Source organism: Nocardiopsis valliformis DSM 45023 (assembly GCF_000340985.1).
Taxonomy (GTDB): Bacteria; Actinomycetota; Actinomycetes; order Streptosporangiales; family Streptosporangiaceae; genus Nocardiopsis; species Nocardiopsis exhalans.
On the sequence record NZ_ANAZ01000019.1, the window covers coordinates 1 to 188,873 of the forward strand.

The window sequence follows — 188,873 nt, forward strand, 5'->3', positions numbered from 1 at the left end:
CCATCTGGGTCTGATCCGCTGCGCCCAACTCCTGGACCAGCACTGACGGCTCTAGGAGCATCCTGACCCCATTCACCCAACACCGAGGGGCGCCCCGCTCACACCCGGGGTGCCCCTCACCCGTTCCCCACCCCTGCGCGCACCGGCCCACGTGTCGCGGCTGGTCAAGCGTCCCAGCGCAACAGCGGCAGCGGCGATGGTCGGGTGCCTGTTTTGGCCCTCTCTCCGGGGATGATCTTGCTACCAGGAGCAACTTCGGCGCCGAACTCGCTCCTGGTAGCAAGATCACCGGGGATACAGGGGTTTCGGAAGCAGCGGACAGCCCCGAGCGCGGGTTTCGGGTGCCGCGCTTCCACGCTGAAAACCGGCCCCACACGCACGGCTGGCCCTGCCTGCCTCGCCCGGGGGAGGCAGCCCGTACCCCCGTTGTGCCCGCCCGCACTGCCCTGGGTGGCTCCGCCACCGGGGGCTCGGCCGCCTCACCGCCACGACACGCGGCCCGGCGCGCTACCTCCTTCGCTGCCGCCTTTCGTTGCCCTCCTTGACCAGACGCGACACGCGGCCCGGTGCGCGCAGGCCTGGGGGTGTTCCCTCCTTCGCTGCCGCTGTTCCGTCGCTGGGAATGACCGGCCGTGACACGGGCACCGATCCCCGCAGGCCTGGGGGTGTTCCTTCCTTCACCGCCGCGCCGAGTGCCCGTTCGGGGGAGTGATCGGCAGCGACAGCACTTCCCAGGGTTCAGCCTGAGCGGCGCAGTCGCCAGGCGCGGGGTTGTTCCTCCTCGTGTGGGACGTCCAGTTGTGCGAACCTTGCCCGTACCCTCGCACCGCCCAGTTTCCCGCGTTCCAGGTGAACTGTGCCGCCGGTCGCCTCCACCGCGTGCCGGACGATGTCCAACCCGAGCCCGGTCGATCCGCCTCCGCTCGTGCCGCGTCGTAGTGCGGCCGTGGGATCGGCAAACCCCGGGCCCGCGTCCTCCACGATCAGCGTCACCCAGCCCGCGTACTCCACCACGGCGACCGCGAAGGGCCCGTCCGCCGGGGTGTAGCGGAAGACGTTGCCCACCAGCGAGTCCAGGACAGCGACGCATTCGTCCCGGTTTAGGGCCACCAGGCAGGGGGCCTCGGGCAGGTCCAGCGTCGCCTCCCGCCCCTGGTCGGCGGCGAGCATCGACCAGAATCCCATCCGGTCGAGCACTGCCTCGGACAGGTCACAGGCCCGCTCGGCCTCCCCCTGCCCCGGGGCCGGTTCCTGCGGGCGTACGTCGCGGATGATGGCGTCCACGTCCTGCTCCAGCGCCGCGATCGCGTCCCTGATCCGTTCGCCCTCGGCGCCGGGCACGGTTTCGGTGTCCAGCCGCAGAGCTGTCAGCGGGGTGCGCAGCCGGTGCGAGACGTCGGCGGCCATCTCCCGTTCCTTGGTGAGCAGCCCTTGGACGCGCTCGCCGATGGCGTTGATCGACTCGCCGAGGATGACCAGGTCACGCGGACCGTGTACGCGTATCCGGGCGTTCAACCGGCCCTCGCCGATCGCCACGGCCGTGTCCGCCAGAGCACGCAGCGCACGTCGCGCGGGCCGGCTCAGCCGGTCGGTGATCAGTACCGCGCCCAGCACTACCAGTACCGCGACTACCACCAGCCCGCCCAGGGCCCGGCCCAACCCGGTGGTGGCCTCCCACCGGGGCTGGTACACCTCCACCACGGAAACGTCGCCCCCGTCGGCAGTATCGCCTTCGGGCGCGGCGACCGTCAGCAGGTACACCGTGCCGTCCGCGACCTCGCGCACGCCCTCGAACCCCGCGCCGTCGTCCCGCGCGGCCGCCACGTCATCCTTTTCGGCCCGGCTGGCCCCCACGGTCGTCCCGTCGGGCAGGTGCACCGAAAGGTGGCCGCGCGCGCCCGCCGAGGTCGAGGCCACCACGCGCCGCAACAGCGCGGGGTTGGGGCCCGCCTCCGCTACCGAAGCCACCATGTGCGCCTGCGAACGCACCTCGGCCTCGGCGCGTTCACGCGCCTCCCACCAGGCCCACAGCCCCGTCACACCGATCATCACCACCGCGACCAGCACCGTGGCCAGGGTGACGGCGCGGGCCAGCAGCCGCCTCAAGCCGGTTCCACCAGCTTCAACCCCACGCCCCGCACCGTGTACAGGTACCGGGGGTGGCTCGCGCTCTCGCCGAGCTTGCGGCGCAGCCAAGACATGTGCACGTCGATGGTCTGGTCGTGGCCCACGAACGGGTGCTGGTGCCAGACCGCCTCCACCAGCTCTTTACGGCTCACCACCCGACCCGCGTGCTCGGCCAGGTACGCCAACAGGTCGAACTCACGGCGGGACAGCTCCAACGGGCGCCCCGCCAGTGTCGCCTGCCGGCGGGTCAGGCTGATGGACAGCTCGCCCACGGTCAGCTCCCCGAGGTCCGGGGTACTCGCGGAGGACCGACCGGACCTGCGCAGCAGCGCGTTCATCCGGGCCGCCAACTGAGTGCTGGAGAAGGGCTTGACCACGTAGTCGTCGGCCCCGTCGTTGAGCAGGCGCACGATCGACTGCTCGTCGCCGCGCGCCGTCGCCACGATCACCGGGACGTCGCTGTGCCCGCGCAGCATCCGCAGCGCCGCGGCGCCGTCCAGGTCGGGCAGGCCCAGGTCCAGGATGACCAGGTCGGGTTCGTGTTTGGCGGCCTCGCGCAGCGCGTCCAGGGCGGTGCCCACGGGCAGCACCACGTGCCCCAGACCGCTCAGCGCCCGCATCAGAGCGCCCCGCACCATCTGGTCGTCCTCGACCAGCAAGACCGTTGCCATGCGCACACGTTAACCAACGATGAACGCGAGCACGAGCCCGGGAACCCCGGGTGATCAGGCGCAACGAAGCTGTGACCACCCGCAGGCACCACCCGCAGGGTTTAAGTCGAACGAGACGCTTCGTTAAGGCTTCCTTAGGGAGCGTGACACTACTGTCGTCACACATCACCGGTGGTGGCGCGCATCACAGGACGTGCGTCACAGGGGACGCGCCACTTGTGGCAGACGACTCCGACCCACCGGTCTGACTTCCTCGATCCGTCAGCGGATCCACTACCGGCTACTACCGGGCACCACCCGTGCCCGTTCCACGGAGGTGTCGTGGCAGAAATCGTGATCGACGGCCTGGGCAAGGTCTACCCGGACGGAACCCGCGCGGTCAACGACCTCTCGCTCGACATCCAGGACGGCGAGTTCCTCGTCCTGGTCGGCCCCTCCGGCTGCGGCAAGACCACCGCCCTGCGGATGGTCGCGGGCCTGGAACAGATCAGCGAGGGCACCGTCCGCATCGGTGACCAGGTGGTCAACAACGTCCCCGCCCGGGACCGGGACGTGGCGATGGTCTTCCAGTCCTACGCCCTGTATCCGCACCTGAACATCTTCGAGAACATCGCGTTCGGGCTGCGCCTGCGCAAGGTCCCCAAGGCCGAGATCGACAAGCGCGTCCGCGAGGTCGCGCGCGTCCTCGAACTCGAGGAGCACCTCACCCGCAAGCCCGGCAACCTCTCCGGCGGTCAGCGCCAGCGGGTGGCCATGGGCCGGGCGATCGTCCGCGAGCCCCGCGCCTTCCTGATGGACGAACCCCTCTCCAACCTGGACGCCAAACTCCGGGTGCAGATGCGCGCCCAGATCGCCCGCATCCAGCGCGACCTCGGCGTCACCACGGTCTACGTCACCCACGACCAGACCGAGGCGATGACCCTCGGCGACCGGGTGGCCGTGATGAAGCGGGGCGTCCTGCAGCAGGTAGGCCCGCCCCAGGAGCTGTACGACCACCCGTGCAACCTGTTCGTCGCCGGGTTCGTCGGCTCGCCCGGCATGAACCTCATCTGCGTGGAACTCCACGAGGACGGGGAGACCGGCCGGTTCCACGTCCGCATCGGCGACCAGCACCTCGACTTGCCCGAGAGCTTCCTGCACCGGCGCCCCGCCCTGCGCGGCTACGCCGGATCCAAGGTCGTCGTGGGCATCCGCCCCGAGGACATGGAGGACGCCGAGATCGTCGGCGGCACCGAAGGAGCCACCCTCACCTCGGTGGCCGACCTGGTCGAGGCCATGGGATCCGACGTCCTCGTGCACTTCCCGCTGGACGCCGCACCCGTGGTCACCGAGGACACCCGCGAACTCGCCCGCGACGCCGGGACCGACGAGACCCTCCCGGCGACCGACGACGGGGTCGTCCTCGTCGGCCGCTTCAGCCCCCGCACCCACGTGTTCGAGGGCCAGACCATCTCCATCGCCGTCGACACCGAACGGCTCCAGTTCTTCGACCCGGCCACGGGTACCGCGATCCACGACTCCTGAGGAGCGATCCCCCATGTCAGCACGCAGCACCACCCCGCACCCCACCCCGCACCCCACCCCGCACCCCACCGCGCACACCACCGCGCGCTTCACCGCGCACCGTCCCCGGTTCCTGGCCGCGACCGCCGCCGCGCTCGGCCTGGCCCTGGCCGCCACCGCCTGTGGAGGCGACGGCTCCACCGCGGCCTCCGGCGCGGACCTCGACGGCCAGACCCTGGAGATCGTCGGCCCCTGGGCCGGTGACGAGCAGGAGGCCTTCGAGCAGGTCCTCGCGCTCTTCGAGGACCAGACCGGCGCCACCGTCTCCTACAGCGGCGCCGGGGACGACCTCCAGACCGTCCTGCAGACCCGCATCCAGGGCGGGGACGAGCCGGACGTCGCGCTCATCCCGCAGGCCGGACTCATTCAGCACTTCGCTGACGAAGGCGTCCTGGTACCGCTCTCCGACGAGGTCGTCCAGGCCATGGACGAGAACATGGCCGGGGCCTGGGCTGAGATCGGCTCGGTCGACGACACCCCCTACGGCGTCTACCTCAAGGTCGCCAACAAGTCCCTGGTCTGGTACAACGACGAGCTCTTCGCGGAGACCGGGGCCGTGCCGCCGGAGAGCTGGGAGGAGTTCGTCGAGCTGTCCGAGAACCTGGCCGACGTCGGCGTCAGTCCGCTGTCCGTGGCCGGGGCCGACGGTTGGGTCCTCACCGACTGGTTCGAGAACGTCTACCTCCAGACCGCCGGTCCGCAGATGTACGACCAGCTCGCCGCGCACGAGATCCCGTGGACGGACCCGAGCGTCGAGGTCGCCCTGGAGACCCTCGCCGACGTGTGGGGCGAGGAACAGCTGATGCTGGGCGGTTCCGGCGGCAGCCTCCAGACCGACTTCCCGACCTCCGTGGTCAACGTCTACAGCGACGACCCGGACGCCGCCATGGTGGTGGGCGCCGACTTCATCGGCGGGGTCGTCACCGCCAGCACCAACGCGGCCGTGGGCGACACCGCGCAGATCTTCCCCTTCCCGACCATCGGGGGCGGCGGTGACTCCGTCGTCGTGGCCGGGGACGCCGCCGTCGCGATGAGCGAGGGCGAGGCCACCATGGAGCTGCTCCGCTTCCTCGCCACCCAGGAGGCCGCGGGAGAGTGGGCCGCCATCGGCGGGTTCATCTCCCCGAACAAGCACCTGACCGCCGACGACTACGCCGACCCGGTCCTGGGCCAGGTCGCCGAGCAGGTCATCCTCGCGGGTGACAGCGTGCGCTTCGACCTGTCCGACCTCCAGCCCGCCGCATTCGGCGCCACCGTCGGCGACGGCATGTGGCAGACCCTCCAGGACTTCCTGGCCGACCCCTCCGACGTCACGGGCACCATGGAGCGCCTCGAGGCCGAAGCCGAGCGCGCCCATGGCTGAGTCCCGCCCCGTGGCCGGGTCCACTGAACCCGCCGAACCGCGCCCCGTGACTGAGTCCCGCTCTGCGGCCGCGCTCGCCGAGCCCCGTCCCGGCTGGCGGCGGCTGTTCGGCCCCGCCACTCTGTTCCTGCTACCCGCCCTGCTCTTCCTCGGCGTCTTCCTGGCCTACCCGGCCGCGTACTCCGTGGTCCGCAGCTTCTTCGACGCCTCCGGGTCCCAGTTCGTCGGGATCGACAACTACACCCGGATGTTCACCGACGACCGCACCCTCACCGCCATCCGCAACACCGGCATCTGGGTTCTGGTCGCACCCGCCCTGGTCACCGGGTTGGGCCTGGTCTTCGCGGTGCTCACCGAGCGCGTGCGCTGGGCCACCGCCTTCCGTGTCCTGCTGTTCATGCCCATGGCGATCTCCCTGTTCGCCTCCGGCATCATCTTCCGACTGGTCTACGACGAGAACCCGGACCGCGGCGTGGTCAACGCCGCCGTGGTGACCGTCCACGACACCTTCGCCTCGCCCTCCGAATACCCCGGGGCGCGCCCGCGCGGCGACGAGGAACTCGACACCGACCCCGCCCGGGGCGGCTTCACCACCACGCGGACCTACGAACCGGGGGAGACCGTCACCCTGCCGCTGGTCGGCATCCGCCCCACCGAAGTCCCCGAACAGGCCGTACAGGCCGCCGCCCCTGAACCCTCCGGAGACACAGTGCCCTCCGGGGACACCATCGAGGGCGTGGTCTGGCTGGACGTGGCCCTGGGCGGCGAGGCCGGGACCATCGAGGACGGCGAGAACGGCATGCCCCGCATGACCGTCGACGCCCTCCGGGACGGTCAGGTCGCGGCCAGCGCCACCACCGGCGACGACGGCCGCTTCACCCTCACCGGGCTGGAGCCGGGCGAGTACGAGGTCCACCTGGCCGCGGACAACTTCACCGAACCCTTCCGCGGTCTGACCTGGTTGGGCCCCACCCTGATCACCCCGGTGATCATCTCCTCCTGGGTGTGGATCATGACCGGTTTCGCCATCACGTTCATCGCCGCGGGGCTCGCCGCTATCCCCAGGGACGCCCTGGAGGCGGCCCGGGTCGACGGCGCCACCGAATGGCAGGTGTTCCGCAAGGTCACCATCCCCCTCCTGGGGCCGCTGCTGCTGGTGGTGTTCGTGACCCTGATGATCAACGTCCTGAAGATCTTCGACCTCGTGTTCGTGATCGCACCCGGATCGGTCCAGGCCAACGCCAGCGTGATCGCCCTGCAGATGTGGCAGGTGTCCTTCGGGGCGGGCGGAAACCAGGGTCTGGGCAGCGCCCTCGTGGTCCTCCTGTTGGTCCTCGTCCTGCCGATCGTCTACTTCAACATCCGCCGATTCCGACGGGAGCGCTCGTGACCACCACGCCCCAGCAGTCTCCCTCCGTCGTCGAGGTGACGGTCTCCGGCGCCCCGCGCCGCGGGCTGGCCTCACGGCTCGTCTCCCGACTGGGATCGGGCACCCTCCAGGCGGCGCTGGCCCTAGTCGCCCTGTTCTGGATGGTGCCGGTCGTCGGCCTGCTGCTGGTGTCGCTCCGCTCAGAGGCGGACAACACCAACAGCGGCTGGTGGACGGTTCTGCTCAAGCCCACCGAACTCACGCTGGACAACTACCGGACGCTGGTCAACAACGACGTCCTCGTCCAGTCGTTCCTCAACACCGTCTACATCTCGGTACCCGCCACCCTGCTGGTCGTGGGCATCGGCGCACTGGCCGCTTACGCGCTGGTGTGGATGGACTTCCCCGGCCGTGACTGGATCATGGTGGCCGTGGTCGGCCTGCTGGTCCTACCCATCCAGGCGGCGCTGATCCCCATCTCCCAGCTGTACGGGGCCCTGGGGATCTTCGGCTCCATCACCGGCGCGATCCTGTTCCACGTCGCCTTCGGGCTGCCGTTCGCGGTGTTCCTGCTGCGCAACTTCTTCGTGAACATCCCGCGGGACCTGCTGGAGGCGGCCCGGATGGACGGCGCCAGCGAATGGCGGATCTTCCGCAGGGTCGTCCTGCCGGTGGCCCGCCCCGCACTGGCCTCGCTCGCGGTCTTCCAGTTCCTGTGGGTGTGGAACGACATGTTGGTCGCCCTGGTGTTCACCAGCCCCGACTCCGCCCCGCTGACGGTGGCGCTGCGCTCGCAGCTGCGCCAGTTCGGCACCAACATCGACGTCCTGGCCTCTGGTGCCTTCCTGTCCATGCTGGTTCCGCTGCTGGTCTTCTTCGCCTTCCAGCGCCACTTCGTCCAGGGGGTGTTCGCGGGCTCCGGCAAGTAGATCCCACGAGATCCGACCCGAACCAGACGGCCACGGTCCCACTCCCTCGTCACGACCGCTACCGGCCGTCCCGGGCCCCGCGGAAACCACTCCCTCCGCGGGGCCCGCTTTCGTTGCCCGTCAGCGCATCCGGCACCGGTCACCGGGCCACGACCTCAGCGCGGCGGCAGCTCCGGGGCGCGTTCTCCGGCCATCCACAGCCCCAGGCCGTGCCGGTCCACCAGAACCATCCCGTCACGGGCCTCGCGCACGGCCTCCCGGGAGAACCCGTTCGAGGCGACGAACATCCCCACATAGCCCCGGTGCCCTCCGGCCAGCGCACCGAGGAAGGCCCGCACCTCGTTGGGTGGTACCGGTTTGCGCCAGCGCTTGCACTGCACGGCCAGCGGCCTACCGTCTGGGGTCTGCGCACGCAGGTCCACCCCGCCGTCGGAGGCCCCGCCGACCACCGCCACCTTCGTGTATCCGTGGGTGCGCAGCAAGCGCGCCACGTGGTGCTCGAACTGCGTCCCCGACATCGTGTCGATCCCCGCGATCCCGGTGCGCGAGACGATCCACCGCTCCCGGGCCAGCCGCACCCGCGACCACGCCCACCAACCCAGCCCGGCCGCCGCGACCACCACTGCCAGACCGACGGACAACAGCACCCCCGGGCGTTCGGCGTTGTCGAACAGCCATCCCAGCCCGAGCAGGAGCACCAGCGCCGTCAGCGGCAGCGCACCCCGCAACCTTCGCACCCAACGCCGCCGCCCGCCGCGCCCGCGTTGCCGGCCGCGCCCGCGCCGACCCTGCCGCACACTCACGTTCCTCCCTGGGGATGGGGACATACCGGGGCACATCATTCCACGGGATGCGCACATTTCCCCGGGACGTTCGGCCCGGGGTGACCAAGCCGACCACCGCACCCCGCCGACGCCGGTCCGGACTGTCCCCGGGCACTGCCAGAATGGCCCAGTCGTGGTTTCGCGCCCGGGGGTGCGCGGACGGGGGACACGAGTACGGGCACGAGTACACGGGGGTGCAGTGGTGGCCGAGCGCAGGGCTCTGGATCTGGACGCGCTCGCGGTCAGCGACCGTTTCCGGCTGTTCAACTTCACCCGGCGCGACGACCACGTCACCTACCTGTGGATCCTGCGCGCCGTGGACCGCCTGCGCGAGGTCCACCAGGTCCAGGTCGGTGCGGACGAGGTCGCCGCGACCCTGCGCGAACTCACCGCCGCCCACGCCGAGGCGCCCGAAATCCCCGCCCAGGGCCTGCGCCACCGGCTGGACGAGCTCGCCGCCGACGGCGTGGTGCACCGCTTCGACGACGCCTCCCGCGCGGGCACTCTCGCCAGCTACCGCAACCGCCAGTCCGTCTACCAGTTCAGCGAGCTCGGCTACCGCGCCTACCACGCGGTCGAAAACCTGCTCGGCGCACGGGTCGAGGACGTCAACCTGTCCCGCCTGGTCTTCTCCGACGTCCTGGAGGACCTCGGGGCGCTGGCCGAGGCCAACCGCACCGGCCGGGTCGAGGACGTCTACCGCCGCCTGTCCCGCCTGGACGCGGTCATGGAGGACATGGGCCGCCGCTCCGCCCAGTTCCACGTGACCCTCGGCGAGATCCTGCGCTCCACCGAAGCCTCCTCCGAAGTCTTCCTGCGTCACAAGAACGCCCTGCTGGTCCACATGTCCGACTTCATGGCCGAGCTGGACCGCTACCTGCCCCGGCTGGACCGGGCCGTGCACGAGGTCGAGGCCACCGGCCTGAGCACCCTGCTCTCCCGCGCCGCCGACGTGGACGAACGCCTCTTCATGGACCGGACCGAACGCCTGGAGGACTGGTCGCGCCGCTGGTGGGCGGTGCGCGCCTGGTTCGCCTCCGAGAGCGGGGCGCCCACCCGCGCCGCCGAACTCGGCCAGGCCACCCGCTCCGCCGTCTCCGGGGTCGTCGCCCTGCTGCGCCAGATCACCGATGCCCAGCGCGGTGGCGTCAACCGTTCCACCCAGCTGCGCCACCTGGCCGCCTGGGTGTTCGACACCCCCGACGACGGCGCCGCGCACGCCCTCATGGGCGCCGCCTTCAACACCCGTTCCGCCCGCCACCTGGGCGTGGCCCACGAGGACGGCGACGAGTTCGCGCCCACCGACTCCTGGCACGACGCCGCCGGGGTGGAGGTGTCGGTGACCCTGTTCCGCAGCGACCGCTCACCCACGCACGGCGTCCCCAAACCGGTGCGCCGGGACACCGGCGCCCGCTCCGAGCTGCGGCGCCGCCAGACCGAGGGCCGCGAGGCCGAACGCGCCTCCGCCGCCCGCCTGGTCCAGGAGGGCGCGCACCACCGCGTTCTCGACGACAGCGACACCAAGGTGCTGCTGCGGCTGGTCACCAAGGCCCTGGAATCGAGGTCGGTGGTCGCCGGGCGGATGAGCTCGGCCACCGGCGACGACGCGGGCACCCTGGTCAAACTGGTCCCCAGCGACCAGGGAAGTACCGTGCGCACCTCGCAGGGCAGCCTCCACCTGCCCGGTTTCCGACTCGAACTCGCCTCCCGCGCCCGCGGCGCCCGCGGAACCCGCAGCACCCGCGGCGCTGACGGCACCCGGGGTGACCAGAGCATGCCCACCCGGAAGGGGGACTGATGGCCCGGCGGAACCGCCCCCGCGTCGAGGACGTGGACCTGGGCTCCTACCAGCAGGCCGTGCGCAAGGTCCTCACCTGCGACGTCATCACCGCCGCCCGGCCGCGCCCCGGCGTGCTCGACCAGGTCCTGCACTGGGCCGACCAGATGACCGAGGACCTGCGCGACCTGTTCGGGTACACCCTCATCGCCACCACCGACCACGTGCGTCTCGTCCGTGAGCTCGACCTGCTCGACCCCAGCCAGCGCCAGACCTTCGCCCGCAAGGGCAAGCCCTTCGACCGCCGCCGCCTGGCCTACCTGTGCCTGCTGCTGGCCGCCTTCCAACGCTCCCAGGTCGAGATCAGCCTCGGTGACCTGGTCAAACGCCTCACCCCCTCGGCCAACGAGATCGAGGGTCTGGGCTACGACCCCACCGACTCCACCCACAAGGCCGCGCTGGTCGACGTCACCCACTGGCTGCTGGACCGGGGCGCCCTGCACCTGTCCGACGGCTCCGTCGAGGCCTGGGCCCGCGGCGGCGAGCAGGGCGACGCGCTCTTCGACATCGACCACGAGATCTGCGAGGTCCTCTTCCGGCCCACCCGGCCGGTCCAGCACCTGAACAGCGCCTCCGGCCTGCTCAGCGACGCCCTGGGTCCGGACGCCCCCCGCGAACGCGCCGCCCAGCGCGCCCGCCGCCTGCTGGTGGAGTACCCGGTGGTGTACTACGCGGACGTCGAACCCGAGGTCGCCGCCGCCCTGCGCGGCAAGGGCCCGGCCGAGGAGGTGGCACGCCTGACCGGCACGAAGCTCGAGCGCCGCGCCGAAGGGGTCCTGCTGGCCGATTCCTCCGGTACCTTCACCGACCGCGCCTTCCCCGGCAGGGGAGGGGCCGTCACCCGCACCGCCGGGCTGCTGCTGGCCCAGATCGCCAACCACTTCGAGGAGTCCTGGGCCGCCCTGGCCCACCTGCCCGCCCCGGGCCCCGTCCACGAGCACCCCGAGCTGGTCGCCCGGATCGACGCCGGGGTCCCGCAGGAGGGCGTCGTCACCGAACTGGCCTGGGCCGAGGCCGGGCACGCCCCGACGGTCGCCGAGCCCGCCTCGGTGCCGCTGGTGGAGCGCGAACGCCTGGAGGAGATGGTCGCCGATCTGTTCGAGGAGTTCGGCGCGTCCTCCTTCACCGCCAGCTGGCAGCAGGACCCGCAGGGGCTACTCGACGCCGCCCTGGCCCTGCTGACCGACCTCTCCCTGGTCCGGCCGCTGCCGGGCGGGGTCCTGGTCACGCCCGCCGCCCTGCGGTACCGCAACATCCGGGGCGCGCTGCCCGAACGCCCCGACACCGGGCTGCTCCCGTTCGGCTCGCTGGACCCGACGTCCGGCGACACGACCGGACCCGAGGCCCCCGCCACCCAGCCAGAGCCCCCAGAACAAGCAGAACAAGCAGAGACCGAAGGAACCGAGGAACCCGCGCCATGACCCGCAGGAGCGACCGCTTCCGGCCCAGCCGGGCCGGTGTCGTCAACGTCTGGGACTACGTCGACGAGGAGTTCGCCTTCGCCGACGGCCGCCTCGTCCTGCGCGGCCACAACGGTTCGGGCAAGACCAAGGCCCTCGAAGTGCTGTTCCCCTTCGTCCTGGACGGCTACACCGACGCCCGCAGGCTGGACCCCTTCAGCGGCCAGAACCGCACCATGAAGTCCAACCTCCTCTACCGGGGCGACGAGTCCGCCTACGGGTACGTGTGGATGGAATTCGCCCGCGACAGTGATGACGCGGGCACGACCGAGACCGTCACCCTGGTCATCGGCCTGCGCGCGCACCGCCACCGCGACGGGGTCAGCCCCTCCTTCTTCGTCACCGACCAGCGCCTGGGCGTGGACTTCGGGCTGCTGGCCACCGACGGGCGCCCGCTCACCGAACGCCAGCTCAAGGCGGCCCTGGGCGAGGACGCCCACCACTCCACCGCCGCCGACTACCGCCGGGCCGTCGACGCGCGCCTGTTCGGGCTGGGGGAGCGCTACGTCCAGCTCCTGGACCTCCTGCTCGCCCTGCGCCGCCCACTGCTGGCCAAGGACCTGGACCCGGAGAAGGTCTCACACACCCTCACCGGCGGTCTCAGCCCCCTCGACGACGCCCTCGTCGACCAGGCCGCACGCGACTTCGCCAACCTCGCCGCCGTGCAGAGCCGCTTCGCCAGCGCCAAAGCCGCCCACGAGGCCGCCCGGACCTTCACCGGCGTCTACGCCGACTACCTCACCGCCAACGCCCGCCACCGGCTGTCCCGGGTCGCCGCCGCCACCGAACAGGCCGACACCCACGCCCGTACGGTCACGGAGGCCGCCGCCGAACTGGACCGGGCCACCGAGGCACGCGAGGAGGCCCGCGAACGCGCCGACCAGCTGGCCAAGGAGTCCGAGCGCCTGGATGCCCAGTGCGCCACCCTGCGCCAGCACGAGACCCTGCGCGACCAGCAGGCCCTCCAGGTCCGGAGGGAGAACAACGAGGCGCGGGCCCGCCAGATCGCCACCCAGCAGGCGCGTGTGCGCGCCCAGGAGGAGGAGATCTCCCGGCTGAGCGGAGAGGCCGCCCGCGTCGCCGAACGCGTCGAACGCGAGCGCGCCCGCGCCGAGGACCTGCGCACCGAACTCAGCGCGGCCGCCGAGGCCTCCGGCATCGTTCACGATGCCGAGGGTGAGGTGGACACCGGCGACGACCTGCCCGAGACAGCTCGGGGCCGTGCCAGCGCCCGACTCGACGACGTGCGCGCCGTACGCGAGCGCCTCAACGCCCAAGACCGCGCCGAGGACGGCCGAGCCCGCGCCGAAGCCGCCGCCACCCGGGCCGAGGACACCCTCGGCGAACGCGAAACCGAGTGCGCCAAAGCCGAGGAGAAGCTCACCGAGCTCCGCGCCACCGTCGCGCAGAACCTGGACGCCTGGTCCGAGCGCTGGGAGATCGTCGGCCCCGAGTCCCTGACCGCCCTGCGGGACACCCTCGACCACTACGGCGAACCCGGCACCGCCACCCTCGCGCAGGTGTTCAACGAACAGCTCCACGACCAGCAGCTACAGGCGGCCACCCGCGCCAACGGCCTGGAGTCCGAACAGAGCCGGCTGGGCGAGGAACTGGCCGCCGTCCGCCGCGAACGCGACCACATCGCGGCCGAACGCGACGACGCCCCGCCCGCCGACCCCCTGCGCCCCGCCCCGCGCGAAGGCCGTCCCGGAGCCCCGCTCTGGCAGCTGGTCCGCTTCGCCGAGGACCTGACCGAGGCCCACGCCGCCGCCGTCGAAGGCGCCCTGCACGCGGCGGGCCTGCTCACCGCCTGGATCCACCCCGACCCCGACCTCACCCGCGATGCCCTGGCACAGGGCGAGGCCGACGCCTACCTGCTCCCCGCCGAACAGGGCGCTACCGGCGCCAATGGACAGACCCTCGCAGACGTCCTCGTGCCCGAGACCCAGGAGCACGTCCCCGCCGACACGATCGCCCGGGTCCTGGCCTCGATCCCCTTCAACGACGGGGAGAGCGATGCGCTCCTCGGCGTGGACACCCGGGCCCGCTTCCGTCTCGGCCCCCTCACCGGCGCCCACCCCAAGGCCGCCGCCGAGTTCATCGGCGCTACCAATCGCGCCCAGCGCCGCCGCGAGCGCCTGGCCGCCCGCGACGCCCGGCTCGAAGAGCTCTCCGCCCGCTGCACCGAACTCGGCGACCGCCTCGCCCGGGCCCACGAACTCCTCAAGGACTTCGACCGCGCCCGCGCCGACCTGCCCGACGCCACCGAGGTCGTCAAGGCCCTGCGCGCGCTCGAACGCCACTCCACCCTGCTGGCCTCGGCCCGCGCCGCCCGTGCCGAGGCCCGACGCGACCTCGACGCCGCCGTCGCCCAAGTGGATGCCGAACGCCGCCAGGTCCGCACCGCGGCCGCCGAACGCGCCATGCCCACCCGCCGGGAGGACGTCGACGCGGTCGCCGCCGCGGCCGAGGCCTTCCAGGACACCGCCCGGAACCTGCACGCCGCCCGCACCGACATCGCCGAGTACGAGCGCGACCTCACCGGGCGCCAGGACACCGTTACCCGTCTGACCGAAGCGCTCGACAGCGACCGCGCCGACCTCGACCAGAGCCGCACCGACCACGCACGCGAGACCGAGGAGCTGGCCACCCTGGAGGCGGCCATCGACGCCCCGGCCCGCGAACTCCTCGACCAGCTGGAACAGGCCCAGAACCAGCTCCGCGAGGTCCAGAAGCAGCACCGCGACGCCACCGCCGTGGCCTCCCGCGAGCACGACCTGTCCGTGCGCTCCGAAACCCTGCGCGACAGCGGCCGCCAGGCCCTGGCCCAGGCCCTGGGCACGCTCTTCGAACACGCCGCGGCCTTCGCCGGGCTCACCCAGCCCGCCGTGCGCGCCGTCATGGGGGTGGACACCGCCGGCTCCTGGCCGGTCGCCGACCAGTGGCCCGCGCCCGAGGAAGCCGCGGAGCGCCTACTCACCGGGCAGGCCGCCACCGTCCGCGAGATCCTGCCCGGGGCCGCCGCGGCCCTGCTGGACGGTTTCGCCGAGGTCGTCGGCACCAAGGACGTCGGCGACGCCGAGCTCAAGACCGCCGGGACCCGCATGTCCCAGGCACTGCGCACCTTCCAGGAGGCGCTCGGCGGGGACGCCGAGGGCTACCGCGTGGACCACGAGGTCGGTGCCAGCGGCCTGGTCACCGTGCACGTCAACGACGAGAACGGCCGCAACCCCGTCTCCGCGTTCGCGCGCGCCGTCGCCGAACGCGTGGAGGAACAGGGCGTGCTTCTGCGCGAGGAGGAACAGGGGGTCCTGGAGGACGAACTGCTCAGCGGGATCGCCCAGCAGATCCACGACCGGGTCCGCGCCGCCAAACTCCTGGTGCGCGCCATGGACCGCGACACCCGCGCCCGCCCCATGTCCTCCGGCACCCGGGTGGGCATCCGCTGGTCCCGCTCGGACGGCCTCGGCGACCACCAGCGTCGGGCCACCGAGCTCGTCCGCCAGGACGGTTCCGGTCTCGGCCCCCGCGGTCTGGGCGAACTCCGCGCCGTCCTGCGCGAGATGATCCGCGAGTACCACGCCCGGCACCCCCGCGCCAGCCACAAGCAGGTGCTGGCCGCGGTCCTGGACTACCGCGACTGGTACCGCTTCGAGCTGCGCCTGGCCGAACCGGGCAAGGACGAGGTCACCCTCACCAAGAACAAGCACGAGCAGATGTCCGGTGGCGAGAAGTCCGCCGCCATCCACCTGCCGCTGTTCGCCGCGGCCAACGCCCTGTACTCCTCGGCCGCACCCACCTGCCCGCGCGTGGTCGCCCTCGACGAGGCGTTCGCGGGCATCGACGACCGCTACAAGCCCGAACTCATGGGCCTGACCGTCACCTTCGACCTCGACATGTTCATGACCGGCCACGACCTGTGGGTGCACTACGACACCGTGCCCATGGCCGCTCACTACGACATGCACCACGACAAGGCCAGCCACACCGTCTCCGCCCTGCTCATGCTCTGGGACGGAGAGCAGACCCTGGACGCCGACGCCGGCTTCGCGGGCAACGAGGAACTCGCCGCACAGCTGCTCGGCATCACCCCGACCCGCTACGTGCCCCAGTCCACCGCGGGCACCCTCCTGGACGAGGCGGCCACCTGACGACCCCGGGGACCAGCGACCCGGTGCGCGGCATGCGACGTACCGGGGCCGTCGGAACCGGAAAAATAAACTGAGGGATTCAATTCCCTGCTCGTGTTCGCTGGTTTTCGATGATAAACAGCAGGTGGCAGCGGTGTGGCCGGGCCAGTAGAAAGAATGGCCCGGGTTTTGTGGCGCGGAGAACTCCCGGTTGGTTAAAATCTCAGCTCCCGATTGTTGGAGCGCGAAATGACGGAACACTTTCTCCGCACGGTCGAGGTGCCGTTGGGCGAGGACGGCGCGGAAACCGTCCTGGTTCAGGTGCGCGCCGCGGACGATTCCATCGTTCCGGTGGGTCGCGGCGACCGTTCCGTCGTGCGGGCCAGGAAGACCTTCTCCCAGATGCTCGGTACCGTGCGGCCGGTCGCGGAGAGCTTCGTCGGGCAGGTCAAGGGAATGGCGGACGCCCCGGAGGAGGTCACCCTGGAGTTCGGGATCTCGCTGTCCGCGGAAGCGGACCTGGTCATCGCGAGCACCACCACCGAGGCCAATTTCTCGGTGAGCCTGAAGTGGAAAAGCAAGCCCGAAGTGAAAAACGGGTGACGCGCCATGTCAGCTGATCGCGACCGGCCGGGGCACCGGTGGTTTTCCGCTGGACCGGCAGGGGCCCCATGACGGGGACTGCCCCACGGAGTGCGGGTCAGGCACTGGACTCGGGGGTCGCCCGCATCGCCGGTCAGGACGGGCGCCCCCGCGGTACGGGTGCCCTCATCGCCCCGGACCTGGTGCTGACCTGCGCGCATGTGGTGACCAACTGCTTGGGGGAGCCCGGCCCGAATCCGGAGGACCCCGGGGCGGAGGTCATGGTCGATTTTCCGCTGGCGGGACCGGCCGCCCGCGGTTTCAGCCCGAGGCCGGCCGAGGTAGAGCGGTGGATACCGGCCAGGACCGACTGGACGGGGGACGTCGCGCTCCTGCGGCTGCGCGAACCCGTGCCCGGCACGCATCCCCTGCCCCTGGCCGAACCGGAGGACGTGTGGGGGCACCCGGCCCGGGCGGTGGGCTTCACCGAATCGGAACCGACCACTCGGTGGATACGGGGGCTCCTCGGCGGAAGCACGGAGGAGGGGTGGGTCCAGCTCTCCCGCGCCGACGGACAGACGACGCACGTCAAGCAGGGCTTCAGCGGAGGTCCGGTCTGGGACGAGGGACTCGGTTCGGCGATCGGTCTCGTGGTCGTGTCCCAGCCCGAACGGGAGGCCCAGCAGGCCTTCGTGCTGCGTACCGACACGATCCTGAGGGAACTGCCCGAACTCGAGACCGTCGTACGCCCGGACTCGCCCTTCCGCGGACTGGCCGCTCTGGGTGAGGCGGACGCGGACGTCTTCTTCGGCCGGGGCGACGATGTCGACCGGGTGGTCGAGGCGCTGCGCGGCGGAAGCGCTCCGGTCACCGTGTACGGCCCCTCGGGATGCGGAAAGTCCTCCCTCGCCCTCGCCGGTGCGGTGCCGAGGATGCGTCAGCACGGCTACGAGGTGGTGGTGCTCGACGCCGGGCGCACGGCCTCCCCGCGCAAGGCCCTGGCCACGGAACTCTCCGAGATGGCGGCATCGGGCCGCTACGGCGGGGAACGGGCGGGGCGGGCCGACCCGGAGCGCGTCCTGGAGTGGTTGGACGAGTCGGGTATCGCGCACACCGTTCACCAGGTCACCGGGGGTCAGGGCACGAACGTCCTGATCGTGCTCGACCAGGCCGAAGCGCTCCTGAACCTCCCGGAACCGGAGATCGACAGGACCGTCGCCCTCCTGTTCCCGGAGAACGGGACGGATGGATTCCGGGTGCTGCTCACCCTGCGCGCCGATTTCATGGCCACCGCTCTGAGCCACCCGGGAGTGGGACCGGCGCTGCGGCGCGGTAGCACGCTTCCGCTCACCCCCATGGGGCCGGAGCAACTGCACGAGGTGATCACCGGACCGCTGAACGGCATCCCGGGCGTCGAGTACGACCCCGGGCTCGACCAGCGCATCCTGGACGACGCCGGACACGATCCCGGAGCCCTCCCGCTGCTCGGGTTCGTCCTGGCGAAACTGTGGGAGCGCCGGAGCGGAGGACGGCTGAGCAGCGAGGCCTACGAAGATCTGGGCCGGGTGTCCGGTGCGCTGAAACGCCACGCCGAACAAGCGTGGCGGGCCTGTGTCAGACCGGGGGAGGAGCAGCAGGAGCGCCGACTGCTGACCGGGTTGGTGCGGGTCCTCCCCGGAGGTGAGGCGCCCCTGCGGCGCGTCCTGACCAGGGCGGAGGTCGGGGATCGGCTCTGGGAACTGGTGCAGGAGCTCGCCCGGCCCCAGTGGCGCCTGCTGGTCCTGCACGGCGACGGCCACTCCCAGAGTGTGGAGCTGTCCCACGAGGCTCTCATCAGGGAGTGGCCGGAGCTCGCCGAGGAGGCCGGGGCCAGCGCCGACTTCCTGGCCGTCCGTGCGGAGATCCAGCATGACCTGGAGCGCTGGCGGGAAAAGATGCGTGCCCTGGACCTGCTGCCCGGACACACCCAGCTCGACGGCTGGAAGGCCAAGTTGAGTCATCGGGAAGGGGAGTTGACCGGGGAGCAGCGGGAGTTCCTCGGCCGGGCCCGCCGACGCCGGGCGCGCCGCCGGGCCGCCGCGATGATGACCGGAGGCGCGATCGTCGTGGTCCTCGTGGTGCTGGGCGGACTGCTCGGGACCCTCTGGGAGGAGTCCAGGGTGCGAGCGGAACGGGAGGCTGAGGGAATGTCGCGATCGCTCGCGATCCAGTCGGACGAGCTGATGTCGGTCAACCCGGTCCAGGCGGCCCTGGTCGCGCTCACCGCGTACGAGACCGCCCCGACCGAGGAGGCCCGAAGTGCGCTGATGCGCCGGTATCTGAGCTTCCAGCACAACGAGTGGGTCCTCTCGGGGGCGGAGGGGCAGATCCAGGAGGCGGTCATGAGTGCGGACGGGACGGTGATTCTGGTGCGGACCGTTCGCGGCCGAGCCACCCTGTTCGTGCGTACGGACGAGGGCGGGCTCAGACAGGAGCAGCTCGGTCTCAAAGAGAACGTCCTGCTTCCCTCGGTCAGCCGGGACGGTCGGCGGATCGCCTACGTGCACGATGTGGACGGGACCGTGGTCTGGCACGACGTGCTGCCGGAGGGGGAACGGCTGCTCGGACCGCCGAACCAGCTCGAAGGCGCGATGGAGGACATTTCGCTGGGGGTGACGGTCTTCGGTGGAATGCGGGTCATGGACTTCTCGCCCGAGGCCCGACTGCTGGTCGGCACGTCGGCGGCCGATTCGGACCGGCCGGTCCAGGTCTGGGACCTGGAGACGGGGAAGCCTCGCTCGTTGCCCGAAGACGTACCACGCCTGAGGGAGGTGTGGTTCGGCCCGGACGAGGACACGCTGGTGGCCGTGGCCGCCGACCCCGGCACACTGATGACGATCGATGCCGCTACCGGAAGGGTGCGTGCGCTTGCGGAGGACGTCGACGGACAGCAGGTAGGGGCCTCTGGAGACGGCGGCGTGGCGGTGGTCTGCCGGACGGAGGAGAGCAGCCCCGACCCCGACGGGTTCACGGCGAGGGAGGCCCACTACCGGGCCCTGCGGGTGGCGGACGGCGAGGTACTGGCGGAACACAGTCAGAGCAGCGGGTACTCCTCCTGCGGCGGTTCGGCCGTCTCCGAGCGGGGGGAGCGCTTCGTGGTACCCGGGACGGATGACGAGTGGGAACTCGTCGATACCTCGGGATCAGACGAGGTGGCACAGCTCGTCGGACCGCAACGGCCTGCGAGCAGAGGCCGTTTTCCCCTGCTGGGAACAGGGAGTGATCCGGTCATCGTCACCCAGGATGACAACACGATCACCGGATGGCGCATGCCCGAGTCCGGGGGGATGGACGTCCACGGCGACCCGCGGTTGCTCGGAGACGGCGGCACCATGGTGCTCCGCCTGGGCCCGCAAGGCCGAACCCTGCGCGTGGAGGAGACCGAAGGCGAGAAACGGATCCTGGCCGGCGTGGACCGGGACTTCGCCGTACCCGCGGATCCGGACCAGATGATCCAGGTCAACCCCGCTGAGTCACTGGTGGCGGACATCGGGGACCTCAACCGGGTCACGGTCTACGAGCTGCCCTCACTGCGCAGGGTCAGCGAGTTCACCACGATCGCGCCCTCGACCGGCTGGGAGGAGCGCCTGGAGTACCTCCATGTCCGGTTCCTGGACGACGACCGGATCCTGACGCACACCGGAGCCGACCTCGAACTCTGGGACGCCCGTACCGGTCGACGCCTGTCCGTCATGAACCTGGACGATCTGCGGCTCACCGAACAAGAGGAGCCGTACTATTCCGTGTCCGCCTTCGGTTCCCCCGCGCTGGACCACGTGCTGATCAACATCGACCGGGAACCGGGCCTGTACGCGGTGGACCTGACGACCGGAGAGAGACGGGAGGAACTCGACGTCCGGATCGACGACGTCGTGGCGGCCTTCCTCCTCGAGGACCCGCGGTACATGGCCGTGCTGGACACCGGTGGAATAGTGGAGCTGTGGTCGGTGCCCCCAGGCGGGACCCCTGAGAAGGTGGTGGGCTCCCTCGGGCCGCTCCCGTCGAACGGGTGGACGCTGGCCGCACCCGAAGGGCCCGCGTTCATCCTGGCCACCGGCGGCTCGGTGCAGTTCCTGCGGGCGGATGACCCCACCCACAGGGAGACCTACCAGTTCGGTGGGCCCCAGGGGTTCGCGGCGGTGACCCGGGACGGACAGGCACTGCTGCGCGCACCCGCGCAGGGCGGACGGATGAGCCTGCTTCGCCTCAACCCGCAACTGTGGAAAGAGCACCTCTGCGCGGTCGCCGGACGTGAACTCACCGCGGACGAAGTCGGTGCGCTTCCACCGGGTCTGCCCGACAAGGTCTGTTCCCGGGACCTCTGACTCGGGGAACCGAAACCGGACCGTGGATTCACCGCCCCGCCGGGCGCCCACCGGGCGTGCTGGGAGTAGGGTTCCCCAAACCCGGTCGCGGCTCGTGTGAACCGGGGCGGACGTGCACGGACACGGGAAGAAGTACGCGATGAAGGTCATCAGGAAGGTCGCCGACTTCGTCGGCACATGGTTCGCGGTCCTGGTCCTGGCCGGGGCGATCATCGGGATGCTCGTCCCGGCGCAGGCCTCGCTCATCACACCCCACGTGCCCCTGCTGCTCGGCATCATCATGTTCGGTATGGGTCTCACGATGCGTCCGGTGGACTTCGCCATCGTGGCCAAGCACCCCAAGGCCGTCCTCCTGGGCGTGGCCGCCCAGTACACGGTCATGCCGCTGCTGGCCTGGGGCATCGCGCACGCGTTCAACCTGCCGCCGCTGCTGGTGGTCGGCATGATCCTGGTCGGTGCCTCACCCGGCGGCACCGCCTCCAACGTCATCGTCTACCTGGCCCGCGGCGACGTGGCGCTCTCGGTCGCGATGACCTCCATCTCCACCCTGCTGGCGCCCTTCCTGACCCCGCTGCTGGTGCTGGGCCTGGCCGGTTCGACCCTGCCGGTCTCCGCGAGCGCCCTGTTCGTGTCGATCCTTCAGGTCGTGCTGCTCCCCGTCATCGCGGGCCTGCTGCTGCGCACCTTCGCCGAACGCTTCGTGGCCCCGCTCCTGCCCCTGATGCCGCTGGTCTCGGTCGCCGGCATCGTGCTGGTCGTCGCCGGGGTGGTGGGCGCCAACGCCGACGCCGTGCTCACCACCGGTCTGCTGCTGGCCCTGGCCGTGATCGCGCACAACACCCTTGGTCTGACCGTCGGTTACCTGGTGGGCTACTTCGGCCGGATGCCCGAGAGCGCGCGCCGTGCGGTGAGTGTTGAGGTCGGCATGCAGAACTCGGGGCTGGCCGCGAGCCTGGCCACCACCCACTTCGAACCGATCGCCGCGCTGCCCGGGGCGCTGTTCTCGGTCTGGCACAACCTGTCCGGAGCCGCCGCGGCGACCTACTGGGCCCGCAAGGCGCCCAAGGACGCCGAAGGCGCCGAGGAGGCCAGGGAACCCGAGCGTTCCTGACACGCCGGGGCTTGCCCCACACCCGACTCACATGACACGCTCGCCCCTGACATCCCCCACGCACGACGAGGACGGATCACGTGGCCGCCCGAAAGAAGAAGCGCAAGCCCGGACGCGGTAAGAACGACATCCACCGGGGCCCCACCCGCGACCCGGGGCCGACCGGGAACGTGGGCTGTTACTTCATCTTCTTCGCGATGCTCGCCATCGGCCTGATCGTCCTGCTGCTGGAGATCTTCACCTAGCCGCAGAGCACCAGCCTGTGTCGCCATCCGGTCCGGGCATCGCGGTGAACAGCACAACGGCGAAGGCCGCCGGCCACCGACCCGTGACGGAGCTCCGCCACGACAGGAACCGCATCCCACACATTCTGGGGGAGTGACCTCGGCGGAACCGTGATGGTTCGCGAAACCACGTGCTGGAGCACAGGCGGTATGCGGGCGAAGGCCCGAACAGACAGCTGACCCCCGTCGCCGGGCGACGGGGGTTTCAACTCGGGAATCTGCTGGAGAAACTCGGGGCTCAAGGACCGGACGGGTCCCGCCGCGACCGGGACCCCACGGGACATCCGAGCCAACGGCTGCCCCGTGCGCCCCAACCCCTGAGTTGCCAGAAGCAGCCGAGGACTTGGGACTTCCCCGAGAATCGCAAGAATCCCCTGGTCGGAGTATCCCAAGGGTTTCGGGGCCTCAGTTCCGAAAAACATGGAACCGTCTCCGAAGCACTGAAGAAGCTTGTTCAAGTGCAAGGAATTCGGAACCTGGAGCGGGGAGAGGGTCGCTTTCCAGTAGTAAGACCCCGGTGTGCTCCTTCGAGTTGTTCTTTGGTCTCGCGCCACCCAGGTAACAAAGCCGGTGCCTGATCGAGGCGGCCAGTGGAGGAGGTGGGCTGACTCCTGTTCTGGGGGCCGGGAGCGTAGCAGCGCTGCGGTACCTGTAAGCGTTGCGGCTCGGTGTTCCCCTGCGGGGCGACCACGAGACGGGTCGCCCAGCCGCGGGTCCGGTAGGAATGGCTGCCGCCCTGGGGTCGGGACGATCAGTGGTAGTGCCGTGTGCCGCGTGCCAAAAAGGGGCAAAAGGGTTTATATCTCACAAAAGGGTCATTCCGCTAAGGTGTGCGTACATCCGTCACCGGAGGTTTTGATGCCGACCCTGCGCCCTCCCGAGCCGGACCCTCCCGAGCCGGACCCTCCCGAGCCGGCCCCTCCCGGGTCGAACCCCCTTGCCCACCGGCTACCGCCGACCGCCCCGCGGAGGCGCTTCGGGGCCGGTGCGCTGCTACTCAGCGCCTGTCTGGCCGTTTTCGTCGGCCTCGTGCTCGGCTCATTGGGAACCCTGGCCCTTCAAGGGCTCAGCGACGGCTCCGGTCAGGGGGCGGCCTCCGGACCGCAGACAAGCGAGGAAGCCGCAGAGGAAGTGGAAGCAGACCAGAGCACCCCTCTCGAGGACGCGGTGAGCGCATGCGGGCTCGACAACCAGTCGGGTGCCTCCCTTGGCGACAGCGGCCGCAGCCTCCACCTGGGGACCGAGGGCAACGAGGACTTCAGTGGACTCGCCATCACCGATGTCGACTGCGTTCTCGCCGAACTGGAGGTCCCCGACCACGTCCTCAACCAGATCAGCAGCACCCGCGCCCTGGACGGACGGCTATCAGCCGAATGGGAGGGAATGAGCGCCACCTGGAGCTATCACCCCAGCAGCGGCCTCGACCTCCAGCTCGTCCTCGAATGAGAAGGCTGCCCCCGGGTGCGATCCAGCCACGCCGGACCAGGCCGGTGAAACCAGCCGTGAGAGCATCGTGGCCCGAGACATTCGCACAGGTGAGCCGACCCGATCCGAGCCGCTCTGTCCGAGGGCTCCGCCTTCGCCTCGGAGTGCACGCTTTCACCGACCGCGCTGCCTCAAACTCAGCGGGTCTGGCCTGAAGCGGCCGTCATTGATCACCCGAGGCAGCCACGCGGACACCCGGCCGCTGCGAGGCTGATCACATGCGACACATCGCCCCTTGCTCCGGTCTTCTCGTGCTCGCCCTCCTGGCGACCCCGAACGCTTCCGTCGAACGCCTCGCCGTGAGCCCGCCGCCCCCGAACACACCGGGCTCCGCCCCGACCCTCCAGTGCGGCCCCCGTCGGCCCGTACCCCTCCCTCGCAGGCCACCGCACTGCGGCTACCGGTGACCCCGCAACGACGGCGTGCCCCGAAGATTTCCGAAGGGGCACGCCGTCGCTCCGCTCAAAGCGGTGTTCCCGCACTGCGGTTCCTCGCCCTCGCCAGCTCCTCCCCGGTGAACAGCGGAGCGAACTCCGGCCGCAGCACCAGCGCCTCCACCGTGTGGTGGGGGCGGCGGTGGGGGACAGCGAGCGCGCCGACAGAGAGCAGAATGATTGAGCGGTGGGCTGTCGAACTCTGGGGAACCGACCTGGTCGGGTTGTTTCCCGTGCGGGGGCGAGGAACACGGCGAACTTGGCCAGGCCGTGACAACGCTGTGGGCAGGCCGCGATCCGTGGTCTTCGTACTGGTGGACCGGCGCACCGGCGTCGGCCGGTGCTCACCGGCCGCCCTCCGAGCTCCTCGCGGGCGAGCTGTTGGCCCAGGCGAAGTCGAACAGTCCGAGGGCCGCTTCGTACAGTGCGCCAGAAGGGCTCAGGTGGAGGCAGAGCGAGTGGCGGCCGTGCTCGTGCCTGCCGTAGAAGGTGAGGTAGGCGCCCCGGTCCGTAGCGATGACTCGGAAGGTGTTGGGCAGATCGAACAGGCGCAGGTTCACGCCGGGGTTGTGCTGCCCGACCCGCTCCAGGTAGTCGGTGTTGGCTCGCACCTGTGCCTCGAGTAGCTCCGGTCCGATGCCGGGGTCGGTCCGGCCCAGGTCCTGCGCCCGTCTCGACAACCAGGCTTCCCGGCTGCTGGCGGGGTCGGGCAGCAGAACCCGGACCGGGGTCGGGGCCCCTGACCACAGTGGTGCGAAGGCGTCCCGAGTGAGTACGTTGCCCCTGCCCGCCAGGACCTTGACCCATCTGGCCCGCTTGAGGTCGCGGGCCAGGTCCGGTTCGGCGAAACGCTGCTGGCGGTACAGGCGGGTGATCCCTGTTCCGGTGAGCCGGGAGAGCAGCCCCACCAGCCACCAGCGGGGTCGGCCGGAGCGGAACCATCCCGTGACGCACACGAGTGCGGTGGCCAGCAGGGAGCTGAACACTCCGAGGAGGAAGGCGGTCATGAGGACTCCCGTCGTCACAGGATGGGCCGGTGGCGGACCTCTCCGCTGATCAGCACAGGTAGGGCAGGAGCTCCCTGACGACGTGGGCCGCGTTGCGGGCTGCCAGGTCGTGGCCATCGTCGTTCTTTTGCTGGTCGGCGTTGTCGGAGATACCCCGGACCACGACCCAGTCGGGGTTGGGCGCCTCTCCCACGGAGTTCTCCTGCCAGTACTGGCTGAGTCCGCCGGACTCCATGTCCACGGCCAGGACCTTGTCGTTGTAGCCCGTCAGGAATCCGCGGATCTCGCTGTCCTGGTCGGCGATGACCGCCTCCCCGGAACCGATCAGTCCCGGGAACACCTCGAAGGTCCGCTTCCGGTGGCCCCTGGCCTGACCGCGGATCTGCGCGGGCTCGCCGCGGTCGGTGAAGTAGGCGTTCACCGCGTGCACGATTCGTGCCGGAGCCTGGCGTTCCTCACCCCGCGGCTGGACCTGGCCTCCGGCCTTGATCTTGCGTGATTCGTAGTAGACGACCCGAGTGGAGACGATGACGTTGCCGATTCGGGCGTACTCGGGGTGGAGACCGCCCCCGATGCCGACGAGGACCCACATGCGTGGGGCGAAGTGGCGGCGCAGGTGGTCCAGGGCGGACATCACGGACCGCTGCCCGGGGCTGTGGGTCTGGGTGGCTGCCACGGTGACGGTACCGCTGTCGGTGGTGACCTCCCCGGTGGCGAAGAAGAGCCCGTCGAGTCGTTTCCCGGTGCTCAGGTCGAGCTGGTCGGTGACCGCCTGCATCTCCTTGGAGAGGATCGTGACGAGTCCGATGTCCCAGCTCTGCTGCTTTTCTGCCAGCCCTGTGCCCGCGGGAGAAGGAACGGAGGAGGGGGATGCCCAGTGATTGTTGACCTGTGTTGCGTGGCCGACGACGTTGTTGTCGAGCTTGTTGGTGCCGCCGAGGTTGACGATGCCGCTGTTGTCGGGGAAGTTGCCCTTGCTCATGCCGAGTTTCCGTTCTGGGAGGGGCCGGATCCCCACTGGGGAACGTTGTTGTTGATCTGTGTTGCGTGGCCGACGACGTTGTTGCTGATGTCGTTGGTGCCGCCGAGGTTGACGATGCCGCTGTTGATGATCTGCATCGCACGGTCGTCGAAATCGGAGATGTCGACCCCTCTGGAGTGGAGGAAGCCGCTGGTGGCCTTGAGGAGGCGCTGCTCGATGTTCTTCACGTGACCGAGGAGACGGGTCTTGTCGAACTGCGCCTTGCTCCACTCCTGCGCCTGTTCCTCACGGACACTGAGGCGGCTGCCGATGGAGACGTTGCGGATGGGGGTCAACGTCAGGTCCCGCCGGTACAGCAGGAGGGCCTTGGCCAGGACGAGGGGGTAGCGCACGACATGCCAGAGGCTGCCGGCCTCTCGGGGAAGGCTTCCCAGCGCTCCGAAGGCCGCCCCGACCACGGCTCGTTTGCCGTGCTGACCGAACTCCTCCGCCTTTCTGAAGCTGTCCGGGGTCCTGGTCAGGACGCATGCGGCGGAGGACAGGCTGAGGGTGCGTCCCCGCAGGCCGACCTGGAGGAGGACGGTGGCCACGAGTTCCGATCCCGCGTCGGGGACGCTCATCTCGAGAAAGTGGTGGCGGGTGGGATCCTGCTCGTCGATGATGCGGCGCATCGAGGCTTCGCCGATCGCGCCTCTGAGTAGGGAGCGGTCACCCGAGGCATCGGCTTCGGCGACGTAGACCCGATCCCGCACGTCCACGGGGAGCCGGACGTTCTCGTCGTCGCCCCGGAGTTGATGGACGGCCGAGCGCAGGTGGTCCACCAACTCGTGGGGTTCGAAGGGCGGGTAGCGATGCTCCCGCTCATGCAACGGCTGATCATCGCTCCCCGGCCGTAGGAGCTGGACGCTCATGGGTGGGTTCCACTGGTGGATGAGTTCGCCCGCACCGATGAAGGGTGACTTCTCGCCGAAGAGCATGAACACGGAGTTCTTCTCGCGCTCCTCGGCGTCCTTGCCCTTGTGTGCCGGGCGGCGGTAGACGACACAGGGATGGTCCTGTTGAACGGAGACGACTTTCTCTCGTGCAGAGAGCTTCCTTGGGCGCAGGGTCGTCTCGGCCTTGTGGACGCGGTTGATGCGCACTTGGCGGACCGCGCCCATCAGGGCCGCGGCTCCCAGGACCGCACACCCCAGATATCCCGCGAGAATCGACTGCTGCGGGGAGCTCATCCCCAGGACGGCCATGACGAGCCCGACGGTCAGGGCCGCGATTCCGAGGCGCTTGAGCGTGCGGACCTCTTCCTTGTACTTCCAGTCCCGCACTGAGGGGAGTTTCAGGGAGCGCTTCCGCTTGCTGCTGTGGGACATCCGTTGCTCGTCGGACCGGGCGATCTCCGCGGACAGGCTGACCGCCCGGTCCAGTAGGAGAAGGAGGGCGAGCCCGCCCGCGGTCAGCGCCGTCGTCACGGGGTGTCCCAGGAAGAAGGGAGCGGCAACCGAGGCGAGCATCGTCAGGCGGAGGAAAGTGGACATGTGGGTGGCCCACCAGGCGTGGCGCATGACGGGTACGAGATCGAAGCCGTAAGAGGGGGCTACGCGGCGGTAGGGGGTCGTGCAGATCTCGCCGATGACGAGGTCGCGGAATTTCTCGTTGACATAGACACCGGCGCACAGGTGGCGGGTGGCGTCGGTGGGTGCTTCCGTAGGGGTTTCCTGACCTGGGGCTGTATGGAGGGTGGTCATACCGGTCTCTGCCTCGGGGGGATAATGGTCATGATGACCATAAGTACAGAAGCGAGTTAAAGTCAAGGTGACCTTTAAGGGGGATGCGGTGGATGACCGCTTGAAGAGGTCCACGGGGGTGGAGCTGTCGTTGGTGACCGTGGATCTTGCCATCTTCACGATCAGGGACGACAGGCTGATGGTGCTGCTGGTGGAGAGGGGCGCCGACCCCTTCCTGGGGCGCGCGGCGCTGCCCGGCGGACGGGTGCGGTCCGACGAGACCCTCGATCAGGGCGCACACCGGGAACTGTTGGAGGAAACCGCCATCGATGGCTCACTCCTGCACCTGGAGCAGCTTGGTGCCTACGGAGACCCCGGCAGAGATCCCCGGGGCAGGGTGGTGACGATCGCCTACCTCGCCCTGGGACCGAACCTCCCCGCACCCGTGGGCGGCACCGACGCCGCGCACGCCTATTGGGCCCCGGCGGCCGAACTGCTCGGTGACCCCGGAGCGCTGGCCTTCGATCACGCTCGCATCGTCGAGGACGCGGTGGAGCAAACCCGCAGCACCCTCGAGTACACGACTGTCGCGACGGCCTTCTGCCCCGAGCCCTTCACCCTTCCCGAGCTGCGCAACGTCTACGAGGTCGTGTGGGGGCGCGCTTTGGACCCCAGCAACTTCCGGCGCAGGGTCACCAGGGCCGAGGGTTTCGTGGAGCCGACCGGAGACCAGCGCCCCCAGGCCGCCGGACGTCCGGCGGCTCTCTACCGCAAGGGAGCCGCGACCCTGCTCAACCCGCCCTTTCTGCGTTCGGCCGGCTGAGGCGGATACCGGCCACGGGACACAGGTGGCCCCGTGGCCGGACGCGGGGCCACCAAACCCTGTCCTATCCGTCCAAGAACCCCTCTTACTCGTCCAGGAACCGGTACCCGAACTGCTCCAGCCGGGTCCTCGCCCTCGCCAGCTCCTCCTCGGTGAACAGCGGGGCGAACTCCGGTCGCAGCACCAGCGCCTCCACCGTCAGGTCCAGCCGCCCCCGCTCCCACAGGTTCGCGAACCCGTCGGAGACCGCGGGGGAGTTCAGCAGCTTGCGGGCCGTGCCCAGAGGGCCCAGCTCGGAGATCATGCCCAGGAAGAACGAGGCGGTGTAGTCGGCCTCGTTCTTGGCCCGTTCGTACACCGTGAGCATCGCCCGACCGAAGTCGGCGGTCTCGGGGCCACCGGCAGAATCCTCCTCCGCTTCGGCGAACCGGTCCCGCTCCGCCTCTCCCGCGATCTCCCCGGCCGCCTCCTGACCCAGCCGGTTCACGAAGCCCAGCAGCGAGTCCACCGAGGTGAAGACCTCATAACCCAGCTCCTGCAACCGGGGCAGGTCCGCCTGCTCGGGATCCAGCTCCAGGACGACCGGTTTGCCCAGGCCGTGCTGGAGGCCGTCCGGCCAGAACGCCTCCGCCTCGGCGATCGCCCGACCCCGCTCCGGGTCGTTGATCTCGGCGTCCAGCTCGGGCTTGGCGAAACCCAGCCGGAGCAGTTCGTCCACCATCTCCTGGATCTGCACCGAACGGGCGTCGTCGGGCTCGTCGGCCAGAACCGTCACCGGGCGCAGCGCCTCCTCCCCGGAGCTCTCGCCGCCCGAGGCCAGCCCACCGAGGAAGGTCTCCGCTGCCTCGGCCAGCAGCTCCCGGCGGGCTGCCAGGAACTCCTCGTAGTTCTCCACCTTCCACAGCTCGGGGTCGGTGGGGATCCACTGCGAGGCCAGCACCCCGGGGTGGCGCGCCTCGACCTCGGCGAAGTACTCCTCGGGCGTGCGGTCGGTGACCTCCAGGTTGGTCTGCTGGGTGAGGAAGCAGAAGTTCGCGATCGCGTTCACCTGCCTGCTCTCGTACCTGTTGCGCAGCACCTTCTTGGGGAAGATGTGGTGGACCTGCAATGAGGACAGGCGTCCCAGGGACTCGGCCCGCAACTCCAGACCACTGCCGAAGTCCCGGGCGCCGTGCACCCGGGTCAGCATGTACAGCAGCGGGTAGAACCGTGCGCCCTTGGTCGCGCCCTCGAAGTCGTGCGGGCGGATCTCCAGGTTCCCGCCGCGCAGCCGGGCCAGGGAATCGATCAGCCCGTCCACCCCCGAACTCTTCAGGGTGTCGTAGTCGACCTGCAGGTAGGTCTCCGTGGAACCCGTGTAGCGCCCCCACAGCGCGCTGTGCACGTACCAGTACAGGACCCGGTCCCGGTGCCGGGCGTCGTCGAACCGGCCCCCGTTGAGCTCCAGCAGCCGGGAGACCACCGGCAGCGCGTACCGCCCCATCAGCACCCGGTCGTGGTCCAGCCCCAGCCGCCCCGAGACCGCTTCCAGGAACGTGCCCACGTGGTTGACCGAACCCTCCAGCGCCCGCTGGAAGGCGGGAGCGTCCACCTTGTCCAGGGCGGTGAACAGGGCCCGGCCCGTCGCGACCGCGGTGGCGTTGCGCAGCAGCCAGTCGAGGCTGAACGAGAACCCGGCCTCCTCCCACCGCCCCAGCGCCGAACGCATGGACGTGCGCGCGTCCGGCCACTGGGCGCACAGCTTGGCCAGCGCTAGGTCGCCCTTGGACAGCTTGGTGCCGCCGGAGTTGACCCGGTTGAAGATGTCCACGACCTCGTCGACGGTGCGCTCCGCCCCGGTGATCTCCTCCTGGGGAAAGTTCTTGTCGACGATCTGACTCAGCCGGTTGAGCCGGGTCAGGTACAGGTTGGCCTTGGCCGGGTCGTCGGCGAACCGGGTCAGGTAGGGGACCGGTCCCTGCTGGAACAGTTCGGTGACGTCCACCCAGTGCGGGTTGTCGGTCATCTTCAGCGGCCGGTAGAACTCGAACACCTCGGTGTCCACGTTGAACTGCAGCCCCGTGAACGCCTTGTCGTCACCCTCGAAGAACGCCGGGGCCCGCCCCCGGACCACCCCGTACAGGGAGCTGATGCGCTGCTGACCGTCCAGGAGCAGCAGGTGGGTGCCGTTTCCGGCGCTGCCGCCGCGCACCGCCATCTCCTCGGCGGAGGTCTCCCACAGCAGCAAACTGCCCACCGGGTGGCCCAGGTACATGGAACGCATCAGACCGCGCACCTGGTCGCGGTTCCACACGTAGCCGCGCTGGAACTCCGGCAACAGCACGGTTCCGGCGTCGATCTGATCGAGGAGCATGGACAGTTTCGCCATGGGGGCTGACTTTCTCGTCGGGGTTCTACGTCAGTTACGGGGGTCAGCGGTCCAGAACCGCTTCGAGGAAGGGGCTCGGCGCACGGTGCCAGCTCACGCTCAGCTGCTCGCGCGCCCGCGTGCACGCCACGAACAGCAGACTCCGCTCCCGCAACAGGTCACGGGCGTGCGCACCGGGGTCCTCCTCCTCGGGAGTGACGCTCCGCGGTGCGGGAAGCTGGTCCCCGCCCGCGCCCACCACGGCCAGGCAGCGGAACTCCAACCCCTTCATCCGGTGCATCGTGCCGACCGGGACACTGCCGACCGCCTGCCCCTTGGCCAGCGACCGGGCGGCCAGCCCCGCCTCCTCCAGAGCCAGCACGGCCTGCTCCACCGCGCGCTTGGAACGGGCGGCCACCCCGATCTCGTCGGGCAGCACCCCGGCCTCGACCCAGGAGCCCACGGTCTCCTTCAGGTGCCCCAGCTCCGCCTCCCAGGTGGCGGCCCCGTGCAGCACCGGCTTCTCACCGCGGATCTCCGACCGGCAGCCGGCGATGGAGTCCAGACCGCCGTCCATGTCGTCCACCGGTTCCCCGAGGACCAGCCCCAGACTCCACCCGAGGATCTGCGCGGTGGTCCGGTAGTTGATCCGCAGCTTGCTGGAACGGCCGCGGATGTTCATCCCGACCTCGGCCAGGCTCACCTTGGGCCCGTACACCCGCTGGTGGGTGTCGCCCGCGACGAACAGGTCGTCCCCGGCCTCGGCCACCGCGGCCCGCAGCAGCCGCCACTGACCCGCGTGCAGGTCCTGCGCCTCATCCACCACCACGTGCCGGAACGGCTTCTCCGCACGCCCGGCCAGGACCCGGGCGGCCTCCTCGCTCACCGTCTCGTGCGTCCACAGTCCCCGCTCGGCGAGCAGGCTCCGGAAGGAGTGCACCGCCTGCCACACCTGGGCCTTGCGCGCCGCGTTCAGCCCGCGCCCCCGACCTGTCCGTTTGGCCTCCAGGTATGCCTGAGCGTCGTCCACCCGGCGGGTCAGCACCACCTGGCGCCACTCCTCGGCCAGGAACGAGGGCGACAGGTCGACCCCCAGCCCGTCCACGACCTCCTGCCACAGCGCGCGCTCGCGCGCGGGGTCCAGCAGGTCGGGCTGGCCGTGCTCCTCCCGGAACACCCGGTGCGCCAGCCGGTCCACGTGCTCCACCCGGATCCGCCCCAGGACCTCCTCGGGGTTCTCGCTCCGGGACTCCACCAGCAGCCGCAGCTGGGCCTCCAACGCGGCAGCCAGAGTCGAGGTGAACGTGGTCAGCAGGACCTCGCCCTCTCCGCGCTCGGCCAGCTGCTGGGCGCGGTGTAGCGCCACCACGGTCTTTCCGGTCCCGGGCCCGCCGCTCACCCGGGCGGGACCGCCGTAGGACGCCTCGACCACCGCGCGCTGGGCCGGGTGCAGGTAGATCCGCCACAGGTCGAAGGGTGACTCCAGCGCCGCCGTCAGCTCCTCGGGGCCCTCCACCAGCAGCACGCGATCCGGGCTGCGCCGCACCGCCGCGTCCAGGTCCTCGGGGTCCACCTCGCCCTCGACGATGGCCGCGCCCATCTCCTCCCAGACCTGCTCGGGGGTGAGCCCCGCGGCCAGCCCGTACAGCACCTCCCACTGGACGGCGGGCAGCAGTCCGCGCGCCGCCTCCAGCTGGAAGGAGTCGGTCAGCGTCCGGGCGAACCCCAGGGTCTGCTCGTCCACGCCCAGGCGGCGCAGTTCCGCGTCCTTGACACCCTCGAACAGCCGGGTCGGCACGTGCTCGGCGACGCGTTCCAGATGCGGCAGGGTGGAGTCGATCGTGTCGACGTCGCGCACCTCGATGCCACCGGTCACGCTGTTCACCGAGGCTCTGCGCCGCCCGGCCCAGGCGTAGGCGTCGTCGTGCGGGAGCACCTTCATCAGCGTGTAGGTGTCGCCGTTCCTCGGGGCCAGGACCACACCCCGCCAGAACTGGTCCACGCGGATCGTGCGGAACCGGTCGTCCCGCGCGTTGTTGATCTTCTCCAGGTGCAGGCCGGTGTGGGTGGCCTGCTCGAACTTGGCGAACACCTGGGTGACCCGTTCGCGTACGGGCTTCTCCAGGGCGGCGTACTCCGCCAGGAATTCCTTGGCGATGGCGAGCTGGGGCACGGCGTGCTTTCCTCGTCGTGGGGGGAGGTACCCGGGCCCGCCCCGTGCGGGGTGCGGCCAGGAGCCACCGGGGTGTTCGAGAGTCCTGCGGGGAACAGGAGAGCCCGAACGACTGGTTCCGGGTACCGGTGCGTTTCCCCAACCTAGCTTGACGTGCTCTCCTCGCGCACGGCCGCGGAGAGATCAGCCTTGCTGCGGCGGCCGCGGTGCCTGCTGCTGCCCCTGTGCCTGCTGCGGCTGCTGCGGGTTCGGCATTGGCTGGGGGCGCGGTTGCGGCTGCTGTGGCTGGGACTGCTGCGGGCGAGGTTGCGGCTGCGGGCGAGGTTGCGGTTGGGGGCGAGGCTGAGGCTGCTGCGGGTTCGGCTGCTGTTGGGGGAGCGGTTGCTGCTGTGCCTGCGCCTGCACCTGTGCCTGCGGGGGCTGCTGCTGAAGCTGCAGCAGTTGCTGTAGCTGCTGCAATTGCTGCAGCTGTTGCAGTTGTTGCAGCTGTTGTGTGTTCTGCGGGTGGTGGAGGTACTGGGGGTACTGGGTGGTGGGCCGCTGCTGGTGCAGGAACGTGACGATCGCCGTGCCGATCAGGGCGAGGCCGGAGAGACCCAGGATGATGGACCCGGCGCCGACGGAGGTGCTGCTCTCTTCGGAGAAAGTGATCGCGTTGCCGAGCCCGGTGAACATACCGAGGGTGCCGAAGATGATGGCGAGGACGCCCGTGGTGATGAGGGCCCACCTCTGCTTGCTCGCCAGCGACGTCACACCGAAAGCGATGACCAGCACGAACACGAACAACAGGCCGACCCCCGCGGCCTGGACTTCTTCGGTGGCATCCGCGGAGAAGTAGTTGATGTAGGTCGTGCTTCCCCTGTTCGAAAACGAGAAGACGGGGAGGAACAGGGAGATGATCCCGATGAGCGAGATCACGGGGATCGCGATGCGGAACCAGAGTGCCCACTCCGGTTCCTGATGCGCGCCCGGCGCCAGCTGCGCCCCGGTGGCCTGCTGCGCGCTCTTCTGGATGTACGAGGCGAGCTCCCTGTAGCAGTTCGGGTGGTCGAGGACCGGCTGCCAAAGGTCTGGGCGGGCGGCGGCGATCTGCCACAGGGTCTGTGGGTCGATACTGGGATCAGCCAGATCCTGAGCGGAATAGCTGGCGGGCTCGCGCTGCCCAGGGGGATTCATCCGTGCTCCTCGAAAGACGTGACTTGTGATGCCCGGCGCATCCGTGGGCAAAAGTATCACTGTCGCGTATGCCGCTTTCACCGAGAGTCGTCGCTGCTTATCGTCCCCTCGGCATTGAGCTCTATCGACGAATACCTGAAAAATGGAAGGGACGACTCGGAACATCCGCGTGTCCGGGATCTGACCTCAGAAGACGCGAAAAAGGATTCGCTTCGGCGCGGGTGGCCGACCCCTCCGCGGAATTACGGTCGTCACTGTGTCAGTGATCCGTTCAACAGGTCGTTCAACTGGGTCACCGTCGGGTGCTTCGGCCCGTGCAGTCTCTCCAGGTCCTCGCGCAGGTCCCGGAGAGTGCGCTCGGCGTCCTCGCGGCGCCCCGCCGCCAACTCCAGCAGCCCGATCTGCCTGCGCAGCTCCAACGGCCGGTGGTCGTCGTGCCCGTAGACGTCGACCTCGTCGTCGAGCAACTCCGACAGGATCGACAGTGCGGCACTCGTCTGCCCGGACAGCGCGTGGCAGGTGGCGTTCTGCAGACGGCAGCGGAAGACCAGGCTCTGGTTCTCGTCCCCCTCCAAGCCCTCGAGATCCTCCACCAGCTCCTCGTAGACCGGGGCGGCCCCGCGGAAGTTCCCGCCCTCGAACAGCACGTTCGCCCAGTCCATCCGCAGCCGCACGGTGTCCGGGTCGGTCGGACCGAAGGAGGCGGCCGCGGAGGAGACCGCCTCGCGCAGGGTCTGCGCGGCCTGCTGGTACCGGGCCGAACTCCCCAGCTCCGCTGCCTCGTCCCGGGCGCGTTCGACCTCGACCCGGCTCAGCGGGACGGCGTCGACGGTGTTCTCGGGAGGCCGGTCGGCGGCGGTTGCGGGCGCGGGTTCGGCGGCGGATCCGGGAGCAGGGATCCCCGGGGCAGAGGCCTCGGCAGGACCGTCGGCCCCGAAGACCCGGGCCACCGCGGCCCCGTACATCCGGTGCGGGCTCGACTGTTCCGGCGGGTTCAGCTCCCCCGGAACGGGTTCCAAGCCGGTGGCGAACCCGATCAGCCGCGCGTACACCTGGTCGGCGTCGGCCGGACGGTTCTCCGGGCGCTTCTCCAGCAGCGCCGAGACCACCTCCGCCAACTCCGCGGGCACGTCCGGCCGCAACCGGCGCACCCCCGTGGGGGCGTCGTTGACCTGTTTGGAAGCCAGCGCGAACGAGGTCGAGGCGGTGAACACCCGCTGCCCGGTGAGCATCTCGTGCAGGACGCAGCCCAGCGCGTACAGGTCGCTCAACGGGGTGCTGGACCCGGCCAGGAGCTGCTCCGGAGCCATGTACGCGGGCGTCCCGGGGGTGTGCCCGGTCCGGGTGATCTGCGACATGTCCGCACGGTCCAGGGCGACCGCCAACCCGAAGTCGAGGACCTTCACGGTCCCCTCCCGCTCCAGCATCATGTTGGCGGGCTTCAGGTCCCGGTGCACCAGCGAGGCGCCGTGCGCGGCCGAGAGCACCGAGCACACCTGCGCCGCGATGCACGCCGCCCACCCCACGGAGAGCTGCTCCTGTTCGGAGATCAGGTCGTGCACGCCGATTCCGTGCACCCGCTGCATCACCAGGTAGTGGTGTCCGTCCTCCGAACCGCCGTCGAACACCGCCGGGACGCCCGGGTGCTGCAGGCCCGCGGTGATCCGCGACTCCCGCACGAACCGGCGGACCATGTCCGGGTCCTGCTCACCGTCGGGGAAACGCAGGAACTTGACCGCGATCTCCCGGTCCAGCCGCGTGTCCCGGCCCACCATGACCTGGCCCATGCCGCCGCGCGCCAGCGGAGCCGTCAGTTCGTACCGGTCGGCGAGCATCCGCTTTTCGGTCCACTTCATGCCTTCAACCCCTGCCAACCCCACGATCCCGCAACCCCTGTGGCCTCAATTCACCTTCGCGTAGCCCATGGTGCCCCACCTGAGCCAGCCGCCCGCCCAGTTCGGTGATCTCACCCAGCAGCCCCTCCAACCGGGTGAGTCGGTGCGCCGCCGCACTGTGCGCGGCCTGCTGCGCCGCGGACAGCGCGGGCAGCACCAAAGACCGCACGTCCAGGCGGCCGCTGGAGGTACGGTTCGGGGCGTCGGACGCCGAGGCCAGGATCCCGGCGAGGAACTCAGCATCCACCTCGCCCGCCACCGGTCTCAGTAACAGCAGCCGCGGCCCCAGCGCCGCGCCCCCTCCGTTTTCCTCGCTGACCACCCGGGTCGGGGCGCCGCGCACGGTGTCGGCGACCACCACGTCCCCCGGGCGGGTACGCACGATCCCGGGCACCTGGGAACACCGGCCGCTGGGGGGCCGCCCCTCCCGCAGATCGCGCACGGTCAGTGCCGGGATCGGCCCCTCGTCCGCGGACATCGCCAGCGGGGCCCGGTGCAGCTCCACTCGCCCGGCGTCCACCAGGGCACCCAACGTGGTCCGCGCCGCCCCCGGGCCCGGGGCGTCCAGGCCCAGATCCCGGCTCAGCGCGCGGGCCTGCTCCAACGCCTCGGTGAGTTCGGCCAGCAGCGGCGGGTACAGGACCGCCGCCCGCCCGGCCTTCGCCGCCTCCAGGTGCCGCGAGGGGCGCAGGTCCACGTCCCCGTCCAACAGCTCGACGGTCTCGGCACAGCTCCAGTCCGCGCCGTCGCCGCTCTCGGACAGCCGCCCGGACACGAACGCCTCCCAGACCCGAACCGACTCCTCGGGGTCGGTCCCGCGCCCGACCAGCAGCAGCCGCCCCTGGGCTTCGACGCCTTCCTCGGGTCGGACCACTACCCACAGGTGGTGGCTGGCCGCCTCACCCTCGGAGGGGACCTCCAGCACGGCGCGCAGTACGCCCGCCCGCAGCAGGTTCGCGCGGATCCGGCGACCGCTGGGCCGCGAGGACACCGACGCGGGCAGCAGCACCACCCCGCGCCCGCCCTCGCGCAGCCGGGACAGGCAGTGCTGCACCCAGGCCAGCTCGCCCTCGGCCTTGGGAGGAGTGCCGTGCACCCAGCGCGGATCCTCGGCCAACTCCTCGTGCCCCCACTCCCGGTCTCGGAACGGGGGGTCGCACAGCACCGCGTCGACTTCGGTACCCAAGGCGGCCGGGGTGCGCAGCGAGTCCCCGACCGCGGTACCACTCATCCCGGGCAGGGCGGCCAACAGGGCGGTGGCCATCCGCCACAGGTGGACGTCCACCTCCTGCCCGGTCACTGCCCCGGCCCCGTGTCGGACCGCCTCGGCGAGCAGCCTGCCCGTACTGCAGGCCGGATCGTGCACGGAGGAGCCTTCACCGATCCCGGCCAGGTCCGCCATCCACGAGGCCAGTTCCGTCGAGACCTCGGGTCTGCCGCGCTCGCGCAGCAGCCGCTCGCACAGCTTTGCGTACAGGCCCTCCGGCTCGCTCGGCGCGAGGATCTCCTCGGCCAGCGCGGTCCAGGTCTCGGGGATCCCCGGCGGGGACGGCCGGAGCGGGATCTCCTCGATCAGTGTCTGCCCGGCATAGGCCAGGAACTCGGCCCGGCGCACATCCGGGACCTGCGCCCGCACCCGCTGCCACAGCAGATCGGCCCCGTCCGCCTCGAACGGTTTGCCGTGGACCCGGCACCACTCCCGGACCTGCTCCAACGAGAACAGAGGCTGCGACGCGGCCCCCGCGACGGGTGGGGGGAAGTCGCTGAATCTTCGCCGCCAGTTGCTCACCGCGGGCCGCTTCACCCCGGTCAGCCGGGCGATGTCGGATGCCCCGAGGAGAGCTTCCCCGGTCGGGGGTCTGTGCTCGGTCTCTTCCCGGGGGTTCTTGTCCGCCATCAGTGGTCACCCACCCGGATCCGCTCCAGCACACCCCGGGAGCGGAGCTCGGCGACGTGTTCGGCCACCCGCCGCGGGGCGGCCCCGCCCCGCACCAGCAGCCCGGCCTCCATGTTGGTGGACACCCCGGACTGGGTCAGATTGGCGCTGGAGACCAACAGCGTCCGCCGGTCGGCCACCGCGAGTTTGGCGTGTGCCTTGGCCCCCTTGCCCTCGCGCCGGTCCGTCGGCCAGTGCCACAGGTCGACCCCGCCGATCCCGGTGAAGGCCTGCCCGGGTTCGGTGCCGCTGATCGCCCCGCCCGCTCCGGCGAGGGTCTCCACCACCACCGACACCGAGACCCCGCGCGCCACCGCGGCGGCCAGGGCTTCCCGGATGTCCGGGCGGCGCCGGGCGGAGTAGGTCATCAGCACCAGTTCGCTGCGGGCCTCGGCGATCACGTCCAACAGGGCCTGGGCGGTGGACCGCACTGGCACCGAGTGGCTGGACGGGCCGGTCCACACCGTCTCCACCGAGACCTCACCGGTGGCGGCTGCGTGCCCGGCGGCCAGCCCGCGCAGGAACGCCGCGGCCTCGGCGGACGGTACGGCGTGGGTGCTCAGCGCGGCCAGCACCGGGGCGACCGTGGCGCGGTCCCGGACCGAGCCCAGGATGGCCTGTTCGGGCCAGCCCTCGGCCACCCGTCCGGCCAGCTCGCGCAGACCGGCGCCGCCCAAGGCGGAGGAGGCCGCCGACGCGGCCTCCTCGAAAGCGGGGGTGTTCATGCTGTGGCTCACGGGACCTCAGGGTAGAGGGCCAGCCCTTTTTCCTGCCCTGCTCCGCCGACCGGCACCACGAACCGCCGGTCCAGGAACCGGTTGCCGTTCACACAGGTGGTCTCGGAGACGAACAGGCACACGTGGCAGGCCGCCCCGTGCAGGAAGTCGGCCTGTGCCTGCGGTAGCCGCTCCGCGCACAGCGGGTCCGAGGAGCAGCGCAGGGCGCCGCGCAGCGCCTGGCGCACCAGGTGGGGAAGGCGGCCGGGTTCGGCCTGGGAGACCAGCCCGCCCAGGGTGCCCTCGGCGTCGGGGACGGCGGTGTAGATGAGGATGCCGCCGCCCGGCTCCCCTTCCGTCCCGGTGTAGATCTTCTCGGACAGGCTGGCCGCGTTGTACCCGCAGTCCAGCGCGATCGCCCGGACCAGCAGGTGGGAGAGGGTGTGCAGGGCGATGTAGCGCTCGCCCGGCCAGAGCCGCATCCGCTCGAATCCGGAGCCGACCCGGTCGGAGTAGCGCTTCTCGCGGAAGGTTCCGTAGGCCTCCCGGTGCAGGTGCATCGCGGTGCTCTCGGCGACCCGCTTCTCCCACCCCGACAGCAGGTCCTCCGACACCCGCAGGAAGATCCCCTCGCCGCGCACCTCGCTGGCGGGCAGCCAGGTGGGGTCGCCACCGGACAGGCGGACGGTCTCCACCATGGTGGGGTCCTCCTTGTCGGGTGAGTCCAGGCGGGTGAACGCGGTCAGCACCCGCACCTCGCGGAGCCGCTCCACCTGCACCACGTCGGTGAAGACGCCCCGCAGGCCCTCGGGGACCCCGCCGTCCAGGCGCCGCAGCGCGAAGTCGGGGGTGGGCTCGTGGGACCCGGGGGAGGTGAACGCCTCCCACTCGGCGGTGAGCAGGTCGGGGCTGACCCCGGCCCCGTCCTCCTCCGGCTGCTGCCCCTCCAGCGCCGCCCGGTGACGCCCGGCGGCCTCGTGCACCGCGTCGTCGTCCCACTTGCCGAAGTGGTCGCGCATCGGCGGCGCGAACTGGCGCAGCACCGCGTACTGGTCCTTCGGGGTGTCCTTGAGCATGTCCCAGTACTGCTCGACCAGGTTGTCCAACTCCGTCGTGCCCGCACCGGAGGGCACGGCAAGGGCGGACAGCATCTGGGAGAACCACTGGTTGGAGGCGCCCAGCACCAGCACCTTGGGCGGTTTCCCGCACCCGCCCGGCTCGAACTGCTGCTGCAGGTGCGGGTGGCGGCCCCGGCAGCGCGGCAGGCTCTCCAGGCCGCGCTCACCGCCTGCGTCGCGCATGTTGCGGTGATCGCCGCAGTTGATACAGGTCAGCTCGACGTTGGCGCCGACGTTGCCGCCGCGGTCCTCCATCCGCAGCTTGGGGTGCGAGGCCTTGGCGCACTCCGCGCCCTTGTGCACGAAGAGCGAGTAGGGGAACTCGTCCAGGTGGCCGGAGGTGCAGGCCAGCACGAACCTGGCGGCGACCGCCAGCGGCTTCTTCCCCTTGTGCTTGCCGACGTTGTGCGTGAACCTCGCCTCGTGCGGTCGGCGTGGGTTCGCGTTCTCGAACGTCAGCATCCCCGAGTCCAACGAGACCAGGTCGTCGCAGGCCGTACAGCGGAAGTTCGAGGGGAACGGGGTGGTGGGCACCCCCACCCCGGCGGCCGGACCGCCCGGGTCCTGGTCGGTGCCCTCGGTCCACGGTGCGGGCCGCAGCTCCTCCACTTTGTGGTTGCCGGGGAGCTTGCGCAGCTCCTCCAGCAGGCGCGGTTCGTTGATCCTCTCCCACCCGTAGGCGTGGGTGTGGTTCCAGTCGTCCAGCCCGCGCACCAGCACCGCGAAGTTGGGCAGGTCCACCAGGGCGCCCACCCCGCTGGTGAACATCAGGTGGCTGGGCCGGACCGCGCCGACCCTGCGCCGGTGTCCCTCGTCGCGCATCAACCCTGCTCCTTCCCCGCCCCGGCCGGGGCCGGGGTCTCCTCCGCCTGGTCGCCGCCCTGCTCGTCGTCGCTCCCACCGGGCGGGGCGAACGACCACGCCGGGGCGTTCAGCAGCGGCATGAAGAAGTCGCCTCCGCCGGACACCAGCAGGTTGATCTCGTTCTCGGTCTCACGCATGGACATACCGACAGTGGTGTCGCTCCAGGAGCCCTCACCCGGTTTGGTCAGCAGACCGCGCAGCTGGTTCCTGGACTCCGTGGAACGCTCGTAGCCCAGCGGGGTGGAGCCCGCCCGGACCTGCTTCCAGTGGTCGCGCAGGCTGTTGATCCGCTCCGACAGGTAGTCGCGGCCGCGTTCACCGGCCACGTGCTCGGCGCGGGCGAGCATCCGGCCGATGATCTCCTCCACCACGGGACCGTCCAGGTCCACGTCGTGGGCGTCGCCGTTGTGCGAGTGGCCCTCCACCGCGTTGCGCACCGCCGCCACGAACATCGCGGCGGTGCCCCGGTCCAGGGAGCGCCTGGTGAACGGGGTGACGCTGAGCGCCTCCACCTGCCGGTAGAAGGTCGCGTGGTAGTAGCCGAAGTCCTCGTAGTGGGCGAGGTCGCGCGGGCGCGTCCAGTTGTACAGCGTCACCACCAGACCGGGCCGGGACGCGTCACGGCCGACCCGGGAGGAGGCCTGGATGTACTCGGCGGTGTTCTTGGGCTGGCCGGTCACGACCATCAGCCCGAACCGGGAGACGTCCACGCCCACCTGCAGCATGGAGGTGGCCAGCACCGCGTCCACCGGGCTGCGGCTCTCCTTGGCCCGCTGGTCCCGGCGCTGGGACAGCGGGTGCGGCTGGACGTTGGCCGCCGAGGACGAACGCGACCTGCGCGCCTCGTGGGTGGCGCGCAGGTCCGCGTAGACGGCCCGGCGCCGGTCGGAGGTGTCCAGTTCGGGGTCGAACCCCACCTCCAGCCGCTTGAGCACGTCGCTGATGTCCGCCGAGGAGATACGCGAGGTCAGCTCCTGGAGGTTGAACATCCCGGACCTGGTCAGCCGGTTGCGCATGCCCCGCTCGGTCCCGTGCCTGCGCACCCGCACGGTCACGTCGTCGTCCATGTACCGGCGCATCCCCGCCAGCTCACGGGTGGCGTTGAAGTAGCCGACCATGGTCATGTACGGGTCGGCCGGAGCCCCGTGGGTGTCGAACAGGTGCTGCCCGGCCAGCGCGAGGATCTCCGCGAGCCGGATCTCCGCCTGCTTGAGCCGCACCCCGTGCGCGCACACGCCCAGGTAGCGGCGGCCCGGGTTCTCCTCGGTGACCGGGACCTGACTGGAGAAGAAGGTGTCGGTCACCTCCGTCACCTGCGGCGGGAAGATCTGCAGGTCCCGGCCGAACACCCCGCGCACCTGGTCCCGGGCGCGCTTGGTGGTGGCGGTGGAGGCCACGATCTTCGGCGCCGTCCGCTTCCCCGACGGAGTGGTCCAGGAGGTCAGCTCGTCCACGGCCGCCTCGAACAGGCCCACGGTGGTGCCCAGCGCACCCGAGATCAGGTGCAGCTCGTCCTGGATGATCAGGTCCGGCGGCCGCAGCCTCGGCACCGGGCGGCTCTCCGTCTTCGGCAGCTGCCCCTTGGCGTTGTGGCGGCCTCGGCAGCCGGTCCTGGCGTCCAGGTCGGTGTGCCGGTACCCGTGCCGGGGGCAGTAGGACGCCACCCGGCCGAACAGCATGCCCGCGAACCCGCGCCAGGGCAGCTGGGCCAGTTTGTCCACGGTGGCGATCAGCAGGCTGGGGGTGTACCGGTAGATCTCCTCGTCCACGGTGAGGATCGGCAGGCCCTCGGCCGACCTCGTCCGGGAGAACGGGCAGGCGCCCTCACCCTCGCCGTTGGCGCAGAACAGCAGCACCCGCCGGGTGTCGGGACGCGGGTCCAGGTCCCGGTGGGCCTGCAGTTTGGTGCCGCACCACGGGCAGGACAGGGTCTGGAGCACGTTCACGTAGTCCCCGCGGCCGCGTTCGCGGGCCGAGGCGATCTGCTTCTCCGCGTCGTCGAACCAGTTGGGGGAGACCGCGCCGCCGACCCACAGGCCGATCCGGAACGGCTCCTCGCCCCAGGTACCGGGGTCCTCGACCCGCTGCACCTCGGCCGCGCACACCAGGGCGGCGGCCCGCTGGAACTGCTGGGCGGTGAGCAGCCGCAGGGTGTAGCGCATCAGCACCGCCACCCCGGCCAGACCGCTGCGGGCGTCCGCGCCGGTGCCCACGATCTTCTGGAGGCGGCGGATCGCGAACGTGAACGCGGTCAGCCCCAGGTAGGCCTCGGTCTTACCGCCACCGGTGGGGAAGAACAGCAGGTCCACGGTGGCCTGCGGGGAGGCGGCGCGCTCCTCGTGGTCGGGGTCGGCGATCGAGGGCAGGTTGAGCAGCACGAACGCCAACTGGAACGGGCGCCAGGAAGCGGCGGAGGCGCCACGATCGTTGATCCGCTTTTCCGCCTCGGCGAAGGTGATCTCCGGGTCCTCGCGCAGCCGGGAGATCTCACTGTGGCGGCGCTGGTCGGCCATGGCCCGGTTGGCGAACCGGAACGCCTTCAGGGCTTCGGCGTGGCGGGGGAGCGAGGGGTCGGTGAGGAGCTCGATCCCGGCACGGATGCGCTCTGCGGCCTGGCGGGCCTTGAACACGGCCGTCTCGGCGGTCTCCCGGAGCGCGGAGGGTAGGTCGGGGATGACCGACTCCCGCCCGTCCAGCCAGGTGGAGTAGCCGTCGGCGAGCGGGGTCAGCCCGGCGCGCAGGGCGTCGGCGGTGGTGTCGGGGGAGGCCAGCACGTCCATGGACAGCTCCGCCGAGGCCAGCGCCGAACCCGCGCCCACGGCCGCAGTCGTGGCGGACACGTCGTGGTGGGGGAGCCAGGTGGTGACCAGGCGGTGCGCGCGCCGCGCCTGCCCGTCCACTTCGGCGTGCACGGCCACGTTGCGGCCGTCGGCGTACTTGAGCTGGTCCCGGTAGAGGAGCCGCAGGTGCAGTTCCTCGGTGTCGGAGGTGGCCGGGTCGGTGTCCGGCCCGGTGTCCGTGAGGGGGTCGTCCACCGGGAGGAACACGGGGGAGGCCCCGTCCAGGGCGGTCACCGAGAGCTCGGCCTGGAACAGCCACACGGTGTCCCCGTTGGACTGCACGGGGACGCGGTTGTTGACCAGGTTCAGCTCGACCGTGCGCCGGTCGCCGTTCGTGTTCTCCCGGACGGTGACGTTGAGGTAGACGCAGGAGGTGTCGGGGTCCGGGTCGGTCAGCCCGATCCGGTAGTCCGGCCTGTCGTCCAGCCGGACCTCCTTCTCGAACTCCTTGGGCTCGCGCGTCCAGGCGCGGCGGGTCTTGCCCTCGTCCTCCAGGACGGCGGCGCGGGTGTACTCGCCCCAGGCCGCGCGGACGTTGACGGCGTCCACGTCGGCGGGCACGGAGAAGGACAGGCCCATGGTGGAGGCCCACATGTGCCCGAGGTTCTGCGGGGTGACGACGTCGGGGGCCTCTCCGGAACCCTCGCCGCCTGAAGCGCCCTCGACCCCGTTCTCGGTGTCCATGACCTGGTCGGCGGCGTCCCGTACGGAGGTGGGGGTCTGGTGGCGCGGGCCGAGCATGCCCACCAGGTAGCGCTCCCGGGGGCCGGAGTACCGGCGGGGGAGTTCCTCGGTGGTCCCGTCCCAGGGGCCGAGGAGATCGCGGGAGACCAGGTTCTGGAGTTCGCTGCGTACGTGGAAGGAGGTGGCGTCGACGAACTCCTGGGGCTGGTCAAGGGAAGCGATCGCGGCGGCGTCCCGGGCTGCGTTGTCGGCGGCGCGGAGTTCGGCCTTGGTGGGCTTCTTGCTGGTCGGGGAGCCCTTGGATGTGGTGTCCAGGGAGGTCTGTTCACCGTTGGGGTTCGCGAAGAGGGCGTCGTCAGACATCAGAAGAGAGTCCCTTCGTCGCTGGAAGCCTTGCGCTTGGACTTCTTCTTGTCGTGCAGGCCTTGGGCGACCTCTTCGGCGTAGCGCTCATGGTTCAGTTCGAGCAGGCTGTCGAGAACCTCGCGCTGAGCGGCCGGGCCGATGGTGTAGCGCGTTTCTCGGCCAACCGAGTGGAACCCGTGGTCGAGACCGCCAACGGACTCGATGCGCTCTTCCCAGCCGTAGGCACGGATGGTGGCCTCGTCGATCGCGCGGTGGATCTCGCGAAGCTCCTGGATGTCAGGGTCATTGCACTCGGGGTCAAAGACCAGGTTGTAGGTCTTGGTCAGCCCAGAGTTTCGGGAGAGCATCACCTCACGGCGGTAGGTGTCGAGTTGCTCGCCGAGTTGGTGCATCCGCGCTGTGAAAGGCGGGCGAACGAGCGTCTCGAAAGCTGCCGTCGGGGTGTAGCTCAAGTCAGCCTTCATGGTCGAGCACCTGATCACAGCCCACCAGTAATGCACTGAACTTGATAGGAGGGCAAGAAACGAAGGTTCGTTCGAGGCGAACACCACGAGCTTCTGGTCGAATACCTGATTGCGATCAACGATGATGGGCATGGCGGTTCGGCTGGTCTGTGCCATCACGACGACTTTGTCGAGGTTACGAGTTGCTTCGTGCATTTTTGGGCGAGGAGCCAGGAACTGCCACCAGCGCTCTCGGGCTGACTTGCTGTACTTGTTGATTTCCCTTTCCGGCCTTACGGTTTTGGACACCTGTTCGTAGCATTCCTTGTAATTTCTGGCTTTCTCCTCCGGCCAGGTTTTGAAGTTGATGATCCACCTGCGGCCGGTATGCCGAGGGTCTGTGTTGACGTCCTCTCCGTTCAGGTAGGGAAAGAGGACGTCGGCGTTGGCGAGGTCGGCCTCCATGAGATCCTGTGCTCTCTTGGGGGTGACTGTGAACCCTGTGCCGAGTACGTTGACCCCTTGAAAAGAGCTTCCCTGGCTACCGAGAAGTCGATGCGGTGTTCCGCTCGTACGTGAAGCTGGGACCAGGGATGTGGTGATGGCGTGTGTTCTGATGCCGTCGGCGATTCGCTCCGCATGGTTATTGAGGCCGTCTTTGCTGAGGCATACCATGCAGTACTCCAGGGCCGCCGACTTCGAGGGCCAAGGGGAAGACTGGACGGATTTTCTGATGGTCGCACCACTGGCAACAACCTGGTCGAGGCCGACGAGTTTACTATCCCCTTGTGCGAGGGTGTTGGTCGCGATGATGCCGACTTGCCCTGTTGCCCGGGTGATCTGGTTGATCTGCAACGTGAAGTAGGCGGCGAGGTCGCTTGTTCCGCGCACTCCTCTAACTCCGTTCGCCGTGTATTCGACGAGATATTCCCTGAATCTATCGCCAAGCGCTGTCTGGAGTTTGAGGCCGCCCAGGAATGGGGGGTTTCCGATGACTGCGTCAAACCCCCCATTTTCGAACACCTCGGGGAATATGAGAGGCCAGTGAATTGGTCGCCTTTTGAATGCTCCCTTAGGGAGGTCGACACTCAACCACGCCATCGCTTTGGAGCGGGCGCGGGGTTCATTGTTTCCTAGATTACTGGCGATCTCTACGGCTTCGGAGGAAGCCTGATTTAGTCCTCGGCTGCCGCGGTGCGCGTTCGCTAGCGCCGAACCCACCGTCAAGTCCGCCAGCAGTCGAACCAAGCCGGTCTCCACCTCGGCTTCGCCCAACACGGTGCGCTTGCGGTTGAGGCCTGCCAACGTGGTTCCATCGATACTCGCCAGTTCGCGGCGTGATTCGGCTACCCGGCTGACCAGTTCCCTGATACCGGATGTGAAGTCGATGAGTGCGTTGTCACCGCCATGCAGTTTTCGACCCTTCTTGGGGTCCATGTGCATGTACTCAAGCTGCTCAAGGGACGTGATCCCGAGCAGCGAGTCACCAGCAGCCAGCCGGTCATCGAGGAACGTAAACGGCCGCTCCGGGTCCATAGAGACCAGCCACAGCGACAGCTTCGCCATCTCCACGGCCATCGGGTTGATGTCCACTCCGTACAGGGAGTGCTCAATCACCTGACGCCGCGCCTCGATGACGACCTTATCGTCGTCCGCCCGCAGTCCGTCCTTGGGCGGGGTGTATCCGGCGACTCGTTCGTCACCTTCCCGCACCCAAGCCTCGATCAGCCGGTCACCCAGATAACGCGCGGCCGCCACCAGGAACGCCGCCGAACCCACCGCGATGTCGGCGACCTTCAGCGCGAGGATCTCCTGGCTGCTCTTCAGCTTCCACTCACTGGTATCAGCCGTCTGCAACGGCCCCGGCTCGTAGACCAGCGGCTCCAGCGCACCCTCCACGACCTCCTCGGCGAGGAACCTCGGCGTGTAGTGCGTGCCCGTGTTCTTGCGCAGCGAGGAGTCGGTGACGTACAGCTCGCCCGAACGGATCACCAGCGGCAGCCCACGCAGGTCCAGGCGGATGATCCCGAAGAAGGGCAGCAGCCGATCCACCAGCTGTTCCTCGCGGGGGAGTACACCGCGCAGCTTCTTGCGGGCCTCTTCCTGCTCGGCCCGGTCCATCGGGGCCAGGCGCTTGGCCAGTTGCCCCTTAGTGCCGATCTTGGAGTCCTTGTACTTGGTGGCCAGCTCGGCCGCCAGAGACTCCACGTCGGTGTGCCGCGCCGCCAGTTCCTCCAGCTCGCGCAGCTGCACCTCCTCCTCGGCGCCCTCCTTGCCGATGAGCCCCACCACGAGGTCCTCGGCGCGGAAGCCGTCGAAGGACAGCAGACCCTCGTACACGTAACCGATCTGCTCCACGTCCAGCGCGCGGAACGACAGCTTGCGCAGTTCGGCGGACTTCCCACGCCCCACCCGCACGTACTGCACGGCCTTGAGCATGTGCAGCACGGTCCGGTCGTCGATGTCCAGCGGCATCCACGGGAAGGTCTCGGGGTTGAACAGCGACCCGTCGAGCGGGTGCATCTTCAGTCGGGGGTGGTCCACCCCGCCGTAGACCGCGTTGAACAGCGCCAGCAGCCGGTGCCAGGCCGCCGTGGTCCGCTCCAGGTCGTCCTCGGTACCCTCGCGTGCCTGCTCGTGCAGCTCCTGGTAGAGACCGCCAGCCGAGTACGCCCGCGCGTACAGGTCGTTGTCGGAGGGCAGCAGGCCGCGCTCCTCGGCGAAGAGCAGGAACACCACCCGCATCATCACCGAGACCGAGCCCCGGTACACGTCGTGCGCGGACACCCCGCTCAGGTCCCGGTCCCCGCGCTCACGGGCACGGGTGTCGGCCCGGCCGATCGCGGCGACCAGCAGTTCCACCGCCTGGCGGACCTGCACCCCCAGCGCCTCGGTGACTTCCTCCTGCGAGTCCATGCTCTGGGCGAGCAGCCTGACCAGCCGCTCCTCCTCCGGAACCCCGAAGAAGCGGCGCCGGTTGAGCAGCGAGTAGAAGGCCCGCAGTACATCGCGCTCGGCGGAGTCGGTCCACAGCGAGGCGTCGAAGACCGCGGTGGTGGTGACGCCGCCCTTTGGCGCCCACACCAGCACCCACCAGCGGCCGTCGATGGCCAACCCAAGCTCCACACCGTGGTGGCGGCACAGCTGCGCCAGCCGGTCCGCGGGGGTGGCCGACCAGGACTCGTCCTTGATCCGCTGCTGAGGGGACTGCCCGGCCGGGCAGACCAGCCCGAGCAGCCGGACACGGTCGGCCTTGACCTCATCGCCGTCCGCGGCGTCACCCGATCCGGTACCGGGTTCGGTGAGCACGAACGACGGCTCCACCCGGGTGTCGTGTTCGGCGACCTCCATGGCCAGCGACTCCAAGCCGCCGGTGCACAGGTCCTGGCCCCAGCCGAGCAGTCCGCCCAGCACGTACCGGATCCAGGCGTCCCGTCCGGCGGCCAGGTCCTCCTGCCAGAGGGTGTGCTCGCGGCGCAGCTCCCGCCGCTGATCCTTGTCCAGCGGGTCCAGCCCGGCGGACCACACTTGGCGCAGTACCGGCAGGGTCAGGAACGGTCCGCTGACCTCCACCAGGCCCAGCCAGTTCAGGTGCTGGTCACGGACCAGGTCGGTGCTGCTCTGCTGACCTCGGCTGTGCTTACTTCCAAGCTGCGGGGCGCTCAACGGACTGCCTCCTTGCGGGGAACGACGAAGACGACGGCGACGGGGAAGGTATGCGGGTCTTTCTGCGAGTAGCGCTGCTCGATGGCCGCCAACTCGCGCTCGCGTTCCCCGTCCAGGGCCGCCAGCCTCGTTTCCCAGTTCATCCGGTCCTTGCGGTACTGCTCGCGCTCTTCCTTGGTCTGGGTGACGGAGCGCTCGCTGAACAGCGCGTTCTCGTCCGCCTCCTCGTCCGAGGACAGTGCCTCGCGCAGGGTCGACGCGAACTGGTCCAGGACACTGGTCACCCTGGCGCGCTCGTTCTCCTCGCGCTCCTTCAACACGCGCAGCAACGACTTCTCACGTGTGTCGGCGCGCCAGTTGATGGCGTCTTCGAGCCCCTTCCGGCCGTTGGCCCGCTCCCATCGGTCGCGGACCCGGCTCCACACCGCGTCCGACAGCGGTCGTCCGTCGGTCAGCGCCCGGTTGAGGATGCCTCCGAGTGTGGTGAGGTTCTCCAGGCGGCGGAAGCGGCCGGTCTCGGGCAGCCAGCCGCCCGAGTGCAGCACCTCCTCGTGCAGGCGCAGCCCGTCCGCGCCCACCAGCACGAACCGCGAGTAGGCGCCGACCAGGACCTCGTCCAGCTCGGGGTCGTCGCTGACCACGGCGGTCACCCGGTTGAGGCCCACCCGGTCGTTGGAGACCGCGGTGCGCAGCAGACCGATGGAGCGGGCCACCAGCGGGTGGTTCAGGTGGGCGAGCACCACGTCGTCGCGGCCCTGGACGTCGGCCGCGTTGAAGGTGATCGGGAGCTGCCGGGGGACGGCGTTCCGGGGGGCGTCCGCGGGCAGCTTCTCGGTCAGCCCGGTGGTGGTGTGCACCCATGAGCCGGTGAGTGCGGGCACCTGGTACAGGCCCTCGGCGAAGCGCTCCTCGTCCTCGTCCACGTGCGGGGTGAGCGCGGGCTGGTGGGCCAGGTTCAGGGCGGTGTCCACCACCCGCTTGACCCGTGCCGGGGTGATGGCCAGTGACTCCACCGTCTCGTCCAGGTTGCGGCGCAGACGGCGCACCTGCTCGCGCAGGTTGGAGTTGGAGGGCACCTTGCCCTTGGTGCCTGCCTTCGAGGTCTCGGCGTCCAGGTCGGTCTTCTGGCCCAGCATCCGGCGCTGCACGGCGTCGGAGATGACCGCGTTGACCGAACCCAGGTCCTCCTCCATCCGGGCGACCTTGGTGGCGACCCGGGAGAGGAACTCCAGGTCGGCCTCGAAGGAGTCGGTGGACTTCTCCCAGCCGGTGCCGACGAAGTGCCGGATCTCGGGGTTCTCGGTCTGCCCGTACCGGTCGATCCGGCCGATCCGCTGCTCCAGCTTGTTCGGGTTGAACGGGATGTCGTAGTTGACCAGCCGGTGGCAGTGCCGCTGGAGGTCGATGCCCTCGCTGGCGGCGTCGGTGGCCAGCAGGATGCGTAGCGGGTGCTCGCCCGGGTGCTTCTGGAAGGCCAGCCGCAGCGACTCGCGCTCGTCGGTGTTCATGCCGCCGTGCAGTTCGGCGACGTGCTGGCCGCCCAGGCCCTGCTGGGCCAGGAGCTCGCGCAGCCAGGACTGGGTGTCGCGGTACTCGGTGAAGACCACCACGCGCTCGTCGTTCCAGAGCTTTCCGTCCGGCTTGCACACGGCCTGCAGGTAGGTGATGAGCTCACGGGCCTTGGCATCCGGCTGGGCCTCGTGCGTGCGCGCCCACGCGCGCATCCGCTCCAGTAGCGACTGCTCGTCCTCGTCGGCGTCGGGCTGGTGGGGGCGGCTGCGGTCCAGGGCGTCGTCCTCGGCCTCGGCCAGCTCCTCGTCGTCGTAGGTGGCCGTCTCGTCCCAGAAGTCGTCCATCCACTCGGGCACGTCGTCGTCCGAGTCGAGGCCCGCTCCGAGCGCCTCGGGGCCGGCCGAGCGCGAGCGCAGGGTTTCCGCGTAGACCTCGACGGTGTGCAGGAAGGCGGCCGGGCTGGAGAAGAGGCGCTTCTTCAGCAGCAGGGTGACCAGGTCGGTGGCGCGCTTGCCCTTCCTGGTGGTCAGCTTGGTCCGGCGCAGCTGCGCGAAGCGGGTGAGCAGGGTGTGGATCTCCCGCTCGGCCTCCGGGTAGGTGACCGGGATTTCGCGGGTGACGCGCTCCCGGAACCGCGGGGTGCCGTCGGGGTTCTCCACCTCACGCTTGAGGCGGCGCACCACCGTGTCCTCGATCGCGGAGCGGTCGGGCTCCACCCCTCGGGCGAACCGCTGGTCGTCCAGGATCTCCAGCAGTGCGGTGAAGGACTGCTGGTAGCCGTTGTGCGGGGTCGCGGACAGGAACAGCCGGTGGGTGAAGTGCGGGGCCAGCCAGCGGATCAGCTTGGTCTGCTGGGAGTCCACCGCGTACACCTGCTTGGGCGCGGCCGGGGCCACGTGGTGGGCCTCGTCCAGGATGAGCAGGTCGAAGGTGCGCGGGTAACTGGGGCCGTCGGTGGGCAGGACCTCGCGCAGCAGGCGCTGGGCCTTGGCGCCGCGCAGCCACGGCAGGCTGACGATGGCCAGCGGGTGGACGTTGAACGGGTTCGCGGTGCTGCCGTAGTCGCGGCGCACCTGCGCGGCCTGCTCGGAGTTGATGATGGTGAAGTCGAGGCCGAACTTCTCGGCCATCTCGTCCTTCCACTTCAACGTCAGCCCGGCCGGGCACACGATCATGATGCGCTGGGTGCGGTTGCGCAGCAGCAGTTCCTGGGTGACCAGCCCGGCCTCGATGGTCTTGCCCAGGCCGACGTCGTCGGCGAGGAGGAGGTTCACACGCGGGGCGCCGATCGCCCGCGAGACCGGTTCGAGCTGGTAGTCCTCGATCGCCACCCCGGACCGGAACGGTGACTGGAGGTTGCGCACGTCCGCGGAGGTGACGGCGGACCAGCGCACCGCGTCCAGGAAGGCGGCCAGCTGCTCGGGCTGGTCGGGCACGATCCCGGACACGTCGGGCAGGGAACCGCTGGGCAGGAGCCGGCGGCCGGGTTCGAGCTCCCAGAGGACATCGAGGGTCTCGCCGTACTTGCCCTCCTGGATGCTCTGGAGGGTGACCACGGTGAAGGTCTCACCTGGTTCGATCCCGCTCACGACCCACTTCTGGCCGCGTACCTCGACAAGCGCACTCGGTTGGGGGAGCTCGTCGGTCGTTGTGGGCATTCTTGGACTACCTCGCGCCTGTCAGAGGGCATGGGAGGCGCGGCCCGAAGTGCCGAAGTGGCTGTCCGGACGGGCCTTCGCCGTGTAGGGATAACGCTAGAGCCGACGGGGTGATCCGTCGATCACTGAGACTCTATTGTTAACCCGGTTCACACGCAAGGCGGGTAGTTTGTCCCCAAGGCCCGACACCGTCGGGCCTGTGAACCAGAGGACGGCCCCCACCGTCACTTGGTTTACCCAGTGTGACAACTGGTGGAGACAACGGGCCGTAGGTCCCGAATCGACGGCCCCGCCGCTCCTCGGAACTGGAGGGCGTAGTGACGCGCAGTACCGGAGAACCGACCCCCGAGCGGCGTCCCGTGTCCGGAGGAACAGGCAACACGGGCAACCCCTGCGAGCACCCGGGGTGCAGAAGCAGGAACGCCAAAGCCCGCGTTGACTGGAGTCGGGAAGGGCTCGACGACCGGGCTGCCGATCAGAGCCTGCGGACGCTCTGTGACGAGCACCGGGACAAACAGCCCAAGCGTTCAACCAAGAGCTCCGGTCGTTCTACCAAAACATCGAAGTTGGTGCCCAAGCCGCGCAAGGCGCCCGATGGCTCATCGTCCGGAGCGAAACATCAGGGCCCGCGGACCGCGAAGGGCTCGGCTGGAGTCTCCCAGAAGCTGCTTACCGAAGTGGTGCGCCTTCAGAGAGCTTGGGAGAGGGCGGCGGCGGTGCTGTCTTCGGATCCCGAGCAGACAATGAGGGTTTGCGCGGTGGCGCTTCGGGATGAGAAAGGACTGCGCACAGAGGCTGGTAGGGCAGCTGGTAGGCCAAGCGGCAAATTAGAAGGCAAGAAGCTGCTCCGGCTGTTGGATGAGCTCGATGCCCTGCAGCGAAAAGCCGAGGCTGCGCAGCACGCCGTGGTGGAGCGAGAACGCCTACGTGAACGGGCCCGGGATTTCCGTGCGAAGAAAGCCGCGGGCACCGCGTCGGATCAGATCTGGATCAACGGTAGGAGACCCATAGGTATCTCTGAACTACTTGAGGTGCGGGCGTTGGTGGTGAGGCATCTGAACCGCGGCCGTGACCGGGAGGCGGCTCGGCTGTGTTCCACACTGCTCACCACCGGGGAAACGGCGATGTCAGCGGCCGGGCGTGAGGGGGACCGGATGCGGAGTTTCCTCAGGGCCTGTCGGACGGAGGCCTACGACAACATGAGAGCTAAGGGAGTGATCCCTGCTCAACGGGAGGGTGCTCCAGGAAAGCCCGGGCAGGGGCAGCCTGGGGGCCAGAGCGCGACAGCGATGGTGTCCTCGCAACGACAAGGGCTGGCTCCACAGCTGGGGGCCTTCGCTAAGAGGGCGGCCAGATATGTGCAGGCAAAGCAGATGATTGAAAGCGACTCCCGGCTTGCGGTGAAACTGTGCGATGCCGCGCTCAGGGAGTTGAAGCGGATGCCCAGCTCGAAAGGTAAGAGACAGGCCCGAGCTCGTTGGATTAATTTACGTGATCAGGCTGTTTCTCGCCGCAAACAGGAACGATTCAATGCTTCGTCTGATAGCAGGGAAAGGAAGCCCTCCTGATGCTGGCCTTCCGGAGGTGACGCCCTGCTACCTGAGACGCATTGAAGTTGCTTCGGTTCGGTGGACAGGTTTCTGTTGTTGGATAATTTTCTCATCGAACGAGGAGATCGAAGTGCCCAAGACCCGCTGGGGTCCGTCGACGAGAACTACCTGGGCTGAGCCCCGGCGGGGGCGGCGCGGTCCGCTGGGCCGCCCCGCCCATCAGGGTTGCTTGGAGCGCCACTGCTGGGACCTGGTCCTGATCGCTTCCGTCGAAGTAGCGCAGGGGAACGAGCAGGGCCCCCGCTTCCCTGGGGGAGCGAGGGCCCGGACTGCTCGGAAGGTTTGTCTCCGGGACAGGCGTAACCGGCTGGTTCAGCGAAGGTCGTCGCGGGCGGTCCCTAGGAAAGCCTGCCACTCGTTGGCGTCGAAGAACAGTGCGCCGATCTCGCGGTTCTGGGTGTCCCGAACCCCGGTGAACGGACCTTCTGAAACCTCCACGCAAGCGCCACGTTCGACGCTGTAGCTGGCGGTGTGCCAGGGGGACTTGGGCGCCAACGTAGCCTTGGTGGCTTCGTGCTCAGTCATCAAGCCTTCTCCAGTTCGTCCACCAGCTGGCGGATGAAGTCTTGCGTGTCGTCCAGCGGTAGGGCTGCGGCCTGCATGTACTCGAACCCGTCCTCGTGGTTAGCGAGCGCTTCCCCGCCCTCGAAGAAGTGGCCGCTTGGGGGGACGTCCAGGTAACCGACGCGGTCAGTTTCGCCGAGGTGCAGAAGGATGTAGCCGCAGGATTGCGCCATCCCTTTGGACAGTAGCAGGACCTGAATGTCAATGTTCGGGCGCTTGTTCAGCTCCATGAGGTGCTGGAACTGGGTGCGCATCACCTCAGGGCCGCCAACCAAGCAGCGAAGCGCGGACTCGTCGATGATCGCCCAGATCCGGGGTGCGTGCTCGCGGTTGAGGAGGCTCTCACAGCGTTCTATGCGGGCGGCGATGCGCTTCTGGCGCTCTTCCGGATCAGTGACGATGCCCCGGGACATAAGGGCCTCGATGTAGTCCGGATGCTGGAGTAGGCCCGGGATGACCCCCATGGCGTACTCCTGGATCTTGGTGGCCTCGTTCTCCAGGCTGTAGAAGGCGTTGCCTGCCACGTCCTCGTGCTGGAACCACCAGGGCTTCTGCTTCCTCGCGGCTTTGGCGATCTCCACCAGCTCTTCGCGCAGCGCGTCGCTCGCCCCGTACAAGCGGCAGAGCGCGGCCACGGCCTCGGTCGTCAGGCGAACGAACCGCCCGTTCTCGATTCTGTAGAGCTTGCTGGTGTCCCACCCGAGCTCGTTGGCGACCTGCTCCTGAGACATCTTGGCCTGGGTCCTGAGTCTCTTGAGCTGACTCACCAAGTAGTGCCTGCGGACGGGGGAGCCCTGGGCCACGACAGCCTCCTTCGTTCCATCGACGATGCGCCGGTCGGCGGGAGTCTTGGACATCATCTCACCGCATCCAAAGAGGACATCCATTCATAATACGGACCAGTTTAAATACAGGCCTTGTAACTTTGATGGTCGGTCTCTAGCTTAAGTGGTGAGGTGAAGCCCAGACAACACCGGTGACAATCGGTGAGGTTGCGGGCCAGCGGAGCTATGGAGGAGAGGTCACATGGTGGGTGAACGAGCTATCCGGGCAGTAACTGCTCTTCAGGGGCAGTGGGAGGGGTTTGGGGCGCGGGTGTGGGCGGCTCGGCGGGAGCACGACTTTTCCCTCGATTACCTGGCGGCGCAGGTCTTCATCACCGGCGAGATGCTCCAGGAAATCGAATCCGGAGCCCTTGACCCCGGACGTCGGGTCGCTCAGGACCTGGACCGGGAGCTCCGATTCACCGGCCAGTTGTGGGACGCCTGGGCCGCCGCCCACCTGGCCACCCTCCTCCAGGGCCGCGTCACCATCACCGACGTCCTGCCCGAAGTCCTCCAGGTCCGCACCTACGCGCCCCTGGTCCTGCCGGACCCCTACCTCACCGACTCCTACGCCGCCGCCCTGCACCGGGCCGAACGCCCCATGGAGTCCGCGCTCCTTGACGAGGACCGCCCCCACGTCGGTCGGCTCCTCCCCACCTCCGGCGCCGCGCCCCACCACTGCCTGGTGATTGACGAAACCGCCCTGACCCGCACTCTCGCCGACGCCGACACCACCCGTGCCCAGCTCCTGCACCTGCACCGTCTGGCCCAGAGCGCCCGCGTCACCGTGCACCTCATCCCGACCGGAACCCCCTACCACCCCGGTCTGCGCGGCGCCTTCTGGACGCTGGCCTTCTCCCCCGCCCACACCCTCGTCTACAGCCCGCAGCCGTGCGGTCCGGGCCACCTCATCAGCGAGTCCACCCACGTCAAGAGCTACACCGACCTCTTTGCCACCCTGCAGAGCGTCGCGCTCTCCGCCGACGACTCCCTGCACCGCATCACCGAGATCGCCGCCCGCGTGCCCACCTCCGAACGCCGCGCGCTGCACCCCTGAACCCAGCCCATGAAAAAGCTCTGGCGGGTGCGCCAACACCCCCAGAGCAGGCCGATCCAAATTCCATGATTGCGAAACCTGAAAGCGAGATCGACATGTCCAGTGTGCCGTACGTCCGCGCCCCGTTCCACACCCCCACCCCGCCTTTCGCGGGGCGGCGCTGGTCCTCTCGGGTCTACCCCGGCGACCTGGCGCAGACCGGCTGGGTTCGCTCGGATCTGGCCGCCGACCTGTACCGCCTGTCCGGGCTGCCCGCCGAGACCAGCGAGAACATGGTGCTGTGCGCCAGCGAGATGTTCGCGAACGCGGTCGACCACAGCCGTTCCGGCGAGGACCCCGACGGCCGGGTGATCCGCACCCTCCACATGCCCACTGCCAGCACCATTCAGGTCGCGGTCGTCGACGACGGCTGGCGCACCGACGCCACCGCCCCCGCCCGCCCCGAGATCCCCGAGCACACCCTGGAGGAGTGGGCCCAGGTCGAGCGTGGCCGCGGCCTGCTGCTCATCAACCACCTCGCCGACCGTTGGGGTACCCGCTCCGTCCTGGACTTCCCGTTCTGCGAGGGCCTGGGCACCGTCACCTGGGCCGAGTTCTCCCTCCCGGAGTTCAACCGGTGAACGGCTCCCACCAGGTCAGCGCCGGGGTGCGGGAGGTCCTCACCGCACCCCGGGGCCACCGCTTCTCCCACACCCGCACCGGCAGGCGCCCCGTGCCGGCCACCCGCGAAGAGCTCTTCGACCAGATGATGGAGCACCCCAAGGTTCGCTACCGGGTGGAGCACGGTGAAGTCCCGCCCTGGATGGCCACGCACGCCGCCCGCCTGACCGGGCACGCGGCCCCCGCCCCCGAAGAGCCGCGCGACCCTCCGCCTCCGCCGACCCGTCCGCCGACGCCCTTCGTGCCGCGCCCCCGCCCGGCTCCCGACGACGGGCCGCCGCCACCTCGACCACCCCGCCCACCGCGGGCGCCCCGGCCACCACTACCGCGCCGCCCGCGGAGCCACCGAAAGCCCCGACGCACCCCGTGGCGCCTGATCACCTACACCCTCACTGCCGCGGCAGGCGCCCTCGCCCACCACCTGGCCACGGTCCTGCTGTAGCCGCCCGCCACCACACCTCAGCGAGGCCGCGCCGGAACCCGGGTCCCGGCGCGGCCGTTGGGGTGCCCGGGACTTCCACTGGTTGCGGGTCCCCGCTTGGCAGGTCATTCCTGTACCAGGTGAATGTTTCATGCCGGGTGCGCTGAACGACGCTCTGGAATATGTCGGGCCGATGGATAAGTGTTCAAGCATGACTGTCGGGTGTTAGCGCTCCTACGGCAGTCACGAAAGCTCTGCAAGCAGTGACTTTCCCAACCGGGAGGCGTGCTCGGTTTGGTCGGTCGCCTTGCCTCGGCGTCTGGCTCCCAGGACCCTGTTCGCGCAGACCCAGAGCTGACTTAGCTTGCCGTCACGGCAGGCGAGGTCGGAGGCCAGCCGCTCTGTGATCTCCTCTGCGAAGTCGGGGACCCGGAACGCCGACTCCCACAGCTTCGCCGCGTCCAGGCCTCGGGGCATCAGACCCCAGCTGTCCCAGTCCAGAAGAAACAGGCGGGGCGCGGTCAGGTTGGCCCAGTGCAGATCCCCGTGGCCGATCACCCACTGGGAGACGGTCGTGTCGATCGAGGCTCCGAATGCTTCCCGGATGGAGCAGTCGATGTCCTCTTGGACGAGGGAGACACGATCGGTGTCCGTACCGGCCAGACGCTCCAGAGCGGCAGATAGCTCCTCCCACCACTGGCCGCTCAGCTCGGGTGCCTTGTCCAGGGTGTAGGCGGTGGAGACCACCGGTTCGCCGATGAGCGTCATCTCCTCGGCACGGCAGACGAGGCCGTCGTTCATCCAGTGCACCGTCTGGATGAACGACGGCTTGGGCACGTCATGCACGGCCACCGACGCCTCCAACCCGCTGAACTCGCGGGCGAAGACCCTGGATGGCGGGCGCCAGCTGATCCGCGCCCAGGTCCCGCGTGTGGTCGGCGCCCCCACCGACGGGCGTGATCCACGTTCCACCAAGCTGTCCTCGACGAGACGGGTGCCAAGTTTGTCTGCTGCTTCCTCAAGCAGTCCCGGCGGTCTCCCCTGGGCTCGGAGGTGGAAGGTCGTTGGATCGGCGTGTTCGGGGGCGGGGGCGCTCAACCGGTCACCTTTCGAGGCGTTCCCGAAGATCGTTGCTGGCCTGTGCCAAGGGGACGCGGCTCTGGTCGCCCGAGACCATGTCGCGGACGGTGACCTCGCCGGACTCCTGCTCTTCGGAACCGAAGATCACCGTGAACCGCGCGTTCTGCGCGTTCGCCCACTGCAACTGCTTGCCGAGCTTGCCGGAGGAACCCAGATAGGTGCCCACCCGCAGCCCCAGCGCGCGCAGCTCGCTCGCCAGCTTCATCAGCTCGGCTTGGCCGCCCAGTACCGTGATCGCCACGTCGAGCCCGACGGCGGGAGCGTCGCCGGTGTCCTGCATGGCCAGGATGCGCTCAATGCCGATGGAACCGCCGCAGGCGGGCATGTCCGGGCCGCCCAGCGAGGCGACCAGGCCGTCGTAGCGCCCGCCCGCCGCGATCGACCCGGGGAAGCCCTCGGCCTCGACCTCATAGATCGCGCCCGTGTAGTAGTCCAAGCCGCGCACCATGCGCGGGGCGAACACGGCCCGATCACCCAGGCTCGCGGTCAGCTCCAGCAGGCTGTCGACCTGGGCGAGGCCGCGCTGGCCGCGCTCGCTGGTGGCGAGCTTGGACCGGATCAGGTCCTGGTCGTCGGAGGCGACGTCCTCGGCCAGGCGCTCGGCACCCGTCACGTCCAGGCCGCGCTCATCGACCAGCTCCTTGGCCACGGCGCCGGCACCCACCTTGTCGAGCTTGTCCAGCGTGGCCAGGACCCCGTCACCGTTCTCCTCGGCGACGCCGTAGACCTCCAGCAGGCCGCGGAGTGCTTCACGGCTGTTGACGAGGAAACGGAACCGGTTCACGCCCAAGGCGTCCAGGCTCTCGGCCAGGGCCAGGACGACCTCGGCGTCGGCCAGCGGGGAGGAAGAGCCCACCGTGTCGATGTCGCACTGCACGAACTCCCGGAACCGGCCTTCCTGGGGGCGGTCGGCCCGCCACACCGGGCCGATGGCGTAGCGCTTGTAGGGGTTGGGCAGCTTCGCCCCGTGGGTTCCGATGACCCGGGCCAGGGGAACCGTGTGGTCGTAGCGCAGGGCCAGGTCGGGCTTGCCGGAGGCCTCGTGCACCCCGCGGCGCAGGATTTTGAACAGGAGCTGGGAGGCCTCTTCGCCGTACTTGCCGGTCAGTACCTCCAGCCGCTCGAACGCGGGGGTCTCCAGCGGATCGAACCCGTAGCGCTCGAAGATGTCGCTGACGGTGGTGAACGCCGCCCTACGGCGGCGCAGGTCGTCGGCGAGGAAGTCCCTCGTTCCGGAGGGAGCTGCTGACTTGGCCATGTGAACGCTACTCCTGCTGTGACTTCACGGTTCCCGGGACGGCGTCAGACTACTGTGGGTCAGGCTCGCTGACCGACCAGTCAGGGAAGTGCCGGGCCAGGAGCGCGACCAGTGAGTCGCGGTCCTCGGGGCTGCCGTGACCGGTGTGCAGCAGCGGTGTGCCGTCGACGGCCTCCAGCTCCTCCCAGCCGTTGAGCGAGTCCATGAGCGTGCGCACCCCCGTCATCAGGGACAGGGACATCTGCGGCACGATCGCGTCCAGGGCGTGTGCCTGGTAGTAGATCGAGGAGCGCCGGGGCGCGGTGGAGTCGATGCGTTCGGCGTAGTTGACCTCGCTCACCTGCGGGTAGCACGAGTCCAGCAGCACCTTCGGCACGTCCCACACCGGCATGAAGCAGTCCACCTCTCCGGTCCGACGCTTGGGGTAGGGGAGCGGGCGTCGCCCGTTCATCAGGCAGAACAGCAGTTCAGCCATGACGTCCTCGCGGTTGTAACCCATCAGAAGGTTGGAGCCGCCGATCTCCTTGTTGAGGGCCCGGCCCACCAGGTTGAGCAGCCAGGTACCGAAGAAGTGCGAGGAGTCCGGCCCGTAGACGGACCTGATCTCGGTCCACAGGGCCTGGGGCGAGGTGCTCATCCCCAGCAGGGCCGCGATGTCCTCCGGGTAGAGGACGCGGTGGCCGAACCCGTTGCCCTCACAGAGCTCTCGCGCCCTGTCGGCTGCGGTCCCCCTCCAGAGGGGGTCAAGGACCACGGTGAAGCACAGCACCTGCTCGGCTGGCAGATCTTGTGCCGTGGCGTAGCGGCGCAGCCCTTGGACGATGCTGCTGGAGTCGCCACCGCCGGAGATCCCGGCGACCAGCGGAAGCTCCACGCGGTGTTCGTGGAGGGAGTCCGCGATCTTGTCGAAGACCATCTCGCGGAGCTGTTCGTCGTCCACGAGGTGGACGCCGTGGAGGGAGTCCTTCTCCGCGTACTTCAGGTCGTACATCGCCGCGACCGGGCGGTCCGTGTGCGCATATGTGCTGAGGGCGGGCGGAACCAGTTCGGCGTCGGTGTTGCGCATGCACTGGAGGATGACGTTGCTCGTCTCGGGGATCTCCTCCAGCGTGTGTGAGATGGGAACGGGCCGCAGGCTCCCGTCGCCGGGTACTTCGTAGGCCTGGAACATGGACGGCGGAAAGCGGTTCGCGCGCAGCAGATCGGCGAACGACAGTGCGTCCTTCTGCGCCAGGGGCCTCGCCCCGTTGGCGAAGAGCAGTGTGACCCGTTCCCAGTTACTCACTCATGGCTCCTTCGTTTTCTCAGGCGGACGGACTCGTCGGTCTAGAAGTGAGCGGTCAGGGCGGAGCAGGCCAGGGTCTCCTCCACCCGGGGCGCGGTCATCCTGTCCATGCCGACCTGGGGCAGGGTGAGCGTCATGATCCTGCTGAGGTCGGCGTTGGTGAGCTGCGTCGTGCGGTCGGTGGACGTCGTGAGGCTGGACTTGTTGCTCATGTGCGCCTTTCCCGTGGGGTGGTCACCATCGCGATGATCGGAACCGGTCAACCGTCCAGCGGGGTTCGTGCTGCCAACGGCGACCGGAGTCAGAAGTGTCGCGCGGCCCGGGAGATCGACCTATGCGCAGACGCATAATTTCACCGTTCGATTTATGCGCTGTGTTCGAAATACCCGGTTTGAGCAGCACTGAGGAGCTCAGGATGTCGGGTGCGCATGCCTCGACTCGTCGCTGGTCCTACGCTGAACGCCGAGAGTGCGATGCACGACATGTCTGGAAAGAGCAGGAGAGCATGATTCGCTCAGTGGTGTTCGACGTCGGAGAGACCCTCATCGACGACACGCGGGAATGGGCGCGATGGGCCGATTGGCTCAACGTCCCCCTGCACACCTTCTCCGCCGTGCTGGGGGCTGTTACGGCTGAGGGGCGCAACAACGCGGAGACCTTCGACTACTTCCGTCCCGGATTCGACCTGGCCGAGGAGCGCCAACGGCGTGAAGACGCGGGCCGCGGAGAGCTCATCGAGGAAGTGGACCTGTACTCCGACGTTCGGCCCGGGCTACAGGCCCTGCGGGACGCCGGACTCTGGGTGGGGATCGCCGGAAACCAGACCGCCCGTGCCGGAGAGCTCCTCCAACAGTTGAACCTTCCGGTCGAGGCCATCGCCACGTCCGGGGAGTGGGGGGTGGCCAAACCCGACCCCGGTTTCTTCGACCGCGTCATCGCCATGGCGCCCGGGGAACCGCAGGAGATCGTGTACGTGGGCGACCATCGTGACAACGACGTTCTTCCCGCCCGCGAAGCGGGCTTGCGGCCGGCGCTGATCCGTCGCGGCCCCTGGGGGTACCTGTGGGCGGATCAACCCCTGGTGCGCGCTCACGCGGACTGGGTCATCGACTCGATCAAGGAACTGCCGGGCTTGCTCACCACAAAGGACTGACCCCGGCCTGAGCGACGAAATCCCGAGCTTGGACCTGGGTCGGCCCGGACGACAGGAGGAGACCTGACAGCGCCCGCACGTGAGGGTTGAGCCGCGTGTGCTCCGGGGCCTTCTGCCACGCGGCCCGGAGGTTGGCCAGAGCCACATCCTGGCGCCCCAGGAGGTGGTGGGCGCGGGCTACGTCGATGAAGTAGTGCGAAGCGCGCTCAGCGGGAAGTTCCCGGGGCGGAGTCCAACCCGCAGCCGCGTGCAGCGCCTGGTCGGGGTCCTCGCACTCCAGCGCCAGAGTGACCTGGTGGACGCGCACCGAAGCGCTGCCGAAGGCCGTTCCGGTGTAGACCGCCTCCCGGGTGTGCTCAGCGGCGAGGCGCGCTTGCGCCAGGTGGGGCGCGGCCTGCCGGGGTTGGCGGTTCCGCGCGGCGAAAACGGCGGCACGCATGTGCAGGGATCCGTAGGCCGCCCACGAGCGTGCGTCCGAGGGCACCAGATTCTCCGCTGCCCGTTCGAGCAGGCGGCGTCCTGCTTCGTGTTCGCCGGAGCAGAAGAAGGTCTCCCCGCGCACGTAGGTGGCGGCAGCCCGCGTCACCTCGTCTCCGGTCTGGTCGGCTGCCCACAGGAGCACCTGGATGGTACGGGCGGAAAGGTGGTGGAGGCCGAACTTGTCCGCGATCGCGTCAGCGGCCCGGTACGCCTGGACCAGCAGCCGGGCCATGTGAGCACGGTCCTGCCCCTGGCTGCTCAACAGGGCACGGCTCAGCTCAGGGAGAAGCTCGGGAAGCCGTGCCATCAGGCAGCTGTAGTGCGAGTTCAGGCGGCAACGGATGATGCCGCTGACCTCGCGCTGGAGCTGACCGAGAGTGCGCACCCGGCCGTCTTCGGGAAGGTCGTACCGGTTGACGAGGGACTCCAGCAGCGCGATGCCGCGATCCCAGTCGACATCGCCGCTCCAGCCTGTTGAAGTCAGTTTCTCGGGCTCGGGTTCCGTGAGGGCTCGGGGGACTTCGTCGGGCGGGTGCTGGTCCAGGGCTCCGAGCCCTTGGAGGGCTTCGTGGATCTTGCGTCGGTCGCTGAGCCCCTTGCCTGCTTCAGCGCGGGTGATGGTGCTCTGGGCGACCCCGCACATCCTGGCCAGGGCTTCCTGGGACAGGTTCCTGACACGGCGGCGCAGAAAACGGATTACCCGCTGAGCGTCGCGCTCCCGGACAGCGTCGACCATTTCCGGGTCCCGCCATACCCACGAGGGGATGCACTCACAGGAGCCGTGAAGGGCGCCGCGGTCTCGTCCGCAGTTTCCACAACGCATCGAGGGGTCCCTCCGTCACCTGGGGGTGTAACGAGATCACTCCACAGTAACCAGGGTTCCTTCCCCGCGCTCAGGTTCGCGCCACAGCGGACGACGCCACCCGTTCACCGCGCTGATCGCTGTGGTCGTCTGCGCGGTACTGGCCGGAACCAAAGGGTTCACCGCAACCGACCAGTGGGCCTCCGAGACCACCACCCACACACTCACCACCCTGGGAATGGCCAGAGGAGCCGCTGACGAGGCGAACTTCCGCCATGCCTTCTCCCGCCTGGACGCCAACCTGCTCGACCAGGCTCTGGAGGCTTGGGCCGCCACCCGCCTGGCCGTGGTCGAAGGGCTACGCGTCATCTCCTTGGACGGCAAGACCGTCCGCGGTGCGCACACCGGCACCGAACGGCCCCGCGGTCGCGCGGGTACTGGGAACGGACGCCCGTGAGCTCTGGCCCTCCTAGGAACGGTGGAGTAGAGGAATGGGGGTCACAGACGGCGATCTGGTGGCCGTGCACCGCCACCGCTCCGATGTCTCAGCCGAGCGGTGGCGGGACGTGTTCGCGGCCGCTGAGAGGTCGATCGACAACCTGGTCTACGCGGCCCTGTTGCTCCACGAACAGATTCCCGGCTGGAACGACCTGCTCAGAGAAAAGGCCGGGGGCGGCGTTCGTGTGCGTGTGCTCATCGGGGACCCCGACTGCGAGGCCGTATGTGTGCGCGGTGAGGAGGAGAGCTTCGGCCACGGCATCCAGTCCCGGTGCCACCTGGCCGCCATGCACTACCTGCCCCTGACAGTGATTTCTGGGATCGCGGTGAGAGTGCACTCCACGACGCTGTACAACTCCCTCTACCGGGCTGATGACCACATGTACGTCAACACACACCTGTACGGGGTCAACGCCTACGGCAACCCGCTGCTGCGGCTGAAACGCACGGCTGCCGGAGGAATGTTCGACGCCTACGCCGCCAGTATGGACGCCGTATGGCACACCGCCCGACCACGTGAGGAGTGAACCAGCACATGGCCAGAACCGAGTACTACGACGACCCGGACGCCCCCGTGCCCAACAGCCTGGTGGTGGCGGCCAGCGCGGCCGTCCTCGACGACGCGGGCCGTCTGCTGTTGCAACGGCGGGTGGACAACGGGCTCTGGGCGATGCCGGGCGGGGTGATGGAGATGACCGAGAGCCTCCCGGAAACGGCCGTGCGGGAGGTGCGCGAGGAGACCGGTTACGAGGTGGAGGTGACCGGGCTGGTGGGCACCTACACCGATGCCCGGCACGTGATCGCCTACAGCGACGGGGAGGTGCGCCGACAGTTCAACGTCTGCTTCCGGGCCCGGGCAGTCGGGGCAGAACTCGCGGTCAGCGACGAGTCGCACGAGGCGGGCTGGTTCACGGCCGGGGAGATCGCGGGGTTGGACATGCACCACACCCAGCGCCTGCGCGTGGAGCACGCCTTCAGGGAAGGCGCCGCCCACGCGGGATGACCAGAGAACGCGTGCGCCCGTGTGGTTCGGTCCGCTCTCGGGCCCGAGAGCGGCATGCACCGCCTCGGCTTCCACGCTTCTGTGCAGCCTACAAACCCGGCCCTGACGGCCCCGTCACCGCAGTTCGCGCCCACCACCGGATCTTCGTCCTTCCCGAACCCGGAGGCCGGGGCCTCGTCCAGCCTTCATCTGCTCCTCGTGGGTCGTGGTGGTGCCCGGCCTCTGAGCTACTGAAAGACTGAGTCCATGCAGGACAACCGATTCTCGCTCACCAGGGTGCGGCTCAAGCACTACAGAAGCATCGCCAAAGCCGACATCAGGCTCGGCGACCTCCTCTTCCTGGTGGGCCCCAACGGCTCGGGCAAGAGCAATGTCCTGGATGCGCTCAGGTTGCTCTCCGAAGCGCTCCAGACCTCTCTCGACCAGGCCCTTCGGAGCCGAGGCGGGGTGGGGGAGGTGCGCCGTCGATCGACCGGTCATCCGCACCACTTCGGCATCGACCTGGAGTTCCGTGGCCCGGGGTTCTCGGGCTCCTACGGCTTCGAGGTGGGGGCTGGCCAGGGTGGTGGTTTCAAGATCACCCGTGAGGAGTGCCGGGTCCACACCACCGGTGGAAGCGAACCCCGTCACGGGTACTTCAAGATCCGCGGCGGGGAGCTGGTGGAGCATTCCGAACCCGTCATGCCGCCTTCGAGCGAGAAACGGCTCTACCTGGTCTCCGCGGCTGGTATCGGCATCTTCGAGCTGGTCTTCGAAGGCCTCGCCGGTATCAGCGTCTTCAGCCTCAACCCGGACGCCATGCGAGACCCCCAGACTCCGGATTCTGGTGAGTTCCTGCGCAGGGACGGGGCCAACGTCGCGAGTGTCCTGCACCGGTTGGACTACCCCGCCAGGGGACGCATTGAGGACTATCTGCAAACCATCGTCCCCGGGATGCACGGGGTCTCCCGAAAGGATCTCGGGAACTGGGAGACCCTGGAGTTCACCCAGGACGTCCAAGGCTCGGACAACCCGTGGCGTTTCCAGGCCCATGCCGTCTCCGACGGCACCCTTCGTGCTCTGGGAGTCCTGGTGGCGCTCTTCGCCGACACCGGTCACACGCTCAGCAGCATCGGTATCGAAGAACCCGAGAGCGCGTTGCATCCCGCAGCCGCCGGGGTGCTTCTGGACGCTCTGCGTGACGCCAGCGAACGGCGTCAGGTGATCATCACCAGCCACAGCCCGGACCTGCTGGACCGGGATGACTTCCAACCCGAAGAACTCTGCGCGGTCCGTTCCGTGGGAGGCGAAACGAGAATCGGCCCTCTCGACGAGGCCGGAGCTCTGGCCATGCGCGAGCATCTCTACACCCCCGGCGAACTACTCCGCACCGACCAGCTGCTCCCCGCCCCGGAACAGCTCCTCCTGCCCTCGAAGGAGAGCTGATGTCGCAGGTGACGGTCGCCCCCATCGTCGAAGGCCACGGGGAGATACCCGCAGTACGCACACTCATCGTTCGTATCGGGGCCGAGCTGCTCGACACCTATGTCGAGGTCGCACAGCCCTTTCGGCTCGATTCAGCGAAGATGCGCAAGTCTGAGGAACTGGTCAAAGCGGTCAGGGTCCAGTCAGCGCGTATCCGGGGCAAGGGAGGAGTCCTCGTGCTTCGTGACGGGGACGACTCCGATATCGACTGCCCGGTCGCACTCGCCAAGTCCCTGGCTCCGGAAGCGGGGCTGGTCGCAGTGCCCGTCGAAATCGTGATCGCCCGCCACGAGTACGAGGCATGGTTTCTGGCCGCCACGGAATCCCTGCGTTCGCACCCCTCGATCCTCGATGACGCCCAAGCTCCCGAGGACCCCGAACACAAGCGAGACGCCAAGACACAGCTGCGCGCCATCATGAACGAGTCCTACAAGGAGACACTCCACCAGGCGAAGTTCTCCGCCGTCATGGACTTGCACCTGGCCGCGGAACGGAGTCGGTCCTTCCGCCGTATGGTTAACGCGATCCGTTCGCTGAGCGGATAAGGGTTCCTACGGAGGAACATGGAACGCTCTTCGATTTGGGTCGGGCCAGGCGCCGGAGTCGGTATGTCGCCCTCATCGGTCGTTGCCGGGCACAGGGCCGCTGCAAGGGTTCCGTCGAATCCGATTGGAGTGATCAGCTGAGTCCCCTCGTGTGCGTTCTCTGAACACGCTACGGGGAATCAGCCGATCTTTTGAGGGGTACACCACCTGGTCTGTCCCGGTGGTCAGCTCGAACTCGACTTCGACGCAGTACAGCAGTTCAAGCCGCCTGCCGCCGCCCCTCTCCGCGTTCTCGAAGAGCTCTTCCAGTTCTTCTCGACCCCTGGCATACAACTTTCGTCCCAACGGACCTCCAACCGGTTCAGGGCGAGTTCCAGTGCCTTGTAGGCCAGTTCGAGTGAGACGTCGTCGACACGGGAGACCTCCAGGACGACGTCCTCCGGAACCGTGGCGCGTACTCCTTCCAGCGGCAACACCAGGAGAGGCCCTCCACCGCGGACGATGCGCATCTCCAGGTCCTTGCCGGAGCCGATGACGGACAGTTGCTTCAGGGGCAGCCCGCCAACGGGCACCGCCAGGGACCAGGCTTCGGATGTCATCGAACCTCCACACCGTGCCGGTCGTGCCGCGCCCGACCGGGAACCAGTAGTCACACCTGATGTATACGCGTGGGAACTGACAGTTAAGGGTCTCGTGTCGTCGGGAACTGGTATCGGCTTGTTTCTTACGCTCGGTCAACGACCGGGGTCCGCACGGCGTCACCACTGTGGCGTGTGCGCCCCTGGCCGTCGTGGAGCCGCTGTGGCGGTCGGGAGAAGGGCCCTGCCCCTGACTCCGTCATGGAAGGCATCACGATGTTCAGCCAGGGCTACCTGACCCGAGGCCACGGGGCCGACCCCCGACGGATGACGTTCGCCGTCGTGGACCTGGAGACCACCGGCCTGCACCCCGAGGCCGGGCACCGGATCTGTGAGGTGGCCGTCGTGCGCATGCGCGGCGACAGCACCGTCATCGACGAGTACTCCACCCTGGTCAACCCCGGTATTCCCCTGCGTAACTCCGAGTTCCACGAGATCACCGACGCCCAGGCCGCGCACGCCCCCGTGTTCGCCGACATCGCCGGTGACCTGGTCGCCTACCTCTCTGACGCCGTGGTCGTCGCGCACAACCTGCCGTTCGAGGAGGGCTTCCTGAAGGCGGAGTTCGGCAGGCTCAACGTGAGCGCCCAGGGGCTGCCCGGGCTGTGCACCCTCCAGACCCTGCGCACCCAGCTCGACCGGTACGGGTACAAGCAGAACCAGCTCTACCAGCTGATGACGGGGGAGTGGATGCGCGGCCAGCACCACGCCCTCGCCGACGCCCGCCACCTGGCCCGCATGCTTTCGGTCCTGCTCAACGAGAGCCCTCAGCCGCTGGCCTGGGCGGGACCCAACCCCATGACGGCCCCGCCGTTGCCCCGCACCGGACGTATCGCCCCGCGCACCTTCGGGCTGCGCAAGGGCCAGGAGGGGTGGCTGGCCAACGTCACCGCCGGCCTACCCGACATGAACCCCTCGCCCCGCCCGCACCCCCAAGGGGTGGCCGCCTACCGTTCCGCGCTCGGCCACGCCCTCGAGGACGGCAAGATCGTCGGGGAGGAGGCCCACCACCTCGCCGGACTCGCCACCGCGGCCGGGCTGACCCAGACCACCATCCGGCAGGTCCACGAACAGGTCCTGCTCGAAGCCCGCGCCCGCGCCGAGGCCGACGGCGTGGTCACCAGCACCGAGCTCCGGGAACTGGAGAAGGCCGCCCGCAACCTCGGTGCAGGGCACGCCATCAAGGACCTGCTCTACGTCGCCGAACAGGAGAAAGCGCGTAAGAACGGCCCGCTCAAGGGCTGGCGGATCGTCCCGGTCGGAGACTCCCCGGCGATCAGCGCCGTCATGGACCACGCCGTCTCCCAGGGCGCGACTGCCGGAGTGAAGATCACCAAGACCGTCCGCCTGGTGATCGCCGAGCCTGGTACTTCCGACCCCAAGATCGACCGCGCCCAGCAGGAAGGCCACCGGGTGGTCACCCCGGCCCAGGCCTGGGACGTGCTCCGGGCCGCTTCGGACCGCCGCGAGGCAGGGCTCTTCGCCGACAGCGGCAGCGCCCAGGCGGCCGCGCAGATGAGGCCCGACTCCGGTGAACAGGAGGAGAAGCGCCCCTGGCAGAGCTTCTGGCGGCCCCGGGAGCTCGGTGCCGGTGAGTACCACCAGAGGTTCGTGGCGCCCTTCGAAGAGCGCGATCGTGCCCGGGCAGGTACTGCGGCGTCACCGTCTGGCAGGTTCTCAGGCGCCGCGGTTCAGGCCGAGCGCAAGGGCTGCTGCGCCGGTTCGCTTCTGCTGTTCATGGCCACCGGTGCCGCCGTGACCACCACGCTCACCCACCTCTGGCCGCTCTGACCCCCCGTTGTTCACCACACTGTTCACCACGCGGAGCAGCTGGTCTCAGGAGTCCTGCTCCGGGGCCAGCGCTCCCGAGGTCAGGCCCTCCCTGGTCAGTTCGGCGGCCCTGTCGGCCAGGGCCGACAGTTCACGGGCGCGGCGTTCGAACTCTCCCAGGGCGCGGAAGGCCGCACCGTAGCGGCGCTGCTCCTCCGGTTCCAGCTTCGGGACGCGGGCGGCGCGGGCGTCGGTGCGGTAGGTGCCGCTGGCGCTGGTGGAGCGCCGGGTGTTGGCGGCGGCGGTGAGGAAGCCGTTGAGGAAGTCCGAATCCAGGCGCTGGTCCACCGCCCGGGTTTTCTCCCCGTCCAGCTGGACCAGGCCCGCGTCTACCAGGTCCCCGACCCGGACCTGCTGTACCAGGCGTTCCGCCGTACCCGCGTGCACGACCGGTAGCAGCTGGGCCAGCTCACCGGTCAGCCGCTCCAGGTCGGCGCGAACCCCGGCCAGCGCTTCGGGGATCTCGGCCAGGTCCGGGGCCACGTGCCGGGCGGGGGAGAGGTCGACGTCCTCGGCCAGCAGGTCGATCAGTGCCACCTCCGCGCCCGGGCTGTCGGGCAGTTGCCAGGGCTGGTCGGGGTCGGTGCCGGTCAGGTCCCACATCCGCACCGCCGTGGCCGCGTCCTCCCGTCCTTCCGGTCGGCGCAGCAGCCACAGGTGCACCGGTTGGGAGTGGGAGGAGGCCAGGCCCGCGGGCAGAGCGATCACGTCGGTCAGTAGGCCCCGGCGCACCAGCTCGGCGCGGATCCGCCGCCCCGTTCTCCGGTAGGCGCAGGAGGTGGACAGCACCACGGCGGTCTGCCCGCCGGGTGCGGTGTGCGCGTAGGCGTGCTGGAGCCAGGCCAGCTCGCCTTCGGCCTTGGGCGGCAGCGCCAGTTCCCAGCGGGGGTCCATGAGGAGTTCCTCGCGGCCCCAGTCCGTGGTCGCCGGGGGTGGGTCGCACACCACCAGCTCGGCCCGTTCCCGTGGCCAGCGGTCGTCGCGCAGCGAGTCCCCGGTGGCGAACTCGGCGTCGGTGAGCCTTTCGATCCGGGCACGTGCGGCGGCGAACCGTACGGCGTCCGGGTCGGTGTCCTGGCCGCGTCGCCGCGCCTGCGGAGCGCCCACGGACAGCAGCAGCGCCCCGCTGCCGCAGGCCGGATCGAACACACTGGCCGCGTCGGTACGGGTCAATGCCGTCACCGCCCGGACCAGGCGCGCAGTGGACGTGGCCGCCGTCCCGGCCCGCTCGCTGGAGTTCAGGAAGCGTTCAGCCAGGGCTCGCGATACTTCGGCGGTGGAGGTTTCCCGGACCAGCTTGTCGGCCTGCTCGACGGCGGCCGCGCTCAGCTCGCCCGGCCCCCGGCCCGGATCCTCCAGGTACTCGGCTAGGTCGGCCAGCCCGGTCAGCATGTTCCCCGGGTGGTCGCCGCGCAGGGTGTGCCAGAGCCGTACTTCGGGGGATTCCTGGGCGCCCTTGTTCTGGCTCTCCAACCAGGTCCGTACTTCCGCCAACGGAAAGAGCGGGCTGGAGGAGGTGCCCCCGCTGGGGGCGGGGAAGTCGTCGTGTCGGCGCCGCCAGTTGGACACGGCGGCGCGGGTCACCCCGGCCAGCCGGGCGATGTCGGCGGCGGTGATCTGCTGCTCGTCGGTACTGGCCTGGGCACGGGAATCCATGGAGGTCACAGTACACGGATGCTGCTCCCAGCCCCAGGCCTGACCTGTTGGCCGTGTTAACGAGCAGGATGGGTCGGGTTGAACGCGGTGTCGTTCGGGAACGGGCCGGTCGGGGTGCCATCCTTAGTGTGCTGGGCGCGTCTTCTGGGACAGAGGGGCAGTAGCGAATGCTTGAGGCCCGCCAAGCCTTTCGCCCCGATGGGTATTCGTACCACCAACTCGCATGTATGTTTGCTGTGCAAACAGCTTGAATGGTGGATCGAGAAGATAGCGGAGTTCGGTTGGTTCCGTGCGCAACCGCCAGGCGAATGCCCCCGGTTCACCGATCGCGTGCCAGATCCTCTTCCGGTTCCGGCTCTTCGGGAAGGATCCGTTCCCCCTCGTGCCATGCCAGTTCCCGGCCTTCGCAGAATCGTCGTCGGCGGTGTCCCGGCCGGTGAACTCGACAACGGGCAATCCCGCGAACCAGGTCAGGCGCTCGTAGTTCGGCGCGGACGTACTCCCTGGGAGTGACGGTAGCGGGCTCTCGTTTAACACCCTTGCCCCGAGCTCGTGGCCTGCTGACCATCATGTTCACCGGATGCTTGTCCGTCCCCAGCGAGGACAGGTCCTCGAGCGGTGGGGGCGTCCGGTACCGCTGAACGTCACCCCGGCCCTCTACCTTGGCTGCCATGAACCCCCAGGCGTCGCTGTCCGTTCCCCTCCCCTCCGGCCGCATGTTCTCCTCCCAGGAAGGGGATCCCCTCCTCTGGGTGAGCGACGACCCCGTAACGGTCGGCCTGTGGTCCTGGCTGTTCGCCGAGTGCCCGCGCTCGGGTTGGTGGCCGCTACTGGTGGAGGGCTTCGACCGCAACCCGGACCTGCTCCTGGAGGCGTTGACGATCAATCGGTTCACTCCGCTCACGGACCATGATCCGGCCGGGCTTCTCGCCACCTGGTGGGAGGAGTACACCGCTTCCTCCGATCCTGGCTCGGAGGAGATGGCCCCCTTCGGAAGGATCTGGCCCGGAACGGTTCCCGCTGCTTCTCTGGTGGAGGGCGCGGCCGAGGCAAGGGCCTCGGAGTGCGCCGAACTCCTCGTCGAGCATGGGCGCCCCCAACGCCTGGGCCTGGTGCGCGCAGCCTCGGGGGCTCAGGCCCTCCTCTCGTGCGGATGGTCGGGGCCGCTCAACTACGACAACGACACCGCCGTGTTCGCCGCTGTCGTGGCCGACTGGGAGCGGCGTTTCGGAGCGCGCCTCCTGGGTCTGGGGTTCGACACCCTGACGCTGAGTGTCGCCTCCGCACCCACCGATATCGATCGGGCGTTGCGTGTGGCCGCTGAGCACTTCGCGTTCTGCCCCGACCTCGTCTGGCAGGGACACAGTCCCCACACGCTCCGGGGCTTCGCCGAACGCCTCGTCGACTGTCCCGTCTGGAACTTCTGGTGGGACTGAGCCGCCGTCGCTCGACCACGCGGTACTACGAGGCCGACGTTCTGATCGCCGGGCCGGATCCGCCGGGGCGTCAGCGCAGGCCCCGGTCGCGTATTCAGGCGGGGGTGTGCAGGGCATCGCGATCGGATCTACTGGCTTCCCGGCAGCTTTCCCGCCTCTCTCGCCCCTGACGACGATCGGGAGCCGTGTCCGTCACATGCTGTGGCACCTGAGCGCACTCACCGTCACCGCGGGCGCCTTCGGCCGCTGTTTGCAACGTCCTCCCCCGTGCTCCGGCCTGTCATGCTCCCGAGGGCAAAGCGGCAGCGACGGCGGGCAGGGTCCGGTGGCGAAGCCCACCTGTTCTGTCCGAGGTGGTGACTACGGTGAGTCTCGTTCCCAAAGCTTTGAGCGATGGGGTTCCAAGTTGCACAAGCCCGTGGTGGTCGCCCTGGAGCGGGACATGCAGGTCACGCTCGACGAACAACTGGAACAGGTCATGGAACCGTTCATGCCCGACCCGGATGACCCCGATCGGCGCTCTCACTGCGACGGCTGGTGGATCGGTGGGCACTGGACCGGGCATTTTCTCAGCCAGCAACGTGGCTGCCCGGAACTGGTCCAACCGTTCGGCTTCCCTCCGGACTCGGGGTGGGACGCCTACCCCGGTCAGCGGCAGATGCTCGCCCGGTGGGACCACCAGTACGGGGTCAACACCGCCACGCAGGACTGGTACACCACTTACTGCGGAGGCCAGGGGCTCTTCACCCGGGGCCCTGGTATCCAGGCGGCGATCGACGCGGGCTCGCTCACCGGGCAGATCCAGGGCACGGGTAACCCGTCGGAGGTGCCGGTGTACCTGCTGGCGCGCGGCGCCCCGACGGTCGCCGGTATCTGGAACGAGACGCGCGCCCTCAGCGACGGGGTGGTGTTTGTCGACAGCGCCCTGGACACCACCGGTGTCTCCACGGTCGGAGGGACACGTCTGGCCGCCACCGTCAACCACCTCGAACTCGGTTGGCACCCCACCGTTCGCGACCAGGTCATCACCTGGCTCCAGCAGGAGGATTCCCATGGACAACCTGTTGCCTTCGGTGGTGTCCGAGCACGTGGACACCGACCGGCTGCGCACACATCTGCTGCACCTGGACCGTGCGGGCGAGCCGGTCGTGTTCGTGCACGGCAATGTCTCCTCCGCGCTGTTTTGGCAGCGCACCATGCTCGCGCTGCCCGAGCGGTACCGGCCGCTGGCCGTGGATCTGCGCGGCTTCGGGGGCAGCCCGCGCGAGGCGGTGGACGCGCGCCGGGGGCTCGGTGACTACGCCGACGACGTGCGCGCTCTGCTGGACGCGCTCGACCTTGACCGGGCGCACCTGGTCGGCTGGAGCATGGGCGGCGGTGTGGCGACCCGGTTTGTGTGGGACACCCCGGGCGGGTGCGTTCGCTGACCCTCGTCAACCCGGTCTCCCCGTACGGTTTCGGCGGGACGCACGGCGCGGACGGTGTGCTCAACGATCCCTCCGGAGCCGGAGCCGGAGCCGGAGCGGCGGCGGTTGCGCCAACCCGGACTTCGTTTCCCGGTTGGCCGCGGCTGACCGCTCCGGGGAAGCACCCACCTCGCCTCGCCAGGTACTGCTGGGAGCGTATGTGCGTCCCGGTTGGACCCCCGAGGACCCGGCCGACCTGGACATCTACGTTGAATCGATGCTCGCCACCGCGGTGGGCGAGGCCCACTATCCCGGCGACGTACGCCAGGGCCCGGTGTGGCCCGGCGTGCTGCCGGGAGACCAGGGCGTGCTCAACGCGATGTCCCCGGTGCACTGCCGCCTGGACGACCTGCACACGATTGCCCCCAAACCGCCGATCCGGTGGATCCGCGGCGCGGACGACGTGATTGTCTCCGACACCTCGTCGCACGACCTGGCGTACCTGGGGTCGATCGGAGCGGTCGAAGGCTGGCCGGGCGCCGATGCCGCACCGCCGCAGCCGATGGTGGCGCAGACCCGGCACGTACTGGAGGCCTACGCCGCGGCATGCGGTGCCTACACGGAGCACGTCATGGAGGGGGCTGGACACAGCCCCCAGGTCGAACGCCCCGAGGAGTTCCTCGACCTCCTGGTATCCGGGCTGGAAACCGCTGACCGCTAGCACTCCGAACGAGTCTCCCCGGCTGCCCGGCGCCCGTCGGGTTCTCCGAGGGGCCCGGGCGATGTCCCCTCTGGAAGGCGTAGGACTTCAGGTCGTCCGGGATCCTGCCGTCCGCGATGAGCGGCTCCTCCGAGAGTCAGACGTCGGGGGACCCGCGCCTGTCCAGGGCGTCACGCCCGCGCACCCGCACTTCAACGCCGGGTCGAAGGGGTCGGCGCTCTGCGACACCGTCGAGGAAATTGCGGCCGTTCGGTCTGTCGTTTTTTGGCTAATGGGTGGCATTTGGTGCGATAGGCCTTGGGTTTTATTTCTTGCTTCAGGGGAAAATCACCGGTGTCAGATTCGGGTTCCGGTGATGGGGTTCCTATTGTGCTTGATCTCCTCTCCCGTGTCCGTGTTGATCTGCCCCGCCCCTCGCGTACGACCAACGACCAGATCCACACGCGCGTGGAGTCTTTCTGTCAGGGGCAACACCATCGCGGACAACTGACGGGGGCGAGGTGGAGCCCTCGGGCCGCCCGTGTCGTGATCGATCCCCCGAACTCCGCGGGTCGCCTGGTCGTGCACGCGGCTTGGCCGACGGATATGACGAGTGGGGCCGTGGACGTCGTGTCCGCCTCGTGGCTGTTGCGCCCGCAGGTGTGAGAGGAGTTCGGGATGCGTGTGGACGTGGAATCGTGGCTCACCCTGGTGAGTCGGAGCGGTTCCTTCGACGCCCGGGCGTCGTTCGTGCGCGGTGGGGCCGATGCGCACGGTGGGGGAGAGGGCGCCAGGTCCGAACACCGTTTGGGTGTGGACGACCCGCTGCACTGGGAGTACACGGTTTCCACCGGGGGCCGGGAGGCGCGCTGGTCCTGTGACGGTGACGAACTCGTGCACGTCACCGACGAGAGGACGTTTCGTAGCCCGGTTCCCCACGGGTCCGATCCGGACGAGCCCTGGTACTTCTCCACGTGGCTGGCGGTTGTGGACACGTGGCTGGTGGAGATGGTGCGTCCGGTGGATCTCCTCGCCCGGGTCCTCGTCGATGCCGTTGAGGAGGAGGACGGGGGTGAACGCGGGTTCGTGCGCGTCGCGGCCCGGCCCCTGGGTAACGAACCCTCCCCGTACAGCGGTTTCTCGGTTCCCGACGGACGGTCGTTGAGCCTGCGGCTCGACGCCGGCCTCGGATACCTGACCGAGGTGGTGGTGACGTCCCCTGGCGGCGGGCGCTCGATCCACACGCTCGCTCTGACCACTCGGGCGGCGTAGCGCAGTAGCGGGAGCGGCAAGGAAACGAGCAGGAGCCCCGCTGCCCGAAGGGAGCGAGGGGTCTGGCTGTAAGGCGCTGCCTGGGCAGGGTGAGTCCGAGGCGGTGCGTGCCTGCCGGTGCTGTCGGCATTCGGTGGAGCTCGGAAGATCATTTGGTGCGCATCCGGAATCCCGGAGATGCATGGATCATTATGATTTTACTGCATTGTCCGTTATGTCGGTGCGATAAATTCGCTGAGCCTATTGATTTGCTGCGCCCCCGTAGGCATGGTGTAAGAGTGATCCGCCGCCCAATGCCCCTGGGGAATCATGAAAGCCTCTGCTGTTGCCGTCTTGGAATTCCTGCCTCCCCCCGGCGCCGGGGCAGTGGTGCACCCGGTGACTGGGGTAAACGTTTTCGGCGGTTTCCTGGGTTTGTTCGATCCAGACCCTTTCAGAGCCAGGCCCGCCTTTCCCTGGGCCTGAGCGGCAACGCCTCCGGGGGAGCCGGGAGAACTCTTTCGATCTCTGGCGCCCAGCGCCTTTCGCAGGAGAACGACGGCCCGTTCCCCGAGTCCGGATGCAGAGAAAGCCAGGGGCGGTAAAAGATCCGGGCCCTGCCGGAAAGCATTCGGGTCGGGGGCTGGGTATGACATCGAACGGAATCAGGGCTGTCATGGACGGCCGCTCCTCGTGAGCCGTTGAAGAGCAAGAAACCATCAGCCACATCCGGCCCTGCCGGGCCGACTGCCGACTTACGGAGAATCCATGTCCTTCAAGAACATCTTCGACAACGGCGAAAACGAAGCCGGATCCGCGGAAGAATCGGCCCGCGCCGTGTATGAAAAGATCCCGGGGGCGCGGCCCGAACGGGAGGGGATCGACCCGGAGCTCGTCGAGGGGATCCCCGAGGTCGAGCGCGACCCCAAGATCATCCGCGAGACGTCGCCTGAAGCGCTCAACGTCATGGGCAGCTTCATCTCCCCGATGTTCAGGAACACCCAGACCGCCGCCGCCGAGCAGCGCGGGACCAGTGAAGACCCCGAATCAACCACCTCGATGGCGTCCTCGGCTAAGGATGAGGCATTCAAGAGGGTGGAGGTGGAGATCAGGGACGAAGACCGCCCCGAGATCAGCGATGAGGAGCGGGCGAACCTGAAAAAGGCCAACCAGAAGTCAACCGGGAACCTCAGGAGGACTGACGACGGTTTCACCGAGGGGTGAAGGCGGTTCCGCGGCCTGTTCCGCGGACCGGATGTGCGCCCGCAGGTTCCTTTCCCCTCATGGGCCCGGACCCGAGAAAACAGGACCGTCGGGTTTCTTGGCGATGCGGAATGTCTGGTCGGGTTGGGGCGGAACCGTTCCACGGAACAAAAAGATGGTTGATTTTCACCCTTCAAGGAGGTCGATGTTCATGGCTGGAGCCATCAAGAACAACGTGAGCACTGCTTATCTCGGCGAGCGGTTCATGCGGCACCCGCTGACCGGGAGGAACCTGAAGGAACTCGAAATCGCCGAAAAGGCGCCGGGTATCCTGGAGCGGAACAGGGAAAGGCTGAAGGCGAAGGCCGAGAGGAAAGCACCCGACGGTTCGGACCGGTTCGTGCATCCCACCGGGTTCTCCTTGAACAGGGGGAGGTTCGAAGAATACCCCCATGAAGAGGAAACGGCTCACCAGCTCGGCTGGCGGGCCTACATGACGGTGGGCGTTCCGCTCGTCGAAGAACGAAACGACATCGTGCAGCCGCCGCCCGACGTGGTCTCCAAGCAGACCTACGTCAACCGAACGGACCCCAAGCCCACCACCTGGTCGCACACCGTGGAGTTCTCGGTCTCCAACACCATCAGCTGGTCGCTCCAGGGGCAGGTACAGCTCACCTTCGGGGCCAAGGCCATCGCTTCGCTGCAGCAGCAACTGCAGAAGAGCATGGCGCTGAACAACTCCCAGAAGACCACCCTGAAGAACAGCAAGGACAACCAGGGCGTCGACATGGAGTCCCAGTCGCAGTCGACCAGCACGACGACGGCCACCAGCAGCGCGACGGGAACCGGGGAACTGTCCGCCCAGCTCATGCTGGGTATCACCGGGTCCGTCAGCGGTTCGCTGACCACCGCGTTCAAGACCTCGTCAACGTTGAGCGGGGAGGTTGGCAGCCGGGTCGACGTCCTGGCCACGCAGCGGCGCCAGGTGCGCAGGTTCGACTACGAGTACCCGGTTTCCTTCGGCGGGGGAGTGGCTCTCTATTACCCCGAGCCGGTGGAGGTCGGGAAGACCCGGCCGGACGGACCAGCACCGAAGGAACCGGAGTACTCACAGGTGGTCCCGTGGGAGCTCGGGGAGTCCGGTGCTGCGGGCAAGGCCTTCGACCTGAACGACGAGGACAGGCCGTTCATGCAGAAGGGCGAAGCCGAACTGGTCTCCACGCTCGCCGGTGTGCACGAGGTCTTCGAGCTCGAGAAACTCCACTTCAAGCTGGAGGACCACCCGCTGCACGGAGAGGGTGCGGAGCGCAGGACCCCGAAGGCGGCCGCCGACGAGGTGCGCACCGGCCTGGGAACGGCCGACGGTCTGGCGTTGGACCCGGTGGCGCAGAAGGCCTACGTCACCGACCGGCACAACGGCGGAAAACTGTACAAGGTGGACCTCGCCAGCGGCGAAACGGACTGGGTCCTGGACAAGCTCGGCGAAGCCAACGACGTGGCGCTGGACCTGCCCGGGGACAGGGCCTACGTCGCCGACTACAGCGGTCAGCGAGTGTTCACGGTGGACCTGTCCGACCACACCGCCCCTCCGGTCAGGGTCGCCGAGGGCATCCGCGTGTACGGCCTCGCGCTGGATCTTCCTGGTAACAGGCTCTTCGCTTCCGACTACGCGCAGGGCAAGCTGGTCGAGTTCGATCTGAGCGGCGGATCGGCCGAGCGCAAGCGCACCTGGGACGTTCCCAGGGCCGCTGGGGTGGCGTTGAACGGCGGTCGGGCCTACGTCGGCCAGTACGACCTCGGCGGGTTGTACGAGATCGACCTGGGCGTGGAGGGAGGGGCTCCGCGGGAGGTGGCCAGCAATCTCGGACGGAGTGTGCGCGTGGCGCTGCACGGCGGATCCCTCGCCTACGTCTGCGACTCGGGTGGCAGGCTGCATGAGGTTGTGGTGGCCGAGGGCGAGGACAAGGGCCTTCGCCGTGTGGTCCTGGGTGGTCTGGGCCCGGTCTGCGGTCTCGCGTTGGACGGAGCCAACGGACGGATCTACGTCAGCGACCGGCACGGCAAACTGTCGCGGATCACCGGTGCGCTGCCCGACCACCCGGCTGAGCCCTAGGATCTGACTCCTCATCGGGTGAGGCGGATGTGACGCGCGGCATGGTCCGCCGCGCGTCCTCATCCGTGAACGCGCACCCGTGGTGCGGGCCCGGCCCGAAGGTGAAAGCGGGGTGCTCCTCGGTTCGAACCGGGCCAGGCGGCGCGGGTATGAGGCCGCCTTCCGGTGCGTCGGAGGGCGGCACGGCTACCTCAAACGTGTTTCTCCGGGGCCGGGGCCCCTGAGGTGAGGCCCTCGCTGGTCAGTTCGGCGGCCTTGTCGGACGGTGCCGACAGCTCGCGGGCGCGGCGTTCACACTCGCCCAGGGCGCGGAAGGCTGCTCCGTAGCGGCGCTGTTGCTCGGGTTCCGGTTTCGGGACGCGGGCGGCATGGGCAGAAGTCGAATGCCGGGCTCCAGCTGGCAGGATTGACCAGGTTGCCAGCGCATGTCACACAGGAGTACATCCCGCGCCTTCCCCGCTGCCCTGGGTGAGCCCGGCGGCTGCCCGTTCCCCACCCCAAGGAGTTCAGCCCCGTGAACGTCCCCCTGTGGCTGTGGGTCACGACTGTCCTCGTGATCGTCAGCCTCATCTGCGTCGACTTCGTGATCGTGGCACGCAATCCACGCAAGCCCTCGACCCGTGAAGCGGCCCTGTGGGTGAGCTTCTACGCGTTGTTGGCGGTGGCCTTCGGTGCGGCCCTGGCCTTCACTGCGGGGGCCGAACACAGCATCGCCTTCTACACCGGTTGGGTCGTCGAGTACTCGCTGAGCATCGACAACCTGTTCATCCTCATCCTGATCATCGGTTCCTTTCAGGTCCCGCCCGAACACCAGCAGCGGGTACTGCTCATCGGGATCGGCCTGGCCCTGTTCTTCCGTGCTCTGTTCATCGTGGCGGGCGCGGCGGCGGTGGAGGCCTACGTCGGGGTGTTCTACCTGTTCGGAGCGATCCTGCTGGTCACAGCGGTCAAGTTGCTGGTCTCGTCCGACCACGACGTGGCGCACGCCGAGTACAAGGAGAACGCGCTGGTGCGTACGGTCCGGCGGGTGCTGCCCACCACCGACCGCTACCACGGCGCCCGGCTGACCGTCCTGCTCGGTGGGCGGCGCCACCTGACCCCGATGCTGTTGGTGGTCATCGCCATCGGCATGGCCGACATCGTCTTCGCCCTGGACTCCATTCCGGCGATCTTCGGCATCACCCAGGAGCCGTACCTGGTCTTCACCGCCAACGCCTTCGCGCTGATGGGTCTGCGCCAGCTCTACTTCCTCATCGGTAGTCTGCTCACCCGCCTGGTGTACCTGAACAAGGGTTTGGCGCTGATTCTCTGCTACATCGGAGTGACCCTGATCCTGCACGCCATCGAGCACACCACGGACCTGCCGGTGAGTTCCCCGCCCGAGCTGGTCTCCCTGGGCGTCGTCGTGAGCCTGCTGATACTGGTCACCGTCGCTAGCCTCGTCGCCAGCCGCAACCACCGACAGAGCGAGTCCGTTTCCGACTCCGAAGCACGGTAGGTGTTCAGCCCGGGCGGTTGCGCGCGGTGAGGAGCCCGAGCTCGCCGAGGGGGAGCTGGCACCTGCGCGATGGGCACGGCCCGGGGCCGCCTGCTCCGGCAGGGGTCCCGGGCACCGGTCGCGGCGGTGCGCGCCCGGTCTCACCGCTTGGCGGCCAGGTAGTAGCTGTTGAGCGGGTCCTGGTCGAGGGTGGTGACCTCGACGTCCGTGAACCCCGCGTCGGCCAGCATCGTGCGGGCCAGCTGCTCGCCCCACACGGTGCCGAGGCCGTCGCCGCCCAGGGCCAGCGACACGGTCATGCAGTGCATGGTCGACACGGTGTAGAGGAACGGTCCGAGCGGGTGCTCCACGTTGTCGGCCACGTCGCTGCTGGCGTTGATGTCGACCATGAGGAAGCGTCCCCCCGGCCGCAGCGCCCGGTTGATGTTGTCGAGTACCCGCGCGGGGTGGGCCTGGTCGTGGACGGCGTCGAAGGCGGTGACCGCGTCGAAGGCCCCGGCAGCGTCGAGTTCGGCCACGTCGGCGAGCCGGAAGTCGGCGTTGGCGAGGCCGAGGCGGTCGGCTTCGGCCCGGCCCGCGGCGATGCCCTCTTCGGAGAAGTCGTAGCCGACGAAGCTGCTCCGGGGGAAGGCCTGGGCCATGAGGTTGACCGCGTGGCCGCTCCCGCAGCCGATGTCGGCGACATCGATCCCCTCCGCCAGCCGACCGGGCAACTCCGGGGCCAGCGGCAGGATCACCTCGATCAGGGCGTTGTCGAACACCGCCGCGCTCTCTTCGGCCATGAAGCGGTGGAAGTCGGCGAAAGCGGCGTAGTGGACACCCCCTCCGGTCTCGAACCGCTCGGTGATCTCGGCGCTGACGGTGCCGAGCAGCGGCAGGATCTGCATGGTCTTGGCCACGTTGGCCGCCCCTCCGGAGCGGGTGAGCGGCAGGTGGTGTTCGGCCGGCAGGTGGAAGGTGCCGGTGGCGGGGTCGTGGTCGACGACACCGCCGGTGGTCATCGCGCCGAGCCACTCGCGCACGTACCGTTCCCGCAGGCCGCAGGCCTCGGCGATCTGGCTGCTGGTCGAGGGCGACAGACCCGCCATGGTGTCGAACAGCCCGGTCCGGTGGCCGATGCCGGCCATCAGGGCGAGCGCCCCGTCGTTGAGGACCCCGACCATGCGCTCGGCGAACGCCTGGGCGCGGCCGGTGTCGGCGGTGGAAGCGGAGTGGCCGGGAGCGGAGTGGGCGGGCACTGTGGCGGTCATCGGTTCGGCTCCGTTCGGATCGAGGTGGGTCGGATGAGGGCCTGGGCGGTCGGTGAGGCCGCCACCGCGGCCCGGATCAGGGCCTGGAGTTGTTCGGGGGCGGCGTCGGCGTCGATGTCGAACCGCAGTGTCACCTCGCCGGGGCCGACCGGGACGCCTTCGACGCCGAGCGCTCCGCGCGCGTCCAGGGCGGTTGAGGCGTGGGCCTCGACGCGATCGAGCCGGATTCCCTCGGCCGTGGCGAGCTCGACCAGGGCGGCGCTCACGCAGGCCGCGGTGGCGGCGAGGAGCATCTCCGTGGGAGCCGGTCCGGTGTCGGAACCGGCGAGTGGTTCGGGCAGGTCGGTACGGAACGCGTGATGGGACCGGTCCTGCGGCCCGTCCAGACGCAAGGTGCCGCCGGCCCCCTCGGTCGCGAGCCCGTCCCGCCACCGCAGGTGCGTGCTCAGCTCGATCCGCAGGGGCTCGCCGTCCGCGTGCGCCCTCGTGAACAGGTCTGTCAGCACTTGTGCGTTCACGCCGTTCAGCGGTCGTGTCCCGGTGTGGGTCATCGTGATCATCCCCGTCTGTGGATTAGGGACGAGGATCCTCCGGGCCGGGCCCGGTCACATCCGTGAGCTCACCTATTTCGGCGCGAGCCCGTCACGGTGCCGCACGGCGACCCCCGCTGCCTCGGCGCGGTTGCGCAGGCCGAGTTTGGAGAGGATGTTGGCCACGTGGTGTTCGACGGTGCGGCGGCTGACGAAGAGCCGCCCGGCGATCTCGGGGTTCGACAAACCCTCGCCGAGGAGCCGGAGCACCTCGGTTTCGCGTCGGGTCAGACCGGCCAGGCCCGACCGCCCCCGCGCACGCGCGACGGTCGCTCCTCGCACCCGCAGCCAGTTCGCCGCGCGGTCGGCGTCGGGGACGGCCCCGAGAGCGGAGAAGACCGCGTAGGCCGAGCGGGCCTCGGCGGTGGCCTGGGCGTCTGCGACGGAGTCGAGGTGTTCGGCGAGGGCCATGCGGGTGCTGGCCGCGTCGAGGGGCAGGTCGAGTTCGACGAACCCGGCGAGGGCGGCCTCGAGCAGGTCGCGTGCGGCGTCGGAGTCGGCGGGCTCTCCGTCGCGTCCGGCGCTGAGGGCGATCCCGAGCAGGCGTTGGCCCCGGCAGCGCACGATGTCACAACCTGTCTGGGTCCCGAACTCGGTGATCTGGCGGCCGAGGTCGGCGGCGGTGTGCGGGTCCCCGGCGGCCAGACGGCACAATCCGAGAAGTTCTCGCAGCCGGGCGCCGGGGGCGGCTTGGGAGCCGAGTCGTTCGAGCCCGCGGGCGAGGGTGGTCTCGGCTCCGGCGGGGTCGCCGTCCAGGAGCTGGAGCCGTGCGGTGACCGCGGCCAGCGACGGCAGACCTTCGAAGCCGCGGATCACCCCGCGGGCCTCGTCCGCCCTGCCCTGGGTGATGCGCAGGTCGGCCAGGCATGCGGCGGCGTCGGCCCGGACCTTGGGCAGGCCGGGGGCGGCGAGCGCGACGGCGCACAGCAGTTCGGTCTCGGCCCGTTCCCAGTCGCCGGTGGCGGCGAGCACCTCGCCGTAATGGGTGCGGCAGCTCGTGTGCAGGTACGGGTTGCCGAAACGTTCGATGAAGTCGTCGAGGGCCCGCACCCAGTGCACCACCCGGGCGAAGTCGGCGCACGAACAACAGGCCCGCATCATCAGACAGCTCGTGAACACGACGGTGTCGGGCGAATCGGCCTCGCCCGCCACCGCGGCGGTCATCGCCTCGTCGAGCAGGGCGCATCCCTCGTCGGTGTTCCCGGCGTTGACCTGGGCCAGGCCGACGGCGGTCAGCGCCGAGACCTCCAGGTCGCCGTCGCCGTGGGCGACACCGACGGCATGGGCTCGGCGGCCGAGTTCGACGGCGCGTTCCGGGTCGGCCTCGAACACCGACTCGGCCAGGGCCACCCAGCCGTCGAGCAGTGGCAGCTGGGCCTGCGAGGCCAGACGGCCCGCCCGTCGGACCCAGCCCGCCGCCACGGTCTCGTTGCCGAGGTTGGCGCTGTGGACGAACGAGAGCTGGATGGCGGCCATGACCGCTTCCGGTGCTGCTCCCGCCCGACGGAACCCCTGGTAGGCCGTGGTCCAGTGGTGCAGGGCCTGGCGGATGTCGCCGGTCCACCACAGGGCCGAGCCGAGCCCGAAATGGGCTGCGGGCTCGGGGTCGGGGCCGGACCGGGATCCGAGAAACTCGGAGAGCGAACGGGCCGCCGCCGCCCAGTCGCCTTCGGCGAGCGCGGACATCCCCTCCTCGAAGAGCGACGAGGGCTGTGAGCTCATGAGCCGATGCTAACAGCCAGGTCACGCCAGTAACGGGGATTCTGGTGCGGTAGCCGGTGCGGGGGTCGGCCGTTGCGAGTGCGGGCTCCTCACCTACCCGTTCAGGACACCCGGGGCGTTCCCGATACGCGGGGAGGGGCCGGGGGGAGGAGGTCGGACATATGAGATCGGATGGTGTCTCTGGTCCCCTTCGTGGCCTCAGCTCTGGGGCGGAACTCTTCCGGGACTCTGAAGGACGGCACCCGGGGTCGGGTGGGCACCTCCGGTGCTGTGACACACGCGACTGGCGAAAGGGATACACCCGGGGGTATGTTGGGGGTGCGGGTCGAAAGGAGACCACATGAAGCCTGAAATGGTGGGCGACGCCATCACACGACTCAAGCGCGCTCAGGGGCAGCTCTCCGGGGTCATCTCGATGATGGAGGAGGGGGAGGACTGCGCCGCCGTCCTCCAGCAACTGGCCGCGGTCTCCCGCGCCCTGGACCGGGCCGGGTTCAAGATCGTCGCGAGCGGCATGCGGCACTGCAACGCCGCGCGTGAGAACGGCGAGGAGCCCGAGCTCACCGAGCAGGAGCTGGAGAAGCTCTTCCTGGCCCTGGCCTGAGTCCCGCGGGCGCAGACCGCTGCCCTCGGGGTAGGCGCCCGGGGCTGGCCTGTTCGCCGGCGGCTGGCCTGGTTTCAGGCTGACACCGACTTCTCACATTCAGATACTCCCCCCTGTATAGGCGGGGGTCGCCAAGCCTGGGCCCACCAGATTCGGGGTCCGAGTCCGTCCGCTGGATACCCCCCGGGGTGTCCAGTTCAGATCCGACACCACCCAAGGAAACCGACATATGAGTGACCACGTCATCGACGCACGCTCCGTGCGCCACCTCGTCGAAACCGACCCCGACACCCTGCTCGTCGACGTGCGCACCCCCGCCGAGTACGAGAGCTCCCACATCCCCGGCGCGATCAATCTGCCGCTGGGGCGCGTGGACGCCCACCTGGAGCGCATCGTCGCCGACGCCGGGGGCCGCCTCGTCCTGGTCTGCCAGTCCGGAAACAGGGCGGTGCAGTGCCAGGGCAAGCTGGCCGCCGCGGGTCTGGACGACACGGTCGTGATGGACGGCGGCATGAACGCCTGGCAGGGCCAGGGCGCGCCCGTCGAACGCGGCCGTAGACGCTGGGCGCTGGAGCGCCAGGTCCGGCTGGCAGCCGGAGGGCTCGTTCTGGTCTCCGTGCTCGTCTCCCTACTGTGGCCCCCGCTGGTCGCGGTCGCTGGTTTCGTGGGTGCGGGCCTGGTCTTCGCGGCCGTCACCGACACCTGCGCCATGGGCATGGCGCTGTCCCGGCTGCCCTACAACCAGCCGCGCAACGACCTCGACATCGAAGACTCGCTGGCGCGGATCGGTGCCCGCCGATGAGCGGCGCGGGTGGGGCCCTCCTCTGACTTCTGGATACTCCCCGGAGTATCGCAACAGTGCAGAAACCACCAGACAAGGAGCAGGACATGCTGCTGGAACGCCTCTATGACAACGACCTCGCCCAGGCGGGCTACTTCATCGGCTGTCAGGCCAGGGGAGAGGCCGTCGTGGTCGACGCCCGCCGCGACGTCGGCGACTACCTCGACCTGGCCGCCGAACACGGCATGCGGATCGTGGCCGTGACCGAGACCCACATCCACGCCGACTACCTCTCCGGAACCCGCGAACTCGCCGCGGCAACCGGAGCCGCGGTGTACGTCTCCGGCGAGGGCGGCCAGGACTGGCAGTACGGCTTCGACGCCGAACGGCTCCTGGACGGCGACACCATCACCATCGGTAACATCACTCTCCAGTCGCGCCACACCCCGGGACACACCCCCGAACACCTGTCGTTCCTGGTCACCGACGGGGCGTTCAGCCAGGACCCGGGCTACCTGATCTCCGGGGACTTCGTCTTCGCCGGAGACCTGGGCCGCCCCGACCTGCTTGACGAGGCCGCCGGGGGCGTCGACACCCGGTTCGAGGGCGCGCACCAGCTCTTCACCAGCCTGCGCGAGGTCTTCCTGACACTGCCCGACCACGTCCAGGTCCTGCCCGGGCACGGTGCGGGCAGCGCCTGCGGCAAGGCGCTCGGCGCGCTCCCGGCCACCACGGTCGGGTACGAGCGGCTCAACGCCTGGTGGGGGCCCCACCTGCGGAACGACGACAGGGAGGGCTTCGTCCGGGAACTGCTCGACGGGCAGCCCGACGCCCACGCCTACTTCGCGCGGATGAAACGTCAGAACAAGGAGGGCCCGCGAGTCCTGGGTCCGACGGCTCCGCCGCCCGAGCTCTCCGTGGCAGGGATCGGCCGCTCCCTGGAGCAGGACCAGATCGTGTTCGTGGACACCCGGCCCCACACCGAGGTGCACCGGGGAACCGTGGCCGGTGCGCTCAACGTCCCCGGTCCGGCCAAGGCGGCCACCTTCGGCGCGTGGGCCCTCGACCCCGAGACCGAGACCAGGCCGCTGGTGCTGTTCACCCCCGACGGGGACACGGCCCGGCGGGTGCGCGACCACCTGCTGCGGGTCGGCATCGACCATGTGATCGGGTACACCACCAGCGCGGAAGGGCTGCCGACCACCGTGCCGCGGCGCATCACCCCGGAGCAGATGCCCGAATCCGGTGCCTCGCTGGTGCTGGACGTCCGTAACAAGGGCGAACACGCCGAAGGGCACATCCCCGGCTCCCGGCAGCTCAGCGCGGGCCGGGTGCTGTGGAACCTCGACGTCCTGCCCGCCGACGGCACCATCGTCAGCTACTGCCAGTCGGGCGCCCGCAGCTCCGTGGCTGCCTCGGCCCTGCGCCGCGCCGGATACGACGTCGCCGAACTCGACCGCGGTTACCCGGCCTGGGCGGACCAGGCAACGAACCGGCGCGCCCCCGCACGGAGGGCCGTCCGCTGAGCAGGCGCGGGGGCGGTGTCCGCCGGGTCGGGCACCGCCCCCGCAGCCGCCGGGCGCCGCCCCGGTCCCGCCCTTCCTGTCACATCGACCCTCGTCCGCGTTGGCGAGCCATGGAAGCAGAGTCAACATGGAGTTTCAGATCGTCCTCGTTCTTGGCCTCGCGGTGGTGGTGGGTCTCGCGCTCGGGCTGCTCGGGGGCGGCGGTTCCATCCTGATGGTCCCGCTCCTCACCTACGTCGCCGGTATGGAACCGAAGGAAGCCATAGCCGCGTCCCTGTTCGTCGTGGGCGTCACCTCCCTGGTCAGCGTGTTCACGCACGCACGCGGGGGAAACGTACGCTGGCGCACCGGGCTGGTCTTCGGGGCGGCGGGCATGGCGGGTGCGTTCCTCGGCGGTGTGGCGGGCGGATACCTTCCCGGCGCCGTGTTGATGATCGCCTTCGCCCTGATGATGGTCGCCACCGCCGCGGCCATGCTCCGGGGCGGGAGGAAGGCACCCCCGGCAGGTGGGGAAACCGAAACGCTTCCCCTGCGCCGTGTCGTCCTCGACGGCCTGGCGGTCGGGGCGGTCACCGGCCTGGTCGGAGCTGGCGGCGGCTTCCTCGTCGTGCCCGCCCTGATGCTGCTCGGCGGCCTGGCCATGCCGGCCGCCGTGGGCACCTCCCTGCTGGTGATCATGATGAAGTCCTTCGCCGGGCTTGGCGGGTACCTGACGACCGTCAGCGTGGACTGGGCCCTGGTGTCCGCGGTCACCGCTCTCGCGGTCGTGGGCTCGCTGGTCGGGTCGCTGCTGACCTCGCGAGTGCCCGAAGCCGCCCTACGCAAGGTCTTCGGGATCTTCGTGCTGTTCATGGGCCTGTTCGTCCTAGCCCAGGAACTCCCCGCCCCCTACGGTCTGCTGCCCCCCGTGCTGGTGGCACTCGTGGCCGCCCTGGTGCTGGGTTGCCGCCTGATCGGTGAGTACTGTCCGCTGTTTCCGCTCCTGCGACCGCGGACATGACACGCTCACTCCTTTGCGGCGGCGCGTGCTCCTCCGCGTGGACCCTTTCCTGCAAGGAGGGCAGCGGAAATCGCCTCCGCCAGGACGGTCGCGACCGCGCATCCAACGATCGAGAGGTTGACCGGGGCGAAATCAACACCGAACGTATCCACGATGTCCGGCAGCGCTGGTAGGCGGGCGGTGAACGAAAGCACCGAAATCGCAGTCAGGAAGACAAAGAGCGCACGGCCCGGTGGGGCTGTTGGCGTCTGTGAAGCGGTGGGCCCGGGCATGCGGATTTCCTGTCCGTGTTCACCGGTCCGGTGCCGGGGTGCGGAGGGCCCTGTGCGCGGTCCTGGTTTTCCCGTGCCCGCTGATGCACTGGTCAGTGGCTGTGGAGCACCTCCGGTAAGGGAAGGAAGATCTGTCCGCGGCGACAGTTTTTACTGTCGGCCGGGATACTCGCCGGAGGGAACTCGGAAATCCTCTCGGTAGACCAGTCGAGGATCTGGTAAGAGTCTTTCCAGTTTGGGGGATTGCGATCCCGAGTGCCCGACAGTACCAGTGCGGAAACGGCTCCTTGTGATTCGCAGAACCGTGTTAAAGGTACTCGATCCCAAAGCGAAAACAGGCCTTGACGAGATAATTAGCGGCTGCCTAATCTGCTCGACAACAGGTCCAGAAAATTCCGGGACAGCTCGGAATTCCTGAGAGCACCTCCCTTCGCGAACGCCGGGAAGAGTTCGAGCCCCGTGGCCGCGAATCGAGCCGTCCTGGGCTGGAGAACGGCCCCGGTCCCCCCGCTACGGCCTCCGGCCCGCCCCGGAGGCCTGTGACCCTCGAGAAGGACGAAGCCCATGAAGAACCGCAAGCTCCGCGCCCCCACCGCGGTCGCCGCCGCCACCGCACTCGTCTTCGCTCTCCTGCCGACCGGTGCGGCCAACGCGCACGGCTACATCGACACCCCCGCCAGCCGTCAGGCCCAGTGCGCCGCCGGAGTCGTCCAGTGCGGCGGAATCCGGTGGGAGCCGCAGAGCGTCGAGGGCCCCAAGGGCCTGATGAGCTGCTCGGGCGGCAACGCGCGTTTCGCCGAGCTGGACAACGACAACTACGGCTGGCAGGTCGCCAACGTCGGCACCAACGCTACCTTCAGCTGGACGATCACCGCCGCCCACTCCACCGCCACGTGGGAGTACTTCATCAACGGCCAACTCGTCGACAGCTTCAACGACGGCGGCGCACGCCCGCCGTGGAACTTCTCCCACAACGTCGACCTGTCCGGCTACAGCGGCCACCAGACCGTCCTGGCCCGTTGGAACGTGGCCGACACCGCCAACGCCTTCTACGTCTGCGTCGACGTCAACATCGTCTGACCCCGTTCCCCGGCCCGACCACCCCTCGGGCCGGGCCCGGTCCACCGGTGCCCGAACGCGCCTTCCCCGGCCCCGGGGTGGATACTGGCGCCCATGGCGATTATCCACAAGGCCACTCTCACACCGAAAAAACCGGATCTGATCAGCGCGTGGCTGGACAGCCAGTCATGGGCGGGGCAGGGGAGTACCGACGTGCTCGGCACCTACAGGTTCGATGACCCCGCAGGTGAGGTCGGGGTGGAGGTGTTCCTGCTCCGGCACGCGGGGCAGCTCCTCCACCTGCCGCTGACCTACCGGGGCGCACCCCTGCCCGACCACGGTGATCACCTCGTGGGAACCCTGGAGCATTCCGTCCTGGGCACGCGCTGGGTCTACGACGGGTCCGCGGACGAGGTGGCGCTGACCTGCTTCCGGCAGGCGCTCGAGGGCGAGCAGGAACAGGCGGAGCTGGAGGTCTGGGACGAGGGCCGCGTCGTGGAGCACCGTCCGCAGCAGGTGCTGATCTTTCGGGAAACCGGGGGTGAGAGCGAAGGCTCCGGAGCCGCCGGAGAGGAACAGGTCCTGCTCACGCGTGTTCTGGGGGAGGAGCCCGAGGGGACATGGAGGCTGCTGGCGCGGTACGGCGACCAACAGTGGGTCGTGGCGGCGCTGGCGTAGCCCATCACTTCTCCTGATTTCCTGAGGTTTTCCGCGCCCGTAGTGCGACCCCTGAGGCCGACAGGGTCGAGGTCCGCATGTCGGTGGGATGTGGTTGTCTCATCCCATGGGTGCGGAAATCATGGGTGTTGAGATCGAGCGGTTCCTACGGTTGGCGCGTGCGCTGCCGCAGTGCGAGGCCAAGGATTCGGAGCGGTACACGACCTTCCGCGTGGGCGGAAAGCCCTTCGGGTACCTGTGGCCGCGTACTGCCACGGTGGGGCTCAAGCAGACCCTGCTGGAGCAGACCGCACTGGTCGCCGAACGGCCCGAGGTGTTCGAGGTGCAGTTCACCGCGGGCGGGTTCGGCTGGGTTGTCGTCCACCTGGACGGGATCGAGCTGGACGAGCTCAGCGAGCTCACTCTGGAAGCCTGGTACCTGACGGCCCCCGAAGAGCTGACCGCTGCTCCTCCCACCCCGGAGTCTCTGGCCAGGGCCTGAGCGGTCGCTGTCTCTGTCCGCACCTGCGTAACTTGTGGCGCGTTTTCGTCTCGGGCGGTCAGCGACCCCCCGTTCACGGGTCACAGCCCCAGCTCGTGGTGGAGCTGAGCGATCTTCAGCGCCTCCTGCTGGACCGCCAGTAGAGATTGCAGGGCCTCGTCCTGCTGGGTGCCGCCGGAGGTTTCCGCCAACAGGTCATTGGCGATCCGCTCGTACTCCGCGGCTCGCTCCGCGTCCTCCAGGCGTTCCTGGGCCTGTCGGACCCGGGCGGCGTAGCCAGTGATCGCGTCGGTGCGGTTGGTCGCGGCCGAACGGATCTCCTCGATCGCCCGTGTGGCCCGTTCGTGCGCGGACAACGCCATCTCACCGTCGCCGCGGGGCTCGCCGACCGCGGTGAGATCGACCTCGGCCCGCGATGCCTTCCACAGGTCACAGGCGATCTGCCATTCCAGGTCACGGAGTACGACGCTGTTCCGCGTCGTGTCCAGCAGTTGACCGGAGCCGTGCAGGGGCGACGCCAGAACCGAGTCGACCGCTCTTTGGAGCGGGACCAGCGTGTCGCGATCGCGCTGTGTGAGCAGATCGGGGTCGACGTAGTCCCGGCCGTGGGCCTGCCCGCGCTGAGCCTCGTGCTTGAGGAAGCGGCGTTCCTTCATTTCCAGGGGGACGTAGATCGCCAGGGAGCCCAGCAACACGACCACGGCCACGAGGATGAACGCGGTGCCCAGTCCCGGTCCGGCGGCGATTCCGAGGCCGACGCACACCAGACTTCCGATGGTCAGAAAGCCGGTGCTCTGAGCAATCTGATCCCTGGCCTCTTCGGCAGCGGGACTCAGAGGCTGCGCTGTGGACGGCGCCTCGGCGCCGGGTCGTGTGCTGTGTCGCGGGGACAGTGGGGGACTCCTGGTGACGTGCCGGGTCGAGCTGGCTGCCGGACACGTTCATGCTGCCACAGAGCCACCATGGCCATGGACCCCGGCCGTGTAGAGGCTTCCAGCGGTCAACCTGAATTTGTTAACAGTGTTGGCGTTGTTAACAGCATGTGATGTATGTTGTGTGTGCACGGCCTGGAGGTGTTCGATCCCTCCCCCTACACACACCGGAGATCACCATGACCACGCCCCAGCAGCCTCCCTTCGGTCCGCCCATGCCTCCGGGGGCTCCGGTTCCGCCGAAGCAGGGCATGTCCACCGGCAAGAAGATCGGTGCCGGCTGCGGCGGGTGCCTCGGCCTCCTGCTGATCCTGTTCATATTCGCCGGATGCCTCTCCGTCCTCAGTAGCGACACCTCCTCGGGGCAGGGCGGCGACGCCGCGGTCCGTGAAGAGTCCACGGAGCCCGAGGAGGACGCCTCCGAGCAGACGGAGGAGGCGTCCGAGGACGAGTCCCAGGAAGAGGAGGAGCCCGAGCCGGAACCTGAGCCGGAGGTGTCCGCCACGATCGGCAACGGCATCCATCAGGTCGGCAACGACATCGAGCCCGGCACCTACTCCACGGGCGGTCCGGACCCCGACGACCTCTTCCCGTTCTGCTACTACGCCCGGCTGTCCGGCCTGTCCGGGGAGCTCGACGACATCATCTCCAACAACAACATCGAGGGCCCCGGCACCGTGGTGGTCGCCGAGGGCGATGTCGCCCTGGAGCTCTCGGGCGGCTGCGAGTGGACCCTGCAGTAGTCGCCGTGGCGGGCGCTGGACGGCGCCTGCCACGCTTCGCTGTTTGGATTCGCGTTGATCTTGTCAACGTACTGAATTCCGATGATCTGTTTCTTCGGGGCGGTTGTCGCCCCTTGACTTTCCTCAGGAACGAAGATGCGCACCTCGAAGATCCCCGCCGCCGTGGTACTCACGCTCGGGCTGGCCGCCTGCTCCTCGGGCTCCGAACCGGATGGGGCTTCGGACGACGTCGTGGGCATGGAGTACGTGCAGGAAGGAATGGCGGAGACGGAGGGGTACGCGAACGATCCCGACACCGCATACGAGTCCCTGGTCGTCGACCTCGACACCGAGCACGACTTCGGTGACGGCTTCACCATCCGGATCGACGGCGTCGAGCGACGCGTGGCCGAGGACGGCTTCAACGCCACCACCGGTGAGGAGGGAGACCTGCCCTACCTCGCGTGGACGGTGCACATCACCAACGGCACCGACCAGAACCTGCACACCGGTTCTGTGACGAGTTCCTGCTCGGTGGGAGACCCGCTCATGGAGTCCCAGGCGCCCGTCTACGGCAGCAGTGTCAACCCGCCGGACAGCCTGGCCCCGGGCCAGAGCGGCGCCTGGGAGGAAGACTGCTTCGCCGCGGAGGACGACGAGTACCTTCAGTGGACCATCCGGTTCTTCGACCAGGAGTCCGCGGAGCTCTACCCGGAGATCACCTTCGCGGGACAGGTGTGAGTACCGCGCGGCCGGGGCCGGTGGGTCGGTGATCGATCAGGGCTGCTCGAAGGCCGGGAGCTCCACCCCGGGGGCGCTCGTGTACTCCACTCCGCGTTCGGGCGGGATGGGCTCGCCCGAGGCCGCGTCGACACAGTGGGCGTTGAACATCTCCGCTTCGTCCACGGGTGTGATGGACCCTCCTCCCAGGCGCCAGCCGAGGACCCGCTTGACCGGGATCGCGGTCCCGTCGGGCAGGGTGTGGGAGAGGCGGTTGGTGAAGGTACGCACGATCACGGCGGCGGGGGCTTCGGCGGTCAGGGCGGTGTACAGCCGCTCCACCACCTCGGGGTGTTCGACATCGAAGCCCTCGCCTCGGCGATCGAGGGCAGTGGACATCGCGTGCCGGGTGTGCAGGGTGAGGATGTACCGGTCGCCGGGCAGGTCGCGCAGGAGCGCGCCGAGCAGGGCGCGGGCGTTCTGGGAGAGCATTTTTCCAGTATGTGCCGGTGAAAGCGGGTCAACCGGGTTATCCACAGGCTCGTTTTCGGGCGCTGACAGCTCGCGGTGTCCCCAGCTCCCGCTCATGCTCGGAATCGGCCGAAAACTTTCGGAAATCCTCGCCGGATCCGCAAGTATCTGGAACCGGGTTCCGGTGTAGTTGATGGTTTCGATCATCAAAACGCGTTGTGAGCTGGCAGAATGCTAATTTAACGAGTGTTAATCGTTCCGAAATTTTTCGGAAACTATTGACGACGGTGAACGTGAAGCAGATACTTCGTGGCACGGCGATCTGCCGACTTCCCGACGGCCCTCATCAGGAGGCAGCTGACCGTGAACGACACCCCCAGACCCCCGTTCAGCCGCAGGAACTTCATCAGCCTCACCGGGGCCGGAGCGCTGGCGGTGGCGGCGCCCTCGCTGCTGCTGCCCGGTACCGCGCACGCGCAGACCATCACCGAGAACCAGACCGGAACCCACGACGGCTACTTCTACTCCTTCTGGACCGACGGCGGCGGCTCGGTTTCCATGACTCTGGGCAACGGCGGAAACTACAGCACGTCCTGGACCAACACCGGAAACTTCGTCTGCGGCAAGGGATGGAGCAACGGGGGTCGCAGGAGCGTGAACTACTCCGGAAGCTTCAACCCGTCCGGCAACGGTTACCTGTGCCTGTACGGCTGGACCTCGAACCCACTCGTGGAGTACTACGTCGTCGACAACTTCGGGACCTACCGGCCCGAGGGGGAGTACCGGGGCACTGTGTACAGCGACGGCGGCACCTACGACCTCTACCGCACGATGCGCTACAACGCCCCGTCCGTGGAAGGTGACAGCGAGACGTTCCCGCAGTACTGGAGCGTCCGCCAGTCCACGCGCACCGGCGGGACCATCACCAGCGGAAACCACTTCGACGCCTGGACCGGTGCCGGGATGCAGTTGGGCTCCTTCAGCCACTACATGATCCTGGCGACCGAGGGCTACCAGAGCAGCGGTACCTCCAACCTCTACATGAACGGCTGAGCGGCGGCCGTCGCGCCGCATCGTGCCCGCCGGGGCCGCTGAGTGTGTGCGCTGTCAGCCCGGCCCCTGCCCGCCCGCCGCTCCCCCAGTGAGCCGGCGGGCGGCTTCGGGGCCGCCCCGGTCAGGGGGCGGCAGCCGGAACCCGTGCGCCCCCGTGGGAGGCCGTTTCCACGGACGCCGTCTGTCGCTGTTCGGCGTACAGGGCTAGCAGACCCGACCAGTTGTGCCGTGAACCCGACCGCTTGGCGTGCGTGGTGGGGGCCTGGCCGGTGGCCAGGTCCGCCAGGGTGGCCACGAGCAGGTACTCGGCGGCCTCCTCGGGCAGGCCCAGGGTGCGCAGCTGCCTGCGCCAGGTGTCCCAGGTGAGATCGTTCAGCCACCCCTGTCCGGAGAACGCCTCCAGGAACCTCTCCTGGGGATCGCGCAGCCGGGAGTCCGGTCCGGGGATGGCGCGGGCGTAGTGGTTCAGGAACACCAGCACCTCCGCCAGGGGCGGCCCCTGCGCTACATCACCCTCCCAGTCGACCACGCGCACGCGGCCCCGGTGCACGAAGCAGTTGCTGGGTGCCAGGTCCCCGTGCAGCGGACGTACCGGAATGGTGAGGGCGCCCAGGTCGGCGCCGGTACCGCTCACCCACCGGGTCAGCTCCTCGGCACCGGGCGCCTCACTCGGCAGGGCCTGTGCCAGGCGCTCCAGCACGACCTCCGGACCGATGATCACGGACTCCTCCGACACGGAGCCGTGAAACGTGTTCAACCACGTCAGGACCCTGGCATGGTCACGGGCGCTGAGGCGCCTGCTCTGCCGGAACCGTCGGCGCAACACCACATTGAGCGGGGTGCCGGGCAGGGCTGTCTGGGCCATGACCACAGCGTCTCCGCACTGGTGCACGCCCAGGGGCAGGGGAGCGAGCCCGGCCATGGCCGGATTCGCGGCGGCTCGGACCAGGGCGTCGTGTTCCTGGCGCAGCCGCGGCTGGTAATCGGGGTGGGTGTCGGCCTTGACCACCACCGCGGGGACGCGCCCGCGCGGTGCGAACAGGGCGTAGACCACACGGCCCTCCCACCGGCTGCCCAGGACCACCGCCGAGTGGGGCGGGGTCAGCGCGGCCGCCGCTTGGGGCGGGGCCGATTCCGGTAGTCCGGCACGGACGGCGTCGACGATCCTGTTCAGCATCAGAGCCCTCGCTCACGCTCGGCCGCGAACAGTATGTTCGGGAAGAACATCTGGTCGAGCGGGGTGCGCGGCAGGCGCGCCAACAGCGCCGCCATGCGTGCGTGGTGGTTCTTCTGCGGAGGGTAGACCGAGGTGAGGAACCAGGAGCGCGCACCGGCCCGATCGAGGGGCACGAGGAACCGGGGGTCGTGGAAACCGTGCCGGACCCCGTAGACCTGCGTGCGGGTGAAACCAGCGGCGGTCAGCAGACGTCGTCCGCTGCCGGGTGTTTGAGCCGCTTGCCGCCGGGGGAAACGGGCTCGGGAGTCGGCACCGAACAGCAGGGTGGCGCCCGGGGCCGTGACCCTTGCGAGCTCTGTCAGACGTTCGGGCCGCCACCATGCCGCGTTGACCGAGTTCAGCACGATGTGATCCACAGAAGCGTCCGCCAACGGCAGCGGCGCGTGCGGCGAGTCCAGGTAGATCTTGCCCTTGGCGGACTCGCCCGCCTTGGGTTCGGTGTACACCACGCTTAGCGGAACGGCGCCGCGTCGCTGCACCGAGCGGACGAGCGTTTGGTCATGTTTGAGGAACAGGACCGTCTGTCCTGCTTCCAGGTCCAGCAGGGGTACCAGACAGCGCGGCCCGAACATCTTGCCGGGCTTGGGCTTCTTGGCCTTGGGTTTCGGGTCGGCACCGGGCTTTGCCTCGGGCGCGGGTGGTGCGGCCTGTTCCGTGGGGGTAGAAGAGGTTGGTGTCAACTGGTCGGTGTCCGGCATCGTGCTCTCAGGCCTGGGTGGGGGACACCCCGAGGACCGCACTGTCGTGCGGTAGCCAGAACAGGGAGGGGCCCGCAGCTGGTGCAAGGGGTGCGAGGATCGATAAAAGTAGCATAAGTAAGCAATGTGAACTTTTGGTCTCCGAAGCCCTCTGTCGTTCCGCTTCCCGGGGGTGTAATGCTCCCGGACACGCCCTACCCCCGGGAGACCTCGGGCAGCCCGCCTCCGGCGACCACACCGACCAGGCCCAGCGCGGCGAGGAAGACCAGCGCCCACACCACGCCGAACACCGCCAACAGCGAACTGAGGCCGCCGACCACGAGCAGGATGAGTCCCATCGCCGAGTTCGACACCGCCACGTAGGTCGTGCGCAGGTCCCCTTCGGCCACGTCGACGACGTAGGTCTTGCGCCCCACCCGGATACCGGTGTGCGTCAGGGCCAGCAGGAAGTAGCAGCCGATGAACAGCGCCGACCCCCACACCGTCGTACCGGTGAAGCCCGGCAGGGAGACGACCAGCACCAGAACGAGGATGACGGCTGAGGCGACCGCGGCCCCGAACGTCATCAGCTTTCGACTCGACCTGTCGGCGAGCCGGCCGAACAGGCGGCCGCCCAACAACGCGGCGACCCCCGAAGCGAGGATGTAGCTGCCCAGGCCCGACAGGCCGGTGGTCCCCGACTGGGTGGCCAGGGTGATCACGAACGGCGGGCTCAGCGCCGAGACCAGGAGGAAACCGCGTACGGAGACGAATCGCCGGAAGGTACGGTCCTCGCGTAGCAGCCGGTAGGTCCGGACCAGCCAGTCGTGCCACCGCACCGGGGGATCGCCGGAGTCGGTGCCGCGCCCGTGCGCGGTTGGTTCGTCGGCCGGTTCCCGGATCCGGGCGTAGACCCAGGCCACCCCCACCCACAGGGCGGCGCCGCCGCCCAACAGCCAGGCGAGAGGCGCCGGGTCCAGGTCATCACCGCCGAACACCCGGATCCCCAGACCCAACGTGATGGCCACCAGCCCCGCCGCGGCCGTGGCCAGGCCGTTGACCTGGCCGCGTTCTCCGCTGGGCACGGTGCGGCCCTGCACGTCCTTGGAGGAGATTGAGCAAAGACAGCGGCCCAGTGAGAACACCGCCAGGGCGGCCACGATGACCACACCGGCCGAGAGCCCTTGGCCCAGCGCAGCCGCTCCCGCCATGACCGCCACCGAGCACGCCTGGACGAGTGAGCCGGTGACGAACACCCGCTTGCGGTACCGGGCCCGTAGGACCAGCGGTGTCAACAGCGCCTGCGGCAGCATCGAACCGGCCTCCCTGACGGGAACCAGCGCGCCCACCAGCGCCGCGGGCACGCCCAGGGCGTGGAAGAGCCATGGCAGGACGGTGGAGGCGTTGACCACCTGGTCCCCGGAGGACTGCAGGGTGTTGGCCCAGATCAGGCGCAGGCCGTTGCGCGGGAGGTCGCCGCGTACCCGGTCGGGCAGCTGCTCCTCCGACTCCCGGTCGCGTTCGACCAGAGCGGAGTAGATTCTCTCGGTCGGGTTCATGCTCTCAAGCTAGATGCCGGGGCCCTCTCGTCCGGGGCTCGCCGCACCGCCAGTCCCCGACTCGCCGCCGCACCCGTTACCAGGGCAGGCATGTTCGCGCACGGTGACGGTTCCGAGGTGACGGCGGGGGAGGCGGGGACCGCGCCCCCGCCCGCCGTCTGCCCCCGGCAGGCCGCTGTCAGGCCGCGGCACACTCCGTCTCGGGGACGCCGTTGCTGCCGGTGTGGGTACCCGTCAGACCGAAGCTGGTGCTCTCCCCGGCGCTGAGGGAGCCGTTCCAGCCCAGGTCGGTGGCGGTGACTCGCGCTCCGCTGCTGCTGATACCGGTGTTCCAGCCCTGGTCGACCCGCTGGCCGTCGGCATAAGTCCACGTCACGGCCCAACCCGTGAGGTCCGCGCCAGCGGTGACCGTCACCTCGGCCTGGAACCCGCTTCCCCAGTCGCTGACCAGACGGTACTCCGCTGTGCAGTCCTCACCGGAAGGGGGATCGGTCGGATCCGTGCCGGGGTCGGTGGGCTCCTCGCCCGGGTCGCCGGGACCGTTCGGGGGCCAGGGCGCGTCCACCGCCATGTCATAGGCAGCCTGGGGCACGAACTGCCCGGCGGGTGCGATACAGCCGTCGGCCTCGCCGGGGAGTTTGGTCCACAGGAAGGCGTCGATCGTCGGGTTTCCGGTGTCGGTGGTGCTGGGCTGGCCGATCATCCTGCCGGGCGGGTCGCACCACTCCTCGTCCGCCGCTGGACCGTTGCCGTTGCGGCTGGTGTCGATCACGGCCCCGAGCCCGGCCACTCCGGTGGCGGCGATGACGGCTTCGGCGTAGGCCACCTCGTCCTCGGTCCAGTTGTAGTTGGAGGTGTTGGTGGACACACCGTGGGCGCTGTTGGCGATGTCTGCGCCGTTGAGCAGGTCGGCGGCGGCCTGGGGCGAGAGCCAGGACGAGTGGCCGATGTCGAAGTACACCCGGGCCTCGGAGGAGCCCGCGATGAGTGCCTTGCCCGCGTGCGCCATCGACTCCAGGAGGTCGGAGGGGTCGCTGCATCCGCTCACCAGGGGCAGGGCGTCGGGTTCCAGGACGATGGTGGCGGGGCGGTCCTCCAGCCCGGCGGCGACCTCGTCCACCCAGGCGCGGTAGGAATCGTGGTCCGGGGCCCCGCCGTCGCTGTGGTTGCCGCAGTCACGGCCGGGGATGTTGTAGACCGCCAGGATGGGGATCTGTCCCTGGGCCTGTGCGGCGCCGACCAGGGCGTCCACCTCGGCACGGACTTCGTCCGGGTTGTAGTGGGTGAACCAGGTGGCCTGCGCGGTCGAGGCGATGCGCTCGCCGATCACTTCGGCTCGGGGGTCGTCCGGGTTCTCCTGGACCCAGACAGCCGCCGAGGTGTCGGGGTTGGCGTAGAACTCGGAGTCCTGAGCGGCCGCTGGCGGCAGGCCGAGCAGTGCGGCTCCTGCTACCAGAGCCGTGGCGGAGCCCAGGGCGGCTCCGATGGCTTTGCGTGTGCGGGACATAGCCTTCCTTCGGTGTGTTGCCTCCGTTGCGTTTCCCGTGCCACCCGGTGTCCTTCTGGGCCGGGTGCCCCTCCCGAAGACTGGGAGCGCTCCCACTCGCGGTCAGGTTACCGGGTGAAGCCCTCCGCGGCCAGGGGGTGACGGTTGATTTTCCGGTTGTTCTCGCCCCTGTCGCGGTCTGCGGCCCGTACGGAGACCGATCCCGGCCCGGTCTCCGTACGGGCCGACTCGGTCAGTGGGTGGGCGGATCTACGAGCTCGGTGACCCGGCGGGCGCTTTCCCGGGCCAGTCGTAGCGACTCGAGTGGGGAGGCGTCGGCCTCCGCCGCGGCCGCACTGCCCACGCCCTCTTCGCTCATGCTGGACCGCAGGTGGGTGAGGCGGTGCGCGGCCTCCGCGTCAGCGAGCCGCTCCTGTGCCGCCAGGACGTGTTGTGCGTGCCGGGTGATGGTCTCGATCTGGCCGATGGTGCGCTGCTGCTGTTCGACGAGTTCGGCGAGAGCCTGATCGGCGGCAGCCCGGCTCTGCGCCCCCGAGAGGGCGTCTGCTCGATCTTCGTTCGCCACACGGACTGTTCCCGCAGCTGTCGGGCGATACTCCATTCGACATCAGTCAGGACGACCCGGACACGGGTGGCGTCGTCGAGCAGTTCCCGTTCGTTCAGGGGAGAGCGCACGATCGTGTCCACCGACTGCTGGACTGTGACGAGCAGATCCCGTTCGGTCTCGGCCAGCTCCCTGGGAAGTACCTGCTCCTCCTCGACGAGTTAGCGTGCGGCGCGCCCTGGCCGCCTCCCCGGGCCGCTCGCGCAGCCGTTAGTCGGGTTGTTCCCTCAGGTAGGTCAGGACGGCCATGACGCGGCGGTCCACGTCGGTGCCGTCCGGGGGCAGGTCCAGTTTGGCGAGGATGTTGCCGATGTGCTTGCCCACGGTGGGTTCGGAGACCACCAGGTCCCGGGCGATCCGCGCGTTGGAGTGCCCCTCGGCGAGCAGGGCCAGGACCTCGCGTTCGCGTTCGGAGAGGCGTTCCAGCGGTGTGCTGCGCCGGCGGACGAGCTGGCGCACGACGGCCGGATCGATGACCGTTCCGCCGCCGTGAACGCGGCGCAGGGTGTCGGCGAAGTCAGCGACGTCCACCACGCGCTCCTTTAGGACGTATCCGATGCCGTGGCCGTTCTGGGAGTCGAGGAGCTCTGCCGCGTAGCTGGACTCCACGTACTGGCTGAGCGCCACCACGGGCAGGGCGGGCCGGGTCCGGCGCATCCGGACGGCGGCGCGCAGGCCTTCGTCGCTGAAGTCCGGGGGCATGCGGATGTCGGTGACCACGAGGTCGGGTTCGTGCTCCTCGACCGCCGCGACCAGGGCCTCGGCGTCGCCGACCGAGGCGGCGACCGCGAACCCGAAGCGTTGGAGGAGGCCGGCCAGACCTTCGCGCAGCAGGGCGCCGTCCTCGGCCAGTACTACCCGGATGGATGACAAGGGATCTCCGCTCGCAGCCGTGTGGGACCGCCGGGGGGACTGGACAGCCAGATCCGACCGCCCACGACGGCGACCCGGTCGGCCAGGCCGGTCAGCCCGGTGCCCCCGTCGGGGTCAGCGCCGCCCTGGCCGTCGTCGATGGTTTCGAGGACCAGCGTGTCACCGTCGAGGGAGGCGTTCAACCGGACCCCGGTGGCCCCGGCGTGTTTGGTGACGTTGCTGAGTGACTCGGCGGCCACGTAGTAGGCGGTGTTCTCCACGTGCACGGGCAGGCGCCGGGACAGGTCGACGCGGGTGCGCACCGGTACCGCGGAGCGGTCGGCCAGCTCCGGTAGGGCTGCGGGCAGCCCACGGTCGCTGAGCACTTTGGGGTGGATGCCGTGGACGATCTCGCGCAGGGAACCGATGATCTCCTTGGCCTGGGCGTGGACCGAGGTCAGGGTGCGTTCCATGTCGCTGCCGGGCGGGGCGTCCATGCGGGCCAGACCCACCTGCATGGCCAGGGAGATCAGTTGCTGTTGGGCACCGTCGTGCAGGTCGCGTTCGATGCGTCGGCGCTCGGTCTCGAAGGCGTCCACCAGCCGGGCGCGGGAACGGGTGACCTCCACCAGTTCCGAACGCAGCCCCTCGGTGCCGCGGTCGTCCAGCAGGAGGCGGGCCAGAGCGGCGTGCGCGTGGGCGGTGACGGCGACGGCGTAGGGGGCGGCCAAGAGGAGGACGAGCCCGGCGGCGACCAGGGGGAGCGTGCTCGCCGGGGTGTCGAACTCCCACGGGAAGAGGGCGACGGTCTCGCCGAACGCGGTGATCAGCGGGCTGGCGATCAGGAACAGGCCCATCAGCGCGAACAGGTACACCACGGTCCAGCTGACGGATCCGAAGACGACGACCAGTAGGAGCAGGTAGGCGAACTCCCGCCAGGTCGCGGCCTCGGTGTAGCGGATCCGGACCCAGCGCAGGGCGCCCTTGCCGGTGGGCCGGTGCCCGCTGCGCAGCCGGGGGTGCACCAGACGTATCCGCCACCGCTCCAGCCGGGCGACCGGGACCGCGACCAGGGGGCCGAAGGCCAGCAGCAGGGCCAGCCCCAGACCGAGCAGGACGGCCAGGAACCAGGTCGGGTGGTTCTGCCCCTGGGCCATCTCCTCCAGGGCCGTGCCCAGGAAGAGGAGGGGGAAGGTGATCGGCGAGATCAGCACGGCGAGCACGGTCCCGGTCAGCACGGTGGAGGCGAGGTAGCCCAGGCTCCGCCAGGGCCAGAGCGACCATAGGAAGCGCGGTCGCCGCAGCGCTTCCCAGGGTGTGCCCGGTGGTGTCTCCCGGTCTGCTGCCGGGGCGTTGGTCTCCTTGCTCACGCGCCCAAACTACGGGAGCGGGACGCCGCCGAAGAAGGCGGGACGCCCCACCTTCCGGCTACGGGTCTGCCCCGCCTCGTACCAGCCCTCAGGTCCCGATGATCCCGCCGTCGTCCTTGCGCACCACCACGACCGCGGACCGGGGCCGTCCGGCGGGGTCGAACCCCGGCCAGTTGCTCAGCGCGCGCGGGTCGTCCACCGTGGGGCCGCCCAGCCGGGCCGAGGTCGAACCCGGCCCCTGCACGGTGACGAACAGGCTGCGCTGGTCCGGGCTGGCCGTCGTCCCCGCGATCCCGCAGCCGTGCGGTCCGGTCAGGAAACGGCGCACCTCGCCGCTGGCAGGGTCGGCGCACAGCAGCGCGCTGTTGCCGACCTGCTCACGCGCCCCCTCGGCCGCATCGCCGAGCCGGGCCACATCCGTGCGGATCCACAGGCGGCCGTCGTCCCCGCAGTGCACCCCGCCCGGAGCCGCGAAGACCGCCCCCTGACCGTCGCCCGAAGGTGCCCCGGCCCGGGCGAACTCGCTCCAGGAGAAGAGGGTCGCACCGTGGTCGCCGGCGCCCTCGGTCCATGACAGCACGCGCCCGGATCCGCTTGCGGAGGCCTCGGGGCAGTACACCGTTCCGGTCTCCGGGTGCACGGCCGGGCTGCCGGGCTCCCGGAGCTCGGTGGCTCCCACCGCGTCGGCGGCCTCGCGTGCCCGCAGCAGCACGTCGGCCTGGTCGGTGAAACCGTCGCCGCGGGTCAGCCCGGACCGGCCGTGCACCAGGGGCAGCCAGGTGCCCAGGCCGTTGGAGCCCAACCGGGCCGCGTAGAGGGTGCCCGCGTCCAGCGGCCCCGGGCCCCGGCCCCGCGAATCGCGCCAGAGTCGTTCGCCCACGAACTTGTAGATGTGGGTCCGGTCGCTCATGTAGACCACCGCGCGGCCGCGGGACTCGGTGACGGCCGCGCCGCTGTGCGCCAGCCGTCCCATCGCCGTGCGCTTGACGGGCCGGGAAGAAGGATCCAGGGGGTCGATCTCCACGGTCCAGCCGAACCGGTGCGCCTCGTTGGGTTCGCGGGCCAGGTCGAAGCGGCTCTGGTGGGTGTGCCAGCCGTAGGACGAACCGTCCGCGGTGAGCCCGTAGCGGCGCTGGGCGGCGGTGGCGTTCCATCTCCGGTCGTCGGTGCCGAAGACGTCGGTGAGGGTGTCCTCCCCGGTCAGATAGGTGCCCCAGGGGGTGGTGGCGTGCGCGGAACCGCCGATGACCCCCGCTGGATCGGTGCCGGTCTCCAGGCTCCGGTGCCCGGCCAGGGGGCCGGCGACGGTGGTGGGCGAGGTGGCGGTGAGGCGCCGGTTGAGTTCGTCGTCGATCACCCGCCAGCGCCCGTCGGTCAGTTCGATGCGGGCCACGGTCACCCCGAGGGAAGCCATCTCCTTGTCGGTGCGGGCGCCGTTGGCCGAGCGTCCGCCGTCGGCGTGCAGCAGCACCGGGTCGATCCAGGAGTGGTTGACCACGATGAGCCCGCGCCGCCCGCCGTCGTGGCCGGGGTGCAGCGGAACGTAGTGCAGCCCGCTGTGTCCGGTGCCGACCTGGCGCGCGGCGGTGTCGGCCCCGTCGGTGGCGTCGGCCCGCCAGCGAGGGGTGTCACGGTGCAGCGGCGCGCCCCAGGGGAGCAGGACCCGGGCGGTGTAGCCGGGCGGGACGGTGATCGAGTCGGCCTGGGCCGCCGGGACCCCGGTGAAGCCGGGCGCGGAACCGGTGTCGGGGACGGCTGCGGCGGCTGGGGCCGGGCGGGAGGCGTCGCCGAACAGGGCCGCGGCGGTCAGGGCGCCGATCCCCGCTCCGCCGCGCAGGATCTGTCGTCGGCTGGGACTGTGCTCGGACACCATGGCTCTCCTCCGACCCGGGGTGCGCACCGCACCGGTCTCAACTATTTGTCACGAGGTAATCACAGAAAGTAGCTTTTCCTGCGCATTGGGGCGTGTGGCGGCACCTGGGGTCGCGTGGTTCTACTGGGAATGAAAACGGTTATCATTTGGTTGGCAGGTCTGACATCCCAGAGGAGGCGCTCATGGCACGCAACGACGTTCGGCCCATCATCAAGCTCAAGTCCACGGAGGGGACCGGGACCACCTACGTGACCCGGAAGAACCGACGCAACACTCCCGACCGCCTGGTCTTGCGCAAGTACGACCCCAAACTCCGCCGCCACGTCGAGTTCCGCGAGGAGCGCTGACCCGCATTCCGCGAGGAGCACGCCCCGCAGCCGACGCCCGACGGCCCGAACCCTACGGAGACCCGTATGCAGAAAGACATCCACCCCGAGTACAAGCACGTCGTCTTCCGCGACAAGGCGGCCGACTTCGCCTTCCTCACCCGGTCCACCCGCACCAGCGAGAAGACCATGGAGTGGGAGGACGGGCGCACCTACCCCGTCGTCGACGTGGACATCTCCAGCGCCAGTCACCCCTTCTACACCGGCACCGCCCGCGTCGTGGACACCGCAGGTCGGGTGGAGCGCTTCCAGCGCCGCTACCAGCGCAAGTAACCAGGATCCGCACAGGGTCCGGTGAACGGCGAGCCGACGGGCGGTGGGCACACGGCCCACCGCCCTCTCCTCTGCTCCGCACCGCCCGGGCCCCCAAACACGCCTCCGCGACACGAGTCCCGGAACCCGAACCGAAAGGCAACAGGTCACATGGCCGTACCCAAGCGCAAGATGTCGCGGTCCAACACCCGCACGCGCCGATCCCAGTGGAAGGCCACCACCCCCGATCTGGTCACCGTCCACATCCGTGGGCGTGAGTACCGCGTCCCCCGAAACCTCGTCCGCGCCTACCAGCGCGGCCTGATCCCCCTGCCCGAGTAGCCCCACCCGGGGGACCCGTAGGCAACGCCTGCCCCACAGGCAGCGACGGACCCGACCACGGCGTCGCCGGACCCGAACCGGCGGCGCCGTCCGCTTGCCCGGGCAGACAGCGGTCGGTCCGATGCAGCGCAACGGGCCGGGCGAAACACCCCCACCCCTGGCGCCCGAATCCCCATGAGTCGGGCAGGCTTGTCCCGTGACAACAACCCCAACCGACACACCGCCCCCCGCCCCGGGCCGAACCGCGGCACGGGCCCCGCGCAGCCCCGTCGACCTGTTGGCGGGGATCGCCGGGCTGTTCCTGGTCTTCGTGGTCCTGATCCTCGTCGGCGACGCGATCGCCGACGGTGCGCCGACCGACGACGCCACCCAGCTCCGCGCGGTGATCCCGTCCTGGCTGCTCTTCACCGTCGCCGTGAGCGCCAACCTCACGCTCATCGTCCTGATGGTCTTCGTCGTCCTGCGCACGCTGTTCGTCAGGGAGATGCGTGATCTGCTGCGCGCGATCGTCGCGGCGGTGTCGGCCTACGCCATGACGTCCTACGTCAACGCCCAGCTGGAGAACGCCACCTACAGCGCCGATCCGCTCCCCGGGCTCCCCGAGGGCGTCCTGACCGCCGCCACCCTCGGTTACGTCGCGGCCGGGATCGCGTTCACCCGCACCATGCCCACCGGGCAGCCGCGGGTACGCTCCCTGCTGTGGGGGACCAACACCGTGGTCGCGGTCACCGCGGTCATGGCCGGTGTCACCAGCATCCTCGCCGTCCTCTTCACCATCCTCGTCGGTCTGACCTGTGCCGCCTTGACCCGTTACGCCATCAGCACCAGCGTCCCGCCGCCCGCCACCGGCCGCATGCACGCCGAACTCCACCGCTTCGGCCTGACCGCGGACCGCATCACCCTGGTAGGGACCAACCAGGAAGGCGACCCCCTCTATCTGGCCGACCTCGCCGACGGCCGCCAGGTCGAGCTGTCCGTGCTTAACTCCGAGAACTCCAGAGCGTTTTGGCAGCGCCTGCTCGACCTGCTCCTGCTCCGCGGCCCGGTCGCCCCCCGCATGCTCTACGGCGCGCGCAGACGCGCCGAGCACGCCGCCCTGATGAGCTCCGTCGCCCGCGACGCCGGGGTCGATGTCCCCCGCGTCCTGGCTCTGGGCGAACTCACCCCCGGCACCGTTCTCCTGGTCCGCGAACGCTCCGAGGTCAGGGGCCTGGCCACCCTGGACCCGGCGGAGATCACCGACACCCTGATCGACGGCCTCTGGCACCAGCTCGGCCTGCTGCACCGCAGACGCGTGGCCCACGGCGACCTCAACAGCAGCACGGTCGGCGTGCTCGTCCGCGCCCGCGCACACGCCCGGACCTCCGCCAACGGCACCGGCGCCCCGGAGACCGATGCCTCCGCCCCCGGGACCGCCGCCCTGACCGGGGTGGACCGGGGCGCGGTCGCCGCACCCCAACTCAGGACTCTGCTGGACACGGCCGCGATGATCACCCTGCTGGCGCTGCGGGTGGGCCCCGACCGCGCGGTGGCCTCGGCCGTGCGGGCGCTCGGGGTGCCCGCCACCGCCGCCGTCCTGCCCCTGCTCCAGCCCCCGGGCCTGCCGCACGGTCTGCGCTCCGAGCTCAGCCGCTCCGACCGCAAGCTCCTGGGCGAGCTGAGACGGCAGATCGCGGCGGTCGCCCCCGAGGCCCCCGCCGAACCCGCGCGCCTGGAACGGATGCGCCCGCGCACCATCGTCAGCGTCGTGGTCGCCACCCTGGTCGGCCTGGTACTCGTCTACCAGCTCTCCGGGGTGGAGCTGTCCGCCGTCCGCCACGCCGATCCCGGCTGGGCGATGGCCGCCCTGGTCATGGCCACCACCTGCATGTTCGCCGCCGCCATGGTGCTGATCGGCTTCGTCCCGGCACCCCTGTCCTGGTGGCGGACCCTCCTGGTGCAGTACGCGGCGTCGTTCGTGCGCATTGCAGCCCCGGCCGGACTGGGGTCGATCGCGATCAACAGCAGGTTCGTGATCAAGTCGGGGGTGCCCACCTCCCTGGCCCTGTCTGCGGTCGGCCTCACCCAGCTGGTCGGTTTCCTGATCCACGTGCCGCTGCTCCTGGTGTGCGCTTACCTGACCGGCACCTCCTACTGGACCGGCTTCACCCCCTCGCCCACCGTGGCCGTCATCGTCATCGCCGGGACCGTCTGTGTCGCCGCCGTCCTCCTGCACCCGAAAATGCGCCGTGCCGTCACCTCACGGCTGCGCCCCTACCTCAGCGGGGTCCTGCCCCGGCTGCTGGACATGCTCCAGCGCCCGGTCAGCCTCCTGCTCGGGGTGGGCGGCACCCTTCTGCTGACCGTGGCGTTCGTGCTGTGCCTGCATTTCTCGGTCCTGGCGTTCGCCGGGCCCGGGCTCCACGTGAGCCTGGTCGCGGTCGCCGTGGTCTTCCTGGCGGGCAACGCGATCGGTTCGGCCGCGCCCACCCCGGGCGGGCTCGGGGCGGTCGAGGCGGCCCTGATCGGCGGGCTCACCGCGGTGGCCGGCATCCCCGCCGCCGTGGCCCTGCCCGCGGTGCTGCTCTTCCGGTTGCTGACCTTCTGGTTCCCGGTCCTGCCCGGTTGGGCGGCCTTCAGCTACCTGCAACGCCGCGAGGCGATCTGACCGGCCCCGGGTCAGCCCCTGGCGCGCCAGGCACGGACCGTGCCGTCGTCAGAACAGGTGTAGAGGGTGGCGCCGTCGGGGGAGAAACCCACACCCCGGGTGAAGGCGCTGTGGTCGGTGAGCTGTCGCAGCTCCTCGCGTCTGGCGACGTCCCACACGCGCACCAGCTGATCATCTCCCACGTGGCCAGAAGGGAACCGTCCGGGCTGACCGCCAGGGGCCACAGGTCGGCGCCGTCGGCGCTTCCCAGCACCTCACCGGGGATACCGGCCCGCGCGTTTGCCCAGAGGGTCTGCGCTGCGCTGTCGGAGGAGGGGACGGGAGACGGCGCGGGTGACGGGGCCCGGCGCCGACCTGACCGTCCGAACCTCCCCAGCGCTCTCGAACCAGGGCCCAAGCCACACGGACATCCCGGCCACGAGTGCGATGATCGCCCCGGCCAGCGCCAGGAACGCACCCCGCCAGGGGCCGGGCGGAGCGGGTTCCCGCGTGCGCTCGAACGGCAGCCGGCCTGGCAGCGGGCCGGACCGGGACGTGGGGGTGTCGTTCCGTTCCCCCGGAGCGCCGGGCTGTGGTGTCCGGTCGTCCTAGGGAGGATTCGGGTGCCACGAGGGCCGCGTGGGCCCTTCGGACCGCAGTCGGTCCGGCGGGGCCGACGCCCCGGGCGGCAGCAGCCGGGGCGGCCAGGTACGGAGGAGGTCCTCGTGCACGCAGCGTTCGATGATCAGCCGAGGCGAGGGGCGCAGCTCGGGGTCGTGGTTCCAGCAGCTGGCGATGAGGGAGCGCAGGTCCGGTGGTAAGGAGGCCAGGATCCCGACCGGCGGTGGGCTGACCAGCCGCAGCAGGACCCGGGGTCCGGATGTGGTGTCGAAGGGATTGACTCCGGTGGCGGCGTACGCCAGGAGGGTGCCCAGCGCGAACATGTCCGAAGCGGTGGACAGTGGGGCCCCCTCGGCCTGCTCGGGCGACATGTAGGGCAGCGTGCCGAACAGGTGGCCGGTGGCGGTCATGGAACTGCCCTCGGTGGGACGGGCCACCCCGAAGTCGATGATGCGGGGCCCGTCCTCGGCCAGGATGACGTTGCCCGGTTTGAGGTCGCGGTGGATCAGCCCGCTGCCGTGGATGGCCTGGAGCCCTTCGGCGAGACCCGCGGCCAGAGCGCGCAGAGAGGGCGGGTCGAGCGGCCCCTCCTGAAGGGCCTCCCTGAGCGAGCGGCCCCGGATGTAGGCGTAGGCGATCCAGGGGGAGTCGGCTTCGGGGTCGCTGTCCACGACCTCGGCGGTGTAGAAGCCGCCAACCCGGGAAGCCAGCTCGGCCTCGCGGGCGAACCGCCCGCGGTAGTCCGTGCCGCCCTCGGCCAGCCTGGACTCCTCCAGGAGGGAGGGCAGCACCACCTTGACGACTACCTCTATCCCCGAGGGCGTACGGGCGAGGTATACCCGCCCCATGCCACCGGTGCCGAGGCGGTGGGTCAGCCGGTAGGGGCCGATGTGTGTCGGGTCCTGGGGGATGAGTTTCCGCACGACTGCCTCGTGTTCTGTTGTGGGGGCGCCCTTCCTTCCGCGCCGGAGGTACCTCTCACCCTTCCCTTTCACAGCGGTTCGGCACACCGAACTCTCCCCGACTTGCGCTTGACGTAGCGTCAACGCCTAGCGTCGTTTCCGGGCCGGAGAACACCGGCCCGACGAGGGGAGAAGCCATGTCGTGGCCGATGGGCGAGGTCTGCCGCATGAGCGGGGTGACCTCCCGGACCCTGCGCCACTACCACCACGTGGGCCTGTTGCTCCCGGAGAGCACCGGGCCGGGCGGGCTGCGCCACTACGGCCGGCGCGAGCTGCGCAGACTCCAACGGATCCTGGTCATGCGCGAGCTCGGCCTGGGCCTGGCGGACATCCGCCGGGTCCTGGACTCCGAGCACGACGAGGTGACGGCGCTGCGCCAGCACCTGCACGACCTCGAGGCCGAACGCGACCGGCTCAGCCTCCTCGTCGAGACCGTACGTCGCACCGTCGACGCATTGGAGGAGAACGACGTGTCCAGTAATCCGGAGGAGCTCTTCGCGGGCTTCGACACCGACCACTACACCGAGCGTGCACGCACCGATTGGCCCGAGCAGTGGGACCAGGCCAAAGCCGCAGGGGAGCGGATCACCCCGGAGGAGGCCGACCGGATGCGGGCCGAGGCGGCCGAGCAGATGACCCGGATGGCCAGGCACCTCAGGGCGGGCAGCCCGCCCGACTCCCCGGACGTCCAGGCCGAGATCGATATCCACTACCAGCAGGTCAGCCTCATGTGGGCCCCTGACGCGGACTCCTTCGCCCACCTGGGCAGGGTCTACGCCGAGGACGGCCCCTGGCGCGAGGTCTACGAGCGGGTGGCCCCGGGGCTGGCCGACTACCAGAGCGAGGCCATGCGGGTCTACGCCGAGCTCCGCCTGTCGGGGGAGGACGGATGATCCCCGAGCACTGGATCCCTCACCACCGAGAGGAGGACGGAGAGGTCCTGGGCTACCTGAGACCCGAGCCCGGCGGCCACGTCCCGGTCACCCCGTTCGGCCACCCCGTCACCGGCCCGCTCCCCGAAGCCGAGGCCCGCGTCGCCCTGGACAACCTGGGCCTGTCCTACCTGGCCGGGCCCTGGCTCCTGACCCTCCCGAACCGAGAGAAACCGATCACCGTGCGGATCGTGGAGGTCACCCCGGAACGCATGCGGGTGGCCAACGCCGACTACGGATACGAGGCAGCCAACATCGGCCACGTGTTCGTCCTCGACGTCCCCGAACCCGGCCGCCTGCGCGCGGCAGGGCCCTGACCAGGCACCGGGCGAACGCTACGGACCGGCTGGCGTGGCTGAGGGTGGTGCGCTCTTCCCCGTCGGCGGCGGGCGGACCCGGGCCCTGAGAAGGGCTGGGTCCGCCCACCACCGCGGAGCTTGCGTTCGGTGCCTGCTGGTTGCTGGAGGGGGCCGGACTCCGGAGAGGTCAGAGGACGTCGGGGGACACGTCCAGAACGGTGCGGTCGCGGGAGGTGACCAGGTCGAACTGAGGGCCGGTGCGGGGCAGCTCCTGGCGGAAGAAGTACGCGGCGGCGGCACGCTTGCCCTCGTAGAAACCGCCCTCCTTGCCGTGCGCGGCGACCAGCTGCTCCAGCCACAGCCAGGCCACCACCACGTGCCCCACCGCCTCCAGGTACGGGGTCGCGTTGGCCAGGGCCACCGCCGGGTCGCCCTCGGACCAGGTGGCGGCGGCGGTCTCGGCGGTGCGGCTCAGGGCAGCGTCGAGCAGGTCGGCGTACTCCGCCTCGCGGCCGCCCAGCTTCCGAGCCCGTTCCGCGGTCGCGCGAGCCGTGTCTACCAGGAGCGACAGCCGGGCGCCGCCGTCCGTGACGGCCTTGCGGCCCAGCAGGTCCAGGGCCTGGATGCCGTGGGTGCCCTCGTGGATGGCGTTGAGCCGGTTGTCCCGGTAGTGCTGCTCCACGTCGTACTCGCGGGTGTAGCCGTATCCGCCGTGCACCTGGATGGCGAGGCTGTTGGCCTCCAGGCACCACTGGGAGGGCCAGCTCTTCACGATCGGGGTGAGCACGTCCAGCAGCAGTTGTGCGTTCTTCGCTGTCTCGGGGTCTTCGGTGCTGGCCTTCTCGTCCACGAGGCGGGCGCAGTACAGGACCAGGGCGAGGGCGCCCTCCACGTAGCTCTTCTGCGCGAGCAGCATGCGGCGCACGTCCGTGTGCTCGATGATGGGGATCTGCGGCTCCTCCGGGTTCTTCGCGCCTAGCGGGCGGCCCTGGAGGCGCTCGCGGGCGTACTGGAGCGACTTCAGATAACCGGTGTAGCCGACCGCCATCGCGCCCGCGCCCACCCCGATCCGGGCCCCGTCCATCATGTGGAACATGTACTTCAGGCCCTGGTGGGGCTCGCCCACCAGGTAGCCGACCGCTCCAGGTGCTCCCTCCGGGGTGTACCGGCCCTCGCCGAAGTTGAGCAGCGCGTTGACGGTGCCCCGGTAGCCCATCTTGTGGTTGAGCCCGGCGGGGACGACGTCGTTGCGCTCGCCGAGTGAGCCGTCCTCGTTGACGAGGTACTTCGGCACGATGAACAGCGAGATGCCCTTGACCCCGGGCGGGCCGCCGGGGATCTTGGCCAGGACCAGGTGGACGATGTTCTCGGTCAGCTCGTGGTCGCCGCCCGAGATCCACATCTTGTTGCCGAAGACCCGGTAGGTGCCGTCGTCTGCGGCCTCGGCGCGGGTGGTGATGTCGGCCAGGGAACTGCCCGCCTGCGGCTCGGACAGGCACATCGTGCCGGTGAAGCGCCCCTCCACCATGGGCCGCACGAACGTGTCGACCTGCTCGGGGGAGCCGTGCGCGACCAGCAGGGATGCGTTGCCGGAGGTGAGGGAGGGGTAGGCAGAGCTGCCCAGGTTGGCGGCCTGGAAGTAGGCATTGCAGGCACTGGAGACCACGCGGGGGATCTGGTCGCCGCCCACGGAGGCGTCCATGGCGATGGAGGCCAGGCCCGTCTCGGCGTAGACCTCCAGGGCCTTCTTCACCTCGGGGATGACGTGGACGCGCTCGCCGTCGAAGTGGGGTTCGTTGGCGTCGTTGGCCTTGTTGTGCGGGGCGAAATGGTCAGTGGCCACGCGTTCGGCCAGCTCCAGGGCGCCGTCGAAGGTCTCCCTGGAGTGGTCGGCGTACCGGGGGCGCCGGGTGAGGGCCTCGGTGTCGAGCCACTCGTAGAGCAGGAACTGCAGGTCGCGCGCGGACAGCAGGGTGGACGCCACGGGTTGCCTCCCAAAGTAATGAACCGACTGGTCGGTATGCTACCTGGCCGAGGCAAGCCCCGGGTGAGGCGGGGCCACCCGGCCCCGCGGGTCTAACCTGGTCCCACCAGCCCGAAACGACGCCAGGAAACGCGCATGCCCGAGAAGACGCCCACCGTCCTGCTGCTCAACGGCCCCAACCTCAACCTGTTGGGCACCCGCGACCCCGAGCAGTACGGAACCACCACCCTGGCCGAGGTCGAAGAGCGGGTGACCGCGCTCGGCAAGGAGCTGGGGGTGGAGGTCGTGTGCGCACAGACCAACAGCGAGGGCGGCATGGTGGATCACATCCACACCGCCCGCCACTACGCCGGGGTCGTGATGAACCCCGGCGCCTACGCCCACTACAGCATCGCCCTGCGCGACGCCGTCGACGCGATCGAGGCGCCCGTGGTGGAGGTGCACATCTCCAACGTCTACGCCCGCGAGGAGTTCCGGCACACCTCCGTCACCGCTCCGGTCGCCGCCGGGTACGTGGCCGGCTGCGGGGTCCTCGGCTATGAACTGGGGCTGCGTGCCGCCCTGGCCCGCGCCGCCGAACGCTCTTCCTGAAACACCGTGCTCCGCCTGGCGGGGGCGCCGAGCCGGGGCGGGCGAACGCGGCGGCGAACGGCTGACCCGGCGGGCTCAGCTCCACAGTTCCTCCTGGCCGGGAACCTGTTCGCGGCCGCTGCCCGAACGTCGGGAGCGGCAGCGCAGACAGGTGACCGGGCTGGTGGAGGGGCGCAGCCGCATCGGGTCCGGGGCGGCCGCGCAGACCACCGCCGGGATCTCCACACCCACCCACAGTCGGGTGGTGAGTTCGTGAACGATATCGCCGTCGCCGATCCGGGCCGCCTTCGCGTCGGCCAACTCGGCGCGCCGACGGCGCAACGTGGCGGCCAGGTGCTCGATGTCAGGAGCGGTTCCGGTCGCGGGGGCGGGGGAGGAGTGCTCGGTCATGTCTTCCAGAATGCCCTGCCTGCCCTGGAGCCGCACACGGGCACGCGGCGGTGTCCGGCCCCGGTCCCGGTCCCGCATCCAGGCGGAAACCGGGACCGACTGGTCGGTATGTCATGGGCGCAGAAAAGTTCCGCTCAGCGGTAGGTCATCAGCTCCGGGCCGCCGTGCTCCAGGTGGGCGTGGTCGTTGAACGACAACAGCTGAGTGCCGCCGCGCCCGTGCACCAGCTTGCTCACCGATCCGTTCACCACCACCCTGTTCATCGCGATGAACCCGGAGGTCGGGGTGCCCAGCAGCGTCGAGCAGGCCGCCCCGATCACCCCCGCCGAGGTGAACACCAGGGCGGTCTGTCCCTTGCCGAGTGAGGTCGCGACCGCACCCAGCGCCGACCGCACCCCCGTGCGGAACGACGTCCACGAACCCTCGGCGGTGTCGTCCGTGCCGGTCCAGGAGGTGAGGGAGGCGTCCAGTCGTTCCTGGAGCGAACCCGTCTCGACCGGGTAGCGGCCCAGCAGATGAAGGTGGTCGTACTCGTTCCACCGTTCGTCCACGGCGGGCTCGACGTCGATCCCGGCCTCGGCCAGCGCGGTGACCGCGGTCTGGCGCTGGCGGCGCAGCGACCCCGAGACCACGGGGCCCACGTTCAGCTCACGCCGTTTGAGTTCGGCGCCCAGCAGGCGCGCCTGTTCGTATCCGGTGGGGCTCAGCTCGTCGTAGTCCGCCGCCTCGGGGGAGGCCTTACCGTGGCGGATCAGGTAGATCGTAGGCATGCCGACACAGTACGGGTGCCCCTGGGGGTCTCACCCCACCGGGGCCGTTTCCCTTCGGTCGGTCCCGGGCCTGCGCCTGCCCGCTGTGCGCTGCGGGCCGTCGGCCAGTCGCTCGCCCCGCCGGGTGCGCCCGCACGGCTTGGTGTAGGAGATCACGGCGACGCCCAGGACCACGCTCGGGACCACTGGGTAGACCAGGGCCAGGACCACCGCGGACGCCTGGACGTCCGCCGCGGGCGCGCCCGCGGTGAGGAGTTCCTCAACGGGGTCCAAGAGGCCTGGGACCGCGCCGAACAGGATGTGGGGGGCAAGGGAACGCGAGGTGGTGTCCAGGCTGTCCCCAGCATCGGTGACACCGAGTCCGCCACGGGCTGACCCGGCCCCGCACAGCGCGAAACACCGGGCCCGGTAACCACACTTCTCCCCTTCCAGCCGGTATCAATGGAACCGGCGGCCCCCATTCCCCCGAAGGAGTGCCCCTTCGTCGGCGAGGAGAACATGGGAGAGCTGCCCCCGCAGGGCCACACCCCGCGGTACCGGATCCGTGCCCTGGCGGGGCAGATGCGCACGCGTGTGTCCTCCCAGGCGTCCCTGATCGTGCTCGCCGTCATCGCCGCCGCACTGGCCTGGACCATCGCGGGCGGCCTCATCCACGACCACACCCCCTTCTTCGCGCCGATCGCCGCCGTCATCGCGCTCAACGCCTCGGGCGGGGAGCGCGGGGCCAATGCGGTCCGGATGCTCACGGGCGTGTTCATCGGCATTCTCGCGGGTGAGCTCGCGCTGCTGCTCACCGACCGCAACGTCGTGGCCATGGCGCTGGCCACCGCGGTCGCCATGACGGTGGCCGCGGCGATCAACTCCGAACGGATCGTGATCGGCCAGGCGGCCGGAAGCGCCATCCTCACCACGATCTTCGTGGGGGCGGCCAGCCCCGGCATCGACCGGCTGGTGGACGCGCTCATCGGGGCGGGGGTGGCCCTCGTCTTCAGCCAGCTCTTCTTCCCCGCCCGACTCGTGGCCATGCTGCGCCGGATCGAGGAGGACGCGCTGAACGAGATGGCTGACATGCTCGCCCTGGTCGGTCGGTCCCTCGAGGAGGAGGGGGACACCTCCAGCGAACAGGTGGTCAACCGGCTCGGTGACCTGAGCAGGCCCATGGCCGCACTCAGCAGGGCCCGGGAGAGCAGCAAGTCCACGATCCGGCTCTCCACCATCCGTTGGGGCGACCCGCAGCCGGTTCTGGACGAGGACGAGGTCATCGAACGACTCATCCTGCTCGGCGAGAGCTGCCTCTTCCTGTCCCGGACCACCACGTCCATGGGCGTGGAGGAACGCCGGGAGCTGGCGCCGATCGTGACGGGCATGGCGGACGTACTCGCCACCCTCGCCGACGACCTCAGCAGCCGCCAGGCCCGCGAACAGGCGGTGGAGCAGGCCCTGATGGCCGCACGCACCTACGGGGGCGGTGCTCCGGACGACGACCCGGTCACCCACGCCACACACCTGGCGGTGGAGATGGTCGCCACCGACATCATGGTGTTCGCCGGAATCAGGTTCGACGAGGTCGAGGACGTCATCCAAGGTGAGGTGGCGGACCCCACGGTCCCCCACCCACCGGGGGAGCCGTGGCTGCCGTGGCTGCGCTGGCGTCCGGGCCGACGCCTGGACCGGGATCGTTTCGGCCGCTTCGCCAAGCGCCGCCGCGCCGACCCCCGCTGACCGAACCGACTCCGATCAGCGGGGCAACCGGCTCAACCGTCGTTCGCAGCGCCCTTCACCCGCCGCCCGCGCAGGGCGCGTACCGCACGCCCGGCCAGGCCCACCATGAGCGCGTTGCCGAGAGCGGCAAGCACGAAGAACACGAAGAACACGGGCAGCTGCGCCTCAGGAAGCATCCCGTCCAACGCCATGTCCAGCAGCGAGAAAGCCAGGACCGCGAGCGCTCCGCACGGCAGGAGCAGCACCGCCAGCGCCAGTTCCGGTATACCCGAGTCGAACCCCGGGCCCAGGTACACGAAGGCCGCTCCGGCCAGCAGGAGGGCGGCGGTCGCCAGGTAGACACGCGAAGGCGCGTTGTCCACCGAAGCTGAGAGGAAATGTCGCACGGTGCTCCCTTGTTCGGTTGTGCCCCCACCATGGCGTATCCGCGCCGCGGGCCCCTGAGTACGGATACTCAGGGGCCCGCGAACGGAACGGACGGAGCCTAGACCCGCTGGGTTGACGGCTCGAAGCGCACCACCACCGACTTGGAGGTGGGGGTGTTGCTCACGTCAGCCGTGGAGTCCAGCGGCACCAGCACGTTGGTCTCCGGGTAGTACGCCGCCGCGCTGCCCCGCGCCGTCGGGTAGTGCACCACCCGGAAGTGCGGCGCCCGCCGCTCCCGGCCGTCGGACCACTCGCCCACCAGGTCGGTGTAGGTGCCGTCTGCCAACCCCAGCTCCTGGGCGTCCTCGGGGTTGACCAGCACCACCCGCCGACCGTGGTGGATACCCCGGTAACGGTCGTCGAGCCCGTAGATCGTGGTGTTGTACTGGTCGTGCGAGCGCAGCGTCTGCAACAGCAGCCGGCCCTCGGGAACCTCGGGGGCGTAGGTGCCGTTGACGGTGAAGTTGGCCAGGCCGGTCGCGGTCGGGAACTTCCGGTCGTCGCGCGGGGCGTGCGGGAGCGCGAAACCCCCGGGCCGCCGCGCCTTGGCGTTGAAGTCCTCGAACCCCGGCACGACCGCGGCGACGTGATCACGGATTCGGTCGTAGTCGGCCATCGCGTCCCAGTCCACCGGGGAGTCCCCGAACAGCCTGCGCCCCAGTTCACGGACGATGTCCACCTCCGCGTACATGCCCTCGGACAGCGGCGGCAGCACCCCGTGCGAGGCGTGCACCAGCCCCATGGAGTCCTCCACCGTCACCCACCGCGCCTGCCCGCCGACCACGTCGCGGTCGGACCGGGCCAGCGCGGGCAGGATGAGGGCGCGCGCACCGGTCACCACGTGCGAACGGTTCAGCTTGGTGGACACGTGCACCGTCAGCCCCACCCGGCGCATCGCCTCCTCGGTCACCTCGGTGTCCGGGCTGGCCGTCACGAAGTTACCGCCCATCGCGAAGAACACGCCCACCTCACCGCGCCCCATCGCCCGGATCGCGTTGACCGTGTCGTGCCCGTGCTCGCGCGGCGACTCGATCCCGAACTCCGCGTCCAGCGCATCCAGGAAGAAGTCGGCGGGCCGCTCGAAGATGCCCATCGTGCGGTCGCCCTGCACGTTGGAGTGGCCGCGCACCGGGCACACGCCCGCGCCCGGCCGGCCCACGTTGCCGCGCAGCAGCAGGAAGTTGACCACCTCGCGGATCGTGGGCACCGAGTGCTTGTGCTGGGTCAGCCCCATCGCCCAGCACACCACGATCCGCTCCGAGGCCACCGTCATCGCGGCGATCTCCTCGATCAGCTCGCGGGCCAGCCCGGTGTCGCGCTCGGTCCGGGCCCAGAACTCGTCCTCGGGCTCGGCCAGCAGCGCCTCGGCGAAGTCCTCGAACCCGTGCGTGAACTCGTCGACGAACGCGTGGTCCAGGACCTGCTCACCGCGCCGGTCGGCCGCCAACAGCAGCCGGTTGACCGCCGAGAACAGCGCCAGGTCGCCGCCCACCCTGATCTGCGCGAACAGGTCGGTCAGCTCTGTGCCCCTCCCGACCAGGCCGCGGGCGTACTGGGGATTGCGGAAGGCCTTCATACCCGCCTCGGGCAGCGGGTTGACCGTGATGATCCTGGTCCCGCGCCGCTTGGCCTTCTCCAGCGCCGAGAGCATCCGCGGGTGGTTGGTGCCCGGGTTCTGCCCGGCCACGATGATGAGGTCGGCCTCGTACACGTCCTCCAGGGACACGCTGCCCTTGCCCACACCGAGCGTCTCCACGAGCGCCGACCCGGACGACTCGTGGCACATGTTGGAGCAGTCGGGCAGGTTGTTGGTGCCGAGCTGGCGGGCGAACAGCTGGTAGGCGAAAGCCGCCTCGTTGCTGGTGCGCCCCGAGGTGTAGAACACCGCGTTGTCGGGCGAGTCCAACCCGCGCAGCTCGTCGGCGACCAGGTCCAGGGCGCGGTCCCAGGAGATCGGCTCGTAGTGCGTGGCGTCCTCGGCCAGATACATCGGCTCGGTCAGGCGGCCCTGCTGGCCCAGCCAGTACCCGGAGCGCTCGAACAACTCGGCGACCGGGTGCCGGGCGAAGAAGTCCGCGCCCGCGGTCCGGCGGGTGGCCTCCTCGGCGACCGCCTTCGCGCCGTTCTCGCAGAACTCCGCCTTGTGGCGCTTGTCCGGCTCCGGCCAGGCACATCCGGGACAGTCGAAACCGCCCTTCTGGTTGAGGGCGAGCATCGCGGGCAGCCCGCGCCGCACCCCGGCCTGGTCGTTGACGTGGCGCACGCTGTTGATCACGGCCGGGATCCCCGCCGCGCTCTTCTTGGGGGGCCCGACCTCCGGCGCGTCCTGTGCTGGATCGGGCATGTCCGAGTCGTGGTGTGTCACAGTTCGAATTCTCTCACCGAGTCGGCCTCTGTCCAGAGGTCCCGAATGTTTGCGGCCCAGATTTTTGCGGCTGAATGGACCGAACGATATCAAGGACTTGAACGTTGTTGTTGCCGGGATCGGGCGCATGTATTCTTGCGCGATGTTGCTGAGCCAGCTGAAGTACCTGACCGCGCTGGCCGAGGAACGGCATTTCGCCCGTGCGGCCCAGGCGTGCCACGTGTCCCAGCCCGCGTTGTCCGCCGCCATCCGCAAGCTCGAGGCGGAGTTTCGCGTCCCCATCGTCCGGCGGAGCAACCGGTTCATCGGGTTCACCCACGAGGGGGAGCGGATCGTCGCCTGGGCGCAGCGGGTCCTGGCCGAGCACGACACCCTGGTGGACAACGTCCGGAGCCTGCGCGAAGGGCTCAGCGGTCGTCTGCGCATCGGGGCCATACCCACCACCCTGAGCTCGATCGCGCTCATCACCAGCACCTTCAGCGAACGCCACCCGATGGTCACCCTGTCGGTCGCCTCCATGACCTCCGACGAGATCCGGCGGAGCCTGGCCGACTACCAGATCGACGTCGGGCTGACCTACGTGGACAACGAACCTCTGGAACACGTGCGCAAGCACCCCGTCTACCGGGAGCGCTACGCCCTGCTCACCGCCGAACACGGCCTGCTCGACGGGCACGAGACCATCACCTGGGCCGAGGCGGCCGAGGTGCCGCTGTGCCTGCTGTCCTCGGATATGCAGAACCGCCGCATCATCGACCAGGCCTTTCGCCGGGCGGGGGTGGAGGCCGTGCCCAAGGTCGAGACCAGCTCGGTGAGCGCACTGTGTTCGTACGTCAAGGAGAACCGGTGGTCGGCGGTGATGCCGCACGCCTGGCTGGCCCTGCACTCCGTACCCGAGGGCATGCGCGCGATCCCGCTGGTGGAACCCGAGGTCAGCAAACAGATCGGTCTGGTCGTCGCGGACCGGGAGCCCGAACCGATCCTGGCCCGCGCCCTCCTGGACACCCTGTCCGACACCGATCCGCAGGCCCGGATCGACCGCTACCACCCCACCGGACTCGCCCCCGAGGCCACTCTCTGACGCCCGCCGGGAGCGCTCTCGGGACATCCGGCGGGTGCCTTCTGGCGTGTCCGGGACAGTCTCCGGGGTAGCTTCCGCACATCTGTGCGCTCCTCGATAAACAACGCTTATCGCTTGACAATAAACGTGTATTTGATTCCTGTCACAAAAGGTGTGACGATGGCGCGTGCTTGTTGCTGCTGATGCGGAAAGCAGGGCAAGTGGATAAGCATTCCGGGCCGGAAAATCAATCGTGAGGATGGTCAGTGCTGTCGTTTCTCGATCGTGACAAGAGTGTCGCTCCGCCCGGTTACAGCCGCTGGTTCATTCCGCCCGCAGCACTCGCGGTCCACCTGTCCATCGGCCAGGTGTACGCCTTCAGCGTCTTCAAGGCCCCGCTGGTCGAGCGCTTCGACACCACGCTGACCGCCATCGGCGTGGTGTTCAGCATCTCCATCGTGATGCTGGGCCTGTCCGCGGCCTTCGGCGGCAAGTGGGTGGAGCGCAACGGGCCGCGCAAGGCCATGTTCGTCTCCGGCCTGTTCTGGGGCACCGGCTTCCTGGTCGGAGCCCTGGGCGTGGCCACCGGCCAGCTCTGGCTGCTCTACCTGGGCTACGGCTTCCTCGGCGGTATCGGCCTCGGCATCGGCTACATCTCCCCGGTGTCCACCCTGATCAAGTGGTTCCCCGACCGGCCCGGCATGGCCACCGGCATGGCGATCATGGGCTTCGGCGGCGGCGCGCTCATCGCCTCACCCCTGTCCGCCGCGCTCCTGGAACGCTTCGGTGACACCCCCGCCGACGCCATCGTCCCGGCCTTCCTCGTCCTCGGCGCCGTCTACCTCACCGCCATGATGCTCGGCGCGATGACGGTCAAGGTCCCGCCGCCCGGCTGGCGGCCGGACGACTGGGAGCCCCCGGCGGACAGCGCGGGCACCCCCGCCGCGGAGCCCGCCTCCGACGGCGTGAGCGTCGAGAAGGCCTTCCGCACCCGCCAGTTCTGGCTCCTGTGGATCGTGCTCTTCTGCAACGTCACCGCGGGCATCGGCATCCTCGAACAGGCCGCGCCGATGGTCCAGGACTTCTTCGGCAGCGTCGGCCCGGCCGAGGCCGCGGGCTACGTCGGCTTCCTGTCCCTGTGCAACATGGTCGGGCGCTTCGTGTGGTCCTCCACCTCGGACGCCCTCGGCCGCAAGCGCACCTACATCGGCTACCTGGGCATCGGCGGCCTGCTCTACCTGCTGATCGCCGTGTCCGGGACCAACTCGGTGGTGTTCTTCGTGGCGGTCACCGGCGTCATCCTGTCCTTCTACGGCGGCGGCTTCGCGACCATCCCCGCGTATCTGAAGGACCTGTTCGGCTCCTTCAACGTCGGTGCCATCCACGGCCGCCTGCTCACCGCCTGGTCGTGCGCGGGGATCGCCGGACCGCTGATCGTCAACGTGATCGCGGACCAGCAGCTCGCGGCGGGCCGCTCCGGGGCCGACCTCTACACCTTCTCGCTGTACCTGATGGTGGGCGTGATGGCGGTCGGGTTCCTGGCCAACGCGCTGGTGCGGCCCCTACCGAAGGCCGAGCCGAATCCGGAGGCGGAACCCGCGACCACCGATCCGTCCCGTCAGCGCGTGTGACCCCGCCCGCCGAACCCGCCGAAGGAGCCCCGATGGAGTCGGTGAAGGAGAAACCGATGGAGCAGAGCACACGTGACCGGGCGTCGAAGGCCGCCGCGATCTTCCTGTGGGCGGTCGTGATCGCGGCCCTGGGATACGGGGTGACGCGGACCGCGATCCAGGCGGCCGCCCTGTTCACCGGATAGCCCCGTTGGCCGGGTAGACCACTTCACCGGTCAGACGCCACGGGCCCGCCTTCCCCGACTCGGGAAGGCGGGCCCGCCGGTGTCAGTCGGCCGTGCCCGCGAAGGTCACCGGCGGGTAGAGCGGAACGAAGTCCTGGTCGTGGAACTCGACCGTGTACCGGATCTGGGTGTCGGCCTCGTCCGCCCAGCAGTCCTCGTCCCAGGAACCGGACTGGCCGGGATCCAGGCTGTCGGGTGGGTTCACGCTGTCGCCCAGCACCGGGGAACCGGACTCGCGCAGGGGGTCGCCGACCGAACAGGACCTGGTCACCAGGCCGGTCGGTACGGTCTCGTCGCCCTCGTTGCTGACCTCCACCGTCCAGGAGAAGTAGGGCAGGTCGCCCTCCTGCCCGCTGACCGGGTCTATTCCGCTCTGCTCGACCCCGCGTTCGAAACCGCTCAGATTGATGGTGAGGCCGTCACCGAAGTCGTGGGTCTCGTCCAGACTGACGACGACCGCCTCGAACCCGGTCTCGGGCCGGTCCTCGACGTCGTCGGGGTGCGGCCGCTGGGCGGCCGTGGCGGGCTCGGGTGAGTCCGTGGCGGCCCGCTGGGCCCACCAGCCGGCACCGAACCCGACGATCAGGGCGATCACCGTGCTGACCGCGGTCGCGATCCAACCGGTTCTGGTCATGTGGTGGTGTCCTTCCCGGGGCGGGCGCGCGGGCCCGAGCTTCGCAGCGACCGTACCGCACACCGCCCCGCACGGGCCGGGTACGACGCAGGCGGGGGAGTGGGTGACGCCCCTCGACGTAGGCGGTCGAGACCCGGGGCTGACGTGCTCCGGTCCCGGCGTTCCTAGCGTGGGGGCATGAACTCAGCAGACCGTTCCCCGCCGTCCCGTCAGCCCGGCGAGCGCTCAGGGCTGGGGCTGCCGTTCCTCGCCGTCGTCGCCCTCGCGCTGATCGCGGCGCCCCGGGTGGCCCTGCACGACCTCGGGATCATTCAGGAGGGCACCTTCGTCAACGCGCTGTTCGTGTTCGTGCCACCGCTGCTGTGGATCGCCGTGGTGCTGTGGCGCCGGGTGCCCCAACCATTCCTGACCCTCCTGGTGGTGGGCGCGGTGTACGGGGTCTTCCTCATGCTCGGACACCAGATCCTGTGGAACACCGCCTGGGCTGGTGCGCCGCCGGGTCTCGGGGGCAACCTCAGCGGACTCCCGCCGGTGGCCCAGGAGGTGATCGTGCGCGGCTTCGCGGCGATGAGCAGTCTGGTCACCGGTACTCTCGTCGGAGCCGTCTGCGGCCTCGCCGCCTGGGCGACCGGCAAGCTCTTGCGCCGCTGAGAGCTGAGCGGTTACATAGCCGGACAACCGGCCGACCCCCGGCGGCGTCCTTACCTCTGTTGACAGAGGAGAGCACAGATGCGTGTTTCCGGTTTTGCCGTAGCGGTCCTGACCCTGGTCTCGTCCCTGATCCTGAGCGCCTGTGCCGCCCAGACCCCGGTCGAGGAGGACACACCCGAACGGGAGTTCTTCGTCGAACCCGAGGAACGGGACTCGCCCGAACCCCGTGACCCCGCACCTCCGGCCAGCGCCACCGCCACGGGTTCGAGCATCCACCAGGCGCCCCAAGAGTCCCAGGCCCCCGAGGCACCGAGCCTTCAGCCGGACCCCGCGCCTCCGCCCGGGGACACGATTCCGATCCCCGACGACCCGTTCTACCGGCCCGAGGGCATGGACCCCTGCGATACCGCCCACGGGTTCGTCGACAACGACGCCTGCCTGGCCCAGAACGGCTACCCGCTCGACTGACCGTGAACCAGGGGGCGGGTGCTGCCGCTCTACTCTTCCCGCACTAGCCTTGGCCCGTCCCCGCGGACCCCGACACTCTCCTCCCGTGTTGGAGCTCAATGAAAACCGCTGCATCCCCCTCACCAGGCTGGACCCTGGCGGTCCTGGTCATCGCCGCCGCCCTCATGGCTGTCGACCTGACCATCGTCTCCGTCGCTCTGCCGCAAATCGGTGCCGACCTGCCCGGGGCCACGCTCGTCGGCCTCCAGTGGGTCGTGGTCGGCTACACCCTCGCCTTCGGCACCCTCGTCCTGCCCGCCGCCTCGCTCGGCGATCGGATCGGCGCGCGCACGATGTTCCTGTGCGGCGTGGTCGTGTTCACGGTCGCCTCCCTGCTGTGCGGCCTGGCCTGGGACCTGACCTCGCTGGTGGCGTTCCGGCTGGTCAAGGGCGCTGCCGCGGCGGTGGTGTCCGCGAACGTGATGCCCCTGCTCAGCCGCGCCTACGACAAGGACCGGCGGCCGATGGCGATCGCGGTGTGGACGGCCTCCCTCATGGCCGCCGCCACGCTCGCCCCGGTCCTGGGCGGATTCCTGGTCGAAACGGCCGGGTGGCGTTCCATGTTCCTGATCAACCTGCCGATCGGGATCGTCGCGCTGCTGGTGGGACTGCGCGTGCTGAGCCCGGACGCGCGGCGCGCCCGGGGAGCGGGGTTCGACTGGACCGGCGCGGTACTGGTCGCCCTGGTGCTGCTTCTGGTCAACCTCGGGCTGACCGCCGCGCAGGACGGTGGGTCCTGGTGGGTCGCGGTGTGGACCGGGGCGGCCGCCGTGTTCGCCCTCGGGTACGCGCTGCACCAGCGCCGGGTGGACCTGCCCGTGCTCGATCTGGCCCTGTTCCGGATCCGGTCTTTCCTGGGGGTGACCGTACTGGCCCTTCTGACCAGGGTGGGCCTGATCGGCGGCACCGTGTACTTCGTCCTCAACCTCCAGGACGGGCACGGACTCAACCCGTTGGAGACCGGTCTGCTGATCCTCCCGGTGGGCGTGGGCACCGTCGTCGGTGCCCTGGCCGCGGGCAAGGCCCAGGCCCGGTTCTCCGCAGGGTCGGTGATGACCTTCGGTTTCGTGTTCCTCACCGCGGGCGGAGCGGTGTTCGCCTGGCAGGCGTGGAACGTGCACGACCCGCTCTGGTACCTGCCGACGATGGCCCTGTGGGGGCTGGCCAACGGGGTGGTCAACGCGCCGCTGATGGCGGTGGCCACCGCGGTGGTGCCCGCCGAACGGGTGGGCATGGCCACGGGCGTGGTCAACAGCAGTTTTCCGCTCGGCGCGGCTCTGGGAACCCTCGGGCTGGGCGCCGCGTTCACCGCCTCCCTCTCCACCGGCGGCGAGCCGGGAGCGGCGCCCGCACTGACCGCGTTGGGCCAGGCCACCGGCACGGTCTACGCGGTGGTGGCGGCCGCGTGCCTGCTCGGGGTGTTCGTCGCCGCGTTCCTGGTCCGTACCCCGAACCACGCCTCCCCGGAATCCACCTCCGTACCCCGGTGACCATTCGTGGTTGCGAAGTGACGAGACGTCCCTAGAATCTCACTCGGCACATCCGCACCCCCCCACGGAGCAATAAAAATGAAGATCGGGCGCATGCCCCGGGCACGGCGGGCGGCCTTGGCCGCACTGGCCGTCCTCACCCTGACGGCCACTTCCTGCGGCCTGGTGCGGGACCAACGGGAGAACCCCGATGAGGGACGCATCCCCGGGGCCGATCCCGACCTCGGTTTCGGGGAGTTCGAGGAGCATGTGCCCGCCCTGGAGTTCGATACGAACGGGGTGCACATCCAGCCCGCCGCCGGGGCCGGTACGGCCTCTGTCGCCGTTCACGGGCCGGTTTTCGTGCACGCGGGAGAGTACGCGTTCACCGCACACGACGTGGTGGACGACGACCGGCTCTGGAACGTGTCCACCGAGTACGGTTCGCCCGAAGCACGGTCCGTCGTGATCCTGGAGCACGGGGAGGCACTCATCGCCGTCGGCTCCTACCGGACGCTGTCCCCGGGGGAGGGAACCGCGCAGGACACCTATGTGCAGGAACTGCTGGCGGTCGACCTGCTGTCAGGTGACCTTCTCTGGCACGAGGTGACCGACGACGCCGACCACGGGTCGTATTCGGTGGGCCTGGACGGTGACGTGTTGATCCTGGGCGGCGGTGGGGTCTGGGCCGTCGACGTGCGGGACGGCGACCTCCTGTGGTCCCAGGAGGGGAAGAGCGCCCGGCTGGTCGACGACGGCGTCGTGGTGGCCAGCGCCGAGGACTCCGGTACGGATCTCTACGATGTCCACCGTCTGTACGGACTCGACGCGCAGACCGGGGAGCAGGTCTGGGAGACCTGGGCTGAGGGCGAACACCAGACCCGCTCTGAACAGGCCCGTAGCGAGTACTCCGCCTTCCTGGACACCGACCCCGACCCCGGGGAGATGGTCATGGTGCACGGATCCCTCAACGGCTACGACCTGCACCGGCTCGGATACGCCGGGCCCGGGCGTTTCTACGCCACTGCTTCCTACAGCCGTAACCCCTGGGATTTCGGTAGCGGCGGCGGCATGATCGGCCTGTTCGACACGGAGACGGGAATCGCCGACTACAGCGTCAATCACGACCCCTCCGTCGGCGGGGTCCACCCCGAACGCGCGCATTGGGGCGAAGCCTCCTGCTCCTTCGACCAGGAGGGGAGACTCGCCTGCTGGGTCGTGGAGAACTCCCTGGTCACGATCGTCGCGATCGACACCGAGGAGGGCGAGGCCCTCTGGGCGGACGAGTTCTCGCCCGGTTCCGAGCGCCGCTCCACCGAACCGGTCAGCGCATGGAAGGGGGCCCTCTACGCGAAGGTCGAGGGAGATCGGATCATCCTCGACCTCGAGGACGGCTCGGACCTGGTCATCGATCCGCCGGTCGCCCCCGACCTGACCAACGGCACGATCGCCGTCGAGTTCGAGCAGGACGACGATGCATTTCGCGTCTATCCGGTGACCGGTTGAGCGCCGACCGCGCAGACCACCCGTGGGGTTCGGGGCCGGTGGCCGTCCTGGGAGACGACCGCCGACGCCCGTGTTCAGTTGACCGCGATCTCGGTTCCGCCGGTGATTCGGAGCAGTTCGGCGTGGCCGGTGGGGAAGACGGTGTTCGGGGTTCCGCCCGCCGCCCACAGGGTGGGGTAGTCGGCCAAAGCGGGGTCCACCACGGTCTCCACCGGGACCGGGTGGCCGACGGGCGCGACTCCACCGATGGCCTGGCCGGTCGAGGCCCGGACCTCCTCCGGTGCGGCGCGCCGGATACGCGTCTTTCCCAGGCGCTCGGCCAGCAGGGTGACGTCCACCTTGTGCCGACCGCTGGTCATCACCAGCAGCGGCTTGTCATCGGCCACGAACACCAGGCTGTTGGCGATCGCGCCGACCTCACAGCCCAGCGCCCGGGCGGCCTCCGCCGCGGTGCGGGTGGAGGCGGGCAGCGCACGCACCCGCCCTCGCGCCCCGAGCGCTTCGAGGGCCCGCGCCACCTCGCGGCTGCGTTCGGGCAGGTCCTGGACCTCGTCCATCTCGATCCCTTCGTCGCTTTCCGGCCGCAGGTTATCGGAGCCGGGGCGGCCCCGTGCCGGGTTCGGTGCCGGCCTTACCCGGTGGTTCCGAACCACCTCGGCAGCGCCTCGGCCAGAGTCCGCTGGCTCTCCCCGGCCCACGCCACGTGGCCGTCCGGACGCATCAGTACGGCGGGTACGTCCAGCTCCTCGCTGGTGTCCACGACGTGGTCGACCCGGTCCGCCCAGCCCTGCACCGAGAGCCGCCCGGTCTGGTCCAGGAGCAGGCCGCGGCCCTGGTGCAGCATCCCGTAGAGGCGCCCCCGCTTCAGACCGATGTCGCGCATGCGGGCCCCGACCAGCTCGTGCCCCTCGCCGAGGTCGTAGCGGACGCCGAGCGCGGTGACCTTCTCGGTCAGGTACCGGTTCACCCCGTCGATGTCCAACAGCTCCGTGACGAGCCTGCGCACCGCCTGGGGGCCGGGTTCGGTGGACATCAGCTCCATCTGCGCACGGGTGTTGTCCAGCACGTCGGCGGCGACCGGGCGCCGTTCGGCCTCGTAGCTGTCCAGCAACCCCTCCGGCGCCCAGCCGTTGACCTCGGCGGCCAGTTTCCAGCCCAGGTTGAAGGCGTCCTGCACCCCGAGGTTGAGCCCCTGGCCGCCGGTCGGCGGGTGGACGTGCGCCGAGTCCCCGGCCAACAGCACCCGGCCGACCCGGTAGCGCTCGGCCAACCGGGTGGCATCGCCGAAGCGCGACAGCCAACGTGGCGAGTGCACCCCGAAGTCGGTACCGGCCACCTCGACCAGCTGTTTCCGGAAGTCGTCGAGGGTGGGCGCGACCGCGCGGTCCTCGGTCACCCCGTCGGCGGGCACGACCACACGGTGCACCCCGTCCCCCATGGGGCCTACCCCGAACCGCTTCTGGGTCCGGCGGACCTCGGCCACCACGGCGGCGACCGTCTCCGGCGGCGCGGTCACCTCCATCTCGCCCAACAGCGTCTCCGTCCGGGACGGTTCACCGGGGAACCCCACCCCGAGCAGCTTGCGCACCGTGCTGCGGCCGCCGTCGCAGCCGACCACGTAACGCGAACGCAGCCGCGTGCCGTCGGCCAGCTCGACGCTCACCCCGTGCTCGTCCTGCTCCAGCCCAACCAGTTCGGAGCCACGCCTGATCTGGGCGCCGAGCTCGGTGGCGCGCTCGGCCAGCAGGCGGTCGGTCACGGGCTGCGGGATACCGAGGACGTAACCGTGCGCGGTGTCCAGCCCCTCCGGGGGCGGCGCGGCGATACCCGCGAAGAAACCGCCGACCGGGTACTTCTGGCCCAGCTCGAGGAACCGCTCCAACAGGCCGCGCTGGTCCATCACCTCGATACTGCGCGCGTGCAGGCCCAGCGCGCGCACGACCCTGGTCGGCTCCGCGTCCCGCTCCAGTACGAGCACCCGAACCCCGTGCAGCCGCAGCTCACCGGCGAGCATCAACCCGCTGGGCCCGCTGCCGACGACGATCACGTCCACCATGCGCCTCCCCGTTCGACGGGCCCGCTCCTCGGACCCGATGTGCCCCGCTCACCTGGAGTTTCGGGCCACGGGGAACGATTGTGAGGCATGACCCGGGTCTTGCCGCAAGCCCCGGGGTGCGCTATAGATTAAGAGTGGAGGGGAGCATTTTTCGGCCCCTCTTTCGCTGTTTCTGCTGGCTCTGCCTGCTCCTCCTGACCTGTTGGATCGCGCTCCAGGCCGACCGCGTGCAGGATCTGGCGAGCGTGCTCCTCGGCTGAGAACTGGGTGCCCAGGATCTCCTCCACACCGCCCGGCAGCAGGTCCATGTACGACCACCACCGTGTTGTTGGGCGGGGTGCCTGGTCCTTCAGGGCCAGGGTGAATGCCCCTTCCCCGGTGGCGGGTCCTGGGGGCTCCCGACCTTCGGTGTGTCGCCCGGGAGGCGGATCGGTCCCAGCACATCTGGAACACCACCCCGGGGACACGGTTGGTGACGCTAGGTTGCTGTTCGTGTCCAGGTTCCGGTTGTACCCCACCAGCGCGCAACAGCAGCAGATGCTGCAGCATTGCGCGCATGCGAGGTATGTGTGGAATCTGGCGTTGGAGGTCACCAACACCTACCGCAAGGGCGGAGCCCGTACCGCCAGGCCGCCCAGGTTCGCGGCCCTGTGTCGGATGCTCACCCAGGCCCGCCGAACCGACACGAGCGATCTGGATGCGGAGTCGGCTGCGGAGTTCGCGTGGGTGGCCTCAGGCAACACCGACGTCCAGCAGCAGGCTTTGAAGGATTTCGACCAGGCGATCTCCAACTTCCTGGGCGGGAGCCACGGGTATCCGAAGTGGCGGAAGAAACACCGGAACGAGGGGTTCCGGGTGATCGGCACCGGCCGGGTCCCCGCTTATACCGCTACCGGTGAGCCGTTGCTGAACGCCAAGGGCAAGCAGGTCATGCACCGAAAAGCCCTGGTGCAGAAGCTGAACAGGAAGTGGGGTCAGGTCAAGGTGCCCGGCTGCGGGTGGGTCAAGTTCCGCCTGACCCGCCGTGAGCTGCCCGACGCCAAGTCCTTGCGCATCACCTACAGGGACGGGCTGTGGCATGTGGCCTTCGCGACCCTCCCCGACCCTGTGCCGGAACCGGGGGACGGGTCGGTGGTGGGTGTTGATCGGGGTGTGGCCATCACCGCTGCCCTGTCTGATGGGCGGATGTTGAACTGCCCCCAACCTTCGACAAAGGAAAAGGCTCGACGCCGCAAGCACGAGCGCCGCGCGGCCCGTGCCCCCAAGAACAGCCCCGCCAAGGCCGCTGAGTACGCCAAGGTGGCCCGGCTCAAAGCCAAAGAGGTGGCCCGGCGTAAGGACTGGGTGGAGAAGACCTCCACGATGCTGGCCCGCAGCTTCGATACCGTCCGGTTCGAGGATCTGAAGGTCAAGAACATGACCGCCTCCGCGAAGGGCACGGCGGAGCAGCCGGGCAGCCGGGTGCGGCAGAAGTCGGGGCTGAACCGGGCCATCCTGGCTCAGGGGTGGGGGATGCTCCGCCAACGCACCGGGCACAAAGCCCCGGGCCGGGTTCAGGACGTGCCCGCTCGCAACACCAGTCTGCGTTGCAGCGACTGCCAGTGGATCGACAAGAACTCGCGTCAGAATCAAGCGCGGTTCGTCTGTACCCGCTGCGGTTTTTCCTGCAACACCGATCTCAATGCTTCGAACAACGTCGCGGCAGGACAGGACGCCAGTCCCGCACCCCTTGGGGTGTGTGCCGGAGGGGTGATACCGCGTCCGCGGTCAAGCGCCCGTGAACCTCAGTAACTCCCACTCTTCCTGAGTTGGTAGCTGGAATCCCCTGCTCTTTCAGGCAGGGGAGGATGTCAATCGCGCAGGTGCTCCTCGTGCACGCCCTCCATCTCCGGTTTCGTGGCGTGCCGGAGCAGCGTCTCCTCGAAGGAGACGTCGAAGTAGTAGTGGCGCGAGATCCCGCGGTGGTCGTCGGTCAGGGCCGTGAGCATGTCCGTGTACCGGGCGCTGTGCAGGATGCCCTCGACCACGACGTGGTAGCCCTGGTCCAGGCAGTACCGTGCGGTCAGGTCGATCAGCCCGATGTTGGCCCCGCCGGTCCGCTCGCGCTCGCGCAGGACGTGCCGGCGCAGGTTGTCCTGGCCGACCAGGGCGATACCGCGCCCGTACCGGGTGCGCAGGGCCGCCGCGGTCGTGCTCTTGCCGGAACCGGAGTTGCCTCGGATGACGATCAGTCTGGTGTCGGGGGAACCAGTGGGTGCCATGGGCCGCAGGCTAGCGCCCGGAGCGCCCTCCAGGCTCAGGATCCGATGAGGTGACCGTCGAACGCGCCCCTAGACGTCGGCGACCAGCAGCCACACCAGGATGCCCACGACGAACAACCCGGCACCGATGGCGAAGGCGGCGCCGATCCTGGTGTGGGTGTCCAGGCGCCTGCGCCAGCCGAGCGGGGCCATGACCTCGTGGACCACGTCGGCCATCTCCCGGGAGTCGAAAGTGAACCCGTCGACTATCCGGCCGTTGTCATGCGCGCCCAGGACCGCGGTGCGCCGCAGGCGGATGACCGTGCCGCGTTCGACGTTCACCTCGGCCTCGGCGGAGATGGTCGGCACCATCACACCGCCCGCTCCGGCGCTCCACGACATCGTCCGGACGACCTGCTCGCGGGTGTACATCTGGCGTTCCGGATCCAGGTGCACCCGGATGGAGTAGGCCATGCGGAGCCCGTTCCGGTGCATGACCGATGCCCAGCGCATGTCGGCGACGTTCAGGTGCAGCTCCAGCCCGCCGGGAATGGGGGAGACCGTGTAGGGGGTGCCCTGGGCGCGGGCGAGGAACTGCTGGTGGATGGCGTTGACGGTGTGCATGAGAGCTTTCTGCTGAATCTGTTCCGGCCACGGGCCGGCGCGGTGTTACTGAGTATGGTCCGTGGCCGCCTCCGTGCGGTCGCTGGAACGGTTGCGGTTCGGGCGCATCGCGCAATGCGAAGGGCCGGTCACCACCCGCGGGTGGTGACCGGCCCGGCCGCTCTGGTCCGAGGTGTCAGCAGACGCTGTCGCCGGGTGAGACGCGTTCCACCAGAGAGGGGCCGGTTACTCCGGGGGGTCGGGGGCGCGGTGGCGCCCGGGCCGCTTGGGCGGTGCGGACGGCGGTTGCTGTGGCCGGATGTCTCCCTGAGGTCCGGTGGAACCCCGAGGGTTCTGCGGTGCCTGCGGCCCCCGGGGGTGCGGGTACTGCTGAGGCGGCGGCCCCGGCTGCGGGTGCGGTGGCGGTCCGGCCTGCCGCTGGGGGGCGTGGGGCGGTCCGCCCGGTGGCGGAGGTCCCTGGGGGTGGGGGCCTCGGTGCTGGTCTCCGTGGGGCTGGGCCTGGTGCGGGCCGGGCCGGTACGGGGGCGGCCCGGCGGGTCCGGGGCGGGTCTGATCGTCCGAGGTGCGGGAGCGGGGCAGCGCGATCAGCAGCAGGGCGACGACGGCGACCACCAACAGGCCGTTCGCGTAGTACCAGGCGGGCTGGAGGACCTCGTAGTTGAAGGCCTGGACGGGGGACAGCTCGGGCGGGGTCTCACCGGGGACGGCGAGGATCGGGGGATAGGTGAGCATGATGGTCCGCACGGTCGCGGACCAGATCGCGTAGAGGAGCATCAGCGCGGCCGCGGTCAGCAGGACCCCGCGTGCCCGAGGCACCCGGCGTGCGCGCGCCAGGATCAGCACGCCCGTGACCGCGAAGAACAGCGCCAGGGCGAGGTCCAAAATCGTGAAGAAGATCGAGGGAAGCGCCATCAGTGAGTCCCTCCGTGCGGTCCGCGCTGGTGGGGGTGGTGACCCGCGGGGTAACCCCGGCCACTGTGTTGCCCGGGATACCCGGGAGGGCCGGGGTGGCCGGGATGGGGCTGCGGCGGCCGGCTTTCGTGCGCGGTCTCCCGGGGGCCTCGGGTGGCGGCCAGCGCCAGGAGCAGCACTCCGGTCGCGGTGAGCGCCGTCCCCACGTAGCCCAGGACGAAAACGACGTCGTACAGGCCCGCCGAGAACAGGGGGCCGCTGAGCCCGCCGTACACGAACACGTCCGAGAGCGGTCCGAGGACGATGAGGATCAGGCCGGTGATCGCGGTGCCCCTGGGCCGGGGGAACCGTCCGACGAGGCAGAGCCCGACCACACCCACCAGGAGGGGCAGGACGATCAGGGCCAGGTCCAGGCCGGTGTTGTCGGGGGACATTCGAGCTCCCGTCGGGGGCGGTCAACCGGTCGGCGCTGCGGGGCGAAGCAGCACGGTCGGGTCGAACACGGGTACGCGCCGAGAGTCTAGGGCAACACCCCTCCCGATCCCAGGGAATCACCCCGTGCAGAGGTGGCCGGACCCGGCCGTCTTCCCACCGGTGCTCCCTTCCGGGGCCCTTTTGGCCCGCCCGTTCCCCGGGGCGGGGATGCCCGGCACGAAACGGCTCCAGCGGGCTCGGTCCGGGCCCGGGTCAGCTGGTCGGGACCAGGGTGATGGTCCCGTTGTCGGTCCGGGCGGTGACGGTGCTGGTGCTGGTGTCGTCCGAGGGGAGTTCGTTGACCACCTCGCCGTCGTCGAACGTCTCGAAGACCGCGTAGGGGCCGCCGGGCAGAGCGAGCGTCGCCGCGCCGTTGTTGGTGCTGACCTCCACCTCCGCGGGCGCCTCGCTGAAGACGGCGTCGATGGTGCCGTTGTCGGTGGCGGCGCTCAGGCTCTCCGATCCGATCCCGGACAGGTTCATGTCGCCGTTGCCGGAGGTGAGGGTGAGCGGGCCGGTGACATCGGAAACGGCGACGGTGCCGTTTCCGGAGCGGACTTCGGTCGGTGCGCTGAACCCGGACACCGAGACGTCGCCGTTGTCGGTCTCCACCGACAGCGCGGTGTCGGCCGGGACGAAGACCTCGTAGCGGACCCGGCAGTCGGAGAAAGTGCCGCAGTCCATCTTCAGGTCGAGGGTGTCACCGGTCAGCTCCCAGTCTCCGCCCGCGTTGCCCGTTTCCTCGCGGACCACCCGGATCTGCTCCGCTTCGTGGGGGACGATCTCCAGGTCGGCGTTGTCGACCTCGACGAGGAGCAGCTCGGGCACGTCGTCGTAGGTCTTCTCCTCGGTCTCCGACTCGGATCCGGCCAGGTCGGCGCTCTGGCCGCACCCGGCGAGCAGAGTCAGGGCCAGGAGCGCTCCACCGGCGGCGAGCAGACGGCGCCGCGCCTCCTCGAGGGGGACGCGCGGTGTCGGTTCCGGCTGCCTGTCCATGACGCGAACCTAACATTGCCTTAGGTATCGGATGCCGAAGGGCATCGGAAAAGAGGCGGTCGCGTGGGGGAGCGAGGGCGAAACGGGGCCCGCGGTGGATCCGAGGGCCCCGTCGGCGTAGGGAGAGTAGGGCCGCTCCGTCAAGGGCCCCGAGGGAAGCGTCACTCCATGTCGTACACGCGCACGTAGTCCACGACCATCTCCTGCGGGAACTGGGTGGTCTCGTCCGGGTAGCCGGGCCACTGACCGCCCACCGCGACGTTCAGGATCATGAAGAACTCCTGGTTGAACACCCAGTCACCGCCCACGTCGGCGGGGGTGATGGTGTTGTAGGCGACGTCGTCGACCGACCAGGTGATGGAGTCGGGCGTCCAGTCCACCGCGTACACGTGGAAGTCGTCTGGGAAGGCCCCGCCGTCGGGGTGGTCGTAGGAGGCGCCCACGCCCCCGCCGCCGGAGTATCCGGGACCGTGCACTGTGCCGTGGATGGTCCCGGGCTCGCTGCCGATGAGCTCCATGATGTCGATCTCGCCCGAGTCCGGCCACGGGGTGTCCGGGAAGTCGGCGCCGAGCATCCAGAAGGCGGGCCAGACCCCCTGTCCGGTCGGTATCTTGATCCGGGCCTCGATCCGGCCGTAGGCGTGCTCGACGTTGTTCTGCGTGGTCATGCGGGCGGAGGTGTAACCGCCGTCGGCCTCCTGACGAGCGGTGATGACGAGGTTGCCCTCGCCGTCCAGGGCGGAGTTGTCACGGCTGGCGGTGTAGTTCTGGAGCTCCTCGTTGCCCCAGCCGTGGTCGCCGGTCTCGTGGTTCCAGTTCGCGGGGTTGGGGGCGTCGCCCGCCGCGCCGTCGAACTCGTCGGACCACACCAGTGTGGCCTGCGAGGTGTCGGTGGCGGTCAGTTCGCTGTTGTCGGTCACGTCGCTTCCGGTCCAGGTAAGGGTGGTGATGGCGAGGGCCGCAGCGACTCCCAGACCGACGGTCGCGGTGACCGTGCGGCGGGTGGTGCGGGAGTTCTTCCTGTCCGCTCTGTCACTTGTGGCGGTTCGGCTGCTCATGGTCGTGCTCCAGGGGATCGGGGTGCGGGAGGCCCCGGGCACGCGCAGGCTAGCGGGTCACGCGCGGTCCGGCAGGGCTCGTGGCACCAAGCTGAATGAGTGTTAAGTGACTGTACGAGCGTGTTCCGTGTGCAACAAGGGGGTTTCGGGAAGAATCTGGGATCGCTCCCATGGGCGGTGTCGAGTACCGGGGCCGCGGATCACGGCCCCCGGATAACCAGGGCCTACTCGGGAACTAGGGCTTGGCGGCGCGCAGGGAGTACATCAGGGGGATGCGCGCGTGCGTGTCCGGGAAACGGTAGTAGCCGTCCCCGGAACGCTCGAAGGACTCGAAGCGCTGGTAGAGCGAGGCGTCGTGCTCGTGCAGGAAGTCCAACCGCAGCCCCGCCGCGGCCAGCGCGGAGACCACCGCGCCCATCGTGTGCTGCCACTCCACACTGCGGTTGTGGACGGTTTCGGCCTCCAAGTCCGCGTATGTGCCGGACTCCTCGCTCACGTGGGCGTCCCGCGTGAAGTAGTCGCGCACGACCCGGGTACCGGTCTGGTCGTCGAGGATGTCGGTGAGCGGGTGGAACTCCGCCAGGTACAGGAACCCGCCCGGGGCCACCAGCGAGGCCGCGGTCCGCGCCCACTGCTCGATGTCGGGCAGCCAGCACAGCGCGCCGGTACCGGTGTAGACGATGTCATAGGCCTGCTCCGGTACGGCGGAGGGGGCGTCGTACACGTCGGCCTCGACGAACGCGGCCCGCTCCGGCCCGAGCCCGATTTCGGCGGCGAGCTCCCGTGCCGCCTCCACGGCCGGGCCGGAGAAGTCCAGGCCGACCACGCGCGCGGCGCCGTGGTCGCGCGCCCACGACATCGTGTCCAGCCCGATGTGGCACTGGAGGTGGAGCAGTGACTTACCGGTGACGTCACCGATCTCGGCGACCTCGAAATCGCGCAGCGCGTCCGTTCCGGAGCGGAACCCTTCCAGGTCGTAGTAGTCGCTCGCGACATGCAGGGGGACCCGCTCGTCCCAGTGGGCCCGGTTGGCCGCACGCCAGTCCGGCGGGGTGGAAGTGCTCATGGCGGAGTAAGTTACCAGTCGGTTCGGCACGGGCCCACGGAATTTCTCCCGGGCGCACGTGTGTGAGGTTTGGCAGACGCCACGGCACGACCCGGCAGCCTACGTTGGCCTGGTCCGATCCACCGAGCCGAAGGTGTCGCGATGCCGCGTGCAGTGGCTGACCATCCGAACCGCCCTACGACCGCCCCTGTGCCCCTATGCCGTGGCCGAGGACGAGTTCGTCACCGACGACCTGATCGGATGGCTCACCCGTCGCGCGGGGGTTGACTGAGCCCATTCCCACTTCGGGCTGACGCCAACCGGCGCCTTGTCAGGGGTGGTTGGTAGACCCTGGTCATGACGTTCCTGGTGTTTGTCGAGGGTGATACGGGCGGATGGCGTGTCGACCGGAAGTCGCTGACGGAGGCCGTCTCCGCTCGGTGGCCGGAGGTCGGGATCGACTCGACTCATCACAGCGAAGTGCGCAGTCTCCTGTGGGAGTTCGAGACGGAGCACGGCCCGGGTGAGGCGTATCTGCACCAGGGCGGCACCTGCCTGTACATGGACGTCTGGCAAGAAGACGCTGTCTGGTTGGCGATCGCCTTCCGGGAGCTGGCCCCGGCAGACCTTGACCTGGTGTTCTGCGATGAGGGCTACACCTTCGACGTACAGCTGCGTGCCGGGGCTACCGAGGCGGACCTGACCGATCTCGTGGACGCCGTCGCCTGACCGCGCCCAGCCCTCCTTGGCCGCCCGCCGCCCGTCCCGGGGCAGAGCCATTCAGTCGGCGACGGCGGGGTGCGGCGTGGGGCGGACTTGACCAGGTCGTGCCAGCCTGGGTCAGGGCGTCGATAACGCCGTGGGTCCGCGTTGTCCTGGTGCCGTGGACCGCGCCGGGTCGTGCGGGCGGGGCCCGCAGTAGACGACCCGGTTCACCCGGGTTGGAAACGGCTCACTTTGGTGGCGAACGGACCCCTGAACACATAACTTTCGAGGGTGTCAGACCCCGCACACTCCTCATTACGCTCCCCCCATGAAGACGCTCAATGAGGGTGAAACGCCCGATTCCGTTCGTGCGGAAAGCCCTGTCAACCCCCGGAAGAAGCTGTGGCGCCGGGTCCTGGCGGCCATCGCGATCGTGGTGCTCCTGCTGGGCGGAGGCGGAGTCTGGCTGGTCCACACGTACGGTCCGCAGTTCGGCGTCTACCTGTTCCCGCCCTCGCCGCAGCGGTACGCGGACGTGGCCCTCGAACTGATGGAGCGGGGCTACTACGCGGACGGAGCGGAGTGGGAGGCCGCGCGGGAAGGGGTGCTGGAGGCCGCCGAGGGCGCCGACAGCTACGCCGACCTCCACGGCGTCCTGGCCGAGGCCGCGGACGCGGCGGGTGGTAGCCACACGTTCTTCCTGACCCCGGGGGAGGCCGCGGACCGGGTCGGTGAGTCGACCTCCGAATTCCGGGCTCCGACGGTCACGGTGGACGGTGGGGTCGCGACCGTGGTGGTGCCCGAGCTCGGCAGCGTGTCCGGGGAACTCCAGCAGCGGTACGCCGACGAGGCGGCCGCGGACATCGCCGCAGCCGCTCCGGAGGTGTGCGGGTGGATCATCGACCTGCGTGAGAACACCGGCGGCAACATGTACCCGATGCTGTCGGGGCTCTCGTCGCTGCTGCCGAACGGGGCCGCGATGCAGTTCCGGATGGCCGCCGGTACCGAGATGGGCGTGACCGTGCAGGACGACGGGGTCGGCATGAACGGCAACAGTGTCATCAGCGTCGAGGAGACACCCAAGATCACCGATCAGCCGATCGCCCTGCTCCAGAGCGAACGGACCGCCTCGAGCGGCGAGGCGGTCCTCACGGTCTTCCGCGGGCTGGACTCGGTGGAATCCTTCGGCGAGGACAGCGCCGGATACACCTCGGGCAACTCCGTGCACACCCTTTACGACGGCGCCGAGCTGGTCCTCACCAGCGGCGTCTACGTCGACCGCGACGGCGTGAACCTGAACGAGGAGCCCATCCGGCCCGACCACTCCACGGACGCGGCCGACGAGGACGCGCGCGCGTGGCTCGCCGACGCGGACTGCGGGTGAGTCGGGGGCTGGCTCAGGGCCCGGTCGGACACCGTGTTTCGAGGAGTCAGCGGGTGCCGAGGAGGTCCTTGAGCGCGTCCGCGAACTGCGCGGGGCGTTCGACCGGGCCGAGGTGGCCGCCGGGGAGTTCGGTCAGCGGCAGACCGAGCCGCGCGGCCAGGGCGGCCGCGGTCCGGTACGGGAGCTGGCCGGGTGAGTCGACGCCGGCCACGGGGACGAGCTGACCGCTGTGCGCGGCGAGCACGGAGAGGCCGGGTTCGTGGGTGGTGAACGGGAGCATGATGTGTTCCAGCATGATCCCCTGGAGCTCACCGAGCCGGACGAAGAGTTCTGCCAGTTCGGGGCCGAGCGGTTCGGGCCCGGTACCGGCGTAACCGTCGCTCCAGGCCCCGACGCGTTGGAGTCGGGGAAGGTCGCTCTCGCGGGCCGGGTCGGGTCCGGGTGAGGTCACGGCGGTGGTCATGAGCTCCCGGGCTTCCTCCAGGCCCCGGTCTCGGGCGGCGGCGCGGACCGATTCCAGTGCGGCGCGGTGGCGTGCGGCGTCCGGCAGCAGATTGACCAGCGGCGGCTCGTGGACCACGGCCAGACAGACGCGGTCGGGCCGCTGGGCCAGCAGTTCGAGGGCGGTGACGGCCCCGGAGCTGAAGCCGAACACGATCGGCGGTTCCGCGAAGAGGTGGTCGATCAGTCCGAGCACGTCCTCGGCGTGGTCTCCGGGCCGCTGGTCGCCCAAGGTCTCGGGCTGCTTCGCCGAGGCCACGCGACTGGACATGGTGACGACGTCGAAGCGGTCGGCCAGGTGCGCGGCGAGCGGGTCGAGCATGCCGCCGTGCCCGACCCCGCCGGGGACGAGCAGTAGCGGGGGACCGTCGCCGCGGCGGTCGTAGTCCACGGTGACGTCGTTCAGGTTCAGCGTGAGAGTGCTGGAGGGAATGGGTTGCTCCTGTTCGGGTTCAGGTCTTCGACCAGTGGGTCAGGGTGTGGTGGAGCGCGTCGATCGCACGCTGCCACGAGGCGTCCAGGTCGCGGTCGGCGGTGAATCCCCCGACCGCCTCCAGGTCGCTGAAGCCGTGGCAGGTGCTGCGTAGAAGCCGGACCGCGTCGGTGGCGTCCTCTCCGGCGAGGTCGTAGCCGCGCAGCAGCGCGTAGCAGGCTTCGATGATGCGCGGTATCCCGGTGGACTCGGCGAGCCGCTCGGGCGGCACCGGGTACCGGGTGGCGGAGTAGCGGCCCGGATACCCGGTCGCGAACGCGCGGTAGGCGTCGGCGAACGCCCGCAGCGCGGTGTGGCCGGACCGTCCGGCCACCGCCTGCCACAGGGTGTCCGCCCATTCGTCGTGTGCTAGCAGGGCGACGCTCTCCAGGAGGTCGGGCAGGCCCCGGACGTGCGTGTACAGACTGGCGTCCCGGACACCGAAGCGCTGTGCGAGCACGGCGAGGGTCAGCCGGTCGAACCCGATCTCGTCGGCGACGTCGGCGGCGGCGGACACCAGAGCGTCCCGGGTGAGTCCCACACGCGGCATAGCGATCCTAATGCTCCTAGGTTTCTTCCTCATATGCCTAGGTTCGGTGTCGAGGGCAAGGGTTGCCCGCGCGCCGCGCCGGCCTTGTCATTCGGGAGAGCCCGCCGGGAGGATGGGTCGCAGGACGTTTCCGTCCCGTGGGCACACCCAGGAGGGGACCTCGTTCACCGAGCCGGCTTTCGCGGGATGCTGGTGGCCCGGGCACGCGGGCACGGGTTGACCCCCGGTGCTTTCCCATACTTCTTCCTGAAGCTGCTCGGCGAGCATGAGGACGACCTGGTGTTCAGGCAGGGAGTCAGGAAGGCGGACCCCGGAGCCGGAGCCGCTGGGGTGCAGGGAAACAAAGGTCAGCACGCCGGACCGGATGTCTTCCGGTGCTTTTTCGGAGAGCGTGCGAAGGGTCGATCCGGGAACGGTGCCACTGTCGAAGATCAGCGCGTTGACATCGTCGACCTCATCGGCGTTGAGCGCGAAAACCCGCGGATTCCCGAGCTGGTCGAGAATGATTTCTGACCAGTTCTTGACGGTGTCAGCGCTTCGTTTCATGTTCGCTCTTCGCTGTTCTGGATTTGATGGAATCGAGCGGACCGGGTCACCGGGCCGTGACCGCCGAATGCTGGAGTCGGAGGGAACCGGGTGTCGGCCCAGCGGTGCCGGAGCCCCGCCGACCGGACCCCGGACTGGCCCCCACCAGATCGGAGCAGCGCGTTTGTCCTCTCCACCCCCTGGCTCCAACGACCGCCCTCCGCGCGAGGACAGCTCCGCTGGGGAGGAACCGCCCCTCCCCTGGTCCGCCGTGGTGGCGATCATTCTCCAGGCGATCCTCTACCCTGTCCTCCTGGTCTACGGCGGACAACTGCTTTTCGGGTTCGGCGCGCTCTTCGTGTTCGTGTTCCAGGTCAGCTACGTGTTCTTTCCGCTGCTCTTCGGAATCCCACTGATCCTGGCTCTCGTGCTGGTGTTCGTGCTCCTCCACCGTCACCTGAGGTCGACCGGCTTTCCGGGGCCCAGAGCAGCGACCGTGCTGCTGGTGTCGGCCGCGCTGTTGGGCTTTTTCCACACACTGAGCGCGGGTGCCCTGCGGTGGGAGGGTTCCAATGTGGCGGCCGTAGCCTGGGTCTGTATCTACACCCTGGCCGTCGCGTTCGGGCTGGTTCTCTTCCGGTTCCACCTGGAGTCGTACCCGATCGGGGCGATGGCCCTGATCATGGTCGGGTCCGTCACGCTGGTGGCCGTGGTCTCCTGGGGAGCCGCACGGATGGCTCACGAAAACGAACTGGACCGCCGGGTCCAGCAGCACCCGGGTTACGACCAGATGAGCCCGGTGGACCAGGACATACTGCGCCAGCAGTACGAACGGGGGGCGGAACCCGGCCGGATCGCCCCGCCGCCGGGTTGACTAGCCTGACCCAGGTCACTCGCCCCGAGTAGAAGCTGGAAGCCCCACGTGCCCGTAGCGCCGGCCAAGCCGCATCTCGTCCTCGCCGCCTCGTTGACCGTGCTCCTTGCCGCCGGCTGTTCGGCGCGGGAGACCGGCGAGGAGCCCGGTCCCCACCTCGGGGGACAGAGCAGACTCGACGCGGTCCTCGTCCGGGGTGCGCTCAACGTGTGCACCACCGGCGACTACCGGCCCTTCACCTACCTCGCCCCCGACGCTGACGAGACCGCCTACCTCGACCCGGGGGACGACGGCTTCACCGGTATCGACGTGGACATGGCCCGCGACCTCGCCGAGGAGCTCAAGGTGGGGATCGAGTGGACCCAGACCAGCTGGAACGACCTCGTGGACGACTTCCTCGCCCACTGCGACATCGCCGTGGGCGGGATCTCGGTCAGCACCGCCCGCGCCGAGACGGTGTACTTCTCCGCCCCGCTCATGGAGGACGGCAAGACCCCGATGACCCGCTGCGAGAACGTCGACGACTACCGCACCATCGAGCAGATCAACCAGCCGGGTGTCCGCTCGATCGTGCCCAGCGGCGGCACCAACGAGATCTTCGCCGAGGAACACTACCCGGACGGCGAGCTCATCCGCCACGACAACAACACCATCTTCGACGAGATCGTCGCGGGCAACGCCGACGTGATGACCACCGACGCCTCCGAGGTGCTGTGGGCGGCCAACGAGTACGAGGAGCTGTGCGCGGTCAACCCCGGGGAGCCCTTCGACTACTTCGAGAAGGCGTTCATGCTGCCCCGGGGCGACGACGTGTTCAAGCACTACGTCGACCAGTGGCTGAACACGGCCCTGAACGACGGCACCTACGACCGCATCGTCGAAGCCTGGTTCGGGCCCGACGCGGAACTGTGACCTGCGGTGCTGGGGCCCCGCGGTTCGAAGGATCAGCGGACCGGAGCCTCAGCCGCCGAGCTCCCGTTTGAGGATCTTGCCCATGTCGTTGCGGGGCAGGGACTCCACCAAGCGCAGGCGGCGGGGGCGCTTGTGCGGGGCCAGCTGGGCAGCGACCAGGTCCGCGAGTTCGGCCAGGGTCGGCGCGGCCGGGCCGGTCGGCACGATCCAGGCGACCACGCGCTCGCCCAGGTCGGGGTCGGGTTCTCCGGTGACGGCGGCCTCGGCCACGCCCGGATGGGCCAGGAGCGTGTTCTCGATCTCCCCGGCACCGATCTTGTAGCCGCCGCTCTTGATGAGGTCGGTGCTGCGGCGGCCGACCAGGCGTACCCGCCCCTCAGTGTCCAGCACGGCCATGTCACCGGTGCGGAACCAGCCGTCGGCCATCGCCTCGGCGGTGGCCTCGGGGCGGTTGAGGTAGCCACTGAACAGGTTGGGGCCGCGTACCTGGACCTCGCCGATCTCACCCGGGGCGTCCGGTTCCATGGGTTGGCCGTGGTCGTCGACCATGCGTAGTTCCACTCCGTCGAGCGGGGTACCCACGGTTCCGGGGCCCGCCTGGTCACCGGGGCGGACGCTGGTGTTCATGAGGGTCTCGGTCATCCCGTAGCGCTCGACCACCCGCTGTCCGGTCGCGGCGGTCAGTTTCCCGTGGTCGGGCAGTGGCAGGGCGGCCGAACCGGAGACGAGCAGTCGGGCCCCGGAGAGTTCCCTCACCAGTGCGGGGTCCTCGCCCACGGCCTCCGCGAGGCGGTGGTACATGGTGGGCACCCCGAAGAGCACGGTGCCGCCCGCCGCCAGCGCCCGGGTGAGCGCCCCGGTGTCGAACCTGCCCAGGTGGCGCAGGTACCCGCCCAGGCGCAGCGGTCCCAGTACGCCCAGGACCAGGCCGTGCACGTGGAACAGGGGCAGGGCGTGCACCAGGACGTCCTGGCCGGTCCACCCCCAGGTCCGGGCGAGGGAGTCCAGGTTGGCCGCCACCGCGCGGCGGGAGAGCAGCACGCCCTTGGGCGGGCCGGTGGTGCCCGAGGTGTAGACGACCAGGGCGATCTCCTCGTCGTCCACCTCGCGCACGAACGGGGGAGTGCCCGGGGCGGGGGAGGCGTCCACCTCCAGACGGGGCAACACGACCAGGACCTCGGGCAGCTCGGTGCCGGGAGAGCAGAGCAGGAGATCGGGGGTGCTGTCGTCGACCACGTGCCGCAGTTCCCGCTCGCCGGAGCGCGGGTTCAGCGGTACGACCGCGACCCCGGCCAGGACCGCGGCGGTCACCGCGACACAGGTTTCGGGGGCGGAGGTAGCCCACACCGCCACCCTCCCGCCCACCGGGAGCTCCGCGGCCAACCGCGAGGCGGCTTCGGAGAGCTCCCGGTAGGTGAGGACGCGGTCACCGGGACCGGGGGTCGGGAAGCCTGGGTTCGGGAAACACAGTGCGGGGCGGTCGTTGGGCGCGCTGACGAGAGGGAGCACGGGGCTCCTTTCCAAGGGCCTGTCACCAAGGACGCGGAGGCGGGGACAGACACGAGGTTACGCTCCGGCCCCGCCCCAGGCCCCGGCGGTGTCAGGCCCCGGCGGCGGCCGCGAAGTGCGCCTGCATGCGCTCGTGGTCCGGCACCAGCCCCGTGATCAGCTCGAACGCCTGCGCCGCCTGGAACACTGCCATGCCGCCGCCGTCCAGGGCCGCGCAGCCGATCCGTTCGGCCTCGGCGAGCAGCGCCGTGCGCAGCGGCCGGTAGACGACGTCGGCCACCCACAGGGACGGCCGCAGGTGCTCGGCCGCGACCGGCAGGCCGGGGTGGTGGGCCATCCCGATCGGAGTCGCGTTCACCAGCCCGTCCGCGTCGGCCAGGAGCACGCCGACCTCCCCGGGGGAAGCCGCCCGGCAGCGGCGACCGGGGAAGCGTTCCCCGAGGTCGACGGCGAGGCCGGTGGCCCGCTCGGCGTCGGTGTCCACGACCGCGAGCTCACGCACCCCCGAGGTCATCAGGGCGTGCGCCACCGCCGAACCCGCTCCGCCCGCGCCCAGCAGGACCACGGTCTCCCTGCTGACAGCGGGCAGCCCGAACTCCAGGGACCGGGCGAAGGCCGACCAGTCCGTGTTGTGCCCGACCGCCCGGTCGCCGTCGAACACCACGGTGTTCACCGCTCCCAGCGCCGCCGCGTCGGGGGTGAGGTCGTCCAGGTGGGGCAGCACCAGCTGCTTGCAGGGGTGCGTGATGTTCAGCCCGTCGAACCCGTAACGCGGGGCCGAGCGCACCAGTTCACCCACGGCAGACGGCGGCAGGTCCCAGGTGTCCAGGTCGATCCTGCGGTAGACCAGCCGGTGCCCGAGCTCGGCGGCCTCGGTCTCGTGCATGGTCGGGGTCAGGGAGGGGCCGATGCCCGAACCGATCAGTCCCACCAGGTAGGAGGTCGCGTCCGGCATACCGGTCTCCGCGCGAACAGTTCCGCGGTTCCTCGTCCGGCCGTTCATACGCTGAGCTCCGAACCGCGCCCCGAGCGGTGCGCGGCCATCCGCACGTGGGTGTTGACCGCACCGTAGCCCTCGTAGCCGTTGACCCGCTGCACGACCTCGAAGAACAGCCGCCCGTCCAACAGCGGCGAGTAGAGGTGCAGGAACTCGCCGTCGCCGTCGCGGTCGTACAGGATGCCCAGACCGCGCATGAGCTCACACCGGGCCGGGGACAGGTCGGTCCTGGCGGCCAGGTCGTCGTAGTAGTTGTCGGGGACACCGAGCGGCGGCTCGCCCGCGGCTACCATCGCACGGGCCACCGCAACGATGTCGTCGCAGGCCAGAGCGATGTGCTGGGCGCCACCGGCGGCGTCCGCCTGCGGGCCGCGGCCCAGGACGGACACGTTCAGCGCGATCCGCGGCCCCGGCACCGGGCCCGGCCGGGTGAGCACACGGCTGCGCACCAGACCGTCCGGAGAGGCGAGGTCGGTGTTCTCGGACGGCGAGAGGCCGAACAGGGCCTGGTAGAACAGGGAGGCCTCGTCGAAGTGGTCGAAGGGCTGGTGCAGCCCGAGGTGGTCGATGCCGGTGATCGGGGTCGGTGTCCCCTCGCGGAGGTGGTCGATCGCGGGCGCGGAGAAGTCCCGGGTCCAGTCCGCTTCCCCGGCTTGTCCGGTTTCTCCAGCTTCCCCGGCCGGGCCGGTCGGGCACAGGAACACGGCGGTGCCGTCGGGGGCGGCGACCGCCCGCAGTCGGGCCTCCGAGGGGTCGCGGCGGCGGGACAGCGCCGGGGCCGAGAGCTGTTCCGCCCGGGCGGCCACCTGCTCGGGGTCGGTGACGTCGACCCCGAACGCGGTCACGGCGGCGTCGCCGATCCAGGTGTGACCGAGCCTGGGGTCGGCCGAGTTGAGCAGGACCCTGGTACGCCCGTGCTCCCACAGCTCCACGGGCTTGGAGCGGTGGTCACGGGTGTGCGCGAACCCCAGGGCGGACAGGACGGAGCGGGTGCGCTTGGCGGCCGGTTCGGCGGCGGCGACCTCCACGAACCCCAGGCCTTCGGGCGGTACGAGGTCCGGAAGCCGGTTCAGGTGAACCGGGGCATCCGTTTCCGCCGCGCCCCGGCCCCGTTCGGAGGTCGTGCGCGCACGCGCCACCGCATCCTCCAGCGCGGACAGCGAACGCAGGGCGTCCGCGGCGGTCCGGTCGGGGTCGGCGGCGCGGAAGACGTCGTTGAACACCTCCAGTGACAGCGGGCCCCGGTAACCCGCGGCGATCACGTGTTCGGTGAACGCGGTCAGGTCGAAGCCCCCCTGCCCGGGGAAGCAGCGGTGGTGGCGGCTCCACTGGAGGACGTCCATGTCCATCCGTGGCGCGTCGGCCAGCTGGAGGAAGAGGATCTTCTCCGCCGGGATGTCCCGGATGCCCGAGGGGTCGTCTCCCCTGGACAGGATGTGGAAGCTGTCCAGGCACACACCGAGGGAGGGGTGGTCGGCCGCCTCGGTGATGCGCCACGAGTGCCCGTAGGTCGACACGTGGCGTCCCCACGCCAGGGCCTCGTAGGCGATGCGCACCCCGTAGGGTTCGGCGGTCTCTGCCAGCGCGCGCAGCTGTGCGGCGGACCGGGCGTCGTCGTCGATCGCCGACGCGGTCGCGTTGGAGCAGACCAAGAGGGTGTCCACACCGAGCTCGGTCATGAGCGCGAACTTGGCCTCGGCGCGGCGCAGGTTGGCGGCCAGGCGTGTGTCATCCACTCCCTCGAAGTCCCTGAAGGGCTGGAAGAGGTCGATGCTCAGCCCGAGTTCCCCGGCCAGGGCGCGGATCTCGCGCGGGGCCAGGGGCGAGGCGATGAGGTCGTTCTCGAAGATCTCCACGCCGTCGAAGCCGACCTTGGCGGCCGCGCTCAGTTTCTCTTCCAGGGTTCCGCTGAGGGAAACCGTGGCGATGGATCGCCGCATGTCGTTCGAACTCCGGTTCTTCTCGTGTGGGCGGCCCGGTTCGCGGGCGGCCCGTTTCGCGCCTGGGGAGGGGACGGCGGCGGTCGGCCGCCGTCCCGGCGGTCACTATCCGACGTTGCGGAAGGCTTCGTAGAGCTCCAGCTCCGTACCGTCGAGGGTGGAGAGGAAGTGCTCGTGCACCTGGTCGCGGAAGGTGTCCACGTTCACGTCGTCGACCACCTCCATGGCGCCGGAGGACTCCCACTCGGCGAGGATCTCCGCCTCCGCCTCCTCGATGCAGGCGCGGTTCTCCTCGCGGACCTCGGTCACCGCCTCCTGGAGCACCTCTTGCTGCTCTTCGGAGAGCTGCTCCCAGGTCTGGCCGGAGACGACGATCATCTGTGAGCCGATCTGGTGCCCCGAGAGGCTCACGTGCGACTGGACCTCGTTGAAGTTGTCGGCGTCGATGGTCGCGATCGGGTTCTCCTGGCCGTCGACGGTCCCCTGCTGGAGGGCCATGTAGACCTCCTCGAAGGCGACCGTCGTGGGGCTCGCGCCCATCGCCTCGGCGTTGGCGAGGTAGATGGGGGAGTCGGGGAAGCGCATACGCAGGCCGGACAGGTCGTCGGGGGTCCGGATCGGCTGGTTGGCGGTGAAGTGGCGGTCGCCGAAGTACCAGACGTCGAGGATCTTCGCGCCGGTGGCCTCCTCGAACCCCTGCTTCAGGTCATCGGAGGCCTCCGAGTCGAAGAAGGAGAACATGTGGTCGGCGTCGTCGAACGCGTAGGCGGCGTCGAAGACCCCGATCGGCTCGTAGGCCGACCCCAGCGCAGCCGAGCCCTGCACGTCCATGTCGATGTCGCCGGACATCACCGACGCGAAGGTCTCGGTGTTGTCCCCGAGCTGGCTGCCGGGGAAGGTGTCGATGCTGAAACCGGCGTCGGAGTCCGCGACCCGTTCGGCCACGAGTTCGATACCGCAGCGGGTGTGCGGGTGCTCGTCGGTGTAGCTGTTGGAGAAGGTCAGAGTGGGCCCGTCGCTGTCGTCGCCCGAACCGCAGGCGGTGAGCAGGAGCGCTGCGGCGGGTACGAGTGCGGCGAAACGGATTCCGGTGTTCATGGCGAAACCTTCCTTGGGGAGCTGGTGCGCGTAGGCGGTCGGGGCGGGCAGCGCCCCTACAGGCCCAGGTATCGGGGCAGGAAGAGGACGAGGTCGGGGACGAAGGTGAGCAGCATGAGCACCGCCAGGAGCGGGATCAGGAACGGCGCCGTGCCGCGGAACACCTCGTGCATCGGTGTGCGGGTCGCCGATCCGAGCACGAAGAGCACGCCGCCGAGGGGAGGTGTGAGAAGCCCGATCATGAGGTTCACGATGCTGAGCACACCGAAGTGGACCGGGTCGACGCCGAACTGCACGGCGATCGGGAGCAGGACCGGAACGGTGATGACCAGCGCTGCGATGGGTTCCAGGATGGTCCCGATGAGAATGAGCGCCACGCTCACCAGCAGGAGGAACACCACGGTGTTGTCCGTGAAGCCGAGCAGGAACGAGGCGATGTCCTGCGGCACCCGTTCGCGGGCCAGGACCCAGCCCAGCAGTCCCGAGGCGGCGAGGATCAGCGTGATCGACGCCGCGGTGGTCGCGGTCTCGACCGTGATGGACCACAGGGAGCGCAGGGTGAGGCGGCGGTAGCAGAAACCGAGAGCGAGGATGTAGGCGACACCGACGGCGGCCGCCTCGGTCGGAGTGAACAGCCCGCTGAGGATGCCTCCGAGGAGGAGGACCGGCGCACCGAGCGGGCCGATGACGCGCAGTGCGGCGGTGCGGAACTCGCCGGGTCGTGAGCGGCGTCCCGACAACTGGGGCTGCCTGCGGCTCCAGATGAAGACGTAGAGCGCGAGGCCGCCCGCGATGAGGATGGCCGGGACCACTGCCGCGGCGAACAGCGCCGCGGTGGAGACCGCGGCCACCGAGGCGTAGATGATCGCGGGGATACTCGGCGGCATCACCGGGCTGACCAGGCTGGAGGAGGCGGTCAGGCCGAGGGCGAAACGGCGCGGGTAGCCCCGGCTCGTCATGGCCGGGACGACCATCTTGCCCATACCGGCGACGTCGGCCAGGGCGGTGCCGCTGATCCACGAGAAACCGACGCTGACGCCGATGTTCACGTAACCCAGGCTCGCGCGGACCCTGCCGAACAGCACCTGGGCGAAGGCGAAGATGCGGTCCGCGATGCCCGTGTGGTTGGCGACCACCCCGAGCAGGATGAACAGCGGCACGGCGAGCAGGGGGAAGCTGTTGACCTCCTGTGCCGCGGTGCGCAGGCTCAGTCCGGTGGACTGGTCGGTCACGACCATGTACAGCAGGGTCGGTCCGAGGATCGCGAACGCCACGGGGACGCGCAGCAGCATGAGGACGAGAATGCCGGTGATGACCAGCGCTGCGCTCATTCAGCACGCTCCTCGGGGATGGACTCGATGCGGGGAGGCGCGGGCAGGAGGGTGTTGGCCAGGGCCCGGAGCGCGGCCAGGCTCAGCCCGACCATGGGGATGACGTAGGTCCAGGACAGGGGGATGTTCATGGCGGGTGTGGTCTGCGGGGAACCACCGAAGACGAGTTCGGCGGCCTCGAACACGAAGCCGACCGCCACCGCCGCGATGACGAGGTTGGCCAGGATCCAGACGGCGCGCAGAACGCGGCCTCCGGCCACGTGATCGACCAGTTTCAGGGTGATGTGCTCGTCCTTGCCGACCAGGTAGCCGGCCAGGGAGAAGGTCAGCCAAACCAGCCCGAACCTGGCGAGCTCGCCGGTCCAGACCCAGCCGGAGACCGGTAGGTGGCGCTGGGTGGCCTGGATGAGCATCAGCGCGAAGATCACCGTCAGCAGTAGGGCGCCGGTGACGAGTTCGGCGGTTTCCAGCCACCGGACCACCGCCGGTCTGGGGTGCGGCGGACCGGTGTCGTTTGTTTCGGGGGATTGGCTCATCCCAGTCGGCTCCAGTCGGGAGAACACGGCTTTTCGCTGATCAGCGGCCGAGGGTGTGACGTGCGTCAAACTTTCGTGAACTCTAGGTTTCCGTTCACAGCGGTGGCAAGCGATTGCCAAAAGTTGCCACAAACCGGTAGGAAGGGGGCGAGATGAACACTCCCAAGCGCACGACCATCTACGATGTCGCCGTCGAGGCCGGGGTCGCCGCCTCTACCGTGTCCCGCACCTTCAGCAACCCCCGCCGGGTGAACGCGACCACCCGCGAACACGTGCTCCGGGTCGCCGAACGGCTCGGCTACCGGCCCAACCCCCTGGCCACGGCCCTGCAGTCCGGACACAAGGCGACCATCGCCCTGCTGGTCTCCGACATCACCAACCCGCATTTCTTCGGCACCATCCGCGGGGCGGAGCGGCGCGCCAGTGAAGCGGGTGTCACCTTCATCCTCGGCAACACCGAGGAGTCGGCGGCCAACGAACGCAACCAGATCGAACGGCTGGACCACTCGGTGGACGGCTTCGTGCTGGCCGCCAGCCGGATGAGTGACGAGACCACGGTCGCGATCGCCCAGGGGCACAACCTGGCGCTGGTCAACCGCGAGGTCGACGGCCTGCCCGGTGTGGTGGTGGACAGCGGCCCCGGGAGCTGGCAGATCGTCGAACACCTGGCCTCACTGGGCCACCGCTCGATCGTCTACCTCTCCGGCCCGCACCAGTCCTGGCTGGCCAGCGAACGCTGGAAGGCGCTCAGGGCCGCGGCGGAGCGGCGCGGGGTCGCGGTCACCCGGCTCGGTCCGTTCCCGCCCAAGGTCAGCGGGGGCGGTGCGGCCGCTGACGCGGCCCTGGTCTCCGGTGCGACCGCACTGATCGCCCACAACGACCTGCTCGCCATCGGTGTCCTGCGCAGGCTCGCCGAACGCGGAGTTTCGGTGCCCGGGCAGGTCAGCGTGGTCGGCTACGACGACATCTTCGGCGCCGACCTGTGCGTGCCCGCCCTGACCACCCTCGCCGGACCGGAGGACGAGGCTGGCCGGGTGGCCGTGGAGCTCCTGCTGCGGAAGGGGTCGCTGTCCACCGCCCACCCCGCGCCGCAGCGGGTGGTGCTCCCCGCCCACTTGGTCATCCGTGACTCCACGGGGCCCGCCCCCACGCCCTGCCCCTGACCTTGCCGGAATTGCTTTCCACGGGGTACGTCGCTTTCTCCTAGGTAACTAATAACCCCCGATGTTACGTTTCTCGGGCCATGGCGGATACGTGTTTTCGAAATTCGCCTTCTCTTCTTTTTCAGCGGGAGTGGTCCATGACCGTTGTCAACGGTGACCGCAAGAAGCCCGAGGCGCGGGCCCTGGAGCCGCAGGAAGGGCTCAGCAGAGCCGTCGAACTGGCCGGGCAGGTCGTCGCCGGGGTGCGCTCTGATCAGTACGACGCCCCGACCCCCTGCCCCGAGTACAGCGTGCGGGACCTGCGCAACCACGTCGTGGCGGTGCTGCGCAGGGTGGCGGTGATCGGTCGCGGTGGTTCCTTCGCCAGCGTCCCGCGCTTCGCTCGGGACGTCGCGGACGGCGAGTGGAAGGCGGTCTGGGAAATCGCAGCGTGTGCGGCCGACGACGTGTGGGGCGGGCCCGCGGGTTCAGGTGCGGGTCGGTGGGGAGCCCTGGGTGTCGTATTGCCTGCGGGCCCGCTCCACCTCGTCCGGGTGGCTGGCGGACCACTGCGCCAGTGTGGCGAAGAGCGGGGAGAGGCTGCTGCCGAGCTCGGTGATCTCGTACTCCACCTGGGGCGGGACCTCGGCGTGGTAGGTGCGGCGGACCAACCCGTCCCGCTCCATCTGCCGGAGCCGCTGGGTCAGTACCTTCGGTGAGATGGTGCCGATGTGCCGCTGCAACTCGACGAAGCGCTGGCGCCCGTGGGTGTGCAGGGTCCACAGGACCGGGGTGGTCCAGCGGCTGAAAACCAGGTCCACCACGGGACTGATCGGACAGGCCTGGTCACTCCGGGGCGGCTCCCGGTCCGTCAGGTCCGTGGTCATGAACACCCTTTCGAGGAAGTCGGGTTTCACTGGATCCCTACTTTGCCCGGGGTGTGGATTCCGTTCGCGGCGCGGGTGTGAAAAGGCGTCCGGTAGCCACAGTTGGATTTTTTGGATGTGGTGGGTTTTTCCCTTTCCGGGGTCCTGCTTCGCGTCTTTGTCGAGGGTCACATTTCCGTCGGACAATGCACCGGCTCGCTCGCGTCCGTGCTGGCCCTACCGCGAATGGGCCGCCTGGGTACCGGCGCTCAGAGAAGAGCAGGTACTCAGGCGGCCCGGGGGCTGTCGCGTCCGATGCCCTAGTGGGTGACGCCGCTCAGCTCGTTGGGGGTCTCGTCCAGCTTCACCGAGCCGGTCACCTCACCGGTGCCCAGGTCGACCGCGTGGATCTGCTGGGTGGCCGGGTCGCTCACGTAGGCGGTGCCGCCTCGGACGAAGAGGGTGGGACGGGGGTCCTGCCACTCCAGGGGCTCCTCCCACTCGTCCATCAGCTCGATGCTGTCGGTGAGCTCGCCCGTCTCGGGGTCGATGATGTGCAGGGCACCGTCGGTACCCAGGACCAGGGCCTCGCCGTCCGGGCCGCGGCCCAGGGAACGGAAGGTGTAGCTGGAGGGCAGGTCGACCAGCTCCAGGCTGGCGTCGGTGGTGTCGATCAGTGCGATGCGCTCGGGGCGCTCCAGTTCGGCGTCCGGGTCGGTCTTGTAGTCGCCCAGGATGATCGGCGATTGGTCGGAACCGGCCTGGTTGCCGATCCGGCCGTAGTCGTCCTCGGCGTCCACCTTGGTGAACGCGCCGTCCTGGTAGATCAGGGCCCCGTCCTGGCATCCGATCGCGATGGCTCCGCCCTGCGCGGCGCTCTCACCGTGCACTCCCGGGCAGTCCTCGCTGCGGGCGATCTCCTCCTGGTTCTCGTCCAGGACGATGGCGCCGACCCGCTCCTCCTCGTCGCCGAGGGTCACGAGGAGTTCGCCGTTCGCCAGTTCGACCGCCACACCGTGGTGGGCCTCCTCGGCGGTGTAGACGTCGAGGTCCTCGGGCAGTCCGTTGCCGAGGGCGTCGCTGTCGAAGGCGGTGATCTCGCCGGTCCCGTCGGCGAACAGGACGGTCCGGTCGTCGTGCCGCACGACGTGCCCGGGGGTGTCGGCGGTGAAGAGGGTGTCGGTCAGTTCCGCTCCCGCGGCGTCCAGGACCTGGAAGCCCTCGGAGGTGGAGACGAAGACATGCCGCTCGTCCCCGCCGGGGTTGATCCGGTTGAAGCCCTCCAGTTCGATGTCCCCGACCACTTCGAGCGTCTCGCCGTCCAGGACGTACAGTCCGCCGTCGTAGGTGGTGACCACGGGCTCCGAGGCGACAACCTCTGCCGGGGAACCCTCCTCGTCGGTTCCGGAGGCCTCCTCCCCGTCGGATCCGGTGCCGCAGGCGGTCAGCAGGAGACCGGCGGACAGCAGGGCTGGTAGGGCCGCCCCACGGGTGATTCGGTTGGTGCGCATGCTTGTTCTCTCCGGGATGGATGGTGTGCGGGAAAGGGGAAACGGGGGGTACGCGGTGCGGAGCGGCCCGGTGACGGGCTCACTCCCCGCGCAGTCAATCGCTGCGCAGACCGGCGGTGATGGCTTCGGTGTTGGCGCGCATCATCTCGAGGTAGGTCTCTGCGCCTCCGCCCTCCGCGCTCAGGGACTCGGAGTGCAGGGGGATCACCTCGATGTCCACACCGGCCTCCTCCGCCATGACGGTGGCCAGGCGGTCGGGCTGTGAGGAGTCGGCGAAGACGGCCGACACACCCGCTTCGGCCACGGCGTCCGATAGCTCCTTGAGGTCGGAGGTGCTGGGGGATGCCAGGGTGGTGCCGCTGGGGATCACCGCGCCGATGACCTCGAAGTCGTAGCGGTCGGCGAGGTATCCGAAGACGTGGTGGTTGGTCACGAGCCTGCGGTTCTCGGCTGGCAGGGCGGCGAACTCCTCGGTCATCCAGGTGTCGAGTTCGGCGACCTCGGCCGCGTAGGCCTCGGCGTTGGCACGCACGGCGTCGGTGTCGACCCCGTCGACCGCCTCGATCACGTGTTCCGTGATCAGGTCCACGGCCAGCAGCACCCGCTCCGGGTCGGTCCAGAAGTGCGGGTCGGGTTCGCCCTCGCTCTCGTCGGACGTGTACGGCAGGGGGTCGATGCCCGCGCCGACCTCCAGGGTGGGCACCTCGGCCTCCTCTGCCGCGGTGACGTTGTGCGCGACCCCCTCTTCCAGGCCGAGGCCGTTGTGTACGACCAGGTCGGCGTTCTCCAGGGTCGCGGCCTCGCGGGCGGAGATCGCGAAGGAGTGCGGGTCGGTGTCGGGCGGCATCAGCACGGTGACCGGTACCTGTTCGCCGACGATGTGTTCGGTGATGTCGCCGAGGATGTTGGTGGTCACCACGATCCCGGTGCCCTCGCCTTCGGCGGAGCAGGAGGTGAGGGTGACGGCGAAGCCGGTGGCCACGAGGGCTGAGAGGGCGCGTGCGGTCGCGGTGGTTCGGGGGTGCAAGTCGGTCACCGTCCGGTCTCGACCATCAGGTGCGGCGCGATCCCCGGGTCGAGGGTGCGGGCCACACGAAGGTCGTCGTTGTAGTCGATCTCGTGGACGACCCCGGATTCGGGGTCGCTGACGTAGGCGCGGGAGGCGTCCGCCTGGATGGTGGGCGGGTGCTCGGTGTCGACCACGTCGAGCAGTGCGGTGGAGGCTTCCTCCTCGCCGGTCTCGTGGTCGAGGGAGCGCAGGGTCCCGTCCTCGGTCAGGACCAGGACCGGGGCCTCCTCGCCGACCGCTGTCGCCGCCACGGCGCCGGGCTGCTCGAACTCCCGCCACTCGCTCTCGGCCAGGTCCAGTACCCAGAGGGTGTCCTCTGCGGGCAGTGTGGCCAGGACCGCGGACCCCGGGCGGTGGTGGAATGCTCCGGAGCGGTCCTCCCCGGGGTGGGGAAGGATCTCGGCTTCGAGGGTGTCGTCCTGCTCGGTGACGTGCAGGGTGCCCTCCATGCAGCCGATCACCAGGCCCCGCCGGGTGAGGGCCGCGCTGTCAGGGTCGGTGCAGCTCTCGCCGAGTGACTCCGCGGCCGTACCGTCGCGCTCGGTGGATCTGACGGTGCCCTCGGAGCTGTCCACGGTGACCAGGACCCCCTTGTAGGGGTAGGCCGCGGCTCCCTCGTCGGGCAGGGCGTCAGCGGAGGTGACCGAACCGTCCTCCAGTTCGGATCGTTCCAGGACCAAAGACCCGCCTTCGCCTCCGTTCACCGAGGTCAGGGCGGTGTCGGTGACCACGTACGGGGAGGCCGTGAGGTCGAGGGAACCCACGTGAGCGGAACCGGTTCGGTAGTAGTGGTTGTGGTCGCCGTGGTCCACGGTCCACACACCACTGTCGAAGACGTTGGTGGTCCCATCACCGGATGAATGCAGATAAGCGAAGCGGCCGTCCCCCGTGATGCCGTCGACCCCGGGTACCTCACCGAGTTCGGAGACCTCCTCGGTGATCAGGTCCAGGAGGTGCACCTGCCCGGTGTCGGTGTCGGCGAGGACCAGGCGGGACTGCGGTTCGGCGGTCTCCTCCGCGCCCTCCACGTAGCCGTGGGGGGTCTGTTCGTCGTCGGGCTCACCAGCGGCCTCGGGGGAACCGCCGAGACAACCGGAGACGAGCAGGGGGAACAGCGCCGCTGGGATCAGGGCGGTCATGGGGCGACTCAAGACGTCACCTGCCTCTCCAGAGTGGTGGACGGGGGTGTGGATTCAGGGGAGCCAGCGGCCTCCGAGGGGGTGGGGCGCGCTCTCGCGGCCAGCCGCGAGCGCAGCCCGGCGGTCAGTGCGGAGACGAAGAAGAACGCCACCGCCGAGGCCGCGATGGTCGCGCCCGCCGCCGTGCCCCAGTGCCAGGACACGAGCAGGCCGACGTAGGTCGCGGCGCCGCCCAGCAGGGCGGCGGTGACCATGATCGCGGGGATGCTCCTGGCCCAGAGCAGCGCCGCCGCTGGAGGCGCGATGAGCAGACCGAACACCAGCAGGGTGCCGACCACGTGGAACGAGGCGACCACAGCGAGGGTGACCAGGCCCAGCAGAGCGAAATGGGCCAGTCGCGGGGCCAGGCCCAGGGTGTGCGCCTTGCGGGGGTCGAAGGCCAGCGCGGCGAAGGCCCGGTGACCCGCGACCGCGATCACCAGCGCCACCGCGAGGGAGAGTCCCAGGTGGAGCAGATCCCGCTCCCGTACGCCCAGGACGTCGCCGAAGAGGAAGGCGGTGAGGTCCACGGCGAAGGACGCCGAGTGCGAAACCAGAATCACACCCACCGAGAGCATCCCCACGAACAGCAGGCCGATGCTCGTGTCCTGGGACAGCCGGGGTGAGCGGCTCAGCGCGGTCACCCCGGCTGCCATGGCCGTCGCGGCCAGGGCAGCACCCAGGAACAGGCTCTGCCCGAGCAGGGCGGCCAGGGCCACCCCGGGCAGCATGCCGTGCGACATCGCGTCCCCGAGGAAGGCCATGCCCCGCAGGACGACCCAGGTACCCGCGATCGCGCAGATGGCCGAGACCAGGAGCCCGGCCCACAGCGCACGCTGTACGAAGGTGACCCCGAAGGGTTCGATCAGTGCTTCCATGATGGGACACTCTATAACGATAACCATTATCGTTTCCAAATCGGGCTGAACGGTCGGTATCCGAACACCCGGAGAGCAGAGGGGCGCGACGTGCTGCTGGACGACCTGTACGCGGGCTATGGGAGGACCGACGTCCTCAAGGGGGTGAGCGCCGAGATCCCCGAGGGGGCGGTGACCGCCCTGGTGGGGCCCAACGGTGCGGGAAAGTCAACGCTGCTCGGGGTCCTGGCGGGCACAGTGCCGCTCAGACGGGGAAAGGTCACACCGGACCGGGGCGCTCGAAGCGCCCGGGCGGCCCGCCCCGCCTTCGTCGTGCAGCGCAGCGCGGTCCCCGACACCCTGCCGCTCACCGTGCGGGCCACGGTGGCCATGGGCCGCTGGGCGCACCGGGGGCTGTGGCGCCCGCTCACCCGCCACGACCGGGCGGTGGTCGCCCGCTGCATGGAACGGACCGGGGTCGCCGACCTCGCCGACCGCGGCCTCGGCGAGCTCTCCGGCGGTCAGCGCCAGCGCGCCCTGATCGCCCAGGGGCTGGCCCAGGAGGCGGACCTGTTGCTCCTGGACGAACCCTCGGCCGGGCTGGACCACGAGGCCCGGGAGCGGATCGGTCGGACCATCGCCGCAATCGCGGCCGAGGGGGTCACGGTCGTGCACGCCACCCACTTCGCCGAGGAGGCGCGAGGGGCGGACCACCTGCTCACCCTGGACCAGGGGAGGGCGGCGGCCGTGTGATCCGCCCGACGGCCGAAGAGGCTGCGGGCCGGTGCGCTTCCCAGGCGGATCGGGGGATGCGACCATGCCGGATATGGACGTTCTGAGCAGCCGCCTGCTGTTGCGGCCCACCGACCTTCAGCGCAGTCGTGACTTCTACCGGGACGTGCTGGGGCTGGCGGTGCACCGCGAGTTCGGCGACCCCGAGGCCCTCGGGACGGTGTTCTTCCTGGGCAACGGGCTGCTGGAGGTCTCCGGGACCGCCGAACCGTCCGGGGTTGCGCCGTTGGCCCTGTGGCTGCAGGTGCGCGACGTGGAAGCCGAGTACACCCGGTTGACGGCGGCCGGGGTCACCGGGCTGCGTGAGCCCCGGACGGAGTTCTGGGGGCTGGTCGAGGCGTGGATCGCCGACCCCGACGGGGTGCGGATCGTCCTGGTCCAGATCCCCGACGACCACCCCCTGCGCCGGGACCAGCGCTCACTGTGACGCGGGCTGGTCGCTCGGTGATCTCCTCGGCCAGCCACGGCACACTCTGTTCAAGGGTGTTGGGGGCCTCGGCCACGCTGACCGGCTCCACGCCCAGAGCGAGGAGTTCCTCGGCAGGGGCGAAGCCGAGCGCGACCACCAGCTCCGGCGCCTGTTCGACGGTGACCTCCCCGTGGGCGGTCCGCACCGTCAGCGGGTACGTTCCGTCGCCCGAGCCGCTGGGGCCCTTCTCCGTGTCCTGGGCTGTTCCGCATCCTGCGATCAGCAGAACCGCCAGAGCGCCGGATGCTCTCACCGCTATCCGTGTCACCGGAAACCTTCCCGAGCCAGAAAACAAGGCAGGGCTCCCCTTGCTCTCGCTGGGAGTTCTCATCGGGGCATAACCTTGGTGACGTGGTCATACGAGACATGGCGCCGAACCCCGCAGCCGGGCGCGGCAAGCGCCGCGGACGGACGGAGAGGGTCGACAGCCGCAGGCTCCCCCTCTACACGGCGGGCGAGATCGACGTGCCGTTCGTGGTCTACGGAACCGACGAGGTCATCGCCCGCGACACCTACTGGGAGGAGCACTCCCACCCCACGCACGAGCTGCTCTGGAACCAGCGCGGCGCGTCCACTGCCAGGATCGGGGTGCGGGTCTGGACCATCACCCCGTCGGTGGGCCTGTGGATCCCGGCCGGAACACTCCACTCCGGGTGGACCCCGGCAGGCACCTGGCACCACGCCGCGCAGTTCGGCATCCACGCGGTCCCGGCGATCGCGGACACCCCCGTCGCGGTGGAGGTCACCCCGTTGCTGCGGCTGCTGCTGGAGCGGCTCAACACCGAGGATCTGGCCCCCGACTCTCGCGCCAAGACCGAGGCACTGGTGCTGGACCTGCTGGCGCCCGCCCCGGTCGAACTCCTCCTGAAGATTCCCGAGTCCTCGCTGCTGGCGCCGATCGTGTCCGCCGTGCGCGCCGACCCGGCCGACGACACCACCCTGGTGGCCTGGGCGGCGCGGCTGGGCGTGAGCGGCCGGACCATCACGCGGGCCTTCCGGGCGCAGACCGGGCTCGGGTTCAGTCAGTGGCTGGCCGTCGCGCGCGTGCAGCACGCGATCACGCTGCTGTGTGGGGGAGAGGAGATCGAGGAGGTCGCCGAGCGGGTCGGCTACCACTCGGCGAGCGCGTTCGGCACGGTGTTCCGGCGGGTCACCGGGATGAGCCCCGGGCGGTTCCGCGCACAGTAATCGCCGGGTCAGTGGCCGGGCCTGTCATTGGCGTGGTGTCCGTTTTGCGAGGAAGGGTGTCCTCTTCGCGCGATTGCGAACCTACTGAGTGCGCCCTAAATTCGGTTAGGCAAACCTAACTCCCGGTTTTCGGGGGTGTACAGGGACACCACCGGAAGGACACCATGCCCCGCGTTTCAAGGCTGGCCGGCATCGCCACGGCCGCGCTGATCCCCCTCACCCTCGCCGCCTGCTCTTCTTCCCCCGCCGAGGAGGGCTCCGCGAACTCCGGTGACTGGACCCCCGTCACCGTCGAGCACGCGCTCGGCACGACGACCATCGACTCCGCGCCCGAGCGGGTCGCCACGGTCAACTGGGCCAACCACGAGGTCCCCCTGGCCCTGGGCGTCGTCCCGGTCGGCATGGCCGCCGCCAACTTCGGCGACGACAACGACGACGGGGTGCTCCCGTGGGTCGAGGAGAAGCTCCAGGAGCTGGACGCCGAGACCCCCGTGCTCTTCGACGAGACCGACGGCATCGACTTCGAAGCGGTCGCCGACACCGCGCCCGACGTCATCCTCGCCGCCTACTCCGGGCTCACCCAGGAGGACTACGACACCCTGAGCGAGATCGCCCCCGTCGTCGCCTACCCCGAGACCGCCTGGGGCACCTCCTGGCGCGACACCATCGAGCTGAACAGTGCCGCCCTCGGCATGGCCGACGAGGGCGCCGAGCTCATCGCCGAGCTGGAGGCCGAGATCGCCGACGCGGTCGCCGAACACCCCCAGATCGAGGGCACCTCGGCCATGTTCCTCACCCACGTGGACACCAGCGACCTCAGCGAGGTCAGCTTCTACACCACGCACGACACCCGCGCGCTGTTCTTCGAGGACATCGGCTTGACCACCCCCGAGAGCGTGGCCGACGCCTCCGCCGAGACCGACCAGTTCTCCCTCACCCACAGCGCCGAACAAGCCGACACCTTCGACGACGTCGACATCATCGTCACCTACGGCGGCGACGAACTGGTCGAGGCCCTCGAGGACGACCCGCTGCTGGCCCAGATGCCCGCCGTGGAGAACTCGGCCGTGGTCAGCCTGCCCGGCGACAGCCCGCTCGGCACCGCCGCCAACCCGACCCCGCTGTCGATCTCCTGGGTCCTCGACGACTACCTGTCGCTCCTGGCCGGGGCCGCTGACGGGGCACAGTGACCGCGCAGCACCCCTCCACACAGAACGCCTCAACACAGAGCGCCTCCGCCCAGACGGGGGCCGCCACCGTGCGGCCCCCGCGCCGGGGCCGCCCCCTCTGGCTGCTCCTGACCCTCGCGGTCCTGCTGGGCCTGATGTTCCTCTCGGTCTCCGTCGGCTCCCGCGATGTCGAGTGGGCCGACATCGTGGCGGCCTTCGGCGGTTCGACCGAGGGATTCAACGAGGCCGCGGTCGCCAAACGCATCCCCCGAACCCTGCTCGCCGTGCTCGTCGGTGCGGCCCTCGGGGTCTCCGGCGCGGTCATGCAGGGCGCCACCCGCAACCCCCTGGCCGACCCCGGCATCCTGGGCGTCAACATGGGCGCCTCGCTCGCCGTGGTCACCGGCGTGGCCTTCTTCGGGCTGGCCACCGCCACCGAGTACATCTGGTGGGGGATCGCCGGGGCCGGGATCACCGCGCTGTTCGTGCACGTCATCGGCTCCATGGGCCGCGGCGGCCCGACCCCGCTCAAACTCGCCCTCGCCGGAGCCGCCACCTCTGCCGCGCTGGCCTCGTTCATCAGCGCCGTCGTGCTCCCGCGCAACGACATCGCCGACGGGATCCGTTCCTGGCAGATCGGCGGGGTCGGCGGCGGCACCTATGACGCCATCTCCCACGTGCTGCCCTTCCTCACGGTCGGCTTCATCGTCTGCCTGCTCTCCGCGCGCGGGCTCAACCTCCTAGCCCTGGGCGACGAACTCGCAGCCGGGCTGGGCCAACGCGTGGAGGCCACACGGATCACCGCCTCCGTCGGCGCCGTCGTGCTCTGCGGGGCCAGCACCGCCGTCACCGGCCCCATCGGTTTCGTCGGCCTGGTCGTCCCGCACGTGTGCCGCCTGCTCGTCGGGGTGGACCACCGCTGGCTGCTGCCGTTCTCGGCCCTGACCGGAGCAGCGCTGCTCACCGCCGCGGACGTGCTCGGCCGCATCGTGGCGCGCCCCGGACAGATCGATGTGGGGATCGTGACCGCCCTGGTCGGCGCCCCCTTCTTCATCTACATCGTCAGACGCCAGAAGGTGCGTGCCCTGTGAGCATCTCCACCGTCGAGACCGTCACCCGCGGTCGCAGGCTCCGCGCCCGCCGACGGCACACCGTCGTCGGCGTCCTCGCCGCCCTGATCGTCCTCGGCTTCGCCGTCACCCTCATGGTCGGGCAGACCTTCTACCCGCCCGGTGACGTTGCCCGGGTCGTCCTCGGCCAGGACGTCCCCGGCGCCTCGTTCACCGTGGGGCGACTGCGCCTGCCCCGTGCCGTACTCGCCATCACCGCCGGAATGTGCTTCGGGATGGCCGGTGTCACCTTCCAGACCATGCTGCGCAACCCGCTGGCCAGCCCCGACATCATCGGCATCAGCGCGGGCGCCGGCGCGGCCGCGACCTTCGCCATTGTGGTGCTCTCCCTGGACAGGACCGGGGTGTCGGTCTTCGCGATTGTTGCCGGGCTCGGTGTGGCCCTGCTCGTGTACGCGCTCTCGTACAAGAGCGGGGTCTCCGGTACCCGGCTCATCCTGATCGGCATCGGCGTCGCCGCCATGCTCAACAGCATCACGTCGTACATCCTCGACCGCGCCGCCACCTGGGACCTGCAGGAGGCGATGCGCTGGCTCACCGGCAGCCTCAACGGCACCAGCTGGAACGCGACCCTGCCGGTGGTCGTCGCGCTGGTCCTGATCGCGCCGATACTGCTAGGTCTGGGCAACGACCTCTCTGCGCTCCAGCTGGGCGACGACACCGCCTCGGCCCTGGGCGTGCGGGTGGACCGCACCCGGCTGCTGGCGATCGTCGGCGCCGTCGGGCTGATCGCCTTCGCCACCGCCGCGGCCGGACCGATCGCCTTCGTAGCCTTCCTGTCCGGGCCGATCGCCGCCCGCCTGGTGGGCTCGGACGGATCCCTGCTGGTGCCCTCAGCGCTGGTCGGAGCGCTGCTGGTCCTGGTGGCCGACTTCTGCGGACAGTTCGCCTTCGGGACCCGCTTCCCCGTCGGGGTCGTCACCGGCGTGCTCGGTGCCCCCTACCTCGTCTACCTCATCGTCCGCACCAACCGTGTGGGAGGCTCCCTGTGACCACGGACCACTCGCTCATCGTCGAGGAACTCACCCTCGGCTACCAGGACTGCGACGTCATCGACGCCCTGGACCTGGCCGTCCCGCCCGGCCGGATCACCGCGATCGTCGGCGCCAACGCCTGCGGCAAGTCCACGCTGCTGCGCTCGATGTCACGCCTGTTGGCGCCCCGCAGCGGCCGGGTGCTGCTCGACGGTCAGGAGGTGCACCGCATGCGGCCCAAGTCGGTGGCGCGCACGCTCGGCCTGCTGCCGCAGTCGCCGGTGGCCCCGGAGGGCATCACCGTGTCCGACCTGGTCGGCCGGGGCAGGCACCCGCACCAGCGGATGCTCACCCGGTGGAGCCGTCAGGACGACGAGGCGGTGGCCGAGGCCCTGGAAGCCACGGGGACGGTGGAGCTGGCCGATCGGCCGGTGGACGAGCTCTCCGGCGGACAGCGTCAGCGGGTGTGGATCGCGATGGCGCTCGCCCAGCGCACGGACCTGCTGCTCCTGGACGAGCCCACCACCTTCCTTGACGTCAGCCACCAGGTCGAGGTCCTGGACCTGCTCACCGATCTCAACGCCTCGCGCGGCACCACGATCGTGCTGGTCCTGCACGACCTCAACCTCGCAGCCCGCTACTCCGACCACCTCATCGCGCTCGCCGACGGCGGACTCCACGCGGCGGGCCCGCCCGGGCAGGTGCTCACCCCCGAGCTGGTGCGGGCGGTGTTCGGGATGGAGAGCCGGATCATCACCGACCCCACCTCGGGCAAGCCGCTGATGCTGCCTATCGGCAGGCACCACCGGGCGGTCCCGGTGGACTGACCGCCGATTTTGCGAGGTTCTGCCTAGGGGCCCGTACACCCGACGACACCGGGTGTACGGGCCCCTTCGTGCTGGCCGGACCCCGCCGGAGCGCACGTGAGACGTTGAACCCCGACGGCCGAACTTCTACCGACCAAAGATCTAACCGTTCGCTAAGGCTCCGGTTGGTTCCGGTCCGCGCCGACATACTCCGCCAGGTGGTGACCTGTGAGAGTGGGGCGGTCGGCGACCAGGTCGGCCGGGGTGCCCTCGAAGACGACCCGGCCGCCCTCCTGCCCGGCGCCCGGCCCGAGGTCGATAATCCAGTCGGCGTGCGCCATGACCGACTGGTGGTGCTCGATCACGATCACCGACTTCCCGCACTCCACCAGCTGGTCCAGCAGCCCGAGCAGGTGCTCGACATCGGCCAGGTGCAGCCCGGTGGTCGGTTCGTCCAGCACGTAGACCCCGCCCCGGTCCGCCATGTGGGTGGCCAGCTTGAGCCGCTGGCGCTCACCGCCGGAGAGCGTGGTCAGCGGCTGGCCCAGGCTGAGGTAGCCCAGCCCCACGTCGACCAGCCGGGTCAGAATCTTCTGCGCCGCCGGGGTCCGCGCCTCGCCTTCGCCGAAGAACGCGTCGGCCTCGGCCACCGACATCGCGAGCACCTCACTGATGTCGCGCCCGCCCAGCCGGTACTCCAGGACCGAGTTGTCGAACCGGCGCCCCTCGCACTCCTCACAGGTGTTGGCGATACTGGCCATGAACCCGAGGTCGGTGTAGGTCACGCCGATGCCCTTGCAGACCGGGCAGGCGCCCTCGGAGTTGGCGCTGAACAGCGCGGGCTTGACCCCGTTGGCCTTCGCGAACGCCTTGCGGACCGGGTCGAGCAGCCCGGTGTAGGTGGCCGGGTTGCTGCGCCGCGAACCGCGGATGGGGCTCTGGTCCACGGAGACCACCTCCGTACCTGCAGCCGCCTTCCCCGCGGCCGCCTTTCCCTGGACTGTGCGCCCCTTGGCCAGCGACTCCTGCACGAGCGAGCTCTTGCCGGAACCGGCCACGCCGGTCACGACGGTAAGCACCCCGAGCGGGATGTCGACGTCGACGTCGCGCAGGTTGTGCGTGTTCGCCCCGCGCACCTCCAGCCTGCCGTCGGGGGTGCGCACCTCGTCCTTGAGTACCGCCCGGTCGTCCAGGTGGCGGCCGGTGGTGGTGCCGCTGCCGCGCAGCCCCTCGACCGTGCCCTCGAAGCAGACCGTGCCGCCCGCCGAACCCGAACCGGGGCCCAGGTCCACGACGTGGTCGGCGATCGCGATGGTGTCGGGTTCGTGCTCCACGACCAGCACCGTGTTGCCCTTGTCCCGGAGCCGCAGCAGCAGGTTGTTCATCCGCTCGACGTCGTGCGGGTGCAGCCCCGCGGTGGGTTCGTCGAACACGTACGTGGTGTCGGTGAGCGAGGAGCCCAGGTGACGGATCATCTTGGTGCGCTGCGCCTCACCGCCGGACAGCGTGCCGGCGGCCCGGTCGAGCGAGAGGTAGCCCAGGCCGATCTCCACGAACGAGTCCAGGGTCTGGCGCAGCGCCGTGAGCAACGGAGCGGCCGAGGGTTCGTCCAGATCGCGCACCCACGCGGCCAGGTCGGTGATCTGCATGGCGCAGGCGTCGGCGATGCTCGCACCCTTGATCCTCGAGGAGCGGGCGGCCTCGCTGAGCCGGGTCCCCTCGCACACCGGGCAGTCGGTGAAGGTGACCGCGCGCTCCACGAACTCCCGGATGTGCGGCTGCATCGCCTCCTTGTCCTTGGACAGGAAGGACTTGCGCAGCTTGGGGATCAGCCCCTCGAAGGTCAGGTTGGACTTGTCCACCTTGACCTTGACCGGCTCGTGGTGGAGGAAGTCCCGCATCTCCTGGTCGGTGTACTCGCGGATCGGTTTGTCCGGGTCGAAGAACCCCGACGCCTTGTAGGTGCGCACCGTCCAGTAGTCGTCCGACTTCCAGCCGGGAATGGTGAACGCGCCCTCGGCGAGTGACTTGGAGTCGTCGAAGAGCTCGCGCAGGTCGAAGTCGGTGACCTTGCCGCGGCCCTCGCAGTTCGTGCACATGCCGCCGGTGCGGGTGAAGGTGGCCTTCACGGTCTTGCGGTCGCCGCGCTCCACCGTGATCGCGCCACTGGCCTTGACCGAGGCGACGTTGAACGAGAAGGAGTGCGGTGAACCCAGATAGGGACGGCCCAGGCGGCTGAACAGGATGCGCAGCATCGCGTTGGCGTCGGTGGCGGTGCCCACGGTCGACCTCGGGTCGGCGCCCAGCCGCTCCTGGTCCACGATGATCGCGGTGGTCAGCCCGTCAAGGACGTCCACCTCAGGGCGGGGCAGGGACGGCATGAAGCCCTGCGCGAAGGTGCTGTAGGTCTCGTTGATCATCCGCTGCGACTCCGCGGCGATCGTGCTGAACACCAAGGAGCTCTTGCCCGAACCGGAGACCCCGGTGAACACCGTCAACCGGCGTTTGGGGATCTCGATACTGACGTCCTTGAGGTTGTTCTCGCGTGCACCGTGCACCCGGATCAGTTCGTGGGAGTCGGCCGGGTGCCGCTCGTGCGGACCGGTGTCCTTGCTCATCGTGCTCTTCTTCGTCTCGGCGCTCAGCGCGGTCTTCGCGGTCACTGCGGACTCGGCCCGGACGCTCAGTTCAGACCCTTGATACGCAGCAGGTTGCCCGCCGGGTCGCGGAAGGCGCAGTCGCGCACGCCGTAGGGTTGGTCGATGGGTTCCTGTACGACCTCGGCACCGCTGGCCACCAACCGTTCGAAGGTGGCGTCCACGTCCGGGGCAGCCAGGTTCAGGAAGGCGTAGGTGCCCTTGGCCATCATCTCGGTGATGGTCTGGCGTTCCTCGTCGGTGACACCGGGGTCGGCCACCGGCGGCTCCAGGACCACCGAGGTGTCGGGCTGGCCTACGGGTCCCACCGTGATCCAGCGCATGCCGTTGTAGCCGACGTCGCCGCGGACCTCGAAGCCCAGGACGTCCCGGTAGAAGGCCAGGGAGACCTCGGGGTCGGTGTGCGGAAGGAAGCTGGCGTTGATCGTGATGTCCATGCCGGTCACATTACGACCGCCCGGTCGACCGTGCTTCTTGATTCCTGATCGGTCTGGTCACCTGTTTGACCACGCACGAGGGCATGCCCTCCACCTCGCCCACGGCCTGCCTGCGGTAGGTGCTGGGCGGCACCCCGACCAGCTCGGTGAACCGGGTGCTGAACGTGCCCAGCGAGGAGCAGCCGACCTCGAAGCACACCTCGGTGACGCTGCGGTCGCCGCGGCGCAGCAGGGCCATCGCGCGTTCGATGCGGCGGGTCATCAGATACGAGTAAGGCGACTCGCCGTAGGCGCGCCGGAATTCGCGGCTGAGGTGACCCGCGGACATGTGGGCGTCCCGGGCCAGCGCTTCGACGTTCAGGGGCTGGGCGTACTCCCGGTCGATCCGGTCGCGTACCCGGCGCAGCCGGACGAGATCGCTCAGGTGCCGCTCTGCGGCGGATCTGCTGGTCACCTGACTCATCGTGCCAGGCGGTACCGACAGATTCCAGCGACTCCATGCGGGGCCGCCCGGTCCCGGAGAAACCCGCCCCGGGGCAGGTCGGGACACGCTATCTTGCCACCCGTAGTCATATCATTACCTTTGGTCACGGGATGGGTCCGTGGCCCGACCCGGAGGAGGGTTCCAATGCGAGCGGCCCTGATGTACGGCGCCGGTGACGTCCGCGTGGAGAACGTGCCCGACCCCGTGCTGGTGGAGCCCACCGACGCGATCGTGCGGGTGGTCAGCAGCTGCGTGTGCGGCAGCGATCTGCACGCCTACCGGGCGATGCCCGCCGCCGAGACCGGCGTCCAGACCGGACACGAGTTCGTCGGCGTGGTCGAGGAGGTCGGCCGTGAGGTCACCTGGGTCAAGCCGGGCGAGCTGGTGGTGTCCCCGTTCGCCTACGCCGACAACACCTGCGACCTCTGCCGTGAGGGCGTGCAGACCTCCTGCCCGAACGGCGGTTTCCTCAGCGCCGCCCAGGCCGAACTGATCCGCGTCCCCCAGGCCCAGGGCACTCTGGTCCGGCTCCCGGTGGGGGAGGAGTCCGTCTTCCTGCCCTCCCTGCTCACCCTGGCCGACGTCTACGGCACCGGCTACCACGCGGCCCTGATCGCGGGGGTGAACGCCCGCACCACGGTCACCGTCATCGGCGACGGGGCCGTGGGACTGCTGTCCGTGCTCTCGGCCCGCCGGATGGGCGCCGAGCAGATCATCCTGATGGGGTGGCACAAGGACCGCACCGACCTGGGACGCGAGTACGGGGCCAGCGAGGTCGTGGCCGAACGCGGCCCCGAAGCAGTGGAGCGGGTCCGGGAACTGACCTCTGGCGAGGGCACCCACGCGGTGATCGAAGCCGTCGGGCACCTCGACGCCTACGAGACCGCCCTCGGCGTGGTCCGCCCCGGAGGCACCGTCAGCCGCGTGGGCGTGCCCCAGTACGACCAGGGGCCGATCGGCTTCGCCTCGGTGTTCGGCGCGAACATCACCCTGACCGGCGGACCCGCCCCGGTGCGCTCCTACATCGAGAAGCTCCTCCCCGACATCCTGGAAGGAAAGGTCAACCCGGGGCTGGTCTTCGACCATCACACCGACCTGGACGGCGTCCCCGAGGCGTACCGGCTGATGGACGAGCGTAAAACCCTCAAGGCGCTCATTCGCCCCTGAAGGTCAGTTCCCGGTCAGGCAGAAGGGATGCCCGGCCGGGTCCACCAGCACCCGCCACCGATCACCCCCGGGCTTATGGGCGCCCAACCCCAATTGCATCGCCTCGGCCTCCTCTGGGCCGTCGACCGCGAACGGCCGGGGCGATGGGCATCACGGAACCGCACGAAAGGCTTTTTGTTTCCAGAGGAGAAGGTCTAGGCGCGGCGGGTGCGGAAGTCGCGGGCCCCCGGGGCCAGGGCGGCCAGGGCCGGGGCGAGGACGCACAGGGCGGCGCAGGCCAGGAGGACGTTCTGCGGGCCGAAGGCCTGGGCGGCCGGGGCGATCAGGGCCAGGCCCACCGGGGCGAAACCGTAGGCGAGCAGGAAGTCGAGGGACGAGACCCGGGCCAGCTTGTCCGGGGCGACCTCGCGCTGGGCAGCGGTGAACCACGGGACGTTGAACAGTTCCACGCCCAGGCCCACGATCGCGTAGGCGGCGAACACCCACACGGCGCCGACCGGGAACACCAGGCTCAGCGGGGCCAGGGCGTACAGGCCCAGGCCGAACAGGGCCCACCAGCCCTGGGCCTGCGGCTTCCAGCGGGAGACCAGGAGCGCCCCGATGAGTGCTCCGCCGGTGTAGGCGGTCAGAGCTCCGGCCAGGACCGCCTCGGTGCCGTAGTGGTCACCGCTGGCCAGCGGCAGCAGCACGCTGGTCGAGGAGTAGCCCAGGGCGATGACCACGGTCAGGGCTCCCAGACCGGCGAGGAACCAAGTGTGGCGACGGGCCTCAGTGAGGCCCTCGACGAACTCCACGTGGAAGGGCGCGCGGGCCGGGCGGTCGGTGGGCGCGGGCGTGGCGGTGCCGGCGCGGGGGAGCAGAGCGGCGGCTAGCCACAGGCCCGCCGTGATCAGCAGGAGCGTCTGGGGGCCGGTGAGCGTGGCCAGCAGAGCGGTTAGTCCCGGGGCCAGGAAGGTGACCCCGCGGACGGAGAAGGTCAGGGCCGCGTTGGCCTGCTGGCGGTCGTCGGGGGCGACCACCTCGGCGGTCAGCGCCTGGAAGGCTGGGCGGCAGGCCCCCTGGCCCACGCCCACGACGGCGGCGGCCACGGCCATCAGCGCGACGGAGGTGCCCAGGCCCGCGGCGAGGACGGGGGTGGCGATCGCTGCGGCCAGGCCGGACCACAGGACCACCGAGCGGCGCGAGTAGCGGTCGGCGAGCAGACCGCCGAGGGGGACCGCGACCAGGAAGCCGGCGGTGCGGGTGGCCAGGACCAGCCCGAGCCCCACAGCGGTCAGCGAACCGTGCAGGACCGCCAGGCCCAGGATGAACGGCATGGCCCAGGTGGCCAGACCGGAGGCGGTGGTCGCGCACCACAGGCGGGCGAAGGTCGGCTGGAGCAGTGGACTGCGACGGCTCCGGAGCGGGCCGGACGTGTTCGGCGTCATCGTCGAGGACACGAAGAGTACTCATCTCGGTTCGGGGCGTGTTCGATCCTACTCTAATGAAAACGATAATCACTTGCGCCATGCTTGACCAACCGGCTCGTGGGCGGCCCGAGTCTGGCGCTTTGCCCGTTGCGTGCTTGATGAACCCCTCTGCCGGGGTTGGCGCTCGGGCGGAGGGGGCAACGACTCCCTGGGGTGAGTGAACTCTTAGTGACAATGATTATCGCTTTCGCTATGGTCTTCGGGGTCACCCCTCTCGGATCCCTCGCGAAGCCCCTCGAACCACCGAAAGGACGCACGTGGACCCCTCCCAGATCGCTCAGCTTCCCCCTCCGCTGCCGCCCGAGCAGATCATCGGCCTCAACCAGCCCAAGGTCGACCTGCACACCCGCCGCGACTACTCCTGGAACGGGTGGGAGTTCGAGGTTCCCCCTGAGGTGTTCCTTCCCGGCGCGACCAGCCGCATGATCCACCAGCGCATTCTTGACGACGACATTGACGTCCGCGGACGCGTCTACGCCGCCATGGGCGCCGGACTCGGGGTCGAGGCGGTGGTCGCCGGACTGCGCGGCGCCGGGCGGATCCTGGCCGTGGACGTCCACCCCGCCAGCGTGAAGGCGACCGAGCACAACTACCACCGGATCGTCGGTACCGGAGGCGGCTCAGAGCTCGTCCCGCTGGTCTCCGACCTCTTCACCGACATCCCAGACCGGCCACAGCTCGACGTGGTCACCTTCAACCCGCCTGCGGTGAGCCAGCAGGTCAGCGAGGACCCCGACATCGTCCGCAACGTCTGCGCGGGCCGCCCCGTCACCGACGCCTTCTTCACCCAGCTCGCCGAGCGCGACCTCCTGGCCCCCGGCGGCGAGGTCTACTTCGTCGCCTCCAACACCGCCGACCTGCGCCAGATCATCGGCCACGCCGCCCAGTGCGGCTTCACCGCACACGTCCACCACCGGCACGACTGGGGCGACGGCGTCCTGACCTACCTGTTCCGCCTCACCAGGGAGACCGGCAAGTGACATCCCCCCGCCACACCCCGAGCCCCCAGGACCCCAGAGCCCACCAGTACCCCCAAGCGCCCCACGACCTCGAAGAACTCCGCCAGTCCGTCCTCGCCACCCCCGACCTACCCGTCGCCACCAGCGTGTTCTGGGTCCACCACGGCACCCGCCTGGCCGGGGGCGACGTCACCTACCTCAACCAGTACGTCCTGGTCCGGATCGGCCGAGCCTTCGGCGCCTGCGCCTTCGAAGCGGGCCAGCTGGACCCCGACATCTGCGCCGAACTTTCCGGCAGACCCCTGGCCGACCTTCTCAGCGGCCCGGCCCCGGTACGGCTCGCCGCTCTGGACGCCTATCTGGGCCACGCCCAGCCGCACTCCGAGGACCCCCGCGCCGAGCGGGTCACCCTCCCCTACGGAACCCCCGAGGAGCGCGCCGTCGCCCGCGACCGCGCCATCGCCGGTCTGCTCCCCGAACCCGACGGGCGCCGCATCGCCCTGATCGGTGTGGTCAACCCCCTCGTGGCCGCCATCCGGGAACGGGGCGGCCAGTGCCTGCCCTGCGATCTGAACCTGCGCCGCACCCAGTGGGGCGACCCCGTCAGCCCGGACATGGACGAGGTGCTGGCCAAGGCCGACGCCGTCGTCGCCACCGGGATGACCCTGGGCAACGGCACCTTCGACCGCATCCTGGAGCGCTGCCGGGACCGGTCCGTGCCGCTGGTCGTGTACGCCCAGAGCGGCAGCGCGGTCGCCCGGGCCTTCCTCGGCTCGGGCGTCACCGCCGTGTCCGCCGAACCCTTCCCGTTCTCGCAGTTCAGCGCGGAACCGACCCACCTCTACCGATATCGAGAAGGAACCGACGAGTGACCCTTGGAACTGGACAGGCGACCTGCCACCACGGCGAGATCCTCCAGGGCGTGTTCCTGGACGAGAGGGGACGCCCCACCCGTGGTCTGGTCACCCTGCCGATGGCCGACCCTCGCACCCGGGCGGTGTTCACCCCGTTCTCGCCCCGGGCGCCCCGACGCGTCGTCGTCGACCCGCCGAACCGGGCCAAGGCCGCCCGGGCCGCGGAGCTCGCCGTCACCGAGTGCGCGCGCGTGGGCGGGGTGCGGCCGGTGGGCGGCTACCTCAGCGTCCGGGGCGGGGCCGCGCCCGGCCTGGGCATGGGGTCGTCCACGAGTGACGTGACGGCGGCGGTGCGCGCGGTCGCGGCGGGGCTCGGGGTGGAGCTCACGCCGGACGCCGTCGCACGGGTGGCGGTCGCCGCCGAGGGGGCCAGCGATCCGGTCATGTTCGGTGACCGGCCGCTGCTCTTCGCCCAGCGTGAGGGCCGGATTCTGGAGGAACTGGGCCCCGAGCTTCCGGAGATGGCGGTCGTGGGCTGCCTGACCGGAAGTGGCCAACCGGTGGACACCCTCTCCCTGGTGGGTACCGCACGACGTGGGGACATCGCCGTCTACGAGAGGTTGCGTGCCGCGCTGCGTACTGCGATCACCGAACGCGACGTGGCCGGGGTCGGGCACGTGTGCACCGAGAGCGCCATACTCAACCAGCGCGCGCTGCCCAAGGCGGAACTGGGCACGCTCCGGGAGGTCGCCCGCGGCTGTGGTGCGGTCGGCATCCAGGTGGCGCACAGCGGCAACGTCGCCGGAATCCTCTTCGACGCCACCGACCCCGAACTCCGTGCCCGGATCGACGCCGCCGCCGACCGGCTCGGCGCCGCCGGACTCGCCCCGCACCGGGTCTTCTCCACCTCGGCCGCCCGCACTCCTTCCTCCTCCACCGTCAAACCCCTCTCCTTCGAATCGGCAGTCCCCGCACCGGCCGTCCTCGCGGCGGTCTCGTCAGCACCGGCCCCTCCGACCCAGAGCACCGGGGAGCGATCTTGGACGACCACGTTTCCGAAGCCATCGCCAGACCTGACCTGATCGACCTCGGCGCGGGCCTGCTGTGCCTGCGCTTCGAGTCCATGAAGGTGGCCTCCGCCCTGGCGGCCGTACGCCACCTGCTCGACACCGGGGCGGTCCGTCCCGGTGACACCCTCATGGACAGCTCCAGCGGTATCTACGCCTACGGGTTGGCCCTGGCCGCACACCGGTACGGGCTGCACTGCCACATCATCGGCTCCACCACCATCGATCACCCGCTCCGCCAGCAGCTCGCGGTCTTGGGCGCCACCCTGGAGCAGATGCCGCCCTCGGACGACCTGCGGCTGGACCAGAACCGCCGGGTCCGCCGGGTCAAGCAGGTGCTGCGGGAGCACCCGGACTACCACTGGATGCGCCAGTACCACGACGTCATCCACGGCCTCGGCTACCGGGCGGTGGCCGACCAGATCCGCAAGGAGGCGGGGGAGGGTCCGCTGACCCTGGTGGGCGGGGTGGGTTCGGGGGCCTCCACCGGGGCGCTCGCCCGCTACCTGCGGGAGAGCGCCCCGGACACCCCGCTGGTGGGCGTCCAGCCGTTCGGTAGCGTCACCTTCGGCAGTGACCACGTCACCGACCCGCAGATCATCATCGCGGGCATCGGCAGCTCGATCCCGTTCGGCAATGTGGACCACACCCTCTACGACACCCTGCACTGGACCGGTTTCGACGCCGCCCTGGCCGGGAGCGTGGACCTGCTGCGCCGCCACGCGGTCTTCGCCGGGCTCTCCACCGGCGCCGCCTACCTGGTGGCCCGCTGGGAGGCGGCGGCCGACCCCGACCGCCGGGTGGTGTTCGTGGCAGCCGACACCGGACACCGGTACGTGGACTCGGTCTTCGCCCGCCACGAGGAGGCCCGCGACGTCGCCGACCTCTCCCCCCGGGAGATCGGCAGCCCCAAGGAGCTTTCCCTGCCCTGGTGCCGGATGGACTGGGGCCGCCAGCCCGCCCCCGAGCAGGCAGTCCATCGCAGCGACTGAGTCGGTAGTAGGGCACAAACAACCGTCCCGGGAGAGGAGGTCACCCCTCCCGGGACGGTTCGGGTCTTTTCGGGGCCGTGCTCATCATCCGCAACGAGTCTTGGCGGGAGGAAGCGCGTCGGTTCCCAAGGTGATCGGGGCGCCCGCCCCTCATCCTCCGGAGCGGGCGCGGCCGACCAGGGAGAGGAACTCCCGGCGCAGCTCCGCGTCCTTGCTCAACCTCCCGAGCATTGCTGAGGTGGACGTGCTGGAACCCGACGCCTGGACGCCGCGCATGGTCATGCACAGGTGCTCGGCCTCGATCACCACACCGACGGCGTCGGCGTCCAGGTTCCTGCTCAGGTACGAGGCGATCTGCTGGGTCAGCCTCTCCTGGACCTGCGGGCGGCGGGCGTAGTGCTCCACCACCCGCGCGAGCTTGGAGAGCCCGACGATGCGCGCACCGGGCAGGTAGCCCACGTGGGCCACCCCGCTGAAGGGGAGGAAGTGGTGCTCGCAGACCGAGTGCACGGGGATGTCCCGGGCGATGACGAAGTCCTGGTACGCGTGGTCGTTGGGGAAGGTGGTCACGGAGAAGGGCCGGGGAGCCAGGAGTTCGGCGTAGGCGCGGGCCATCCGCCCGGGCGTGTGCTCCGCCGCCTCGGGGTTCAGCGAGACGCCCAGGTGCCAGAGGAAGTCACGCGCGGCGGCCTCGGCCGAATCCAGGTCCACCGGGCCGGGCCCGGGCTCTTCCGTCACTGTCACAGGTGGTCCTCCGTTCGATGGTCCGCGCCGGTACCCGCCGTCCAACCGCGGCTATCCGGTCGCCGTACTGTGCGCGGCCTCTACGGTGTGGGCGAGCAGGAGCGCGGTGGTGACTGGCCCGACGCCGCCCGGCACCGGAGTGAGGGCACCCGCGACGCCGTCCACGGCGACCGCGTCCACGTCGCCCGTCAGGCCGTCGTCCGTGGCGTTGGTGCCCACGTCGACGGCCACCGCGCCCCCACCGACGTGTTCCGCGCCGATCAGGCCCGGCACCCCAGCCGCGACGATCACGATGTCGGCGGCGCGGGTGTGACCTTCGAGGTCCTCGGTCCGCGAGTGGCAGACCGTGACCGTCGCATGCCGCTCCAGCAGCAACAGCGCCACCGGGGTGCCGACCACGAGGGACCGGCCGACCATCGCGACGGTCCTGCCCGAGGGGTCGACTCCGTAGTGGTCGAGCAGCCGCACCACGGCCTCGGCCGTGGCGGGTGCGAAGCCGGGCAGACCCGCCGCGCAGCGGCCCAGGCTCTCCGGGTTCGCGCCGTCCACGTCCTTGGCGGGGTCGATCTCCGCCGCGAGTGCGGCCGAGGACATGCCGTCGGGCAGCGGGGTCTGCAGGATGATGCCGTGGACCAGCGGGTCCTCGCTCAGTGCGCGCAGTGTGCCCCGGACACGTGCCGGGGAGGCGGTCGGGCCCAGGTCGGCGATGTCGCACTCGATCCCGACGGTCGCGGCCGCCTTGGCGATCGAGCGCACGTACCACATGGTCGACCCGTCGTCCGTGGCTGTGACGACGACCAGCCTCGGCTGGATGCCCGCCGCGCCCAGCGCGGCGGCCCGCTCCCGCGCGCCCGCGCGGATCTGCGCGGCCAGCGGCTTGCCCGACAACGCGGTGGTGACCTGGTGCTCGGTTGTCGTCGTGGTGCTCATGCGGCGAGTACCTCCCTCACTGCTGCGGTGACCTTCTCCGCCCGTTCGACGATGGCGTCGACGGCCAGGGCCGAGGCGGAGAGCTCGGCCCTGGCTCCCTCGTCCTTGATTCCGCCCAGGTTGACCTCGACGTTCACCCGGGCCGTGGTGGCGGCGGCGCGGGCGGCTTCCGACGCCGCCGCCACGTCGGTGACCACGTTGCGGTTGCCGATCGGCAGGATGCGTTCGGCCAGCGAAACGACTTCGGCGGCGGTCTCGATCACCGCGACGGGCGGTTCACAGGCCTCCTTCAGGGCCGCCGCGATGGTGGCGGCGCGTTCGGCCTTCTCGTCGTCGGTGGAGCGGGGGAGCGCATAGGCGTCCACGACCGCGGAGAATGCCGCCGCGTCGGCCTCCGCGGCGCGCAGTGCCTCCACTCGCAGACGGTCGGAGGCCGCGACGGTCGCCGCGATCTCCTCTGAGTGCTCGGCGAAGCGAACGCCGTCGCTGTAGCGCGCCACCATGCCGACCAGCGCGGCGGCCTGGGCGGCGTGCACGGCGGCGGTGGCACCGCCGCCGGGCGCCGGCAGCCGTGCCGCGAGTTCGGTCAGGAAGCCGTCGATCGACTGACCACTGATCACGATGTCCGTCCTTGGGGGTGAGTGGGCGACGTCGTCTGGGAAAGGGGAGGGCCGGGCACACGCGGCCCGCGCGGCCACGGCCCGTGCGGTCCTCCGGGTCAGCGGAAGACCACGGTGCTACGGCCGTAGAGCAGGACACGGTGCTGGCAGTGCCAGCGCACCGCCCGGGACAGCGCGAGCGCCTCGGCGTCGCGCCCCACCGTGGCCAGCGCGCGGGGGTCGAAGGAGTGGTCCACCCGCAGCACCTCCTGCTCGATGATCGGACCCTCGTCGAGGTCGGCCGTCACGTAGTGCGCGGTCGCCCCGACGTACTTCACGCCGCGGTCGTAGGCCTGGTGGTAGGGCTTGGCGCCCTTGAAACCCGGGAGGAACGAGTGGTGGATGTTGATCACGCGCCCCTCGAGCTTGGCGCACAGCTCGTCGGAGAGCACCTGCATGTACCGGGCCAGCACCACGAGGTCGGCCCGGTACTCGTCGACGAGCTCCAGCAGGCGGTCCTCGGCGGCGGCCTTGGTCTCGGCGGTCACCGGCACGTGCACGAAGTCAAGGCCGGCCGCCTCGGCCATGGGCCTCAGGTCCTCGTGGTTGGACACCACACCGACGAGCTCCCCGTCGAGGTTGCCGGCGCGCCAGCGGAACAGCAGGTCGTTCAGGCAGTGGGCGGTCTTGGACACCATCACCAGGATGCGTGTGCGCTCCTCGCCCCACAGTTCGAACTCCATGGCGAACTCTCGCGCCACGGCGGCGAAGTCGCCCTTCAGCTCGTCCACGCCCCGATCCGGGTCCGTGCTCGAGAACGAGGTGCGCAGGAACAGCTGGCCGCGGACGTTGTCGTCGAACTGCTGGTGCTCGCTGATGTCGCAGCCCCGGTCGACCAGGAACTCGGTGACCGCGTGGACGATGCCCGACCGCTGCGGGCACCGGAGGGTGAGAATGAAGTTGCGTGCCACGATGGCCTCCTCGGTGGGAAGGGGTGGGCGCTCACAGGCGCAGAGCGCCGGTCAGCACTCCACGACGTTGAGCGCGAGCCCGCCCCGCGCCGTCTCCTTGTACTTGTCCTTCATGTCGGCGCCGGTCTCGCGCATGGTCTTGATCGCCTTGTCCAAGGTCACGTGGTGCGCGCCGTCGCCGCGCACCGACATGCGGGCCGCCGTGACGGCCTTGACGGAGGCGATCGCGTTGCGCTCGATGCACGGGATCTGCACCAGACCGCCGACGGGGTCGCAGGTGAGGCCGAGGTTGTGCTCGATCCCGATCTCAGCCGCGTTCTCCACCTGTGCCGGGGTGCCGCCCAGCACCTCGGCCAGCCCCGCGGCCGCCATCGAACAGGCGGAGCCGACCTCGCCCTGGCAGCCGACCTCCGCGCCGGAGATCGAGGCGTTCTGCTTGAACAGCATCCCGACCGCGCCCGCGGCGAGCATGAACCGCACGATCCCGTCCTCGTCCGCACCGGGCACGAACCGCTCGTAGTAGTGCAGGACCGCCGGGACGATCCCGGCCGCACCGTTGGTCGGCGCGGTCACGATCCGCCCGCCCGCCGCGTTCTCCTCGTTCACCGCCAGGGCGAACATCGTGATCCACTCCATCGCGCCCAGCTGGTCCCCGGACGCGTCCGCCGCCTCCAGGTCCTCGCGCAGCGCCGCGGCGCGACGGCGCACCTTCAGGCCTCCGGGCAGTACGCCCCAGGTGGTGGAGCCGCGTTCGACGCACTCGCGCATCACGGCCCAGATCTTCAGCAGCCCGTCCCTGGTCTCCTGCTCCGGGCGGCGGGAGGCCTCGTTGGCCAGCATCAGCGAACTGATGGACAGCCCGGTGCTCTCAGCGAGGGCTAGCAGTTCGTCGCCGGTGGAGAAGGGGTGCTCCACTGGGGTGGGGTCCTCCACGAGGACCTTCGCCCCGGCGGTGTCCCCGTCCACGACGAACCCGCCGCCCACCGAGTAGTAGGTCCGGGCCGCGACGAGCTTCCCGGACCGGTCGAGGGCACGGAAGACCATGCCGTTGCTGTGGAAGTCGAGCCGCTTGTTGCGGTGTAGCACGATGTCGTCGTCGGGGGAGAAACCGACCACGTGGCGGTCGGCCAGCTCCAGCTTCCCTGTCGCTGCCACGTTGTCCACCAGGGGCTGGGCCGCCACCGGGTCGACGGTGTCGGGGGCCAGGCCCGCGAGCCCCAGCACCACAGCCTTGACGCTGCCGTGCCCGTGGCCGGTCGCGCCGAGCGACCCGAACAGCTCGGCGCGCACCGACGCCACCCCGGGCAGCGTCCCCTCCTCGTGCAGCGCGTCGGCGAAGGACTTCGCCGCGCGCATCGGGCCGACGGTGTGCGAGCTCGACGGCCCGATGCCGACCTTGAACAGATCGAACACGCTCAGGCTCATGACACCGCCGTCCGGTACTCGACGCAGGCGTCGCTCAGCCACGCGGCGAGGTAGGCCGCGAAGGAGGACCTGACCAGCAGGGTGAACGCCCCGGACTCGGCGTCGCAGACCTGGAGGACAACCCCCGCCTTGGCGAGCAACGTCTGCACGCACGTCCCGGTCGGAGCCGCCGACGGGTGCAGGTCGATGGCGCAGCCGTGGGCGAGGACGTCCCGGCTGTGCGGTCCCGACAGGGCCAGCGTCGTGCGCTGGCCCGAGGTGTCCACGACCGCTGCCCGCGCGTCCCCGACGGCCTCGCGTAGCGCCGCTTCCATCGGGACCTGGTGGTCGGGCGCGGCCACCACGAGGAACTCGTCCGGTCCCAGCCACAGCACCTCGACGTCGCCGAAGGGGCCGCTGTCCCGGGTGAACGTGCAGGGGTCGGCGGGGAAGGTCGCGCCCAGGGCCGCGCCCATCCTGTCCAGGGCTCCGGCGTCCGAGGACCGCACGGTGAGCTGGGCCAGGAACGGGCGCTCGACCGCGGTGAGGGCGGGGCCGAGCGCAGTGAGACGGTCCGCCCACGCGGCCAGCGGGCTGGTTCGCATGCTGATGTCAGCCGTCACGACGAGCACCTTCCTTGTCGTAGAGCACGGACTCGGTCACGGTGACCGGCTGGAGGCCGTCCCCGACGGGGACGTAGAGCGTCTCGCCGACGCGTGCGCGGCCTGAGCGCAGGACCGCGAGCGCGAACGTCCGGCCCAGCGCCGCGCTGTTGTAGCTGGAGGTGACGTGGCCGAGCATGCGGACCGGGGGCTCGGGCAGCCGATCGGTTTCGACGATCTGCCCGCCTTCGGGCAGGCGGACGTCCGGGTCGGCCGGGAGCAGCCCCACGAGCTGCTTGCGGTCCGGCCGGTTGTTCTCGGCCCGGTCGAAGGACCGCTTGCCGATGAAGTCGGCCTTCTTCTTCGACACGGCCCACGACATGCCCAGGTCCTGGGGCGTGACGGTGGCGTCGGTCTCCTGGCCGACGATCGGGTAGCCCTTCTCGGCGCGCAGGACGTGCATGGTCTCGGTGCCGTACGGCGTGATGCCGTGTCGCTCGCCCGCGGCCATGAGCGCCTCCCAGACGGCGAGTCCGTGCCAGGAGGTCACGTTGATCTCGTAGGCCAGCTCCCCCGAGAAGCTGATGCGGCACAACCGCGCGGGCACGCCCTCGCCCACGTCGAGGACGGTGTCCCGCCACGTCATGAACTCGAAGGCCTCGTTGCTCACGTCCAGATCGGGGGCCAGTTCGGCGAGCACGGTCCGTGACAGGGGCCCCACCAGAGGGATCGTGGCCCAGTGCTCGGTGACCGACGCGGCGTACACGTCCAGGTGCGGCCACTCGGTCTGGAGCCACTCCTCCATCCAGTCCAGGACCATCGCGGCGTTGCCGGTCGTCGTGGTCACCAGGAACCGGTCCTCGGCCAGCCGGATGACGGTGCCGTCGTCGATGACCATGCCGTCGACGCCGCACATCACGCCGTAGCGGATCCTGCCGACCTTCAGACCGCTCATCTTGTTCGTGTAGAGCATGTCGAGGAACCATCCGGCGTCGCTGCCCTGGACGTCGATCTTGCCCAGGGTCGAGGCGTCCATCAGGGCGACGCCCCCGCGCGCGGCGCGGCACTCCCGCAGGACCGCGGCGTCCATGTCCTCGCCCGGCAGCGGGAAGTACCAGGGGCGCTTCCACTGGCCGACGTCCTCGAACGGCGCGCCCCGATTGACGTGCCAGGGGTGGATCGCGCTCACCCGCGCCGGGTCGAGCAGCTCACCCCGGTCGCGTCCGGCGAGCGCCGCGAACGACACCGACGTGTACGGGGGCCGGAACGTGGTGGGCTTCTGCTCGGTGAGCTCGGTCCCCAGCGCCTCGGCGACCAGCCCGGCGGTGATCATCCCGGAGGTCTTGCCCTGGTCGTGCGCGGTGCCGATGGTCGTGTACCGCTTGATGTGCTCCAGCGAGGTCAGTCCCGCCCCGGTGGCGCGCAGCACGTCCGAGACGGTGGCGTCGCGCTGCAGGTCGACGAACCGGGTGTCGGCGGCGCCATCCTCGAGTTCGCCCGGGGCGCTCCACAGGACCATTCCGGGGCGCACCTGTTCGCGCGTGTACGGCACCGGCAGCTCGACCTCGCCGGGCTCCCGGCCCGACGCGGCCACCGCCTCGCCGCCGACCTCCCGGCCCTGTCGCAGGCAGGAGGCGAGGTCGTGCTCGCCGGTCGCCGAACCGGCCACCCCCACGGTCTCCGGGCCCTCGCCCGGAACGAACGCGCCCAGGCTGGGGTCGTAGCGCAGGGTGCCGCGCGCCTGACTGAACAGGTGCACGACGGGGTTCCAGCCGCCGGAGACCAGCAGGGTGTCGCAGACGACGGTCTCCTCGATACCGTCGGTGCCGGGCATCGGGGCGATGCGGGCGGCGGTGACGCGTGCCGCGCCCTCGGAGCTGGTGACGGCGTGGCCGGCCCTGACCTCGATGTCGCGTGCCATGCACCGCGCGGCCAGGACGTTGGGGGCGACGGGTCGGGAGTCGACGACCATCGCGACGTCCACTCCCGCCCTGGCCAGTTCGAGCGCGGCGTAGTAGGCGCTGTCGTTGGTGGTGAAGACAACCGCGCGGGAGCCGGGCAGGACCCCGTAGCGGTGCAGGTAGGTGCGTGCGGATCCGGCGAGCATGATCCCGGGACGGTCGTTGTCGGCGAAGACGACGGGCCGCTCGTGGGAGCCGGTGGCGAGTACGATCCGCGCCGCCCTGATCCGCCACACGCGCTGGCGTGCGGTGCCGGCGGGAGCGTCGAAGCCCAGGTGCTCGGTCCGGCGCTGGAGCGCGAGGACGAAGCCGTCCTGGTAGACGCCGAACGCGGTGGTGCGCTCCAGGACCTGCACACCGGGGGTGCGGCGCAGCTCGGCCACGGTGTCGGCGACCCACTCCAGGGCCGGCCGCTCGTCGAGGTACTCCTTGGTACCGAGAAGCGAGCCCCCGGCCCGGTTCTGCTCGTCGACCACCACGACCCGGGCACCGCCGCGGGCAGCGGTGAGCGCGGCCGCCAGGCCGGCGGGCCCGGCTCCGACGACGAGCACGTCGCAGTGCGCGTGCTTGGTGTCGTAGCGCGCCGGGTCGGGCTCGGTGGCCAGCTTGCCCTGCCCGGGCAGGCCGTGCGCCACGAGTCCGTCGTAGAGCTCGACGGTGGTCGCGGTCAGCATCGGCTCCGGGAACGGCTGCTCGATCTGTACCAGCGACGTCGGGTCCTCCGAACCCGCTGCCACGATGCCGCGGGGCCTGCCGTACTTGATGCTGGTGCCGATCGAGTGCACCCCGTTGGCCAGTAGGGCGGAGGCCAGGGTGTCGCCGCGGTGCCCGGTCATCGACCGGCCGTTGAAGGTGAAGCGCAGTGTGGTGTCCCTGTCGACGAGGCCGCCGACGGGCAGACGAGAGTCCGGGCTCACGAGGTCGCCCCCTTCCCCTGGATGGGCGTCGGTTCACCGACGCGGTAGACGAACTGCAGTTCGTAGGTCCTGGTGTCGCGGACGGCGTTGAACCAGCGGCGGCAGCCCGCACTGTGGCTCCACCGCTCGGCGAACGGCCCGCTCGGGTTGTCACGGAAGAAGACGAACCGGGCCCACTCCTCGTCGGTCAGAGCGGACGGGTTCTGCGGGTAGTCCACGTGCGCCTGGCCGCCGTAGTGGAACTCCACTTCCTCGCGCGGCCCGCACCACGGGCAGGGGATGAGTTGCATGCCTGGCTCCTTGCTTGCTTCAGTGCGCGACCGCTGCGGCACCGTGCTCGTCGACGAGGGCGCCGGTGGTGAAGCGTTCGAGGGTGAACGGCTCGTTGAACTTGTGCGGCTTGTCGTGGGCGATGGTGTGCGCGAAGCAGTCGCCGACGCCAGGGGTGGCCTTGAACCCGCCGGTGCCCCATCCGCAGTTGAGGTAGAGGCCTGAGACGGGGGTGAGGCCGACGATGGGGGAGGCGTCCGGGCTGACGTCGACGATGCCCGCCCAGGTGCGCAGCAGGTGCGCTCTGGCGAAGATCGGGAACAGTTCCAGCGCCGCGGACATCTGCTCCTCGATGATGTGGAACGATCCCCGCTGCCCGTAGCCGTTGTAGCTGTCGATGCCCGCTCCCATGACCAGTTCGCCCTTGTGCGCCTGGGACACGTAGACGTGCACCGCGTTGGACATCACGACGGTCGGGTGCACGGGTTCGAGCAGCTCGGAGACCAGTGCCTGCAAGGGGTGCGAGGAGATCGGGAGGTCGATGCCGGCCATGCCCGCGAGGACGGAGCTGTGGCCCGCCGCGCACAGTGCCACGCGGCCTGCGGCGATGCGGCCGCGGGTGGTCTCCACGGAGGTGACCCGGCCGCCGGTCGTTCCGATACCGGTGACCTCGCAGTTCTGGATGAGGTCGACGCCCATCTCGTGCGCGGCCCGCGCGTAGCCCCAGGCCACGTAGTCGTGCTTGGCGATGCCCGCGCGCGGCTGGTACGTCGCGCCCAGGACGGGGTAGCGCACGTCCTGCCCGATGTTGACGATCGGGCAGACCTCCTTGACGCCCTCGGGGTCGAGCCACTCGGCGTCGATGCCGTTGAGCCGATTGGCGTTGACCCGGCGCACGCTGTCGCGCACGTCCTGGAGGCTGTGCGCGAGGTTCAGCACCCCGCGCTGGTCGAACAGGATCGGGTAGCCGAGGTCCTCCTCCAAGCCCTCCCACAGCTTGAGTGAGTGCTCGTAGATGCCCGAGCTCTCGTCCCACAGGTAGTTGGAGCGGATGATCGTGGTGTTGCGGGCCATGTTGCCGCCCGCCAGCCACCCCTTCTCGAGTACCGCGACGTTCGTGATGCCGTGCACCTTGGCGAGGTAGTACGCGGTGGCGAGGCCGTGTCCGCCGCCTCCGACGATCACGACGTCGTAGGAGTTCTTCGGCTCGGGGTCGGCCCAGAGGAAGTCGGGGTGGTCGGGCAGGTGTGCGCCGGACGGTTGAGCCGGGGACACGGGGCTGGTCATCGCGTTGCCTCCAGCGGGGTTCGGGGCTAGCCGACATCTAGTCAACGACTGATATATCAGCTTTCGTAGTACTGTAAGTCAGATGGGAACTCAGGTCAACGGTGAGGGCGGGTCGCTCGCGGAGCAGGCCTACGGGGTAATACGGGATCGTCTGGTGATGCTGGAGATCAAGCCGGGCGACCCGATCAACGAGGACCGGCTCAGCAGCGAACTCGGTGTGGGGCGCACCCCGATCCGCGAGGCGCTCAAGCGCCTGGAGCGCGACCGTATGGTCGTCGCCTACCCGCGCCGCGGCACCTTCGCCACCGATGTGCACATCGCCGACCTCACACACATCTCCGAGGTGCGGCGCACCTTGGAACCACTCGCCGCCTCTGCGGCGGCCGCGCGCGCCACCCCCGACGACCGCGCCGCGCTCACCGAGCTGCGGTCGCGGCTGGAGGACGCTCACACCGGCGACAACGCCGAGCTGCTGCGCGCCGATGTCAGCGTCCACCGAGCGATCTATCGGTGCGCGTACAACCCCTTCCTCGAGGACACGCTCATCAACTACGACGCCCTCGCCACGAGGATCTGGTGCGTGTTCATCCCCCGGCTGTCCGGAGTGACCGGTCACGTCGACGAACATGTCCCGCTCCTCACCGCCATCATCGAGGGCGACGCCGACAAGGCCGCCGCCCTCGCCCTGCGGCACGTCACCGGCTTCGAAAAGGCGATCCGGGCCCTGATCTGAACCGGGGCGGGCCGACTGACGATCGCCACCTCGGACAGCAGGTGCTCAGCCGCGGGGCGGAGCCTGCCACGGGAGACGTGCACCACCGGCGCGCAGCGCGTCCTCGTGGACGTCAGGCTCGGGAGCGCGCTTGGCCATGTGTCACACCTTGCCTTCGACGGTGTCGGAGGCCGACGCCGGCGAGGACTCCGTGTCGTTCGGCGAGGACTCCGCGCCATGCGGGTCGGTCCAACCCTCCTCGATCAGGTTCTGTGAGACGTGCGCGGTGAGCTCTTCGCGCTCCAGCTTGCGCTGGAGCTGGATCTGGCGACGGCGTTCCTCACCGAGCGCCTTCCACGTCGCCACACACATCGCCAGCATCACGAGGCTGAACGGCAGGGCGATGAGGATGGCGCCGACCTGCAACGCGGCCAGGCCGCCCGCGAGAAGCAGCGCGACGGCCACCACTCCTTCGGCGGTCGCCCAGAACACCCGGGTCCAGATCGGAGGTTCGGTGTCGCCCCCGGAGGAGAGCATGGTGACCACCAGCGAACCGGAGTCCGACGACGTCACGAAGAACAGCACGATGAGGATGACCGCGCCCGTGACCAGGACGGTTCCTCCCGGCAGCTCGCCGAGCAGCCCGAACAGGGCACCCTCGGTGTTGACGGACCCGTCCGCCGCGACCCCGCCCCCGGAGCCGAACACCTCGCGGTACAGGGCGCTACCGCCGAACACGGTGAGCCAGAGGAAGGTGACCGCGGTCGGCACCAGCAGGACACCGGCGACGAACTCCCGCACCGTCCGACCGCGCGAGATACGCGCGATGAACACACCGACGAACGGCGCCCAGGACATCCACCAGCCCCAGTAGAAGGTCGTCCACCAGCCCTGCCACTGGGCACCCTCCGGCCCCTGCATCGCGCCGGTGTCGAAGCTCAACCGGAGCAGGTTCTGGAAGTACAGCCCGATCGAGACCACGAACTCCTGGAGGATGAACAGTGTCGGACCCATGACCAGAACGACGATCAGCAGCGCGGACGCGAGCCCCATGTTGGCCTGCGAGAGCCACTTGATACCCCGCTTCAGACCGGTGGTCACCGAGAAGATGGCCAGCAGGGTGATCGCGCCGATCAGGATGACGCTCGTCCAGTTCCCCGGATTGCTGACGAGGCCGAGCACGTCGAGGCCGGCCGCGATCTGGAGGACGCCCAGGCCGAGCGAGGTGGCCACACCGAACAGGGTCCCGACGACCGCGATGATGTCGATCAGGTCGCCGAGCCAGCCGTTCACCCGCTTGCCCAGTACCGGCTCCAGCGCCCAGCGGATCGACACCGGACGGTTCTTGCGATGGATCGCGTAGGCGACGGCCAGGCCGACGACCACGTAGATGGCCCAGGGATGCAGTCCCCAGTGCAGGAACGTCTGCAACAGCGACTGCTGGGCGAGTTCCTGCGGCGAGCCCTCGACGCCCGGCTTGGGGCTGGCGAAGTGGTTCAGCGGCTCCGCGACTCCCCAGAACACTAGGCCGATGCCCATCCCCGCGGAGAACAGCATCGCGAACCAGGTGCTGAGCTTGAAGTCGGGCTCCTCGTCATCGGCCCCGAGCTTGATGTCGCCGAACCGGCCGAGTGCCATCCGGACCGCGAACACCACGAACCCGCACACGATCAGGATGTAGAACCACCCGAACGTGCCGATCACCCTGTCCTGAATAGTGGTGATCGCCGCGGCCACGGTGTCGGTGAACATCGCCGTGAAAGCGACGAAGACCGCGACCAGAATCACTGAGGGCCAGAAGACCCTGGGGGCAGTGATCATGTCTACCTTTCACCATCCTTGGTTTGGGCGAGTGTGGTCTGCACCCACTCGTGGAATTCGCCGATGTGGTGCTCGGACGGGACGAGGACACCTCCGTCGGCGTAGGCCCTCGACGACATCGCGGGCTGGCAGCGCTCGCACGCGTCGAAGTCCTGCTGGTTGACCCTGTGGAACAGCTCGACTGAGCGGGACACATCGCGGCCCGACGCCACGACATCCTTGCTGTACAGCCAGTCGCACTCCACGATCGTGCGGTCCTCGGACAGGGGGAACATGCGGTGCAGGATCACGTGGTCGGGCACCAGGTTGATGAAGACCTGCGGCCGGACGGTGATCGCGTAGTACTTGCGGTCCTGGTCCGACTCCACCCCACCGAGACGGTCGAAGCCCTCGGAGCCGTCCACGGTGAACCCGGAGACGTCCTCACCGAACTCCGCGCCGTGCCCGACGAAGAACTGAGCGGCGTAGCCGTCGGCGAACTCCGGCAGGACCTCGGTGAGCTCAGGGTGGATGGTCGCGCAGTGATAGCACTCCATGAAGTTCTCGATGATGAGCTTCCAGTTGGCCTTCACGTCGTAGGTGATGCGGCGCCCGAGCTCCAGGTCCTCGACCTCGTAGTTGTCGATGGCCTCCAGCGACCCCAGTCGCTGGACGACGTCGGCCTGCACCGTGTCGGCGAACGAGGGCGGCTCCTGCGCCAGGCACAGCCACGCGTATCCGAGCCATTCCCGCAGGTGCACCGGCTTGAGTCCGTACTCGGTGCGGTCGATGTCGGGCATCGAGGTCAGGTTGGGGGCGGCGACCAGCTTCCCGTCGAGCCCGTAGGTCCAGGCGTGGTAGGGGCACTGGAAGTTGCGCTTGACGCTGCCCGTCTCCTCCGTGCAGAGCCGGGCGCCCCGGTGGCGGCAGATGTTGAGGAAGGCGCGTAGCACGCCGTCCCTGGAGCGTGTCACGAGCACGCTCTCGCGTCCGACCTGGACGGTACGGAAGTCGCCGGGCTTGGGCAGGTCGGCGCCGCGCACGGCGCAGAACCACATCTGCTCGAAGATGCGCTCCTGCTCCAGGGCGAAGACCGACGGGTCCGTGTAGGTGTACCCGGCCAGGGTCGGGATGAGGCTCTCGGGCAGCTCGGCGCCGCTGTCGCCGTCGGCGGCCGGAGTAGTCATCAGGTTCTCGGTCAATGCTCTCTCCGCTTCTTGGCTGTGGTCGTGCCGCGCAGTGGTCGGTTGCGCGTGGCTCACGAACGGATGCGGGACATGTCGGGGTCGAAGAGCGGTTCGGCGGCCACCACGGCCGGGACGCGCTCCCCGAAGTACTCGATCTCGACGCGGTTGCCGGGCCGGGAGACGTCCGCGGGCAGCCACGCGTAGGCGATGTTCTTGCCGATGGAGTAGCCGCGGGCGGCGCTGGTGACGTAGCCGGCGGGGGCGCCGTCGGCGTAGACCGGCTCCGAGCCCATGACAACCTGGTGGGTGTCGTCGATGGTCAGGGCGGTGAGCCTGCGGGTGACGGTGTCCTCGGAGCGGTCCCGCAGAGCGTTCTTGCCGATGAAGTAGCCCTTGTTCATGCGCACCGCGAAGCCGACTCCGGCCTCGTAGGGGTCGTGCTCGGTGGTCATGTCCGAACCCCAGGCCCGGTAGCCCTTCTCCAGCCGCATGCTGCTGAAGGCGCTGCGGCCCGCGGCGATCACGCCGTGCTCCTGGCCTGCCTCCCAGAGGGTGTCCCACAGGCGGCGGCCCATGTCTGCGGTGGTGTAGATCTCCCACCCCAGCTCACCCACGTAGGACAGGCGCATCGCGGTCACCGGGACGTCGCCGATGAAGGCCTGCTTGGACTTGAAGTAGCCGAGTGCCCTGTGCGAGAAGTCCTCGTTGGTCAGCGGCTGCAGGAGGTCGCGCGCGGCGGGCCCCCACAGGCCGATGCAGCAGGTCCCCGAGGTGATGTCCCGGAGCTGGACGGAGCCGCTGCGGGGCAGGTGGCGGGTCAGCCAGTCGAGGTCGATCGGGCTGTTGGCACCGACCTGGAAGCGGTCCTCGGCGAGCCGGGCCACGGTGAGGTCGCTGCGGACCCCGCCGTCCTCGTTGAGCATCAGGGTGTAGACGACCGCGCCGACCTTGCGGTCGAGCTGGTTGGTCGTCATCGACTGGAGGAAGTTGAGCGCCTCCGGGCCGCTGACCTCGATGCGCTTGAGGGGCGTCATGTCGAACATCGCCACCCGCTTGCGCGCCACCAGCGCCTCGGCCCCCGCGATGGGCGACCAGTACCGCGACGCCCAGGCATTGCGCTCGGGGATCTCCGCGACCTCGGGCAGGCTCGCGTTGGCCTCGTACCAGTGCGGCCGCTCCCACCCGGACGCCTCGAGGAACACCGCGCCGAGCTCGACCTGACGCTCGTGGAACGGGCTGGTCCGCAGCGGCCGCGGCCGCTCGGCGGGCTGCAGCGGGTGCAATACGTCGTAGACCTCGTCGAAGGCCTGGCAGCTGCGCAGGTGGACGTACTCCGGCCCCTTCTCGACCTCCTCGAACCGGCTGAGGTCGCAGTTGTGCAGGTCGACCTCGGGCTGGCCGTCGACCAGCCACTCCGCCATCGCCTTGGCCACACCGGCGGAGTGCGTGATCCACACCGCCTCGGCGACCCAGAAGCCCTTGAGGTCGGGGTGCTCGCCGAGCAGGGGGTTGCCGTCCGGGGTGAAGGAGAACAGTCCGTTGATGCCCTCCTCGACCTCGGCGTCGGCCAGGCACGGCAGGAGGTCGACGGAGTCCTGCCACGACTTGACGAAGTCGTCCGGGGTGAAGGGTGTCTCCGACGGCATCGTCGGAGCGACGCCCGGGTCGAGGATGTCGTCGGCGGAGACCGGCATGGGTCGGTGCTCGTAGGCGCCGATGCCGAGGCGGTCGACGTGCTCGCGGAAGTAGAGGCCGGCCTCCTGGTGCCGTAGCAGCGGCTTGGACATCTCGTACAGCTCGTCGTTGACGCCCTTGAGGATCGACAGGGGCGTGGTCTTCGCGTACTGGTGGGCCATCGGGACCAGTGGGATGTCCAGGTCGACCATGCGGCCGATCCGAGGGCCCCACATGCCCACGCAGGAGACGACGATGTCGGCCGGGAAGGTGTCGTGCTCGGTAACGACGGCCCGGACCTGGCCCCCGTGCCGTTCGATTCCGGTCACCTTGTGGTGCGAGATGAAGCGCGCTCCGCGGTCGATCGCCCGCCGCGCCTGGGCCTCGCCCGCGCGCAACGGCTTGGCCAGCCCGTCGCTGGGGATGTGGAAGCCGCCGAGGACCTTGTCGGGGTCGAGCAGCGGGTGCAGTTCCGCGCACTCCCCGGGGTCGCGCAGGTAGCTCTCGACCCCCCATGACGTGGCCCAGCCGTGCCTGCGCTTCAGGTCGGCCCAGCGGTCCGGGGTGGTGGCCACCTCCAGGCCGCCGAGCTGCTGGAAGCACCACTCGTCGTCGAGGGTCAGCGCGGTGTACTTCTCGACGGTGTACTTGGCCAGCGTCGTCATGGTCTTACATCCGACGGTCTGGTACACCAGCCCGGGTGCGTGGGAGCTGGATCCACCGGTGGCGAACAGCGGCCCCTGTTCGAGCACGGTGACGTCGGTCCACCCGCGCGCGGTCAGCTCGTCGGCCAGCGCGCAGCCCACGATGCCCGCTCCGATGAGTACGACGCGTGGTTGGGTCCGCATTGGGGTCCTCCTGGAGGTGAGGTGTGGTCGAAGCGCGTCGATAGCCGCGCCGGATCCGTGGGTAGAGTGCGGGCTCCACACAAGGCGGCAGAGCGGGCTCTACAGGTTGGGGTAGAGCGGGCGCTTGGTAGCCAGAGCGCTGACGC

General features: G+C 69.7%; 163 protein-coding genes and 3 pseudogenes. 77 read left to right on the forward strand and 89 right to left on the reverse strand.

Annotated features, from left to right (window positions below; genetic code table 11):
• Positions 1-738: 738 nt before the first annotated feature.
• Together D457_RS0118915 and D457_RS0118920 are read right to left on the reverse strand one after the other, a co-directional pair.
• Positions 739-2,106: a sensor histidine kinase gene (locus tag D457_RS0118915; protein ID WP_017582242.1), complete on the reverse strand. Its 1,368-nt coding sequence runs from the start codon at positions 2,104-2,106 to the stop codon at positions 739-741.
• The gene (locus tag D457_RS0118920) at positions 2,103-2,798 is read right to left on the reverse strand and encodes a response regulator transcription factor (RefSeq protein ID WP_017582243.1); all 696 of its coding nucleotides are present in this window, start codon (positions 2,796-2,798) and stop codon (positions 2,103-2,105) included. The genes D457_RS0118915 and D457_RS0118920 overlap by 4 nt, the downstream gene beginning before the upstream one ends.
• A gap of 321 nt (positions 2,799-3,119) precedes the next feature.
• On the opposite strand from D457_RS0118920, the gene D457_RS0118925 reads away from it, so the two are divergent.
• Genes D457_RS0118925 through D457_RS0118940 form a run of 4 tightly spaced genes read left to right on the forward strand, consistent with a single transcriptional unit; the run spans position 3,120 to position 8,022 of the window.
• Positions 3,120-4,322 (forward strand): ABC transporter ATP-binding protein, encoded by a 1,203-nt coding sequence (locus D457_RS0118925; RefSeq protein ID WP_017582244.1) that lies wholly within the window; start codon positions 3,120-3,122, stop codon positions 4,320-4,322.
• Positions 4,323-4,335: 13 nt separating this feature from the next.
• The gene (locus D457_RS0118930) at positions 4,336-5,724 is read left to right on the forward strand and encodes an ABC transporter substrate-binding protein (protein ID WP_017582245.1); all 1,389 of its coding nucleotides are present in this window, start codon (positions 4,336-4,338) and stop codon (positions 5,722-5,724) included.
• On the forward strand, positions 5,717-7,114 hold the full coding sequence (locus D457_RS0118935; RefSeq protein WP_017582246.1) for an ABC transporter permease: 1,398 nt from the start codon (positions 5,717-5,719) through the stop codon (positions 7,112-7,114). The genes D457_RS0118930 and D457_RS0118935 overlap by 8 nt, the downstream gene beginning before the upstream one ends.
• The gene (locus D457_RS0118940) at positions 7,111-8,022 is read left to right on the forward strand and encodes a carbohydrate ABC transporter permease (protein ID WP_017582247.1); all 912 of its coding nucleotides are present in this window, start codon (positions 7,111-7,113) and stop codon (positions 8,020-8,022) included. Before D457_RS0118935 ends, D457_RS0118940 begins: the two co-directional genes overlap by 4 nt.
• A gap of 155 nt (positions 8,023-8,177) precedes the next feature.
• Here D457_RS0118940 and D457_RS0118945 read toward each other — a convergent pair whose 3' ends face one another.
• Positions 8,178-8,750 carry a restriction endonuclease gene (locus tag D457_RS0118945; RefSeq protein WP_017582248.1) on the reverse strand — a complete coding sequence of 191 codons (573 nt, stop codon included), beginning with the start codon at positions 8,748-8,750 and terminating at the stop codon, positions 8,178-8,180.
• A 298-nt stretch (positions 8,751-9,048) separates the two neighbouring features.
• Between D457_RS0118945 and D457_RS0118950 the strand changes: the two genes are divergently transcribed.
• The 8 genes from D457_RS0118950 to D457_RS0118985 all read left to right on the forward strand — a co-directional run bounded on the left by D457_RS0118950 (position 9,049) and on the right by D457_RS0118985 (position 24,060).
• Positions 9,049-10,644, forward strand: a complete 1,596-nt coding sequence (locus D457_RS0118950) for a TIGR02677 family protein (RefSeq protein WP_239646153.1) — start codon at positions 9,049-9,051, stop codon at positions 10,642-10,644.
• Positions 10,644-12,104, forward strand: coding sequence for a DUF2398 family protein (locus D457_RS32915; RefSeq protein WP_017582250.1), 1,461 nt, complete (start codon positions 10,644-10,646; stop codon positions 12,102-12,104). The genes D457_RS0118950 and D457_RS32915 overlap by 1 nt, the downstream gene beginning before the upstream one ends.
• Positions 12,101-16,294: a TIGR02680 family protein gene (locus D457_RS0118960; RefSeq protein WP_017582251.1), complete on the forward strand. Its 4,194-nt coding sequence runs from the start codon at positions 12,101-12,103 to the stop codon at positions 16,292-16,294. Before D457_RS32915 ends, D457_RS0118960 begins: the two co-directional genes overlap by 4 nt.
• A gap of 228 nt (positions 16,295-16,522) precedes the next feature.
• Positions 16,523-16,876 (forward strand): CU044_2847 family protein, encoded by a 354-nt coding sequence (locus tag D457_RS0118965; RefSeq protein WP_017582252.1) that lies wholly within the window; start codon positions 16,523-16,525, stop codon positions 16,874-16,876.
• A gap of 68 nt (positions 16,877-16,944) precedes the next feature.
• On the forward strand, positions 16,945-21,219 hold the full coding sequence (locus D457_RS0118970; protein ID WP_017582253.1) for an nSTAND1 domain-containing NTPase: 4,275 nt from the start codon (positions 16,945-16,947) through the stop codon (positions 21,217-21,219).
• 139 nt (positions 21,220-21,358) lie between these two features.
• Positions 21,359-22,330 (forward strand): bile acid:sodium symporter family protein, encoded by a 972-nt coding sequence (locus D457_RS0118975; RefSeq protein ID WP_017582254.1) that lies wholly within the window; start codon positions 21,359-21,361, stop codon positions 22,328-22,330.
• 80 nt (positions 22,331-22,410) lie between these two features.
• Positions 22,411-22,575, forward strand: a complete 165-nt coding sequence (locus tag D457_RS36495; RefSeq protein ID WP_017582255.1) for a hypothetical protein — start codon at positions 22,411-22,413, stop codon at positions 22,573-22,575.
• A 1,068-nt stretch (positions 22,576-23,643) separates the two neighbouring features.
• A complete protein-coding gene (locus D457_RS0118985; protein ID WP_152514284.1) occupies positions 23,644-24,060 on the forward strand; it encodes a hypothetical protein in 417 nt (138 codons plus the stop codon).
• 817 nt (positions 24,061-24,877) lie between these two features.
• Here the strand turns inward: D457_RS0118985 and D457_RS0118990 are convergent.
• From D457_RS0118990 to D457_RS0119000, 3 genes are read right to left on the reverse strand one after another with little or no spacing between them, the layout of a single operon-like run.
• A complete protein-coding gene (locus tag D457_RS0118990) occupies positions 24,878-25,540 on the reverse strand; it encodes a hypothetical protein (protein ID WP_017582257.1) in 663 nt (220 codons plus the stop codon).
• A gap of 49 nt (positions 25,541-25,589) precedes the next feature.
• A complete protein-coding gene (locus tag D457_RS0118995) occupies positions 25,590-26,522 on the reverse strand; it encodes a 5'-methylthioadenosine/S-adenosylhomocysteine nucleosidase family protein (protein ID WP_017582258.1) in 933 nt (310 codons plus the stop codon).
• Positions 26,519-28,264: a hypothetical protein gene (locus D457_RS0119000; RefSeq protein ID WP_017582259.1), complete on the reverse strand. Its 1,746-nt coding sequence runs from the start codon at positions 28,262-28,264 to the stop codon at positions 26,519-26,521. Before D457_RS0119000 ends, D457_RS0118995 begins: the two co-directional genes overlap by 4 nt.
• Positions 28,265-28,352: 88 nt before the next feature.
• Here D457_RS0119000 and D457_RS0119005 point away from each other — a divergent pair, with 88 nt between their 5' ends.
• Positions 28,353-29,066, forward strand: a complete 714-nt coding sequence (locus tag D457_RS0119005) for an NUDIX hydrolase (RefSeq protein ID WP_026116796.1) — start codon at positions 28,353-28,355, stop codon at positions 29,064-29,066.
• A gap of 85 nt (positions 29,067-29,151) precedes the next feature.
• On the opposite strand, the gene D457_RS0119010 is transcribed toward D457_RS0119005, so the two are convergent.
• From D457_RS0119010 to drmD, 10 genes are all read right to left on the reverse strand, one after another.
• Positions 29,152-31,434, reverse strand: coding sequence for a GmrSD restriction endonuclease domain-containing protein (locus D457_RS0119010; protein ID WP_017582261.1), 2,283 nt, complete (start codon positions 31,432-31,434; stop codon positions 29,152-29,154).
• A 43-nt stretch (positions 31,435-31,477) separates the two neighbouring features.
• Positions 31,478-33,586: a UvrD-helicase domain-containing protein gene (locus D457_RS0119015; protein WP_017582262.1), complete on the reverse strand. Its 2,109-nt coding sequence runs from the start codon at positions 33,584-33,586 to the stop codon at positions 31,478-31,480.
• Between the two features lie 183 nt (positions 33,587-33,769).
• Positions 33,770-34,762, reverse strand: coding sequence for a variant leucine-rich repeat-containing protein (locus tag D457_RS35380; protein ID WP_026116797.1), 993 nt, complete (start codon positions 34,760-34,762; stop codon positions 33,770-33,772).
• A gap of 251 nt (positions 34,763-35,013) precedes the next feature.
• Positions 35,014-36,618: a serine/threonine-protein kinase gene (locus D457_RS0119025; protein ID WP_026116798.1), complete on the reverse strand. Its 1,605-nt coding sequence runs from the start codon at positions 36,616-36,618 to the stop codon at positions 35,014-35,016.
• A 4-nt stretch (positions 36,619-36,622) separates the two neighbouring features.
• Positions 36,623-38,554, reverse strand: coding sequence for an HsdM family class I SAM-dependent methyltransferase (locus D457_RS0119030; protein WP_017582264.1), 1,932 nt, complete (start codon positions 38,552-38,554; stop codon positions 36,623-36,625).
• On the reverse strand, positions 38,554-39,330 hold the full coding sequence (gene drmC / locus D457_RS0119035) for a DISARM system phospholipase D-like protein DrmC (RefSeq protein ID WP_017582265.1): 777 nt from the start codon (positions 39,328-39,330) through the stop codon (positions 38,554-38,556). Before drmC ends, D457_RS0119030 begins: the two co-directional genes overlap by 1 nt.
• Positions 39,327-41,249: a DUF1998 domain-containing protein gene (gene drmB, locus D457_RS0119040; RefSeq protein WP_017582266.1), complete on the reverse strand. Its 1,923-nt coding sequence runs from the start codon at positions 41,247-41,249 to the stop codon at positions 39,327-39,329. Before drmB ends, drmC begins: the two co-directional genes overlap by 4 nt.
• Positions 41,249-45,178, reverse strand: coding sequence for a DISARM system helicase DrmA (drmA, locus tag D457_RS0119045; RefSeq protein WP_017582267.1), 3,930 nt, complete (start codon positions 45,176-45,178; stop codon positions 41,249-41,251). The genes drmB and drmA overlap by 1 nt, the downstream gene beginning before the upstream one ends.
• A complete protein-coding gene (locus D457_RS0119050) occupies positions 45,178-49,290 on the reverse strand; it encodes an Eco57I restriction-modification methylase domain-containing protein (protein ID WP_017582268.1) in 4,113 nt (1,370 codons plus the stop codon). Before D457_RS0119050 ends, drmA begins: the two co-directional genes overlap by 1 nt.
• A complete protein-coding gene (gene drmD / locus D457_RS0119055) occupies positions 49,287-52,460 on the reverse strand; it encodes a DISARM system SNF2-like helicase DrmD (protein ID WP_017582269.1) in 3,174 nt (1,057 codons plus the stop codon). Before drmD ends, D457_RS0119050 begins: the two co-directional genes overlap by 4 nt.
• Positions 52,461-53,137: 677 nt before the next feature.
• Between drmD and D457_RS35825 the strand changes: the two genes are divergently transcribed.
• The gene (locus D457_RS35825) at positions 53,138-54,028 is read left to right on the forward strand and encodes a hypothetical protein (protein WP_152514285.1); all 891 of its coding nucleotides are present in this window, start codon (positions 53,138-53,140) and stop codon (positions 54,026-54,028) included.
• Positions 54,029-54,382: 354 nt separating this feature from the next.
• Here the strand turns inward: D457_RS35825 and D457_RS0119060 are convergent, their stop codons facing one another.
• Together D457_RS0119060 and D457_RS0119065 are read right to left on the reverse strand one after the other, a co-directional pair.
• A complete protein-coding gene (locus D457_RS0119060; RefSeq protein ID WP_017582270.1) occupies positions 54,383-54,595 on the reverse strand; it encodes a DUF397 domain-containing protein in 213 nt (70 codons plus the stop codon).
• Entirely contained in the window at positions 54,595-55,491 is an 897-nt protein-coding gene (locus tag D457_RS0119065; protein ID WP_152514286.1) for a helix-turn-helix domain-containing protein, read from the reverse strand. Before D457_RS0119065 ends, D457_RS0119060 begins: the two co-directional genes overlap by 1 nt.
• A 169-nt stretch (positions 55,492-55,660) precedes the next feature.
• Here D457_RS0119065 and D457_RS0119070 point away from each other — a divergent pair, with 169 nt between their 5' ends.
• From D457_RS0119070 to D457_RS0119080, 3 genes are all read left to right on the forward strand, one after another.
• Complete coding sequence (locus tag D457_RS0119070) at positions 55,661-56,515, forward strand: helix-turn-helix domain-containing protein (protein WP_152514287.1); 855 nt, start codon at positions 55,661-55,663, stop codon at positions 56,513-56,515.
• A 95-nt stretch (positions 56,516-56,610) separates the two neighbouring features.
• Positions 56,611-57,135 carry an ATP-binding protein gene (locus D457_RS0119075; protein WP_017582273.1) on the forward strand — a complete coding sequence of 175 codons (525 nt, stop codon included), beginning with the start codon at positions 56,611-56,613 and terminating at the stop codon, positions 57,133-57,135.
• Positions 57,132-57,617 (forward strand): hypothetical protein, encoded by a 486-nt coding sequence (locus D457_RS0119080; RefSeq protein ID WP_026116800.1) that lies wholly within the window; start codon positions 57,132-57,134, stop codon positions 57,615-57,617. The genes D457_RS0119075 and D457_RS0119080 overlap by 4 nt, the downstream gene beginning before the upstream one ends.
• 222 nt (positions 57,618-57,839) lie before the next feature.
• Here D457_RS0119080 and D457_RS0119085 read toward each other — a convergent pair whose 3' ends face one another.
• The 4 genes from D457_RS0119085 to D457_RS36500 all read right to left on the reverse strand — a co-directional run bounded on the left by D457_RS0119085 (position 57,840) and on the right by D457_RS36500 (position 61,491).
• Positions 57,840-58,568: a phosphotransferase gene (locus D457_RS0119085; protein WP_239646154.1), complete on the reverse strand. Its 729-nt coding sequence runs from the start codon at positions 58,566-58,568 to the stop codon at positions 57,840-57,842.
• 130 nt (positions 58,569-58,698) lie between these two features.
• Positions 58,699-59,994: a histidine--tRNA ligase gene (gene hisS / locus D457_RS0119090; protein WP_017582275.1), complete on the reverse strand. Its 1,296-nt coding sequence runs from the start codon at positions 59,992-59,994 to the stop codon at positions 58,699-58,701.
• Positions 59,995-60,043: 49 nt separating this feature from the next.
• Positions 60,044-61,279: a hypothetical protein gene (locus D457_RS0119095; RefSeq protein ID WP_017582276.1), complete on the reverse strand. Its 1,236-nt coding sequence runs from the start codon at positions 61,277-61,279 to the stop codon at positions 60,044-60,046.
• A 41-nt stretch (positions 61,280-61,320) separates the two neighbouring features.
• Positions 61,321-61,491 carry a hypothetical protein gene (locus D457_RS36500; protein WP_017582277.1) on the reverse strand — a complete coding sequence of 57 codons (171 nt, stop codon included), beginning with the start codon at positions 61,489-61,491 and terminating at the stop codon, positions 61,321-61,323.
• A 293-nt stretch (positions 61,492-61,784) separates the two neighbouring features.
• On the opposite strand from D457_RS36500, the gene D457_RS0119105 reads away from it, so the two are divergent.
• Positions 61,785-62,432 carry an HAD family hydrolase gene (locus tag D457_RS0119105; protein WP_026116801.1) on the forward strand — a complete coding sequence of 216 codons (648 nt, stop codon included), beginning with the start codon at positions 61,785-61,787 and terminating at the stop codon, positions 62,430-62,432.
• Here the strand turns inward: D457_RS0119105 and D457_RS0119110 are convergent.
• Positions 62,416-63,648 carry a helix-turn-helix transcriptional regulator gene (locus D457_RS0119110; protein ID WP_239646155.1) on the reverse strand — a complete coding sequence of 411 codons (1,233 nt, stop codon included), beginning with the start codon at positions 63,646-63,648 and terminating at the stop codon, positions 62,416-62,418. The genes D457_RS0119105 and D457_RS0119110 overlap by 17 nt on opposite strands.
• 154 nt (positions 63,649-63,802) lie before the next feature.
• Here D457_RS0119110 and D457_RS0119115 point away from each other — a divergent pair.
• From D457_RS0119115 to D457_RS0119135, 5 genes and pseudogenes are all read left to right on the forward strand, one after another.
• Positions 63,803-64,171 (forward strand): annotated as a pseudogene (locus D457_RS0119115) (transposase family protein); the annotation flags it as partial.
• A gap of 34 nt (positions 64,172-64,205) precedes the next feature.
• Positions 64,206-64,739, forward strand: coding sequence for a hypothetical protein (locus tag D457_RS32925; protein WP_017582281.1), 534 nt, complete (start codon positions 64,206-64,208; stop codon positions 64,737-64,739).
• Between the two features lie 8 nt (positions 64,740-64,747).
• Positions 64,748-65,215, forward strand: a complete 468-nt coding sequence (locus D457_RS0119125) for an NUDIX domain-containing protein (RefSeq protein ID WP_026116802.1) — start codon at positions 64,748-64,750, stop codon at positions 65,213-65,215.
• A 246-nt stretch (positions 65,216-65,461) separates the two neighbouring features.
• On the forward strand, positions 65,462-66,640 hold the full coding sequence (locus D457_RS0119130; protein ID WP_017582283.1) for an AAA family ATPase: 1,179 nt from the start codon (positions 65,462-65,464) through the stop codon (positions 66,638-66,640).
• A complete protein-coding gene (locus D457_RS0119135; protein ID WP_017582284.1) occupies positions 66,640-67,224 on the forward strand; it encodes a DUF4276 family protein in 585 nt (194 codons plus the stop codon). The genes D457_RS0119130 and D457_RS0119135 overlap by 1 nt, the downstream gene beginning before the upstream one ends.
• Before the next feature lie 224 nt (positions 67,225-67,448).
• Here D457_RS0119135 and D457_RS0119140 read toward each other — a convergent pair whose 3' ends face one another.
• On the reverse strand, positions 67,449-67,823 hold the full coding sequence (locus D457_RS0119140; protein WP_017582285.1) for a hypothetical protein: 375 nt from the start codon (positions 67,821-67,823) through the stop codon (positions 67,449-67,451).
• A gap of 240 nt (positions 67,824-68,063) precedes the next feature.
• Here D457_RS0119140 and D457_RS0119145 point away from each other — a divergent pair, with 240 nt between their 5' ends.
• Entirely contained in the window at positions 68,064-69,653 is a 1,590-nt protein-coding gene (locus D457_RS0119145) for a 3'-5' exonuclease (RefSeq protein ID WP_017582286.1), read from the forward strand.
• A gap of 45 nt (positions 69,654-69,698) precedes the next feature.
• Here D457_RS0119145 and D457_RS0119150 read toward each other — a convergent pair whose 3' ends face one another.
• Entirely contained in the window at positions 69,699-71,348 is a 1,650-nt protein-coding gene (locus D457_RS0119150; RefSeq protein ID WP_039831543.1) for an N-6 DNA methylase, read from the reverse strand.
• Positions 71,349-72,019: 671 nt separating this feature from the next.
• On the opposite strand from D457_RS0119150, the gene D457_RS0119155 reads away from it, so the two are divergent.
• The 7 genes from D457_RS0119155 to D457_RS0119185 all read left to right on the forward strand — a co-directional run bounded on the left by D457_RS0119155 (position 72,020) and on the right by D457_RS0119185 (position 80,955).
• A complete protein-coding gene (locus D457_RS0119155; RefSeq protein ID WP_017582288.1) occupies positions 72,020-72,784 on the forward strand; it encodes a DUF4253 domain-containing protein in 765 nt (254 codons plus the stop codon).
• Positions 72,785-73,836: 1,052 nt separating this feature from the next.
• Positions 73,837-74,211 carry an alpha/beta fold hydrolase gene (locus D457_RS37145; protein WP_239646156.1) on the forward strand — a complete coding sequence of 125 codons (375 nt, stop codon included), beginning with the start codon at positions 73,837-73,839 and terminating at the stop codon, positions 74,209-74,211.
• A 133-nt stretch (positions 74,212-74,344) separates the two neighbouring features.
• The gene (locus D457_RS37150) at positions 74,345-74,911 is read left to right on the forward strand and encodes an alpha/beta fold hydrolase (RefSeq protein WP_239646157.1); all 567 of its coding nucleotides are present in this window, start codon (positions 74,345-74,347) and stop codon (positions 74,909-74,911) included.
• A gap of 657 nt (positions 74,912-75,568) precedes the next feature.
• Positions 75,569-76,162 (forward strand): hypothetical protein, encoded by a 594-nt coding sequence (locus D457_RS0119170; RefSeq protein ID WP_017582290.1) that lies wholly within the window; start codon positions 75,569-75,571, stop codon positions 76,160-76,162.
• A 747-nt stretch (positions 76,163-76,909) separates the two neighbouring features.
• A complete protein-coding gene (locus tag D457_RS0119175; RefSeq protein ID WP_017582291.1) occupies positions 76,910-77,365 on the forward strand; it encodes a hypothetical protein in 456 nt (151 codons plus the stop codon).
• Positions 77,366-77,555: 190 nt separating this feature from the next.
• Positions 77,556-79,457 (forward strand): NHL repeat-containing protein, encoded by a 1,902-nt coding sequence (locus tag D457_RS0119180; protein WP_039831544.1) that lies wholly within the window; start codon positions 77,556-77,558, stop codon positions 79,455-79,457.
• Between the two features lie 514 nt (positions 79,458-79,971).
• A complete protein-coding gene (locus D457_RS0119185) occupies positions 79,972-80,955 on the forward strand; it encodes a TerC/Alx family metal homeostasis membrane protein (RefSeq protein WP_017582293.1) in 984 nt (327 codons plus the stop codon).
• A gap of 140 nt (positions 80,956-81,095) precedes the next feature.
• Here the strand turns inward: D457_RS0119185 and D457_RS0119190 are convergent, their stop codons facing one another.
• From D457_RS0119190 to D457_RS0119200, 3 genes are all read right to left on the reverse strand, one after another.
• Positions 81,096-82,205: a class I SAM-dependent methyltransferase gene (locus D457_RS0119190; RefSeq protein WP_017582294.1), complete on the reverse strand. Its 1,110-nt coding sequence runs from the start codon at positions 82,203-82,205 to the stop codon at positions 81,096-81,098.
• Positions 82,202-82,765, reverse strand: coding sequence for an OsmC family protein (locus tag D457_RS34175; protein WP_017582295.1), 564 nt, complete (start codon positions 82,763-82,765; stop codon positions 82,202-82,204). The genes D457_RS0119190 and D457_RS34175 overlap by 4 nt, the downstream gene beginning before the upstream one ends.
• Positions 82,766-82,828: 63 nt before the next feature.
• Complete coding sequence (locus tag D457_RS0119200; RefSeq protein ID WP_086002212.1) at positions 82,829-84,517, reverse strand: LuxR family transcriptional regulator; 1,689 nt, start codon at positions 84,515-84,517, stop codon at positions 82,829-82,831.
• Positions 84,518-84,869: 352 nt separating this feature from the next.
• Between D457_RS0119200 and D457_RS0119205 the strand changes: the two genes are divergently transcribed.
• The 4 genes from D457_RS0119205 to D457_RS0119220 all read left to right on the forward strand — a co-directional run bounded on the left by D457_RS0119205 (position 84,870) and on the right by D457_RS0119220 (position 88,428).
• On the forward strand, positions 84,870-85,121 hold the full coding sequence (locus D457_RS0119205) for a metal-sensitive transcriptional regulator (RefSeq protein ID WP_017582297.1): 252 nt from the start codon (positions 84,870-84,872) through the stop codon (positions 85,119-85,121).
• 229 nt (positions 85,122-85,350) lie between these two features.
• On the forward strand, positions 85,351-85,923 hold the full coding sequence (locus D457_RS0119210; protein WP_017582298.1) for a rhodanese-like domain-containing protein: 573 nt from the start codon (positions 85,351-85,353) through the stop codon (positions 85,921-85,923).
• A gap of 86 nt (positions 85,924-86,009) precedes the next feature.
• On the forward strand, positions 86,010-87,428 hold the full coding sequence (locus D457_RS0119215; RefSeq protein ID WP_017582299.1) for an MBL fold metallo-hydrolase: 1,419 nt from the start codon (positions 86,010-86,012) through the stop codon (positions 87,426-87,428).
• A gap of 127 nt (positions 87,429-87,555) precedes the next feature.
• Positions 87,556-88,428, forward strand: a complete 873-nt coding sequence (locus D457_RS0119220; RefSeq protein ID WP_017582300.1) for a sulfite exporter TauE/SafE family protein — start codon at positions 87,556-87,558, stop codon at positions 88,426-88,428.
• A gap of 5 nt (positions 88,429-88,433) precedes the next feature.
• Here D457_RS0119220 and D457_RS35835 read toward each other — a convergent pair whose 3' ends face one another.
• Positions 88,434-88,700, reverse strand: a complete 267-nt coding sequence (locus tag D457_RS35835) for a hypothetical protein (RefSeq protein ID WP_152514288.1) — start codon at positions 88,698-88,700, stop codon at positions 88,434-88,436.
• Between the two features lie 564 nt (positions 88,701-89,264).
• On the opposite strand from D457_RS35835, the gene D457_RS0119225 reads away from it, so the two are divergent.
• The 3 genes from D457_RS0119225 (at position 89,265) to D457_RS0119235 (ending at position 90,918) form a co-directional block, all read left to right on the forward strand.
• Entirely contained in the window at positions 89,265-89,780 is a 516-nt protein-coding gene (locus tag D457_RS0119225) for a lytic polysaccharide monooxygenase auxiliary activity family 9 protein (protein WP_017582301.1), read from the forward strand.
• Positions 89,781-89,873: 93 nt separating this feature from the next.
• Entirely contained in the window at positions 89,874-90,437 is a 564-nt protein-coding gene (locus D457_RS0119230; RefSeq protein ID WP_017582302.1) for a maltokinase N-terminal cap-like domain-containing protein, read from the forward strand.
• Positions 90,438-90,558: 121 nt separating this feature from the next.
• The gene (locus D457_RS0119235; RefSeq protein ID WP_026116805.1) at positions 90,559-90,918 is read left to right on the forward strand and encodes an MmcQ/YjbR family DNA-binding protein; all 360 of its coding nucleotides are present in this window, start codon (positions 90,559-90,561) and stop codon (positions 90,916-90,918) included.
• Positions 90,919-90,998: 80 nt separating this feature from the next.
• Here the strand turns inward: D457_RS0119235 and D457_RS0119240 are convergent, their stop codons facing one another.
• Positions 90,999-91,682 carry a hypothetical protein gene (locus tag D457_RS0119240; protein WP_017582304.1) on the reverse strand — a complete coding sequence of 228 codons (684 nt, stop codon included), beginning with the start codon at positions 91,680-91,682 and terminating at the stop codon, positions 90,999-91,001.
• 347 nt (positions 91,683-92,029) lie between these two features.
• On the opposite strand from D457_RS0119240, the gene D457_RS0119245 reads away from it, so the two are divergent.
• Complete coding sequence (locus tag D457_RS0119245) at positions 92,030-92,593, forward strand: hypothetical protein (RefSeq protein ID WP_239646158.1); 564 nt, start codon at positions 92,030-92,032, stop codon at positions 92,591-92,593.
• A gap of 135 nt (positions 92,594-92,728) precedes the next feature.
• On the forward strand, positions 92,729-93,313 hold the full coding sequence (locus D457_RS32940) for a hypothetical protein (RefSeq protein ID WP_017582306.1): 585 nt from the start codon (positions 92,729-92,731) through the stop codon (positions 93,311-93,313).
• 36 nt (positions 93,314-93,349) lie between these two features.
• On the opposite strand, the gene D457_RS0119255 is transcribed toward D457_RS32940, so the two are convergent.
• On the reverse strand, positions 93,350-93,784 hold the full coding sequence (locus tag D457_RS0119255; protein ID WP_017582307.1) for a hypothetical protein: 435 nt from the start codon (positions 93,782-93,784) through the stop codon (positions 93,350-93,352).
• Between the two features lie 342 nt (positions 93,785-94,126).
• On the opposite strand from D457_RS0119255, the gene D457_RS0119260 reads away from it, so the two are divergent.
• Complete coding sequence (locus D457_RS0119260) at positions 94,127-94,816, forward strand: glycoside hydrolase family 11 protein (protein WP_017582308.1); 690 nt, start codon at positions 94,127-94,129, stop codon at positions 94,814-94,816.
• Between the two features lie 121 nt (positions 94,817-94,937).
• On the opposite strand, the gene D457_RS0119265 is transcribed toward D457_RS0119260, so the two are convergent.
• The 8 genes from D457_RS0119265 to D457_RS0119300 form a co-directional block, all read right to left on the reverse strand.
• Positions 94,938-95,993 carry an aminoglycoside phosphotransferase family protein gene (locus D457_RS0119265; protein WP_017582309.1) on the reverse strand — a complete coding sequence of 352 codons (1,056 nt, stop codon included), beginning with the start codon at positions 95,991-95,993 and terminating at the stop codon, positions 94,938-94,940.
• Positions 95,993-96,751, reverse strand: a complete 759-nt coding sequence (locus tag D457_RS0119270; RefSeq protein ID WP_017582310.1) for a class I SAM-dependent methyltransferase — start codon at positions 96,749-96,751, stop codon at positions 95,993-95,995. Before D457_RS0119270 ends, D457_RS0119265 begins: the two co-directional genes overlap by 1 nt.
• Before the next feature lie 194 nt (positions 96,752-96,945).
• On the reverse strand, positions 96,946-98,289 hold the full coding sequence (locus D457_RS0119275; RefSeq protein ID WP_017582311.1) for an MFS transporter: 1,344 nt from the start codon (positions 98,287-98,289) through the stop codon (positions 96,946-96,948).
• 178 nt (positions 98,290-98,467) lie between these two features.
• Positions 98,468-99,796, reverse strand: coding sequence for a glycoside hydrolase family 6 protein (locus D457_RS0119280; RefSeq protein ID WP_017582312.1), 1,329 nt, complete (start codon positions 99,794-99,796; stop codon positions 98,468-98,470).
• 232 nt (positions 99,797-100,028) lie between these two features.
• Complete coding sequence (locus D457_RS0119285; protein ID WP_017582313.1) at positions 100,029-100,361, reverse strand: hypothetical protein; 333 nt, start codon at positions 100,359-100,361, stop codon at positions 100,029-100,031.
• A gap of 249 nt (positions 100,362-100,610) precedes the next feature.
• Entirely contained in the window at positions 100,611-101,273 is a 663-nt protein-coding gene (locus D457_RS0119290; protein WP_017582314.1) for a response regulator, read from the reverse strand.
• A complete protein-coding gene (locus D457_RS0119295) occupies positions 101,255-102,622 on the reverse strand; it encodes a sensor histidine kinase (RefSeq protein ID WP_017582315.1) in 1,368 nt (455 codons plus the stop codon). Before D457_RS0119295 ends, D457_RS0119290 begins: the two co-directional genes overlap by 19 nt.
• 88 nt (positions 102,623-102,710) lie before the next feature.
• Positions 102,711-104,495 carry a PhoX family protein gene (locus tag D457_RS0119300; RefSeq protein WP_017582316.1) on the reverse strand — a complete coding sequence of 595 codons (1,785 nt, stop codon included), beginning with the start codon at positions 104,493-104,495 and terminating at the stop codon, positions 102,711-102,713.
• Positions 104,496-104,677: 182 nt separating this feature from the next.
• On the opposite strand from D457_RS0119300, the gene rpmG reads away from it, so the two are divergent.
• The 4 genes from rpmG (at position 104,678) to D457_RS0119320 (ending at position 108,122) form a co-directional block, all read left to right on the forward strand.
• A complete protein-coding gene (gene rpmG / locus D457_RS0119305; RefSeq protein ID WP_017582317.1) occupies positions 104,678-104,842 on the forward strand; it encodes a 50S ribosomal protein L33 in 165 nt (54 codons plus the stop codon).
• Positions 104,843-104,908: 66 nt separating this feature from the next.
• A complete protein-coding gene (locus tag D457_RS0119310; protein ID WP_017582318.1) occupies positions 104,909-105,154 on the forward strand; it encodes a type B 50S ribosomal protein L31 in 246 nt (81 codons plus the stop codon).
• 150 nt (positions 105,155-105,304) lie between these two features.
• Positions 105,305-105,475 (forward strand): 50S ribosomal protein L32, encoded by a 171-nt coding sequence (gene rpmF, locus D457_RS0119315; RefSeq protein ID WP_017582319.1) that lies wholly within the window; start codon positions 105,305-105,307, stop codon positions 105,473-105,475.
• Between the two features lie 196 nt (positions 105,476-105,671).
• Positions 105,672-108,122, forward strand: a complete 2,451-nt coding sequence (locus D457_RS0119320; RefSeq protein WP_026116806.1) for a lysylphosphatidylglycerol synthase transmembrane domain-containing protein — start codon at positions 105,672-105,674, stop codon at positions 108,120-108,122.
• Between the two features lie 11 nt (positions 108,123-108,133).
• Here the strand turns inward: D457_RS0119320 and D457_RS34930 are convergent, their stop codons facing one another.
• Entirely contained in the window at positions 108,134-108,304 is a 171-nt protein-coding gene (locus D457_RS34930) for a WD40 repeat domain-containing protein (RefSeq protein ID WP_160167409.1), read from the reverse strand.
• A gap of 405 nt (positions 108,305-108,709) precedes the next feature.
• A complete protein-coding gene (locus tag D457_RS32945; protein WP_017582322.1) occupies positions 108,710-109,645 on the reverse strand; it encodes a serine/threonine-protein kinase in 936 nt (311 codons plus the stop codon).
• A 176-nt stretch (positions 109,646-109,821) separates the two neighbouring features.
• On the opposite strand from D457_RS32945, the gene D457_RS0119335 reads away from it, so the two are divergent.
• Positions 109,822-110,577, forward strand: a complete 756-nt coding sequence (locus D457_RS0119335) for a MerR family transcriptional regulator (protein ID WP_026116807.1) — start codon at positions 109,822-109,824, stop codon at positions 110,575-110,577.
• Positions 110,574-110,933 (forward strand): hypothetical protein, encoded by a 360-nt coding sequence (locus D457_RS0119340; RefSeq protein ID WP_017582324.1) that lies wholly within the window; start codon positions 110,574-110,576, stop codon positions 110,931-110,933. Before D457_RS0119335 ends, D457_RS0119340 begins: the two co-directional genes overlap by 4 nt.
• A gap of 169 nt (positions 110,934-111,102) precedes the next feature.
• Here the strand turns inward: D457_RS0119340 and D457_RS0119345 are convergent, their stop codons facing one another.
• Positions 111,103-112,899: an acyl-CoA dehydrogenase gene (locus tag D457_RS0119345; protein ID WP_017582325.1), complete on the reverse strand. Its 1,797-nt coding sequence runs from the start codon at positions 112,897-112,899 to the stop codon at positions 111,103-111,105.
• 135 nt (positions 112,900-113,034) lie between these two features.
• On the opposite strand from D457_RS0119345, the gene aroQ reads away from it, so the two are divergent.
• Positions 113,035-113,490, forward strand: a complete 456-nt coding sequence (gene aroQ, locus D457_RS0119350) for a type II 3-dehydroquinate dehydratase (RefSeq protein WP_017582326.1) — start codon at positions 113,035-113,037, stop codon at positions 113,488-113,490.
• Positions 113,491-113,565: 75 nt separating this feature from the next.
• Here the strand turns inward: aroQ and D457_RS0119355 are convergent, their stop codons facing one another.
• The 3 genes from D457_RS0119355 to D457_RS0119365 form a co-directional block, all read right to left on the reverse strand.
• Positions 113,566-113,880 carry a hypothetical protein gene (locus tag D457_RS0119355; RefSeq protein WP_017582327.1) on the reverse strand — a complete coding sequence of 105 codons (315 nt, stop codon included), beginning with the start codon at positions 113,878-113,880 and terminating at the stop codon, positions 113,566-113,568.
• 134 nt (positions 113,881-114,014) lie between these two features.
• A complete protein-coding gene (locus D457_RS0119360; protein WP_017582328.1) occupies positions 114,015-114,650 on the reverse strand; it encodes a histidine phosphatase family protein in 636 nt (211 codons plus the stop codon).
• A 30-nt stretch (positions 114,651-114,680) separates the two neighbouring features.
• Positions 114,681-114,923, reverse strand: a complete 243-nt coding sequence (locus D457_RS0119365; RefSeq protein WP_017582329.1) for a hypothetical protein — start codon at positions 114,921-114,923, stop codon at positions 114,681-114,683.
• A 225-nt stretch (positions 114,924-115,148) separates the two neighbouring features.
• Here D457_RS0119365 and D457_RS0119370 point away from each other — a divergent pair, with 225 nt between their 5' ends.
• A complete protein-coding gene (locus tag D457_RS0119370) occupies positions 115,149-116,372 on the forward strand; it encodes an FUSC family protein (RefSeq protein WP_026116808.1) in 1,224 nt (407 codons plus the stop codon).
• 32 nt (positions 116,373-116,404) lie between these two features.
• Here D457_RS0119370 and D457_RS0119375 read toward each other — a convergent pair whose 3' ends face one another.
• Positions 116,405-116,758, reverse strand: coding sequence for an SCO4225 family membrane protein (locus D457_RS0119375; RefSeq protein ID WP_152514289.1), 354 nt, complete (start codon positions 116,756-116,758; stop codon positions 116,405-116,407).
• A gap of 98 nt (positions 116,759-116,856) precedes the next feature.
• Positions 116,857-119,142 carry an FdhF/YdeP family oxidoreductase gene (locus D457_RS0119380; protein WP_193374520.1) on the reverse strand — a complete coding sequence of 762 codons (2,286 nt, stop codon included), beginning with the start codon at positions 119,140-119,142 and terminating at the stop codon, positions 116,857-116,859.
• 163 nt (positions 119,143-119,305) lie between these two features.
• On the opposite strand from D457_RS0119380, the gene D457_RS0119385 reads away from it, so the two are divergent.
• The 3 genes from D457_RS0119385 to D457_RS36240 all read left to right on the forward strand — a co-directional run bounded on the left by D457_RS0119385 (position 119,306) and on the right by D457_RS36240 (position 122,039).
• Positions 119,306-120,244, forward strand: coding sequence for a LysR family transcriptional regulator (locus D457_RS0119385; protein ID WP_017582333.1), 939 nt, complete (start codon positions 119,306-119,308; stop codon positions 120,242-120,244).
• 245 nt (positions 120,245-120,489) lie between these two features.
• Positions 120,490-121,854, forward strand: a complete 1,365-nt coding sequence (locus tag D457_RS0119390; protein ID WP_017582334.1) for an L-lactate MFS transporter — start codon at positions 120,490-120,492, stop codon at positions 121,852-121,854.
• A 32-nt stretch (positions 121,855-121,886) separates the two neighbouring features.
• Entirely contained in the window at positions 121,887-122,039 is a 153-nt protein-coding gene (locus D457_RS36240; RefSeq protein ID WP_160167410.1) for an MFS transporter small subunit, read from the forward strand.
• Positions 122,040-122,121: 82 nt separating this feature from the next.
• Here the strand turns inward: D457_RS36240 and D457_RS0119400 are convergent, their stop codons facing one another.
• Positions 122,122-122,712, reverse strand: coding sequence for a hypothetical protein (locus tag D457_RS0119400; protein ID WP_017582336.1), 591 nt, complete (start codon positions 122,710-122,712; stop codon positions 122,122-122,124).
• 177 nt (positions 122,713-122,889) lie between these two features.
• On the opposite strand from D457_RS0119400, the gene D457_RS0119405 reads away from it, so the two are divergent.
• From D457_RS0119405 to D457_RS0119420, 4 genes are all read left to right on the forward strand, one after another.
• A complete protein-coding gene (locus tag D457_RS0119405) occupies positions 122,890-123,363 on the forward strand; it encodes a hypothetical protein (RefSeq protein WP_017582337.1) in 474 nt (157 codons plus the stop codon).
• Positions 123,364-123,441: 78 nt separating this feature from the next.
• On the forward strand, positions 123,442-123,831 hold the full coding sequence (locus D457_RS0119410) for a hypothetical protein (RefSeq protein WP_026116809.1): 390 nt from the start codon (positions 123,442-123,444) through the stop codon (positions 123,829-123,831).
• Between the two features lie 98 nt (positions 123,832-123,929).
• Complete coding sequence (locus tag D457_RS32955; RefSeq protein WP_017582338.1) at positions 123,930-125,360, forward strand: MFS transporter; 1,431 nt, start codon at positions 123,930-123,932, stop codon at positions 125,358-125,360.
• 93 nt (positions 125,361-125,453) lie between these two features.
• A complete protein-coding gene (locus tag D457_RS0119420) occupies positions 125,454-126,845 on the forward strand; it encodes an outer membrane protein assembly factor BamB family protein (protein WP_160167411.1) in 1,392 nt (463 codons plus the stop codon).
• A gap of 74 nt (positions 126,846-126,919) precedes the next feature.
• On the opposite strand, the gene D457_RS0119425 is transcribed toward D457_RS0119420, so the two are convergent.
• The 3 genes from D457_RS0119425 to D457_RS36670 form a co-directional block, all read right to left on the reverse strand.
• Positions 126,920-127,402, reverse strand: coding sequence for a YbaK/EbsC family protein (locus D457_RS0119425; RefSeq protein WP_017582340.1), 483 nt, complete (start codon positions 127,400-127,402; stop codon positions 126,920-126,922).
• Between the two features lie 74 nt (positions 127,403-127,476).
• On the reverse strand, positions 127,477-128,901 hold the full coding sequence (rox, locus tag D457_RS0119430) for a rifampin monooxygenase (protein ID WP_017582341.1): 1,425 nt from the start codon (positions 128,899-128,901) through the stop codon (positions 127,477-127,479).
• 128 nt (positions 128,902-129,029) lie between these two features.
• Positions 129,030-129,209: a hypothetical protein gene (locus D457_RS36670; RefSeq protein ID WP_193374518.1), complete on the reverse strand. Its 180-nt coding sequence runs from the start codon at positions 129,207-129,209 to the stop codon at positions 129,030-129,032.
• A 184-nt stretch (positions 129,210-129,393) separates the two neighbouring features.
• Here D457_RS36670 and D457_RS0119440 point away from each other — a divergent pair, with 184 nt between their 5' ends.
• Complete coding sequence (locus D457_RS0119440) at positions 129,394-130,692, forward strand: RNA-guided endonuclease InsQ/TnpB family protein (protein WP_026116810.1); 1,299 nt, start codon at positions 129,394-129,396, stop codon at positions 130,690-130,692.
• Between the two features lie 59 nt (positions 130,693-130,751).
• Here D457_RS0119440 and D457_RS0119445 read toward each other — a convergent pair whose 3' ends face one another.
• From D457_RS0119445 to D457_RS0119475, 7 genes are all read right to left on the reverse strand, one after another.
• The gene (locus D457_RS0119445; protein WP_017582344.1) at positions 130,752-131,162 is read right to left on the reverse strand and encodes an AAA family ATPase; all 411 of its coding nucleotides are present in this window, start codon (positions 131,160-131,162) and stop codon (positions 130,752-130,754) included.
• A 69-nt stretch (positions 131,163-131,231) separates the two neighbouring features.
• The gene (locus D457_RS0119450) at positions 131,232-131,765 is read right to left on the reverse strand and encodes a hypothetical protein (protein ID WP_017582345.1); all 534 of its coding nucleotides are present in this window, start codon (positions 131,763-131,765) and stop codon (positions 131,232-131,234) included.
• A gap of 225 nt (positions 131,766-131,990) precedes the next feature.
• Positions 131,991-132,677: a hypothetical protein gene (locus D457_RS0119455; RefSeq protein WP_026116811.1), complete on the reverse strand. Its 687-nt coding sequence runs from the start codon at positions 132,675-132,677 to the stop codon at positions 131,991-131,993.
• Positions 132,677-133,111 carry a hypothetical protein gene (locus D457_RS0119460; RefSeq protein ID WP_017582346.1) on the reverse strand — a complete coding sequence of 145 codons (435 nt, stop codon included), beginning with the start codon at positions 133,109-133,111 and terminating at the stop codon, positions 132,677-132,679. Before D457_RS0119460 ends, D457_RS0119455 begins: the two co-directional genes overlap by 1 nt.
• Positions 133,112-133,364: 253 nt before the next feature.
• On the reverse strand, positions 133,365-134,147 hold the full coding sequence (locus D457_RS0119465; RefSeq protein ID WP_017582347.1) for a DUF4097 family beta strand repeat-containing protein: 783 nt from the start codon (positions 134,145-134,147) through the stop codon (positions 133,365-133,367).
• Positions 134,148-134,308: 161 nt separating this feature from the next.
• Entirely contained in the window at positions 134,309-135,205 is an 897-nt protein-coding gene (locus tag D457_RS0119470) for a glycoside hydrolase family 16 protein (protein ID WP_017582348.1), read from the reverse strand.
• A gap of 235 nt (positions 135,206-135,440) precedes the next feature.
• Entirely contained in the window at positions 135,441-136,271 is an 831-nt protein-coding gene (locus tag D457_RS0119475; protein WP_017582349.1) for a class I SAM-dependent methyltransferase, read from the reverse strand.
• A 148-nt stretch (positions 136,272-136,419) separates the two neighbouring features.
• On the opposite strand from D457_RS0119475, the gene D457_RS37550 reads away from it, so the two are divergent.
• The 3 genes from D457_RS37550 (at position 136,420) to D457_RS0119490 (ending at position 138,339) form a co-directional block, all read left to right on the forward strand.
• A complete protein-coding gene (locus tag D457_RS37550) occupies positions 136,420-136,542 on the forward strand; it encodes a hypothetical protein (protein WP_017582350.1) in 123 nt (40 codons plus the stop codon).
• Positions 136,543-136,607: 65 nt separating this feature from the next.
• Positions 136,608-136,979, forward strand: coding sequence for a hypothetical protein (locus D457_RS0119485; RefSeq protein WP_017582351.1), 372 nt, complete (start codon positions 136,608-136,610; stop codon positions 136,977-136,979).
• 304 nt (positions 136,980-137,283) lie between these two features.
• Positions 137,284-138,339, forward strand: a complete 1,056-nt coding sequence (locus D457_RS0119490; RefSeq protein ID WP_017582352.1) for a S41 family peptidase — start codon at positions 137,284-137,286, stop codon at positions 138,337-138,339.
• Positions 138,340-138,385: 46 nt separating this feature from the next.
• On the opposite strand, the gene D457_RS0119495 is transcribed toward D457_RS0119490, so the two are convergent.
• From D457_RS0119495 to D457_RS34180, 3 genes are all read right to left on the reverse strand, one after another.
• Entirely contained in the window at positions 138,386-139,231 is an 846-nt protein-coding gene (locus tag D457_RS0119495; RefSeq protein ID WP_017582353.1) for an alpha/beta fold hydrolase, read from the reverse strand.
• A gap of 61 nt (positions 139,232-139,292) precedes the next feature.
• Positions 139,293-139,862, reverse strand: coding sequence for a TetR/AcrR family transcriptional regulator (locus D457_RS0119500; protein WP_017582354.1), 570 nt, complete (start codon positions 139,860-139,862; stop codon positions 139,293-139,295).
• Between the two features lie 87 nt (positions 139,863-139,949).
• Positions 139,950-140,408 (reverse strand): hypothetical protein, encoded by a 459-nt coding sequence (locus D457_RS34180; protein ID WP_017582355.1) that lies wholly within the window; start codon positions 140,406-140,408, stop codon positions 139,950-139,952.
• 163 nt (positions 140,409-140,571) lie between these two features.
• Here D457_RS34180 and D457_RS0119510 point away from each other — a divergent pair, with 163 nt between their 5' ends.
• Together D457_RS0119510 and D457_RS0119515 are read left to right on the forward strand one after the other, a co-directional pair.
• Positions 140,572-141,261, forward strand: a complete 690-nt coding sequence (locus tag D457_RS0119510) for a hypothetical protein (RefSeq protein WP_083926809.1) — start codon at positions 140,572-140,574, stop codon at positions 141,259-141,261.
• A 48-nt stretch (positions 141,262-141,309) separates the two neighbouring features.
• Positions 141,310-142,173: a transporter substrate-binding domain-containing protein gene (locus D457_RS0119515; RefSeq protein WP_017582357.1), complete on the forward strand. Its 864-nt coding sequence runs from the start codon at positions 141,310-141,312 to the stop codon at positions 142,171-142,173.
• Between the two features lie 48 nt (positions 142,174-142,221).
• Here the strand turns inward: D457_RS0119515 and D457_RS0119520 are convergent, their stop codons facing one another.
• From D457_RS0119520 to D457_RS0119545, 6 genes are all read right to left on the reverse strand, one after another.
• On the reverse strand, positions 142,222-143,682 hold the full coding sequence (locus tag D457_RS0119520) for an AMP-binding protein (RefSeq protein ID WP_017582358.1): 1,461 nt from the start codon (positions 143,680-143,682) through the stop codon (positions 142,222-142,224).
• A 91-nt stretch (positions 143,683-143,773) separates the two neighbouring features.
• On the reverse strand, positions 143,774-144,637 hold the full coding sequence (locus D457_RS0119525; protein ID WP_017582359.1) for a shikimate dehydrogenase: 864 nt from the start codon (positions 144,635-144,637) through the stop codon (positions 143,774-143,776).
• Positions 144,638-144,681: 44 nt separating this feature from the next.
• Entirely contained in the window at positions 144,682-146,619 is a 1,938-nt protein-coding gene (locus tag D457_RS0119530; RefSeq protein ID WP_017582360.1) for a sugar phosphate isomerase/epimerase and 4-hydroxyphenylpyruvate domain-containing protein, read from the reverse strand.
• Between the two features lie 105 nt (positions 146,620-146,724).
• Positions 146,725-147,717, reverse strand: a complete 993-nt coding sequence (locus D457_RS0119535; RefSeq protein WP_017582361.1) for a DctP family TRAP transporter solute-binding subunit — start codon at positions 147,715-147,717, stop codon at positions 146,725-146,727.
• Between the two features lie 56 nt (positions 147,718-147,773).
• Positions 147,774-149,048 (reverse strand): TRAP transporter large permease, encoded by a 1,275-nt coding sequence (locus D457_RS0119540; RefSeq protein ID WP_017582362.1) that lies wholly within the window; start codon positions 149,046-149,048, stop codon positions 147,774-147,776.
• Positions 149,045-149,584 (reverse strand): TRAP transporter small permease, encoded by a 540-nt coding sequence (locus tag D457_RS0119545; RefSeq protein ID WP_193374519.1) that lies wholly within the window; start codon positions 149,582-149,584, stop codon positions 149,045-149,047. Before D457_RS0119545 ends, D457_RS0119540 begins: the two co-directional genes overlap by 4 nt.
• A gap of 152 nt (positions 149,585-149,736) precedes the next feature.
• On the opposite strand from D457_RS0119545, the gene D457_RS0119550 reads away from it, so the two are divergent.
• Positions 149,737-150,747 carry a LacI family DNA-binding transcriptional regulator gene (locus D457_RS0119550; protein ID WP_017582364.1) on the forward strand — a complete coding sequence of 337 codons (1,011 nt, stop codon included), beginning with the start codon at positions 149,737-149,739 and terminating at the stop codon, positions 150,745-150,747.
• A 137-nt stretch (positions 150,748-150,884) separates the two neighbouring features.
• Positions 150,885-151,097, forward strand: a pseudogene (locus D457_RS37830) (maleylpyruvate isomerase N-terminal domain-containing protein); the annotation flags it as partial.
• Positions 151,098-151,214: 117 nt separating this feature from the next.
• Here D457_RS37830 and D457_RS0119555 read toward each other — a convergent pair.
• The 5 genes from D457_RS0119555 to aztB form a co-directional block, all read right to left on the reverse strand.
• A complete protein-coding gene (locus D457_RS0119555) occupies positions 151,215-151,613 on the reverse strand; it encodes a winged helix-turn-helix transcriptional regulator (protein ID WP_051072971.1) in 399 nt (132 codons plus the stop codon).
• 299 nt (positions 151,614-151,912) lie between these two features.
• Positions 151,913-153,103: a zinc metallochaperone AztD gene (gene aztD / locus D457_RS0119560; RefSeq protein WP_017582366.1), complete on the reverse strand. Its 1,191-nt coding sequence runs from the start codon at positions 153,101-153,103 to the stop codon at positions 151,913-151,915.
• Between the two features lie 94 nt (positions 153,104-153,197).
• Positions 153,198-154,139, reverse strand: a complete 942-nt coding sequence (gene aztC, locus D457_RS0119565; protein WP_017582367.1) for a zinc ABC transporter substrate-binding protein AztC — start codon at positions 154,137-154,139, stop codon at positions 153,198-153,200.
• Positions 154,136-155,311, reverse strand: a complete 1,176-nt coding sequence (locus D457_RS0119570) for a hypothetical protein (protein ID WP_017582368.1) — start codon at positions 155,309-155,311, stop codon at positions 154,136-154,138. The genes aztC and D457_RS0119570 overlap by 4 nt, the downstream gene beginning before the upstream one ends.
• Before the next feature lie 8 nt (positions 155,312-155,319).
• Positions 155,320-156,228 (reverse strand): zinc ABC transporter permease AztB, encoded by a 909-nt coding sequence (aztB, locus tag D457_RS0119575; RefSeq protein ID WP_017582369.1) that lies wholly within the window; start codon positions 156,226-156,228, stop codon positions 155,320-155,322.
• A 90-nt stretch (positions 156,229-156,318) separates the two neighbouring features.
• On the opposite strand from aztB, the gene aztA reads away from it, so the two are divergent.
• From aztA to D457_RS0119610, 7 genes are all read left to right on the forward strand, one after another.
• Positions 156,319-156,960, forward strand: a complete 642-nt coding sequence (gene aztA, locus D457_RS0119580) for a zinc ABC transporter ATP-binding protein AztA (RefSeq protein WP_017582370.1) — start codon at positions 156,319-156,321, stop codon at positions 156,958-156,960.
• A 73-nt stretch (positions 156,961-157,033) separates the two neighbouring features.
• A complete protein-coding gene (locus D457_RS0119585) occupies positions 157,034-157,426 on the forward strand; it encodes a VOC family protein (RefSeq protein WP_017582371.1) in 393 nt (130 codons plus the stop codon).
• 408 nt (positions 157,427-157,834) lie between these two features.
• Complete coding sequence (locus D457_RS0119590) at positions 157,835-158,656, forward strand: helix-turn-helix domain-containing protein (RefSeq protein ID WP_017582372.1); 822 nt, start codon at positions 157,835-157,837, stop codon at positions 158,654-158,656.
• A 164-nt stretch (positions 158,657-158,820) separates the two neighbouring features.
• Complete coding sequence (locus D457_RS0119595; protein ID WP_017582373.1) at positions 158,821-159,846, forward strand: iron-siderophore ABC transporter substrate-binding protein; 1,026 nt, start codon at positions 158,821-158,823, stop codon at positions 159,844-159,846.
• Positions 159,843-160,916, forward strand: coding sequence for a FecCD family ABC transporter permease (locus tag D457_RS0119600; RefSeq protein WP_017582374.1), 1,074 nt, complete (start codon positions 159,843-159,845; stop codon positions 160,914-160,916). Before D457_RS0119595 ends, D457_RS0119600 begins: the two co-directional genes overlap by 4 nt.
• Positions 160,913-161,947, forward strand: coding sequence for a FecCD family ABC transporter permease (locus D457_RS0119605; RefSeq protein ID WP_017582375.1), 1,035 nt, complete (start codon positions 160,913-160,915; stop codon positions 161,945-161,947). Before D457_RS0119600 ends, D457_RS0119605 begins: the two co-directional genes overlap by 4 nt.
• Entirely contained in the window at positions 161,944-162,756 is an 813-nt protein-coding gene (locus D457_RS0119610) for an ABC transporter ATP-binding protein (protein ID WP_017582376.1), read from the forward strand. Before D457_RS0119605 ends, D457_RS0119610 begins: the two co-directional genes overlap by 4 nt.
• Before the next feature lie 152 nt (positions 162,757-162,908).
• On the opposite strand, the gene D457_RS0119615 is transcribed toward D457_RS0119610, so the two are convergent.
• The 3 genes from D457_RS0119615 to D457_RS0119625 all read right to left on the reverse strand — a co-directional run bounded on the left by D457_RS0119615 (position 162,909) and on the right by D457_RS0119625 (position 166,292).
• On the reverse strand, positions 162,909-165,353 hold the full coding sequence (locus tag D457_RS0119615) for an ATP-binding cassette domain-containing protein (protein ID WP_026116816.1): 2,445 nt from the start codon (positions 165,351-165,353) through the stop codon (positions 162,909-162,911).
• A 65-nt stretch (positions 165,354-165,418) separates the two neighbouring features.
• A complete protein-coding gene (locus D457_RS0119620) occupies positions 165,419-165,829 on the reverse strand; it encodes a VOC family protein (protein WP_039831558.1) in 411 nt (136 codons plus the stop codon).
• A 10-nt stretch (positions 165,830-165,839) separates the two neighbouring features.
• Positions 165,840-166,292: a helix-turn-helix transcriptional regulator gene (locus D457_RS0119625; protein ID WP_017582379.1), complete on the reverse strand. Its 453-nt coding sequence runs from the start codon at positions 166,290-166,292 to the stop codon at positions 165,840-165,842.
• A 165-nt stretch (positions 166,293-166,457) separates the two neighbouring features.
• Between D457_RS0119625 and D457_RS0119630 the strand changes: the two genes are divergently transcribed.
• A complete protein-coding gene (locus tag D457_RS0119630; protein WP_017582380.1) occupies positions 166,458-167,480 on the forward strand; it encodes a zinc-binding dehydrogenase in 1,023 nt (340 codons plus the stop codon).
• Positions 167,481-167,483: 3 nt separating this feature from the next.
• Here the strand turns inward: D457_RS0119630 and D457_RS35390 are convergent.
• Together D457_RS35390 and D457_RS0119635 are read right to left on the reverse strand one after the other, a co-directional pair.
• Positions 167,484-167,600, reverse strand: a pseudogene (locus tag D457_RS35390) (VOC family protein); the annotation flags it as partial.
• Positions 167,601-167,674: 74 nt separating this feature from the next.
• Positions 167,675-168,907 (reverse strand): MFS transporter, encoded by a 1,233-nt coding sequence (locus D457_RS0119635; protein WP_017582381.1) that lies wholly within the window; start codon positions 168,905-168,907, stop codon positions 167,675-167,677.
• 299 nt (positions 168,908-169,206) lie between these two features.
• Here D457_RS0119635 and D457_RS0119640 point away from each other — a divergent pair, with 299 nt between their 5' ends.
• Genes D457_RS0119640 through D457_RS0119655 form a run of 4 tightly spaced genes read left to right on the forward strand, consistent with a single transcriptional unit; the run spans position 169,207 to position 172,821 of the window.
• The gene (locus D457_RS0119640) at positions 169,207-169,929 is read left to right on the forward strand and encodes a class I SAM-dependent methyltransferase (protein ID WP_017582382.1); all 723 of its coding nucleotides are present in this window, start codon (positions 169,207-169,209) and stop codon (positions 169,927-169,929) included.
• Entirely contained in the window at positions 169,926-170,780 is an 855-nt protein-coding gene (locus D457_RS0119645; RefSeq protein ID WP_017582383.1) for a Rossmann-like domain-containing protein, read from the forward strand. Before D457_RS0119640 ends, D457_RS0119645 begins: the two co-directional genes overlap by 4 nt.
• Positions 170,777-171,844, forward strand: a complete 1,068-nt coding sequence (locus D457_RS0119650) for a GHMP family kinase ATP-binding protein (RefSeq protein WP_017582384.1) — start codon at positions 170,777-170,779, stop codon at positions 171,842-171,844. The genes D457_RS0119645 and D457_RS0119650 overlap by 4 nt, the downstream gene beginning before the upstream one ends.
• Complete coding sequence (locus tag D457_RS0119655; protein WP_026116818.1) at positions 171,802-172,821, forward strand: pyridoxal-phosphate dependent enzyme; 1,020 nt, start codon at positions 171,802-171,804, stop codon at positions 172,819-172,821. The genes D457_RS0119650 and D457_RS0119655 overlap by 43 nt, the downstream gene beginning before the upstream one ends.
• A gap of 150 nt (positions 172,822-172,971) precedes the next feature.
• On the opposite strand, the gene folE is transcribed toward D457_RS0119655, so the two are convergent.
• The 9 genes from folE to D457_RS0119700 form a co-directional block, all read right to left on the reverse strand.
• Positions 172,972-173,565 (reverse strand): GTP cyclohydrolase I FolE, encoded by a 594-nt coding sequence (gene folE, locus D457_RS0119660; RefSeq protein WP_039831525.1) that lies wholly within the window; start codon positions 173,563-173,565, stop codon positions 172,972-172,974.
• A 51-nt stretch (positions 173,566-173,616) separates the two neighbouring features.
• Positions 173,617-174,495, reverse strand: coding sequence for a bifunctional 5,10-methylenetetrahydrofolate dehydrogenase/5,10-methenyltetrahydrofolate cyclohydrolase (locus D457_RS0119665; RefSeq protein ID WP_017582387.1), 879 nt, complete (start codon positions 174,493-174,495; stop codon positions 173,617-173,619).
• Positions 174,492-175,115 carry a cyclodeaminase/cyclohydrolase family protein gene (locus tag D457_RS0119670; protein ID WP_017582388.1) on the reverse strand — a complete coding sequence of 208 codons (624 nt, stop codon included), beginning with the start codon at positions 175,113-175,115 and terminating at the stop codon, positions 174,492-174,494. Before D457_RS0119670 ends, D457_RS0119665 begins: the two co-directional genes overlap by 4 nt.
• Before the next feature lie 98 nt (positions 175,116-175,213).
• On the reverse strand, positions 175,214-176,065 hold the full coding sequence (purU, locus tag D457_RS0119675; RefSeq protein ID WP_017582389.1) for a formyltetrahydrofolate deformylase: 852 nt from the start codon (positions 176,063-176,065) through the stop codon (positions 175,214-175,216).
• Between the two features lie 51 nt (positions 176,066-176,116).
• Positions 176,117-177,490 carry an L-serine ammonia-lyase gene (locus D457_RS0119680; protein ID WP_017582390.1) on the reverse strand — a complete coding sequence of 458 codons (1,374 nt, stop codon included), beginning with the start codon at positions 177,488-177,490 and terminating at the stop codon, positions 176,117-176,119.
• Positions 177,487-178,092, reverse strand: a complete 606-nt coding sequence (locus tag D457_RS0119685; protein WP_017582391.1) for a sarcosine oxidase subunit gamma — start codon at positions 178,090-178,092, stop codon at positions 177,487-177,489. Before D457_RS0119685 ends, D457_RS0119680 begins: the two co-directional genes overlap by 4 nt.
• Complete coding sequence (locus D457_RS0119690) at positions 178,082-180,949, reverse strand: 2Fe-2S iron-sulfur cluster-binding protein (protein ID WP_017582392.1); 2,868 nt, start codon at positions 180,947-180,949, stop codon at positions 178,082-178,084. Before D457_RS0119690 ends, D457_RS0119685 begins: the two co-directional genes overlap by 11 nt.
• On the reverse strand, positions 180,946-181,239 hold the full coding sequence (locus D457_RS0119695; protein WP_026116820.1) for a sarcosine oxidase subunit delta: 294 nt from the start codon (positions 181,237-181,239) through the stop codon (positions 180,946-180,948). The genes D457_RS0119690 and D457_RS0119695 overlap by 4 nt, the downstream gene beginning before the upstream one ends.
• A gap of 19 nt (positions 181,240-181,258) precedes the next feature.
• Entirely contained in the window at positions 181,259-182,506 is a 1,248-nt protein-coding gene (locus D457_RS0119700; RefSeq protein ID WP_017582394.1) for a sarcosine oxidase subunit beta family protein, read from the reverse strand.
• An 82-nt stretch (positions 182,507-182,588) separates the two neighbouring features.
• On the opposite strand from D457_RS0119700, the gene D457_RS0119705 reads away from it, so the two are divergent.
• Positions 182,589-183,239 (forward strand): GntR family transcriptional regulator, encoded by a 651-nt coding sequence (locus D457_RS0119705; protein ID WP_026116822.1) that lies wholly within the window; start codon positions 182,589-182,591, stop codon positions 183,237-183,239.
• A 141-nt stretch (positions 183,240-183,380) separates the two neighbouring features.
• Here D457_RS0119705 and D457_RS0119710 read toward each other — a convergent pair whose 3' ends face one another.
• From D457_RS0119710 to D457_RS0119720, 3 genes are all read right to left on the reverse strand, one after another.
• Positions 183,381-185,039 carry a BCCT family transporter gene (locus D457_RS0119710; protein ID WP_017582396.1) on the reverse strand — a complete coding sequence of 553 codons (1,659 nt, stop codon included), beginning with the start codon at positions 185,037-185,039 and terminating at the stop codon, positions 183,381-183,383.
• A 2-nt stretch (positions 185,040-185,041) separates the two neighbouring features.
• Positions 185,042-186,205, reverse strand: a complete 1,164-nt coding sequence (locus D457_RS0119715; RefSeq protein ID WP_193374521.1) for an aromatic ring-hydroxylating oxygenase subunit alpha — start codon at positions 186,203-186,205, stop codon at positions 185,042-185,044.
• A 71-nt stretch (positions 186,206-186,276) separates the two neighbouring features.
• Positions 186,277-188,727 carry a GcvT family protein gene (locus tag D457_RS0119720; RefSeq protein WP_017582398.1) on the reverse strand — a complete coding sequence of 817 codons (2,451 nt, stop codon included), beginning with the start codon at positions 188,725-188,727 and terminating at the stop codon, positions 186,277-186,279.
• Positions 188,728-188,873 lie beyond the last annotated feature (146 nt).

What these genes read in the sequence shown, in the direction of transcription:
- D457_RS0119150 (WP_039831543.1), bottom strand. Translation starts at nt 71,348, where the DNA reads ATGGATTCCCGTGCCCAGGCCAGTACCGACGAGCAGCAGATCACCGCC.
- D457_RS0119615 (WP_026116816.1), bottom strand. Translation starts at nt 165,353, where the DNA reads ATGAGCAAGGACACCGGTCCGCACGAGCGGCACCCGGCCGACTCCCAC.
- D457_RS0119065 (WP_152514286.1), bottom strand. Translation starts at nt 55,491, where the DNA reads ATGTCCAAGACTCCCGCCGACCGGCGCATCGTCGATGGAACGAAGGAG.
- D457_RS0119680 (WP_017582390.1), bottom strand. Translation starts at nt 177,490, where the DNA reads ATGAGCCTGAGCGTGTTCGATCTGTTCAAGGTCGGCATCGGGCCGTCG.
- D457_RS0119630 (WP_017582380.1), top strand. Translation starts at nt 166,458, where the DNA reads ATGCGAGCGGCCCTGATGTACGGCGCCGGTGACGTCCGCGTGGAGAAC.
- D457_RS0118965 (WP_017582252.1), top strand. Translation starts at nt 16,523, where the DNA reads ATGACGGAACACTTTCTCCGCACGGTCGAGGTGCCGTTGGGCGAGGAC.
- D457_RS0119400 (WP_017582336.1), bottom strand. Translation starts at nt 122,712, where the DNA reads ATGACCAGAACCGGTTGGATCGCGACCGCGGTCAGCACGGTGATCGCC.
- D457_RS0119140 (WP_017582285.1), bottom strand. Translation starts at nt 67,823, where the DNA reads ATGACATCCGAAGCCTGGTCCCTGGCGGTGCCCGTTGGCGGGCTGCCC.
- D457_RS0119455 (WP_026116811.1), bottom strand. Translation starts at nt 132,677, where the DNA reads ATGGCGCTTCCCTCGATCTTCTTCACGATTTTGGACCTCGCCCTGGCG.
- D457_RS0119180 (WP_039831544.1), top strand. Translation starts at nt 77,556, where the DNA reads ATGGCTGGAGCCATCAAGAACAACGTGAGCACTGCTTATCTCGGCGAG.
- D457_RS0119590 (WP_017582372.1), top strand. Translation starts at nt 157,835, where the DNA reads ATGGCGCCGAACCCCGCAGCCGGGCGCGGCAAGCGCCGCGGACGGACG.
- D457_RS0119665 (WP_017582387.1), bottom strand. Translation starts at nt 174,495, where the DNA reads ATGAGCACCACGACGACAACCGAGCACCAGGTCACCACCGCGTTGTCG.
- D457_RS0119280 (WP_017582312.1), bottom strand. Translation starts at nt 99,796, where the DNA reads ATGTCCCGCACACGCAAAGCCATCGGAGCCGCCCTGGGCTCCGCCACG.
- D457_RS0119245 (WP_239646158.1), top strand. Translation starts at nt 92,030, where the DNA reads ATGACCACGCCCCAGCAGCCTCCCTTCGGTCCGCCCATGCCTCCGGGG.
- D457_RS0119270 (WP_017582310.1), bottom strand. Translation starts at nt 96,751, where the DNA reads ATGCCGGACACCGACCAGTTGACACCAACCTCTTCTACCCCCACGGAA.
- D457_RS0119570 (WP_017582368.1), bottom strand. Translation starts at nt 155,311, where the DNA reads ATGACCGCCCTGATCCCAGCGGCGCTGTTCCCCCTGCTCGTCTCCGGT.
- D457_RS0119545 (WP_193374519.1), bottom strand. Translation starts at nt 149,584, where the DNA reads ATGAGCCAATCCCCCGAAACAAACGACACCGGTCCGCCGCACCCCAGA.
- D457_RS0119275 (WP_017582311.1), bottom strand. Translation starts at nt 98,289, where the DNA reads ATGAACCCGACCGAGAGAATCTACTCCGCTCTGGTCGAACGCGACCGG.
- D457_RS0119475 (WP_017582349.1), bottom strand. Translation starts at nt 136,271, where the DNA reads ATGAGCACTTCCACCCCGCCGGACTGGCGTGCGGCCAACCGGGCCCAC.
- D457_RS0119225 (WP_017582301.1), top strand. Translation starts at nt 89,265, where the DNA reads ATGAAGAACCGCAAGCTCCGCGCCCCCACCGCGGTCGCCGCCGCCACC.
- D457_RS0119710 (WP_017582396.1), bottom strand. Translation starts at nt 185,039, where the DNA reads ATGATCACTGCCCCCAGGGTCTTCTGGCCCTCAGTGATTCTGGTCGCG.
- D457_RS0119125 (WP_026116802.1), top strand. Translation starts at nt 64,748, where the DNA reads ATGGCCAGAACCGAGTACTACGACGACCCGGACGCCCCCGTGCCCAAC.
- D457_RS0119410 (WP_026116809.1), top strand. Translation starts at nt 123,442, where the DNA reads ATGCGTGTTTCCGGTTTTGCCGTAGCGGTCCTGACCCTGGTCTCGTCC.
- D457_RS0119380 (WP_193374520.1), bottom strand. Translation starts at nt 119,142, where the DNA reads ATGCCCGATCCAGCACAGGACGCGCCGGAGGTCGGGCCCCCCAAGAAG.
- D457_RS0119010 (WP_017582261.1), bottom strand. Translation starts at nt 31,434, where the DNA reads ATGGCGAAACTGTCCATGCTCCTCGATCAGATCGACGCCGGAACCGTG.
- D457_RS35835 (WP_152514288.1), bottom strand. Translation starts at nt 88,700, where the DNA reads ATGCCCGGGCCCACCGCTTCACAGACGCCAACAGCCCCACCGGGCCGT.
- D457_RS0118975 (WP_017582254.1), top strand. Translation starts at nt 21,359, where the DNA reads ATGAAGGTCATCAGGAAGGTCGCCGACTTCGTCGGCACATGGTTCGCG.
- D457_RS0119485 (WP_017582351.1), top strand. Translation starts at nt 136,608, where the DNA reads ATGACGTTCCTGGTGTTTGTCGAGGGTGATACGGGCGGATGGCGTGTC.
- D457_RS0119170 (WP_017582290.1), top strand. Translation starts at nt 75,569, where the DNA reads ATGCGTGTGGACGTGGAATCGTGGCTCACCCTGGTGAGTCGGAGCGGT.
- D457_RS37145 (WP_239646156.1), top strand. Translation starts at nt 73,837, where the DNA reads ATGGACAACCTGTTGCCTTCGGTGGTGTCCGAGCACGTGGACACCGAC.
- drmB (WP_017582266.1), bottom strand. Translation starts at nt 41,249, where the DNA reads ATGCGCGACGAGGGACACCGGCGCAGGGTCGGCGCGGTCCGGCCCAGC.
- D457_RS0119030 (WP_017582264.1), bottom strand. Translation starts at nt 38,554, where the DNA reads ATGGCGGACAAGAACCCCCGGGAAGAGACCGAGCACAGACCCCCGACC.
- drmA (WP_017582267.1), bottom strand. Translation starts at nt 45,178, where the DNA reads ATGTCTGACGACGCCCTCTTCGCGAACCCCAACGGTGAACAGACCTCC.
- D457_RS0118990 (WP_017582257.1), bottom strand. Translation starts at nt 25,540, where the DNA reads ATGACCGCCTTCCTCCTCGGAGTGTTCAGCTCCCTGCTGGCCACCGCA.
- rox (WP_017582341.1), bottom strand. Translation starts at nt 128,901, where the DNA reads ATGGTGGACGTGATCGTCGTCGGCAGCGGGCCCAGCGGGTTGATGCTC.
- aroQ (WP_017582326.1), top strand. Translation starts at nt 113,035, where the DNA reads ATGCCCGAGAAGACGCCCACCGTCCTGCTGCTCAACGGCCCCAACCTC.
- D457_RS0119360 (WP_017582328.1), bottom strand. Translation starts at nt 114,650, where the DNA reads ATGCCTACGATCTACCTGATCCGCCACGGTAAGGCCTCCCCCGAGGCG.
- D457_RS0119105 (WP_026116801.1), top strand. Translation starts at nt 61,785, where the DNA reads ATGATTCGCTCAGTGGTGTTCGACGTCGGAGAGACCCTCATCGACGAC.
- D457_RS0119370 (WP_026116808.1), top strand. Translation starts at nt 115,149, where the DNA reads ATGGGAGAGCTGCCCCCGCAGGGCCACACCCCGCGGTACCGGATCCGT.
- D457_RS0119340 (WP_017582324.1), top strand. Translation starts at nt 110,574, where the DNA reads ATGATCCCCGAGCACTGGATCCCTCACCACCGAGAGGAGGACGGAGAG.
- D457_RS0119450 (WP_017582345.1), bottom strand. Translation starts at nt 131,765, where the DNA reads ATGCACACCGTCAACGCCATCCACCAGCAGTTCCTCGCCCGCGCCCAG.
- D457_RS0119310 (WP_017582318.1), top strand. Translation starts at nt 104,909, where the DNA reads ATGCAGAAAGACATCCACCCCGAGTACAAGCACGTCGTCTTCCGCGAC.
- D457_RS0119300 (WP_017582316.1), bottom strand. Translation starts at nt 104,495, where the DNA reads ATGGTGTCCGAGCACAGTCCCAGCCGACGACAGATCCTGCGCGGCGGA.
- D457_RS0118970 (WP_017582253.1), top strand. Translation starts at nt 16,945, where the DNA reads ATGACGGGGACTGCCCCACGGAGTGCGGGTCAGGCACTGGACTCGGGG.
- D457_RS0119355 (WP_017582327.1), bottom strand. Translation starts at nt 113,880, where the DNA reads ATGACCGAGCACTCCTCCCCCGCCCCCGCGACCGGAACCGCTCCTGAC.
- D457_RS0119500 (WP_017582354.1), bottom strand. Translation starts at nt 139,862, where the DNA reads ATGCCGCGTGTGGGACTCACCCGGGACGCTCTGGTGTCCGCCGCCGCC.
- D457_RS0119465 (WP_017582347.1), bottom strand. Translation starts at nt 134,147, where the DNA reads ATGGACAGGCAGCCGGAACCGACACCGCGCGTCCCCCTCGAGGAGGCG.
- D457_RS36670 (WP_193374518.1), bottom strand. Translation starts at nt 129,209, where the DNA reads ATGGACCTGCTGCCGGGCGGTGTGGAGGAGATCCTGGGCACCCAGTTC.
- D457_RS0119265 (WP_017582309.1), bottom strand. Translation starts at nt 95,993, where the DNA reads ATGCTGAACAGGATCGTCGACGCCGTCCGTGCCGGACTACCGGAATCG.
- D457_RS0119155 (WP_017582288.1), top strand. Translation starts at nt 72,020, where the DNA reads ATGAACCCCCAGGCGTCGCTGTCCGTTCCCCTCCCCTCCGGCCGCATG.
- D457_RS34180 (WP_017582355.1), bottom strand. Translation starts at nt 140,408, where the DNA reads ATGAAACGAAGCGCTGACACCGTCAAGAACTGGTCAGAAATCATTCTC.
- D457_RS32940 (WP_017582306.1), top strand. Translation starts at nt 92,729, where the DNA reads ATGCGCACCTCGAAGATCCCCGCCGCCGTGGTACTCACGCTCGGGCTG.
- D457_RS0119715 (WP_193374521.1), bottom strand. Translation starts at nt 186,205, where the DNA reads ATGACTACTCCGGCCGCCGACGGCGACAGCGGCGCCGAGCTGCCCGAG.
- D457_RS0119070 (WP_152514287.1), top strand. Translation starts at nt 55,661, where the DNA reads ATGGTGGGTGAACGAGCTATCCGGGCAGTAACTGCTCTTCAGGGGCAG.
- D457_RS36500 (WP_017582277.1), bottom strand. Translation starts at nt 61,491, where the DNA reads ATGAGCAACAAGTCCAGCCTCACGACGTCCACCGACCGCACGACGCAG.
- D457_RS0119130 (WP_017582283.1), top strand. Translation starts at nt 65,462, where the DNA reads ATGCAGGACAACCGATTCTCGCTCACCAGGGTGCGGCTCAAGCACTAC.
- D457_RS0118935 (WP_017582246.1), top strand. Translation starts at nt 5,717, where the DNA reads ATGGCTGAGTCCCGCCCCGTGGCCGGGTCCACTGAACCCGCCGAACCG.
- D457_RS0119385 (WP_017582333.1), top strand. Translation starts at nt 119,306, where the DNA reads ATGTTGCTGAGCCAGCTGAAGTACCTGACCGCGCTGGCCGAGGAACGG.
- D457_RS0119470 (WP_017582348.1), bottom strand. Translation starts at nt 135,205, where the DNA reads ATGAGCAGCCGAACCGCCACAAGTGACAGAGCGGACAGGAAGAACTCC.
- D457_RS0119445 (WP_017582344.1), bottom strand. Translation starts at nt 131,162, where the DNA reads ATGGCACCCACTGGTTCCCCCGACACCAGACTGATCGTCATCCGAGGC.
- D457_RS0119550 (WP_017582364.1), top strand. Translation starts at nt 149,737, where the DNA reads ATGAACACTCCCAAGCGCACGACCATCTACGATGTCGCCGTCGAGGCC.
- D457_RS0119230 (WP_017582302.1), top strand. Translation starts at nt 89,874, where the DNA reads ATGGCGATTATCCACAAGGCCACTCTCACACCGAAAAAACCGGATCTG.
- D457_RS0118920 (WP_017582243.1), bottom strand. Translation starts at nt 2,798, where the DNA reads ATGGCAACGGTCTTGCTGGTCGAGGACGACCAGATGGTGCGGGGCGCT.
- D457_RS0119555 (WP_051072971.1), bottom strand. Translation starts at nt 151,613, where the DNA reads ATGACCACGGACCTGACGGACCGGGAGCCGCCCCGGAGTGACCAGGCC.
- D457_RS0119620 (WP_039831558.1), bottom strand. Translation starts at nt 165,829, where the DNA reads ATGGACATCACGATCAACGCCAGCTTCCTTCCGCACACCGACCCCGAG.
- D457_RS0119205 (WP_017582297.1), top strand. Translation starts at nt 84,870, where the DNA reads ATGGTGGGCGACGCCATCACACGACTCAAGCGCGCTCAGGGGCAGCTC.
- rpmG (WP_017582317.1), top strand. Translation starts at nt 104,678, where the DNA reads ATGGCACGCAACGACGTTCGGCCCATCATCAAGCTCAAGTCCACGGAG.
- D457_RS0119460 (WP_017582346.1), bottom strand. Translation starts at nt 133,111, where the DNA reads ATGTCCCCCGACAACACCGGCCTGGACCTGGCCCTGATCGTCCTGCCC.
- D457_RS0119200 (WP_086002212.1), bottom strand. Translation starts at nt 84,517, where the DNA reads ATGAGCTCACAGCCCTCGTCGCTCTTCGAGGAGGGGATGTCCGCGCTC.
- D457_RS0119525 (WP_017582359.1), bottom strand. Translation starts at nt 144,637, where the DNA reads ATGCCGGACGCGACCTCCTACCTGGTGGGACTGATCGGTTCGGGCATC.
- aztD (WP_017582366.1), bottom strand. Translation starts at nt 153,103, where the DNA reads ATGCGCACCAACCGAATCACCCGTGGGGCGGCCCTACCAGCCCTGCTG.
- hisS (WP_017582275.1), bottom strand. Translation starts at nt 59,994, where the DNA reads ATGGCCAAGTCAGCAGCTCCCTCCGGAACGAGGGACTTCCTCGCCGAC.
- D457_RS0119420 (WP_160167411.1), top strand. Translation starts at nt 125,454, where the DNA reads ATGCCCCGGGCACGGCGGGCGGCCTTGGCCGCACTGGCCGTCCTCACC.
- D457_RS0119490 (WP_017582352.1), top strand. Translation starts at nt 137,284, where the DNA reads ATGAAGACGCTCAATGAGGGTGAAACGCCCGATTCCGTTCGTGCGGAA.
- D457_RS0119060 (WP_017582270.1), bottom strand. Translation starts at nt 54,595, where the DNA reads ATGACTGAGCACGAAGCCACCAAGGCTACGTTGGCGCCCAAGTCCCCC.
- D457_RS0119425 (WP_017582340.1), bottom strand. Translation starts at nt 127,402, where the DNA reads ATGGACGAGGTCCAGGACCTGCCCGAACGCAGCCGCGAGGTGGCGCGG.
- D457_RS0119540 (WP_017582362.1), bottom strand. Translation starts at nt 149,048, where the DNA reads ATGAGCGCAGCGCTGGTCATCACCGGCATTCTCGTCCTCATGCTGCTG.
- D457_RS0119210 (WP_017582298.1), top strand. Translation starts at nt 85,351, where the DNA reads ATGAGTGACCACGTCATCGACGCACGCTCCGTGCGCCACCTCGTCGAA.
- D457_RS0118995 (WP_017582258.1), bottom strand. Translation starts at nt 26,522, where the DNA reads ATGAGCAAGGGCAACTTCCCCGACAACAGCGGCATCGTCAACCTCGGC.
- D457_RS0119335 (WP_026116807.1), top strand. Translation starts at nt 109,822, where the DNA reads ATGTCGTGGCCGATGGGCGAGGTCTGCCGCATGAGCGGGGTGACCTCC.
- D457_RS0119135 (WP_017582284.1), top strand. Translation starts at nt 66,640, where the DNA reads ATGTCGCAGGTGACGGTCGCCCCCATCGTCGAAGGCCACGGGGAGATA.
- D457_RS0119585 (WP_017582371.1), top strand. Translation starts at nt 157,034, where the DNA reads ATGGACGTTCTGAGCAGCCGCCTGCTGTTGCGGCCCACCGACCTTCAG.
- D457_RS32915 (WP_017582250.1), top strand. Translation starts at nt 10,644, where the DNA reads ATGGCCCGGCGGAACCGCCCCCGCGTCGAGGACGTGGACCTGGGCTCC.
- D457_RS0119025 (WP_026116798.1), bottom strand. Translation starts at nt 36,618, where the DNA reads ATGAAGTGGACCGAAAAGCGGATGCTCGCCGACCGGTACGAACTGACG.
- D457_RS0119635 (WP_017582381.1), bottom strand. Translation starts at nt 168,907, where the DNA reads ATGACGCCGAACACGTCCGGCCCGCTCCGGAGCCGTCGCAGTCCACTG.
- D457_RS0119110 (WP_239646155.1), bottom strand. Translation starts at nt 63,648, where the DNA reads ATGGTCGACGCTGTCCGGGAGCGCGACGCTCAGCGGGTAATCCGTTTT.
- D457_RS32925 (WP_017582281.1), top strand. Translation starts at nt 64,206, where the DNA reads ATGGGGGTCACAGACGGCGATCTGGTGGCCGTGCACCGCCACCGCTCC.
- D457_RS0119215 (WP_017582299.1), top strand. Translation starts at nt 86,010, where the DNA reads ATGCTGCTGGAACGCCTCTATGACAACGACCTCGCCCAGGCGGGCTAC.
- D457_RS0119190 (WP_017582294.1), bottom strand. Translation starts at nt 82,205, where the DNA reads ATGACCGCCACAGTGCCCGCCCACTCCGCTCCCGGCCACTCCGCTTCC.
- D457_RS0119720 (WP_017582398.1), bottom strand. Translation starts at nt 188,727, where the DNA reads ATGCGGACCCAACCACGCGTCGTACTCATCGGAGCGGGCATCGTGGGC.
- D457_RS0119405 (WP_017582337.1), top strand. Translation starts at nt 122,890, where the DNA reads ATGAACTCAGCAGACCGTTCCCCGCCGTCCCGTCAGCCCGGCGAGCGC.
- D457_RS0118960 (WP_017582251.1), top strand. Translation starts at nt 12,101, where the DNA reads ATGACCCGCAGGAGCGACCGCTTCCGGCCCAGCCGGGCCGGTGTCGTC.
- D457_RS0119700 (WP_017582394.1), bottom strand. Translation starts at nt 182,506, where the DNA reads ATGACCAGCCCCGTGTCCCCGGCTCAACCGTCCGGCGCACACCTGCCC.
- D457_RS0119220 (WP_017582300.1), top strand. Translation starts at nt 87,556, where the DNA reads ATGGAGTTTCAGATCGTCCTCGTTCTTGGCCTCGCGGTGGTGGTGGGT.
- D457_RS0119175 (WP_017582291.1), top strand. Translation starts at nt 76,910, where the DNA reads ATGTCCTTCAAGAACATCTTCGACAACGGCGAAAACGAAGCCGGATCC.
- D457_RS0119075 (WP_017582273.1), top strand. Translation starts at nt 56,611, where the DNA reads ATGTCCAGTGTGCCGTACGTCCGCGCCCCGTTCCACACCCCCACCCCG.
- D457_RS0119235 (WP_026116805.1), top strand. Translation starts at nt 90,559, where the DNA reads ATGGGTGTTGAGATCGAGCGGTTCCTACGGTTGGCGCGTGCGCTGCCG.
- D457_RS0119705 (WP_026116822.1), top strand. Translation starts at nt 182,589, where the DNA reads ATGGGAACTCAGGTCAACGGTGAGGGCGGGTCGCTCGCGGAGCAGGCC.
- D457_RS0119695 (WP_026116820.1), bottom strand. Translation starts at nt 181,239, where the DNA reads ATGCAACTCATCCCCTGCCCGTGGTGCGGGCCGCGCGAGGAAGTGGAG.
- D457_RS0119000 (WP_017582259.1), bottom strand. Translation starts at nt 28,264, where the DNA reads ATGACCACCCTCCATACAGCCCCAGGTCAGGAAACCCCTACGGAAGCA.
- D457_RS0119145 (WP_017582286.1), top strand. Translation starts at nt 68,064, where the DNA reads ATGGAAGGCATCACGATGTTCAGCCAGGGCTACCTGACCCGAGGCCAC.
- D457_RS0118930 (WP_017582245.1), top strand. Translation starts at nt 4,336, where the DNA reads ATGTCAGCACGCAGCACCACCCCGCACCCCACCCCGCACCCCACCCCG.
- aztB (WP_017582369.1), bottom strand. Translation starts at nt 156,228, where the DNA reads ATGGAAGCACTGATCGAACCCTTCGGGGTCACCTTCGTACAGCGTGCG.
- D457_RS0119625 (WP_017582379.1), bottom strand. Translation starts at nt 166,292, where the DNA reads ATGAGTCAGGTGACCAGCAGATCCGCCGCAGAGCGGCACCTGAGCGAT.
- D457_RS0119255 (WP_017582307.1), bottom strand. Translation starts at nt 93,784, where the DNA reads ATGCTCTCCCAGAACGCCCGCGCCCTGCTCGGCGCGCTCCTGCGCGAC.
- D457_RS0119595 (WP_017582373.1), top strand. Translation starts at nt 158,821, where the DNA reads ATGCCCCGCGTTTCAAGGCTGGCCGGCATCGCCACGGCCGCGCTGATC.
- rpmF (WP_017582319.1), top strand. Translation starts at nt 105,305, where the DNA reads ATGGCCGTACCCAAGCGCAAGATGTCGCGGTCCAACACCCGCACGCGC.
- D457_RS0119530 (WP_017582360.1), bottom strand. Translation starts at nt 146,619, where the DNA reads ATGCGGCGATCCATCGCCACGGTTTCCCTCAGCGGAACCCTGGAAGAG.
- D457_RS32955 (WP_017582338.1), top strand. Translation starts at nt 123,930, where the DNA reads ATGAAAACCGCTGCATCCCCCTCACCAGGCTGGACCCTGGCGGTCCTG.
- D457_RS0119535 (WP_017582361.1), bottom strand. Translation starts at nt 147,717, where the DNA reads ATGAACACCGGAATCCGTTTCGCCGCACTCGTACCCGCCGCAGCGCTC.
- drmD (WP_017582269.1), bottom strand. Translation starts at nt 52,460, where the DNA reads ATGCCCACAACGACCGACGAGCTCCCCCAACCGAGTGCGCTTGTCGAG.
- D457_RS34175 (WP_017582295.1), bottom strand. Translation starts at nt 82,765, where the DNA reads ATGATCACGATGACCCACACCGGGACACGACCGCTGAACGGCGTGAAC.
- D457_RS35380 (WP_026116797.1), bottom strand. Translation starts at nt 34,762, where the DNA reads ATGAATCCCCCTGGGCAGCGCGAGCCCGCCAGCTATTCCGCTCAGGAT.
- D457_RS36240 (WP_160167410.1), top strand. Translation starts at nt 121,887, where the DNA reads ATGGAGTCGGTGAAGGAGAAACCGATGGAGCAGAGCACACGTGACCGG.